The sequence below is a fragment of the Paenibacillus sp. J31R34 genome, assembly GCF_059383715.1.
This window is the reverse complement of the sequence record NZ_JBXENU010000001.1, coordinates 749,728-980,413: the sequence shown is the minus strand read 5'-3', so window position 1 is coordinate 980,413 and position 230,686 is coordinate 749,728. Positions and strand designations below refer to the sequence as shown.

Genomic DNA, 230,686 nt, shown 5'->3' with positions numbered 1-230,686 from the left:
TTTATTCTCCCGAAATCAGATGTATCTACACAACCTATTGCTACAGTCAATTTAGTTCCAGATGGGCTCGCTGCCCCTGTGGTAGCTGGTACAAAAGCTGGAACGGCGACATTTACTTACACAGTCAAAGGGCAAAGCGTCGTACAATTAAGAACGGTTGATTTAATCACTGAGCGAACAGTAGAGAAAGAAAACTGGTTTATGTTACTTCTTCGCTCAATTGGTGGTTTCTTTAGTGCTGATTAGCAGTGTCAAGATGCTTTGAAAGATTATGAATTGGAGAAAGAATAAGCTTTTTTTAGAATGAAGATTTTTTCTTCGAGTAAAAGGGATGTAAGTTTGACCGCTTTTACATTTAAGTATATATGTTCTTGTCCTCCGACAAAAAAAGAAAGAAATATATGTGGTACGACACAAATCTACCTAAATAAATTCGTCCAAAACAGCATACTTTCGATACTAATTAAGCATACTTGTGTCGCATCAGCGCGACACAAGTATGCTTAATTAATTTTCGTGCGACACAACATTACTTGATTAACCCACAGAGTAAAGATATGCGGAGAAAATAGGGTATTAACCTAAAGAAGTGTAAAATTTTTAAAGGAGGTTCCTAAGCTAACTTAAACGATACGGATACTGCTCTATACCTGGAATCGTGTAGACTCTGCGATAGCCTGTATTTATAAGGACTTGTGCCGCTAAAGAACTCTTATATCCCCTTTGACAGTAAAGGATTAATGGAGTATCCTTTTGCGCGCATACCGAGAACGGGTTATTTGTTAGATCAAGTAACGGAATACAAATGCTTTCCCGAATATGCCCTGTTTGATAATCATCATTAGTCCGCACATCTATTAGCATTGCAGTAGGATCATTTAACATCAGCTTCCATGCTTCATCGGGGGCTAGATGTTTACTTCGAAATACTCTGCCCCCAGTCTGAGGAATACGCTGCTCCCTATCAAGCATTCTTGCAACAACTTCTTCGGCTTCCGCATGAGTTAAGCCGCCAGCAACGTCGAATAGATTAGGGTCACGCCCGGACATTATACCTTTCACATAAATCTGTGCGATATGCATGACGCAGGTACGGCAGGAATATAAGTCCCTAAGATTTTCTGCCGCCGACCATTCGTACTCATCTTTTTCTCCGAATTCTGTTAAAAGCACCTCATGAATGATTCTTGCAGCGGAGCGGCGCTCAATGGGGTTGCTTATGTTTGTTAGATCGTAGTCCTCCATTACTCCCTTATGCAACGCGTAATCCATATACCCTGATGACCAACTGCCGCGCGTCGGCTCTATATGGCCTTTACTGCTTCTAATGACCATGGTCACAAACTGTTCAGTAGTAATATGATCTCCTGTTTCCATTCCTTTTCTCCTATTAAATGTGAGTAACTCTTAGGGTAATATTGTCATAGGCGTCAATGCCTGTAACAGAGAAGGTTCTTGAAGGGTTTGTTGTAACCGCACCTGTCCATAAATCCTTTAGGGAATAGCTTGCTGCATGTTTGAATTTTTCAGCATCAATCATTTTATGCCCAAGATAATCGATAATGCGGCTTACATCAACGGAATGCTCCGTCGTATCTCTTGAGTCGCTGAGATTGATAAAGGATATGGCAATATCTCCGTTCGCAAGAGGCTTTACCAGAATATCAACTCGGTTGTTATTGGCTATATAGGCCGTATCGGGATTGGCATTATCGATAGAGCAGTAAATTCTTTTGGCCTGGATACCGAGGGGATCCTGATTCAATGCGATGACCTCTTTGTTCGCAATAATTCTCCATAGCTCGTTACTCTTTGCAACCCGTCTTAAATCCATTCCAAGCATAATCGGAGAATTCATCATGCACCACATCGTCATATGCGTTTTACTCATGGTAGTTGTGATCCCGTTCATACCGATGACTAGCATATCGGGATCATTCCACCCCTTGTCAAGTCCAGCAAACTCATCCATAATAACCGCCTTACTATATTGCGAGGTTATACTTGCCGTATGGTTTGAACTCCATTCGGCGGAGCCCGGATTGCCATCGGAGCCGACACTGAAGGTTATATCATTAAGAATACGCCAGGAGTCTCCAACCTTATATCCCCAGTTTTGCGGCTGCGTTTTACCCCATTCACAAATTGAGAATACAATATCATGGTTAGGGTCAGCCATGTTCAAGCCCTCGAGCAAAACCGCATAGGAATTAAGTGTATTTTCCTGCCTTCTGTGGTTCATTAGACGTATGATGTTTTCTCCCTCATTCAAGAACACCGTTATTTCTTCCGAATTGGCAAAGTCAGTCGTACTTTCGGTAAGAGGAAGCATTTGATCAAAATATCGTGTTTCATTCTCTGCGCTTCCTACTGCTAGCTGAAGCCAGCGTCCCGTGCCATCCTGTTCGCCGATTGCGTAATTTACGGTTATGGCGTATTTTCCGCCAGCCGGTGCGTTCACCGTAAACGCAAGCTCGCTCCAGCGGTCGCCCACAGGTGTTGTACCTACGTTTGTTCCGTCAAATGTACCGATATGGGTCACATAGTCGCCGCTATTTTTTGATGCACCCTGGCCTAGGAGCACACCGTCCTTAACCGCATTTAAAGTGATATTCAGTTCTTCGCCCGCAACCGTTATGCTTCTGATATTCGGGGCATAGGAATATTTGGAATTTGTTGAGTCTGAGAACGTGGCATTGTCCCAAAGGTAGTAGCAGTTATCAACCTTGATAAAGTCAACCCCCCAGTCTATATACGACCTCGTGTCGACATCCTCAAATCCGCAAGTGCCTACCGCAGAGCCTGCGCAAAGATGGGTGCCTATATCATTGTACATGCCGAATTTAAGTCCCTTGCCGCGGATGTAGTCGGATAACGCCTTAAAGCCGCTTGGAAATTTAATCGTTTCGTTTGAAAGCAATCCGTTGACGCGTTCGGACTTATAGCAGCCGTCATCGAGCACGACATACTTGTATCCCAGATCCGCAAGTCCCAAATCAACCATGGCGTCTGCCATTGCCTTCGTGAGCGCCTCATTGTTCTTGCTGCCAAATGCATTCCAACTGTTCCAGCCCATGGCGGGGAGGCGGCCCTGCTTTTTATTCAGAAGCACCTTCCCGTTCGAGAAAGCCGGAAACATATAGTCGTGATCCGTGATCTCGTCCGGCGCTGTCCTTGATGTAACTCTAGCCGTTACTTTGTCCATAAAAAATCCTCCTCGTAAGTCGCATTTTCATTGTTATGATAGGACAAATAAAGGTGTTGATAAATAGGTTTTTATCGAGTGATTATGGGGAAATGTGATATATTAATTGCGGGAGCTGATTTCAATGAAACTCTATTATACGAAAAGCCCTTTAATCTCATCCGATGTTTATCCCATGCAATATGGTGAACAGCAGTGCGATCGCGGATATTCCTTTGGACCTGCAGTGCGAAACTTCTATCTCATCCATTACATTTACAGCGGGAAAGGCGAATTGCATATTAATAAAAAAGCTTATAAAGTACACGCAGGCCAGTTTTTCCTGATCTATCCGAAACAAACGGCATATTATAAGGCGGATAACAATGATCCTTGGCTTTATCGTTGGATTGAGTTTGACGGCAGCTTCTCGGAGGAGATTATGTCTGTGACAGGCTTCTCACACGATAACCACGTTATAAATGATGATAACGGCGTCGGAATCGCGCTGAAGAATATAATAGATTTAGGCTGGACTGACTTTGAAACGATCATGAGCCATTTTTGGCCGTTTATCGCGGCGCTGACGAAGGGTAAATTATTGAAGAAAGATGAGAATACCGCAGAAACATATGTTTCTTATGCTAAAAACTATATTAAAAGCAACGTTCACAAACGGACATCCGTTTCTGAAATTGCACATTTTCTAAACATAGACCGCAGCCATCTGGCGCGTATCTTCAAAAGCATTTGCGGCATAAGCACACAGCAGTTTATCATTTCTCTCAAAATGGAGATGGCCTCACAATCACTCAAAAAAAGCAGTATGACCATTAAAGAAGTAGCCAATAGTGTCGGATATGACAATCAGATGGAATTTTCGAAGCTGTTTAAAAAACACTTTAATATGACCCCCACACAGTGGAGAGAACAGGATTTCTTTCGACAGTCCATAAAAAACTATGAATAAAAGTAAGTATCCATAAGTGATTAGAAGGTATTCATCTATAAAGAAAGCACAACGATACGGATTGTCGAGAACGAGAAAAAAGCAAACAAGAAGGGGGACTGACTCCTGTTTGTGAGACAGAGATTAAAACACCTTTCGAGTTCTAAGCAGCCAGTTGCCGGAATGGACAAGAACATATATGCATAAGAGACCGCGTAAATCGCGGTTTTTATGTTTTAAGGATATAAGTTCTTGTCCATACTCCAAGACAAGAACTTATATCCTTAACCGATATGGGACAAGAACTCATATCCTTAGCCGTATTATATATCAGAAAATCGTATAGTTGAATCTAATCGCCAATTCTAACGGGAAAAATCATACGAATCGAATCACTTACAAGCTTTTTTGCTACAGCATGGTATCAGGAAAGATCGTTCTCGAGTTTCCTGATAGTCGATAACTTTTCTGCATCAGAATGCTTATAAAACGGCATAAAAATGCCCCCTTTACAGTTGGGATGACATTATTACAGAAGAACAACAAGTCAAATAATTAAGTTGACTTCATCTCTCTCTCTATAATCCACACATCGTTTATTCGCAGTAAGAAGAAAAGAGAGAACAGATTACGAACTCCTTAGTCGACTGACTCAATAGTATAAGGTGCCGATATACGTATTAATGCCTTTCAGTCATTTGATTAATTGAAATAACCAATGATTAGCCACCTAATCTAATAATAGAAACCTATCACGATGTTATATGATGGTATCATACTTAATTAACGTAGTTTTGTTGACTCAGGAAGGATGAGATGAAATGACTCGTGTACTGGTCGTCGATGATGAGCCTCGCCAAAGAAAAATTCTATCCAATGTCATTCGTGAATACCGCCAGAATTATGAAGTACTCGAAGCCAAAAATGGTGAAGAAGCATTGGCGCTCTGTAGAGAACGCACAATGGATTTAGTGTTTAGCGATATCCGTATGCCTAAAATGGATGGACTAAGCTTGATTGAGCAATTGTGCGAAATGAATCGACAATCGCGAATTGTTGTTGTCAGTGGTTACAGTGACTTTAATTATGCTCGAAAAGCATTGGATTTACGAGTATACAGCTATCTTTTAAAACCGATAGAAAGAAGCGTAATATGGGAGATTATTACACAAATTGAGGAGGAAATTGAAAAAACGAAGAACAACGAAATTGAGATAAACGAAATGGCGGAGCAACTCAATTTAATTCTGCCTTTCTACCGAGATCATTTGATGAGTAAATGGATTAAAGGAGAATGTTCAAAAACCGAATTAGCCGAAGTGGAGGAATCGATTGGATTTCGTGGAAGAGGTTGCCTCGTTCTAACCCGCTTGACAAGTCAAACAAGGGTAAACAACGATTCGTTCAACACGAATGAAGACATGGAGGAGATCAGAACGAATATTAAAGTGTGGATTAGTGAGATTCTTTACCCTTATGGGCATCTTACTACTTTTTCTTGGAAATACAATACGAACTGTATTGTTAGTTTGCTGAATTGCTCAGCTATTCAGGAGGACACATTTGAAAAAATGATAATTGAAATGCAAACACTAACCAACAGTCTTCTCCATGAATATGGAATTTCACTCTCAACAGGGGTGGGAGCGGTTCAGGAAGATATCATTTCATTCGTCCAGCAAGCATTTACAACAGCGGAGGCCGCTTTGAGTTGTCAATTCTATATGAATAGTGGTCGGGTCAGTAGTTATTCAAACATTCGACATCTTTATCAAGAGCAATTGAAGATAAGCTTTCCGTACGAAGAAGATCTTAAACAATTTGTTCAAGGTCATAAACCGTTTAGCTTCGACAGACTAGAACATGGATTGAAGATACTATTAGATAATCGCTACCCTGAACCTGAGTCGGTATTGGAAAATATAAGTAGTTTAATGAAAAGAATTCATCACAGTATCAAGCATATAATCTCTGATGAAACAGATGGTCATCTCATTCAAAAAATAAAAAGATTATTCGATCCGTATTATTGTACAAGCCTAGAGCAATTAAAAAAGCAATGGTTCGAGTTACTAGAGGAGATGGCTGATGCCGTTCAGATCCAAAAAGTACACAAAAACAGCATAGTGATGGAACGATGTTTACAATACATTCACAATAATTATGGTGAAGATCTTAATTTGGAAGTTTTGGCTCAGAAATATTATTTTAATCCCTCATACTTTAGCACATTGTTCAAAAAATATACAGGAACGCATTTTACGGGGTACTTAACATCGCTTCGCCTTGAAATCGCTCACAAAAGGTTGCTGGAATCGGATAAGAAGATTTATGAGGTTGCGCAAGAAGTGGGATATAAGGATGTAAAGTATTTCAATAAAATTTTCAAGAAGCATTTCGGGCTTACTCCGGATGAATGTCGGACATTTAATACAGGATGTGACACAACACGATGATAAATAATGTTTATCTTCTGTTTGCAAGAATTAAGCTTCGTACTAAATTATTCCTTATGTTCTTTGTACTTCTTATGATTACACTGGTTTTGTCAAGCTATGGATATTACCAATATAGTATGGATAATGCCGTCAGTCAGCACAGTCGGGATTCATATCAAAGTATTAGGCAAAGTACATCGCTTCTTGATCAAAAACTGTTGAAAGTTGTAGAAAACAGCGAACTAATGATCAAAGATAAGGAAATATACCACATTTTTGAGCAAATCAATCCTCAGGTACCATATGAGTTAATGAAATATGATCGAGAATTAAATAGAATCATTGCTAAATATTCTAGCTATAACGAGCTAGTTTATTCACAGACGCTGGTTACTAGCTATTATTCGTTTGGCGAAGGATTTATCCCGTATGAAAACTTTCAGACCTCTAAGCTTTACAAGGACATAAGCGAAGGAGGAGGGAAACTTGTGTGGGAACCGACTTATGATTTTCTTAAAATGTACGGACAGGAAGACCTGGCCAACTACAATACTGATGATTTTCGATATCTATTCTCATGCGGAAGAATTCTAAATCTGTTTGATAATTCAATGGGAGTCAACTCTTATCTTCCAGAGGATAAGGAGCGTCCCATTCTTCTAATAAATTTCAGGGAAGATTTTTTGAAGGAATTTTTTAACAGTATTCAAGGTGATGACAATCTGATGCTGTTTATGGTTGCACCAAATGGGAGTCTTGTATCATCAAACAGTGAAAAGTCCAGAGAGCTTGCTTTACAATCTGATTGGCTGCAAAATTTATTGGTCGCTCAATCAGGAACAATGAAAATACATGAACTGAATGAGTTGATGATTGTTAGTTATGACACTTCACAAATTACCGGATGGACGCTGGTCTCCGCCATTCCGATTAAGGAATTGACCCCAGAGCTATCCAAAAATATTATCATTACCGTAAGCAAATTAAGTGCAATCGTAATGACTGTTTCGCTTATTCTTGCTTATCTGATTTCTATGGTGATTACTAAGCCCCTGATCCAGTTGCTTACAGCTATAAAAACAACGGGCCGAGGTAACTTTGCTAAAAAAATTCCGGTTCGGGGCTATGGAGAGTGGGACAGGCTAATTCGACAGTTTAATGAGATGAACGATAAAATCCAACAATTAATTCATGAAAATTATGAAGTGAAACTTCTCGAAAAGCAGTCCCAAATCAATTTACTGAATACGCAATTGAACCCACACTTCTTGTACAACACCCTTAATTTGGTCAGTTGTATTGCGATCGAAAAGCGAAACTTTGAGATCAGTAAGATTGTAACTTCCTTATCCCGAATGCTGCACTATACTGTCGAAAACAATAACCCAGTGGGGCAACTCAGGGAGGAGCTCGCATGGTTGGAAGGCTACATTTATATTATGTGCTGTCGATTTGAAGGAAGGTTTGATTATGGTTGTTATGTTGAGCCGTCTTTATTAGATGGGGACGTACCAAGGTTATTTTTACAGCCATTTGTGGAGAACGCTTGTATTCATGCCTTTGAAGAAATGGAACAAGGGTGTGTGCTTCGTATTTCGGGTTGGATGGAAGACGAGCGCCGTTATTTTTCGGTGCGGGATAATGGCAAGGGTATGAGTCAAGATCGAATAGAGGAAGTAATGAGTGGGAGAAGCTCTTCTGTAGGGATACGAAATGTGCATAATCGACTCAAGCTAATGTACGGGGAAGAATACGGAATCACTATTCAAACCAATTCCGGAAATGGAACAACCATTGTCATTTGCTTGCCAGGGCAATAGTTTTATTTTTTGATGTTCCAATGAAAGTCCTCACTTTCCAATAAGAATCGAATTTGAAACGATAATGGGCTGTGACATACTAGTGGAGCACCAAACATCTAGATTAAAAGGGAGGCAATGCAATGAAACAATTTAAGAAAGCGATTACATTCATGCTGTTTGTGACAATTCTTATGGTTTCGGCAGGCTGTGGTTCAGCGAATAATGCTGGTAACAGCAACAAGGTGATGCAGGAGCAAGAAAACAAGTCAAATCAGAACATTAAATTGAGATTTACTTACTGGGGGTCGACGTACGAGAAGGAAGTTATTACCAAGGCAATTGACAAATTTGAGAAGGATACAGGAATTGATGTAGAACCGATGCTCATACCTTCAGAGTACGAAACGAAGTTAACTACGATGATTGCATCGAATGATGCTCCTGATGTCGGTTATCTGGGTCCGCATACAGCATACAGATGGTACGAAGATGGAGAACTGGTCAATATCAAAGAATTGTTCCAATCAGAGACTGGAACGAAGGAAGATGAATTTGTGGACGGTGTCATCGCAAGGAAAGGTGATGCGATTGTCGGATTGATGAATAATCTGGAATCATTTGCAATTTTCTACAACAAAGATGTATTTGCTGAAGCAGGAGTTGAAACTCCTCCGACCAAACCTGAGAATGCTTGGACTTGGGATGAATTTGTAGAAGTCGGAAAGAAGCTTACCTTCGATAATACAGGCCGAAATGCGCTGGATCCAGATTTTGATGCTAAGAACATTAAACAATACGGGTTTAACATGAGTATTTGGTCTGGCACTTTGGAAGCGCTCTTATTGCGGAATGGTACACAGTATTATCCTAATAAGGACAACGATACAGGTATTAACACACCTGCCTTTAACGAAGTATTGCAAAAAATAGCAGACCTAATTAATGTTCATCATGTTATGCCAAGTCCGATTACCGCCAAAAGTATGCCGGCGCCTGCAGTTGCACTCCAATCTAAGCGTTATGCAATGGTACTAGATGGAAACTGGGTCACTAACGATTTTGCCAAATCGGACAGTTTGAATTACGGTATTGGTGTAATTCCAAAAATGACTGGAACTACCGCAGTGTATAGTGGTGCACTTGGCGTCGTATTCAAAGCATCACAACATCCAAATGAAGCCTGGATGTTGCTAAAGTATATTACAAATCCGGAAAGCTCCTTGGAATTGTTCAAAGACGGACTTTGGATGCCTAACCGCAAAGATTATTATACAGATGAAAGTAAAATAGATATGTGGGCGTCTTTAAGCCGTGCAAGAGTTGAAGGTTACAAAGATGTTCTGGTTGACCCTATTGTCAAAGACAGCCAGGTGACTTCAGAAGTTTATGTGAAAAACTTTGGGAAAATCAACGATATTATGTTGCCTGCTCTTGACCAAGCTTGGTTCGGCAAAAAAAGTGTCGATGAGGTTTTGACAGAGATTATGCCGAAATTAGAACCGCTGCTGCAAGGAAGTATTCAGTAAACCCATAGACAACGGGCGGTACAACTTGATACGTCCGTTGTTTTCTTAACTAAACACCAAATTTTACAAGAGGCGATGATACAGCATGATTGTAAGCCAAGAAGCTATACCAACAGGATTACGAGGACGACGAAAAATAAAAAAAGAAACGCTTTATGGTTATGGTATGGCCGCTCCGGCTCTCATTGGTTTTTTGATATTTACATTGGGTCCTTTAGTAGTAAGTTTGTTTTTGAGTTTTACAGACTATTCGATTACCAACCAATTTAGTTTCATCGGAATTGAAAATTACAGAACCCTATTCTCAGGTGAAGATGGTTTTTTTTACAAGTCATTAATTGTTACTCTGTATTATGTAGCGCTGTCCGTTCCCTTTAGTTTGTTGGCGGCCTTTTCCATGGCACTTCTATTAAAGAACAATGTAAGGGGCAAGACGGTATTTCGTGCTATTTTTTATGTACCATCTATTGTGCCGATTGTAGCTACTTCAACTATTTTTATATGGCTACTAAACCCGGACGTTGGCCTTTTTAATCAAATATTGAAATTTCTGCATCTCCCGACCAGCATGTGGATTTACGATGAGGCGACGGTCATCCCAACAATGGCTTTCATGAACATATGGTCTGTAGGAGGTACGATGCTAATTTTCCTCGCCGGCCTTGAATCTATTCCTGAGCATTATTATGAAGCGGTCGATATCGATGGCGGGGGGGTGTGGCACAAGTTAATGGCTATTACATTACCTATGATGACACCAACTATTTTTTTTAATTTGATTATTGGAATAATCAATGGGTTTCAATCTTTCTCAGAAGCATATATCATGACGAGCGGTGGTCCTAACAATGCTTCGCTATTTTACGTCGTATATCTGTATCGAGAAGCCTTTACGAATCAAAGAATGGGAGCAGCGAGCGCTATTGCCTGGATTCTCTTTGCAATTATCCTTATTCTTTCAATAATTGTATTCAAGTCGTCTAAATCTTGGGTCTATTACGAGGGTGAAAAATAATGGCTAACAAAAAACAACGCAGCTTCAAATCTTTGATTTTATATCTTATCCTTGTCTTGGGTTCAGTCGTATTCATTTTACCTATATTATGGATGCTAAGAAGTGCTATTATGGACTCATCGCAAATTTTTATTGTGCCACCTATTTGGATACCTAATCCCATCCAATTGAGTAATTTTCAGGTGGCGCTTGAAACAGTCCCATTTTTAAAATATCTTATGAATACGCTATTTATTGTTGTTTGCAATGTGACGGGTGCAGTGTTGACAAGTGCGATATGTGCCTATAGCTTCTCGAGATTGCGGTGGCGAGGAAGAGATTTTTTGTTTGGTTTACTAATGACAGGTATGATGCTTCCTTATGCTGTTACGCTAATTCCTACTTTTTTGGGCTGGCGAGAAGTGGTAGAGCCAAATAGTTATTTGCCTTTGATTTTGCCAGCGTGGTTTGGTGGCGGAGTATTTAACATTTTCCTGATTCGACAGTTTATGAATACTATTCCTAGATCGTTAGACGAAGCTGCTCTTGTGGATGGAGCCAACTATTTTTATATTTTTTCAAGGGTTATTTTGCCGTTGTCTAAGTCAGCTTTAATAGTAGTTTCTTTATTCCAATTTCTAGGCGTTTGGAATGATTTTCTTGGACCACTTATCTATTTAAATAAAGAATCAAAGTTTACTCTTGCGTTAGGCTTACAGCAGTTCATGAGTTACTATACGGCTCAGTGGGAGCTTCTTATGGCTGCTTCTACAATGGTACTCATTCCACCGGTGTTATTGTTTGTGTTAGGACAAAAGTATTTTGTGAAAGGAATTGCAGTATCAGGTATAAAAGGTTGAATTCTAATCTTTAAATTTATATTTAATGTGAAAAATAGGAGTAGGAGTGATATTCGTTGCAAATGTTGCAAGGTTACCAAACTGTTGTTGTCCATGATCATGAATTAAAGCGCAGAGAAGAAGCCAATAGGGCGTATTTAATGAAGCTGAATTCAGAAAATTTATTACTCAACTACAAGCTTGAGGCAGGTAGATATTCAGGTCGAGATCTTCCACCAGGAGCGCATGGAGGTTGGGAAACTCCGGTCTGCCAGATTCGAGGCCATTTCCTTGGGCACTGGTTGTCGGCTGCCGCCATTCATTGTTTTGATACTGAGGACAGCGAGTTGAAGCTAAAAGCAGAAGCCATCATAGACGAATTGGCGGAGTGTCAGAAAGACAACGGAGGAAAATGGGTTGGTCCCATTCCAGAGAAATATTTGAACTGGATTGCAAATGGTAAGGATATTTGGGCACCGCAGTACAATCTTCACAAAATATTAATGGGACTTGTTGATTCGTATCGTTACTTAGGTAGTCAAAAAGCGTTAACAGTGGTGGACCAATTTGCGGATTGGTTTGTAGAATGGAGCGGCAGCTTTTCGAGGGAGAAATTTGACGATATTCTGGATGTCGAGACTGGCGGGATGCTTGAGGTATGGGCGGATCTGCTGAATATTACAGGGAAGGACAAATATAACAAACTTCTAGAGCGATACTACCGTAGCAGACTATTCCTGCCGCTATTGGAAGGTAAAGACCCCCTTACAAATATGCATGCCAATACAACTATACCTGAGGTGCTTGGCTGCGCAAGAGCTTATGAGGTAACTGGCGAGGAGCGGTGGCTTCATATAGTCCAAGCCTATTGGAATTGCGCAGTAATCGAGAGAGGATTCCTTGCAACTGGAGGACAAACCGCAGGCGAGGTGTGGATGCCCAAGATGAAGATGAAGGCTCGTCTTGGTGATAAGAATCAGGAACATTGCACAGTATATAACATGATTAGATTAGCAGATTTCCTATTCCGGCACACTGGTGATCCCTCCTATGCGCAATATATTGAATACAATTTATATAATGGAATTATGGCGCAAGCCTATTACCGTGAATATTCATTGAATGGCAAAAAGTCCAACCATCCTAGTCACGGACTTCTAACGTATTTTCTCCCTATGAAAGCTGGGTTACGTAAGGAGTGGAGTTCGGAGACAGATAGCTTTTTTTGCTGTCATGGAACGATGGTACAAGCGAATGCGGCTTGGAATCGGGGCATATATTATCAAGATGGTGATTCCATCTATATATGTCAATATTTCAACTCCGAGGTGACATTTCAGAATAAGGAAGCTGAGGTTCGGATCATTCAGATTCAAGATCCAATGAGCGGAAGCATGCTAAATTCTTCTAATACAGCAGGATATCAATCGATTAACGAAGTGACTGCTCAGCATGAAAATATACCATCATACCGCAAATATGATTTTATTATACGTACATCGTTGTCAACTGAATTCACAATTTGTTTCCGTATTCCGGAATGGAAAATGTCTGACGTTGTTGTTTATGTCAATGATGTATGTCAAGGCAAGACAGCAGACAGCAGCCAATTTTTCAACATCTGTCGAATATGGAAAGACGGTGACAAAGTAAGCATAATTCTGCCGATTGGGTTGCGATTTATAACGCTTCCGGACGATGTGAACATTGGTGCTTTTCGATATGGTCCAGATGTCTTGGCGGGACTATGTGATGAAGAAAGGATAATATTTGCAGAGAATGAGGATTTCACATCCGAAATCGAGATGGAAAACGAGCGCGAATGGGGCAGTTGGAGATATTTCTTCAAAACGATGAATCAGGATCCAGGTATTGAGTTTAGGCGCATTCGGGATATTGGATATGATCCTTATCAAATTTACTTTAAGGTGAGAAATCGAAGTCTTTAGTGTGTGCGCTTGCTGCTCTGGATTATAGACAATATACGGTGTGGAAAATTGTACTCCTCGTGGCCTCCCTATTTCTAAGATTCTCAGAGTATAATGGAGCGGATGAAGTGCAGGCTATTGAAGAGATTATGAACAATCAACAATACAAGCTAAACTAACAGAAATCGCCGCTAGCCTGAGCCAGCGGCGACTTCTGTTGTTTCCCAGCAGAGGGAGCCCCAAATGGTGTCTAATCTTTACAGGACAGAGTGCAGAATAGAGTGCTATTCCTAAAAGTTGATAATAAAAAACCAACCAAAGTTCTGCCCTTTTCAGAATTTAACAAAAATGTTGCAGTTAGCAAGATCAAACATTCCCATTTAGAAGTGAAAAGGATGGGGGATATCTTTAATGATTTGGAAAGACCATATCGCTGCTTCTGCAATAGCAATTTGCGTAATGAAACTTAATAAGATTATACATGAATGGTATTCTGGTTTTCATCATTTCCATAAAAGTGCTAGGAAGGTTGATGAATCTTCTCAATTTAATGTTTATTCAGCAAGGGTTACGTATGTTGGGTTGGGCTTGCCGCTGCTAGGCTTTAAACCAACACTGGATGTGCTTCTGAGAGAGGGCGCTGCTGGACAATTGCCTGGAAAGCTGTCACCAGGAGTCAGGTGGTCGCCGAAATTTTCGATTGGAAAAAATTATGCAACTACTAAAATTATGAATGAGAGAAGGTATAGAAGATGATACGAGAAATTAAAGAGCAATTCATTGAAGAGATCCTTACCGAAGCAATAAAACGATATGACATTAATAATGACACCATTCGTTTTTTGGGCGGTTATGAAAGCTTTGTTTATGAATACCAGAAAAACAATGCATTTTTCATATTAAAAATCTCACACACAATTAGAAGATCAAAAAATAATATACGGGGTGAAATTGAATTTTTAAATTTTCTGTCGAATAAAGGACTGGCAGTTTCAAATGCTGTTCCATCGACCAGGGGTAATATGGTTGAAGAAATTGCTGCAGAAAATGGTTCGTTCCTAGCCATTTCATACGAAATGTCTCTTGGAAAAGAAGTGTCGGATGAAAATTGGAATGAATCGCTTTACGAAAAATGGGGCGAATTTCTTGGGAAAATCCATCATGCCACAAAGGGTTATGAATGGAGTAATCCGGCGTTTAAACGACAAGCCTGGGACCAAGAAGTTCAATTAAAGGCGGAGAAATACCTGCGACCTGAAGATGTAATGATTTCAATTCTAAAAGAAAGATTAACAAAACTTACTTCTCTGCCTAAGTCCAACGATACATACGGTTTGACTCATACTGATTTTCATCAAAGTAATTTTTATCTGCATAACGGAGACATTTATTTGTTCGATTTTGATGATTGCGGTTATACGTATTTCGTAAATGATATTGGGATTACATTGTATTATGCACTTTCTTATCCGTTTAAGGAATTTGAAAATAAAGCGGAATATTATAAATTGTTTTTCCGCCATTTTATGAAAGGATATCTGAAGGAAAATACAATCCAAGAAGAAGAAATAGAATATTTACAAGATTCTATTAAACTTCGTCATGCATTGCTGTATATTTATTTTCATCAAGCAAACGATGTGTCAAATTTGGATGAAGAATCAATGAACTGGTTAAAAGAGCTTCAACGAGTAGCCGCTTCTGATGACCCTATGCTGCCGATTGATTTTGTTCAAGAATTTAAAAGCATTTATAATAGTATCCATTAACCTGGGAGCAGCGTATTTTACTAAAGTAGGGGCTGACTCAACACAGCCGGCTCATAGGGGGACGGCTATGTGTTTTTTTAACTTATATTTTTTTCGATAAAAAATGTCAAAGGACAAGAACATATATACATTAGAAACCGCGTAAATCGCGGTTTTTTTGTTTTAAGAATATAAGTTCTTGTCCAAACTCGAGGACAAGAACTTATATCCTTAGCCGAATTAAATATCAGAAAATCAATTTATTGAATTTTATTAGCCAAATTTAATGGACAAATTTGTACAAATTACTTACAAACATTTTAGCTGCGACATTGAATCCGAAATGATGGTTCTCGAATCTTTGAATTATCAATAACTTTTCTGAATTAGTGTGTTATTAAACTGCATAAAAAATGCCCCTTACAGTAACAGGTTTTGTTTCTACCTGTCTAAAGTATCAGGAGCATATCATTAATGATATCCGAGCATACGGTAAAAAATCATTTAAAAAACATTTTGCATAAGCTTCAGTTGGATAATCGAGTGCAATTAGCAAGATATGCATATGAACATGGCTTGCATCAGTTATAGAAAAAACAGCCTGATACGTGCTTCTTGCGATTTGCAGGACGTTACACATTGCTGATACCGAGTATTTATCACGGTTTTTCTGGATGATAGCTACTTTCGTCCCATGATCAGCGCCGCTTGCTTTAAAATATCGTTTTCCATTTTAAGGCGTTGAACTTCTTTGCGTAAAGTAAGTAACTCCTTTTCTTCTGGCGAGCGATTGTCCTTCTCTGAGAAAGAGCCTGTTGCTTGGCCTTGTTTAATCCAGCGATCCAAAGCCGATCCGGTGAGACCATATTCCTCCACCAAATCTGCTCTGGATTTTCCGTTTTCATATAATAGCACGATTTATTTCTTGAACTCTGCTGTAAACGTACGTCGTTAATTCGGCATTGTAGAAATCCGCTCCTTAGTATGATAGGTCTATTCTACAAGCCCTCATTTTTATTGTCCAACTAAGTGTAGACGATCCAAAATAGGGAAGACCCCTTCCTGTAGAATTGAGTTACCACACAACAATTTACAGAAAAGAGGACTTCCCCAAGAAACATTTTACTACAGATTTAGTCCAAGCTCTAGTCGAGAAACAGGATGTGACAGAGGTCTTCCGTCAACACTTAGAGTTGCCTATGAACAAGCTACTTGAGACTGAATTAACGGTATTTCTAGCCTACGAAAAATATGAGCGATTAGGTGTGAACTCTGGAAATTCACGTAATGGAGGGTACACTCGTACACTCCACACAGAGTACAGAGATTTGTTGCTTACCATTCCTAGAGATCGCAATGGGGAGTTGCTCCTTACTAACGTTCTAATGACACGCTCGAATCCTTCGTCATTCATCTCTCAGATCTCATCGAGAAAATGTACGGTCATCACTACACACCTCAGACGGTATCCAATATGACCAAAATGATGGTAGAACAAGTGGACGCATTTGCTAAACGCCCTTTAGCCAAGCGCTATGTCTGTGTCTATATTGACGCCACCTATATCGCCGTTAAACGTGAGACAGTCTCCAAGGGAGCTGTTTATCTTGATGTAGGTATTCGTGAATATGGATCTAAAGAAGTTTTAGCATACGCAATCGCTCCAACAGAGTCTGCTTACGTGTGGAATGAGCTGCTCCAAGATGTTAAATCACGTGGGACAGAGGAAGTTCTTCTCTTTATCTCTGACGGTTTAACAGGCATTGTAGACACAATTGGGCAAGTCTATCCGATTCATTTCGAAGTGATTTTAGCAGCAGTACTTTTCAACGCAGATTAATGAAAAGTATCTAATGCATAAAATGGAAATTATAGGATTATTCAACATAGCGATTTAGAATTTTAAGTGGTCAAATAATAAAGCAGTTGACAATGAATAAATTCTAGTCAGCTGCTTTATTATTTTATACTTAAATTTAGTATTCTATAAACAAAATTATCAATCTCTTGTGAAAATCTCCATCATTGCGGCAGGGTACCGACTACCGGCTGAACCATGTGGGAGGAATTCTTTAATACGTTGAAGATCAGCCTCTGTAAGATTGACGTTAGCAGCAGCAACGTTTTGCTCAACCCGCTTAGCACTTCGTGTACCCGGAATCGGGACGATATCTTCTCCCTGGGCGAGAAGCCAAGCAAGTGCCAATTCGGCTACAGAAATACCTTTGTTAGAAGCCAGTTCATTAAGTTGTTCTGTTGCTCGTAGATTATAGATATAGTTTTCACCTTGCCAACGCTCGTCGTGACGACGCATATCATCTTCGGCGTACTCTTGAGCCGGTTTAACAGCACCTGTTAGGAACCCTCTGCCTAAAGGAGAGTAAGGCACTAAACCTATACCCAGTTCATTCAAAGTCGTGCGTATATCGTTGTCCTCAATCTCACGCTCGAATATGGAGTATTCGGTCTGAAGCATAGAAACCGGGGTAACCGCATGAGCTTTACGAATAGTTTTTGAACCCGTGTTACTCAAACCGAAATATTTAACTTTGCCTTCTTGAATAAGCTCTCCAACGACTCCAGCTACTTCCTCGATAGGAACATCGGGATCTGGGATATGCTGATAGAAAACATCAATGTAATCCGTTTGCAGATAGCGAAGGCTGTTTTCTGCTACCTTACGAATATTTTCTGGACGGCTATTAAAACGTGATCCGAGTGGTTCGGCTGACATGTCAAATCCAAATTTGGTAGCTAGTACTACCTTGTCACGAAAATCCTTTACAGCTTTACCCAGCAACTGTTCATTGTGACCAGTTCCATATCCATATAATTCTGCTGTATCAAAGAAATTAACTCCAAGCTCATAAGCTCGACGAATCGTTGCTATTGCTTCATCTTCATTGGAAGGACCGTATGCCATTGACATCCCCATAGTACCCAAACCAATAGAAGAGACTTTTAAACCTTGTTGACCAAGACTTCGAGTTTGCATTTTTGTTCCTCCTTAAATAGTGAAAATTAGATTGTTATCACCTAAGTGTTTAAGGCCTAGTTAAAAAGTATCCTATCTTAGTTCGTTCAATATGAATTTTCATCTCTGTTATTCATAGGAACAAAAAACATAATATCATGAGAGATGAATAAAGTAAACAAAAAAAATACAAATTGTCTATTTAGTGTGATCTGTTTAAAATGATGATTATGAGATATAATATAAGGTATTAGGGGGCGCTTAGATGGAACGGCAGAATGAAAAACAACATAATATGAGGATAACTCTTACTAGCAGATTGTTAACGTACGTTAAAAAAAATGGATTTCAAAGTCTAAAAATGGATGAAATCGCAAAAATCATGGATATAAGTAGGGCCACTTTATATAAATATTTCTCTACCAAAGAAGATATCATAACGTTTATTGTGAGTATTTGTGTAGAATATATCCACGAAATTATTGAAGATTCTGACTCTGACCAAGTAATTGTTCAGCGATTTCAGCAAACATTTGAACAAACAATCTTATTAAAAGAGTTCTTCACAGACATTTTCCTAAGGGATCTTGAAAGTAGTTATCCTGAGAATTATGAGCGATTAGAAGTAGCTATGAAGCAACGAGAAGATCAGGAATTGGCTTTTTATGATGAAGGAATAAAAGAGGGTTATTTCAATAAGATTGATGGTAGGCTTATCGTTATGCAAGATGAGATTCTAAGTAATGTTTTAGATGTAAAGTACTTGATGGAGAACCATTTGACCGTGTATCAAGTGCTATTTGACTATTACAATTTAAAGAAATTCCAGTTGTTTAAACCTGATAAAATTATAATGATAGATGATAACTTGATGATTCCTAGAATTGAATATATGGCACAAAAAATCTCAAAAAACTTATATTAAACTTAGCAATTTAGAATAATTTGGGCAGCATATGACGGATTTCCATGATACATTAGAAGCATAGAAAAAGGCGCGAATGAAACGCACGGCGGAACACGACCAGGGCTTTCCTCTTCTCGCCTTTTCTTCTATTACGTGAATAAGTTGATTAGATCAATAATCAGTTTCATTTCTTTTAAACAAAGTACATTTAAGACTGGAACGTAAAACAGACGAATACGAGGGACTCTCATTATAGGAGATCACTCGTATTCGTCTGTTTTAGCGAGCATACTTATTTATTATCATATGTGCAGCCTCGTCCGCTATTTGAAAAGCCTGCTCTCGGGAGATACTGAAATCAAGCAGCAACATTTTGGGCCATAGCACCTGTCCGGCAATTACACTCATAAATTCGTTAGCCGTTTTTGCCGCATCCGGCAGGTTTATATTACCCAATTGAACTTCATCACATAAATATTGCGTCAATTTCTGATGAACAGCACCTTCACCCAATTCATAATGAAAAAGACTGAGCTCGGGGAACTGCTTGGCCTCTGCAATGACGACCCGAAATAAAGGAGCCATTCCATCACGAGTCAGCACGCATGCGTAATCTCGTCCGAACTTTATTAATCCTTGCAAGGGAGAGCCTAGTACCGGTGGAAAGTCCCATTCGGGATCAAGTTCCCAAAAATGCTTGACGATGGTTTCGAAGATCAATTCCTTGGTCGGGAAATGATTGAACAATGTTCCTGTAGAGAGACCAGCAAGTTTTGCAATCTGAGCTAACGTGGTGCGCGCATAACCTTTTTCAAAAAACAGTTCTTCTGCAGCGGCAATAGCACATGCCCTTTTTTCTCCCTTTATACGTTCATGGTACGTTGATTTTGTTCCCATATTTCCACTCCAAAGTTGGATTTAAGTCTTATCAGAGGGGGTAGTACCCTCTCATGTACTATACAACAATTGACCGTATTCTAAAAGAAAAAGCTGCCTAAGCTCCTGCAGAGGGCTTAAGCAGCAATAGGACTAACACATTAAAGAATGGTTTGAGCGCCATCCAGAACCAAATCAACGCCAATGGTGAAGCGTGACTCATCCGAAGCCAGATAGACAACAGCTTTGGCAATCTCATTGGCTGTACCCAAGCGCCCGGCTGGAATACTATCACGAATGCCATTCATAACCATTTCTTGAATTTCGGTAGTTACGCCGAGCTTATCCTTATCGTAAAGCGGCGTATCAATCGGTCCAGGACTCACCGTGTTGAAGCGAATTCCGTGAGACGACAATAAGTCAGAATTCCAGGCTTTGGTCAAGGTGGAAATGGCACCTTTAGTAGCCGCGTAAGCATTAGAAGTTGCATATCCAGCATGAGAGCTGTTTGATCCCATCAGTACGACAGAGGATGGGTTCGCCATCACGGGAACCAGCGCCTGCATTAAGAAAAATGGAGCTTTTACGTTGATGGCAAATAAGCGATCAAAGCTAGTTTCATCAATTTGCTCGAATGGACGCCAGTCGGATACACCTGCATTTAAAAAGGCAATATCCAGCTTACCGAAATGTTGTTCAATGCGCTCTGCCAGTTGACGTTGGGCGTTAAGATCTCGGGAATCTGCCTGAAGCACAAGGACTTGATTTCCTAGTTCCTTTTGCGTTTTCTCTACATTTGCAGGGGTTACTCCGGTGACAATCAATTCAGCGCCTTCAGACAGAAATTGCTTGGCCGTTTCCAAGCCAATTCCGCTGGTGCCGCCCGTAATAAGTGCTCGTTTACCTTTAAGTCTATTCATGTTAAAACCTCCAGTGCAAGATACTTACAAGAACAAATATAAGTGCGGGATTAACTAAAGTCAAGTAACTCAACTTTATATTTTTGTTAATGTGTGATAAGATCATTACGTTGACAGGAGACGGTGAACACAAATGAGGAAGGAGTAGTCCTCTGGAGAGATTTCCGACTCGAATCGTGAACGCAAACTGCTTCAAACCTTGTTGGAAGGACAAATCCAAGATGTCGATGCAATGAAGGTCTACTGATGCGTATAAAAAAGTAGAGCAGTTATTTAAGTGTAAATATGGACTGTATCAAGAAAATAATATCTCTATGAAGGGTGAGTATGAATTGAAAACAATGGTTATTATCGGTGCAGGACCTGGTCTAGGCTTCTCACTAGCCAAGACTTTTGGAAGAAACGGTTTTCGTGTCGCACTCGTTTCAAGAACACAGGAGAAATTGGACCAATATGCAGAGCAGCTTGGTAAGATGGGCATTGAAGCTCAGGGTTTTGCTGCCGATATCACTAACAAAATGCAACTTATCAGGGCTTTTCAAGAAATTAAGAATACGTTCGGTACAATTGATGTCATGGAGTTTAGCCCGCATAGTGGAAATGTTACTACGACATCTGTTCTGGAAACGACTGATGAGAGCGCACTTCAATTTTTCAACAATGTTGTCATTGGAGCTATAAATACAGCCAGACAAGTCATTCCAGAAATGACAGAACGAGGTGAAGGTGCGCTTCTTTTCACAAGCGATCTTTCCGCCATGAGTCCAAGCCCGATGTTTGGAAATTCAGGTATCGCCATGTCAGGACTCCGGAACTATATTCTTAGTTTACACGATCGGTTGCTTCCTCTTGGAGTATTTGTGGGCCATTTATCCATTAGTCCTTTAATCAAGCGGGGCACAAATTTTGATCCTGATCATGTGGCAGATGCTTGGTACAATCTGTATGATAAAAGAATAGAGGCAGAGGATACTTTTCCTAAAGGAATCATGCAATTAGGGCGTGTCTGAAAACTCAAAAGAGAACTGAATATACTCAATTTCCATTTAGTGGTGAGAAGGGATATAATCAATATATATACATATGTATAAAATACGGGTTTTGTGAAGATGTCGGTCAGGATAGCGTAACTGACCTTTCTTTATAAAGAATGATGCCAACATTAATCGGACTATATTCTTGTCCATTACAGCAATCGGTACAAGTTCTTGTCCTTGGCTCGGGACACGAACTTGCGATAAAACAAAAAAAGCCGCTAAATTAGCGACTTTCAATGGGAATATGTTCTTGTCCCCCGACATCTACAATACCACATGGCGTGCCACTGTAATGGCACGCCATGTGGTATTTATGTTCTTATTGCTGTGTTACTGCCTTTGAGCTTTCACTTCATCCATCGTAGGATAATCTGTATAACCCTTACTTCCGGTACCAGCATATAAAGTATTACGATCAACTTCATTTAAAGGGAACCCTACTTTGAGACGTTCCACAAAATCTGGATTAGCCAAAGACCATACACCAACGGGTACCAGATCAGCTGTGCCACTATCAATATCTACACTAATATCATCAATAGCACGCCCTGCTCTGTTGACCAATAATGCGTTTGTCCAGTTTATGCGAATGTCTTGGAGAAGCTTCTCATTTCCAAGATGCATGACATGAAGGTAAGCTAAATCCAATTGAGCTAATTCCTTTACGAGGTGGAGATAAAGTTCAGGACCTTGTTCCCCATCTTGTATTCCTCCAAGAGGTGTTCCTGGCGAAATACGGAAGCCGGTTCTTTCTGCTCCAATTTCTTCGATAATAGCTTTCGCTACTTCGATCGCGAAGCGACTACGATTTTCTATAGAGCCTCCATATTCGTCTGTCCGTGTATTTGAATTCTCTCCAAGAAACTGATTAATCAGATAACCATTCGCTCCATGAATTTCGACGCCATCTGCTCCTGCTTTTATAGCCGCTGCTGCTGCTTTTCGGAAATCAGCAATGGTTGTTTGAATATCCTCTTTACTTAACTCCCGCGGAACCGGGATATCCTGCATTCCTCTAGCGGTGAACATCTCCACACCTGGCGCGATTGCAGATGGAGCAACAGGTTGACGATGATGGGGTGTATTATCTGGATGCGACATGCGGCCCACATGCATTAATTGGATAAATATATAACCATCAGCTTTATGAACTGCATTCGTAATCTTATTCCAACCTTCTATATGCTTTTCAGTATAGATACCAGGTGAATTCAAGTAACCTTGCCCATCATCAGAAGGTTGTGTGCCTTCACTAATGATTAACCCCATAGATGCTCTTTGAGCATAGTAAAGGGAGCTTAGTTCACTTGGTGTACCGTCCTCTTCTGCTCTGCTACGTGTCATTGGTGCCATAGCTAAACGATGAGGTAATTCCATATTTCCGATTTTTGTTTTAGTCCACAATTTACTCATTTTGAACAACTCCTCTGTAGTTTAAACTAGTTTTTTTATTTAGAAAGTTGTGGGTATAGTGCAGCTACACCACCGGCAAGTCCAGCTTGTACTTGACGACTAACTTCATCTGCGATAATTTCAAAGCTGTCAGATTCTATGCCGTCAATAGCTGTTTTCGCGATATCTGCAGGATTGGATTTAGGCATGTCTACGTTGGCAGTCATGTCTGTCTCCATAAAGCCAACATGTAGACCAGCTACTCTTATGTTGCGTGGATATAAATTTAATCGTAAATCATTCGTTAATGCCCACTCTGCAGCCTTTGCAGCCGTATACGCGCCTAAAGTTCCCGAACTAAACCATGATAATCCGGAAAGAATATTCAATATGGATCCTCCCCCGTTTTTCTCTATGATCGGTGCAAATGCCCGAACCATGGACAGTGTACCGAAAAAGTGTGTATTAAATTCCAAATCTATTTTTTCAGGATCACCGTCCAGTAAAGACGCCTCTGTTGATGATCCTGCATTGTTAATTAGCACGGTAACATCCTGAGCGATCTTAGCAGCAGCTGCAACTTCTTGAGGGTTAGTAATATCCAACTTAACTGGTGTAACACCTGGAATATCAATAGTTTCTGGGTTTCTTGCACCTGCATACACTTTTGCCCCTCTTGATAGAAGTTCAAGGGCAAGATGGCGGCCAAATCCCCGGTTTGCTCCAGTAACAAATGCGACTTGTTCAGAAATTATCATTTTTATTGTCTCCTTTGGTCTGTTTTTAAGTTAAATTCTTTATTATTACTGTTCCTTATTCTAGGAAAGTTGAGGGTATAGTGCAGCTACACCACCGGCAAGTCCAGCTTGTACTTGACGACTAGCATCATCCACAATAATTTCAAATACGTCAGATTCTATGCCATCAATAGCTGTTTTTGCAACGTCCAAGGGGTTAACTTTGGGAACTTCTAAACCCGATGTCATGTCTGTCTCCATAAAGCCAACATGTAGACCAGCTACTCGGATATTCTGAGAGTGGAGATTTAAGCGGAGGTCGTTCGTCAATGCCCATTCTGCAGCTTTTGCAGCCGTATAAGCGCCCACAGTACCCGAACTGTACCAAGACAATACGGAGAGAATATTCAGAATCGAACCACCGCCATTTTTAGTCATAATTGGTGCAAAGGAACGAACCATAGAAAGAGTCCCCAAGAAATGCGTGTTAAATTCTAAGTGTATTTGATCTAGATCTCCTTCAAGTAAAGAAGCACCTGTTGATGATCCCGCATTGTTTATTAGAAGTGTTACATCCTGAGCGATCTTAGCAGCTTCAATCACCTCTTGAGGATTGGTAATATCCAGTTTCACGGGGATTGCACCTGGGATATCAAGAGATTCTGGATTTCTTGCTGCTGCATACACTTTTGCTCCTCTGGACAGAAGTTCTAGCGTTAAATATCGACCAAGACCTCGGTTGGCACCAGTGACAAATGCGACTTGTTCAGAAATTTTCATTTTTGTTACTCCTTTTTATTTTGTAGTATAGTATTCCAAAACAAATCTGGATTCTTCTCATTACGAAGATACAATCTCTTATTAGATGGAGGGATACGTTTTATAATATAAGAATGATCATTCTATATTTGGTAAAAAGAAGGATCTCTTCAAGAAGGAAACTTTGTTGGTTCAATATATTAAAACGATCATTCTAAAAATCATAAACATTGATACATAAAGGACAATTAACCTATAACTATTTCGATAAAAGTTTTATAGAGATGTTGGCTGTACGTTGCAGGTTCTCCTTAGGAATGGAAGTTCTCGCCATTGCCCTCAATCCAATACCCACCACATTCAGATATTCTGCCAGTACCGAGGCATCATAATCTAGGTTTAATTCTCCATTCTCCTGTCCCCACAAAATAATATCCTTGAACAGTTGCTCTGCTAGTGTAAATGATTCAGTGGCCTTTGAATCCACATCTACATCGCGCATAGCTAATTCCACGGCAGAATTCACCATTAAACAACCAGAAGGTGAATCTTCATTCCCATATATCATGTAACTAATAATCAATTGAAGAGCCTCAACAGCCGTCTCAGAGCCTTTAACTACTCCTGCAAGCTCGCTATTTACTTTAGTTCGAAATCGATCCATTGCTTTCAGAAACAACGTATGCTTGTCGCCAAAGGTGTCATACAAACTTCTCCGATGGATGCCCATATGCTCAACTAGATCCGTCATTGATGTCTTTTCATAACCCTGTTCCCAAAAGAGCTTCATTGCCTTATCTAGTACTACTTTTTCTTCAAATTCTTTGTGACGTCCCATTCTGATTCCCTCCTCCACACTCAATATAACATATTGAGAACGATAGGTAAAGAATGAAAAATGTATAAGATTAGTTTTTCTTATTACCTTGCTTAAGAATCATTTGACCCAAGTATGCGTGATAAAATCCGTGGCGAACTTCATTGAAAAGCGCATAACTTTGGTAAAACCTGCGTTCACGCGTAGTTTATTTTTCAACATGCCTTTAATACCAACATTAACAAGCTTTGTTAAGGGAAAAGAGATCAATTTATTCATCAATCCTTCATCATAAGTGTCCATGAGATTGGTTTCAGAGATAACTGGTGGACAAAGCTCCATCACATGAATATTTTTTCCTTTGTAACGGATTTGTTCACGTAATACATCACTGAACATGTGTATGCCAGCCTTCGTTGCAGAATAAGTCGGTGCGTTGGCAACGGTAATATTAGCAAGTAGAGAAGTAACGTTAACAATCATTGCCTCTCTTTGTTTGGCTAACAGTGGCTACAAAGCCTTGGTCTAATAGCGCACAATACCAGCTGCATTAACCGAAAGTCCCCAAATGAAATCCAAACCAAATCATAAATTAATATCGTAATATCGTGATTATTTTGCCCACAATCAAAAATAACTTGCGGCTCACGTTATTTTACTTCTAACCAGTTTTGAGCCTTTTATCAAATATATACGATCTTTGTTTTTGGGCATTTTCATTTTCCGTTGCTATTTATCTAAAAATGCTATTACTGATTTCACAAATTTATCATGATTTTGAAAAATCCCACCGTGACCGGAATCTTTATAAATAATGAGCTTGCTATTTGGAATGCGTTGTGCCAAATCATAGGAGTTAGGTGTAGGTACCATTCTATCATCATCACCGTTTACTACAAGTGTAGGTTGCGTAATTTCTGACAAATCAGCAGGTTTTGCCATACCCCACTCGTGGATGGCTTTAAGTTGTCTACGATATCCTTTGATACTAATCATCTTATCTCGCGCCTCTTTACGTTCTTTGATACGAACCAAGAATTCTTTTGCTTTCTGTTTGCCATTATCTGTTCGCGTGAAGAATAAATAGGTTTTAATATCTCTCAACGTGAAGATGGCACGTATCAAAGCACGATCAGAAAGTTTCGTAACATTTTCAATGCCTTTACCACCACGCGGGCCTGTTCCTGACAAAACAAGTTTACGAACCAGTCTTGGTTCGATGGCCAAGAGTTCTTGTGCAATCATACCACCCATCGAAAATGACAAAATATCGATTTGCTCAAATCCCAATGTATGAATGAACGTCAACGCATCTCTTGCCATTTGTTCAATCGTATCTGGGACTTTCCCACTAGAAAGTCCAACACCCTTATTATCAAATGCAATGACCCAATGTTTTTTGGCAATACCATCCACTACGCGTGGGTCCCAGTTGTCTAGATTAGCAGATAAATGAGTGAAAAAAATGACTGGGATACCTGTTTTCTCTCCTAGTTCACGGTATGCGTAAACTGTTCCATCAACAGTCTTAATACTTAGATTTGGTGCTTTTACATATGAATAGTTAGTTGCCATAATTCATTTACCTCCATCTTCTACTTTTAACAGAACTTTCCCTTGGTTATGCCCTGTCGCAATCTTAGCAATCGCGGCATTCACTTGGTCAAACGTGTACTCGGAATCAATCACCGGCTTAATGTTTGTTTTTTCAAGATACTGTGTGAAAGCTGCTAATTGCTGACCATTCGGCTGTACGTACAGAAAGTCATAACTCTTCTTATGCCATTTCGCTAGCCCATCAAAAGGCAATCCCAGTAAACTGAAAAGAAGCTTCTTTGGAGTTGACAAGTCAGCGCTTCGTTTAGCGAAACGGGCATTGGGACCAGCGCTTAACGACAATAATTTACCACCGGGCTTTAATATTTTAATTTGTTTACTAATTTCACTGGCGCCCCGGGTATCAATAACATAATCAAAGCCTCTCAGTATGCGAGTATAATCCTGCGTTTCATAATCGATAAACTCATCTGCACCGAGTCGATTAGCCAAATCACGCGCTGATCCACTACCACTGACGGTCACAAACAGTCCTTGTGACTTCGCGTAAGGGATGGCAATCTGTCCAAAGCCCCCCGTACCTCCAGAGACAAATAATTTACTGCCTTGTTGAGCACCTAAAATATCTAGTGCTTGGATGATCGTCAAAGCAGACAATGGTACGGCCGCTGCTTCTGCAAAGGAATGATTAGCTGGCATCTTAGCCACAATTGCCGCATCTACTGCGACATATTCAGCGAACGCTCCCATTGTATCTAGCGGTGGCATAGTGTATACGAAATCACCTGTTTTAAAACTTTGGACACTGGTACCGACTTCAACCACAACTCCAGCCAACTCGTTGCCTAGAGTCAATGGAAAGTTGTAATGATCGAACAACTTAACTTTTCCTGTAATCGCCAAGACAAGGTGTGGATCAACACCGGCTGCCTTAGTCTTGATCAGAACCTGAGTTGATGTGATTGATGGAACATCGACTGAGTTGATTTCCACTTCAAGTGTTTTGGAATATCTAGAAATTTGTGCAGCTTTCATTAGGTGCTCCCCTTAAAATCGGATAATGACTTTTCCTTTAGGATGGCCAGTCGCAACAAGCTTCAGAGCCTCATTAATATCTTCAATGTGGAATTCAGTCGGGTCCACCGCTGGTACAATCCCGTTATCTTCAATAATCTTCGTAATTTTCTTTAATTGTTCGCCATCACTGCGAACAAAAATGAAATGATATTGAATCTTCTTTTTCTTCGCTTTGTGATCATACTTAGCCCCGGCAATGGTGAAGAGCTTTTGTTTCCAACCTGGCAAGCCCATATGCTGGGCGAAACGTTTGTTAGGACCTGTCCGCAGAGAAAGAAGGCGACCTCCTGCTTTAATAATGGAAAGTTCATGATCAAACTCGCTTGCTCCCAATGTATCAATCACATAGTCAACATCACTAAGCTGTTCCCAATAGTTCTCAGTCGTGTAATCAATGTATCGATCTGCTCCAGCCGCTATAGTCCGTTCACGCGCTTGCGGATTTCCACTCACGATGACCTCAAGCCCCATGCTTTTGGCGATCGGAATGGCCATTTGACCAAATGAACCAGAACCCCCAGGAATAAACACGCTTTCGCCAGCTTTGGCAGCCAATTCTTCATGTAAACCTTGATAAGCAGTCAATCCTGTTAATGGCGCAGCAGCACCGGTCACAAAATCGAGATTAGCGGGCAAGTGCCCGATGGCATCCGCATGAATCGCCGCGTATTCCGCAAAGGCACCGATTTTTTGTAGTGGCAGGCGTGAGTAAATTGCATCGCCAACTTTAAATCCCTGGACGTTCTTACCAACCTTTTCAATGACACCTGTCAGTTCGTTACCCAGTACCAACGGGAACTCATAATCCTGGATCAGCTTCACGCTCCCGGTACCAATGAGCAATTCCAAATGATTAACCGCCGCTGCTTTCACCTTGACCAAGACTTCGTTATCACTTATTTCCGGGACTGGAATATCATTGACTTCTGCTATAAATTTTTTTGAATATTTGGTGATCTGTGCTGCTTTCATAATTAATAGCCTCCTATGTGCTGAATAATAAGTAACATTTATTTGATTTTGTAACTTTTGTGACAAGCATAATGCCAGAGGTTACAAAAGTCAACAATTGTTACACACTGTTTTATATGCTAAAATACAGGCAGCAGCATGAACGATTATTGGGGATTTATTGAAGAAAGAAGGGTTGGCAGCACAGTGGCTAAAATCACACAAGAGCTCATTATTGAAACAGCGGAGACATTAATTGAACGCACGGAAAAATCCGAAGTGACCCTCTCACAAATTGCGGATGAATTAAGTATCACCCACGCAGCGCTTTATAAACACTTTAAAAATAAGCAAGAGCTCTGGGCAGCCGTGTCGAAGAGCTGGTTCAACCGGATGATTTCAGAACAAATCAAAATAGACATGACTAATATGGCTAATCCACAGGAATTGCTCCACAATTGGCTTTGGGCATTTGCTAACGCAAAAAAACGTGCTTATAACGAGAATGCCAAAATGTTCGCCTTGAATACGCAATATGTTGACAGCAATCCACTGGTATTACGTGACGTTCTCTGGGATTCCTACCAAATTATTGACGGCTTCATGGGCTATCACGATCCCCACTTGGAACGGGCAGAAGCGATTCTCTCCGCGTTTGCGGTGTTTAGCCTCCCGTCCTTCAAAGAATCCTGGAATTTACCAGACTACCAGGACAGGTTTGAACGCATCTGGAGTTTAATCAAACAGGGTCTCTAAATCCAAACCTCTAGTTGGATTCAAAAAAACCGCAAAAGAACTCTCTCTAGAACCAACAATGTCCAAAACCTTTTTGGAGCTTCGTCAAATTCCAACTTCATCGTGAATCCCTTTTTTTCGTAGAGATATAGCAGTTGGATATACTTATCCGCATTCATCAGGGGTTCACCTAAAAACAAAAGCAACTTAACCGCAGACAAGTCGTTTTTTAACGTTTTTATTTTAAAATACTACTTTGTAATTATCATTTCATTTCTTACCGCTTCACCTTATAAAACTCATGATACAGCTTCATCAGCGCTCTTTTCTCAATCCGCGACACATAACTCCGCGAGATCCCCAGCTCCTTCGCAATCTCCCCCTGCGTCCGCTCTTCCCCGCCGGTGTCCAAGCCAAACCGCCCACTACAACTTCCTTCCCCCGGTCATCCAGAATGTCGAGATTGCGGTAAATCTTGCTCTTCTCGATCTTCAGATAGACTTCCTTAACAATATCATCTGCATTGGTCGATTAAATGGAAACGATTTTCTTCACCGTGCAATCCGTAATGTACACATAAACCCCATTGCTGCGGGCTGCAGCTCAATTCAAAACAATACTTTACCTATCGTTCTCAATATGATAATATGAATTTGCAGACAGGAGGTGGGGCAGCAAAAGGGCGTGAGAATGATCATGGCGAGAAGCAAAGAGTTTGAAATCAACGTGGTATTAGACAAGGCAATGGACTTATTCTGGCGTCAAGGCTACGAAAAAACCTCCATACAGGGGCTTGTCCAGGGCATGGGTATTCACAGAAGAAGCTTTTATGATACGTTCGTAGACAAGCATCAGTTATTTATGGATGTCTTGAACCGATATACTTTGACTTTGAATTCAAATATTACGAATCGCATTCATCGCTCAAATTCTGCCAAAGAGGCTATCCAGCAGTTGTTTGAAATGATAGTCAGTTGTGAAGAGAATCAACCCAAGGGCTGTTTAACGGTAAATTCGGCCGTTGAACTGTCACTGCTCGATCCAGAAGTGGCAGTTAAAATTCATGAGCAGTTTTTTGCTTCAGAGCAATTGTTGTATGATTTGCAGGTGAGCGTTCAGTTCAGAAAACGGGAGAAATTCCCGAACATTATGATGCTGTGAGCCTTTCTCTCTATCTGCATAATGCTTAGGTGGGATTGCGTGTAATGATTAAAACGACAGAAGACAAAGAAAAGCTGGAAAGCATTATTAATACAACTTTAGCAGTCCTGGGATAAATTTTTTAACATAATTAGAACGATCGTTCTCGATTTAAATCTAAAGCGGCATTAATTTTAGGTATGATGCCAATCCTAAAATCATCAAGGCTAAGTCAAAGGACTGTATAAAATAAATCTTAAAGGAGAATTTAAAAATGACTATAAACATGGACGGCAAAGTTGCTTTTATAACTGGAGGAAATCGTGGCATTGGATTGGAAACGGCACGTCAATTAGGTAAGCTTGGAGCCACTGTCGTTATTGGGTCACGCGATTTGGAGAAAGGGAAGGTTGCTGTGGATACACTTCGTTCGGAGGGAATCCAAGCGGAGAATATCAAATTGGACGTCAATCTAGCCGAAGACCTTCAAGTTGCCTACAATTTTTTTGAACAGCGGTACGGTAAGCTTGATATGTTGATTAATAATGCTGGGATACAGATAGAGATTGAAGATCTTGCACCCATTAATGAAACAAGTACCGTTTCGCCGGTCGTTATGCGTGAAACCTTCGATGCCAATTTCTTCAGCATGGTTGAATTAACTCAGCTACTGCTGCCGTTGATTCGCAAAGCGCCAGCCGGAAGAATTGTTAATGTATCCAGTGCGCTTGGATCGAATACACTCCATTCCGATCCCGCTGCTCAAATTTATGATGTCAAGCTTCTTGCTTACGATGCCTCGAAAGCGGCAATGAATACCTTTACGACCCATCTTGCACATGAGCTGAAGGATACACCAATTAAAGTGAATTCTGCTTACCCTGGTTGGGTGAAGACTCCACTGGGCGGAAAATACGCTGATATGGATCTTGAAGATGGCGGTAAGACAAGCGTAATGCTTGCCACGTTACCTTCGGACGGACCGACAGGCAAGTTCTTTCATATGGACACAGAGCTGCCTTGGTAATACGGTAGTTAATAGAAAAACGTGTTAATACGGCGAGCGCTTTCCCAATATAACGGGAGAGCGCTCGCCTGATTAAAGCGAAAAAAATGATGTGAACTTATTTTGAAAGAAATAAGGTTTAACAGGTACATAACTCCGCGAGATCCCCAGCTCCTTCGTAATCTCCCGCTGCGTCCGCTCTTCCCTGCCGGTGTCCAGGCCGAAGCGGCCCACTACGACTTCTTTCTCCCGGTCGTCCAGAATATCCAGATTGAGGTAAATCTTGCTCTTCTCGATCTTCAGATCCTCCTCTTTGATCACATCATCTGCCTCTGAGCCGAGGATATCGATTAACGTAATCTCATTACCTTCCTTGTCCGTCCCTATAGGGTCATGCAGGGATACGTCCTTTTTGTTTTTTAAATGCATCAGGATTTCGTTCTCGATACAGCGGGTAGCAAAGTAGCCAGCTTCGTGCCTCTGTACGCGCGGTAGCTCTCAATGGCTTTGATCAGCCCGATGGTGCCGATGGAGAGCGGATCCTCCATATCTTCACCTGTTTTTTCGATTTTTAAATAAATTGTGTCACAATATATAAAAATATTATATTTATACAGCAAAAAATCATTGGAATTAAACTAAAAGAAATACGGGTTTTGTGTAATAGTATTAGACAAACCGCATACTGACGTGGGTTTATCGATCCATGTTATCTACAGCTATCCTCATCTCTTCATCTGTTAGATGTGTATATATCATGGTAGTTTGTATCGATGAATGTCCTAATTGATTTTTTTATCTCGGTACATCATTGTTCTCTAAGTGATACCGCGTTGCGAAAGAATGTCTTAGTGAATGTACGGTTAAAGCTGGTTTCCCAAATGCGGCTGCATATTTTTCGATTAGTTTTTCAATGGACCGTTGCGTTAAGCGCCGGTTTTTCCTTTACGGCCGACAAGAGCTACAATAAACAAAAAGGGTTCCAGTTTTTCTGGTTTGTATCTTGATTCTCGAATTTGCAGATAACTTTCCACATCTAATAATGCTTGCTTGCTGAAGTAAACATATTGTTCTTTATTGCCTTTGCGTATCACTCGTACGATAGCTTTTGTGGTTATATTCACCATCAATGTGAATTGAACAACTGGAACGGGTTCGTCACTTTGTAATGTTATTTTTACAGTGTCGAACTTGCATGCCCCCAAAGGATGTCCATTTTCATCGATACTTCCTTGTCTTGCCTCACCATTATCTTCTGTACACCATGATTGGCTTTGAAAGGCTAAAAAGTAAGCTACCCATTTATTTTCATTTTTAAAGTGTATTAGAAAGCAACCATCGTGGTAAGTACCATTTTCTTGTCGTGAGAATTCGGTATTGCCTTGATTCATGTGAACATTATGAATCCCCTTTCCTCTTCCTGGAAAATGTGTACCGTATGCATAAATGACAGCATCATCATTATTCAAAGCTTATTCATGTACTCATCAATGAAATCATACAGATCATTTCTTTCTCCTGAAATAGTTACAGGAAGGATCTTCATTTCATTCGGATTAAACAGACCACTTCGAATATAATCAACTGCAATATCAGCATTTACATTGTGATGATAATCAATTTCATGAAAACCAAATCCCATGTTGGGAAGTATTGTTATGGCTTGAGTATTGTAATTTGGGACTGAGTAATAAAGCAACTTACATTTAATCCCATCGTGTACACCTCTTTCTTATCATCAAAAAACACGCGCTTTATTGTCGCCTTAGACAAAAGTACCGGTTTCTGACCATCCCTTTGAACGATTGATCGGTAATAGCGCATAGAGCTCCTTTAATTTTTTTACATCATGTTGAAACCACTTTCTTATCCATTTACAATACTCCTCAGTCCCAAGATGCTCTTTACAACCAACCATGTTTACTTTGTCAATCAAATGACCCACCATCATACCTGACATGATTGCTTTTAAGACACCGTGTGATGAGGCAGGATCTAGCACAGAAGCAGCATCACCAACTATATAGTAGCCTGGACCAGCAGGTTGTCGAACAGCTCTCCAAGTCATATCTGCTCCGAGAGTTTTGCCTATTGGGATTAATTCCTGATATTCTTTTGGAAGCCACCCATTTTTCAGTGGAACATTATTGAAAGATAGTCGTGTCCACTGGTACATGCCAGCGCCGATCTTTGCTGTCCATGTCCATCCTTCATGATCGGCAACAATAGCAGGTTCTTCATCATGGAGATGGCATTCTCCTTGTACATACCCATATCGTGCAATAAGTTGAGGTGAATACGTATCCATTGGTAATTGCAACTTTTTTGCTAACCAGTGCTGACGGCCTGTACCATCGATTAGAAATGAGGACATCAATTGACCTCCTACAGTAACTACGCCTACCACACGATTATTTTGTATAATCGGTCTCAGCGCACGTTGCTGAAGATAAACTTCTACGCCCAAAGACATCGCACGCTCGAGCAAAATGGAATCAAATTCGGCACGTCGTGCCTGGTATCCATACCAAACGCCTGTTTCATCAGCACCAAACGGGACAAATTGACGATCTTGCTCCCATGTAATCCAGTGTCCCTTATGTCGTAAAAAACCTGCTTGGTGGACGATCTGTGCAACACCTAAATGGTGCAATACAGGCTCAATACCTGGATGTAACGTTTCTCCCGGTTTTTGTCGTGGGAAAGACTCCCCATCGATCATGGCAACTTTGAGTCCCTTACTTGCGCAAGTGATTGCAGTTGCTGCCCCAGCTGGTCCACATCCAATAACAATGACATCGTACTTTTCATTCATTTCCATTCTTATACGTCCACACTTCATCTTCACCTGTTACGTAACGAAGTAAAATATTCTGCCCACTTACAAATAGGATGACTCTTTCTTTGATTGTTAATCGAATCTTTTTACTATTACTTTGTGTAATAGCATCTCCTGACTTATACACATCAAATCGATAGATATTACCTGCAAATTCAGTTCTCGTTTGCAACTGGGCTCTTTTCAGCTCTTCATTATGACCTGCAACTACTTGAAAAGATAAAACTCTCCATTCACTTTTTTGTCTATTTAAGCTATTTTCAGGGTTTGGGCTTGGAGCCAATTCTAACGCTTTATAAACATAAGCCATCGTTAAAAGCCTTTGCTTATACTCCGTAACATCTATTTTCCCGGTAAGTGACAAAGTGAATTTATTGTTCAAAGCATTTTCAACATAGTCTGCATGAGATAAGCGATTGTATTCAACTTCACCTTTGGTTTGATCTAAGATTGGACCTGGGACACCATCCCAAGGTAATCCCCCCACAATGCCAAGCTCCTCATCGGTTAACGGGCATACCGTAGGATATCTTGTTTCGAACGTTCTTGCGGCATCCGGTGCAACTGCTGGCCAAAAAGTACTCAAGGCAGCACACAGCTTGGCATCTTCAGGGAATGGGCTTCCTAAACCATATCCAGCAATAAATTCTTGTCCATCTATGCTGCGATCGTAGCTTACGTCCCAACCCGGTGCGAAAACACCAGAAGCCGCATCCGGCAAATAGGAATGTCTTGATGTAAAAGGAACACGTAACGTTGTCTCATCTGGTATTTGCTCATACAATGTTGTTACGATTGCCGTTATCGTGTCATCATTTAGACTAAAAACTGATGACCCTTCATTAGTTAATTTAATATTTACAGGGTATCTTATATCAGATAGCGTGTAAGGCAAGTCATCTTTGTTTTCCCAAACATAAATTTTTATAGTTTCATTCACTTCCTTCTCGTACCATTCCATTAGCTCTCTCTGGTCACAGTTCGGGAAGAAGTCTGGGGCTGTTACCATAGAATAGGCAGGGTAATATTGTATATCCGTTATTTCTGGACAGATTGCTTCTATCCATCCATCCCCTGTATAGTCTTTATAATGAATGGCCTGGTATCCTCCTTTCCTTACCTTTTTAATCATCTCTTCCACTGTCATATCGTTTAGGTTCCATTGATTTCCATTATCTAAGAGTTCATGGCGTACATGTACATATTCAGGCAATGGTCTTCCAAAAATATCATTCTTCTTTGTTCCCTCAGGGCTCTGCTGCTCTTTATAGAAACGAAATTGTAAACTTGAGGAAAAGGGCCGAATATCTAAACCTGAAATAGTCCTTTCCTCTAAATCACTGCTTTCAGGAACAATGAAAGTCAGTAGCTTATTGTTGTATTTGGCTTTTTCAATAAGTGCTGGATGTACATCAGGGACAAGCACGTGAGATCCAAAATCAGGATTACCGGACCATCCAGCTATTCCCTCAGTGAAATAAAACGGTGACTCATTTATATCTGGTTCTTTCCAGCCGGTATCATAAGTTCTTTCACCGACATATTCTTTATCATTCAAAACCTGATGTATACGACGAATTTTCTCGTTAACAAGAGACGCCTTAAGCTCTAAAGTTAACTTCAATGGATTACCTTGATCATCACTTAAACATTCCGCACCGGCAAAAATCTTATGAATAGGTACCCAAAACATTCGATCTTTATCCTTTTCTGCAACCTCTGCGATGCTCATTGGTCCAAAACTCCCTGAATCACCTTTTCTTTGGACTGCTAAGTAAGCTGAGTACCGCGCGGGTAGAACTCGGAATGCAAAATCATCGCCCTCAACAAAGGGAAGAAACCCTCGGTTTTCGGGAATGTAAAGTGGCTCCTTCGTTCCAACTCGTGCTACCCCAGTGCGTGAGAAACATACATCAGCATGTTTTCGATGAACCGTTTCTGGTGAAGGGCGATATTCCGTCGAAAACACTACAATGGCTAAATTTCCACCCGCACGCTGGCGGAGTTCAGATAAGGATGGTGGCTTGATGCCGTAAACATAATTCTCGATGACATCAAGCTCAGCTAACGTTGGAAAAACAGACAGTGGAAAACCATTAAGCCCTAGATTGACATTCGGCGAAGCTAAGGCATGATAAAGCAAGCTTCTAGCTGGGTAGCCCTGTTCAATACCCCGATTTCCTTCAATCGAGAAATCTTCAAAACCTTTTATGGTACGATCAATCTTTAATTCTTTACTCAACTCTCCCTGCAAATCTGGTGCGGTGATATCTACTCCATGTGTCATAAGTAAATCTCTCCATCCGTGCGGAGCAAGCCTTTTACATATTTGTTCAACCTGTTCTTTTAATACAACCATCATGTCCATCCTCATCCTTTCATAGTTGGTGTGGGTTAGTTTTAGGATGAGCGTAAAGGATAATCAAAGTATCCCCTAAGCTAACAGAGACAATGTTCAGGCATTTCATTTAACGTTTAGCCCATCCTTTAGCCGTCAGGAAATTTTTCATAATTGTTTTAAAAACATTGTATAATTATCTTTACTTAATTCCTGAATCATATTTCGAATAACAGGGTTGTCATTTAACTTTAAGGGTTGCTTTTGAGTTGTGCTTATCAAGTTACTTGCCCCTCCTATCGTGTCACCAGTGCTTCCTGTTCCACCTGAGTAACCGCTATGTCCTTCTTTGTCCCATAGCTGTAACCGCAGCAACAGCTGCTTCCGCATCCACTCTCCCGTTACCATAACGACGATCCCAGCCTGACTGACTTGGCGGATTATGGCGTGCTGTTCGCTCCAATATCGATCGAATTTGATCGTTGTTGAGGGTTAGCATCTGCGCTCTTGCCTCCGACAGCATAAGAGCAACGACTCCTGTCACCGTCGGAGCGGCCATACTCGTACCCGACATGCCGATGACCCCGTTCCCGGTACGCGAAGACGCAGCGAGAACTCCTCCTCCTGGAGCGCTAAGCTCCGGCTTTTGCCGTCCGTCCCTTGTAGGCCCTGCACTGGAGAATGACGAGATCGGTGTATTAGGCATTTTCGCATCATAGGATCCGACCACGATACTCTTATGTCCACAGCAAATGGAGCCAATCGTATAGTTATTATCCGCATTCGTGGTGAAGCTGGATTGAATCCCTTCAGTAAAATTATCTCGTTCAATCCATACGTGGAACTTGCCGTTATTGACGGAGGAACCGTGAATACGTATCTTCCAAGTACCCATAGGTACGGCTCCCCGGTCCGCGTCACAGAAGATCATCGCAACGTTATCTCCGTTCAAGACGTTTTTTTCCTGTACGGCGAATATCTGTCCATCAAAGTAACGCTCTCCAAGTCCTACCCGACAGATTGTTGCTCCTTGCGGGTCGATTACTTCCATCTGAAAGGTATCGGAGCCCTCATACCAAATTTCTACCTCGTTCGAGGTAAAATCGGTAGCTGGGATATTCCAGAGGAGATCGGTATGCCCATTTCTCGGAACCACTCCAGATGTGTGAATGTTGTCTAAATAGGAGTTGCTTGCCGCTATGACGACAGCTCGTTCAGGTTTCTCTGTCACGAAGCCATCCAGCGCTTGCTCTACCAGTGTAGTACCGTCATGAGGGCCTCCGTTCGTCCCAAGACTGATATTCACTACGCAGGGACGACTCCCCGCTTGGTCAAAAATAAATTTTACTGCTTCAATTAAATTTTTGGAATCTCCAAAGCTCCCTAGGTTGCCATTAGGAATATCCCAATACGCAGGTTCGACAAAGATAATATCCGCCTTAGGCGCTACTCCCGGTGATTTATTGTTGCGGCCGTTGCCGGCTGCAATATCGGTCACATGAGTTCCATGCTCCCTCTGACCAATGGAATAATTCAGCTCTTTGAAGGGATCCGGCTTACTCAGCGCTTGATTGATCTGTCTGCTATCATATACTCGAAGTCTGGTAGTCTGATCAGCCATTACTTCTTGAATTCCTAAGGCGAGTAATCGAGTCGATTCGTCCGGATGCCGAAAGCTGGAATACCTGATATCACAGCCATGATCTACGATACCGACAACCACACCCTCGCCTTCATTACCGATCTGTTCTTGAGCAGGAGTCAAGTTGATTTCTCGAAGCGTATCTCTGAGCAACGGCTTCAAAGGCTGAGCTCCTTGAAGATGTACAACCACCGGAGATTGATTGACGCTGGGCAGTGTATTAGCGGCAATATGTGCTGTAACAATTTGCCCAGAACGGTCTGATGTCGTGGTAATCTCATTAACGTCCCGTACTCCGGGAATTTTTTGAAATGCAAGGAGATCTGTTATTTTAGCGATGACTGGAATAAAGCTATCGTTATCCTCAGTCGTTGTGTGCAGTCCTTCCACCTCGGAGCGCTTGTTTTTCAAAACCGCTCGCTGCAATCTGGGATCGAGATTAGATAAATGGTTTTGTGTTGACACCAATGTGACCCTCCAGTATGTTCTGTTGATTTTTCATCTTCTAGGAATATCATGAATCAGTATCCGACAACTGTTTTGAAAAGATGTTATGTAAATATTTGCTGCAGTATTGAAGCACGCCCTTTAAAATCTACAAGAAAAACTGCAGTAAACGTAAAAAAGCCTGTCAGATGGTTGGAGCGTGAGCATCATACATCCATCCGACCGGCTTTACTTCATTTCCAAATGATCCGGAACTTCAATCAAGCAGGAGCTAACGCAGATTCAGGAAGGTTCTGTAACAGCTCAGTTGCCTTGACAAAAGTAAATCCCTTTGCTTGTCCCAACGGTCTTAGCACGATCAGACCCAGATAGAGAAGCTGATGAGGTTCGACTGAACCGTCGAAAGTATGGAAATGAGCGACTATAATCCGATTTTGTCCTTCTGGTGGAATAACCTCCAATTGGGTCCAAATCTCCCCTTGCGCCAAGACGGGATCGGTCGTTACATTCGTAAGGCCAAAGGCGATTTCTGCGGGTCGGGACTGTGATTGTCAGCGGGCTTCGCATGTCTGAAATAAAGGGTATAACCGCCTGTACGAAGCAGTTCGAGAATAGGTGCTTCGAATGTGAGAAGGGACAACTTATCCAAAGCCCATTGAGTTTTGGAGATTTCATTCTCAAGGAGAAGCTGCTCTTGTCGAAGAAACTGCAATAGTGAAGTTTGCAGCTCCGATGCCGCCTCACTGTCCGCTTTGGCAGATAGCTCGACGATCGAGTCTGCTCCGATAGACCATATCTCCAAGCTTAAAGTCTTGTCTTTCCACACCGCGTTATATTTTTTGGACTTGACCGGCCCGAGCAAGCGGACATCCGCTAGAAGTCCGGTAATTTCGCCTGCACGTCCTGTTCCTTGCTGCAATACCGCAGGAGCGTGGTCGAGAAACAATTGCTTCCAAGCTTCCTCTTGCATCTCGCCGGTATGATTCAATTTTGTTTCATAGGAGATGCTCAATGCTTGTTTTTGAAGTCCCCAGTCAACTTCAACCTTGCTCGCCTCATCAAGCAGATGCCCATACTTCTCGGCTTCCTGCAACGCGGCTTTGTTCGCTGTACTATACTCGAGGCTAACTAATAAAACAGCTTCATCTGTCGAAGGTTCGATAATCGTTATCACGTCAGTTATACTCCTTTTTAGCAGCAGTGATATTTCCTCCAGAAAAAGTCATGACATTTCCATCGGACTCATTAATATCGCTATAGAACAAAGGTATTATTGTGAGTTGCATCTAATATTATTCATTTGTATATGACTGATTGGTAAGCAGCTACATCAAAGTTTAACAATAAGTAATTCAGTACTCATACAAATACCCTTTCGCAGCGACTTACACGTTGACCGTTGAATAAGATTGCAGCCATTTACGCATATTAGCCCCAGCATCGTTAAATTAGAGGCGTCCGTTCGCCAACGAGAACAAGGAGCTGATTCATTCCGATGGAACAAATCGAAGTCAGCCTGTATATGACAGGCGAATCCTATCCCTTTAAGACCCTTCAACTAAGTTTCTCGGATTTCGGGATGCTTTTCGACTTCATTAAAAAAGAAGGATTGAATCGGGACTATAACGATCGACCCGAGAGGGACAAGCTAGTTCTGAAGGAATCGGATTTCAAGCTAGTTGAGAAAGCAAATCGAATCAACGTTTTTGAAACTGTGCTAACCTTTAGGCTTAAAGATACGTAACATACTTACGACAAGGAGGAGGCATGTTATGAGCGAAGAAATAGTACGTATACATGTTAAAGTTTTATTTAATCCAAATATTCCAATTGATGAAATGTTTACATCAATGAGAGAAGTTTATAGTTCAGCAGGAATCAATGTTGAAATAGCAACTACTGAAATCTTAAATATTCCAGAATTGGAAGATTTGGAGGTGGGTAGATGCGTGATGGGAAGTGTGACGAATGAGCAGGAGCTTCTATTTAATAATAGAAACTCTGTCGGTTCTAGAGAATTAGTAGTTTACTTAGTAAGGTCCACGATTCCTCCTTTAAATGGATGTGCTGCATATCCTGCCAATCGCCCAGGAGCTGTCATTACCCGGGTAGCTAGCCGCTGAACCCTAGCGCATGAAATCGGACATGTGCTTGGTCTACGTCATGTTATTGATAACAATCGATTGATGACAGGAAACGGAACACACAACATCACGAATCCACCTCCTGATTTAGTATCTTCAGAAGTTGATACTATGATTCAGAGTGAGTATACAATACCCTGATTTATGTGAAGTTAATAATACAATTAGGAGGTTAGGTTTATGATGGAGCGAATACTTAAACTTCTTGATCGGGAAGAACCTGATTATGATGAAGTGTCCAAGCTTGGATCAGATGCTGTTCCGTTTTTATTGGAAATAACCAAAGAAGGAAATCCCAGACTTGCTCCTCGGGCAGTTTATGCTTCCAGTCTCATTCAAAATGAGCAATCCATGGACGTTATACGCGAAGGAATAAGGAGTTCTATTCCTGATGTAAGGGTCGCAGCTGCGGCAGGTTTACGAAATATAAAGGAGCATGATGCGAGTGACTTTATGGATCGGCTTCTTCAAGATGACGAGGTACAAGTGAGAAAAGTAACACTTAATTCAATTTTGAGTGGGATAGATATGGCAGACGGTGTGCAACCGATGTTGAAAACAGACAATCTTAAATCAATCCTACAATCTATGCTTCAAAACGAATCCATTGAACATGTCCGTAATCTAGCTAAACAGGCACATGATCAACTAACACATTAAACAAAAACTGCTTTTACTGCGAATATTTACTTTTAGTTAATCAACACACAAATTCGAAATATAAAAAAAAGGCTGTGTGATGATATCTCTCTTCATAACGCAGCCCCTCGTTCGCCCTATTCCTCTACTCCTGAATCGTTTCTCCATACTAAAGCTTAAAGGACCGAGGCTGCGCCAATAGGATGGCTGCCTCGGTCCTTCGGCTGTCTTATTGGATCAACTCAAAAACTCAAATGAATAGGTAATAGGTGTAGCAGCAATACAGATCCTTAAAAGTATGATGTGACACATTATATATAGACCCCAGTTTACATGGTTATAAAAGATTTTTCAACAAACTAAAAGAAATACGGGTTTTGTGAACATGTAATACATATAAAACCGCCGAATCCCTTGTACATCAAGGTTTCAGCGGTTTTCAAGGGAATTCTACGCGAACACCCGATTGGTTCGTTTTTCTACATTTCTCATTGTCATTTATTCTGATAACGTACAAAAGCTGTTCTATATTTTTTTATATTGATAACGTACCCTTCGTAGACGGAATAACATCGCCTGTTATCTTAATTGCTTTCTTCAACGCATCGCCGAATGCCACGAAAATACCCTCATTTATATGGTGTGTATTTTTACCGTATTCCAAATTGATGTGTATGGTTATCCCGCTATTATTCGCTACAGCGAGAAAAAACTCTTCGGTTAATTCGGTTTCAAACTCGCCTACTCGTGTTGACGGCATTACCACGTTAAACACTAAAAAAGAGCGATTAGATATACTCAAATCCACTAATGCTAAGCTCTCATCCATAGGTATACGTGAACTACCATAACGGTTTATGCCTTTTTTATCCCCTATAGCCTTTTTGATTGCTTGCCCCAAGCATATTCCAATGTCCTCAACTGTGTGATGCCCATCTATCTCTAAATCACCTTTGCAATCCACATTTAGTGTTATTCCTGCTCTAAAAGCAAAAAGCGTGAGCATATGGTTAAAGAATCCAATTCCCGTGTTGATGTTGCCTTCACTGTATTCATCGAGATTAAGCTCCAGTTTAATATCTGTTTCTTTTGTTTTTCTGTTAATTAATGCCTCTCGCACCATAAAAAACTCCCATCTGCCGCAATTGCGACATGCATAATATTCACCCGTACAAGTATTTCTGTTTGTAATGCAAGCCAGTATAACAAAATTATCCGCAAGTGTCAACCACAGCTGCATGGACTCCATGGCAGGACAACTCGTTCCGTAACGCACACCATGAGAAGAACTCGTTCATTACAGGCTTCAAAACTGGTGGTTACGTTTTCCCAACCGTTGCATTGTCTGATCTCCGCTTATGTCCCGGGCATTTCACCCTTCTTTTCCCATATAGCATACCTAGAAGTGGATCGAACATAAATGGTCAATTCGTCTTATCAATACGCTTTAATCGCATAATGCGGATACAACTCTTTGTGCCGGGTTATCCATTCGCCCATATCCGCTACCATTTCTTTATAAGTAGGTATTTGGAAGTTAAAATCCCGCCGGTTGTTTACCATTGATTTATCCTCTGTCACCGTATCCGTGGGATGGATGGGCACAGATTGGGCGCGCAACCCGTTAAATGACCCTAAAAGCGCGAATTTATCAATCTTATCGTTGTTTACCAAATGATACAGCCCAGACAGCCCTTGTTCCAACGCTGCAAGTATCGCTTTGGCTAAAATCATTGTAGTTACACCCGTCCATATCGCCTCTGTATACCCGTTTACAGCTTCGCTTTGCCGCATAAACCAATTAAATAAGCCTATCCCATTTTCATGAATATCCGGTCCAACAATGGACATCCTAAATGTCAGGTTTTTTTCATCGTTGATTTCGCCCATTGCCTTTGAACGCCCATACAGCGTATCGGCGGTACGGAAGCTGGCTTCATCATACCCACCGCCTTCATACCCGGAAAACACACAGTCTGTACTAAGGTGGATAATACGTGTCCTCATATCTGCTGATAGCTCCGTCAATAAATAAGGTAAGCAACTATTAAGCCATATTCCGTCATAGGGATTTGCCTCCACCGCTTTATTCAACAGACCTATGCAGTTGACTACAGCGTCATAATTACCTGCTTTTATAATTTCCGAAAGCTTTTTGACATTCCTCGCATCAGCGACAATATTTTGGCAGAACGGGAGTCCTCTTCTACCCAGCCCGGTAACATTATGGCCTTTTTCCGTTAGGTAAATAGCAATCACATGCCCTGCCATGCCCCCCGCACCTAATACCAGAATTTTCACAAACCCAACGCCTCCTGGATGTATTCCGTAGCCAGCAGTTTTTCCTTTATCTGCCCTAACGCCTCCTGGATGTATTCCGTAGCCAGCAGTTTTTCCTTTATCTGCTCCACATCCATCTGTATAGTATTCAAAGAATTATATTCGTCCAATAAGGTACCATTGGTGCCTTGATTAAAATACTGCGCATAATTCAAATCCCGGTTATCCGCGGGTACCCGGTAAAACCGGCCCAAGTCGTCGGCATGTACTCCTTCTTCTTTAGTCAGCAATGTTTCGTAATATTTTTCCCCGTGCCGGATACCGATTTTTTGTATGGGGTTATCGGCGTTAAACAATTCTTTTACCGCCTGCGCCAATACTCCCATCGTGCAAGCAGGTGATTTTTGCACAAAAAGGTCGCCGGGGCAGCCGTTCTGAAAGGCATACAGTACTAAATCAACGGCTTCATCCAAACTCATAAAAAACCTTGTCATGTTAGGGTCGGTAATGGTAAGGGGCTTTCCCCCTTTTATTTGCTCCACGAACAGCGGTATAACCGAACCGCGAGAATTCATCACATTGCCATACCGCGTACCGCATATAAGCGTATGATTTGCCGTACGTGATTTTGCAATAAACACGCGCTCCATTAAAGCTTTGCTCATCCCCATAGCGTTGATGGGATACACCGCCTTATCCGTAGAAAGACACACCACTTTTTTTACCCCTTCGTTAATGGCGGCGGTTAGCACATTATCGGTACCTATTACATTGGTTCGCATAGCTTCCATGGGAAAAAAATCGCATGACGGCACCTGCTTCAGTGCGGCCGCGTTAAAAACATAATCCACACCAATCATCGCATTACTTATACTCTGCAAATCCCGGATATCTCCAATGTAAAACTTTATTTTACTATTTCGATAGGTTGTGTACATATCGTATTGTTTTTTTTCATCCCGAGAAAAAACACGCACCTCTTTAATATCCGAATCAAGAAATCGCTTTAGAAACGCATTACCAAAAGAACCTGTACCACCGGTAATTAATAATGTTGCGTTAGCAAACATGTCTTGCGTATGCTGCATTTATACCCCTCCGTTAAATATCCTTAATCGGCAATCTATCGTAAACCAGTGCGAAAGCCTCCGTATAGCCCAAGTTAGCTACACTTCCCCATTTCAACGCGGTAGCCTTTATTATTTCCGGGCTGCGCGGGTGGGGTAGCTCTCTGCGTTCAGACCTGTATGCGTTCATTGCCTCAATTTTTGTGTGTATCGCATCGTCAATTTCAAAAAAAATATTGGGGGAAAATGCGCTTTGGGTATACGGAAAAGCCCACTCTGTTGAACTCAACACTTCATAGCTAAGTACCTTTCGTACAGGACATCCCGATAATGGGCGGCAAGCTGTGATAACCGCCTGATAGGTGATACGATGCGCAATGTTTATGTCCCCATAATGATGTGTTAAAATTACGGTGGGGGACAACTCCGCTATATACTTCTCTATGATTTTAATAACATCCAGCAAGTCCATACCATCCATACGGTTATTGGGCAAATTCTCGAAGAATGTTTTTTGTATCCCAAGTATTCTAGCAGCGTTTAGGGCATCCTCAATTACACCATCTTTTTCCTCTTGGCTGGCAGCACGTCGCCCTGTAAGCCCTTCCGACAAAATAAGCGAGAATATGGGTAATTCACCGCCATATTGATCCGCTAATGTCCGTATCGTCCCGCCGCAACCCAGCACCTCATCGTCAGGATGAGCCGATATTATTAAGATTTTATCGTTTTTATTAAACAATTTCGTCTATCTCCTTTACAATTATTATATTTAATCTATGTTTTTTAAACAGAAACTTTTTAGGCATTTGCACCATTTTCGAATCGGAAATCAGCTAGATTAAGTTATTCTATGGAGTCTAATATTTAAGCGGTGCTTTTCTCCATAATGAAGTATTTTTTCTGCAACATTTTCATCATTTCCATCAGCTAAACAAACTTCACAATGGGCGATGAGAATAGTAGCTAAAACAATGGCATCATCTATACTATATTGTTTGAAGTAATCACAAATAAAACACACATACTCTGTAAAAGAAACCTCTCTGTCTAAGACAAGGTAATATCTAATTTTATTTGGAGAAGTATAGTAAGAGATAATATAAGGTGCCATCGTACCCGAATTAATGTCAACAATAAATTTAGCAAGTTCTTTGCATAATTCTTCAGTTAATTTTGCATAGCTAAAGTAAGGTAATTCGTTAAATTTATAGTTTAACATTCTACCTGTGTTCCGAATAATCTCGATGTGACTGTTATACTCTTCAGCATCAACAGGAGCATGAACACAATTCCTATATACACTATTTGCGTACCTAGAACGTACTCTCTCCTTTATATTCGCAACCTTATCGATAGCATTTTCACCGCAAACTTCAAGTATTTTAACTGACTCGCGCTTGAATAGTTCAACATATGTATAATATAGCAACATATCATCTGCAAGGCGCGGCCATAAATTGCATATATGCCATGTAGTTATACTTTGGAATTTTTCGTTTTCAATGCTTAAATTATTTTTTTTTATTTCATCTAATATGAATATATTAATTTCATCCGAACCATATTTATTGGGTTTAAACAATAAAAAGCTACGCTCTTTCATGAGTTCTTATCCTCCAAATATATAAACATAAAGAAAAGCAAGAATCCCTTAATTACTTCATATTTTTGAAGAATATTGTGAGTGTCTATTGAGAGATAAATATTCTCCAAAATTCTCTAGCAGCGTTAAGTCGCCTAACAATTGTAAAACCGTATAATTTTTTTTTCGTTCTCTTGCCAATATTACGCTCTCTCTCAGCAGTTCTTTTCCAACATATATATTCTCCGTATTTACGGGAGCGCCTACAACACTTAAGAGTTCCGCAACATGCTCGGGCTCAGGAAGTTTTTCGGCAATTGCTAATATTTCAAACCATTTATCTTTTATTAATTCAAACGATAGGTTGGGGTTTGGAACAGATAATAAATCCTTTGCCGCTGCTCCATATTTTTCTGCAACCAGTGCCAATGTATGGTCCCGATCTTCTTTTTTGGGTGGTTCCAATTTTATATCAAGTAATCTTTTCCATATCCTTATAGCGCAAATAGTTGCTACGCCTACTTTCTGACCATGTAATGCAGATTCTTTGTTCTCCGCAAGATTTCGCATTTCCCAATAATGTGTGAGTTGGTGTTCAGCACCAGATGCAGGGCGAGTATTGCCATACATACTTATTGCAATACCAGATAGTATAATCCCTTCTGTAAGCTGCGTAATTGCTGATATTTCACGATATTTCAATGTTTTTACACACTCGGTTGAAAGTCGCAGCACTTCAAGTACGATATTAACAATTTCTTCCGGCATAGATTCGCCAGTTAATATATGTGAAAGAGTCCAATCTGCAATAGCGCTATAATGTCCCAAAATATCGCCAAGTCCAGAAATAATCATGGGCATAGGTGCAGCACTTATAATCAAAGAATCGCAAAAAACAGCTTTGGGGCATTGTGCTTGTAATGATACCTTTATGCCATCTAGGGTCAATGATACGCTTTTCGAAGAATATCCGCCCACAGACGGCGCGGTTCCAACAATTGCACAATCTCGACCAGAAGTAAAACCCACGTATTTACACAAGTCATTAATTGTACCTGAACCCACACCAAGTAAAAGACTATGTTCCGGTAAAACGGCAGCACTAAGCTCTGTTATACTGACTTCATTTGTTATTAATTGGGTTTCGTTGAAAATATATTTATTAAATACAACGTTCGCATCTGCTAACAAACTGCACAATTGTTCTCCTGCTACTACATAAGTGTTAACATCAAAAACGACTAATACATTCTTATAGCCTTTTCGATTGACCCATTCGGGTACATTTTTTAATATATCTTCTCCAATTTCGATATGCTCTATTATATGTTCGTATTTTCGCCATTTTTCTGCGTTTTTGTTGTTATTTGAATGATTATAGTCATTATTCAATTACTTACTCCCCCTCTACCAAATTGTACTTTTCGGCTAGATTGATATTTCCAACGCTCCTTTCTTTTTTACTTTACCGGGGATGTGTTATTTTGATGGTGGCGAGAATGTTTCTATAAGTCGCTTTTTTGTAAGTTCGTCGAGGTCATTCCCAATCAGATATTTATTAATTCCGATGATTATATCAGCTAGAGTGTTTTCTTTTAACGCTCGTAGAGTTGATGGTCTAAGGTGTGTAATCCAAATAGCCCATTGTTCAATATACTCTAAGGCAAAATCACGAATTGAGCATTCATCTTCCTGTAATAAACCATTTCCTTGTTCCATGATGTATTGTTTCCATTGAACTGTCGGTGCTAACAAATAAATAGATGTATAACGCAAAGCAGGCAGAAAATTTGCGGAAACATCAATGAATGTACATGTTGCTTCTCTTAGTTGATTTATCCAATATTGATTGCTGCGACTCCCGACAAGTCTGTTCAGTATTGTTATTTTGATACCATTATGACTAAACAATATATGATGCGGCAAAGTTCCGCTTACACATACAATCTCTTTAGCACCAGACATAATGGCCACTTGTTCTCTTGCGGATAACATTTCCATTTTTACAATTTCATAACCAATTGATTTAAAGTATTTCTCAAAATATGCTTCATTCAACACGCTATAAGTATTTAAACTGCCGCCTTTTAAATATACTTTCTCAAATTCTGACGGTGCTACACTATCTCGAATCGTGTCATATATCGGAATAGATTTAGATGTATATCCGCTGTGTAAGTATGTCGATTGATCTGGCACAATAATTGAATCAAAACGCATTGGTTCATTAATAACAATTATGTCTTTTTCATTTAATCCTAGCATGTATATAAATTCCAAAAAAGGTGGAGTCTCACTTTCAGAAATAAATGCAAACCTGTAACCGCTTTTAGGGTTATCCAAAAACCACCACAGCCGAGAAAGAGATTCGGTAATAAAATGACCAAATAATTCAAGCAAAAAACCACCATATACAACAGTTTCTTTTATACACGGTATTTCTGCCGGTAAAGAATAAGCTTCATTACAGCTTCCATCGTCATTTTGAAGCGATATATGAGCCATATGCCCGTCAACAAAGTTGCCGTCTATATCGCATACCCCGCCGCACCACATTCTGTTTTTATCAAGACGGCGTTTTGCTGGCAAGATAAGCCCTTTGTTAATTATTCGCACACCTTCTGGTTTGTCTATATTATAGTTATAACTGCATTTTTCAGATACATCATAAAAATTTTCGACATAGAGTTTATAGTTTTTTAATCTCTCTCCGTGTCTATATTCAACCAAAAATTTACTCAGGTATTCCGGTTGTTTTAAGTTCAAAAAGCCGGTGGTATCAGCAATGAAATCGCTATAATCCATCGCCTTAATTTCAAGCTGAGAAAATGACAACATAGATTCCGGCTCGCCTTTTGTAATAATGGCACAACCCCAGTCGCAATCCAGTGTGAAAACTAACAGATCGTTGTGAGAAGAGCGCAATTTGACAATAGCTTTCCAAACATCGCCTGTCCATGGCGTTCTGGCACCAAACTTCTTGAATTCAGGATCAACCAGTCTATATAATTTAGGCGGCAGACCAATCACTTCATGTGCAGGCTTGCAGTCGTGAATCACAATTACGCCGTCAGAGGCCAAACAGTCAAGAGCGTTGACAATATTTCGATAAGCTTGTTCATACTCATGCAAACCATCGACAAAAACAACATCAAATTTCATGTTGTCACCTTTGTGTTGCTCAAAGAAATCATCGCTTGCCATTGCCTTATATATACATCGATCACTTATATTCTGTTTGACCAAATCGCTAGGCTGTGCCGAACCTACACCCACTTTATATTGAGCGTCAATTTCTGCAAAATTGACGCCTTCGGACGCATCAATTTCGAGGTAATTCTTGTTTTGATAAGTATTCAACAACTTTTGGATGATTTCTTTGTGATTCATTTGCGTCTTCCTTCCAAAGAAATTTGCCAATTCACGCATGAATTTATAGACTCGCTAAATTAACCAATTCTATCTGTAAAGCTAATGGAAGTTTACAATCACTTAAACTTCGCACTTACTCGCCGTTACCTTAGTGTTAGTAAAAGCCATCCACCAGAGTCTTTAAGGCGTTTGCCGTCAATGAGCCTGTATCGGTATACTTTGGGCGGGAATTTAGGTAGTAACTTAAGTTTGTAGCTGAATAATTGGAGGGTTTTTCCAATATTCTAAATTAAAATACCAATGTTCACTTAATAAGAGCATTACATTCTTGTGCATTCGTTCGGACAAGCTAACGTTGTAGGCAAATTTGACTGGGAGATCATTCTTGTCGACGCCAATTAAATTAAAGGGTATCGATATTGTATAAATTAAATCTGATGTCATAATAATTTCGCAGTCTTTATTTTCTGTTTCATCAACATTATTTGCTTTAATACGGCCCTCATTTTTCACTATACAAAAAGCATATTTACATAAATTTGATTCATTGTAATCCTCATTTATAAAAGCAATATCCAGTAAAAAATCCTCCAGTGAGTCAAAAAATCTCTGTTCAAAATGTAGTTCAAGAATTAAGCAGGATGAAGACAGTTTAAACCCGTATTGAAAGGAAAACCCATACTTTACATCAATAAATTTGTCATATTCACCTCCAGTAAAATCAACAATTTTAGGAGCAATAAAGTTGGGATTATTGTGACTGAAGCATCTGTTTATCAGTTGATTTTTTATACTTCTTTCATGATCAAGTTCATTTTGGAATATCCTTAGTAAAACGGGGGTATTCCATTCAAAAAAAAGTTTATTGGAGGTGTCCGATTCAAATAGTTGAATAATCCTTATATCGATGCAATCATTAAATATTTCGTTAACATCCGATAATACTCTATAAATAACTTCGTGAATATTATATTTATCTGAAAGAGAGTAAATTCGATCCCAATCTATATATTCGGAAAACTTAGTGTAATAATTACAAATATCAAAATATCCTTTTAATCTTGGCCCACTATTAAACCACTGTGAATCCACATATGTGTTTATTGTTAATAACAGTAGGGAATGCTCAACATCAAAAGTCTTAATAATTACACCATTTAACTCCATAATTTGAAATCCATTGAGAAAGTCCTGCATTTGATGAGTTATTTTGTTTTGGATAAACCGCTGCAACTCTAAATATACGAACTCATTTTTTGACATTTCTTTAGTGTATTCCCAATACTCATGGTGAACATAACTATACTTTAATATTGGGAAGGGTAGCGTATGTTCTTCATTATTGATTGTTGCTTTATGAATGTACCCGTATTCTATTAATATTGAATGCATAACAGGGACATCGTTATCATTTAAGTAAGTATCAATATCTCCGGCTTTTCTGACATACACGTCATCATAAATTAATTTCGAAAGTACAACACCTTTTGCAACAACCAAATGAATATTCTGCCTTTGTGCAAGCTCTGTAACTTTCTTGGTTTCTTCTATTAATAAATCAATGTGCTGGATGTGTTTGTTATATTCTTCACGAAAAATCGGAAATATTTCAGTTGGAATATATTTATTAATTTCTTTATATATAAACGGGAATATTCCTTGTTCATTGATAAGTTTATAAAAAACTAACCAATTTACATTTGATATATCAATCACTAACCTATTGTCTGATTTATCAACATGCATATTACTTGCTGCCATTTTCAGAATATCTATTATAAGAGTCTGTTCATGTGATAAATGCTTCATAATCTTCATTCACTTTCTCACTTAATGAATTTTTTTTGCGAGATTGCTTTCCATTTGCTGATATCGTTTATCTAGTCGCCACCGATGGCGGCACCGGCAAGACGACCATCCGGCGACTCACAAAAGTGCTATAACGGTCATTTCTTCATGCCCCAGTCGACATATTCTATTTTTCTCTCGCTGCGGCAGCATATAAAAACTTTACCGCTTCCTCAATATCCGGCTCTTTCAACTGCATGTCCTTTATTTCGTAACTCTTCGAAATGATCGAGATCGCATGGGCGACCGAGAGTTCATTCTTGTCAAATAAGAAACTTTTCCTCAATCCTTCGTCGGCAAGAAGCTTGAGCCTGCCATCTGTTATTTTATTACGCTGATCGTCCAGATCGACTGTAAGCACATGCCCCGGATTGAAATTATCCTTGAATCCGGCTACAGTACCGTCAAATAATACTTCGCCTTTGTTGATTGTAATAATTCGGTCGCATACTTCCTCGATGTCCTTCATATCGTGAGTGGTTAGAATTACGGTTGTTTTCTTTGATTTGTTTATTTGTCGAATAAAGGTTCTAATCTTGGCCTTTACGGCTACATCTAAACCGATCGTAGGCTCGTCCAAATAAAGTACTTTTGGCTCATGCAGTAAAGCCACTGCTAACTCTGCACGCATTCTTTGACCTAGACTCAGCTGCCGCACCGGAACCCTTATGAATTCTTCCATTTCGAGCAATTCTACGTAATAATCAACATTATTACGGAAAACCTTTGGGTTAATTTTATATATTTTTGAAAATAGATCAAATGTTTCCTCCATTGGGAGATTCCAATATAATTGAGACCTCTGACCAAAAACGACCCCGATATTCATTGCGTTTTCCTTCCTATTTCGGTGCGGTTCTTTACCGTCCACCCGGACAATCCCAGATGTGGGTACAAGAATACCGGCAAGCATTTTTATCGTCGTAGATTTACCAGCTCCGTTCGATCCAATATATCCTACAAGTTCTCCTTCTTGGATATGAAAATTAATATTGTTAACAGCCTTCTTCACTTCGTAGTTCCTGTTCAGAATCGATTTTATAGATGAAGCAAACCCTTTTTCGCGTCTAAATACTCTGAACTCCCTTGTTACATTACTGACCTCTATCACTATAGTTCCCCCCTAAGATCCCGTACTTTTGTAATGATTGACGCCAAATAACCAAAACCTATAAGCCAGTACAAAACATACAATTCCAACCACCGGGGAGAAATATTGAACGTTATGGTTAAAAAAAACGAAGTCATCTTTCGCAATAAAATATTGTGCGGGATAAAAATTAATAAACGCATATGGCAGAATAAAGGTCAGAATCACTTGAACTGCCTTGTTGTAAATGGTGATTGGGTAGCGAATAAAATTCTTAATTTGAAAGAAAAGGACTTCTCGCAAACCTTGCGTTTCGATGATCCAAAATGATGGTACTGAAGTAAAAATTAACCCTGCCCCTTGAATTAATGCTCCACTTATTATCACTACGATCAGGAAAACTATATCCCTAAATGTAAAGGTACTTTCCATACCAGTTAGGCAGATGACGATCACCCCGATGGAGAGCCCAAAATGGCTTATGTACGCGCTATTGAATTCCCGGCAAACCAGGTAAAAGAAACTATTAAGAGGCTTTGTTAACACTTCATCGAAAGAACCATTTTTCACCATATTGCTTAGTTGAGTCGTAGGTGTGAAAAAGAAAAACCCCGCTAGTGCGTAAGAACATAGATTTAAAGAGAACAATAACAAAACCTCATATGCTCCCCAACCATTGATGGATTGGAACTTATCTACCAGAATCCATATAATCAGAAATTCGGCCCCGTAAGAAGCAAACTGAGCTATCCCTCCCATAAAAAAGGCCTTACGGTATTCGGCTACCCCCATTATCCTTAATTTGATATATTCCAAATACAGTTGAGCGTAATGCATGCGTCATCCCCCGTGGATTACCAATTTGTTTTGCACTCTAGACCATATATATTTTTCAACGAGTATAATAACCGCCAACCATCCAGTTTGCATGAGAAGAACGGTTACCGATTGTTGCATCCCGTACTTCCCTAAAAAAATAGAAATCGGTTCAAAAAAAATGAAGCGGAACGGTAATGCCTGACAGATATTAAACAACCATTGCGGGTAAAACCATAACGGAACAACAGAACCTGAGAAGAGTTCGAACAAGGCACCTATAAAGAACGGAATATACCATGAGGTTTCAAGCCAAAACGAGAAAAGGCCAAAAATATAATGAATATAGAATGCCATAATTATCCCTAACACAAGACTCGGTAGGAACAGTAATGTATTCCTTATATCCACCGATAGGGAAATGTCGAAAAACAACCAGGTAGCCGCTATAGCAGGGACCGTGGCGAATAATGTTTGGAATACGTTCGTTCCTAAGTCCTCCGAGAATAAATATCTCTTAAAATTAACGGGTTTCATTAAATCCAATATGATACTTCCATTCTCAACTCTCTCTGCAATTTTACTGCCTGCATTCGATCGCGTTAATGTCATGACGACTGCTGCGATTATAATGTAGCAAACCATTTCATTAAGATTGATATTGTCAATATTCTCTTTATTGTTGTAAAGTGCCGTCCACACATTGATCTGAATCACAAGCAGCAGAATGCTTGCAAAGATTGTGATGTAAAAGTTGAAACGAAACGCATAACGTTCTTGAAAGGCCTTCTTGAAAAATTCAATATACAGTGCCATTGCAATACCTCACTCTTCAAAATTGGTTTTCCACGCTCTATCGACCCTCAATGTTTCTGGGATCACAAATTTGGAATGCTTTGTGCTACGCTGTCTTAAAACGGGCATTCAGCATCTATCGCCTTTAGAAAAGCATGAAAGCGCTTAACATAAACGAATGAGCGAAATATCTGGCGATCGATAATATGAATGTCTAATTGTCTGTTCGTTTAGTGATTCGGCAGTCGGAACCTTGCATAGGAACAATTAATTTCGTTAACAAGACCTTTAATCCAGTCCGCAACTTAGGCCTGATCCGTTTATTTTCACTATTGTTGATATGTTGAAATTCATCAAGGACCAATAGTTCCACTCTGCATTTTTCTTGAGAGGAGTAAAACGAATTTTAAGCGATTTCCTTGAACTCATATCCATAGTTCGAATTTTTTACTTGGTATAGCTAAATCGAGTCAGGTAGTAGACAAATAGGTCTATTCGTCGATATCCTCCCCAATATGATTCAAATGAAATATATTACATCATCATACAACTTTTTCTTTTTTAGCAATAAACATAATTATATGCTCATATTTTTGAAATTGATAGTGTGTAAAGTATAGCTTTTGCTTTAAATATTTTAGATATTTAGTCGATTTACCGATTTTCGTAATTTTCCCTGCACTACGTTTTCAATCACCTCAGCATAGTGAGAGGAAGATTGACCCTTGAACCATCTACCTGTATTATGAAATCCGATCATTTCTTTTGGGGCAATTCCCTATATTTAGTTGAGGTTCAAAAATGTCAATTAATTTGACCAAACTTTCTGCATCAAATGCCATCCATAATATTGATCTATGTCTGGTCCTCTGACTGTAAAAAAGCTGCCGTTACGCAGGATTTACACCAAACTTCTTTCATATGTGAACCCCAAGTATTTCTGCTGCCTACTTAGAATCTAAACTATGATTGTGTTTTTCCATAAACTGATCCACGCTGGTTCTTAAAGTGGGGTAAAAAATTCAATGCGAACCTTTTTCCCACAAACATCCTCCTTTTATGCGATCGCTTTCAACCATCTTTTATTTTACGCATCTAGAATTTCCCTCCCATATCTAAAATATAGATCTTTCCCCCACAAATTAAAGATGTTGAGAAATAGGCATTGTCTCCATGACGTGGAGTAGCACCAACGTTGCTGACATTATCTAACCGAGTGTGTGAAAACCCCTTGAAACATAAAGGTCTGCACATTGTTTGCATTTATTCAATGTATTTTGTGGGAGCATCACAAAAAGAAGACCAAAGCTGGAATAATACATTCTTGGTCTGCTTTTTTCTGTCATAGAGCTATCGTATTCGTTAGCTCTATGACTTTTTTGTTAATAATCTATTTGCTGTTGTTAAGTTCATGTCTTCTAAAGAATTCAATCGTAAATCATATGCTTCAAAGGGTAATTCTCCAGTTAGTTGGTTGTGGTTAAAGAAATAAATAAAAACAACATGTATCATGCAATTAAATTTTTTTAAACTATCATACCGAATAACTGATTGAAGTGTTTAACATTATTAGGGGCAGACAAATTTTTCAATTTGGCCTGCCCCTTTTTGATCATATGTATCTTTTCAATTCCTTCAATCGTTTTCGTTGCTGTTTCAAATGATTTGAAATGGCGGGCCAAGTCATCATGCAAGGCTTTGTGGGATTCACTATACTCGTTTGGCAACGTCGAGTCATTACGATGTTGCCAGCTATCGTTATTATTGCTCTTGGAGCTGACCCGACCCGCACTTTGGTCATTAGTCAAGTTGCCCTAAGTATTGTATTGCCAATCATCGCCTTGATTTGCTTTACAAGGCGCAAAGAATTCATGGGAGTTTTGGTGAACAAATCGATTGTCAACTTACTAGCTATCCTTTGTGCGATCACTATTATAATTCTGAACCTGGTACTCATTTATCAGACGCTCGGTGGAACCTTACCCTTTTTGGAATAAACATGTGTTCAGCATGCTAATTGGCAAGTCAGTTGGCGAGACTGCTGGTTTTGCAGTTATTAAGGCATGAAAAGTTGCCTAATAAATCTATATCTCTATTAACTTGAATGCTAATTCTATCCCAATGTCCGCGCTGTATTTATCCGCTTGAGTACTAGAAATTGGTCCATAATCCACAGTTATCCTTTCGTAATCTATTGGCATGGTAATAGTTCGCAATGACACTAAGTTATGCAACCACTTTTAGTTCACAAAATTATTGAAGCAAAAGTGGTTGCAATCAAAAAAAAGCCCTGAGTACCAAGAGCTTTAATGCAACCTATTTATGTTAACCGTACAATTTTTCAGTTCCATTATAAATGAAGTGTCTATGATCCCAGTCGTATAGTCTTTAGCAGTCCTTCTTTTACTTTTTTAAAAGTATCGCGGAACCAAGCTCTTGTCCCGCGATACGAATCAAACGATATGCCGCGCTAAGACTTCAGCTTCCACATTACAAGCAGGAATACACGACATTTCGCAAGCGTCGCTGAACGTAAGGCTCCTGATTGTTCAGAAGGTGCTGCGCATACATAACGGTAAGCTTGGAATCCGGGTCAATGATAGCCATGCACCCGGCGGCGCCGCTCCATCCGAATTCGCCGAGCGGGCTCAGCGAGCCGCTTAATGACTTGGAGACATGAGTACGAACACCAAGGCCATACCCATAACCACTCATGTGATCCCATGAATAATCGCCGCGGGTCTGCTCGTTCAGATGGTCCGTTCGCATCAGTTCCACCGAGGCTTTTGACAGAATCCGTACGCCTTCCGGACTGGTGCCGTACCCAGTCAGTGCATTCAGGAACAGTGAATAATCACTAACTGTGGACAACAATCCGGCGCCGCCACTCTCCAATTCGCTCCCGACCCGGTACCCGTTTCCATCCAGACGCACGGCTTTTTCAAGCTCGTCATTGTACATATACTGCGGAATCAGTCGGGTCTGCTGTTCATCGTTAAGATCGAACGCCGTATCGTTCATACCAAGTGGTCCGGTGATTTCTTCTCGCAAATACGTACCAAAGCGTCTTCCGCTGACAACCTCCACCAATGCCCCGAGTAAATCGTGACACATGCTGTAGTTCCAATGTGTACCTGGCTCAAACAGAAGGGGTTCCTTGGCAAGCGCTTTCGCGAAAGCACGTGTTGGTAATGTTCCGTTGGTACTATGCACAGCCTCCTTAAAAGATGGAGAGCCAATATCATAGGAGAACCCCGCAGTCATCGTAAACAAATCGCGTACCGTAATGAGACTGGTTGCTTTTTCAAGCCTAATTTCCCCGTTCGGCAAAGTTTTCCTCACCGTCATCTCGGCATACTCCGGCAGATAGTCGGAAACCGGATCACTTAGCAGCATATCGCCTTTCTCCACCAGTTGAAGCGCTGCGACGCAGGTCATTATCTTCGTCAAGGAGTAGAGATTGAAGATCGCTCTATCACTGATAGGCGTCTGTTCCTCAAGGTTAGCATAGCCGCTACGGTAACGGAAAACGATATCGTTTTGACTCATCACCAGTACCTCTGCCCACGGAACTCGCCAGGATGTGATACGGTCAACAAATGAAACAAGCGGTTGAAAATCCATTTTTCTCCTTCTTTCTATGTAGAATCGTTTATCATTGCGTAATGTGGTTCATGGTCTCTCTCATCATCCACATACTATTAATATACGACCATTTGCATGTAATGACCACCATCAATCGTACATCCCATAGGCAACCCAAATCCATAGTCGACAATTGCATGAAAAAGGGTTAACCATTCGAAATGGTTAACCCTTTTCCTTTGCCCATCCAGATCACATAGAACATCCGAGCATGCTCATTAACAGGCTGGCTGCACAATGCATAATGCTCCCTGTTTACGAACAATGCCTAGAAAACTAGTATAATTTGGTTCACTTCATTTTACTGTTTTTCTACTACTTTAATAGTAGGCGTGCGATACGCTCAAGCTCGTCTTGGACTGAACGCAGATCCATGTGCAATTCACGGATGGCTGGAACAGAGTTCATGCTTGACGAAGGCTTAGCGGCGTCAAGTCGCTCCACACTTCCTTCACATATGCCAGGCAATCTTCCTTCGTGCCATTCTTGCCGGCATCGCTCCAGCCAGCTGGATTGTGCAGGTGCAATGGCCATAGCGCATATTGCTCCTCGACATTGACGACTACTTTGTAGCTGACTTCTAGCATTTCGTTCTCCATTAACAGTTCCCTCCCCTATTCTACAATTCTATCATTAGATCCCGGCGCTCATCTGGCGGTCTGCAAGCTGCTGCAGCTGATCCTTATCTCGAATAATAACGGCATCTGGCACGGCATCTGGTAAGATTGTCTCCATGTGGCGCAGTTGCCGATAACGCATGCCGAGCAACCCCCAAATGAACAAGATGACGCCAATTGAAGTGACCAGCAACCCTATGCCCATCCCACCTCCTGTTCCGAACAGTCCTGCCTCCTCCGTACCAGCTGGCAGCGCCGATGCAAGCGGAGCGAAAACAGATGCAACAAGTGGTCCTGCAAGCAGAAAGCTAAGGGGACGCATGCTGAAAGCCATGACTTGGTTTGTTGCCAATACGCGGCCTTGCAGCTCAAGGCCTACCTTCGTCTGTATCAGGGACAGCCAGTGCGTATTGATGAGCGCCAGCGCCAAGCCAAAGCCGAATAAGCCGATGGCTGCCGTTACAAGTGAAGGATAGATGCCGACAACCGCTATTGATAAACCAGTCAGCATAACGAAACCGACCATTCCGTCCGCTCGGCGGTCGAAGCCGCCCCATATCGTCATAAGTATCGAGCCGATAAGCAGTCCTGCACCCTCAAACGCAATAACGATGCCTACCTTGTCAGCGGTCATGAACTGAAGCAGAAACGGCGTCGTCAGTACGTTATATAAGCTCATGAAGAAATTGACAACGACGAAAAACACGACCATTGCGACCATGCTCTTCCTTTGAATAATGTACTTCCAGCCTCCGACGATTTCCCTGCTCATCGGTTCCTCGCGTTTTTTAAACATCAGGTTCGGGAATCGAAACAGCGAAAGGATGACGATAGACAAGCTTAGCAGCACTAAATCGATGACAACAATGGTTTTCAGGCCAATCAATACGACCAAAGCCCCACCCAGCGCTGGCGCCATAATTCCATTCAAGGACATGACGAGCTGTCCTAATCCGTTTGCATGTCCTAAGTATCTTTTCGGCACAAGTTGAGCTGTTGCCGCCTGATAGGCCGGCATTGTGAAAGCGCCCGCAATCGATCCAATGCCGGCAGCCACGTAGATAGCCCATAGCGACAATGCATCCAAATAGAGCATAATCGAGAGGAAGATTACGGAGCATAACGCTAACGTTTGTCCTGCCAGCATGACCTTCCGCCTATCATAACGGTCCACAACTGCACCGGCCACGGGAAGCAGCAGAAGCGTCGGTAGAATAGCGTAAAGCGAAATCGTCGCATAATCTGAAATCGACCCGGTTTGCTGAAAAACCCAGATGCCCAGCGCAAATCCGGTCAGTGACGTTCCGATTGTGGCAATAATCAGGCATAGCGTTACCCAGAGAAAAGATTTAACGCTTGGCTGAACGTCCTTCCTCTCCTGCTCTTGTCTAGGTACATACTGAGGAGCGGACGAGGTCAGTGGAACCGCGTTCTCTGTTGTCCGGTTTGCCCCGAAGTCGCGTTCTTCCTCCCACTTGCGAATCTGCTGCGACATGATTTTCGCGGTATGGTCTGATTGATGCTTGTGAAAATAATGCCCGGCATGCTCAACAACATGCAGTCGCACATCCTCGCTGAAATCCTGCCACTCCATATAACGTTCCTCGTAAAACTCGGTCATTCGATCGGCGCCACCCACAATGCAAGCAACCGGCGCCTTCAGCTTCGGCTTATTCGGCAGTGCGAAGAGCGCCGTGTAATAATCCTCTGCCTCACGTGCATCATGCCGCAAGTTGCGTAGAACGAACGTCTGTTCCTCGGGAGAAATTTCGTCATCGAAGCCGCCAAAGGCGCGAAGCATGTCGCGTGCAAACTTATCGGACGTCCACTTCTCCCGCGGGAACAAGCGATGCCACCATTCCGTCAGCTTAAATGGCAGTCTGGCACCCGGAAAGGTTCCCGCCATAAAAATCCCGCTAACCTCTACATTGGCTTGCTGCAGTAAAAGCGCAGTTCGGAGCACCATTGCCCCACCTAAGCAATGGCCGTAGAGATAGACTTCACCCTTGACCTTGCTTTTGATTTCTTGGGCAATCTGAGCGGCAGTTTCCGCATGCGAGGCCAGCAACTGGCCAGGTCTACTGTAATCATGCCCGGGCAGTTCTACCGCGAACAAGGCATAGTTTGGTGGCAAAATCTTGGCTATCGGCTGGAACGTAATCGCGCTGCCGCCGCCATACGGCACGCAAACAAGCGTAATCGCTTTGCCCCCGATGTTGGATGCCTTTTTGAATTCGATTAGAAGATCATCGCTCCGCGTAGCGCCGGAAGCGAGATGCTCGGCCAGTTCACGCACCGTCGGATGCTGGAAGAGATCCATTACGCTGAAGGAATTGCCCATTTTGCGTACAACCTTAATCGCCTTGAATGAGTCACCACCAAGGTCGAAGAATTCATCGTTGATGCCGATCTGATCGAGCCCCAATACTTCCTGCCAGACAGCGGCGATTTCATGCTCTTCCTTGGTCTCCGGTGCAGCAAAGTCGTTGTCGCCCGCACGATTTGCGACGCTAGGCGCAGGCAGCATTGCACGATCCAGCTTTCCGTTCGCATTAAGCGGCAGCCGCTCGATCTCGACAAAGGCCGAAGGCAGCATATAGTCGGGCAAAATGCTTTTTATGTGTTTTCGAATCGTGCTTACATCGAGCTGAGCCCCACGCATAGCCGGCTCCTGAGAGTCTGGTAACAAGTGCTGCTCAGGTACAAGATAAGCAACCAGCCGCTTGTCTCCTGGTTCATCTTCGCGAATGGTCACGACCGCGTCGCGCACACCTTCCAGTTGCAGAAGAACATGCTCAATCTCGCCTGTCTCGATCCGGTAGCCACGGATCTTGAACTGTTGGTCCATTCGTCCAATAAACTGAATAGTGCCGTTAGGCAAATGGCGAACGAGGTCGCCCGTGCGATACATTCGTTCGCCCGGTCGGTCTGTGAACGGATTCGAAATGAATCGCTCGGCCGTCAGATCCGGCCTGCCGTAGTAGCCGCGCGTAACGGCGCTCCCCCCAATGTACAACTCGCCGATGACGCCTGCAGGAACCGGCTGCAAGTTAGCGTTAAGCACATAGACCGGTGCATTCGGTATCGGACGTCCAAGCGGAAGCACCGCAAGATGATCCTGCTCGCTTCCACCTACTGGAACCTCATAGGTGAGCACGGAAACGGTTGTCTCCGTAGGGCCATAATGATTTTGGATCCTACAGCCCGGACGAAGGCTCCGAATGTCTGCAATCGTCCCCCAATGCGAGGCTTCTCCAGCAAGAATCAAGCATTCGCGTGGTATGATGACACTGGGATTTGATACGCCGAGCAGCACCTCCATATGGCTTGGAACGATCTTCATGACGTCGATCGGATTCTCCACGCAATAAGCGGCGAAAGCATCGGGATCAGCGGCCCGCTCATACGGAATAACATGCAGGGTGCCTCCTGATCCGAACGCCCCCCAAATCATCGGTGTGCCGAGATCCGCAGCAAGCGTACTGACGATGGCGAAATGGAGGCCTTCCCGCAGCTCCAAACGCTGCATGATTCCTTCCAAATAGTTGGCATAACTTCGGTGCTCCACCGCCACGCCCTTCGGTTTCCCCGTCGATCCGGAGGTGAACAGCACATACATAAGATCGCCCAGCTTTGAGACTACTTCTGGATTGCCTGCCTCTTCCTGCGCTATTTTATCCCAATCCCGGTCGAGTGAAACCATGCGTATGGGCGCCGATGCTGCCTCCTCGTTTTGTGGCAGTAGATCAGCGAAGGCTTCCTCGGTCACGATGACGGATACCTCAGCCTCCTGCGCAATCATTCGCAAGCGCTCTACCGGCAGTTTAGGATCAAGCGGCACATAGGCGCCGCCTGCCTTCAAGATGCCGACCAAGCCGACGATGATATCGACGGTGCGCTCCATGTAAAGACCGACTGTTGTATTAGGTCCGACCTGCATACCGCGCAAATAGTGAGCCAATCGGTTAGCCCGTTCATTCAGCTCTCGATAGGTAAGCGTACGCCCCTCTGAGCATACAGCGGCAGCCATCGGTGTGAGGGCCGATTGGCGCTCCACGAGAAGATGCGGCAATTGGAGCTCTGCCCCGACCGACTCGGTGGCATTCCAGTCGACCAGCACCTTCCGCAGCTGTTCGCCCGAGAGAGCCGCAACCGCATATAGCGGCAGCGTGGAATTGTCTATTACGCGTTCCAAAATCATACAATAATGCTCCGCCATTTGCTGGATTGTCGACTCGCGGAATAGATCGGGGCGATAGGTCAAAGTCACTTCCATACCTAACTTTTGATTCTCGAATACCGTCATCGTCAGATCCAGCATCCCGCCTCGCGTACGATCACCCACAAACGGTACAATCTCAAGGTCAGGCAGTTCCCTCAGCACCTGCCCATGCCGTTCGAACAGGAACATGGTATCAAAGAATAACGCATGGCCGATAACTCGATCTGGATTCATCTCTTCGACGATTCTGTCAAACGGCAAATCCTGATGATCATTTGCCTCCAGCACCGTCTCGCGGACTGCCGAGATAAAGTCGCTGAAGCTGCTGATCATGTCAATCGGGGAGCGAAGCGCGACCGTATTCGCGAAGAAGCCAGCAAGCTTCTCGATTTCCTGCTTGCCTCGATTCGCCATTGGCGTCCCGACAACGATCTCTTGCTTGCCGTTGTAGCTTGCGAGTAGTACCTTGTATGCAGCTAGCAGCAGGACAAACGATGTGCAGCCGAGCTGCTTGCTCGCTTCGCGGATACGCTGCGAGAATGCTGAATCGAGCGTTAGGCTGAAGAAACCGACTTTGCGCTCAACTTGAATCGAGGGGCGCGGGTAATCCGTCGGCAGATCCAGCGTTGCCGGTGCTGGCATCAGTTTATTTTTCCAGTAGCGCAGCTGGTCCTCGTATTCCGATCCGGTCATCCACTGCCTCTGCCAAACGGCAAAATCCGGATATTGTATCGGCAGCTCCGGAAGCGATAGAGGCTCATTCAGTGCAAAGGAACGATAGATCGAGGAGAGCTCTTCGTCGAATACGTCGGCCGACCAGCCATCATAGATTAAGTGATGCGTCATCCAGACGAGAACATGCTTTTCGGGATCCAACCGGAAGAGCATTGCCTTTACAAGCGGCCCGTTCAGGAAATCATAAGGTGCCGTAGCTTCCTTCTCCATAATCTCATAGACCTTGTTTTCATCGGCCAAGTCGATAATGGGGAGGTCGATCGTCAGCTCGGGGTGAATGATCTGAACGTAATCGTCGCTTTCATAAGCAACAACAGCGCGCATGATTTCATGACGCTTGATCATCTCGTTCAGTGTGCGATGCAAGGCAGAGACATTCAGCTTCCCGATGAACTTGTAGCCGTTGGCAAAATTGTACCGCTCCGTCCCCGGCATATATTCTTCGTAAAACATAATACGCTGTTGCGGAAAGGATAGCGGGAACTTATTATTTCCTGCTTGCCTAGGCTGCTTCGGGATTACGGACGAAGCTGCGGCAGCCTTTGCCTTATTCTGTTTGGCTTTCAGAGCGAGGAGCGCCCTTCGTTCGGGTGAAAGCTGCTCGATTCGATCAATCGTTTTACTCATAGCGCGCCTCCTTTAAAGGCAGGGGATGACTTCCGAGCTGGCGCTGCACCAGCCACTGCGAGAGCAGTGAACGCTTGCCTGCTGATAGTGACTGATTGATTGCGTCCAGGCGCTGATCAGGTGCTGTCACTACGCTTCGCAAGGATTGCTGGCGCTGCGCTGCAACGTAATCAGCAATAAGCTGCTCCGAGGCAATGGCGTAGTCGGGCTTGCCGATTACCGATTCCATGGCTGTGCAGGCCGCTGCCATCGTATCATGCTCCGCCATGACCTTCGCTAACTGGCGGCAGCGTTCTTTCACTACGCTTGTCTGAATGCCTTTCATGGCATTTGCAATCAGCGCGGGCTCCCACTGCAGCGGCGGTAAATAATCACCGATACCCAGATGCTTGATCCGCATTCCGTTATCTGGCCGATCCGTATCAGCCGCGAGTGCCAGCTGCGGCACAGCGGCGGTCATGGCTCCCGTAATCGTACCGATTCCGCCGTGATGGATGACGCTGCTGATTAGCGGATAGACACTGGCGAGCGGCAATATTCTGTACCAGCGGATATGATCCGGAAGCTCGCCTTGAATGAATTCTTCATGCCTCGTAACAACTATAGTTCGCTGCCCAAGCAGCTTGACGCCCTCGATTGCTGCTTGGTAGAAATTTGGTTTAATCATTTTCCCTGTCCCGCCTGTTATCAAGAGAGGCGGTTCTCCAGCATGAATAAAATCTAGCAGGTCGTTTGGTAAAGGCTCATATTCAATTGCATCTGCCAGTGGAAATCCGACGGTATCCACCTTTAGTGCCCATTCTGGTGCTTCGACAGCAGCATCGAAGCTCTCATGCCAGAAACCGATATTTTTTTTAACGGCGCCCATCCATGATGTCCAGCTTGAGACCGGCGTAAGACCAAGATTGCTGCGAAATGTGTTAATAAGAGATATCGCAAAGTCCAATCCAAGCTCTTCCCAAATATGCAGCTGCGTCACATAGCTGGGCGCCAGAACGCCCGTTACGATCGGCACCTGCATCATCTCAGATACGATCATCGCAACGAAGCCGTCACGCTCCTTACAAATCAGCACGGAGCCCTCCTCTTGGCACAGCTCTGTCAGGATGTCATACTCCTGTTGGAATTTCTCTTTCGAATAATACTTGCGTTGATAAGCTTCATAGAGGTCGGGCTTGTTCAGTGGATCCTCCATCATGTAGAGATCCTTCATAATTTCGGTATATTCCTCTGGTTTATCGATGCCGCGAAACGCGATGCCGGACTTCTCGGCCAGCGGCGCAAATACGCCGTGCGTCACCAGGGTTGCTTGGTGACCGCGCCGGCGAAGTGCAGACGCTAACCGTAGAAACGGCAGTACATCTCCGTTCGTCATATGCGTGCTAAGAACGAAATTTGCCACGAATCGTCTCCTCCTGACCATCTACTGACTATTGCTTCAACAGCGCCTCAATTTCCTCTTCCGATAGATGCTCCATTTCGCTCAGCAACGCTTCAATTTCGGCATCGTCAGTTTCCGCAAGCAGCTTGGCTTCGATAATCGATGCGAGGGTGCGAATCGTCGTTCCTTGCGTGAGCATATCCTTCAGTGAAACCTTCACCCCTAACACATGATCGCACCTTACAAGAATTTGAGTAGCGACGAGCGAGTGGCCGCCTAAGTCGATGAAATCATCGTCAAGCCCGATTTGATCGAAACTGAAAAAGCCTGACCAGATCAGGGCAAGCTCCTTCTGGATATAGGTTTCCGGCGGAACATATGTCTGCCCAATCATTTGGCGGGACAGCGTCGGACTCGGCAGGAGCTTACGGTCCGTCTTGCCGCTAGGGGTCAGTGGGAAGGCCTCCATCTCGACGAAATAAGAAGGGACCATATAGTCCGGCAAATGCTGCTGTAGATGGCTCCTCAGCTCGCTGATCGAGGGAGCGAGCTCAGCATTTGGAATGAAATAGGCGGTAATGCGCTGGTCTCCGGGCTGATCCTCGCAGACAACCGTCACAGCTTGATTGACACCTGGGTGCTGTTCGAGCACCGTGCTAATTTCGCCCAGCTCGATACGGAAGCCCCTTACCTTCACCTGATCGTCGTTGCGGCCCAGACATTCCAAATTCCCGTCCGTAAGCCAGCGTCCAAGATCTCCGGTATGGTACATGCGTGCTCCCGGTTCGTTGCTGTACGGATCGGGCACGAATCGCTCGGCTGTCAGATCCGCTCTGCCGTAATAGCCGCGTGCGAGCCCGATGCCACTGATGAAGAGCTCCCCAATCTCACCAGGTGCGACTGGTTCATAACGATCGTTTAATACGTACATAGCATTCTCGGGGATAGCCTTGCCAATTGGAATGACGGATCGATCCAGGCTGCGATCGCTAGTCCAGTTGGTAATGAACACCGCTGCCTCGGTCGGGCCATATAAGTTGTGAAGCTGCGCGGACATCGTACGGCAGAACCGATCGTTGAGTGCGGCAGACAACGGCTCCCCGCATAAGAAAACATGTTTCAGGAAGGGAAGGTCCTGAGCCTGCTCCGTACTCAAGAACGTCTGGAGCATCGTTGGAACGAACTGCACGAACGTGATACATTCGCGCTTGATGACCTCCCACATATAAGCGTTATCAAGATGGCCTTTAGGTTTGGCCATGACGAGACATGCTCCACATATGTGCGGCCAGAAAAATTCCCATACCGATACGTCAAAGCTGTAAGGAGATTTCTGAAGAAGCTTATCATTTTCCTCCATTTTGAAAGTGTGCTGCAGCCAGAGAACCCGATTGCGAATGGCAGCGTGCGTATTCATCGCCCCCTTCGGTCTTCCCGTCGATCCAGAGGTGTAGAACATGTAAGCCAGATGGTTCTCATGCAAGGCAATATTCGGGTTGCCCTCCTCCTCTCCATATCCGTCCAATGGCTCTGACTCGTCTAAGATCAGTATTTCACCGTCGAACCCCGCGAAGTGTTCCGCGAATTGACGCTGTGTAATGATTCGTCTTACCTTGCTGTCCTCGATCATGTAGGCTAGCCGATCCTTCGGATAATCCGGATCCAGCGGCACGTATGCGCCCCCTGCCTTCAGAACACCGTACAGAGCAACGACTAGTTCAATCGAACGCTCCATGCAAATTCCTGCCAGTACGTCAGGACCGACATCGATCGCACGCAAACGATACGCTAACCGATTCGCGCGGCGGTTCAACTCGGCGTAAGTCAACGACTCCTCCTCGAATCTAACAGCTTCACGATTTGGCGTGCGTTCCGCCTGCTGCTCAAACAATTGGTGAATCAAGCCTCTTTGTTGCATTCAATCACTCCTCATATGTAGTGACCAACACGATAATGCTATTTCCTGTGCATAGATTATGCTACTTGAATATGGTAGAAAGCGCTAATGCTGGGATGACTTCTTTCGCACTGCTTTAACGCTAGAATGACCCTTTCCAGCGATCTCCCAGACATTGGAAAATCGTAGCCAAACAACAAGAAGCCCTCACGGATGTGAAGGATTTTGGTCAGATAGTGAAGCCTATAGTCGAATGCTGAAATTTGCTAATGATGAGGGTTTAGACCTGCATGGATTTTTCTATGAAGATGTCTTGTTAGATGACCTGTCGGTTAGGGGGTGTGAGGAGTATGTCATTAAAATATCTGTTCTTATTTCAAAAAAATAAAGCAAAGCTGCTCCGTCATAAGCATGACTAAGGAGCAGCTTTGGTAGACTAATTAAATTAACCTTTTTGCATTGGCCTGCCCTTCTGCTGCAAGTGAATCTCTTTCGGCTGTTGACTCTCATAAAAAATACTGCTACTGTTTCACAAGCAACACATTCAACTTTTTCACCAATTTAAAGTGGAGTATTCTCGACCTATTCTTATTTTGATATTAAATGGAGTGCTCCCTCTTGTCGATATAGGGCCAGATGAAGGATGGGAAGTGATAAACGTGAATGAAGCAAATACTACCAATACAACCAACCGTTCGGAGCGCCGGGACGCCGCCGAGAACCGCCAGCGTATTCTGGATGCGGCTTTCAAGTTGTTTGAGCAACATGGCGTTGAGCCGGTCAGCATGAATCAGATTGCCGCTGAAGCGCAGATCGGAGCGGGAACATTATACCGCCGTTACCGAAACAAAAGTGATTTGTGCATGAACTTAATCAAAGACAACGTGACGCTGCTGTTCGAAGATATTGAGGCATACTTGCAGGAAAATGCCGCAAGCCTGGCTACTGAACGACTGCGGGGGCTGCTTGCTTTGTTTATACAGTTCAGAGAGAAAAATGCGCAGCTGCTTGCAGGCGTGGAAAATTCAGCATATCATGTGCCGGGCTCCAAAACGAATAGTCCGCTCTATGACAAATTTCATAAGCTGATTTTCGGACTGTTTGAAGAAATCACAGCAGAAGTCAGCCAGTCACAGCCGGATAGCTTATTCAAAACGGACATGCTTATGACCGTCCTGAGCAGTGATGCGTATTTGTTTCAAAAAAACGTGCGCGGCAGCTCGCCCGACCGAATTTTGGAGCAGCTATGCCAGATATTTCTTTGATACAGTACGTAAACGCGAACAAGCCTAATTCATCGACGGCAATCTGTCGATTAAACTAGGCTTGTTTTGCTATCCGGAGTAAGGGCTCGTTGTTAGCCACTCTCAAAATTGTGCTTTTCCCTAAAAAGCGACTGGCAAGGCAGCTAAACTTTGTGAACTCAGTGCGAAATGCCAGGTGATATTTTCCCGAGGAACGCCAAGCCGCAGGTTGGGCATACGTCGCAGCAGAGTTTGAAATGCAATGTCTCCCTCCACGCGAGCCAGAGGAGCGCCCAAGCATGAATGGATGCCATGACCGAAAGCAAGATGACGATTAATGGTTCGCGTTACATCCAATTCCTCTGAATGTGCAAACTGGCTTTCATCCCGGTTAGCCGATTTTAATAGGGGAATAAGCATATCTCCTTTTTTAATCTGCTGACCAGCGAGTACCATATCTTGAGTTGCATAGCGAGGTCCAGACATTGTAGCTGGTCCATTGAAACGAAGCAGCTCTTCAAAGGTGGACGGAGCCAGACTAAGATCAGCTTTGAGCTTCTCCAATTGCTCCGGATGATCTAACAGCATCAATGTCCCAGTGGCAATCAGATTAGAGGTCGTCTCATGGCCGGCAAAGATCAATAGGGTAATCATTGAAATCAACTCGGGCTGGCTCAGCTTGTCCCCCTCTTCTTCAATGGCGATGAGCTGGCTGATCAAGTCATCAGCTGGATGCTTGCGTTTGTCAGCTACAAGCCCCGCAGTATATTCACCGAAAGCTCGCAAGTGCTCCTCCACTCCCGGTGCGCGCACGCCAAGACCCAGACCATGGGAGATAGCTTTAGACCAGTCATGGATCTGCGAGCGATCTACCTTAGGTACCCCAAGCATATCGGAAATGACGTGAATGGGTAAAGGATAGGCGTAATCTTTGACCAGATCCATCTCACCTAGATCTTGCACCTTATCCAGTAATTCATCAGCAATCTTTTGCACACGCGGACGCAGGCTTTCCATATATTTAGGCGTGAAGGCTTTGGAGACAAGTCTGCGCAATCGGCGGTGGTCAGGGTCATCAACTGAGAGCATTGATTTTCCAGTAAAAAAAGTATCAGGGGCGGATGGATCTGCATTCTCCATAAAGGCTTTTTTGAAGTCGTTGCTGCTATTAATAGATGCTGGATCTACGGTGAAGTGGAGAGGATCTTTAAGTACCTGAGAAACTTCCTCCATTCGAGTGACTAGCCATTGTTGGCGATCTGTATCACCCATGGGCACTGTTATAGGAATAACAGCTCCCGTTTCACGCAACTGCGTGAAAATCGGAAATGGGTTTTCAGGGCTGTCACTGCTGAACAGACTAAGAGCAGCCTTTTCTGATAAATTATCATATGAATTATTCAGAATAACCATCCTTTCGCTACTATCTTTTATAGGGATGCATTTCTCTCTTTCCATTGAGATTAAGTGGGTAACCTTCCATATAATCTCTTATTTATATTAAGCGGAGAACTCTCCTCTTGTCAAATAACAGACAGAGAAATGCATTTTAGCAGAAATGACTACCTATTTTTCTCAATCAGTTCTTGAAGCCGGATGCTAGAATTATTCATTTTTCCGACAAATTCATAAATCATATCCATATTGGATTCCTGTTCTTGTGTTGTCTTCAGCACTCCATCTGTTGCTGCTGCATGTTTTTGAGAGATATCGGAAATATGATCAACTTGGTTGCGAACTCGAGTAAAAATCAGGCTCATTTGATCAGTCATATCTAGTTCCTTCGCTATGTATTGATCAATATGTTGAAAAGTAGATCTAATGTTGTCAAAGCTTTCAAGCACTTGACTAGTAATGGCTTCCCCTTCTTTAACCGCTGCGCTGCCGTTGTTCGTTTTCTCCACCACAAGCTGAGTTTTCATTTTGATATTAACCATAATTTCATCAATTTGATTGACCGTATTCGTGCATTCCTGTGCCAATTTCTTAACCTCATCCGCCACGACGGCAAAGCCTGCTCCGGCTTCCCCTGCCCTTGCTGCTTCAATATTAGCATTTAAGGCAAGCAAATTAGTCTGATCGGAAATTTGCTTTATCGCCGACAGGAAGGTGTTGACATCATCCATGCTCTTGTTCAATTCTTGAACGGTAGCCAATGAATCCGTTACCGTTGAATGGATGACATTCATTTGTTTGCCCATTTGGCCAATTCGATCCGAGCTTTGGCGAACGATTTTACCGTTTTCTTCCGAGATGCTGGCGAGGCTGTGTGACATTTGATTAATCTCGGACATTTGGCCATCGGCATTGTTCATCATTTCACTGATATGAGTGATGCTTCCGGATTGGTCGCGAATCCCTTGCGTCACTTCCTGTATGTTCGCCGTTATTATATTGCTCATATTCTTTAAAGCGCCGATATCGTTGTTGCAGCTGGCAATATCAGCATTTAATGTGGAGGTGTTCTCGCGAATAACGCCCACCATATTATCCAGCGCCCCTACTAGCTCATGAGCTTCCGCTTCTTTCTGAAGGGCAACATGGATTAAATCTTTTCCTCGTTTACAGACAAAATATAAAGCCACAATCGTCAGTTCTATGAAACCTATCGTCATAAAAAAGGTCGTATCGAATTGTTGATACTTAGAATAATAAATTACTATGTACGAAATATTGAACAAGCTTCCAAATCCGAATAACAGGACTCTATTCATATACAGCGAAATCACACAGAGAACGACCATAATGAGCATGCCTGCACCGGGTGATTCAACGTACGGGGTGGTACAGGTTAAAATGGCGATCATCAAAATGACCATCGTCATAATTGGAGATTTTTTTCTATAAATTAGCCATGTGGCAAGGACAAGCTCTAGTAGCAGTGAAAATACCACTTCCATTCTAACCAGGTCGCTGCCGATGAAGATACAGAATGATATCAAAGTAAGCCATAAAATAGTGATGATGATGTTGTTTACTTTTGCTGTATTCGTTTTGAAAAAGCTATTATTCATGGTTTGTTCCCCCTCAACGACATGTGAATTCATAAGTCCTTCTTCTTTTAGAACATCAGCCAGATCCCTTTTACTTTCCCAGCAGGCTATGGGCTTTTTCGCACACCTCGTGGATTTCGTCATACTTTTTGTCAATGAAGGGTGCTACTTTATCCGTTTTTTTACTGAGGATACCGCGGAAGCAATAGTAGGGGATGATCCAGCCTACAAAACCGGGAATAGCCAGAATAATCGTAAGCAGCAGCATGTTTGCAGTATAAGCAAACACGGAGCCAGCCATGAACGCTGTTCCTGCAATCCCGATCACATAGGCAACGGCAGAAGCCATCCTAATCTTAGAACGCTCCAACGTTTCAATTTCCATAACACAGGCTTCAAAATGCCGCTGCAGGCGGGTCAGTTCGGCTTTATTGCGTAGCTTGTGATTCCGCTTGAACTTCATGGTCACGGAGCCAACATGCTGCAAAGAGGTTGAAGTGCATTCCAGTGTCCAGCCAAAATGGGTATAGCCATCGGCATACATCGACTTTGAGTCATGTTTTACCGTAATGTCCTTATACTCATAACCCACGAAATTTTTCTCGTTTTTTATAACCACACTCATGACCTCTCCCTCACTCCTTCCATTGCTTTTTCTTTAACTTAGATGTTCCTAACGTATCGATAAATTGTTTATAAGTTACTTAAGAAATGTTTGAGAAATATTAATATCTATGTCAACATGACCTCCTGCCCTTAAATAAAATAAGCAGCCAGAATTCGATTGTTTCGAATTCTGGCTGCCCTGCTTGCTGTTTATCGTTCACTAGCTTATCGCTCACTATTACCTTTTAATTGGACTGTAAATGTCGTGCCCTCTTGTGGCTCGCTCCTAACCGAGATGACGCCGCCTATCAATTCAATTACGCGGAGCGAAAGCGCAAGACCCAGACCGTTCCCCTCTGCATGATGGGAAGGATCGCCTTGATAAAATTTATCAAAAATATGCTTCATCGTTTCCTCGTTCATTCCACAGCCCGTATCAGATACCATGACGGTAATTGTATCTTCATCCGATATCTGCTTTAAGGTGATTGTTCCTCCAGGTGCTGTGAATTTTAGAGCATTAGAGAAGAGATTATGCCAGACGATCTCCAGCATGCTCTCTTCAGCGTGAATGATGGCACGTTCTTCAATATCCACCCTAAGTTCAATATTTTTTTCTTCCCATGCGTTTTCAAAATATAGCACGCAATCGCATAGCTGCCTGCATAGATCATAGGGCTCGGCAGCAGGCAGAATCTCTTGATTTTCCAATTTGTTCAGCTTGAGGATGTTGACTACCAGCGTTGCCAGCTTATTAGTGGAAGAAATAATGGTATCCGTATAATCTTTCCGAAGTTCAGGCGGCAAATCATCCTGCTGCAATGCCATGGCGTAGCCGTGAATGACTGACAGTGGTGTCTTGATTTCATGGGACACATTGGAAATGAAGTCATTTTTGAGCGTTTCAATGCTGTTCAATTCCTCTACCATCTTGTTGAAATCCTCGAACATCACATCTACGTAGTCCTTTTTGTCCGCTCTGTGGACGGGTTCGAGATAGACCGAAAAGTCGCCTTCTGCTACCTGTTTGGCCGCCTCGCTGAGTTTTCGCATGGGCCTATCGAAGGCTTTGTACTTTTGTCGTGCGGTAACTAGGCAAAAAATGAGGCTTACGATGATCCAATAGCCGGATATCCCAAAGATGTACGGCCACGGGACATAATCTACCCGCGTATAAGCATTATAGATTAATGCTTGTCCTGCAGTCAGCGTAGACAACAAAAAATAAGTGATCAGAAACTCTTTCCATGAAAAGAGCGGTGACTTCACTCTCACATCTTGTTTCCGCTTGTTGTTCATTGCAGCACTGCCTTGTAGCCCAGGCCATGCACCGTCTTGATTTTGAAATCTTCACAGCAGGAAAACTTGTCTCGAAGCTTGACAATATAAACATCCACGGCACGAAGGCTGGTTTGACTTTCGAGGCCCCAAAACTCATCCATCAGTTGAGCACGTGAAAAGGTATGTTTGGGATAGGAAAGCAATTTGTAGAGTATGTTGAATTCCCTGACCGTTACGGGAACCTCCTTGCCGTCCACCGTTGTGGTCATATCGTCTGCATCCATCAACAGCTTCCCTACCCTCAGTTTTTTCTCATGGGCAATATTCGCCCTTCGAAGCAGAGCCCCCACTCGCAGAACCAGTTCGTCCATATCAACCGGCTTAACCATATAATCGTCAATGCCAGCAAGAAACCCTCTTTGTTTGGATGAAATATCGTCACGGGCAGTAATAAACAGGATGGGAATTGTCTTATTTATATCCCTTACGGTCTCAGCAAATTCAAAACCGTCGATCTCCGGCATCATGACATCGGAGATGAGAAGGTCATAGATATGGTTATACATCAAATCATAGGCCTCTCGCGGGTTCAGGCATCCTTTGGCGTTGTATCCATTTTTGGACAGAAAGGTGCAAATAATTTGATTAAGCTTTGTATCGTCCTCTACAACAAGTATATGGATCATAAAAACATCCTTTCTGACGGAATAGTGTAATCATAATGGACAGATGTTAAAAAATTGTTTAAGCAAAGTCGAGTTATAAGGTTAGATGCTCCATGAATCGTCATTTTTTTGATTAATATCTCACAAACATTATTTTAACAACTTTGAAACATTATTATTGCATGATTAGGCCATTATTCATAAGGAGTGAAGCTAAATGATGAAAGCAGCGATCTATTCTGGCAAAAATGACATTCGGATTGAAGAAAAAAAGATACCTGCTGTTGGTCCTAAAGATGTGCTCGTAAGAAACTTGCGCGGCGGGATATGTGGTACAGATATCAATATTGTCAAAGTCGGGGCAGGCAATATGGGAATTAGTCTGGGTTCGGAATTTGGACATGAAATGGTTGGCGATGTTGTAGAAATAGGCTCAGAGGTTGCTTCCCCGATCGAAATCGGAATGCGTGTAGGCATTAATCCCATTACAGCGAAAAAAGTCGGGAGACGCATATCCCTCGAATGCTCCGGATTTTCCCAGTACCTCCTAGTGGAAGAGGCTGAACTTAACTATAACTTATATGAAATCGATAAAAATGTTCCCTTAGAGGTAGCTTCATTGATCGAACCAATGAGCGTAGGACGGCACGGGGCTTTCAGTGCAAATCCGCAGCCTGAGGATCGCATTGTCGTTATGGGCGGAGGCCCTATTGGTCTTCTCGCTGCTGCCAGCCTGATTGCCGAGGGCATGAAAAATGTCTGTGTAGTCGACATGGACGAATGGCGTTTATCAAAAGCCGCCGGATTAGGAGCTTTAACCGTGAATACAGCTGAAACGACTCTTGAGGAGGGATTGGCCGAACATTTTGGCACCGTGAATGTTTATGGGGTTGAAGTTCCAAACGTAGATGTATTTATAGATGCAGCTGGTGCTCCGGTGTTGTTTGAAACGATAATGAAAATCGTAAAACCTAAAGCCAGAATATCCATTATTGCGGTTTATAAAACCGAGGTCCCGATCAGCCTGCAGCAGATCATGTCAAAAGAAGTGCAGATTAAAGGCTCTAGCGGATACACCCACGAAGATTTTTCCAAGGTCGTAGAGCATCTTTCAAGCTTTAAAGATGAGCTCTCCACTCTTATAACGCAGGTATATAAGCTTGATGATATTCAGGAAGCCTTTACTAAAGCCCTTGACGCGAAAGGCACCGTTAAAGTGGTTGTAGATTTAACCTAAAAGCTCTACTGCCTTTCGACTGCTTTCCAATGAGAACTCAGCCATAAATAAAAGCTCTTGTCCTTGATTGGGACAAGAGCTTTTATCGTAAAAGAAATGATCGTGCCCCCGATCACGGAGACCAGAAATAGGAGCACGACGCATGTATATAAGGAGCTGATCATTCGTAAACCTCAAGACGGTAGCCAAGTCCGCGCACCGTCTCAATGCGAAATTCCGGTGTAGTCCCGAACCGTTCGCGCAGGCGTTTAATATGTACGTCTATCGTTCGATCATCTCCGGCGTAATTGATTCCCCAAATTTGATCGATCAGCTGCTCGCGCGTATACACTTGTCCGGGAGTTCCAGCGAGCTTATACAGCAATTCGAATTCTTTGAGTGGCAATGTGAGCGACTCTGTCCCTCTCATCACCTTATAGGATTGCCGATCAAGGATGACATCGCCGAACTGAATCGTTTGCGTGGAGCCAATACGGTATCGTTTCAGTAACGCCCTAACCCGAGCCGTCAACTCCAATGGGTCGAATGGTTTCGTCAAATAGTCGTCCGTCCCAAGCTCGAACCCCTTCACTTTCTCCCATGTTTCGCCTCGCGCGGTCAGCATAAGTAACGGAAGATCAGGATTGGCTCTTCGGAGCTCCTTGCATAACGTCCACCCATCCATAATCGGCATCATAATATCGAGCACGACAAGATCAACATGCGTTGAGGCGTAGACGGCTAGTGCTTCCTTGCCGTCTGCGGCTTCGACGGTTGCGAAACCATCGTTTCGCAGAAATAAACAGACAAGTTCGCGAATGTTCGCATCATCGTCAGCAACCAGTATAGTAAGCATTCGGTCCCTCTTTTCCTATTTTCCATCTCCTATTGAAGTAACCATTATACTATAAGTAAAATGGAATTGCCCTTATTCTTCCTACATCATAATGCCACTCGAATCTACCGCTTAGCCAAAGCCAATATTTCATCCGCTACAAGCTCCGGCTGATATTGATGAATATAATGCTCGGTGTCTTTCATTACGATTTGCTTCGGCTGTAATGACCAGGAGGTAAACTCCGCTTGGCTTTTGGTCCATAGATCTTCGCTAACCCCTAGGTAATCGGCCGTCAATATTGTGAGCGGAAAAGGAAATGGCTGTTTCGCATCCAATACGATCTTCGCATTAGCCTGGGATTGCTTCAGCTCATCCTCTATATTCGCATTTTCAAGCTTGAGCAGCGTTGCAGTCCGGTCAATTTTCTTCAAGTCATCGGGCACAAACCTCAATCCGTTTCGGGCTGCAAGTGTGCTTTCGAAAACACTGTCGGATTGAAATAGCATTCGTATCACACCCGTTTTGATCAGCAGCTTATTAAGGAGACTGCTTGCTGGTTGTTCAGAATCGTTGTAATAATATTCTGGACTTCCACCATCAAGCATCACAATACCTTGTACTTCTTCCGGGTATTTCTGTGCATAGTGGATCGTTTCAAGCGCTCCTAACGAATGTGCCACAAGCAGGTAAGGCGGCTTTTGACCAGATGTCTCTAGCAATTGGTGAATTTCATTCGTTATTGTATCGATGTCACGCTTCTTATCTGTCGTATCACTGTATCCATAGCCAAACCTGTCATAAACTGCGAATTTCACATGAGGCGCCAGCTTTTCATACAGCGGAGAAAAATCCACATAGGGATTGGCTGTGCCCCAACCAGAAGCAAACACAACGGTTACCTCCCCTTGACCGCCCGTATATAAATGCATATTTTCCCCATCCACCTTGTATAGTGTCCCGCTAGGTGTGTAAGATTTCAGATCTCTGCTTTTGCTTGCCTGTTCATAAATCAATCCTGCACCAAGTAGAACAACGATAGCAAGCAAACCAAAAATAACGGTTTTCCCTAATCTTTTAAGCCATTTTCTCATCTGTCACACTCCCCTTATCTCCCCTCATTATAGTTTATCAATCTTATGTAAGAGAAAACATCAGCTTAATTCCAGCTTAATTAATGATTTGTATAATCTCCCGAAAAAAAATAAGCTGTTGCCGCCGCAGAATAATGCTCTGCAGCAGCAACAGCCTGCTTACCAACCTTTACTTTTTAGTGATACAAAGTTGTTTCATCATGTGGCTGGCTTTCACCTGGAAGAAGAGAACTAGCAGCTGTATTTTCTTTTTCTCTAAACTTATGTTTATATTGTTCAAAATCCCATTTCCCTAAAAATTTCTCCGCCGCCTCTTGACCTGACAATAATAAAGATTGCTTGTCGCTTTCCGTTAAATCAAACTTTGTCGTCGTTACCGTTCCGGTTGGTATAAAAATCGTTCGATCTTCCGAATGTTCATCCACATGGCGCTGATCATGAGCCTGAAGCATCGTTTTAAATATAGCTTTGAGCATAGATACCGGGCCATTAATGTTCTGGGACTGCGCATAGGTATGCTTCTCCGACAAACGGAAACCAAAAGTTGGCCACCGGGGAATTCCCTGCACATCAAACAGCCAGATTGGATAATTACTAAGCATGCCGCCATCAAGCATATAATAGGGCTTCTTATTAATTGCTGTTTGCCACAAATAAGGCTGAAAAAAGAAAGGCAGCGTAGTACTCATTCTTACAGCCGCCGCTATTGGAAAAGTAGCTGCTGATAAACCATAGTGGGGCAAATCGTTGGGAAACACAACGATTTTTCCATTGCTTACGTTTGAAGCAAGGATGGACAGCTTCCCTTCGGGAAGATCCCCGAACGTTTCAATTCCCTTTTTCTTCAACCACTCCGTCATAATCTGCTCCAAAATATGGTTGCTATAAATACCGGACCTCACCATCAATGGAAGCGCCTTGTTCAAAATGGGCAAGTTGTTCATTCCTGTTCGCCCGAGTAATTTTAGGTAATCTAGAGACTGCATCAATTGTTTAATTTCGGAACTCGTGTAATCACAAGCTAATAAAGCCGCGACTATCGCTCCAGCAGAGGTTCCCGCCAGCTTGTTCCACGTATAGCCCTTAGCCTCCATGGCTTCAATTGCGCCTACAAAAGCGATGCCCTTCACGCCACCGCCTTCAAAAACTGCATCGGCTTTCATTTTCAGCATCCTCCTTCTTTACGCATATCTGCTTAAAGGAGTATTTTGCTTCTTCGCCTTTTGTTTTATGCCTTTTGTTTTATGCCTAATGTTATGAAGCCTTATGATTGTCCAATATAAGCTGGCCCACTCGGTTCAGCAGCTCCAGCCGGCCCATGGCCGTATAGGAATAGTTATAGTTATCGACATTCGTAATTTTATAAATGTTGCCTTTTTGGACAGCCGTTATAGTGTTCCAAACGTTGCTGTCGGCCATTTTATTTTCAGCATTTTCCATTATAAGCATATTATCCGGATTGATCGTGGACAAGCCCTCCAGGCTGATTTCCTTGCCACCCCAAGCTTCGGGATCAGGTATGCCTTCCGTACGTTTAAAGCCTAGATCTTTATAAATGAGCTCCGCCGATCCCGTAGTAGAGTAAATAACGATGTTGTTCGGATACGTTTCAACCATCCCGAAGGATTCATCCTTGATGACCGGTGCTAGCTTTTCTTTCCATTGCGTTACTGCTGCATCATAACCGGCTATCCATTGCTTCATTTTTTCCTCTTCATTAAACAGCTCGGCCAGGAAACTGAAGCGCTCTCTCCATTCATAATAGGCATGCGGAATAATAATAGTTGGGGCAATTTGACTAAGCTGCTCATACATCTCCGTATTAAACGTGGCTCCCAAAATAATTAAATCCGGATCGGCGGCTGTTACCAGCTCAATATTGATAGGCTCTGCATACCAGTCCAAATTAATGGTATCCTTGCTCATAAGAGCTTTAATGGTCGGCGACAGCTCGCTTTGATTGCCGTAATCTGCATTTGCGGTAGCAATAGGTGCAATGCCAAGCAGCAGCAGCTCCTCAGTTGCTCCAGAAAGATCGGCAACGCGCTGAGGCTTGAGTGGAACAACTACCTCCTCCCCATTTGGGTTTTTCACCGTTTTCGTTGCATTTACCGCTTCATTGCTTGCCGTCGTTTCAGGCTGGCTAGTTGTCCCCGTCCCATTCGCTGGCTGGCTGCTGCAGCCCCCCAATATGATCATACAACTTAACACCAACATCATAACTGTCTTTTTCATCGTTGTTTCCCCTCTCAAAATGTGTAAGCTAGATGATAAGCTAGATGGCTCGACTCAGGTTTTTACCTGCCAGCCTTCGGCCTGCTGCTGCAAATGCCACAGCCGGGAGTAAATGCCATGCCCATCCAGCAGCTTGTCATGTGTTCCTTCCTCGACCAAACGCCCTTGATCCAGCACGATAATGTTATCTGCGTTTTGAATCGTCTTTAGGCGATGGGCGATCAAAATAACCGTTTTATCCGCTACCAGCGCATTAATCGCTTGCTGGACAGCCGTTTCATTTTCAGGATCAAGAGAAGCCGTAGCTTCATCTAGTAAAATAATGGAAGCGTCCTTCAGCAGCGCGCGTGCAATCGATATTCGCTGTTTTTCGCCGCCTGACAGCGTCGAGCCGCCTTCGCCAACTGGCGTATTGTAGCCCTGCGGAAGCCCCGATATAAAGTCATGACAGCATGCACGCTTCGCCGCTGCTTCAATCTCCGCTTGGGTAGCATCCATTTTGCCAATTCGAATGTTATTTCCGATCGTATCCTGAAACAAATAAACATCCTGAAAGACGATCGAAATGTGCTGCAGCAGCTTCTCGGGAGCAATCGTACGGATGGATTGATCGCCAATGTAAATCGTCCCCGCCTGAATGTCCCAAAACCTCGCAATTAGACGGGTAACTGTGCTTTTACCGCTCCCCGATGCACCAACAAGCGCCGTAATCGTTTTGGGCTTAATCGTAAAGGATACGCCGCTGAGCACAGGCGTCTGCGCCTCATACCCGAAGGTCACCTGATCAAAAATAATGCTGGGATGAGCAGACGCTATATCTGCGCTGCCTTCCATCGCCCTCTCCTGCTGAACATCCATAATTCGCTGGGCACTATACGCGGAATAACGCATTTCACCGTAATTCATCAGCACAATCGTCAAGGGCTCAAAGATTTTTGTACCAACGAGCAGAAACAGCAGAAAGACAGGCAAAGACAAGCTTCCGCCGACGAGCAAATAGCTGCCGGTCCAAATCATCAGCGTCATTCCTGAACGGGCAAGCAGCATTGCGCCCATAATCATCGGTCCCATAATTGCTTCCAGCCGGATCGACGCCTGTTTAAGACGGTCAAACGAAAGGCGCAGCCGCTCAAAGCGTTTGCCGCCCATATTATGAGCTTTAATTTCACGAATGCCCGTCAAATATTCCTGAAGACGGCTGGCAGCCTCATTTTTAGCTTGCACATGATTTTCGCTAAGCCGTGCTTGAAGCGTATCCGTCAGCCACAATAACAAAGCCCCAAGCGGAACGGCGATAAACATCGCCAGCGCCATTCGATAGTCCAGCCATATAAGCCCGGTAAGCGCCATAATGGGCAGCACGACAGCGCTGATGAGCTGTGGCACATTGTGAGAAATCGTATGCTCCACCTGTCCATAATCGCTTAAAATCAGATTCGTCAAATCTCCGGGATCCCGCTTGCCAAAAAAACCAAGCGATAGTTGGCGAATATGCTCTGCCAGCTTTAATCGGCCCGTTGCAGACAGGCTGTAGGCCGCTCGGTACGTTTTATCGTACAGGGAAGCATAAGCTGCATATTCTACGAGCAGCCAGGCGAATAGGATGCTGCAAACGATCCACATGCGATTCGTATTCAGTCCAAGCGCTGGATGGGCAAATGATACATAAATCGTATTAAAAAGATCAACAAGCAGCGCTGCAGGAATGATTTTGGCAATCCCGTCCAAAATAGCGGCAACCGCAGAAGGCCATAAGCTTTTCGGCAAACCGCCGGAAATGTTATAAAAATAGTTTTTCACAGGTGAGGCTCGCCTCCTCTAACGCCCAATTTCCACGAGGCCGCGCTTTGATGAGCCTGCCACATCTGCTCATACAGCCCCTGCTTCCTGCGCAGCTGCTCGTGTGTGCCTTGCTCGACAATGCCGCCCTGCTTGACGACGAGAATCTGCTCCGCTGAACGGATGGTGGAAAGACGATGGGCGATTATAATGACGGTTGTACCCTTCACCAATTGGGCGATGCCCTGCTGGATGTTGTATTCATTTTCAGCATCGGCATAGGCTGTTGCTTCATCGAGTACGAGTATCGGGGCGCGTTTAAGCAAGGCTCTGGCAATCGCAATGCGCTGAGCCTCACCGCCGGATAAATAGGTGCCGCCTTGGCCAATTTTGGTGTCGTAGCCTTGGCCTAGCTTCTCGATAAATTCATGACAGCATGCCGTTTTTGCAGCTGCCAGCACTTCATCCCTGGTGGCTGACGTGTTGCCCATCCGAATGTTTTCCTCAATTGTGTCGTAAAAGAGGTGAACATCTTGAAAAACAAAGGACACCAGCTCCATCAGCTTGTCAGTCCCAATGTCATGAATAGGAATACCGCCAATCGTAATGACGCCCTCCTGCACCTCCCAAAACCGCAGCAGCAAGCTCGCAATGGTTGACTTCCCTCCGCCTGATGGTCCGACTAGGGCAGTGAGCTCGCCAGCATGCGCTACAAAATTTACATTTTGCAGAACGGGCTTAAAATCTTTGCTTTCCTTCTGCTCATAAGCAAAGGTAACGTTTTGAAAAGCAATGTCATAATGATCAGGCAATTGTGGCGAAGCCGGCTCCACAACAATCTTTTCCGCAAACACGGCCTCCATTCGCTTATGGCCCTCGACAATTTCCCGCAGCCCGCTTCCTAAATGCATGAGCTTCAGCAGTGGTGCCGATAGGCTCGGTGTAACGATGAGGAACAAAATAAACGTAATAGCGAAGGATTGGCTGCCAGCTTGACCGCTGAACAGCAGTAGACCGATCGGAACGACGAACGTAAACAGCGAAATAATGATGACAAAAAAGAGACTGTATGACGTCTTGCAAATGTCCGTAATTCTTAAAGAAACATCACGGTATTTCATAACGGCTTGCTTGAACGTCAGAAACGAATCTGCGGTGATGCCGAACACTTTAACAGCCGGCATTCCCCGTACGTATTCGACTCCCGTTGCATTCATCTCTTCAATGGCATACTGAAATTCGCGGTACGCCTCCTTGCCAGCTTTACTGCCGAACAGCCTGGTTTGCAGCCACAAACCGGCGCCAATAGGCAGCATTAATACCAGTGCCATTCGGTAATCAAGCCAAAACAAATAGCCGATTAACACAACGGGTATGACGAGAGCGCTGATAAGATCGGGCAGCTGATGGGCGATAAACTTTTCAATCTTTTCAACACTCACCTCAATAATTTTCTTGAGCTCGCCCGTTGCCGTTTTCGTATGGTACCCCATGGGTACTTTCGCCACATGCTCTGCAAGCCGTACCCGAAGCTCGTAGAGAATGTTGAAAGCCGCAATATGGGAGCACATTCCCCCGATATACATCGCGGCCAGCATGGCAAGCAAGGAGACAAAGGCGACGATTCCCCATGCGATGAGCAGCTCTTTGTTCATATTGGCCGGCTGCTGCGCATGAATGAGCAGCTCCTGCACGATTTTATATACCGCAATAAACGGTACAATTTGCAGCAGGCTCGAAAGGGTCGAGAAAATACTGGCCGTTATTAACAGCCCTTTCCGCTCTCCAGCGATTTGCATCAAACCGGACACTTCTGATTTCGTATTCATTTCACTCCGTCCCAACATCATTGATATTAAAAATCATTCTCAAACAAAGCGTGTGAGATATAAGCTAATATCGCATATGTCTGCTTTCACCGGATACCCAAATCGGGAGCAGGATGACCCAAAACCGGATTTTTAGCGGCGGATGCCCTTTAGCGAGGAGGATTTGAAATATTCAGAGGGGTTGATCCCGTATTTTCGCTTGAATTGTTCTGAAAAATGACTCGCTTTGCTGAAGCCAACGGCTGCTGCCGCTGCGGTAATGTTAAGCTTTCCTTCTTCAAGCAAACGATAGGCGTCGTCTAGTCTTCGATCAATAATATAAGCATGAACGGGCAGGCCAAATAGCAGCTTGAACCCTTTCTTGAGTTTAAACTCATTCAAGCAAACGAGCTTGCTCAGCGCTTCTAGGCTAGGGGGCGTTACCAATTGCGCATCCACAATTTGCTTGGCGCGGTGCAGGCTGTCGATATCGGTGCGGGATAATCCGGGCAAGCGTGGCTCGGAGTGCTTTTGCAAAATCGCTTCATTGAAATATACGGCAAGCAGCTCGAGTACCTTCCCGCTTAAATAAAGATGCTTAACAGCACCCTGATAGTTGCAGTGAAAAATATCTTGCGTAATCCGTTTCATCCCCAGAGTCATGGAGGAATGATGAAACGGCTCACGCTTTTCAGTCAAAATGGATGAAATTTTATGCAGCGGCAGCTGCTGCAGAGCGCCAATCTCCGTTAGGCGATCCAATTTGAGAGTTAGACCGCGTATATGCTGATTGACGTTAAACTGGCAGCTGCTGTTCGTAGGAAGAAGGCCAAACGCCGAAACTTCCCCATGCTCCAAATGATATTCTTTTCTAAGCCCTTCTGCATTCCATTGGAGGCTTTGCCCTAGACAAAAGCTTAGTTTTAAGCTGTTATCCCGCTCCAGGCTTTGCAATGTCGTCTCTCTATTAAAGGAGGCATCGCATAACACGAGCTCCATGGACGATTGAATCTGGCTAAGCTGCCAATAGCCGCGCCCTAGCTCTTCCGGCATATTTACCCTCTGTTCCAAGGAGCTGGAGCGATACAGCTGATTTAAATTACTTGCTAAAACGCAGCTTTGATTAACCGTATTAGCAATTTCATACCATCTTTCTCCTGATGCTGATTCCATTTAATGGGCTCCTCCCCCACGTGTGCTGGCTAAAATCCATAGTTGTTATTTCAATGATTGCTGAAGAAATGCCTCAAACTGCTCCAAAGTTTGAAAATGCCGGATAGCTACACCCTGTTCACGAAGATGGCTTTCGAGCAGCAAGTCCAAGCTTTCTACGGCGCTAAGAAGCAAAGCTAAATTTTGCGGATCAAGAGCCTGCACAAGATCAGGAAACCCCATGCTTAAATATAGGTTATGGTGATCTCTTACTGAAGCCAGATTAGCCGCCCAATAGCCTTTTTCGCCAAAATAGAGCAGTTGGGCAGTTAAATCCTGCACCCAAATGGACCAGAAAAATGCCGTTTCATAATCGTTCTGCTCACACGCTGTCCGCAGCTTGTCGAAGCTGCCCTTGATTTCCTCGTAAAAGCCTTTTAAACGGTCGGGATACGAGCAACCGGCGTCAAACGCAGCTTTCTCATCGATAATTAACTGATGAATATCATCAACAAGCTGCTCGCATGTTTGCCGCAGTTCTTCACATGAAGTAGAACGCAAAATTGTATTTATTTGCTGTTTAAGTCCAGCTGGCTGTATCGAAAAGCTTAAAATTTGCTCGGTGCTTTTTCCCCACACCTTCTTCAAATAGGTGCGATTAAGCAGGGTAAGGCTGCTCAAACAATGAGTCAGCACACCGCTTGCTTCTTGGCGAAATGTAGCGAGTTCCCCTGCCTCGCGTCTCACCATTGCATACAAATGCATATAAGACTTGCGAAGCTCTTCCTCCGCCTTCTCCGTGAATGCCAGTCCATCCGTTTCAGGAGCAGCGGCAATACTAGCGCGCAGTTGCTCGAAACGGGCGAGATCTTCCTCTGAACGGGCATACAAGATTTTGCAATCCGCAATAATCGAGGTATTAGGCTCTTGATAGGCTGCCATCTTGGCTGCTCGCTCCCAGCCAATTGGCCAAAAATCAAAACTTATTTGATCGATTACAAACTGAACCATTGCCTTGTAACCTTCTGGCGTAGTTGGAATGAAGAAAAAGTCCAAGTCAGAGCGCTTTGTAGCCGTTCCCTGTGCGTATGAGCCATAATAAGCAACAATCGCTACATCTTTTGCGAAATGAGATTTAATATGCTTGACCAATGTATCAGCAACATCCATCACTTGATGCAACGTATTTCCTCCTCTGTACTCTTAATCCAATGCAGGAACATGATCGATCCAATGGACAAACTTTTGCAAATAAGCCTGCAAATATTCCTTCGTCTTCTCATCGGTTAGGCGATGCTGCTCCGCATCCACTTTCGTGTGCACTTGTGAAATAAGCAGCTTTTGAAAAGGAAGCACCTGCGCCTGGACAGACTCCAGGATATGCCTAGTTTGAAGCTGGGCATGAACGGTTCCCATGCCGCCCGGCGTTGCGCCAATTAGGCCGAATGGCTTTCTGCGCAGTACGGAGCCGCGAGATGGTCTGGATGCCCAGTCAATCGCATTTTTAAGCACGCCGGGAATGCCTGAGTTGTACTCCGGCGATACAATAATGACGCCATCCACTGCTTGAATAGCCGCCTTAAATACCTGTACCGCCTCTGGTCCGTCCCCCGCTTCCAAATCTTCATTAAACAAAGGAAGCTCCTTTAGCTCAATCCACTTGAATGCAAGAGTAGCATCCAGTTCGCTTAGCGTCTGGGCCACCATTCGATTATATGAATTTTCCCGTAGGCTCCCTACGATTAGTCCAATTGTTTTTGCCATTTTAATTAGCCCCTTTCTCCGTAACGCTTGATTCGATCGTTACCTTACCTACCATCTTACTTGCTTTCCAAAAAATTGACTAGCTATTCAATTCAAAATACGCTGTGCATTCATCGAATAATAAAACCAATTTTAGCCACAATAAATATGTGGTACGTACGAACATGACTAGCTTTAGCAAAAGGAGCTGCAGCATCATGCCCGAGAGCAAGGTAAACACGACGCGCGACCTTTATAATGAGCTAGTGTCCGAGCTTGGCAACAGCTCAGATTTATCAACAAGAAACTGCTTGATTGGCGAGGAACGCATTCCAGTCTCTGTCGTCTGGATAGACGGACTCGTAAGCAAGCAAAATTTAAATACCGATGTCATTTCGCCGCTCATTTCAGGAACTCAGCAGATGAAGCTGCTGGATCAAAGCGAATCGCCTCATCAGCTGCTTTGCAGCTACATACTGACAGCCAATCATGTGAAAATGGTTTATACGTGCGAGGAATGCGTGCCTCTGCTCGTTTGCGGCTGGACGATTATTTTAGTAGATGACAGCGAAGGAGCCATTGCGGTCAATACGCAAGGCCTTGAAACCCGCAGCATTGATGAACCAGCTTCATCCAGTGTCATCCGCGGCCCGCGAGATGGCTTCGTCGAAGCTTTGGGCGTCAACATTTCGCTCATACGCAGGCGTATTCGCGACAAGGCTTTTCGTGTGGAAACGCTGACGGTTGGCAACTTGTCGCATACCAAAATAGCGATGGTCTATATTCATGACCGGGCAGCGAAGGAAACGGTTGACGAAATACGCAAACGGCTTCAGAAAATCGATATCGATGCGGTATTGGAATCCCACTATATTGAGGAGATTATTAAAGACAGCCCTACCTCCTTTTTCCCTACGGTGTACAGTACCGAGCGGCCTGATGATGTGGCTGGCATTATATTGGACGGTCGTGTGGCCATTGTGGTCGATGGCACTCCATTTGTGCTCGCCCTGCCTTGTACGCTGTTTCATTTGCTCAAGACGACCGAGGATTTATATTTGGCTTACCCTGTAGCTACTTTCATTCGGTGGATTCGTTATGCCGGTTTTTTCATTACGCTGCTTCTGCCCTCTACCTATGTCGGCATTTTGACTTACCATCCGGAGATGGTGCCTCCACAGCTCCTGAGCAGCATATTGTCTGCACGCGATGGCGTTCCTTTTCCCGTCTTAATGGAGGCGCTGATTATGGAAATCATTTTTGAGGGGCTGCGCGAGGCGAGCATTCGGATGCCCCGTTCAATTGGATCTGCCATCAGTATCGTAGGAGCACTCGTTATTGGCGAATCCGCAGTACAAGCCGGTATTATCTCTTCCCCATCGGTCATGATTGTTGCTGGCACAGCGATTGCCTCGTTCACGATTCCTTCGATTTCTCTATCGGGGACGATACGGATGCTGCGGTTTTTCATGCTGATGCTCGCTTCGCTTCTAGGGCTTTACGGGATCATTATTGGGCTGTTTATGCTGGGAGTTCAGCTTGCCTCCATTCAATCGGTAGGTTTGCCCTATTTATCGCCATTCGCTCCGTTTAAGAAAAAAGAAGCCGAGAAAGCCATATTTCGTGTTCCTTGGTTTACACTTCGCAATAAACGTTAAAATTGAAGTCCAAGGTGAAGCGGCTGCCCTCCGTGTTTTGGCCGCGCGGCGCGTTTCAATCCGAGAAATAGAGAGAAAGGATGGAACAATCCTGTCCTTTCCTATATTTAAAAAAAGGGGGACTACTATGTGTTTCTCCATCTTAGTAAATATGCCTGTTTCCTTAGTATGCTGCTGCTCCTTAGCGGCTGCTGGAGCCAAATCAATTTTGATCAATTGACTGTTGTTTCAGCCATAGGTTTGGATGTAAATAAACAGGGGCAGCTTCAGGTTACCGTCCAGCTCGTGAATCCGACACTCCCCGTTGCCGCTGGCGGAGGCGGACAGCAGCGCAGAGCGATTGCGACGTATACGGCAAACGGCATAACCGTTGAAGATGCACTCGAGACGATTCGCAAGCAGGCGAAGAAAAGCCTCTTTTTCTCCCAAACGAAGGTTCTTCTCATTGGAGAACGTTTAGCCAAACAAGGCTTAGATGATAGTATGGATTTTTTCTGGCGGGAGCCTAACCAGAATTTCAACTGTTGGGTGATGGTTTCACGGCGTCCTGTCAAGGAAGTGCTGACTGACTCCAAAGAGCTGCAAGCTGTAGCCGCCGAGGAATGGAAAGCCTATTTTAAAAATAAAACCTACAAGCCGACAAGCGGCGGCATTCAGCTTTATCAATTTTTGCCTAGACTGGAGCAGTCAGGCTTTCAAGTAGCGGTGCCTGGATTGCTCCAGGTTGGCAAGTCAGGCTCTAAGGACCTGGTGATGGAAATTACGGATCTTGCTGTTTTTCGAAATAATAAAATGGTCGGCTGGCTGAACAGCGAGGAAACACAGGTTGTAAGCTGGTTGACCAAGCTGTCTTCACTTGGATTGTATCAGATGACTACCAAAGATAAGAAATCAATCATGTTTGAGTTGAAGAACATCCATATTGCTATGAAGCCAGCATTTGAAAATGGACAGCTGCAAATGAACGTTCGTATGAAAACCAGAGCTTCCATTAAGACGTCTACGGAGCTGATGGATTTGACGGAAAAGAAAACGACGGATCTAATCAAAACAGAGCTGAGCAGCGCAATTGCAGCATCAATAGAGGGAACCCTACATAAGCTCTTTCGCTCCTACAAAAGCGACGCTGTCGGTTTTGGAGAAACGATCCATCGCAAAGATCCAAAAAGCTGGGAAATGCTGAGAGAGGGCTGGAACGAGGAGCTTGCTAATATCAAGGTGCAGAGCAGTATTTCTATTGAGCTTGTAAAATCCGGCTTGCTAATTGACAGCAAAATAAAAAAGGATGATGTTAAGTGAAAAAGAGTCTAATTTCATCGAGTGAATTCTTTTTCATTATTTTTGTATCGATTACCTCGCTCACGTTTTTCTCGGTTCCGAGCCAGCTGATCGCTAAGGTTAAGCAGGACTTGTGGCTGTCGATGACTTTGGGCGCTTTAATCGATATTTATGTCGCTATCCTTCTTTATCGGCTGGGCAGAATGTACGCTGGACAATCGTTAATTCAATATACACGCTCCATATTGGGGAAAACCGGCAAGGCTGTCGGCCTCATTTTCCTGCTGTTTTTTCTCGGAGTAATGGTTACAGCCATGTGGATTTACTGTGATTTCTTGTCTAGAACCCTTATGCCCGAAACCCCTCGGTTGGTCTTCTCCATCTCGATGACGATATGTGCCGGGCTTGCTGCCGTAAAGGGTGTTGAGGCCATTGCAAGACTGAGCCAAATTATTGGCGTCATTATTTTGCTAACCTCCATTGTTTTATTTACCAGCTCCATTCCCTATATCCAGCTGCACTACCTGCTCCCTCCCTTCGAGCACGGTATATTTCCCGCCCTGCAAGGCGCTATCTATCCCGGCAGCTGGTTTGGGATTTGCATCATGATGGGCATGCTGATGCCGCATATTAAGCAGCAAAAGAGCATTTTAAAAATGAAGGTTTACGCCGTTGTACTGGGCACTTCGATCATGACGCTTTATTTATTGTACAGCATAGTGGTGATGGGTCCTGTGATGGCAGCGCATTTTGAAAATCCAATCTATATCCTGTCGAGAATTACGCAGTTTCTTATTTTCGAGAGAATCGAGGTGCTGCTGCTGCTTATCTTTATTTCGGGATCGTTCATTACAATCTCAACCTTGTATTACGCTATTACGGAAGGAACCGCGCAGTGGCTCGGGATGAAATCTCATAAACCATGGGTATATGTGTTCGGCGCCATACTTATATTGAGCCCTATGTTCCCATACAGCACCGAAGGCCATATAGTTGATCGGTATTTAAGCTATTGGTTTCCGCTCGTATCGCTCATTATTGAAGGCGGCTTAATGACCTTCATATTTATCTGGGCCATAATCAAAAATCGGGCGAGCCGCTCCTCTTCTTGAGCGGTTCTCCCTTAAGTCAATCATGATTCAACGTTATACATGAATGGAGCTTGTAGAATGTCTAATGATCAGCTCGGGCTCCAGCACGATGCGTTCTGCTTTTGCCGCAGCGGATTTGTCCTGCAGCGCTTCTACCAGCAGATCAACAACCTTTTTCCCCATCGCTTCAATAGGTTGTGCAATGGTCGTCAGCGGCGGATCACTTACCGAGGCCAAAATCGTATTATCAAAGCCGATAACCGATACATCACGAGGAATACGAAGCTTAAGCTCCTTCGCTGCCTGCAGCGCACCGATGGCGAGCAGCTCATTACAACAGAACAAGGCGGTTGGCCGTTCCGTCAGCTTCAGCAGCTCCAGCGCTTTGCGCTTGCCGTCCTCCAGCGTGTAGTCACAAAACTTCACGGAGGCGTCGGACCAAGGCAGCCCAGCTGCATCGATGACACTTCTAAATCCCCTGACCCGCTCGCGGCTGCTGCTGACCTTCATATGTTCGGCAAGCACCGCGACCCGGTGATGCCCTTCCTCAAGCAAATGCCGAGCCCCAAGTGCTCCACCTTTAAAATCCTCCACAATGACTGTATGCACAGCCAGAGCAGGCATGTCCCGCGCAATTAGCGCTACGGCAATGGACTGCGTCAGCAGCGGTTTAATAATGTCCTCATTATCAATCCCGGTACCGATAATGATGCCGTCTACGCTTTTTTGCCGCAGCAGCGACAGATAGCGCTCCACTCGCTCATCTTTATTGTCGGTGCTGCATATGACGAGGCTGTAGCCTAAGCGGCGGCTCTGGTCCTCAACGGCGCGGGCAATTTCGGCGAAAAAGGGGTTGGATATGTCTGGAACGAGCAGACCAAGTGTAAACGTTCGTTTCCCGGTCAGCGCGGAAGCGATTACACTCGGCTGGTAGTTAAGCCGCTCCATAATGCGCATGACTTCATTGCGCCGTTCTTCGCTAATTTTTCCTTTGCCATTAATGACTTGGGAAACAGTCGCAATCGAGACTCCCGCTTCCCTTGCGATATCATAGATGGTGGCTTTCATAGACAACCTCCGTTACTTTTGAACTGGTAGATTTATTATGTATCACATCATGTTATCTTGCAATGAAATCGGAGGAATTGGCTTGAAATGCTAGAAACCAGCCTCCGCTGAAGGAAAGCTGGTTTCTGCTATGTCTGTTGTGATGTGAAACGGCCTAGGCTTTTGTCGTTTCCTCAGCCGGTTTTGTCATAATCCAAGCATGGTCTGGATCATTATGAAATTTCCAAATGCGCGTAGGACCAGCCATAACGTTCAAATAATATACCTCATAGCCCGGAGGCGCACTTACCGGATGGTAGCCTCGCGGTACGAGAACCGCTTCCCCATTGCGAATGACGAGTGTCTCGTCTAGCGAACGGTCATCCGTATATACACGTTGAATGGCGAAGCCCTGCTCAGGCTCTACGCGAAAATAATACGTTTCCTCCAGCAGCGATTCATTCGGCAGCGCATCCTGGTCATGCTTATGCGGCGGGTAGCTGGACCAATGTCCGCTTGGTGTAAAAACTTCAACGACAAGCAGGCTGTCCGCCGGGGCTGTCTCTGGTAAAATGTTATGGATTTGGCGCTCCAGATTGCCATATCCACGTTGTTCTACACCTACAGCATCCGGGGCAATGAGCCTCGCTTGATGCTGGCCTTGGCCAGGAGCAGAGCAAATGGCGATATCCAGCGCGGTTACGGCTTCAATATGATAAAAATCGTCATTCGGCACATAAACCGAAAACGGCGGGATTTTCTCAAATACGCTCATCCGCTGGCCGATATTGCTCCATTTTTCATTTTGCGTCTGTACATCCGCGCGTCCGCTCAGCAGTACGAGGCACACTTCATTTTCATCCGTGTTCTGCTTAAGCTGCTCGCCCGGCTCCAGATGAACGATGCGAAAACCGACATACTCCCATCCTGCGCTTTGCGGTGTAATGTTCATGAGCTCGCCCTGCTCGCCCGGAGCAGCGCTTGGTTTTACGATTAACTCTGACACTTGCGCACACAACCTTTCCTGGGTCCGTCTACTTACGTCAGTTCATGAAGCTCATTAAGCTTCACAGGTCGCCCTAGCTTCACAGACAGCTTCGCCGCCTTTGCAATTCGCTCGGCTTGCAGCGCATCGTTACCGTCGACCTTTACCTTCTTATCTTGCAGCAACGCTTCGATAAACAACTCGGTTTCCTCTACATAAGCAGCATTGTAGCGTTCTAGGAAGAAGTGCAGCGGCTTATCCCGTACAATACCTTCCGCTGTGCTGATTTCCGCTGTATTCGGGTGATCATTTGTTGCGGCGGCGCTGCCCTTGGAGCCAAATACCTCAACCCGCTGATCGTAGCCATATACGGCCTGACGGCTATTGTCGATGACGCCAAGCGCCCCGTTTTGAAAGCGCAGTGTTACAATTGCAGTATCGAGATCATCGCATTCGGCGAATACGGGATCAATGAGAACATTGCCTTGCGCAAAAACCTCTTCAACCTCGCTGCTAGCCAAAAATCTTGCCATATCAAAATCGTGAATCATCATGTCCATGAAAATGCCGCCGGATACCTTGATGTAATCCTTATGCGGCGGGTTCGGATCGCGCGACGTAATTTTCACAATATGCGTCTCGCCAATCGTTCCTTGCTCCACATGCTCGCGAATCCGTTTAAAGTTGTGGTCGAAGCGGCGGTTAAATCCGATTTGCAGCTTTACGCCGGCTTTCTGTACCGCTTCTACTGCTTCCTCTGTTTGCGAAAGCGTCATGCTGACTGGTTTTTCGCAAAAAATATGCTTGCCAGCTTGGGCAGCCTGTTTAATGAGCGGCACATGTGTATCTGTTGAAGAGCAAATGAAAATGGCGTTAATTGCAGGGTCTGCGATAAGCGCAGCGCTGTCTTTCGTAACGGTAGCGATACCGCGCTCAGCGGCCCATGCTTCCAGCTCTGCGTTTGCGAACAAATCGCTGATTGCGGCAATTTCCACTTGGGGGAGCCGCAGCAAGTTGTCGGCATGGATTTTTCCGATGCGGCCTGCGCCGATAATGCCGATTTTAATTTTTTGTACCATTTTGATTGGTCTCCTTTATGCGATTATCCGTTATTCATTTGGCTGCCCTTCAGGCTACCAACGAGCGGTTACCATTTTTTTGCGTGTATAAAATTCGACGCCATCTGTGCCGTTGGCATGCAGATCGCCGTAGAATGATTTTTTCCAGCCGGAGAAAGGGAAGAACGCCATTGGGGCTGGAACGCCAAGATTGACTCCGAGCATGCCCGCTTCAATCGTTTCGCGGAATGTGCGGACGTTGCTGCCATCCTTCGTGAACAGGCAGGCGCCATTTGCAAATTCTGATGCATTCGCAAGCTCAATCGCCTCCTCCAGCGTCTCAACCCGCGCAATCGCCAGTACCGGAGCGAAAATCTCATCTTTCCAGATCGTCATTTCCTTCTGAACGCCATCAAACAAGGTCGGGCCGACAAAATAGCCCTTCGCATCAGCAGCAGCCGCAGCATCCTTGCGTCCATCGCGCAGTAGCTGTGCACCTTCCTGCTCGCCGATATCAATATAGCGAAGCGTCCGCTCTTTATGCGGTCCGCGAATGACCGGACCGAGGAAGACACCTGACTCCAGGCCGTTGCCTATTGTGAGAGAATCGGCCGTCTGCAGCAATTTTTCAACGAGCTTGTCAGCCACATCACCGACAGCGACAACAACTGCGCAGGCCATGCAGCGCTCGCCTGCGGAACCAAAAGCAGCGTTCGTAATTTCTTTAACCGTCAGGTCAAGGTCTGCATCTGGCATGACGATGGAATGATTTTTTGCGCCAGCGAGCGCTTGTACGCGTTTGCCTTCCGAAGTCCCTGTGCGATACACATACTCTGCTACCGGCTGCGAGCCAACGAACGAAATACCTTTAACATCAGGATGCTTCAGCAAGCCGTTAACGACATCATGCGCACCATGAACGATGTTGAGCACGCCATCCGGAAGACCCGCTTCCTGAAACAGCTCGGCCAGGCGATTCGCCAGCAGCGGCGTCCGCTCCGACGGCTTAAGCACAAACGTGTTGCCGCAGGCGATCGCAAGCGGGAACATCCAGCACGGCACCATCATCGGGAAGTTAAACGGCGTAATGCCGCCGATGACGCCAATTGGGTAGCGGTACATGCCGGACTCAAGGCCAGTAGCAATGTCTGGAAGCTGCTTGCCCATCATCAAGTTAGGCGCGCCAGCCGCGAACTCAACGCATTCAATGCCGCGCAGCACTTCGCCGTAAGCTTCGGCATAGCTTTTGCCGTTTTCTTTCGTTACCAGCTGTGCTAGCTCTTCCCAATGATCAACGAGCAGCTGCTGGTATTTGAACAACACGCGGGCCCGTTTTGGTACAGGCGTACGGCTCCATGAAGCGAATGCTTTCTTCGAATCCGCTACAGCCTGCTCCACATCTTCATTCGAAGATAGCGGCACATAAGCCAGCACCTCTTCTGTCGCTGGATTGTAAACGGCTTCTGTCTGCTGTGATACCGAAGCTACCCATTTTCCGCCAATCCAATTGCTTAATGTTGCTGTCATATCCACTCAATCCTCTCTATTTTAAAATTAAACGATGATTTCACCGCGGTTGCAGCGGTCAATATAGTCTTGAACCTGGTCGGCGGACGGCATAGCGTCTGAGCAGCTGTGGCTGGAAATAACGATACATGCAGCGGCGCTGCCGAACTCCATGCTTTTCTCAATTGACCAGCCCTGCATGCTGCCGTACAAAAAGCCTGCCGCATACGAATCGCCTGCTCCAAACGTTTTAATGACTTTGGCCGGGAAGCTTTTGGCCCGGTGTGAAGCGCCATCCTTCGTATAAGCGATGGAGCCGTCCTTGCCATGCTTAATAATGACAATTTGCGCGGCATAGTTAAACCATTTCGCTGCGGTCACATGGTCATCACGCTCCGGATTAGGCTCGAATGTTTCCATATTGTCAAATTCTTCTCTAGTACCCATAATAATATCGCATTTTTCAGCCGCCAGGTTGTAATAGATGGCTGTTTCCTCCGGCGAATTCCACGTATATGGACGGTAGTCAAGATCAAAGGCAATAACGACGCCATGCTTGCGGGCATAATCGATTGCCAGGAACACCGCTTCGCGTGAAGGGTTTTGTGCCAGCGCTGTACCCGAGATAAGGAGCATTTTGGAATTAGCAATCAGCTCCTCGCTGACCTCCTGCGGCTTAAGCAACAGATCAGCAACATTGTCGCGGTACATCAGAATGCTGCACTCCGACGGGCTTTTAATTTCGGTAAAAGCAAGCCCTGTCACTGCACCGCTGTCATCCGTCACGACGCCCGAAGTGGCAATTTGATTATTTTCCAAATAAGTCGTAATAAAACGGCCCATCTGATCATCGGCAACCTTGCCAATAAACGATGTTTTCATCCCGAGTCGGGACATGCCAATCGCAATATTCGCCGGAGATCCTCCAACGTATTTCGTAAACGTCATAGTCTCTTCCATCGGGCGATTAATTTCATTTGCATTCAGATCGATGCACAAGCGGCCAATAGCCGTAAAATCCAGCGGCTTCGCTGCGTTATATGTGATATAAGACATCCCTAGGCCCACCTCCAGCAGTTATTTAATGTTATAAAATACTTAATTCTTTTTATTTAATGAAGTTAAATAGCGAATCGCTTCCTTCGCATATTCATACGGATTATAAGTCGCAGGGTCCTGCTCACCTTCAAGCATCGCCCAGCCGTTATAGCCGCGAGCTGTGAGCTCTTGAAGAACTGGCGCAAAATCAAGGCAGCCGTCACCCGGCACCGTAAATACGCCTTTGCGAATACAGGTGACGAAATCGGCCTGCTCTGAGCGGGCTTCATCGAGTACAGACTGGCGAATATCCTTCAAATGAATATATGCAATGCGGTCATAGTGCTTATTCAGTACATCCAGCGGGTTCGCTCCACCATAATAGGCATGACCCGTATCGAACAGCAGATGCACATAGGCAGGGTCCGTCAGTTCCATCAGCTTGTCGATTTCCTCCGGCTGCTCAACTACGGTTCCGCCATGATGATGGTAAGCCAGCTTTAAGCCGTATTCAGCCGCTATTTTCCCAGCAGCGTTAAGGCCTGTCGCAAGCGACTGCCAGCCGGCTTCATCCAGCCGCAGCACTTCCGTTTCATTGGGCGTACGGCGCGGATCAAAATGCAGCGAGCCACCAACCTCAGCCGTGCTGATCACCTTGCTCCCCATGCTTTGCAGAAACTCGGCATGCTTTCGGTAGCCCTCAAGCTCGGCCTCGCGGTATGCGGGATCGGAGAACAGCACCGACTTCCACTGGGACACGAGCTGAATGCCTCGTTTGCCCAGTTCCTCACGCAATACGGCAGTATCTGCCGGGTATTTGCGACCCATTTCCGTTCCGGTCAGCCCCAGCCGCTGAATATCATCCAAAATCTGCTCATAGGTCGTATCCGCCCCATGCTCCCGCACATCCTCGCCCACCCAGTTAATCGGGTGAATGCCGAGTGAAAATGTAAATGGCTTCATCGCTTACCCCAGCTCCTTATTCAAAAAATAGGATCAACCTGCTACAGCTGCTTCGCCTTGCTGAGCTTTGCCTGCATGGCTTCATGTGCCCTCCGCACCTTGTCGCTTTCTGATACAGCAGGAACGCCGACATGCCACCAGGATTCATAGCCGCCGGAGTTCGTTCCCGGCAATACGCTAATTTCAATCAGCGTCGTGCGATCTTCCTGCTTCGCCTGAAGCAAAGCAGCACGTAGCTCCTCCGCATTTGTTGCTTTGTATGCGCTGGCGCCAAGACTGCGGGCATGGGCAGCAAAATCAATGGGCAGCGGTTGGCCCGTGTATCTGCCTGTGCTCGCTTCACGATAGCGGAACTCATTGCCGAAGCCATCACTGCCATGCTCGCGCTGCAAGTTATGGATACACTGGAACCCATGATTGTCAAAAAGCAAAATCGTAAACTTGCGCTGCTCCTGCAAGCTCGTCACCAGCTCGGAATGCATCATCAAGTAGCTGCCATCGCCAACCATGGCGTACACCTCGCGCTGCGGCTCGGCGAGTGCCGCTCCGAAAGCGCCGCTAACTTCGTAGCCCATGCAGGAAAAACCATATTCCATATGATACGTTTTCGGCTCGGTCGAGCGCCATAAGCGATGCAAATCGCCAGGCAGGCTCCCGGCAGCGCCAACGACGACGGAAGATGAATCAATCATTTCATTAATGACGCCGAGTGCCCGAGTTTGGGAGAAGCCGCCTTCATGCTCTTCCTTGTAAAGACGATCAACCTCTGCATCCCATGCCGCTTTGCGCTCTGCCAATTCCGCATCGGTGTAGCTGCTCTTGTAATTCGCTGCTTGCAGCGCATTTTGCAGCGCTTGCAAACCCGTGCGGGCATCGGCAATTACCGCTTCGCCGCCAAGCTTCGCTGCGTCAGCGCCGTTTAAGTTAATGTTGATAAACTGCACATCCGGGTTCGCGTATGCGGACTTGGAAGCAGTTGTGAAATCCGAATAGCGCGTGCCGACACCAATGACCAGATCAGCTTGTTTGGCCCATTCGTTCGCTGCCAGCGCACCGGTTACGCCAATAGCTCCCGCATACAGTGGATGGCGCCAATCAAATGCGCTTTTTCCTGCCTGCGTTTCCGTAACCGGAATGCCGAAGGCTTCGGCGAACGCTCGCAGCTCGGAGGTCGCGGACGCATACAAGACGCCGCCCCCTGCTACGATAAGCGGATGCTTGCTCGCTGCAATACGCTCCGCTGCACGGGCTACTGCATCCGCCGCCGGCTCGCGGCGGTCAACATAATGCACGCGTTTTGCGAAGAAGCTCTCTGGATAATCATAGGCTTCCGCCTGCACATCCTGCGGCAGCGCGAGCGTGACCGCTCCTGTCTCCGCCGGGTCTGTAAGCACGCGCATCGCCTGCAGCGCTGCGGTAATCAGCTGCTCGGGTCGAACGATACGGTCCCAGTAACGGCTGACGGCCTTGAAGGCATCTGTTGCCGAAAGGGTGTAGTCGCTGCTGACCTCAAGCTGTTGCAGCACGGGGTCCGGCTGGCGCGAAGCGAAGTTGTCGCCGGGCAGCAGCAGCACCGGAATGCGATTAACGGTCGCTGTTGCCGCAGCCGTTACCATGTTCAGCGCACCTGGGCCAATCGATGTCGTGCAAGCATAAATCTGCTTGCGATTACGCTGCTTGGCGAAGGCTGCTGCTGTGTGCACCATGCCCTGTTCATTTTTACCTTGAATAAAGGTTAAGCTGCCTGCGCTTCTTTCCAGCGCCTCTCCCATGCCGGTCACATTGCCATGACCGAAGATGCCGAATACTCCTTCAACGAACTTCGTTTCCTCACCATCAATCGAAATGTATTGCTGATCCAGAAACCGCAGCAGCGCTTGCGCCATCGTCAATCGAATCGTCGTCATATCCATTTCCTCCTATCGTAGATCTATAATCTGAACACTTTCATCAAGTTTATAGCAAGCTTGCAGCAACTATGTTTATGCATTGGATTAAGCGCTTAACTTATCAAAGGAATGGCGCCTAATATTTTAGATTAAGCGCTTCACCCATAGGCTACTACAACATAGAGCCGCTGACAAGTATTTTCTTGAAATATAAGAATTTATAAGTTTCACCCTTATACTCCGCTTATATTTCTCGGAATGAAACGCGCCGCGCCGCCAAAGGACGGCGACAGCCGTTTCACCTTGTGGCCTTGCTTTTCCACATCTTATTTTGCGTTATCGTCGTTTGTTTGCGTTTGCAAATGCCGCTTCAACTTGGCGACTTCTGTGCCGGCAAGCATCATAATGCCAATGCCGTGATTGTCGTTAACGACCGTCCGCAAATCCTGATCATAATAATCCGCTGTGAAAGCGTAGCGCGAGCCGCTGCATACGCCGTGAACATTGCCTTGGCGGTCAATAGCGTAGCGCGTCAAACCGTCCCATGCGCGGAACGCCGCATTCATGATAGCGGCCGGCTGCTTCACCCAGCCGAAGCGAACGCCCCGAGCAAAGCCATAGGCAAACATCGCCGTGCAGGAAGCCTCCAAATAAGTATCCGGACGGTTGACTACCTGATGCCACAGCCCCCGCTCCGATTGACGAGCGGCATAACCTTCGCATAGCTCATTAAAAAAGTCCAGCAGCTCATCGCGCAGTTCATGCGCCTGCGGCAACGCTTCCAGCACTTCGGTCAGTGAAAAAATCGTCCAGCCATTGCCCCGTCCCCAAGGAATGCCTGTCGCCCTGTCATATTTAAAATCATACACATGGGACATCAGCTTCTCCTCTGGCATGAATAAATAGCTTTTGAAACGCAAAAACTGCTTCGCCGCTTCATCCAGTGCCTCACGATTGCCCGTTAAGCGAGCATAGCGGCAGAGAAATGGCGTACTCATGTACAAATCATCGGCCCACATCGTATTGGCGGCATATTCGCCCTCGCAGGTGCGATAAAACGCGCCATCGGGCTTGCGTTCCAGCTTATTCAGCATAAAATCGGCGATGCGCTCGGCAATTGGCTCTACGTCAGCAGCAGCCAGCCCTACCCTTGACTCCAGCATAGCCGAGCCGAACGAGCCGCAATTATCGAGCATTTTCATCATGACGAGCTGCTGATTAATGGCTGGGAACCCGTATTGCTCACGATCCCAGAAGGAATAGTCGTACATCTCCGTGCAAGCTTCCACATGCTGAGTCGCATAGCTTACGATATCCGGACGCTCCAGAAAACGTCCCGTTTGCAGCAAGCCGTATATCGTAACGCCAAGCGGATAATCCCACCGCGCATAATTGGATACCGTACCCACTGTCCATTTATTGCTTAGCATAGCATTTTCGTAATAGGGTCGTACCCAGGTGTTCGGCCGATCGAGCTGCCAGTAGGTGTGCAATAACTTCCTCTGTGCAGCAGGCTCCGATGCCTTGTTAAGAGGATAAAGAAGATCGGTGCGAATAAGCTGCTCCCAAGTAGGGCTAGTCGCTTCCGCTTCAAATGGCCCAGCATACAACCATTGTCCTGCTCCAGAGCCATGCACTTGCTGCGGCAAGCTCAAAGTGACAGCGCTGCCATCATTGGCATTTGCAGCCGTCAGCTCGAAGCCCCAAGACTGCTCGCCGCACACACTGCGGGCTACGAAATGATGCTTGCCTGTATCCAGCAAAAGCTCAAATCGGAAAGATCCTGCCGCTGTGCTTTCACCTACCTGTTGTCCTTCCAGCCACAAGGTCAGCTCGCCAGAGGACTCGCCTTCCAGTACGACGGCCTGTTTCCCAGGCAGCGGCTGATTTATTGTCGTCCAGGCATAGGCGGCTTTGCCACGCTGCTCTCCGAAAATCCGTTCCAGCTGGCCAAGGCCGCGCTCCTCCTTCGTCCATTCGATCACCGGCAGCCAGTCCAGCCCCGATTCCTGCTGCTGTGATCCCAATAAGTCCGGCTGCGCCACTTCCACCCGTTTGCCTGACTCAAGCGCAGCATCAACCGGCTGCGAGAAAATCCATCCTGCTTGCCCGTAACGCTCCTCGAACGGTGCACGGACATTCATAATCCGCACCTTGGCCTCGTCAGAGCCGATTTGACAGCCGAAGCCCGCTGGTGTGCAAGTCATCGACAGCCATAAGCTGTTCCAGCCCTTTGCAAATACTAGACTCAGCTTAACCGTTGCATCCGGGCTGATTTCCTCTATTACATTCGAACGAAAGACTAGCTCGCCGTTGAAATATAGCCTTACAGGACCAAGGCAGCGCACATTAATATCCAAGCTGCGCTCCTCATCGCTCCATACGAGCCCTGCTCCATAGCTCAGCTGCCCAGCTTTGGCCTCTGGGAACCGTGCAGCCAAATCCAGTTCGTACAGCCCTTCTGCATTTTGCAAAACGCCATTTTTGTTAAAAGCGCGGAAAATAAATCCCGCCTGCGGATTCGCACCAACATAACGGTCGGCCAGCAGCTTCAAAATGGCGCTATCTTGGTCGCCAAAACGATGCTGTGCACTTTCCTCTGTTTGAAAATAAATCGACATCGAATGATCACAAATCCTTTCCATGGCGTAGCTTGCTATTGGTTAATCTATGCGACGAAAAAAATGATTAGGTATAGCGCTTAACTTAGTGAAAATGAACCGCGCTTGCGACTGCCAGTCAACTGGCGATCTACCTCACGCGGCATTGAAATTTTAACCTTATGCAGACATTATAGCTGAAAGCGCTTCATCTTGTCATCTCTTTTTTTAAGGAGAGCGTTCCTCTTTTAATTTCGATCGTTATTTATGGATTCGCCTAGACAATGAAATCGACCATCGAACGCGCCGTAACGCGGCTATCACTCGTTTCCTCGCCCGTGCTTGCGTCTGCATTGAAATCTCCTAGATGATGCGGAATAAACGTTACTGTCTTAACCGTTCCCGGCAGCAAATCAAAGAAATTATCACTAAAGCGGCCTTCACGCCCGCAAGTCAGCCATACGCCTTTGGCAAGCGTATTCGTCTCCAGCGTCCACTGAGTACAGCCATCGTGCTCGGACTCTGTTATTTTCAGTTCGGCATGGGCTAGCGTGATATCCTTCATTGGCTCAAAATAATGCAGCTCGCTTGAAAGAGTACGGCCATCCGTTTCATCCAGCAGCTCTGCCAGTAATACGCTTGCTGCGGTGTTGGCAGCTCCAAGCAGTTCGGAGCGCTGAAGCGTCAGCACATTAGCCGCACTGTTTGCGTCTACGCGGACAGGAGTACTTTGCTCTCCCAGCAGCTCGCCGCTAAAGCTGTACAATCGCAGACGCAGCTGGCCTTGTACGGGAACAAGCTGATCGGATACGATGTGGAAGCTGATTTCCCCCTCTTCCTTGCGATCGTTTACCGACAGCAGGCAGTCTGCGAAGCTTCTTGCAGCATAATATTGCAGCGCCTTCCAGCGCCCGTAATAGTCCATGCCCGCCCAGGAGGCTACAGGCCAACAATCATTCATCTGCCAATACAAGGAGCCCATGCAATACGGCTTGCGGCGGCGATGCGCTTCAATAGCCGTTTTCATCGCTTCCGCCTGCAAAATTTGGCTCATATACAAAAACGCCGGAAAATCCTTCGGCTCGGACATATACATCTCCATATATTGCTTAATGAGACGGTTGCCGGCGCCATTTTTCTGATGGGCGAGCATGACGGTGGATTCCAGCTCCATATCCGCCTCTTCCGCATAGCTGCGAACCGATTTGTACTCAGGGAACGACTGGAAGCCATATTCGCTCATGAAGCGCCCGACGTAACGATTATAGTTTTCAAATGGCTCTACATTATGCCACACGCCCCAATAATGAATATCTCCGCTAGTCGAGGACGAATCCGAATGCTGCGTAAGGTCGCCGGTCAGATCAACCATTGGTGAGGAAGGCCAATAATCTATTCCTACCGTCAAGGACGCTACAGCTTCAGGTAATATACGATGAAAAATCGCCTCATAGTCTGCCCATAGCTTCGTTTGCTGCTCCTGCGTGAACTCCTTTTTCCAGCCCCAGCCACCATCTGGAATAAAATGCGACCATGCGGTATCGATCTCATTATTGCCGCACCATAGCGCAATCGATGGATGATTGCGCAGCCGTTTAATGTTATCCTCAGCTTCCAGCTGCACGCTGCGCAGGAACGCTTCGTCTCCCGGATACATGCTGCATGCAAACATGAAATCCTGCCACACGAGCAGGCCATACTCATCACAAAGCTCATAAAAGGCTTTTTCCTCGTAAAAGCCCCCGCCCCAGACGCGAAGCATGTTCATATTCGATTGTACGGCGCTTACGATTTCATGTTTATAACGGTCGTAGCCGACTCTCGTCGTGAAGCTGTCATTCGGAATATGATTCGCTCCCTTGGCGAAAACCTGAACGCCATTCAGCTCCATATAAAAGGAAGTGCCAACCTCGCCTTTCTGCCTAATGAGACGGATCGTGCGAAGTCCGGTCGTCACCTTCTGCGAATCATATCGCACCTCGTTATTGCTTTGCCAGCATTCGATCTGGAACGTATACAGCTCTGGATTGCCGAGGCCTCTGCACCACCACAGCCGCGGATTTTCAATTTCAAATGGAATTTCAATCGTTTGTTTGCCTGCGGCTAAAGAAGCAGAATGCCCACTAAACATGCCTTTATCCGATGATGCCAGCTTCAGAACGACCTCGCATTCGCGTTCGGCTTCGAGCTCAATGACAGCTGTAAGCTTCGCTAGCTCCGCCCCTACCTCATCCTGACGAATATATACATCGGTGATCCTGACATAGGACCAGCCCTCCAAATATACAGGACGCCAAACACCGCTCGTTACGAAGCGCGGACCCCAGTCCCAGCCATAATGGTAGGGCGCTTTGCGGGCAAAAATGCTAATTTTCTGATCGTCAAGTCCGCCGACCTCGGATTGATCATTTGGTGCCGGCAGCGCATAACCAAGCTGAGCCAGCTTCGGCAAATCTTCTTTAATCGGCGAGCGGAACAGAATACGCAGCTCATTGTCGCCAGCTGTCACCATGCCCGTGACATCCACTCTCCATGTGCGGAACATATTATCTGCAGCCAGTACATGCGCTCCATTCAAATACACATCCGCATACGTATCAAGCCCCTCGAATACAAGCTCCTGCTTCGCCCCAGCAAGCTGCTCCGGTGAAGGCTGAAAGCTCGAAACGTATTCCCAGTCTTTTTTGTCCACCCACTGCGCGTCCTTCTCATTCGTTCCATAAAAAGGATTTGTCAGCTGGCCATTTTGAATTAAATCTGTATGTACATAGCCTGGCACGACAGCCGGCAGCCATTCTCCCTGCTTTTGTTCCTTAAAACGCCAATTTCCAATCGTCCATTGCTCTTTCATCGTATCCTCCTAAAAATGAAAAAAGTCAGCTAAACACATGAAACCTTACTCCGGAGACTGAGCCGCCGAAGCAAGGTTGCCATGCATTTTACCGCTAATAAATTTATCGTTAATTCTACTTATTGCTATTAGTAGCCCAAAGCTGTTTTAGCTTCTTTCCATTTTGCATTCAGCTTGTCGAAAGCTGCTTGCAGATCGTCAGCAACCAGATACTCTTGTACATAGTTGCCAGTACCGATGCCGATTTGCGCTTTATTGGCAATTTCATTGAATTTTGGATCTGTAGCTTCGCTTTCCAGCAGTGTTGGGTTAGTTGCTTGGAACTCAGCCAATTGAGCAATTGTCGACTGTGCTGACTTGTCGATTGGCATGAATCCGGATTGCTCTACATAACCGGACTCTTTCACGAAGAAGTTGACCCAAGCTGTCGCAAGCTCTTTGTTTTTGCTGTCTTTGCTTACGCCAACCAAATAATCCGATCCAAGCGGTGCATTGTATTTGCCGCTATTGTCGTATGGAAGCGGGAAGAAGCCAATGTCGTCTGACGATGCGCCAGCGCCTACGATTTGTGGAATGACCCAGTTGCCAAGGAAGTACATAGCTGCTTTACCCGATGCAACCTCGCCTTTCGACATTTCCCAGTTGTTTGTCGACAGATCTTTTTCAACCCAGCCTTTTTCAATGAAAGTACGACCGATATTGGCAAGAATACCCCAAGCATTGTCCACTTTGAATGGTGCTTCATCTGTTACGAGCTTGGATACAAACTGCGGATCACCCGCAACGTACCATGCAGAGCCGTCACCCCAGTTGCCCATTGGCCATTGTGCGCCATAGTTCATATAAAGCGGAATGATGCCTGCAGCTTTCAGCTTCTCCGCATCCGCATACAGCTCATCAAGCGTAGTTGGAACTTTGTCGATGCCTGCTGCTGCAAAAGCTTTTTTGTTATACACGATCCCTTGCGTATTTACGCCAGTCGACAATCCATAACGTTTGCCATCGAACAGCGACAGGTCAGCGAAAAAAGTATTGGTGAAAAAATCATCCGGCAGCGGTTCAAAATATTTCGGATATTCCGATACTGCAAGTCCAGCCGGAAGCATCAATACGTCGCCCGCTTCGCCCGTTGTTAGGCGAACTTGGATGTCTGTTGCATAGTTGGTCAAGCCTTCAAACTCAATTTCAGCTTTCGGATATTTTTCTTTAAAAGCTGCTGCATATTTATCTAGCGTCCCATCATTGAGAAAATCGGTACGATGCGTCAAAACTTTAATTTTGCCGCTCAGCTCGCTAGCTGCGCTTGCTTCTGGGCTGGCAGCGGAATCGCTAGGGCTTGCAGAAGCTACTGGAGCGCTTTCTGCTGGTGCATTATTGCCGCCACAGGCAGCGAGAATGGTAGTCATTAATAAAATTGCGGAAGATAAAGCCAAGCCTTTTTTCATTTTGTTACCCCCTGAGTCATATTTGGTATCGCTTACATCGTAATCATATACGCTCTGAAAACAAAATAATATGACGCTGTTTTGTTTTTATTGTCATGAATTATGCTAACAGCGTCATCTTTTGTTAGCTTGCTTAGCTGCGGCGCAGAAAAGCATATTCCGCCTGCTCCATCAACTCAAGATTGCGGCTGATCAGCTCGGTACGCTGCTCCACGCTTGCGCGGGAACGCAGATGATCCGGCGGCGTTTGCTTCACATAATCCACCAGCTGGTCAATGCTCGTTACAGCTGCATGCACCCTTGTATCGGAGGAAGCGTAATAAATGTACACTTCGCCGCCCGGGAGCTGGACGGCGCCATTACAAAATACAACATTAGATACATCGCCTACACGCTCTATGCCTTCCGGTGCAAGCAAATGTCCGCCCGGCGCATACGTAACTTTGTTCGGTTCATTCAGATCCGTCATGAAAGCATACAATACATAACGCAAGCCTGCCGCTGTATTGCGCACACCGTGAGCAATATGCAGCCAGCCATCAGCCGTCTTGAGCGGTGCCGGCCCCTGTCCATTTTTCACTTCTTTAATCGTATGGTAAAGCTTGCTGTCGACGATTGTTTCTTCGGCGATGACAGCCGGATTCATGCTCTCCGACAATCCCCAGCCGATACCGCCGCCTGCTCCGGTATTAATGAAGCCGTCCTGAGGACGTGTATAAAAAGCATATTTACCATCGACAAATTCAGGATGCAGCACCACATTACGCTGCTGAGGCGACGGGGAAACAAGATCCGGCAGGCGCTCCCATGTGCGCAAATCCTTCGTGCGGGCAATGCCGCCCTGGGCAACCGCACTTGACGTATCGCCAGCTGATGCCTCCGGATCTTTACGCTCGGTGCAGAACAGGCCGTATATCCAGCCGTCCTCATGCTTCACAAGCCGCATATCATACACATTAATATCTGGATCTTCCGTTTCCGGCAGCAATACCGGATAATCCCAGAAGCGGAAGCCTTCTGCGGGAGAAGCACTTTCGGCAACCGCGAAAAAGGATTTACGATCTGCCCCTTCTACGCGAACCATTAAATAAAACTTGCCACCTAGCTCAATGGCTCCTGGATTGAAAGCGGCATTTACACCGATTCGCTCCATTAAATACGGGTTGGTCTCCGGGTCCAAATCATAACGCCAGTATAAAGGCGTGTGCTCATTCGTAATAACGGGATGCTCAAATCTTGCAAATACACCATTTGATTGCTGAACTTGTTTATTAGGCGCATGAAGCAGCTGCTCATGCCGTTCCGATATTGCTTTAAGCTGTTCCAACCATTGATTCATAAGAGCCTCCTAATGATTGATTTCGAATTTATTTATGTTCATTAATTATTAATGCCGTTAATCTTAATTCGTTCTAAGCGCTCGATAGCTTCGAAGCAGGCCCGGCTGTTGTGGTACGGGCATTTCCATGGATCGATTTTAGGATAGCTTTCGTCCGCAACACCTTCGCGGGATACTTGCCAGTGCCATTCTCCCGTTTCCTTGTTGGATACGAAAGCCGTAATAAACTGCCAGCTGCTCCACGCCGCATCTAAATACCGCTGCTCCTGCGTCAGCTCATAAGCATTTAGAAAACCAACCATCGCTTCCGCCTGCGGCCACCAATCCTTCGCTGCATCCAGATGTCCGTCTCCATCGGCCTCATTATAAATGCCGCCATCCGCATCTACGCCCTCGGCAAGCGTGGCGTGCGCCATTTGAACAGCTGCTTTTCTTACGCGCTCCTCAAGCGCTTTATCGCCCAGCACTTCAGCCGCTTCCCACAGCAGCCAGCTTCCTTCGATGTCATGACCGTACGAGATATGACGGGATTTGGAGTTCCATGCATCATCAAAAAACAGCTTAAAATGATGGTTTTGTGGATCAACGATATAGTCCAGATGCAGCTCAATAAGCGTCTTCAGCTTGTCGCGAAGCCCCTCCGGCCTCCAAACTCGATACAAATTCGTATAAGCCTCCAGCACATGCAAATGCGTATTCATCGATTTCCGCTCATTGAGATCCTTGCCGCTGAGGCTCAAATCGTCCGTTTCCTGCCAGTTTTGCGCCAGCGCTTCAATATAGCCAAGATGAACAGGATCAAAGGCATGCTTTTCCAGCAATCTGTAGATTTCCTCTGCCCACGGCAGCACGTCCTGCTTGCCAGTAGCCCGTACATATTCTGCTAATGCATAAATAACAAATGCCTGCCCATACACTTGCTTTTTCGTCTGAACCGGCTGTCCGTCCTTATCAACCATCCAGTACAAACCGCCATGCTCCTGATCGTGAAAATGTTCCCGCAGCGCATCTAGAGCCCGCTCTGCCATTTCCAAATATGGCGCTTCCTTATAAATGCGGTACGCCGACGAGAAAGACCATAAAATCCGCGCATTCAGCACGAGGCCCTTATCTGCATCTTCCGAAACAGCGCCGTCGCTTGCCATATATCCAATAAATCCGCCATTCTTCTCATCTACCGCATGCTTCATCCAGAAGCCAAGAATTTGTTCGCGCACTTCCTCTGTCAGCGAATTTTGCCACTCGGCGAAATCCAGCATATTTTGCGTTCCTGTCACGTTGCTCATTTTTCTTTCGCCTCCCTAGCCTACTGGCTGTCCTTGTCCCTTGGCATAGAAGGAGCGGATGACCGCTGCCGAACGTTTGCCATACATGCAATAATCATCGTTGCGGGAAGCGTCCTTCGTATTGTACAGCTGAGCTGGCCAATCCCACAGCATATAGCCGAGCATCCAATCGCGTTTAGCACAAGCAGCGAACATCGCTTCATAATAACGCTCCTGCTCGATTTCAGACGGTGCGCCTGGAAGCGACCAGTCATTTGGCTTTGCAGCCGAGCCTTCGCGGCTCGGACAGCCTGCCTCCATAAAGAAAAACGGCTTATTCCACTTTGCAATGCCCGCCTCTATGCGATCAAGCTGCTCATCGAATTGGTCAATCGGGTAATAGCCGCTGGACGAAATAATATCGACCGCATCCCACCAGCCCACTCGCTCTTCCTGATATTTATCGCAGTTGTAAGTAATAGGTCCGCTGTAAAGCGTCCGCACCAAGGCAATTAAATCGCGCCATTCCTGCTCGCGCTTGTCCGTCTGTACCATTTCACAGCCGATGCAGAACATTTCGCAGCCCTCTTCCTCGGCTATCGCTGCATAATAGGCAATGAATTTCCCGTAGGAAGCGAACCACTCGCCCCAGCTCGGCTCTCCTGGCGTATCCTGATCGAAAAAGCCGATATGCGCCCGCCATGTGCCATTCCCCACATTGACTACCGGCTTGAGGCATACTTTAATGCCGTGGCTTTTCGCCTCACGTATCGCCCAGCGGATTTCCTCATCACTTACTGTCGGCTCGCTCCAATAGGGAATTTCCGTCGATTGCGGCGTTTCTTGAACCGCTGCGAACGCAATGGCCGTCCAGTTTACGTTCAGCTTGGCCATTTCGGCGATGGAGGCCGCCGCCGCAGGTCCTGCCCACGTACCGCGAACTCCCGTCCAGCCCCATGTCATTCCAAAAACCTGCTCATTCCACTGCTGCAAGTATGTTTCCCCCTTCAATTCACAATCCATATTTGGTTTGTAATCTGATTATTTGACTGCACCGCTCGTTACACCGGCAAAAATAAACTTTTGCATCGAGAGGAAAATCGCCACCGTCGGGATGAAAATAATTAAAATGCCTGCGGAAATGACGTTCAACTGGGCGGCATTCGGCCCGACGAAGGCATAAATAGCCGTCGATACAACCTTTAGCTTCTGACTTGGCATATACAGATAAGGCGTGTAAAAGTCATTGTAAATCGAGATCGTCTTCAAAATAACGAGCGTCGCTGTTGCTGGCCCGAGCAGCGGGAAAATAATCGAGCGATAAATTTTAAACAGCGATGCGCCTTCCATCATTGCGCTTTCATCCAAATCACGCGGAATGCTGTTGACGAATTGCAGATAGATGACGATTTGCAGCACGTCGGCTCCCAAATAAAGAATGATTGGCGCACCCATCGTGTTGTAAAGCGAGAAATATTTAATGACGCTAAATGTAGCGACCTGCGTCGTTACCATAGGAATGACCTGGGCAACGAGGTACATGCCCATAATCCCTTTTTTCAGCTTAAAATCAAACCGGCCCAGCGCGTACGCCACCATCGTACCGAACATAATGTTGCCCGCTACAGCGATGACCAGAATGATCGCAATATTACGGAAGCCGAGTCCGAGCTTGCCGATGTCGAACACCTTTTGAAAATTATCAAAGTTCAAGAAGTTTGTAGGCAAAGCAAGACCGGATTGATAATACTCGATCTGTGTCTTAAACGCCCCAGTCACAATCGAGTAAAGCGGGAATAAGACGACGAACAGCGCGATAACCAGCGTCACATATTTGAAAATCGTAAATAATGGTGAACCTTCTCTACTCTGTCCCATCGTCTATTCCCCTCCTTTGAACAAAAACTTGCGCTGAATAACGATAAACAGCAGGACCATCATAAGCAGGACAACCGCCATCGCCGAGGCAAGGCCGAAGTTTTGATATTTGAATGCCGTATCCACCGTTTTGATGACGAAGGTTGACGTATCGTTCGCACCTAGCAGCATGACATAAGGAATATCGAAAGCCTCGAGCGCCCCTGTCAGCGTTAAAATAAGCATAAGCTCCAGCACTTTGCGAATGCTTGGCAGCGTTATAAATCTAAATTTCTGCCAGCCTGATGCGCCATCGATCGAGCCCGCTTCATACAAATCGTCAGGAATCGATTGCAAGGCGCCGATGAAAATAACCATATTAAGCCCCATATACTTCCACATAGAAATAAAGGCAAGCGAGAAGTTGACCAAATGCTTATCGCCCAGCCAGCTTTGCTGCCACGATTCAAGTCCAATCGCTCCGAGCAGCGTATTTAGCGAGCCATATTCCACATGGTAAACGTTTTTGAACATAATGACCGTTGCTACGCTGTGCAGCACATATGGCAAAAACAGAATGACTCGAAACCCATTTCGTCCCCGCAGCTTGCTCGTCAATATGACGGCAAAATAAAGCGAGAAGACAACTTGAATTAAACCCCCGATGAAATAATAAGCATTGTTTTTAAGCGCCCCGAATACTTCGGGCTTGGTAAAAATCTCCTTGTAGTTGTCAAGGCCAATAAAATTCATGTCCCAGCCAAGACCGCTCCAATCCGTCAAGCTGTAATACAGCAAAGATACGGCCGGGTAATACGAGAAGGTCAGCGACAGAAGCACGGGAATTGTCAAAAACCCGAACAAAATTAAATATCGCTGCGTTTTGTAAGAGAACTGATGCATAAGGCCACCCTCGCTTTCTTTTAATGAACACCGTTGTTAGCGTTTTCATCATTATAGGAGAAGCTGGCCCCGATTATAATGGTCTTTGTTATGTTTTATTGTCTTCAATTTGGATAACGGGCACCTAACTTTATTTACCTAAATTTATCGCGATATTCCTTTGGTGTTAGGCCAGCCATTTTTTTAAATACTTTAGTGAAATAAGCGGGATCAGCATACCCTACCCGCTCGCCGACCATATACGTTTTGAGCCCCTGCTCCTGGCGCAGCAGCTGTTTTGCCGCCTCAATCCGCACAGAAATCATATAGTCGGTAATCGTCTCGCCTGTCTCCGTCTTGAACAGCTTGCTTAAATAGCTTGGCGTCAAATATACTATATCCGCGAGTCGCTGCAGCTCAAGCTCCTCGGTAAAATGCTGCTGGATATACGATTTCACTTTATCTATGGCTCTATTATCTGAACGCGCGCTGCCCAGCAAAGCGCTAATTTCCTCCATTCCAGCCCGCAGCCCCTGGGCGAAGGCTTCCCAGTTTTCGCTTGCTTCAGGATCTATCGGCATATTCACCTGTCCATATTCAAGCTGGACGCTGCGTTTTTTCAGCTCCTCGGCAACGTGGGCGCTAATGCCAAAGCAGGCCTCCTGCAGCTCCTTCCAGCAAATGCGCTGGGCAGCAGCCTCTTGCAGCCACCCTTCAAATTTCGCCTGCGCCAAGGCAAAATCATTCATTTGCAGCGCTGGCAGCAGCTCCTTGCTCACGATATGCGTCAAACGCAGCAAATGATCGACAGGCGCAACACGACTAACAGCGCCGGAGGACCAGCGCGGCTCCGGATTATACCAAGCATGCTGATAGGCGGAAAAAGCTTCGCTATAGGCATGCGTTAGCCAACTGCTGCCGCGGAAAATGCTGCTAAAGCCTATTTTGGCACGCGTAAAGGCAGGAAGTCGCTGCAGCAGCGTAACGGACAGCTCCCTGACGGTTTCGGCATGGTCGGAATCGTGAATGGAGATGAGGATAACCCTTTTGCCGCCTTCACCAGTAATAATGATTCTTTCGCGAAGCCAGTCGGCCATGAATCGCTCCAGCTGAATTTCGTTTAGCTCTGGGGCAGTCGTTAATAACAGCACCGCATAGTGATGCAGAAACAGCGGCAGTTGATCAATCGTTCCACACACGTCCTCCACGACATAGGAAGGCAGCTGCTTCTCATCGGCATAAAGCAGCAGGCTAATTAAATCGCCCGACTCAAGGCGACTGCGGCCGCGCTCCTGCTTAACCTTGCTGTTCACCTTGGCAAGCAGGCGAATCAGCTCCTCAAGGTTGACTGGCTTTAGCAAATAATCCTCTGCACCCTGACGCAGCGATTCCCTGGCATATTCAAAATCATTAAAGCCGCTCAGCACAGCAAATTTAATATTTTTACCGAGCCGCTTCACTTTGGCAATGAGCTGGAGCCCGGTCATCTGTGGCATTTTAATATCAGTCAGCACAAAATCGGGATGAATATGATCGAGCTGGTCCAGCAGCTCCTGCCCGCTGCCATAGGCGCCAATAATCCGGTATTCCTCGCCTGCCTGCTCAATCAGCTTGCATAACCCCAGTCTAATTCGTTCCTCGTCGTCTACGACTACTATATCCATCGTTGCCACTCCTTCCTTTTCCCCGCGTATTTCATTCCTGTATTCATTCCTGATCCAGCGGCATCCGAATCGTTACCCGCGTGCCCTTCCCCAGCTCGCTTTCAATCGTTAAGCCGTAGCTGGCGCCAAAACGCAGCTTCAAGCGCTCATGCACATTGCGCAGGCCAATGCCTCTTCCGCTTGGACCTGGCAGCTCGGCAGCAGACAAGGCATTGCGTACCTGAAGCAGCTGCGCTTCGTCCATGCCGCAGCCGTCATCGGCAACGGTAAACCATTGCTCTTTGCCAACGATTCGCCACCCTATGCTTATGAGCATCGTCTCGCTCTCGCGTGAATTCTCATACGCGTGGTTGACTGAATTTTCAACAATAGGCTGAAACTGCAGCTTCATAACCCGTATGCTGGAGGCCGCTTCTCCCTCAGGCAGCTCCAATTGGTACCGATCACCGAAGCGGTCGTTGATCAACCGCATATACATGCGCAAATGCTCAAATTCCTGACTCGCCGTCACCATTTCATCACCGGCATGAATGCTGTACCTGAGCTGCTGCCCTAAAAGCTGAACCATCTCGGCGGCCTCTGGATCATCGTTCAGCACAGCGGTCATCCGAATCGACTCCAGCGTGTTGTATATAAAATGAGGATTAATCTGGCGCTGCAAGCTCTCCAGCTCAATCTGGTTTTTACGCTGCTCAATGCGGTAAATATTTTCAATCAACAGCTGGATTCTCGCCATCATGCGGTTAAAGGCATTCCCGAGCATGCCTACCTCATCGCGGCGACGCACCGGAAAGGCAACATCGAGATTGCCAGCCTGCACCTGCTTCATCAGCTTCACCATTTCGCGCATCGGCTTCGTCAGCGCAAAAATCAGCACAAACGATATCAGCAGAGCCAGCGTCATAATGGCAATCGCTGCCGCCCCCGTGTAATTACGGGTCTGAATCGCCTCGGCCTCCACCTGCTCCTTCGGAATGAGAATGAGCGTGAGCCAGCCGGATTCCTCGGATTTACGGTAAATCACCAGCTGCTCCTTGCCATTTTTATCGACGATGTAGCTGCCGTTTTGCCCTTCTGCCTGCTGAAGCAGTGCATCGCTGGATAAATTTTCAGCAAGAAAGGCCTGCTCGCTATCGTAAATAACGGTACCCGCCTCATCCAAAATGAGCGTTGTGCCTCTCGTCGTCTCATCCAAATCATTAACAACGTTCTCAATGACCTCAATGCTGGCATCAACCGCAATCATGCCTATCGAGTGGTAGGTGCTGTCAATAATATTGCGTACAATCGTGAACACATACCGTTTGCGATTGGCATCCCCGCTGACCTCCTGTGTGCTGATCAGTACGGGCTTGCCATTTGCAGCAGCAGCGGTTTCATGCCAGCGGTTATAGAACTCCGGCAGATTGGCGCGGACTCCTCCACTTTTCATCACATAATAGGGGTTGCCATACGCATCAAACAAATAGACGCTGCTGGCCCCTTCCTTAATATTGTTCATAAAATAAATACTGCTTTCGATTTTGCGCTGAATTTGCACCTTCATTTGCATGTTTTTAACGTAATACTGGTCCAGATCGCCGCCTGTCTCGGCCTCCACCTGCGAATAATATCGATTTGAGAGCTTAAGGCCCTCCTGAATTTCACCGAGATAGGAAGGTATGATTGATATTTTTTTCATATCCTTCGTGTAGTCGTCGAGCTTGCTGACCATTTTGTCAGAAATTTCTGCTGCATAGGTAACCGTGTTTTTCTCGATCGTATTCGTGTAACGCAGCGATGAAATATACGTCAGCCCACCAACCGGAATAACGATCAGCAGCACGAACACAATAAACAGCTTCGCTTCCATGCGGGTTGCGGGGAAAATCGTCCAGCGCCGCAGCCAAAATTTTGAGTCTCCCATAGCTTTCGCCCCTTAAGCTTGCGTCATGGAGCTGGAAGTTGATTCACGCATGACAAAATCGCCTGACAGCAAAATTTTCTCTTGTGGGCTGCCGGGATGCTCCAGCCGGCGCAGTAGCATTTCGACGGCGCGGCGTCCAAAAGCCTCCTTCTGCACATCGACGGTGCTGAGAGTAGGCTTTGACCAAGCCGCATCCTCAATATTGTCAAAGCCGACAACGGAGCATTCTCCTGGAACGGCAACATTTAATTTAGCAAGCACCGTCATCATGCATATCGCAATGGAATCATTTGCACAAATGAAGGCAGTCGGCAGCGCTGCTTCCTCCACCATTTTTTTCACAATCAGCTCCAGCGCCTCTGTTATTTCCGAGCGGTTATTCCCTTCAAACGTCAATAGTGCCGATTCCTGCGCTTGTACAAGCCCATGCTCCTCCAGCATGGAGCTATACCCGAGAAAACGGTCTAGAAAGCTGCGCGAAAAGTGGGTGTTGCCAACAAATTGCAGCTTGCGATGACCACAGCCAATCAAATAATTAGTCACGCGGCGCATGCACTCCGTATTGTTCATAAAAAGCGTATCCGATGGAATGAGCGGATCTTCATGATCCACCAGCACGAAAGGAATGCCTAAACTGCGGATTTCCAGCAGCATTTGCGAGGAAATTAGGCCGACGCCGATAATGCCGCGAATGCTGCTCGGGTTAATAAACTGCGCGAAATGATTTTTAAACTGCTCGGTAATCATCATCGTGCCAATTTCCCGCTCCTCCAGCTCCATCGTAATGCCATCCATAATTTTGCCCCAGAAAAAAGAATCCCTCGTCTGGTATCTCACATTCGGCACAAGCAAAATCACCGTATCGCGAGTTTGACGCTCGCTTGCTTTATCTCCGCTTAAGCTGGCGGAAGGAGCTTTGAGCTTCTGTCCGGCAAAATAGCCGAGCTGCGTGGCGACGCTGACAATTTTCTCTCGCGTCTCCGCACTAACTCCCGGCTTACCTGAAAGCGCTTTAGAAACAGCGAATTTTGAAACATTTAAATAGTCAGCAATTTGCTGCATCGTCACTTTATTAGCCATAGCTGCACATCCTTTCATTAAAATAAGGTATCTAGTTAGTTTTGTTAGGTTTCTTAAAACTTTTATAAGCTAACATTAGCATATGAATAAACTTATGAAAAGCTTGTTTGGAAAATAAAAAAAGACCCGCTTCAGCAGCGAATCTTTCTACAGATTATAAATGGTAAATTCGGACTCTCAGCAGATCTCTATTATATATAGAAGAAACACGTCGTGCGCTGGTCTAATTGCTAGCTTATTGGTATGAGCATTTTTAAGGATGAGATGGCGAAGCAATACTGCCATTAAAAAGTCGCTTGGTGGCTGCTGTTCAGCTTCTGCTCAATCCACTGCTGGCTTTGCTGGGTAAACAGCAGCCGCCCTTTTTTTACGACGAATAGTTTCTCGTCTTTAAGTATTTTCATAATCCGATTCACGCTCCGAACCGCCACGCCAAGCTGGCGCGCAATTTCCTCACGGGTGGCGATGAGCTCATACACCGGCTTTTTCTGAAAATCAGCATGACGCAATGCCTCATAAAAATAAGCAAGCAGCTTCTGCTGCATCGAATAAAAGCTGTTTTCAAGCGTTTTTCTCCCCTGCTGGAACAGCTTGTTGGCTAGCTGGTCATTCAACCGGCGCAAAAAAGCGGGACTGTTGATGACCCATTTTTTGAAGCGCTGCTTGTCGATGGCAAGCAGCGTAGACTCGCGTGTCGTCTCCACCTGATTAATAAACGGCATACTCAGGCTAATCTCGATATCGCCGATGACGTCTCCCGGCAGCAGCATAGCTAGCCGGAACATTTTTCCGTCGGACAGCTTTCGTTCTACGGCAAGTTCGCCAGCAATCAAAATATACACATAAACCATTTCTCCGCCTTGATCGCATACCGTCTCGCCCGGATGAAAGTAGCGCACCTCCCAGCAATTCTGCACCTGCTCCGGAAGCTCGTCAAACATTTCCTTCAGCCAGCCATGCCCCTGAATAATCCGCTCAATGGATTCTGTACGCAATATGGCACCCTCTTTGTATCGCTCGTCCTCAGTTACTCTAATGTAAACCTATTTTACCCTTTTAAAAAGGACATAAGTCCGTTTTGGCAAAGTTTTTGCGGCCGTCATACACTTTGATACCGATTGCCGACTTGGCTAGTTCAGCGCGTCCAAAATGCGGTCGCATAAATCCATTGTGCCAACATTGTCGCGTCCGCTCGAATTCGGCGTCAACTTCTGCTTGCTGCAAGCGATGAAATGGTCCATTTCACCGATAAAGCCGCGTGCGTAAAGGTCGCCTAAGCATCCGGACATCGTGGAAGCTGGCGGTGTCAGCACCGTTGTTTCCTCGGATAGCGTCTGAAACGACGAGGAGCCGGGCAAAGGCGATTTGTGGATCGACAGCTTTTTGGAATCTTCAGCTGCGACATGACCATTATCAAAAGTGACCAGCACGCTTTCACTTTCGCTCGACCAAGCAGTCATGCCAGCAAAATAGACGCTGCCGGAAATGCCGTTCTCAAATTTCAAGGAAAACGACTGGGAAATATTTTCGCCCAAATTGTTGTTAAAGCCTGCAACCTGCGCCACTTCGCCAAACAAGCCGCGCATAAGATCGACGAGATGGATAGCAGCCAGCTTCAGGAATTGCTCCTCCGTTTTGCTAAAGCCTGTACTATCGCAGGCAAAACGAATTTGGAACGAGCGTGCGGCTCCAAGCTCGCCCGACTCAATCAGCTCTTTGAGCTTCAAGTATACGGGGGCATAACGCTTCATAAAGCCAACCATCAGCACAACACCGGCCTCCTCAGCTGCTTCCGCAATGGCTGCCGCTTCCTCGGCAGTCCAGCCGAGCGGTTTGTCGACAAATACATGTTTACCAGCTTTAATGCAGTCCATGACGATTTGCGTTTGATCGCCTGGCTGGGCTACCACAACAACACCGTCGCACTTTTCCTTTTGCAGCATTTGCATATAGTCGTCATACGGCGTGCCGCTGCTGCCGAAACGGGTCAATGCCGCTTGCGAACGATCAAGGCTGCGGGTGGAGACCGCTACAATCTCAGCTCCTGCTTCAACTGCGGACGGAAAAATATTTGTGGAGGCATGAAAGCCTGCACCGATAAAACAAAGTTTTGCTTGGCTCATCTCTTATCGCTCCTGTTCATCATATCGACAACGACATTAGCACATTTCCATACTCTGATACAAGCCAGCAGTAAAAATAAATTATTTTTTGTACTATATTGACTTAAAAATCAGAGTTCAGTATGATTGCTTCTTAGAACGAGTGCAACGGAATGCGATAATGAGAAAGGAAGAATAATAAATGTTAGATTTAGGGTTATTAATTATTCGATTAGTTATTGGACTCATTATGATTGGCCATGGCTGCAAGAAGCTGTTCGGCTGGTTTGGCGGCGAAGGCATCCAGGGTGCGGCTGGCTTTTTTGAAGCGATTGGCCTTCGTCCCGGTGCAGCGATGGTCGTATGCGCTGGACTTGCCGAGCTGATCGGAGGTCTATTATTTTCTTCGGGTCTATCGGTAGTTGCGGGGGCTGTATTGCTGATTTTCACGATGGTTGTTGCCATTATTAAAGTCCACGGCAGCAAAGGGCTCTGGTCAGTTAACGGAGGTTTTGAGTACAATTTAGTGATGATTGCTTCGCTGCTTGGTGTTGCACTTGCTGGTGGAGGCGCTTATTCATTAATGTAAAATAGTTCAAATTATAAATGATTATATTCATCGCCCACTTTCCTGTACATACAGAGAAGCGGGTGATTTTCTTTTGGATGGAAATCAACCTTAAAATTTAACTTTATCGTTTAATAAAGTGAATTAACAGGGGTTTTGTCGTTAAAGATATACCTATAAGGACAAGTGGACACATGGAAGTCACAGCCGCCTGTTACATTGTTATCCTGCAAGTAAAAAAGATTTCATTCATCAAGGGGCTGATTGACATGAATAAAAACTGGCTGCCCTCCCTCTGTACGCTATTGAATTTGGGAGCTGGGACCTTGTCCTTACTTTTTACTATAAAAGGCGAGTATAAGCTTGCGCTCGCTATGGTGATGACGGCAGCTTTATGGGATGTACTCGATGGTCTGCTTGCCAGATGGCTTCATTGTACGAGTGACTTCGGCAAACAACTGGACTCGCTGGCTGATCTGGTCTCCTTCGGAATTGCACCTGTATTTCTGGTTCTGCTGTACAAGCTGGAAGATTCATTGTGGCTAGGACCGATTGCCGCTGTATTATTTTTAGCTTGCGGCGCGCTGCGTCTGGCAAGATTTAATATAAAGGGCCAAGTGAAAGGTTTTGTTGGTCTGCCGATTACTGCAGCTGGGGTCATTTTGGCACTTGCTCCTATTTTAAATAGTCAAATGAAGCCTGCTGCCGCTCTCGCCTTAATGGGTCTGCTCTCTATCTTAATGGTCAGCCGAATCCCATTTCCCGCTTTCAAAAAAGACTACGCAAGGAAGTGAGACGGTTATGACTTTTGCTATAGAAATGATTTCTCAGTATGGTTATTACGCCGTCTTTGGACTGCTCGCTCTCGGCATTATTGGGCTTCCGGTTCCAGACGAATTATTAATGTTATTCATCGGCTATTTATCCTCGATTATGGTGTTGAATTATTCGGTTTCTTTGCTAGTCAGCTTCATGGGGGCCATAACGGGGATGCTTTTAAGCTACACCCTAGGCAAAACATTCGGACAGCCTTTAATCGACAAGCATGGCAAGTGGGTCGGCCTCACAACAAAGCGTTTTGAAAAGGTAAAGGGCTGGTTTGCCCGTTTTGGCCTATGGACGTTGTTTTTCGGCTATTTCATTCCCGGTGTAAGGAGCATGACCAGCTACATTTCTGGCATTACATCCATGCCTTTCCGCAAATATTTGCTCATTACTAGCCTCGGCTCCCTTACATGGGTGCTTATCTTTGTTACAATCGGCTATTTTCTCGGCGCCAGCATTAAATTTTAAATTAAAATTAAATTTCAATTTAAAATAAATGAAACCAATAAGCCCCAGTGAAGAGCTTTCTCTTCGGATGGGGCTTTTCGGCTGTTGAAAAAATAACGGTTGACCTTCACGCGCCGTTAAGGTGTACGATAAATTTGTCAGGAGGTGAGCATATGGAATACACCATTCAGAAGCTAGGTTACTTGGCTGGCGTAAGTACGAGAACACTGCGTTATTACGATGAAATCGGAATATTGAAGCCAGCTCGCATCAACTCTTCGGGGTACCGGATTTATGGGCAGCACGAGGTTGATCTGCTCCAGCAAATTTTATTTTACAAGGAGCTTGGCGTCTGCTTGGAGGAAATTAAAGCGATGATTACGTCGCCTGATTTTGACGTTCATGCGGCCTTGCAGGAGCATCGCAGCAAGCTGCTGGAGCGCAGGCAGCAGCTCGATCAGCTCATTGCCAATCTCGATCAAACATTATTGCAGAAGGAAGGGAAACAAACGATGAAGGATAAGGAAAAGTTTGCAGGCTTCAAGCAGCAAATGCTGGATGATAATGAAGCAAAATACGGCAAAGAAATCAGGACCAAATATGGAGAGGAAGCTGTCAATCGTTCAAACCATGCCCTTAAAAATATGACGGAAGCACAGTATGCTGAAGTAGAAAAGCTCGGCGAGGAGGTGTTGACGACGCTGGCGTTAGCCTTCTTGACTGGTGATCCTGCTGGCGAGCTGGCACAGAAAGCAGCTGATTTGCACATGCAATGGCTGAGCTTTTACTGGGGCAGCTACTCAAAGGAAGCACATGCCGGCGTCGCCCAAATGTACGTGGATGATGAGCGCTTCACTGCCTATTACGATGAGAAGCAGCCCGGTTCTGCTGCATTTTTACGCGATGCGGTGCTCGTCTACACAGGGAAATCCTCTTAATCCACACTAAAAAGGACGGCATCGAGGCTATTATGCCATTGTGCCGTCCTTTCGTCCGTTCGCTCTTTCCGCTTTCCTGTTTGTCCGCTATACGTTCTCGTTAGCGTTCAGCTCTCTCGCTGCAACCTGCTGGGAAAGCTGCCTCGCTAGCTGCTCGATGCGCATCTCCTTCTGCTCATTCACACCGCGCCGCCGAACAGACACCGTCCCTTCGCTTGCCTCTTGGTCCCCGATTACGAGCGTATAAGGCACCTTCGCCAGCTGCGCCTCCCGAATTTTGTAGCCTAGCTTTTCGCTGCGAGCATCAACTTGTACACGAAGGCCTGCATTCAGAAGCTGCTGCTTCACTTGCATGGCATAATCCAAATGCACGCTTGAAACAGGCAGCAGCTTCACTTGAACGGGCGCCAGCCACAGCGGAAATGCTCCGCTGAAATGCTCTGTCAAAATGCCCATGAAACGGTCAATGGAGCCATATACAGCGCGATGGATGACGACAGGGCGATGCTTCCCGCCATCCTCGCCGATGTAAGTCAAATCAAACTTTTCAGGCATTTGAAAATCAAGCTGAATGGTTCCGCATTGCCAGCTGCGGCCAAGCGCATCGCGAATATGGAAGTCGATTTTCGGTCCATAAAAGGCGCCGTCCCCCTCATTAAGCATATATGGGACATTTTGCTGGACCAGCACATTTTTGAGTGCTTCCTCTGCTTGATCCCACAATTGTGCAGAGCCCATGGAATCGGCCGGCCTTGTGGACAGCTCTACCCGATATGTGAAGCCAAAGATCGAATAAATATGATCAATGAGCGCCATTACTTTGGCGATTTCCTCCTCGATTTGATCGGGTCTGACGAATAAATGCGCATCATCCTGACAAAACGTCCGCACCCGCATCATGCCATTTAGCGCTCCTGAAAACTCATGGCGATGCACCTGTCCATACTCGGCAAGGCGGATCGGCAAATCCCTGTAGGAGCGAAGCTCATTTTTGAATACGAGCATATGTCCCGGGCAATTCATCGGTTTGAGGGCAAATACCGCATCATCGACATTAGTAAAATACATATTGTCTTTGTAGTGCTCCCAATGACCGGACTGTTCCCATAGCCGATTGTTGAGCATTAGCGGTGTACGAACCTCATCATAGGCGCGCTCGCGATGCAGCCCGCGTTCCAGCTCTTCCAGCTCGTTGCGTATAATCATGCCATTTGGCAAATAAAACGGCATGCCGGGCGCTTCCTCCGAAAACATGAACAGGCCCAGCTCCTTGCCCAGCTTGCGGTGATCGCGCTTTTTCGCTTCTTCAAGCATGAGGAGATGCTCCTCCAGCTGCTTGTTTTTCGGAAAGGCTGTTCCGTAAATGCGCTGCAGCACTTGGTTATTCGAATCGCCACGCCAGTAGGCACCCGCTGTGTACAGCAGCTTGAACGCCTTAATCCAGCTTGTTGCCGGCAAATGCGGCCCGCGACATAAATCGATAAATTCGCCTTGTTCATAAAGCGAAATAACGGCATTTGCCGGCAAAGCTTGAATCAGCTCGACTTTAAGCGGCTCCTCTAGCTGTGCAAATAGCTGCAGCGCTTCCTCCCGGCTGACGACACGGCGGATGATCGGCAGATTTTGCTCCGCGATTCGGGCCATCTCCTGCTCAATGACGGCGAGCTGTTCATTCGGCAGCGGGCTTGCAATGGCAATATCGTAGTAAAAACCGTCGCCTATGACAGGGCCAATTCCGAGCTGGACTTCTTGCTTGCCATACAGCCGCTTCAAGGCCTGCGCCAAAAGATGCGCTGTACTGTGGCGGTAAATTTCCAGCCCCTCCGGACTGTCCAAAATAATAATTTCCACGTCGCTATCTGCCTCAATGGAACGGCTTAAATCAACGGCCTCGCCATTGATTTTGCCAGCGACAGCCTTTTTTCGCAGCCCTGGGCTGATCGCTTCCGCCAATTGTTCAATTGTTATGCCGGCCGGGCAGCTTCTGATTGCGCCATCCGGCAGCTTGATTTGAATGTGATTTTGATATTCGCTCTGTTTTTCCATCGTTTGTGCCTCCACCTCTGCTCATTTAAAATATAAGAATTTATAAGTTTTGCACTTATAAATAGGCTTATATTTCTCGGACTGAAACGCGCTGCGCCGCCAAAGGACGGCGATAGCCGTTTCACCTTGGGAACGCAAAAAAACGCCTCTATCCCGGAAAGGGACGAGTGCGTTCAGCTCGTGGTTCCACCCTTATTCGACCTAATCGCCAGTCTGCCGCAGCCCTTGCTGCAGCACCCTGAATAAAAGGCCCTTATTGGTATCCGTTATCGCGGATAAAGCGGTGAAGCTTACTTTCGCACAAGGGAGCGGGTTCAGCAGCACGGCTGCAAAGGGGTAAAACCATATCCGGTATCCGAAGAAGCTTGCAGCAATCGCTTCTCTCTCTGGGCGGTCCGGAATTGGAATCATGTCTTTGGTCAATGCCGATTATGAAGATGTAGGTATTATATTACGACTGCCGCATTTAAAAAGTCAAGCAGAAAAATGTTTTTCAGAAATGGGCTGTACGGCATTGACTTTATTTTTCACGGAAAGCAATGTAAGGCCCATGATGAGCACAATCGCGGCAACAGCGACAAAAGGAAGGTGTTTATCCACCTGATATAAGGTCGTGCTCAGGATAGGCGCGATCACAGCGGACAAGCCCTGCACCGATGCAATCATACCCGCGACGCCTCCCTGCTGCTCTGGCGCAACAGCAAGAGAAGCTCCCGCCATAAAGCCCGGCATCATCAATCCCGCACCGATCCCGAAGATAAAGAAGGCCGTATAAAAACCGATGAAGCTCATAGCAAATAGAAAAATAGTCATACTGACAAGCACAAGCAAAGCGCCAGCAAGGATGAGCGGCTTTGGCTGCCATTTCGAATTTTTCATCTGCAGCCCTTGGGTAATAATCATCGCGACTCCACTAAATATAAGGCCAAGCGATACCATGCGGGCGGTTTCCTGCGTCGACAAAGCGAGCTGATCCTGAAAATAAAAGCCGCCAATGACTTGCAAAGTGACGATGCTCAGCATCGTGGCAAGTCCAGCAAACAAATAGAGACGAAGCCCTTTGTCGAACGGATTAACTTTTGGCGGCTTCGCTCGAATGACAGGTTTATGAGCCGGAATTAACAAGAGGACGACAACAAATGCAATGAGTGGCAGCGCGGCACCGATATATAGCGGCCACATCAGTCCGATCAGGACAAAAATCCCCGCAATTGCTGGTCCGAGCACCAGACCCAGCCCATTGGCAGCCCCAATTAAGGCCATTCCAGCAGAACGTCCCTTTTCATCGGTTACATCCGCCATATAGGCTTGGGCCGACGAAGGTACGGCTGGGATAAATAGACCGACCATCGCGCGCGCCACAATCAGCAGCACAACTAGCAGCGTTCCGTTTATCCATTTTGAAAGCCCGGCATACATAACGAGCGTGAACAGAATATAGCTGACAAACATGCCTAAAAATCCGATTAAAATGACAGGCTTACGCCCTAACAGATCGCTTCTTCTCCCCCATACCGGGGCCATCACAGCCATGGCAATAGAGCCTAAGGAAATAATTAGGCCTGAATGTGTCTCGCTTAGCCCCAATTCGCGGATAAGCGGCGGCATGACAGGAGCTATGATCATTAATCCGACCATGGCCACAAAAACACTGAAAAATATGCTAAATCTTATTCGTACCACTTTCACCACTTCTCCCTTTGCAGCTGTTTTTTTGGTGCTGCTCTGTTTAAAGCGTAATCCATTGTGAAAACGGCGGCTACCTTAAAACGGATTCTAAATACCGCTAAACGGATTTTTATTCGATCCATTAATCAAGATGAATTTTTAAAATTATAGTTTATCAACTTGCAATAAGGAGATTTTTTTCGTTGTAAAGGTGCCTTGCAAACTGGTTTCGCTTATGATGTTTAGCTGCAGCAAGCTCGATACCTTTGATGGATCCACTTTGGATACGAGGCGCCAGGCATCAGGCTCTGGAAGGGCTGCAAGCAGCTTCGTCTCATCATATTCCCGCCTCTCCTGTGCGACAATTTTTACTTTATAGCGCCCTACAGTCAACTCTGCTGCTTCCTGCTCCGCACAATAAGCTAATATTTCTGTTCGCAGGCCGGCGAGCTCCTGCTCCGTTTCCTTCTGCTTCTGCTTGAGCTGGTAATATTTCTTCACCTTCTCGAACATATCATCACGCTCCTTCTACTCCCTATTTATATGCATTAGACACGCTGCTCCATGTCTTGCATAATCTGCTTTTAAGCGCCTTGCCTCATGTTTCCGAAGCAAATTGGCAAAGATAGGTTTGACAGATGCTGTCATCGAGGCATATTATTTATATATGAGCACTTATTCATACATTGCTACGAAAGAGGGCTGAACCATGGTTGAATATCGTGTAAAAGGTCTTACCTGCGGCCATTGCGCCCATACGATGGAAACAGAAATTCAAAAATTGACGTTTGGCGAAGATGCCAAGCTCAGCTATAATTCGGGCAAGCTGCTCGTCAATGAACAAATTTCGATGCAGAAGGTTGAGCAAATTTTGAAGTCAGAAGGCGCGTATTTAGAAAAGCTTTCTGCTCCCGCTGTCGCTAAAGGCTCAGCCCCTAGCGCCGATCCTCACGGTCATTCGAATCATGACCACGATTGCCAGGACAGTCATTGCCACGGGCATGTTGCCCATTCGCATAGCGACAGCCATGATCATGGCGACCATGGGCATGATCATAGTCATGAAGGCGGAAACTCCCGTATGCTGAAGCTGCTGATTGCATCCGGCGTGATCTACGGGGGAGCGCTGCTGCTGGAGCAAACACTGAGCGCTCCACTGTTAATCGCCCTGTACTTGGCAGCTATTGCAATCAGCGGATTTACGACCTTTTGGCGCGGACTGCGCAATCTGTTCAAGCTAAAATTCAATATTGATACACTCATGACAATTGCGCTTGTTGGCGCCATTGCCATCGGTGAATGGAAGGAAGCAACGCTCGTCGCCGTGTTGTTCGGTGTCAATGAATGGCTGGAAGGCTATGGCATGGAGAAGGCGCGACGGTCAATGGAGATGCTGCTGCAAGTAGCGCCGAAGGAAGCGACCAAGCTTATGGATGGCAAGGAGCTTGTTATTCCCATCACCTCGCTAAAGGCGCAAGACATCGTACGCGTCAAGCCGGGCGAGAAAATCCCTTCGGATGGGGCCGTCACGGAAGGGAAAAGCTCGGTTAATGAAGCTGCCCTTACTGGTGAATCGCTTCCCGTTGACAAAGCGGTCGGGGATGCCGTATTTGGCGGCAGCATCAACAATGAAGGTGTACTGGTCATCCGGATTGATAAAGCCTATGAAGATTCCTCGCTAGCGAAGATTTTGCATTTGGTAGAAGAAGCTCAGGAAACAAAGACGCCAACCGAGCTGTTTATTAATAAATTCGCCAAATATTATACACCGCTTATTATGGCGATTGCTTTGCTTGTTGCCCTGCTCCCTCCTCTACTGCTTCAAGGGGATTGGACGAAATGGCTTTATCAAGGCCTTTCTGTGCTTATTGTCGGCTGCCCATGCGCCCTCATTCTTTCTTCGCCAATCGCCATCGTTTCGGGCATTACGCGCAATGCGCGCAACGGCATTTTGATTAAAGGCGGCGTATATTTGGAGCAGCTTGGAAAAATCGATACGATTGCCTTTGATAAAACAGGCACTTTAACCAAAGGAGAGCCGCATGTCGTAAAGGCAGAGGTTTATGTGGAGACACTTTTCTATAAGATAGCCGGCGCGATGGAACGCTCCTCCTCCCATCCGCTCGCCAAAGCGGTTATGAAGGCCGTGCAAGACACTGGGGTCAGCTTGCCTGAGCCAGAGGAAATGATAAATGTTGCCGGCCGTGGAATGGAAGCTGTCATAAATGGCGAACGCTACTGGCTCGGAAATGAAAAGAGCATCGCGCATTTAACCTTCCCGGATCAGGTGAGTCAAAATATTGAACAAATGAAGGCAGCCGGCCTCACGCTCGTTATTGTTGCCGATGCTGAGCAAGTACTTGGCTTGTTCGGAATTGCGGATGAAATTCGTGAGGAAAGCCACGCAGTCATCGCTGCACTTCATCAGCAGGGCATTAAACGCACCGTCATGCTGACGGGCGATCACCAAAAAACAGCCGAAAAAGTGGCTTCGGCCGTTGGAGTCTCTTCTTTCTACGCAGGTCTGCTCCCGGAAGATAAAGTAGCACGTATTAAAGAGCTTGCGGAAAGCGGCCAAGTCGCCATGATCGGTGACGGTATCAATGATGCCCCAGCCCTCGCATCTGCCCAGCTTGGCATTGCCATGGGCAAGGGCACAGACAGCGCCATTGAAACGGCGGACATTGTGCTCATGCAGGATCATTTGGGCAAGCTGCCCGAGGCTATTTCTGTTGCCAAACAGGTAAACCGGGTCATTCGCTTTAACATTGCGGTTTCACTTGGGCTTAAGGTGCTGGCGCTGCTGCTGACCATACCAGGCTGGCTCACGCTATGGATCGCCATTTTATCCGATATGGGCGCCACCATTTTTGTCACCTTGGTCAGCTTGACAATTCTTATTCCGCTGCGCAATGCTTATGGGCCGGTTTTAAATCGCAGCAAGCCGATAAAGTAGGGACGAGATTAAGTTGTTGATTGCTGGACCATAAAAAAGCAGAGGAACGGGCTCGTGATGCCAGCTCCTCTGCTTTTGTTAATAAAAATGATTAGCCCGCTTTACTTCCTCCACAATGGCTGCAACGCCCTCATCGATTTGCCCCTCGCTTGCCCGGGAAATGCTGATTCGCAAAAACTTTTCCCGCTCCAGATATTCTGGCAAATAGAAGCCTTTCCCGTCAACAGCCCGAATATGTCTGCCCGATAGCCGTTCCATCAGCTGCTCCATATTGACGGTAATAGGCAGTCTATATTGGGTATAGATGCCCGAGCTCACACCCGAAGCTTGAATAAGCCCTGCTCCGTTATGCCGCTCTAGCGCTTCGTTCAGCGCCAGCATTCGTGAGGTGTACAGGCTGCTTATGGCGTGCTTATGGCGTTCATACATCCCATTTTTAATATAAATGTCCAGAGCCGCTTGTGAGAGGAATGACGTATCACCGTATTTTTTATAACGGTAGAACGTTTCAATGAGCTGTTCCGGCAATACAGCAGCCCCCAGACGCAAGCCGGGAAAAATAATTTTCGAGAAGCTTTTTAAATAAACGATATGCTCCGTCAAATCATAGCTATAAATCGGATCAAAGCCCCGTTCCACACCTAAATCTGCCATATAATCGTCCTCGACAATGTAGACATCATATTTTTTCGCCAATGCAGCTATTGCTTTCCGTTCCTCGGTTGTATAAGAGGTGCCCAGCGGATTATGATAACGCGACATCGTGTAGAAAAATTTAATATCCCCGCCCTTAAATATCCGCTCCAGCTCCTGTAAGCTGATTCCTGCTGCGGTGCGGGCTATAACAGCTGTCGGCAGCTGCTCAAATTCCAGAAACCGCAAATAAAGATTGTACGTGGGCTGTTCGACAAGAATGGTGTGCTTGCCATTTGGGAACGGCATTTTCGCCAATATTTCCAGCGCCTGCTGAGCACCTGATGTCACGAAAATCCGCTCGGTTTTCGCAAACACCTGGTCATTTGCCAAATGGCGGACGAGCGTTTCCCGAAGCTCTGCCATTCCTTGAGGATCGCCATATGTAAACAGATGATATTTGTACGTATCAATTGCTTTATTCAAGCAATGCTGAAAGTCCAAATACGGAAACACAAACAAATCAGGTGATGCCGATGAAAAATCAATGCCCTCCCCTTGAATGCTGTCTTCACTTTGCTCGCTTCCGCTGCCTTCCTTGTCCACGACATAATAGCCGCTCTGCGGGATGGAATAGATGGCATGACGCTTTTCCAGCTCCGCATATGCACGAGTAATTGTATTTGTACTGCAGTCGTACAGCTCCGCAGCTTTGCGAACGGACACCAGCTTGCTGCCTGGACGATACTGCCCATCACGAATTTTCTGTTCCATGTCGGACAATATTGCAAAATACTTTTTCATTATGCCCCTCCCTACTCCTGCTGCCTTCACTCTCCCATTATTATACTACAAATCACCAAACTGTATTGATACAGTTCTCGAAAACAGCTATCGTGCGGTACTGCCAAATGCTTTATCTTTAATTTAACAAGATGAGACGTTCGCGAACACGACCTCGCCTAAGCCAAGGAAGGAAGTCATACCTATGAAAGAAAAAAGTATTAAGCTCGCCTATATATTCGCTGTATTAAATGCCGTCATTATCGGTTTCTCCTTTTTATTTGCCAAGCTGTCGCTCGGAAGCGCCCAGCCGCTGGATACGCTCACGTTCCGGTTTGCTTTTTCGTTCCTCATCATGACGATCCCTGTAGCACTGGGCATGATTAAGCTGAATTATCGCGGCAAGCCCCTAGTTAAAGCTTTTCTGCTGGCAGCGATGTATCCGCTCGGCTTTTTCACCCTTCAGGCTTTTGGCCTGCTGCATGCAAGCTCCGCTGAAGGCGGCATTTTATATGCATTTACGCCTGTTGTGACAATGATAATCGCGGCCATTTTCCTGAAAGAAACGACAACCCTGCTGCAAAAGCTATCCATTTTCCTCTCGGTATTTGGTGTTGTGTTCATTTTCTTGATGAAGGGCAGCAGCATCGATTTATCTAATATGCTCGGTATTTTCCTGCTGTTTCTGACCTGCTTCGCTTTTGCCGGCTATAGCGTACTGGCACGCTCGCTTTCCAAGAATTTTAGCCCGGCAGAACTGACATATTTGATGCTCGGGATTGGTTTTGCTGTTTTTCTCACGATATCGCTGGTACAGCACATGGGTTCGGGGACGATGGGCAGCTTCCTTACGCCGCTGCGCAGCGGGTCCTTCCTGCTATCCATCTTCTATCTAGGTGTCATCTCCTCGCTCATCACTTCTCTGACGTCCAATTACATTTTAGGGCGAATCGAGGCGTCGAAAATGAGTGTATTCACCAATTTATCGACGATTGTATCTATGGCAGGAGGTGCCCTTTTCCTCGGTGAAGAGCTGACGATGTATCATGTGATCGGTTCCCTATTCATTATTGCGGGGGTAGTCGGCACTAATCTGCTGGGCAGTAAGCGTAAACGGCTGTTGCCGTCCTCTGACAGCGAAGCTGCCGCGTCGAAATAGTTTATGGCATTAACTAATTAGTTTATAACGTTAAATAATAATGCTTATACGCTGTATCTTGCAAATAGCCATTTCGTTCATACAGGCGCTGAGCCTGCACATTCGAAACCGCGGTAGACAGCTCAATTCCTTTCGCTTGCAGCAGGCTGGCATAGCTTTTCGCCTGATCCAGCAGCAATTGGGCTACGCCCTGCTTTCTGTGGGATTGCATAACGTATAGATCATTTAATATATAGGAGCGTTTCATCGAAATCGAGGAGAATATAGGGTACAGTTGGGTAAAGCCAGACGCCTCCCCGCTCCCGGAATGTTTGGCCAAAAAGATGACCGAGTCCCGCTGTTCAAAGCGCTCAAACAAAAAGCGGCGTGCTCCCTGCACATCTGGCGCTTGTCCATAAAACATACGGTACAAATCAAACAGCGTCGCCAGTTCATCCAACTGATCTATCCCTGCTTGCTCAACAACATAAGTATTTTCCATTTTCCAGCCTCCTGTCTGAGTAGTATATCAAATCTCTATGCAGGGATCCTGCCAACATTTTAACGATCATATACGCTAAGCTAAATGTTCATGAGAAAAGCTGGTTTCCCTACTCTAAGGATTAACCGGGTTGCAATTTTCATCTGCGGTAAATTTTTTCATGATGAAACACCCCAATTATTAGATTTTTATGTCTAATAATTGGGGTGCAGTTCATTTACGGTCAGTTCATTTCATTTACTTTGATTCTATTGCAAGTTTACCATCGTACAGCAACTTAAAGTATTTATAGCCTGCTACGCCAATAATAACGAAAAATACAAATTGTTTTATAATTATAGGAATATTGATTGCTTCGGAGAAAATCCATACGATCAACACTACGGTAAAAATAATCTCGTAAAGGCCGATTTTGAATCTCATTTCTGGTCTGATCATCCTTATTTTAAGTGCTAAAGATATACTGCCAATGAATGCGAGTATAAGCCAGAAATAATATGCGTCTTTGTTGAGAGAATAGCCGAATAGTGGACCATATAATAATCCGAACGAAACGATTGAGAATTTTTGTAATTTCCGTTCAGTATCCTTCAGCTTACTATAATCTCGCGTCATATTACCATGTTCCCTGTGATAGATTTGGAAAGATTCCATTCCAAGAGATTCCGAAATAAACTCCACTTTGACTATTATATTTTGATTGTATAATCAGGTAACAAAGATTAGCCATTCCACCATATCCAGCTATTGTTAAAACTGTAGTGAGAATAGGGCCAGCAGGACCTAGTATTACAGAAATACCTTCCAATGCAATAATAAATGCTGGAACACCAATACTTGCTGCTACGAACAGATACTGTTGGATGTCGTTTTGATTAAAATAGATTTTCCAGTCACTTACGTGAAGATTTGGTGAAACAGCTGAATTAGAAGCCATTGCGAGGGCACTTCCACTTACAGAAGTTTTCGACAGTACATTTTTTTGATTTGCATCACTAACTAACCTTCTTAATAAAGAAACATATTCATCAGTTAACCCATATGCTGATTTCAAGTATTCGGTATTGTCATGTATTATAATTATTTTACCATCTTTTTCGGAGAATTCTTTTGCTACCCCACTTTTCGTGTACGTATCGAGGAAGTCTTTGGTTTTTTGATCAAAAGTAGCATAATAATTGCCGGTGTTTGTTTGCTGGGTAATTGGTGCGATGGTTTTCGTAACATTACTTTCTGAAGAAAATCCGGTTAAAGGAAAACTCGACATTAATAATGTAGCTGATGTAAGCATAACGATAGATTTTTTTAGCTTCATCTTTTAATTTTTCCTCATTTCATATTTGAGCTTATTATCACACCATTATACCAAATACAAGAAAAAAATAGCAAATTTTGAGATTGAGCAAGTTAACTTGTTGTTCGATCTCACCACCCACGAAGAATTGAATCCCAAAACACTAAAGGAGTACTCCTGAAACGTTTTTTCGAGTGAGCCGTGTTGGAATCCAGGATTCGCAGCGTTCAGCTTACGGTTCGTTCTGGAAAACGGAATAAACATCTTTACGCCATGTGATTCAAAAATACTTGAAATCGGCTCGCCTAGAAGGATTGAGCGCCCACGATCTACGGCACCGCTGGGCACAAATTATGGGACACGATAGTCTGGACACAACGATAATTTACGTCAAGGCGCCTCGTGCGGAACTACAAGCGGAGTTAGAAAAATAGCGGGCATGCAGCGAAGTTCTCGCTAGCACGCCCGCTATTTCCTTAAAAGCCGCTCAAGCCTTGGCTGCTGAGATTGTTTTTCACAAGTTGAGCCAGCTTCTGGGCACCCGCATAGTTGGGATGCAGCGAATCTCCTGTCATGTACAGGTTCAAAGTTGCTGCTGGGCCGATGGAGGTGAAATAAGACGAGCTAAGCACATTGAGATCAACGAGCTTCACATTTTCTTCGATAGCCAGCGCCATTGTTGCTGCTCTGTACCATCTGCCCGTTGAGTTGTGGACATTACTCGCATTAAAATCAGTTGCCCGGCCTTGTGGCGTGGAAAGGACGACGGTCGCTCCCTTCGCCTTGACCTGGGTAACCATATCGCGCATAATCTCCTTGAACTGCGCTTCGGTCGTTGCATTTTTTGCGGTAGTATCGTTAATGCCGAACTGGAGAATGAAATAATCGCCAGGTTTAATATATTTCAAAATCGCTTCCAGCTGTCCATCATCCCGGAACCCTCTCGCGAATTGTCCACCTGTCGCCATATTCCGTACCTGAAACGTGCTGCTGTTAACATATTGCTTCAACATTTGTCCCCAGCCGCCCTGTATGCTGCTTGCCAATGGATAGTAGTTCGCGACCGTAGAATCCCCACCAATATAAATCGTCCGCTTCGTGACCGGATTATTTGAAATTTTCGTAATTTCCAGCGAGCTGAGCGTAAAGACAGTGCCGACCTTGCCTTCTGTTACCAGAATATTAAGCTGCCCGTCGGTAATTGGAATTTGAAAAGAGTCCGTTGCATTGTTGCCTGTCATATTCATAATTTGATAAACGCCTTCTGCGGCCACGCTTGCTCTCGACGTATTACCAAGCATGACCTTCACTTCGTAGAGGCCGTTCGACAAATTTACATTAAACGTATTGGTGCTTTTCGTACCGAATGTAAGGAAGCGTACCGCATCACTGCCTACGCCCGTTCCGGAAGCGGTTACATTTTGCATATTGGCTGGTGTATTGAAGCCGTAGCCCGTCGAAGCCGAAAAGCCGAGCGTAGCAGAGACGCCAATGTAGCCGGAGGCCACACCACTATTGCCGAAATCAAATTTATAATTGTCCGCTGCACTAACCTTCTCCCCCTGCCCCAAGCTTATCCCGCCAAGCAGCAAAGTAAAAGCCAAGCACATTAAAAAAGCCTTTGACCATCGTTTCTTTGTCACTTCACTTCCTCCTCTTTAATAGGTTGTCCCATATAGATGCGCTGTAATGAAAGCGTATTCAAAAATGGGTCACAAGGAGACTTTACCATAAATACCCTTCTTTTTCTACATGATTACAAAAAAATATAATATTCCCTTCTCCTTGCATGACAAAAAGCCCGCTAGTGCGAGCTTCCTGTCCATTTTCGCTTAACGGCTTTTGACAAGCAATTCTACTGCTTCCTGTACCAGCTTGCCCGGATCTCTTCCTGCTTCTTGTTCTTCCATGATGCATTTTTGCAAGTTTTCCGCGACGATTTGGGCAAGCGCCTTATCCGACGCATTGCGGACAGCGGAGATTTGGCTGACGACATCTTTGCATGGCTTTCCTTCCTCCATCAGGCGGAGCACTCCCCTAACCTGTCCCTCTATTCGGCGCAGCCGCTTTTTTATCTCATCTGTGTATTCATAATCCATAACATACCCTCCGTTCATTCCTATACCTGTACAGGTATTATAAAGCAATCGGGAGCTTAAATCATCCTCTATATAAACAAGTTGACCTTGGCTTCTGCGGCGTCGCCCAAATAAGCGGCTACGCCTGCATATTCCAAGCCATCCATTAGCTCCTGCTCTTGCAGACCAAGAAGCTCCATCGTCATCGTGCAGGCGACGAGCTTGACGCCTTGCTCTTGGGCAAGCTCAATAAGCTGAGGCAGCGAAAGCGCATTATGCTTTTTCAACAAATGCTGAATGATCTTTGGCCCCAATCCGGCAAAATTCATTTTCGAAAGCCCTAATCGCTTGGAGCCGCGGGGCATCATCCATCCAAACGCTTTTTCCAAAAAGCCCTTATTGGTTTGAATGTAATCCTCTTTACGAAGCGTATTAAGCCCCCAGAAGGTGAAAAAAATCGTTACCTCATGCTCATAAGCCGCTGCCCCATTCGCAATAATAAACGCAGCTATCGCTTTATCCAACTCGCCGCTAAACAATACAATCGTCGTTTTCTCCGCCATCGGTTTTAACGTCCACTCCTTTTCAATTGCAGCTATATACTAATACCCCTATAGGTATATTAAAAAACAAAAAAATATAGCCTTCTCAGTCCTTTATTTATGAATCGTGAATGGCGCACCGATTAGGGCCCAGCTCCATATCACGCTGCTCGTCTACATCCGGCTGCAACTTCCCCATATTCACTTGGCGTATTTCTTTGTACGCATGGGGCTGCACAGGCAGAAAATCGGTAACCACATGTCTGAATTCAGCCACATCGCTTATTTGCAGTCCAGGGTTATGAAGACATAGCTCGCCTAACGATGCTGAAACCATTCCGCCCTCGCCAAGCTCAGAAATATGGCCAAAATGCGCGGGAAGTACGATTAGCGTTTCTGCCAGCTGACTATAGCCTTCATAAAGGGTATGGCGCAGATCCATAGCCCAATCCTCAGCTTGACCAGCCAGATCGGGCCGCCCGATCGAGGAAATAAACAAAATATCCCCACTTAACAAATACGTATCATCCACAATGAGTGAGGTGCTGCCAATCGTATGACCTGGTGAATAGAGCGGTCTTATTAGTTCCATTATGCCGTGAGCCGCTGCAGAGGATTCGTCCAGCCTGTTATAGGCGAAGCTTATCTCTTCCGCATCCTTCGGCGGCAGCCAATATGTTGCTCCATTCGCTTCGGCTAGCCTTCTTCCTCCAGAAATATGATCGGCATGCAAATGCGTATCTATCGTATTCGTAATTTTAATGCCCATTTGACCAGCCAGCCGTTCATAAACGTCTATCATTCGGGCAGCATCGATTACTGCCGCCTCACCCTGCGATACAATCATGTAGGACAGGCATCCTTTTCCCAATCGGGCCCATTGAAACAGCTGTCCCCCGCTTGGCAAATCTCCGATTTTTACCGGATGCAAATATTCGCTCCATTCCTTCATTCCACCCTGCAAATAATGGACATTTAGTCTGCCACATGCGGCGAGCTGCTCAGCGACAAAAATCGATGAGCCTTCTTTGGCACATACGACAAGTGTTTCCTCATCGGCAGGAATTTGCTCAAGCGCAGCCTCTACCCCTTCAAGCAGTTCAAAATACGGAATATTTACATATTGAAATGCCTCACCTTCCACCTTCCAATCGGCAGCGTCTTCGTGATTACGAACGTCCAAGATCCATAAGGACTGCCTCTTCAAGATGTATTTCGCCAACTGCTCGCTAGTTATTGCTGTAACCTTTTTTTGCTTTGTCAATCTCATTCACTCCTTCTCCAAATGCCAGCCTAAATGATCGAGCCTTGCCAACCGCTCATTCCCGGAACTACATTAACCACCTTCACCATACCTTTGCTGGTCAGCAGCCTGCAAGCGAGACCGCTACGAACGCCGGAGCGGCAAATCGTATAAATGGTTTGGGCTTGGTCAAGCTCTTCTAAGCGCTGCTCCAGTTCGCCAAGCGGCAGCGATACTGCGCCCTTTATGTGGCCAAAGGCATATTCAGCTGGTTCTCGCACGTCTAGGAGCACCAAGCCGCTGTCCTCAGCAAGCAATCGCTCCAGCTCTTCGTTGCTAATGGTTATAGCAAAATCAGCTGTGTCTCCCGCTTCGCCTGAACTAAGCTTCCGCAAATAATGCTTCAGTACATCGCCCTGTTGAACAGTACCTAAATAATGATGACCTACCGTACGTGCCCAGCTTTGGAGATCCGCTAGTGAGCCTTTGTCAGTAGCCTGGACTTCTATGACTTGCCCCTCTGCTAGCTCATTCATTGCTTTTTTCGTGCGGACAATAGGCAGCGGGCAGGCAAGTCCTTTGCAATCGAGCTGATAATTCGCTTTAATTTCGTCTACTTGCGGCAATAGAAAAACCTCCATAAATTTTATGATATAAATATCGGGTACATATACCCCTATGGGTATAATAATAGATAGACCGCATTAAAATGTCAATCCCCGGTTTACACGCAAAATAAAATAGAGCATCCGGAAATGCTTCCGAATGCTCCATCCAACCTAATAAATTATTTTCGTAATTATTGGGTTTATTGGGTTTTGGGCAAGTAATTACCCATTTTCTCGCTCCAATTCCTTAATCGCCGTATATACAGCTTGCTTGATATCTTCAGGTTGATTGTACAATTCTTCTGGAAACTGCACAGAGGCAATGCTTCCCTGCTTAACGACAATATCCTGAAGCTGCAATTCAAATTTAAAGCCATCAACGAATTCTATACCTTCACGGTCGCGATAACAATACATACCTGAAACATCTTCCTCGTCAATGATTAGTACCGCATTTTCAGTCAGCTTCAAGGCCTTTCCCCCATTCCGTTCGCTTTATACATTAGTATAAAAGAATTTGGAGAACAATGACAACTCGGCAAGCCTCATTTCGTTAGGACTTAAGCCTTAAGCGTCGTATCAATGGGTTTAAGCCGCGCTTCGATGGCTTCGCGGCGCGGTTCCAGAAACGGAGGAAGCGCAAGCGATTCGCCAAGGGTCTCGAAAGGCTCGTCCGTTACGAAGCCTGGACCGTCTGTAGCCAATTCAAACAAAATGCCATTCGGCTCGCGGAAATATAACGAACGGAAGTAGTAGCGTTCCACGAAGCCGGAGTTTTGCAAGCCTGCCTTATTCAGTACGTCGATCCACGCCATAAGCTCTTCCTTATCCTCTACACGGAAAGCTACATGGTGAACACCGCCTTTGCCAAGGCCAGCAACCGATAAATCGCTGCGCGGCTCTACCTGTACTTCAGAGCCCGAGCCGCCCTCATGAGCCTGCATAATGATAATATCGTCCTGTCCTTCGACGAGGGCAGGAACGCGCCCTGTTTCTTTGAAGCCGAGCAGCTTGAGAGCAGCAACGGTTGAATCAGGCTTGCGAACAGTCAGTTTTACAGGGCCGAGACCTGTAATCCCGTATTCTACCGGCACTGGGCTGCGATCCCAAGGTGTTCCGGCTGCAACACCGCTGTTCGTTTCATCAGATACAAGGGCAAGCTGCTGCCTTTCTGGATCTTCAAAAAAGATAACGTTGCGCCCGGCAAACGATGTTATTTCTGAATGCTTAACCTCATGCTGGTCAAAGCGCTGGAGCCAATATTCCAGCGCCTTGTCGCTCGCTACCCGCAGGGAAGTGCCGGATATGCTGCTTACGCCAGGGCGGTTGCTGCCAATGCCGGGAAAATCGAAAAACGTCAATTCTGTACCCGGATTGCCTCTTTCATCGCCATAAAAGAGATGGTAAGCGGATGTGTCGTCCTGATTTACTGTTTTTTTAATCAGTCGCATGCCAAGCACTTGCGTGTAGAAGTTGTAGTTTAAGGATACGCTGCCTGTCATGGCAGATAGATGATGGATTCCTTTTACGTTCATCATAAACACCCTTTCGAGTTATATTGCAACTTTATATTTGTAAGTATATAACCTTTCGGTTAGGAAAGCAAGTCTTCCCCATTGTCCTTGCGAGCTAGCCGATAAATACGCCAAAAAGCCGGAGCTGCACATTCGCATGCTCCGGCTTTCCTTCCTCCATAAGCTTTGTGCTTTCAGGAGTCTCCCGATTTGTTCGCCAGCCCGATGATCATGATGACAAGCACGAGTAATTGAATGAGTAGCTCAGCGCTCATTTTCATACCTCCATTGCTGTTCAAAATGCTCCTTCGTTCCGGCTTCTCCTCTTCAAGTGGCTTGAATCTTCGCTCCCACTTTATAGGTATGCGGCAGTTTTGTCCAATATGCCCCCTTACCAACAGCAAGAATACACTATAATCGATCTAAAAATGGGACAATTATCCTTTTCTACAGTTCAATCGTAAAATTTTAGTAAAATTCAGTATCATCTTATCATTAGTCTTAAAATTATAAATTGATTTGACGATATAGTCCTTAAGTAACAGATTCACAAATTTGCTAATTCTATAGGGGTGATTGAATGAAACTCAAAATGAAATTAATGTTGATGTTTGTGCTAACGGTTATTTTTGCAGCCACCCCATTAGTCGCGGTTGGGCTTTATCACATTGAGAAACAGGCTTCTCGTGGGGTAAATGCCCAGCTCGTAGGCACGATGGCTTCCGCTGCCAACCAACTGGACAGCTGGCTAAGCAGCAATGCAAAAGTAGTTGAAACGCTCGGCTTTGTTATTCAGGAAGGCATACCAGATGGTGAGCTTACTGAAAATTACTTTTCAATTATGAACCTTGGTACGAATAAGGAAAGCATGTCCGACTTTTACTTTGGCTACGAATCGGATGGCACATTTATGAATGGCTCTGACTGGACACCAGATGCGGATTACGATCCTCGCCAGCGTCCATGGTATATGGAGGCAAAGCAAGCCAGCAAGCTCATCTTTTCCGATCCGTACCAAGATATGATGTCTAAACAATATGCCGTATCGATTGCAATGCCGGTAAACGAAAAAAATGGCGGTATCAAAGGCATCGTTGCAGGTGACCTCCTGCTTTCGACCATTACGGAAACGGTAGATAAAATCAATTTGGACGGGCTCGGCTATGCATTTTTGCTGGATAAGAAGGGCATGATTTTGGCTCATCCTGATGAACAGCAGGTAAATACGTCCGCCGCGGAAAATATCGAGCTGAAGCCGCTCCTTGCAGGCATGCAAGCCAATGTGATCGGCCAGCAGTCCTTCAGCTTTGAAGGTGAAAACTATTTGCTTTACTACAACCAAATACCAAGCACCGGCTGGATTGTAGGCTCAGTCATTTCGGAAAAGCTTGCTTTTGCTGATTATTTCAAGCTCCGCAATCAATATATGATCATTATTTTAGCTACCTTGCTTATCGTCATGGCTGCCTCTTACTTTATTGCCACGCAATTCGCCAAGCCGCTGCATAGGCTGCGGGCAACGTCCCAGCAAATGTCGGAAGGCGATTTTACGGGTAGGGTCTCCATTAAAGGCAAGGATGAATTTGCTGAACTGGGCACAGCCTTTAATCTCATGTCCGATAAATTAAGCGCTCTGCTCAAGCAGGTTGCCGAATCTGCGGGCCAGGTTCACAGCGTCTCCGTTGAAATGGACGAACATACGAATAATACGCAGCGAATATCTCAGCAAATCGCCTTGGCTACAGAAGAGCTGGCCAAAGGCTCCAGCTCGCAAGCCGATTCTGTCTATGCAGGCTCAGAGCGGCTGTCTGAAATGAGTGAATCTGCCCGAGGCATCAGCCACAGTGTGGAACAATCCGTTGCGATGATGAATGAAGCAGGAATGGCGATGCAGGAAGGACTGCAGGCCGTGGACCATCAGGTGAAGCTCGCCGCGGACAATCGCAAGTCGATTGATCGCGTTGGCGAGTCTATCGCCCTCCTTGCCGATAAATCGCAAAAAATTGAAGTCATCGTCGGTGTTATTCGCGGCATCGCCTCCCAAACCAATTTGCTCGCCTTGAATGCGGCTATTGAAGCTGCACGGGCTGGCGAGAATGGACGCGGGTTTGCGGTGGTGGCAGATGAGGTCAGAAAGCTTGCTGAGCAGTCTTCCGGCTCCGCTGGAGACATCATTGTGCTGCTGGACGAAATCCAGGCAGCAAGCCGTCAGAGCGTAAGCGAGGTGTCCCATGCGGAAGGTTTTGTGGAGCAGCAGGTAACAGCGGTTAATGAGACGCGGGATTCATTCGAGCGGATTAGGCAATCCATCGATGGAATTGGCAACCACATTCGAGCCGTCTCCGTCTCGACGGCGGAGCTTGACGATAATGCCGGCAAAATTTCTGAAGTCATTGCAAGTGTTGCCGCCATGTCGCAGCAAAGCGCGGCTTCGACGGAAGAAGTTGCTTCCTCGACGCAGGAGCAGTTTGAGTTTATTTCGAATATTTCCGAACGTTCGAATGAGCTGACACAGCATGCCAATGCATTGTTTGAAGAAGTGAAAAAGTTTAAAATTTAACGAACATCGATCACCATAGATTTGCATAAAAAGAAGCCTGAGGAGGCCGTCACCATCATGTGACAGCCTTCTCAGGCTTTATTATTATAATAGCGGGCTCCCTAGTTGAAGCTTTAATACGTCGCACCTTGCAAAAACTTTACTCGTTCGCCCATTGGCGGAATTTCATTGCCATCCACGACAATTTCTACGACGATGGGTCCACTTACGCCTTCGGCAAACCACTGCTGAACATGCTCCGCTTGAAGCTGCTCCACAGACTCGACTTGCATATGGCGAATGCCAAGCGACTGGGCGACTGCTGCAATGCTGACGCGCTGCTGCGAGAAATCGCTGAGACAGCGATCGTATTGCAGCATATGACCATGATAGACCATGCCCAGACGGGCGTTGTTAATGACAGCGAAAACGATTGGCAAGCCGTATTCCTTAGCTGTCATTACTTCAAGGCCATGCATGAAAAAGCAGCCGTCCCCCGTGATGCAAAGGACTGGACGCTCAGGCTCCGCGAGCTTCGCACCTAACGAGCCCGCTATGCCTGAGCCCATACCGCCAAAATTAATATTAATATCAAATTGCTGCTGCTCACGAATGAGCAAATTTTGAATGGAATATGTCATGAACTCGCCAATATCGATGTAAAAGCGGGTTTGCTCTGGCGCGTTTGCCCCAAGCATACGAATCGCAGTACGTGTATTCCACGTCTCCATCTCCAAAGCATCGGCCGCCGCCTCTAAGCGGGCAAAATGCAGCTGCTCCAGCAGCATTTTCCGCTCTGCGCTCAAGCCGATTCCTGCCTGCCCAAGCCCCGCGCTCAGTTGGCGTATTACAGGAGCAATCTCACCGTGCAGGGCGAAGTCCGCTTCGTAGCACCGCCCAAGCTCCTGCTCATCATAATCGATATGAACGAGCTGCTTGCCCGCCGTCAGTCTCGCTTCCCAATTGCAGGTGGCAAGTTCGCCAAGGCTTGAGCCCAGTACCATAATAAGCTTATGGCCATCGCTGTTTAGAAATTCAATTGCTTTATCATTGCCGGACAGGCCATAGACGCCAAGCGATTGCGGATGGTCTTCAGGGAAAGCTCCCTTTCCCCTCGGTGTCGTGGCGACCATCCAGCCTGTCTGTTCCGCAAATGCGAGCACTTCAGCCTGGGCGCTTTTCGCTCCATGACCGAGCAATAAGGCCCCGCGCTCGCCAGCTTGCAGCACCGCTTCCAATGTCGCATCCATGAGCGTTTTGTCTACCAGAGCCAGCTGCTCCAGTAGCGACGGCAGCTCAGGCAGCACCATATCCCCTATATCGGTCATCTGCAGGTCGATCGGTATGGACAGATGTACCGGTCCTGGAACCCCGCTAATCGCCGTCCAATACGCCTCAGCAATAGCTCCCGGCAGCTCTTCAGCATTCATTACCATTCGGCTGAGCTTCGTGACAGGAGCAAAAATCGGATCAGCTCCGAGCTCCTGTGCGCCTCCTTTGCCAAGCTTAGGTGACGGCACCGAGCCGGAGATAAAGATGACCGGCAGCTTCTCTTTCCATGCATTGGCTGCTGGTGTCACCAAATTAGTAGCGCCAGGACCGCTGGAGCCTACGCATACCGACGGCATGCCGGTGATGCGCGCATAAGCTGCCGCCATATAGCCGGAGCTCGTCTCATGCTTGGCTACTACTGCCTGCAGCTCTGGCAAATCATATAAACAATCATAAAGGGCATTTATCGAACCAGCAGGAATGCCAAATATATGTTTAACCCCCTGCTTGATCAAAAAGCGCAGACCCGCTTCGATAGCACGCATTATCTCTGCCCCCTTTTTGGCAGCATAAACGTGAATATAGAGCCTGCTCCTTCATTGCTATTAAACCAGATTTGACCGCCATGCAGCTCAATCAGCTGCTTGGAGATAGCAAGACCCAGCCCCGTACCATTAATTTGATTATTAACCTGATAAAATTTCGTGAAAATGTTTTTTTGCTTCTCAAGCGGTATGCCGATGCCATTGTCGCAGACTTCCAGCTTTAAATGATCATCGTCGGAGGAAGCGCGAATCGTAATTTGCCCTTGCTGTGGCGTGAATTTCACCGAATTGGACAGCAAATTCAGCAATATTTGCAAAATTCGTTCCCGATCCGCCTGAATAATCATATCGGCCGTCTCTTCGATTTCTATTTCCAGGTTAATTTTCTTCTTATTGACCAGCGACTGGACAATCCGTGCGGCCTCATGAATTAAATCATTGAAATCAACAACCTTATAGCAGAGCTCAAATTTCCCATTTTCCATCTTGGCAAAATCAAGCAGCTCATTTACCTGGTTCAATAAACGCTCAATGGACCTGCCCGCCGTATCGAGCAAATCATGCTGCGCATCGTTTAATTGGCCAAGCAGCCCTTTGCCCAATATATCGACGGTGCCCTTGATTGCAGTGATTGGCGTTCTCAGTTCATGGGACAGCGTTGCAATGAAATCATTTTTGAGCTCATTTAAGTATTCCAGCTCCTTGACAAGCCCCTCCAGCTTGAAGTTCGCCTGCTGCAGCTCCATCGAGCGTTCACTTACTGCCTGATCCAAATGCTCAGTATGCAGGGCATTAGACAAAGCCGTAGCAGTTACGTCGGCAATGGAATGGCAAAACTCTATTTTGCCTTCCTCGTACTCCGTAGGCTTATGAATGGATGGAATCGCAATAATACCAAATACGCTGCCCTTGGCCACTAGCGGAATAGCGAGCAAGCTTTTAATTCCGAACATCTCACATGCTGTATGATTAGGGCGCTCGTCCGCAAAAACGTCTGGAATGAAGATCGCCCGTTTGTGCATAATGACTTCGTAAAACAGCTTGTCATTGTCGATGCTCAGCTTGATCACATCGCGATGCTTCCCGCGCCAGTCCTCCTCCTTCACATTCAGAGAAGAAAGATGGAAGGGCTCGACTGTTCGATCCTTCTCATTGAACAGATGAAGGGCAACATCATCCGAGCCGCTGGCACGCTGCATATAATAAAAGCAGGTTTTTAAAACCTCACGCACGGACAGCGACTTGGACAGCGACTTTGTTGCATCAAGCAGCAATTGCTGCTTCTCCAGCAGCTCCTGCGACTGCTCGAACATTTGCAAATTGCGGATCGCCACACTGGCCATATTGACGAACGCTTCTGTTACGTCCATCTGCTCCTGTGTTAAATTCATTGGCTTGCCAAAGTCATGAACGAACACAAGCCCGAATATTTTATCATCGACAATAACCGGAATCCCCAGAATCGACTTGATGCTCAGCAGATTTTTTTTCGCATCGTCAATGCGATTGTCTTTGCTCGTATCAGGAATATAGCCAATTGTCCGATTTTGCATAATATCGTGTACGAAAGCATCCTTGGATGGATCAATGATTAACTCGGTTATATCAACAGGCATTTTATTGCCTTTGTAGCCCTTGTACGTTCCATCTGGCTGCTTGAGAAAAAAGCCAACTAGGTCGGCCTGGGTAATTTCACTTGCTATTGCATCAACGAACACTTGCAAAATTTCAGACTGCTCATATTGCGAATTGATAATTTTGGTCATATGAAATAGCTTCTTGAAGCTCTTTAATTCCATCACTTCACATCATCCATTCATCGTAGATTAATTCACTGTTATTTGGTGCCTGCCGCCTCGTTTCGAGCCTAATAATGCAGAGTCCGCTTGCGATATCATCTGATGAAGGGTGCTGGAGTCTAAGCTGTGAGACACTCCGATGCTAACGGAAACTTGAATCTGCTTTTGGGAAGGATGGCCGACCTGCATTTGATCCACAGCGGCAATAATGGCTTCCGCCGCCATGAGCGCTGCCCCTCTATCCTGCAAAATAACGAGAAACTCGTCTCCCCCATAACGGAAAGTCACATGCACATAAGGAGTCAGCACCTGGAAAAGGATGTTTCCAATGTCGCGAAGCGTCTGGTCGCCAATCATATGACCGAAAGTATCGTTAATCGTTTTAAAATTATCCATGTCAATCATCAGGACGGACTCATAATGCTTTTCTCCGTCTTTAATTTGCTGGGCTACGACTTCCAAATATGTACGGTTGTAAAGTCCCGTTAGCGCGTCCACATAAGCTAGCTCTGCAAGCTGCTCATTATCCTTTTTCAAGCTCGTCAGCTTCATTTTTTGCTGTAAGGCAATCGACACCTTCATCTCGAGCAAATCAAGATCATAAGGCTTGGTTAAATAATCAAATGCGCCAAGCTGAAGGCCTTCCAGCATTGCCTTCTTCTGCACATTGGCAGACAGAAAAATGATCGGCACATCAAAATCATCTTTGTCCAGCCAGCGTTTATAAACCTCAAATCCCGACAAATCCGGCATCATAACATCCAGTAAAATCAAGTCCGGCGCAACAGCGTCAATCATTTCCACCGCCTGCCTGCCGTTCTCGGCTACATAAATATCATAATTCAGCGATGTCAAGAAAACACGGAGTATATGGATGTTGTGAGGCTCATCGTCGACAATAAAAACTCTCTTGCGCATATATGTCCCCAACCTTCTTCACTATAAAATCACTCATCCCAAACCAATCTGTCCATTATCATATGATCATCAAGCATTTGCAAAAATGCTTTTACAAGTCGCCCGTCAAACTGCTTCCCTCCGTTGATTTCCAGCTGCCTCCGAACCTCGAAGACAGGAAGGGAATGCCGGTATACTCTCGTAGAGGTCATAGCGTCGAAGGCGTCTGCCAGACTGACAATTCGCACGAGCAAAGGAATTTCATCCCCGCTGAGACCGTCCGGATAGCCACTGCCGTCAATACGCTCATGATGCCAGCGTACGACAGGCAATATTTTCTGAACATCAGGCAAATCCTTGAGCAGCTCGTATCCGATTGCAGGATGCTGTTTAATAACTGAAAATTCATCCTCCGTCAGTCGATCAGGCTTGAGCAGTATCGAGTCCGGTATGGCGATTTTTCCAATGTCATGCAGCAGTGCCGAGATTTTGAGCTGCTCCAGCTGCTCAGCATCTACCCCTACTTTGGCGCCCAGCAAAGAAGCGTAGAAGGCCACATTATAACAGTGATTAAGCGTAAAGCCATCCTTCATCCGCAAAGTGTTGACCAAATTCTCGTAGGATTGCTGCTTCAACACCTGCTTGCGAAAATATATTTTCTCGATTAACTGTTCCATTTGCATTGTAACCATCTGGCAGATATGAAGCTGCTCGTCTGTCAATTGGACCTCAGAACGGAAGCACAATAAAATCGCGCCATAGACAGAACGGTTTAGGTGAAAGGTATATAGCGATTGGAAAGTTGTCATGGACAGGAGTTTAATCGCAGGTTTGGCGCTGCTCATCTTTATACAGAGGCGCATGCCCGAGGACATGTCTGAAAATAAATCGGTGTCTATCGCCATTTGCTGCAGAAGCTTCAGATCCGTTTGATTGATTTTGAAAGAATATGGTATAAGCTCATTTCGCCCATTATCGTGCGGCAGCAACAAACAAATATGCTGGCAACCGATCAATGTCTCCAGGTATTGTCCTAACAACCCAATAGAATCCAAGATCGAATCAGAGTTAATCACACTTTTGAAAAATACTGAATTTTGCATTCATTTACCTCGGATTCTTATTCGTCATGTCTCAAATACTGGTTAAGTAAGTTTCCACACGATTTGGCGAAATCCTCTTATTTTGGATAAATTCCCAAAAAATACTTCTTGATTATTTGTGGGGAGCCGGATGAATCATAGAAATACCATAGCATATCTAGGTTTAATCGTACTAGTGCTTAAGACACCGTTTTTCAAAAAAATTTTACTGAAAGTCCACGCAACATAAGAAAAAGTCTGGCGCCCCAATTACGGGGCTCCAGACTGCCTAAACCATTGAGACATCTGTCACACATACGTCTGTTAACGCAGCTTGCGATCCAATAAAAATGGGCCAAAGGGTACAAAAGCAGCAAGGACTGCCAAAAAAGAATGAAAGAAGGATAATTGCTTGACGAAAAACGCGTTGGCTATGCCGATAAGATAGATAACAAACAGCCAGCCATGCAGCATCCCTGTAATCGCAACCGCCTCGTCAATGCCTGCGCCGTACTTTAGCGGCATGGCAATAAAGAGCAGCACTAAAAACGAAATCCCTTCCGTTATGCCGAACAGGCGCAGCCGGCCGATCGCTGTTTTCATTGTATGGGTTGACATCTGTGTTACCTCCTGGCGAAATGATCTTCAAACACCTCCTAATCATACCAGCATGGCGGGCGAAATACGCATTCATACTTTGAACAAGTTGTGAATCTACTCCCTGCGTTCCTCGCGCAAGGGCTTCGCATCAAGCGGAATCGGCTGCTTGCCGGTATCGATGAAATAAGCCTGGAAGGAGCCCGAATAGCGAAAAATCGTACCGAGCAGCGGATTGTTCACCTGAACCGAGATCCGGTATTTATCCAGCGTATCATCATACCATTCCGTCACATCGGCTTCGCCCGTCAGCAGTCTAGGAAAGCGGAATTGCAAGAAGCGCTCATAGAAGCGCTGCTGGCCAGAACGGATGCGAATGCCTCCACCCGGTACGGCAGAAATATCAAGGTCTACAGCCAGATGCTGCTTCGTCCCAAGGTAATCGACAATTTTTTCATGTTTTCGACTATAAATCATCGTAGCGTCGAATCTTCGTATTTTCTGCGGAAATTTGAAGGTTCTGATCCATGTTACCGTTTCCCGGCCGAATTGGTCTGCATAGGCATAATTCCCAATCGTAAACGGAATTTGGCTACCACCCTGCGGGAACATGATATGGCGCGAGCTGCCGATATAAAGCGGGATGGCAACCCGCTTGCTGTACCAAATTTCTTCCATGACGCCTTCTCCAATTGAAGCCATGCCATCCGTACTGCTGAAGCCAAACCGTTCTTGAATGCGCGGATGCAGCCTAGCAAAGTCTGCTCCTAACACCTGCTCATAAATGGAAGCCATCGTAACTGTCCCCTCTCTGTTATTAAGCTTTCACCTTAGGTTTACGTAAGCAGCGTGACGCATCAGGCAGTCCATTGCAGGTCCGCCATGCCGCAAAGCACAGGCCAATCATCGGGAGCGTTATCGTAGCCGGATTATAGGAAGCTTTCAGCAGCTCCGGGCTGTTTGCCAAAGCAATCGTTGGCAGCAGCAGAAGCATTGTCAGCTGCAAGCAATAAATCATTGAAAAACGATGTAACACAACCCAAATAATCGCCAGCGCCGCTTCACCGAGCCCGAGAAATACGAGAGCCTGCTCCTCCCAGCCTGAAAATAGCCCCGAGGCTTGCAGCTGCGCAAGCTCCCCCGTCTCCGGGTAGAGCAGCTTGGGCACGATGCCCTGATAAAGCCATAGTACAGCGAGCAGTGCCAGGCTTACATAATGAATAAGTGCGCGCTGAATCGTTGCCGCAGGCGGAATATGCTGCTCCAGCCATATTTTGAGCACATCAAAGCTCCATGCGGTTGCCCACCCGAATAGCGGGCGAAATAGAAGGCGATCGAAAGCTTTTCCGGCAGCGCCAAAGCGTGTTTTATAATCATAGCGGGTGAGAAAAATAACGTCCTCTCCGCGCTCGGTATACTGCCAGTAGCCTCTCCCCTTGCTGATCAGCGACAGCTTTTGCTCCGAGCTGAAGGAGAGGGTGGACAGGCGGGATTGCCTTTCTTCCTTTTCCAGCCATCCTGCACGAGTCGCCCCTGTGCCCGCTATTGCAAGTCCAAAACCGATGCGTGTTTGGTAATGAAACCTCTGAATTTCCTCTTCCGTGCGGCGGGGCAAATATTCAATGGCTGTAAAACGCATATCCCACTGTACATGCTTGCTTGGAATTTGTGTGTAATTCCAGAGCGTATCCAAATCCGTACGGATCGTTGTTTCGACATAAATCGACCTATCTCTCCGCTTATTTGATATAGGAAGCCGCCTCCTCTCTTTCTTCTATTAAAAGGATTTTCTGATTAGCGTTTGGAAGCAAGCAATGCTCCACCTGTCCAAACCAGCCATAACGCTTAACGGCAATCCAATCGTAAACAACGTTTCTCAGTAAAGCAGGAACAACCCTTAGAACATAGAATAGTGGCCAAAGCCCCTTTAATTGCCGCAGGACGCGCAGTGCTGCTTCCGATTTTGTGTAGCAGCGGCCATCCTCGATCATAATAAAGGTGTCCAAGTCGCCCGAAGGCAGCAAATAAGCTTCCAGCACATATTGCCCTGCAGGCGATTGCAGGGCAGCAAAGCGAAAGTAGACCGCCTGATCACGCGCAATAACGAATTGCGAGATTTTACTGCACAGCTGGCATTGTCCATCAACGAGCAGCAGCGCTCGTCCCGGTCGTTTTTTTCTAGGTGCCTGCATGATGCCCCTCCGTTCTTTCCTTCATTGTAGTAGGAAAAGCAGCGTTTGATCAGTGCTAACTTTTGTAGCGGGCATACGAAAAAGGGTACTACAAATTGTAGTACCCTCCCCTTGCTTATATGGTTATTCTTTATTTTCCTCCATACCAACGGTCAGCCCTTTGCGCCGCACCTTCTCCACCGCTTCCTTGCGGCTGCGGACGCCAAGCTTCTTGAGCAGTTTGTTCACTTGATTTTTCAGCGTGCTCTCCGCCTTATACAGCTTCTGCTCGATTTGCGTCTGCGTGTAGCCCTGTTCAATCAGCTCGAATACTTCCCGTTCTGCGGTGGTTAAATCCTTTAGCTGTTCCTCGCGCTTTAACCTGGCAAATTCCTTAAGCAGCGCTTCCATCGGTGCAGGATGATGATAAGCACTGCGGATCGCTTCCGGCAGCTGGCGAAAGTTGGTCTTTTCAATATAGTTGATCGCTCCTGCCGTGAACGCCTGGGTCATGATGTCCTCTTCGCTCATGGAGGTCAGCATAATGATTTTCGCGGAATGAATGCGATGCATCTCGACCGCCGTATAAATGCCGTTCTGCTGGTGATCAGCGAGCTGAATGTCGAGAAGTGCGACATCAAACGACAAGGTTCGAGCGAGACTCAACGCTTCCTCCGCAGTTGATGCCGCCCCCACGACGAACAAATCTGCTTCTTTATTTAAAAATAACGTCATCGCCTTCACCCAATCGGGATCATCCTCTACGAGCAGCACCCGAATATGGCTCATCCCATTCCCTCCTTGATTTCCATCACTTTGCGGGCAGGAACATGCAGCAGCACTTCTGTCCCTTCATTAATAACGCTGGAAAGCTCGATCGTCCAGCCGCTCTGATGTACGACATTATACACATAAGCGAGTCCCAGTCCAAAGTTGCGGCTGCGATTTTTCGTACTATAAAAAGGCTCCAGCGCTTGCTTCAGCTGCTCCTCAGTCATCCCTTTGCCTGTGTCGCTCACAAGGAGACGAACCGCTTTTTTGTGCCAGCTCAGCGTCACCTTTACTTCTCCAGCTGTTCCTTCTGGAATTGCTTCAATCGCATTTTGCACTAGATTATTCAATGCTTCCAGCAAATGAAGCGGATCACCCAGCACGGTCGGCCTGCATAACGAATGCAGCTTGAGCTGAATCGGCCTGCCTTCAAGCGGCTGCTGCTGCAAACAGCGCTCCACCAGCTCATCCAAACGGACTGGCTGCTCGCGAAGCACAATGCTTCTGGTTTGGCTGTGGATGCTCGTTACCATCGCAAGCATATGGCTGGAAGCCGTTTCAATGATTCGCAGCTGCTCCGCTGCCTCAGGCGACCCGGCAGACAGCTCGCTTTTTAAATTTTCCGTACTGATCGCAATTTTTCCAATTTCGTTCTTAATCGTATGATTAAGTATCGTCGTCCCGGAGCTGACCGCCTTGCGAGTGCTTTCCCATTGATCACGCTCGAAACGTAGCTTGACACCGAGCACGCCATAAGCAAATGTGCACAATACGGCTACCGTAAGCGAATAAAAGATGAAGAGCGAAATATAACGGAAATAATCGAAGGCAGGCGAAATGACATTCGCTACATTGATAAGGATAAGCACGGCCAGCAGTGTCGGTACCATAATAAGGGCAATTATAAAACGATTTCGCTTCCGGCGGCTATTTTCCTCACTCCATAGCGAGACCAGTAGCAAATAGCAGGAGGCTAAATAATAAGGAGCTGTCCAGGCTAGCAGTATCGGGTAATCCAGCTCCAGCCTCGGCGCAATCGGCGTTATGGACAGCATACCGACTACCGGAAGCAGCAGCAGCCCTTTAAGCAGCAGGCGCACCCTTGCATTTGCCACTTTATCGGAATAAACGATGCTGAACACCAGCACGCCATAAGGTGTAAACGTGTGATTCATCAATTGAACGAGATGAGCTAATACATTCATTTCTCCTGCGGCCAGTGTATCAGCCAGCCCGCCTATAGACGCAAATCCAAGAAAGAAAGCGGCCCAGCGATTCGATTCGCTACGCGGATTTGTCAGCAGCAGCAGCGAAGCAGCGGCAAGCAGCGCTGCAAAATAATAAAGCATATGGTATCCTTCCCCAAAAAAGCGTGTGATCGCTTTATTTTACCATAATTCAGCGATTCAAGATGTATTTTCACACCTGCGGCGATGCTTTAGCGCTGCTTGCCCTTGCCCCGCTCCCGAGTTTAACAGTAAACACCGCAATGGCGAATATGACTGCGCTTAAGCTGAAAACAATGGGCAGCGTCCATGCAGCCATTAATACGCCTGATAGCGACATTCCAACGACCATCATGCCAGTAAACATGGGCGTAATCGTTCCTCCGACCCTACCGATGAAGGCAGCATCGGTGTTTTGAAGAATAATAGTGTTAATGCCCACCTGAATAAGCGGAACACAGAAGCCGCCTAGCATGATCAGCGCAAAAGTTAGCGGGATGCTCTCCGACCAGCCGGTGCCCAGCGTAGCCAGTGCATTTGCCGACAAGCCGAATAGGAGCAGCCTGCGCGGACTTGCCTTTTTTCCGATTGACATAACCACCCCACCGCCAACTAGCATAGCTGCCCCGCTAACCACTAATAAATACTGTAAAAACGACTTATCCTGTCCTAAATTATCAATGGCAATAAACAAAGATAGCGGCTGGGTAAGCCCAGAAGCGAGGCCAATTGCCGCGAACGTAATACCCAAGGAACGCAGCGCATGCTGGCCCCAAACATAATGAAGTCCCGCCGTAAGCTCCCGTCTGAAGCTTGCTGCCTGCCGTGTGCGCTCTGGCTCCGCATCTCGCGGCAGCAGCATCAATATAGCTGCTGATCCGCAAAATAGTATAGCTGCAGCAACAATCGCCACCTCGATGCCATAATGCTGATACACAAATGTCCCGAGCAGCGGCCCAATGACCATAAAGACAGCCATAACTGTCTGATACATCCCCATCATGGCTTGCAATTGATCCTCTGGCACATGCTGCTTGAACAGCTTCATGCCAGAGGGCTGGGAAAACTGCGAAAGCACGGCCGAAACCAGCGTCGTCAGCAGCAGTCCTTTCCATGAGCCGCTAAACAATGCGACCCATACGCCAAGGACGGAAAAAGCGGACAAGAAATCACAGCTTATCATCGTCCGTTTAGGCTTCCAGCGGTCAGCAAACGTGCCGCCAATGATGGCAAATACAAAAATCGGCGCAAACTCTGCCACTGAAATAAGCGATACTGCTGAGGGATCATTGTTCGTGACCTCCGTCACATACAGCAAGATCGCAAAGTTCCTAATCCAAATACCCAATTGGAGCAAAATTCTGGACAGGATGATCGTACGAAAAAAACGATTACTAAACATTCTTGCAACTCCCCTAGTTTTTTTATTAGACAAAATCAAAATACGTTTGCCTATTATTTAGACATAATATTATTTTGTTTAGTTTTAGTCAACACTTTTGTTATACCTGGTTAACCTCTTTGCTTCAAATATGCCCGCTAAATGCAAAAAAACTGCCGCTGCGACCTGATCGGTCATAGCGGCAGTTTGCCGTATCGTAGCTATAGGTTTAACATAAAGCAATCCTAGCGTTAGTCCTTAATTATTGTCCGCGCAGCGAGACGCGGAAACGATAGTCGCGATTCGCTGGAAGCGTATATTCCGGATGAACCCGCGCTCCCCAGCTGTCGTCTCCGCCAACGCCCATTTGACGATAATTGACGCGAACGACTGTTTTATCGCTCACAGGCAGTTTATAAGGATGATCATGCCCTTCCAGCTCATCAGCTGTATAAGGCAGCACATTTAATTCGAAGCGCGGCTCGCCCTGAAGCGAAATGCCGCTTCCGTTTGCATCGGTTACTGCTGCGAAGCGCACTTCGGTTTTGTTGCCGCATTCCTGCGGACGAATGTAAGGCATAAGCTGATCCTTCACCTTGCCGCCGAAACGTCCAAGACGCGCACTTGTTTGACGGTCCCAATATGATTCATGTGGGCCATTGCCATACCAAGCGATAGAATCAAACGTTTCATTCATTGTGAAAAGCAGGCCGATTTCTGGTATTTCCGGCAAGCCTTCACCAGGCTGCAGCAGCAGCTCAGCTTCAATCAGCCCATCACCGTAAATCGTATAAGCTAGCTCGCAGCGTGTCTCAGCAGCAGCGCTTAAGCGGTATTGCGATTTTACTCTCACGCGATCTCCAAGCGCTTCCCAGCTGAAGCGGATCAATTGGCGCTCCTTTGAGGCAGCCTGCCAAGGCGCACAGCGCTCGACATGTCCATTTCCGCGGTCATTATCCGTGAATGCACGCCAGAAATTCGGGACAATCGGCGAAGAGAGCAGCTCAGAACCGCCAATTTGGTAGGACTCCAGCTCGCCGCTCGCCTGATTGAAGCGAATGTCAAAGCCTTCTCCCGTTAGCACAAGGGCTCCATTAGATACAGCTTCAACCGCTATTGCACCATACTGCGGCGATGCAATCTCTACAGCAACAGGCGAGACAGGCAGTGCAGGCGCGATAAATTGACCGAAGGCCACCTCATGTCCTTGCTCCGCCCATGACGTAGCTTCCTTAAGCACAGCTCTTACCGTAAGCGTAATTTCTTCATTCAGACCTGCTTCTGTCGGCATTTGGAACGGAATGGCCAGCTCGGCAGAGGCGCCCGCTGCGATGTCTACGGTCAGCACGCCTTTTTGCATAATAATGCCGTTGCTGTTCAGCTTCCAGTGCAGCTCGTACGCATCCAGCGATACGAACAGATTTTTATTGTCGACGCGCACCGTTCCAGCTTCCCAGTTCGGGCTATGAATTTTGATGTTTTGGTAGCAGGCCTTCACTTCATGCAGCTTAGGGGATACGGTCCGATCAGCAAAAATCAAACCATTGCCGCAGAAGTTGCCATCGTTCGGGCTATCGCCATAATCGCCGCCATAGGCCATGTACGTAATGCCATCCGGTGTTTGCGTGCGAATAGCCTGATCGATCCAATCCCAGATGAAAGCGCCTTGAAGGATCGGATATTTGTCAAACAGCTCCCAGTATTTATGCAAGCCGCCGCAGGAATTGCCCATTGCATGGCTGTATTCGCAAATAATAAACGGCTTTTGCGGATTATTTTTGGCATAGGCTTCTACGCCTGCTGGACTTGTGTACATATGGCTCTCAATATCCGAAGCCGCTTCGCTTTCGCGACAATGGAAAACTCCCTCGTAATGCACAATGCGGGACGGATCCGTCTTACGGAAATAATCGGCCATTTTCAGGAAATTATCCCCGCCAAACGATTCATTGCCAAGCGACCAAATAACGATCGATGGATGATTTTTATCACGTTCGAGCATGGAGCGGCTGCGGTCGAGCACATTTGCCGTCCATTCTGGGAAGTTGCCAGGCACGGCGTCTCCGACCTCTTTTTGCCCATATGTCCATGAGCCATGCGTTTCGAGATTGACTTCGTCAATAACATAAAGTCCATATTCATCGCACAGATCATACCATAGCGGATGGTTCGGATAATGCGAAGTACGTACAGCGTTGACATTATGCGATTTCATCAGTTTAATATCGGTCACCATATCCTCGTAGCTGAGCGCACGCCCGGTGTCGCAGGAAAACTCATGGCGATTGACGCCTTTGAAAAGAATGCGCTGACCGTTGATCTGCATCAAGCCGTCTTTAATTTCAAACGTGCGGAAACCGACTTTGCAGCTAACGGCTTCTGTCAGCTTGCCCTCTGCATCTTTAAGCGACAGCACAAGCGTATATAAATGCGGCTCCTCAGCGCTCCATTTGAGCGGCTGTGCAAGCTTTGTATTCAATGTTAAGGATGCAACCGTTTCGCCCTTCTCCTGACGAATCGCTTCTCCACTCAGCGGCTGCTGCCAAACCGGCTCGCCGGAGGCATCATACAGCATCGCTTCTACAGCCGTTTGCTGCTCGGACGCTTCCTCCTCGAAACGAATCTTCACCTCTACCGTCAGCTCGCCATCTTCATAATTCGCATCCAGCGCCGCCTTAGCGAAGAAGTCATAAATATGGACCTGAGGCGCCGTATACAAGTACACCTCACGGAAAATACCGCTCATCCGCCAAAAGTCTTGATCCTCCAGCCAGCTTGCGTCGCACCAACGGTATACTTCTACCGCCAGCTTGTTTTCACCCTCCTGCAAATAAGGCGTCAAATCAAAATCCGCCGGCGTAAATGTATCCTCGCTATAGCCTACAAGATCACCGTTTACCCAAACGTAGAAGGCAGACTCCACACCTTGGAAGCTGATAAACACAGGCTGTCCATCCCATCCCTCAGGAACGGTAAAGGTTGTCGCATAGGAACCGACCGGATTATATTTAACAGGCGCGAATGGCGGCTTAATATCCTCCTTGCCCACCCATGGGTAAGTCACATTCGTATATTGCGGGTAATCATACCCCTGAAGCTGCCAGTGGCTAGGCACTGGAATCGAAGCCCAACTGCTGCAGTCATAATCCAATTTATAAAAATCAGCGATGCGTGCTTCCGCATTTTCCGCAAAGGAAAACTTCCAATCCCCATTGAGCGAAACATAACGCTCGGAGCCTGTACGCTCGCCTTGAAGTGCTTCCTGGGTGCTTGTATAGGAAATACGGGTTGCATGTGCATCCAACCGATTAAGCTCAAAAATAGTAGGGTTGTTATTCCACTCGGGATATCCGTTAGCTGGAGCCTGATACGTAAATTTTCTCTTCGACAATGAAGGCACCTCTTTCAACTCAGAATAAGATTAGTTATAATATTCACATTATAAGAGCTAGAAAAGTAAAGATCATTAAACTATTTTCGTATTTTACTTAAAGATTTGAACATTAGCAACTAAGAGGGGCTGCTTCCCATGAATGAAATTATTTATACGACGCTGACGACGACGGATTATCAGCTACCTGTCTATGTAACCGGTGTGGGACATTGGGACCATCAGGAGGGTATTCGTCGCCCGGAAGGCTTTCCCGACTACCAGTGGACGCAGGTTGTCTCGGGCGAAGGCGAGCTTATTATCGAGCAGGAACGTTTTCTGGTGAAGCAGGGCGATGGTTTCCTCCTCCCTCCCAGACTAACCCATAGCTACCATGCGGTCAAAGAGCCTTGGGAAGCTTATTGGTTTACGTATGATGGGCCACTCGCCGAATCGCTAAACCAGCTGGCAGGCTTGACTCGCCCGGGCATCTATACGATTAACGACTCGCGCCCTGTCTTAGAGATGATGAGCGATATGCTCCGCCTTATGCGAGAGAAGCAGCCGGGCCTTGGCATGCTCGGCTCTAAACAAATTTATAGCGTGCTGCTTGGATTGCGTCAGCAGCTGGCCGAAGGCAGTCTGGCCACGCAGCAAATGAATGAGCGGCTTCATCCTGTGCTGCGCTATATCGAGTCGAATCTGCATCGTCCGATAACATTGCCCGAGCTGGCGGAGCTGCTGCATGTCACGCCGCAGCATCTATGCCTGCTTTTCAAAAAAACGTTTAAGCTGCGCCCCATGGAATATGTCAATAAAGAGCGGATTAATAAAGGCAAGGAGCTGCTCATCCGCGGCGGCGGCATGAAGCTGTATGAAATCGCCCGCCAGGTCGGCTTTGAAAATCCGACGTATTTTAATACATTGTTCAAAGCTTATGTAGGCTGTACACCTGGAGAGTTTAAGCAGATGCATGGATTCAAATAAAGTTACAGGAAGAAATGGAGCACAAACAACCGATGCTTAAAAAAATAGCTTATTATGCCGCAGCCGTCCTCATTACGATGGCGCTTGGTTATAGCTCGCGGCATTTTTCCGGCCAGCTGCCGTCATTCGTTGTCACTCATTTTGGCGATATATTATGGGCAAGCATGGTTTACTTCGGCTTTCGCATGCTGCAGGTTAAACGTCCCCTGCTCCTTTCACTCGCTTGCAGCGCGGCCTTCAGCTTCGGCATTGAATTCAGCCAGCTGTATCAGGCAGACTGGATTAGAAATCTTCGGCATACGACGCTCGGTGGTCTTGTGCTAGGACAAGGCTTCAGCGGTATTGATTTAGTCAGATACAGCATCGGCCTCCTGTTTTCCTATTCTCTGGACCGCTTGCTAGGCAAATGGAACAAATCCAGACATAAACGCAGCACTGCTTCACAAGTATAAACGGCTGTCGCCACCCTCTCGCGGCAAAGCTGCCGTTTCACGGTGAAATATAGGCTGATTATGAGGGTGAAACTTAAAAATTCTTATATTAAAAAAAACGGCATTGCCCCTAATCAGAGCAATGCAGCCGTATCCGAGTCCATATGTATGCGGGAATACGCCGCATTCGTCATTTTCAGCCAATGTGCGCTGCGCCCGGCGAGGTATTGGCTCTCGCTTCTTTTTCCAGCCATGCCCTCCAGCTCATAAGCGGCAATTCGTCTCCACAGCTGTGTGCCGTTTCCAGCTACAAATGGAAGCTTCATAAAAAATCCATTATCTTCAAGCAGCGCTTGCAGCAGCCTCTTCCGCTCAAGCAGCGGCTTGCTGCGCAAATCCACTCCGTTATAATAAAGCAAATCAAACACATAATAACGAACAGGCCATTTTAGCGCGCCTTCGCGAATACGCGTTTCCTTCGTCATTTTGTAGCGGTCAAGGAGCGGAGCAAATTCAAGCCGTCCTGTGTCCGGGTTCATATAGGAAAGCTCTCCATCCAGCACGACGTCCACAGGCCGGGTCAACGGCAGCTTGAGAAGTTCCGGATACTGGCGAGTGACCTCATAACCATGCTTCGTGAACAATCGCGCCTTCCTATTCATAAAAGAAAGCAGCAAGCGCTGCCCATCAATGAGCGGCTCAAATAGAAATTGCTCGTTATCAAAAGGCTGATCACATGCCGTCATCAGCATTGGTCGCTTAAACATGCCGTTTCCCCCTTGCTGTTCTATCATTTTAGCATGGAAAGGTCCAGCTGATCGGCGGTAAATTCAGGAGAAATTAGTGAATAATCGGATACATTCCTCCACATAATAGCAATAAGCCAGCGCTTGGAAGCCATTTTTCTTTAAAATTTAGGAAAGCTTGGTTTCTTAAAAAATGCTGCCGCTCATTACTTGAGGAGGTCACCCTTATGGCTAGAGGTTCGAATCAGCTGGTTGTACCGCAGGCGCGTGCAGCGCTTGAGCAAATGAAGTTTGAGGTTGCACAGGAGCTTGGCATTCAATTGCCACAGGATGGTTATTATGGACACATGACCACGCGTGACATGGGCTCCATCGGAGGCTACATTACGCGCCGTCTTATTCAAATTGCGGAGCAGCAGCTCTCTGGACGCTGATTGCACAAAAGAGCCGGGCCAAGCAAGCGATAAGCAAGCTTTTTACAAGCTTCCGTGCCCTTGCCCGGCTTTTCTTATTCTTATTTCAGCTTCAAAAACCTCTCCCAGCCTTCAGCAGCATTGCTGCTTGCCCACTCCACATGCGTTTGGTCGCTATACTTTCGGAAAGCGCATTCAATTAAAAAAATCAAATCCAAATATAAATCATATAGCCCACGTCGTATTTGCTCCTCAGCCGTCAGTCCTTCACGACCGTAACCCCGCAAAAACGTATCCGACAAGTTAAAATGGCTAAAATAATGCTCCATCAACGGATCGCCCCACATCGCCCGTTCAAAGTCGATAATGCCGCAAATTTGCTTATCCTTAATAAAAATATTGCCATCCCACAAATCCCAGTGCAGCAGCTTTGGTTTAGTCACCGCATTCAGATAAGGCAATCTCTCCTTTACCTCCTGTTCAATGACTGAGCGCTCTGCTGGAAGCGCAGCACCCGCATCCATTGCGTCATCAAGCACGCCTTGCAGCATCGCCCAAAATGCATCCGTCCAGCTTGCAAACGCCTCATGAAGCGGATAATAGCCAAACTTTTCCCCGCTGAATTCGTTAATATAGGCATTATATTCGCCCAACTGATGCTCAATTTGCTCGCGCTCTTCTTGGGTAAAGCTTTCCTTTACTTTGTTATAGGGCTCTCCTTCCAGCCACTGCATAATAAAATAATCAGTCGGTACCAGCGACCGCGATTGGTCAAAAGCGTACACTTCCGGAACTGGCATGCGGCGATCCTGAGACACAAGCCTCATAACCTCCACCTCGGTTTTCATCATATCCTGCTCATAGCGCATCAGCGCCCCGACCGCCGTAGGCGCTACTTTCAGAACCGACTGGAAGCCGTCCGCCAGTGTTAGCTGATACGCCGTATTAGCCCAGCCATCGGTGAGCTCGCGCGAATGCGCAAGCTCCTTGCCGAAATGATGCCGGGCAATCTGTCCCAACTGCTGCGAGTCCAGCTTTAGCTTGATTTCGTTGTCCATGAATATCCCTCGCTTATGTAGGATAATAACAAGACTGCCGTGTTAATTATCGCATCTGCATGCGTCCGTTCCATTGCATGCGAAGCATGCACTCCGGGTCCAATCAGCGCCGCCCGAATATTGCTGCCTCCTCGCAGTGCAGCTGATGCGTCCGAGCCATATTGCGGATAAATATCGACTGCATAGGAAATGCCTGAAGCCTTAGCCAGCTCAATGAGCTTCGATGTCATCACATAATCATAAGGACCCGAGGAATCTTTGGCACATATCGATACATCCCGCTCGCTTGCGGATAAATCATCGCCTAAAGCGCCCATATCAATCGCAATCAGCTCCGTCACATCCGGCGGCATATAGGCATTGCCATGTCCTACCTCTTCATAGGTGGAAAAAATCAGCTTAAGCGTGCGCTCTGGACGCTTCCCTTCGCGTCCGAACCACTCCAGCAGTCCGAATAAGGCAGCGACACTCGCTTTATCGTCCAAATGCCGCGATTTTACCCAGCCATTGTCCATGATTTTTGTACGCGGGTCCCATGAAATGATATCGCCGACCTCGATACCAAGCTGCTTTGTCTCTTCTTTGGACGCTGTATCCGCATCCAGACGAATTTCCATATTTTCCTCGCTGCGCTTCCAGTCCCTCGCCTCCGGATACACATGGACGGATGTTTTCGTCGACAGCACGGTTCCTTCATATTGGCGGCCATCACGTGTATGGACGATGCAATATTCGCCTTCCACTGTATGCATCGCGTAACCGCCAATAGGTGTAAAACGCAGCATGCCGCTCGGCTTAATCGCCCGCACCATTGCGCCCAGCGTATCCACATGAGCGGTTAAAGCAAGCGTGCCTGCTGTGGAATCTCCTGTTCCCGGAATCGTAATGATTCCGTTGCCTTTCGGCGTCAGCTCCAGCTCAAAGCCATGCTTGCGAGCTTCCTCCTCCAGCAGCTTCATAATTGCCATGCAGTAGCCGCTAGGGCTTGGCGTTTGCAGCAAGCGATTTAAAAATTCGAGTATGTATTCCCGATTCAGTTGAATTTGCAATGGGTTAGTCAATGACAATCTCCTCTTTCTATCCATTTCTATTTATAACTTACTCGACAAAGAGGTCAGCGATGGAATACAATACAGCCCGGCCGCTTATCTTCACACGATCACCAGCAAGCTTGCAGTACAAGGTGCCTCCTCTTTTGGAAACCTGTCTTGCCGTCATTTCCTGCTTGTTTAAACGCTCTGCCCAATAAGGGATAAAATTGCAGTGGGCAGAACCGCATACGGGATCTTCTTCTACCTTTAGTTTTGGGAAAAAGCAGCGGGATACAAAATCATACTGCTCACTTTTAGCAGTAACCAGTACACCTAGTCCATCTGATAGCGCTGCAAGCTTGGTGAAATCCGGGTTCAGGCTTCTAACATCAGACTCCGATTCCAGTACAAACATTAAATCGCGATCAAGATAAGTTTCTACAGGCACAATTCCCAGCGCTTCAACCATCTGCTGTGTTAGCTTATGGGGCTTGGGCAATTTGTTCGGGAAATCCATTTCGTAAAGCTCTCCGTCCCTTACTACGATTAAGTCGCCACTCAGTGTCGTGAAACGAATGCGCATTAGTGCTGTATCGTAATAATTCGTAATCACATACGCTGTTGCCAGCGTTGCATGACCGCAAAGGTCAATTTCACCGCCTGGTGTGAACCATCTTATATGGTAGCAAGCCTCTGTTACCTTAACCGCAAAAGCTGTCTCAGATAAATTGTTCTCGATAGCAATCTTCTGCATCAGCTCATCCGGCAGCCATGCAGCCATAATACAAACACCAGCTGGATTTCCTTCAAAAAGGTTATCAGCAAACGCATCAATGACATAATATTTCATAATCATCTACCTTCCTAAGTTTATGCTCCTAATACGAGCATTGTAACAAGAACTATAGTATGACGCACAATTATCTATGTTATTATACACTTAACTATCACCATATCAGGTCAGGGGATTTACAATTAATGAAGAAGCGAATACGGATTTTCCTTATATGGCTTGGCATTGCTATCTCCACTGGGGTGCTCACGGGAGCTGCTTCTGCGCTGCTGCTGGCGCTTTTGAATGAAGCAACGAATCAGCGTCTGGCACATCCTTGGCTGCTCTGGCTGCTTCCACTAGGCGGGGCATTGGTCAGCTATTTATATATGAAGTATGGCAGAAATACAGGCAAAGGGAACAATCTTGTGCTAGAGCAACTGCATGAGGAAGATGGCGGAGTGCCGCTGCGTATGGCGCCGCTTGTCCTATTCGGTACGATGATCACCCATTTATTCGGCGGTTCGGCTGGACGTGAAGGGACAGCGGTGCAAATGGGCGGCAGCATGACGAGCTATGTCGGACGCCTATGTCGACTTGGTGGATTAGAGCGAAAAATGCTGCTCATCTGCGGCATTAGCGGCGGGTTCGGCTCTGTCTTCGGTACCCCGCTTGCTGGAGCCCTATTCAGCCTAGAGCTGCTCGCAATAGGTCTCGTACCCTACTGGCTGCTGCTGCCCGCTTTGGCAGCAGGCTTTACTGGACATGCCGTCGCCCAGGGACTAGGTACGCATCATAGTCATTATGCGATCAGCAGCCTGCCAGGCTTCAATATGCAGCTGCTGCTCGCGATTTTACTAGCTTCGGTTTTGTTCGGCCTGACAGCGCGGCTGTTTGCCGTGCTTACCCATAAGCTCAAAGCAATATTCAGCCATTATATATCGAATCCGGCTATCAAAAGCTTCGTCGGCGGTCTGCTCATCATATTGCTCGTCTACGTTTTGGGTACTCGTGATTATGTCGGCTTGGGACTGCCACTTATGGAAGAGGCTTTTCACGAGTCACTATCGCCTTTCGCTTTTTTACTAAAAATCCTGTTCACCGCCGTTACGCTTGGCGCCGGATTTCAAGGGGGCGAAGTCACGCCGCTGTTCGTCATCGGTTCCGCGCTCGGCAGCGCCCTTGGCGGCCTGCTGTCTGTATCCGTGCCGCTGCTTGCAGGCATCGGCTTCGTTGCTGTATTCGGCAGTGCCGCCAATACCCCGCTCGCCGCTGCGATAATGGGCATGGAACTTTTTGGCATCGAAGCCTTTCCTTATTTGCTGCTGGGCTGCATCATCAGCTATTTGTTCTCGGGGCATACGGGCATATACTGGTCTCGTCGTACGCACAAGCTTAAGCTTCGTTTCAAACGCCAAAAGCAGGAGAAGACGCTCCAAGAAACAAAGTGAGGTCAGCCCATTTTTTTCAATACTCAATTGAACGTTTCAGCAATTTCATGCACGTTACCAAACGGATCAACGAAAGCAGCATATTTCCCTTGAGTAGGTTTGTCATGCAAAAATGGAATACCCTTTTCCTTCATTTCCTTATAAGTTTGCTCAACAGATACGACCTCAAATACTAAAACGGTTCTAGCTTCGTTTGAATAATCTCCAATTTCTTTGGTCTTTTCACACTTAAAAGCTATAAGCTGACAGCCATCAAGGGCAAATACAAGCTTATTTTCTTGCTCTAACAGTGTTTGCAAACCTAGCAATTCAGAATAAAACCATTTCGCCTTTGTCATGTCATTGATGAAAATCATTATATGTCCTAGTTTCATTTATAACAGCTCATCAGCGATCATTTTCGCCTTTTCCGCAAGCTCCCTCATATCATCGGCCGGAACAAGCTCGGCTAAATCGTAGGACAGCGGATTACCGGAAAACTTGTTCAATTCATCCCTAATCAGGTTTATTTCTTCTTCGGAGGCATCAATAGAAAGTTTGCACGGCTGCCTAGCCTCATCCAAATCATGCAAATCGACATAGCCTGATTTAAGACTCTCCAGCACAATGGCTGAAAGATCGATTAGAGCGCCGCAGGCAATATCAAGTTCTACCCGAAACATGCCGCTAGCACTTCTCCTATCAAATCCAAGATTTCCGCCGTTTTTCAAGTCTCCCTCAGAAAGCAGTATATCGAAACCCAAGTCCTTTAAAATCTGATTGAGCGACACTTCCGTTAAGTCCAATTGTTCCAAATAGTCTATTAATGCCAGCGAATCATCGGATCCACCAATTAAATCTCCCCACCATTTGCTTATGTACATGTTCATCTCCACTTTCTTTTAGGCATGCTAATTTTCCAAATAAGCTACTTGTTGAGGACTAATAAGTTATTTAATTTAGTAATCGTTTCCTTAGAAACTTTTTTACTGTATAGGTCTTCATTTTGCTTCCAATGTAGTAATATCTTTTTCATAGAGATGACGAACTCAGGATAAGCAAGATTGTAATGAACTCCAATGCCAACTGTAGCTAGTAGGCATTGGGTGTATTTAGGGAGCTCGCCCACAATTGTAAAGAACATATCGTTATACTCAAAATAAGAAGCACGCTCTTTAGCATGATCATAGCTCAAAGGATAGGTAGAAATTCGGGCAGTCTTACCTTTAAAGGCAGCATACTTGTTTGCCTCTCCCCATACTCCCTCCCAGCTGAAGTTGGTCAGGCGAGAGGCTAGAAAATCGTTATAATCGGGTTCAGCGTGCTGCTCAATATCGGTGAATGCTATGCGCATTGAACCTCGGTTACGATAAAAGGCGCAATCGATAATGATAATGCCGCCGTATAAGCCACTGGGATATTGAAAAGTAAGGCAGCTGCCATTGTGATAAGCACTTTCAAATTGCATAGGTGGCTTGACCCTCTTTTTTGCTATACTTTTGGGCACGCTAATTTTGGCGATAAATTTTTGTAAATACTTTTTTCGCTGGTTAATAAATTGCACATTTGCTCCAAGCTGTTCACAGACAGTTAAGTCACTCCCACTCTCAATGATCTGAGCCACTTGCTCAAACAGCGAATCCTCTAAACATTTCGTTTCCCAAAGGCAATAGGACAACGCAAATAATACATTGTTTCTATCATCTGTATTATTTAAGCTATCAGTAAATTTATCTTGTAACTCGCTGACAATCTGAGTAACTTCAGAACCCCGATTGTACTGCTCATAGAAATATTCCTTGATCTCACACGAGGTGTCATTACCAAAAACCTCAGCACTCCATGTTCCCATACGGTCATCACCTCTAGAAAGTTAGATCGACTAATGTCATTTCAATGCAACAAAGGATACTGTTGTACCTTGATATTTCCAATTAATCTAGTTCAGCTCGTGAAAATAGGTCTTTAATTAATGAGTCATCTTCACATGCTTCCTTAAAGGCGATGGCAAAGCTAAGTATTGCATCTCTATTGTCTGTATAAGCAGCGAACATATCGGCTTCAGGGTCAAATCGTACGATGTCAACTAAATGAGGCATTTTTTCTTCAAGAAACACGGCTGCTAATGAACCCCAATCATAGCCATTACCCTCAAATCCTTCTTCGGCTCGTGTTTGAAAAATTTCATTCTTATATTGGCCAACGCTTAAAATCATGGATATGCTTCCATTGTTATGCGCAACTAGTCCAAATGGGTTAATTTTTTCATTAACTTCTAACAAAGCCTCATCGAGTTCAACTTTAACTATTGGGATGGTTTCACTTCCTGCTCTACTAGCGGCGTTTCGGCTCATTTCTAAAAACCTCCTGCCATGTGCATCTTCAGGGTCTAGCGCTACAGCTTGTTCAAAAGCAAATATCGCTTCCTTATATTGTTTAAGGTAATAATAAGCATAGCCTAATCGGTAATGCCAAAGAGGGTCGTGCTCGCCTTGCTTTTGCACTGATAAAAAATATTTAATCGCTTCCTTATAATTATCTTGATTATTCAATGCTCTTGCCAAATGGCAAACTAAGTCATAGTCTCTGTCTACTTCGGGTATTTCCATAATTTTGTTAATGATTTTCTCATACTGGTCCTCGTTATGCCAAAGAGTAAGCTGTTTCAATAGGTCCTTATCCATCTTTGTATTCTCTCCTCTAATTTTAATGTAAGCTTACTAGGATTTTAAGCAAATCATTTTAATTTGGGTAAGGTTTTCTAAGTTGATTTCAATTTGTAATTCGGAATGCTCATTAATAGCGATTAGGATGTTATCTTTTATTTCTAAGCTTTTTATAGGGTTTGTATTCTCAAAAAACATTCCCCACACTAAGCGGTCTTCAGCATCCGTACAAGCAATAAATCCTTCATTGCCCATTTGACCATCACCGCCATAGATTTTCCCGCCCTGATAATCCATACTGACCCATTCATCAACGATCGTCCAATAATCATCATTATACTTTGCTATGCTTTCAATGGTTGTGTCACATAAGGGAGAGCAAAAAAATTTACTTTCTTTTGAACTGGGGTTATATGTACTGTAGCAATTTAAAATGGTAACCGTGCCATTTGGAAAGACGATGCAATTCATGCCGGGCAGTTCATGCTTTTCAAGATTCCAATGTTCCTGAGCAAAAGTATTCATAATAAATCCCCATTTATATACTATTTTGATAGTACATCATTCTATACTTCGCATTACAAGCTCTGAGTCGCTGAAAGTGACGTTCAACTTTTAATTCCACAGGAATGACCGTGACTTTGTTTCAGGTTTAATTGCTCATCTCGTGTGCTCACGACCTGAGACCATCACCGTTTTCCCGCTGTCACTCCGGCTTATAGAACGTGCCCCGCTCAAGACGCGGATTAATCCTCAGCGTTATTCAATACTCCCAATTTTTGAAAGATAATAGTCTTCCCAATTATCTCTTGTGTTCTGTGATTGAGGATTAGCAGGAATTATAATTTTTTCCGTTGGCAAGTAAAAATAGTTCTTTTGGGTATGCTTTTGCAATCCTGAAATTTTCTTTAAGTCCCTTTGAAATGCTCGATAAAAAGATTGTATCTGTTTGTTAGGATTCTTTGATATCATACGCATTTGTATAAGTTCTCGACTTTTATAGCATTCTCTGCCGCCTCTAACTTCAATAGAATAGGAGCTTGGTGTGTCGTAAAAGTATCCGAATTCTTTGATTTGTGTTATATCTTGAATGGGATGGCAGGAAAAGAAAAAAGAGTTATATGCAGTATCATTAAAATAACTGGAAAACAAATCGATTTTTTCCCTTTCAAAAGATGAATATTGACGTTCACCCTGGGCGTTAACAAATATTTCGGCATATAGTTTAACTCCATGACTCAGCATGGCACTGTGGCTCTCAGTAAGAAAATCCATAACAGGCATTGAAATGTTAAAATAGCTAGCTATACCATTTTCCTCCTTCTCCTCAACAGACTACCAATCACGTTCACGAATGGCTTCTTCTGTATCTATTTCGATACCAAAAAAGGCTAAAATATCTTCAACAGTTTGTGCAATTGATTCTCTCGCAACGGTTTCAATTTCGCTGTCATTTTCGTCAAATTCTTCTGCAAGATCATTGATTGCATGGATGGCGATATCAAGCTGTGATTGAATTTCTTCGATATCTTGATTTCCTTGTTCCAAAAATTCAACAACTTTAATTAGTTCAGCTTTGACTTTATCCACAAGAAAATCAGGGTAATATCCATCAATATACATATCTTTTAAATATTCAAATGGCGCACTACTATTATCTTGCACTTCTAGCACCGATGGTTTAATTTTGTCTGACTTTCGGTCGACTTTACTACGGCTCCAATCTAATAATGTCAAAGTAGAGCTATCTCCTGGATCTAGCTTATCTGTCATTTCAAATTCTCTTAATGCTTCCTCATATCTCTCAAGATAATAGTAGGAGTAGCCCACGCGAAAATGCCAAAGAGGGTCATCCTCACCTTGTTTTGCAATAGTCAAAAGCTGTTGAAGTGCTTCATCGTAACGTTCCAGATTATTCATAGCTCTTGCCAATAAACTGACCGTATTATAATCTCTATCTGATTGGGGAATTTCCATAATGCTACCTACTATTTTTTCATGTTCATCTTCTTGATGCCAAATATTAAGTTGTGCGAACGGGTCTTTTTCCATCATTCTGCCTCTTTTCGTTATCAAACTGATAAGATAAATCAAACTCTTTTTGAACTTTCTCCTGATCCCCCTATCAAGTAAAGCCAGAGTCCTATTCTTCCAATTATAACCTATGACAATCGCAGGTGATAGGTTCACTATTGAATTAATCTGCCCTTCGTATGGAGTGTTCACAAGTATGTATGCAAGCCACTTAACCAATCTGTGGGGCCATATTACCCTCATTCTTCAGTACCAAGAGCAGCTTGCTGAATGGGAACACAACATAGATGCTCTGGCTGAAGAAACTGAAGAGTATACCTGAATTCAGTCGATTTCTGGTATTAATCATCCTAAAAAGCTAGTCGCCTTAACTCAACAGCCAATGAACATTATGGCTTTAGCTTCGCAATAACAACGTAATAAGCAGATCTGGCTGTGTTCGATGGATTCCATGCAGTGAAGAACCATGTGCTTTCTCCCGAGGAATAGTTATTGAGCAAATAACCTTGCTGTGTGCCAGTTAAAAACCAAGAACCACTAATAATGTTGTAGCTGTTGCCATTTACCGTATAGTTTCTAGAGCTAAATGCAGGAATTGTCACTGGTGCAAAGGTAAACCGCGCAAAACCATCGCCAAGTTGTGTAACTCGAACGGCTTTTTTAATGCTTACAACGATACTTTTACGGCTTATGATCTTCTTCCCCGACTGTACGACTATCTTTTTGTTTTTCAAAGGTACTCTTCTCATAATCTATCATCTCCTTATTCAACATATGTTAGATTATGAGATTCGAGATGATATGGAGTGGACGAAAGCATGATGTCAACTTGCTGAATTTTCAATTGACCAAAGAAGAAAGCCTTCATACCGGGACGCCATGATGCCTGAACGTCGAAAAAACCGAAATCCTTCATTCAAGGATTCCGGCTTTTCGTTAGACACTTATCACGCTCACGTTCGCAGGCGCCGTGTCGAGTTGCATCGGGCCCATGCTTACGCCCCTGCTCCAAAGCGCTTGCGATAGCCGCATTTCCGGCATAGCTCCTCGACCGCTTCCCTGCGGGAGAAACCCTCGACCAGCTTAATCGCCCGATCATCCTCAATAATGTCCGAGAACGATTTATCATTAATGTTGCCAAGATCAATGACGCCTTCGCCGTCGAGGCAGCATGGAACGACCGTTCCATCGACCAAAATACCTGCCTGATTGCGCAGTCCGTAGCAGAAGCCTTTGCCGTCATCCTCTTCCGCCTTCAAATCTGGCCATTCAAACTCATGATCCTGATTCAAGTAAATGCGATCAGCAATTTTCAGCCCTTTACCGGGAGCAACCCGCTCCTCAATGAAGTAATCCAGTCCAAATTGCTGTTCAATAATCGACAAAACGTCACGATTGCGCTGGCGCTCCGCATTCGTCGCATTATCGGTATGCAAATTCCAAAGGCGCAGCGAAATGATCATATTTGTCCGCTCAACCGCCTCACGTGCAAAATCCAATACGCTTCGAATATAACCTTCTTTATTTGTGGAGCCAACGTGTCCGTCAAAGCTATGCAAGGAAAAATTCATTTGGCGCAGCGCCGGCTTTGTCAAGATTTTCTCTTTCACTTTATGAAGCAGCGTCCCATTTGACGTCAAATTGACTTTAAAGCCGTGCTTTTGGCTGAGATCCAGCAGCTCGTCAATTTTCGGATGCAGCAGCGGCTCGCCTTTTAGATGAAAATAAATATAGTCCGTAAACGGTTTAATCTGCTCCAGCCGCTTTTCGAAGTCCTCGACCTGGATAAAGCCTTTTGCCCGCTGTGTCTGGGGACAGAAGGTGCACGCCAAATTGCAGATGCTCGTAATCTCCATATAAAATTTCTTAAACCTCTTCATTACTCGTTGCTCCATTCTGCTCGGTAGTCCTTCCTGCTATTATAGCATGCTCCCCGCTTGCGCGACCATTATGCTATAAAAGCCTCTAGTTTCAATGAAAGGACCGCCAGAAAGCGCCTTCTGTCGCAATAATGGAGCGTATTTGGGCATAAGGAATGCGGAACGTCGGGAACCCGGCCGCAAACGGCGCAATATCATACGGGTTAAAATATAAATGCAGCGCATCCTCCGTCACATAAAAAGGCTGATCCGCTTTTATTCCCGTATAGGTATCTGGAAATACGTAGCTATACTGAGGATCCGTCTTAATTTGCTCGCCAACGATATCACTAAGCACCTTTACATAATTGCTGCCCGGCCGGAACAGATCCCTCAGCTCGTACATCGACCCGTCGATGACATTGATGTGGCTGTAAATCATCGTCGGCATGCCATGTGCAGCCCCGAACGGGAAATTGTAGCCATTTAACTGAAGGACTAGAAGGTTTTTGTGGAACCAGGTAACGTCAAAATCGCCGTCATACGAGTACTCCAGCTGCACATTCGCTGGGACCCTCTTGACCTGCGACAGCTCCTCCAGCTTACGGTTCACCTGCTGCTGTGCCGCCTGGTTCACCATGCCTTCAACGCTTGGATAATATACCAAATAATCAACGTTCGGCTTATATTTATGCTCCTTGACACGCAGCGGAACCCGAAGCGGAATGACCGTATTGCTTTGCCAAATGAGGCGCCCGCTGCGCGTATAATAGGACTCCCGGTTATCAACAATTGCCTGTACAACGCCGTCCATAATCGTTAATACGCCTCTGCCAGACAGCCGCGGATACCCCTCGGCGGGCTGTCCCTTCGTATTTATAAAGTAGGTCTGTTTCCCATCGGTAACGGAAGCCAGCCCATACTTATAATCCGCCACATCCGTGAAAAAATAGTCCGTCAGCAGTTTGCCGTCATGATCTGCAATTGCATAAAGTGAGCCCAGATACGGCTGATCTGCGTTTCTCGCCTTGCCCAGCGCCAGCCGCTGCTCGCCCAGCTGGCGAATATCATTATAGGCCGGCTGCACGACATAGCCGCCCCGCTTCTCAATAACGCCATACAACGCGCCAAAATCCTCCGCTGTATTTACAATTGCCCGGCCATCCTGAAACGGCATGGCCGACGTAAACGCCGGATAAATGACCGATTGGCCGCGCTCATTGATGTACCCGTATTTGCCATTTTGCTCCGGCTGATAGGAAAGCAGTCCCTCTCCGAGCTGGCCTACATCATAAAACGGGTATTCGGCAAGCTTGCGTCCGTTTCGATCAATTAGCGCAAAGGCCTGCTCATGCAGCTTCACGACGGCTTTTCCTTTCGCAAAATCACCGGCGCTTTCGAACTGTGCCGGTATAACCTCCGCCCCTTTACGATCCAAATACCCATATTTGGAGCTGCTGTCTGCTTCATTCATGACATAGAACATCGCCCGTTCATCTGCAAACGCAGAAATGTATGAATAAGCCTTGGGGGTAAGTACATTCCCTCGCTCATCGATGATTTTAAAGCCTGCGCTATCTATGATGACCGCCCGGCCTTCCGAGAACGGGCCGATAAAATCATAAATCGGCTGAATCCGGTAAGCGCCTGACCTTTCAATTAGGCCGCTATTGTTGCCTGACTGCACGACAGCGAGCCCATTTGGCTGAAAAGCATCAGCACTGCTGTATTGCGGCGCAATGACGAAGCTGCCTTTTGCGTCGATGTAACCCCATTTTGTGCCGCTCGTCGTCTTTACTGCTGCCGGAAGCAGTACTGCTCGGCGAGCATGATCCATTTCCCCTGTTTCAAATGCAGCTTCTACATATTGCGTTCCATCAAGAGCCCAATCCGTGTCATTACCGGCCCAATCCCTCCCTTGCTGCAAGGCTTGCGGATAGTCGAGCCCCACTGGCGAAGTTGTTTCCATCATATTAGCTGCAGTTCCAGCGTGATCAAAACCGTCCATATCGGCCGTCATTCCTGTTGCTGGCCGCGCTGCCTCTGTATCAGCGTCCCTTCTACTGCTAGCCAATATGGCATGCTTTAATTGCTTCAGCACCTCAAGCGATGGGTAAGGCTCAGGGAAGCTAAGCGCCTTGTGGACAGAGGCAAGCGCCGCCTGCAGCTGGCACGCTTTAAACTGCGCATCTGCAACATGAAACCAATAGAAGCCATAATCCGGATGCTCGGCTACCATACGTTCGTAATAATGGACGACTTTGCAGAAGTAATAAGGATACACATCTGGCGCCGGAACAAGCATTCCTTTCGACCAGCGCATGACGTGGACATCATACGCTTCCCCCGTGTCATGTGCCCATAATGCCAGCTCGGCCTGCCCATCCCTTCCAGTTGGTCCCGGCATATCCTCCACATCCACATAGCTGAAATTGATGCCATCCGGCAGCACAGGGCAAAGCTTGAAATTGCTGTAGGCATACACCGACAGCGTGGACCAAATGGCTCCAACCTGCCAGCCAATGATTAAATTACAGCATAGACAGCTGGTTACAGGAGCGGCAGTCATCACCGTTACGCCGTACCCATTTCCTTTCACACAAGCGCCTATCACCCAGCCAAGCTGACAATGCTGCAAAATCATTACAAAATATTCGTTATTCAAACGATACACCGCTGCTACCTCGGGGCAACCGTCCCCATTAAAATCCGCCACTACAACTGCATAATGTGGAGACGGGCACGAAATTTCAGCCAGCTCCGCTCCAACTGGCAAATGAGCGGCAGCCAATCGCACCCACTGCATGTCATCCGCGTTCATTTCATCACACCCCACCCGTATACGACTGGAATTTATCCTTAACAAACTAAACATATGCGAAAAAATAGGGAATATGATCGGGGGTTTAACAATCTCAGCCATATAAGGTGACATATTATTTATTATGTAAACAAAATAAGCCGGGACATTCCCCTATCAGGAGCATCCGGCTTTGCTTTTTTCTAACTAACCATTCGTTCGATTTAAAGTAATCAAATAATTGTATTTGCTTGCATGTTTCAACTCGTCTAAAATAATCCCAAAAACCGTGTCTTTGTATATACCCACGGGCAAGCCGAACCAAATGCTGCGATATTTTTCGACTGCAGCAAGCTCTCCTAATAATGCTTCCTCTAATCCGGCCAGATAGGAGCCCACCGGCTGATAGGCTTCATTGCTGATACCGGTAATTTCCTGACCGGTAAGCTGCCTGTAAATCCCGCGAAACATGTGGTTGTGGCTGCGCTCATCATTGCGAATAGACATAATTATCCCTGCCTGCTCGGCATTCGGCGCAAGCCTAATCAGCTCATCATAAAACAACTCGTCATTTCGTTCCCCTTGTACAGCTTCTTTAATTAATGTTAGCGCATGCTGTGGGGTTGTTGCCCATACTGGCAAAAACACCGAGCTTCTCCATTGATGGTTAACCCAATTCATCTATTAGCCTCCACAAATAAAGATCATGATTTAGATCAGCATATGTGTGAGCAGCCCATTTGTTTACAATTGCTCAATTGACAGCTTAGTTCCCTTTAATCGGCGTACCTGTCCCTTCTTCTTGCTTGTCCGTATAAAGCGACATCATTGACTGTACCTCTTGAAGCAGCTTCTGGCGCAGCTCTAACGGCTCAAGAGCCTCGACCGTTGAACCGAATTTAAGCAAAATTTCGCAGGCGGATTCCAGTGTATTGAAAAGCACATCCGCCTGTATTTCATCCTGATAAACAGTGCCTACTGCCGTAACCGTTACATACCACTGCTTACGAAATCGGGGCAGGTCAGCTTCCTTCATGCGGATTTTCGCCGGATAACGCGGCAGCTCAGACTTGAACTGCGCAATGGATTGCTGCCAGTAAGAGGCTAAATCGAACCGTTCCGGCCGATCGAAGCTCTCCCCTTGCATAGCCGCCTCATGCAGCCGGGAAATGCGATACGTTCGCATTCCACCTTCCGTGTCAGCAACGAGGTACCACGCATTATTTTTCGCCACAAGCCCGAGTGGTTGAACTAGCCTTTCAGCCAGCTCCGCTCCGCGAGTATATGCAATGAGCAGCTTCCGCTCCAGCCATATCGCTTCTTGAATCAGCGGGAGAAGCGGCACCTGCTCGCTTGCTTCCCGCCAGCCCGCACCGTCGATATGAATGCGCTGCCGCACCTTTTCCGCTTCCTCCCGATACATCGACGGAAATGCGGCGATCAGCTTCTGAAAAGCAGCGTCAAAGTTATCGCTGATCCCCAATTCCAAGGCAATGCCCGTAGGCTGGGACAGAAGCAGCGACTGGATTTCTTCCTTTTTCATCCCGGTCAAATTCGTCCTGTAGCCTTCGGCAAGCATCCAGCCGCCATTCGTCCCGCGCTCGGCCACGATCGGAATGCCCGCAGTGCCGAGCGCCTCCATGTCGCGATGGATTGTCCTTCCCGATACTTCAAGCTGGTTCGCCAGCTCCTGTGACGTCATTCTGCCGCGATTTTGCAGCAGCAGCAATATGGCAATTAATCGATCTGCGCGCAGTTGATATCCCTCCTGTCTTTAAGTCGATTTTCCGTCGCTCGCTTCCGGAATCGGAATCGTTTCTAGGGTAGCTGCATAGTTCCCCCAATGTGGGCGGGTGCCATCTTCATCGTCAAACACGTATTCCTCCGAGAGCCCCCAAGTGCTTAGCGCTTTCCCTGTTTTGAGATGTACTTCTGGATCAGATGCGAGCGCGGCAACCGCTCTACCAATATAGGCAGGTGTCTCAGACATCAGAAAATGCGGCTCCTGCGCAGCGGCATCCCGCCAATTCGCCTTCGTCACGCCAAAATGCTCCAGCATCGCCTCCGAACGCAGAAAACCCGGCGTTAAAGCCAAAGCAGTTACGCCATAAGGGCGTAAGTCCTCTGCCATCGCTTTAGCCAAATGGATAACCGACGTTTTGGCCAAGCTATAGTACAAATTGCCCCGATACTGGTTGTCTACTCCGTCGGTAATTTCAATGATGAGCCCTTGTTTTCTAGCTGTCATAAGCGGCGCACCATAATAACTGGTAATCATATGAGAAAAAACAGCACGCTGCTGCATAAGCAGGCCATCCTCCAGCGAATGCTCCCAAAACCGCTTGCCCCACTCGGTTAATGGATCACCGCCCCATACATCATTCACCAGCAGGTCTAACTGCCCGTTCTGCTCGGCTTTCACCCGCTCAAACAATGCCTTAACCTCCGACTCCACCGTATGGTCTACACGCACAGCAATGCCAATTCCCCCAGCTGCCGCAACCATCTCCGCCGTTTCGTCAATAGTCTCCTGCCTGTTCATATTCGACAAGCTGCCTCGCACACTGCGCCCTGTGCAATAGACGGTAGCCCCTGCCTTCCCCAAACCAATTGCAATCCCTCTGCCCGCTCCTCTTGTCGCTCCCGCCACAACAGCAACTTTTCCGGCTAATGGTTTCATTACAAGCCACGCTCCCTTTTATTTGCTTCTTCTAGTCTCACCCATTATAACGTTCACTAGATGACAACTACTGTCATATATCTCAAACGATTATGGGGACCAGCTTAGAAATCAAAGGGCAAAATAAAATCGCTAATGGTGCATGCGCGCCTCTTTCCCCGCATTCCCATTAACGATTGTCATACGCTGTTATTTTACAGACGGCAAACGCCCTTCGCGCAGGTCGGTCCCGTCGGACATTCACAGTGGGTCCGAAGCTCATCAAGCTTCAGGATAATAATTTCACCGCGGACGACCTTGATTACTTCTTCATCCTTGAGTGCGGCAAGCATGCGATTGACACTTTCACGCGTTGCTCCAATCAGCTCGGCAAGCTCGTTATTGGTCAGGCGAATATCGATGTGCAACCCTTCTGGACGCAGCACCCCGTACATATTGCTAAGCCGAATCAGCGTCGAAGCGAGCGCACCCAATTTGCCGAACTGCGTCAAATCCCGAAGCTTTGACTGGCTAATTTGCTGCATCATGCCTAACCACTTGGCAAAGCTGACCGCCATACTCCCATTTGTATTAAGCAGCAGTTCCAATTCGTCAGAGGCGATAAGACCAGCCACAACGTCCTCCGTTGCTTCAGCACTCATGCCATGCAGCAGTTGTCCTTCGCCGCCATATTCACCGAGAAAATCGCCATGACTGGCAAAAGACAGCGTTAGGCTTTTGCCATCCGCCATCATCCGGGTCAGTTTTATTCTTCCTGAAACAATTAAATAATGGTAGCTCGCTGCATCGCCTTCCCAAAATAAATGATTGCCCGCCTCATAACGGTGCATGCTCATCCGCTCGGTTATACGTTCCAAATCAGCTGGGGTGAAGAAGGCCGCAATGCCTTCTCCTTGTGCAATAGCAGGTCGAGCGAAGCTGCCTCGTTCGTTAGAGCTATTTGCGCTCATCTGGCTCATCCCCCTCCCGTTTTGTACATCATACCAATATATGACGTATTTGTGCATACAAATGAGGAAGGAAATTGTTAAAAGCATGTTTTTTCGCAAAAAAGCTGCATCGTAGCCCTCATAGGTTCATACAGAACTATGATTTGCTAGATGCAGCTTGCTTTTATTTAATTGTACCCCTACTCAGCGTCATCTCGCCGAGGGCTTCAGCCCGGTGCTTTCCCCGTCATTTTTGTGATGAACAAGACGTTGATACCATTTGCGCAACAGTGGCAGCACGTAGTAGTCAAGACCATATTTGCCAGCATTCGCTCCACCGACGATGATAATGACACCCAGCAGCACCATCCATGGGTTAACCGAGATCGTTCCTGCGAAGAGGAACATAAAGTTCATGAGAAGCCCGAAAAATACAGCTGTTGTTGTAAGTGCACCAACGATGAGACCCAAACCTACCAGAAATTCACCAAGCGGGATTAAAAAATTGAACAGCTTTGCATTAGGCAGTGCGAAATGCTCGATAAATGCGGTATACGTTGGATAGACGGCGAGGCCTGTCGCCCGGTCAGCTACTGGATTTTCAACTGCATTTTTCAAAAATCCTGCCGTATCGAAGCCCCCGCCTGTCAGCTTGCCCCAGCCCGATTCCAGCCAGTGGTACCCGACATATAGTCTAAGCAGTAACAGCGCACCTGCCGCAATTCGATTTTCTCTCAGCCATTTGTATAACATGACCACTCACTCCTTAAGTGTTTATGTGTTGTTTGTTTCTGTCTTTATCATAAGGGATGGCCGAACATTAATATGTGATTTTTTTCACAATATACAAAAAGATTAGCTGTTTTCGTCTATTTGTGTCGTTTATTTGAACGCATGCACTGGGCTGAACAGTCACTGCGCCACCTTTGATCCAAGTGTCAGGATGTTGCTGAGTATGTAAGTGGCGCAGAGCAACTGGCTGGAACAATGAGGCAGACCGCTAGCCTGGTGTCGGCTTAAACGGACTCTCTCCATCTCTCAAGCTTTTCCCAGCGATACGTTGATAGCTAGTTTTCAAATAGGGCAAAATGAAATAATCCAGCCCGAACTTGCCCGCATTAGCTCCTCCAATTAGAATAATGCCGCCGAGCAACACCATCCAAGGATTGATGGATATAGCGCCTGCAAATAAATACATGAAATTCATGAGCAATCCGAACAATACGGCCGTCGTGGTAAATGCGCCTACAATTAGGCCCAGGCCCACAAGAAATTCACCAATGGGAATAATCAGATTAAATAGGCCTGCGTTGGGCAAGGCGAAATTCTCCAAAAATCCCGTGTATATCGGATAAACAAGCTGGCCTGTCGCATTATCCATGATCGGTTTTTCGACAGCATTCGCTATAAAGCCCGCCGAGCTAAAACCTTCTCCAGTCAGCTTGCTCCAGCCCGCCAAAAGCCACTTTGTCCCAATATACAAGCGAAGAAATACAAAAATACCCGCCGCAATCCGGCTCTCCTTCATCCATGTTAATACCATCACCTTTAACCTCCTTTCGTCTAATTTCGTCGAACAATTTCATTATATAGGAAAATATGAACATTGTATGTATTTTTATTAAAAATTAAAAAAATTGAATTTTATTGATCTTTATTACAATTTGAGGGAATTTCATTTAGTTACCGTAATTATAATTATGTAAACTTAATGCTATGAAAAACAGCTAGCTATAAGCGGATCATTTTCAACCGACATCCACACCATAAAAAAAACGCTGCATCAAAGATGCAACGCTTCCCTTCTTGTACTATACCCTTCGGCTAAGCTTTTCTGCTGCCAATCTTCATTTTACCCGCAATATTATTCATCGCATTTTGCAGCTGTTTGTTGTCTATATGCGTATAAATTTGCGTCGTCGCTATACTCGCGTGGCCCATAAGCTCCTGCAGCGTACGAATATCCGTACCGCTGCGAATTTGCAGCGTCGCAAAGGAGTGCCTTAGCTTATGACTGGAAATCTTTTTGCCCTCAAGCTCCGGGAGCCTCTCCTTCATCAGTCCAATTGTTTCATCCGCAACGGTCTGAATCATGCGAATAGACAGCCGCCTGCCGAATTGCGAGACGAACATCGCCTGTTCCTTCAATTGCCCCGGCGCTTTTCGCGCCTCTATCGCCCGGCGAAGCACCTCCTGTAGTGGCGCCGGCAGCGGGACAACTCGCCACTTCCGCCCTTTTCCGAGAATATGAAGCGAGCCGTCGGAATGAAAATGCTGCATGTTCAGTCGATGAACCTCGCCTACCCGCAGCCCCGCATAACACATGAGCAGCATGATCGCGAGATTACGCTCATAATATTTCCCACCAATCGCAGCAACAAGCTGCTCCAGCTCGTCCTCCTCCAAATAGACAGGGATGCGCCCCTTCTCTTGCTTTGACTTGGCAATAAGCGCAGCTGGATTAACGCTGAGAGCCTCTAGCTCGATTAGTGCCTTATAAAAGGAACGCAAGGAGGAGAGCTTGCGATTGCGTGCTTCATCCCCTGCCCCTTTTTCACGACAAGCCGACATAAATCGCACCATATCCAATTTTCCAACCTGATCGAGCGCCTTCGGATGTACCATATGTAAAAAATGCTGGGTGTCACTTAAATAGGCCCGCTGCGTCGCTGCCGTCATCCCTTTGTTTTTCATCCAGATGGAGAACAGCTCCAACTCCTGCGTGTACGTATCGATAATTTCATGCTGCCACATGCTGCTTGCTACCTCCAGCTCCTCAAATTCAAACTTTTAAAGCTTAAATTTGATATATTCCTTATCATAGCTGATAAATATAATGCCCGTAAAGGGAAACTGCGTGAAATATGTATTTCACGCAGTTTTTTTAGATGTAAAACAGGCTCAAAATGCCGCTTTTTCCGGCACTAACGCGTAATTTTAGCCCCATATTCGGTAATTTCCATATCGATACTTACGGTAATCGGGATTTCAGGAAATATCTCTTCCCAGCGGTCTTTTATTTTCTCCCATTTCTGCGGATGCTGAATACTAAACTGCTTTCCGAAGCCGAGCACATCTGTTCCATATTGCTTCTGAATCTTTTTGAGCGCCTTATCCGTCAGCCTCCGCACCTCTTTCTTGCTGCCTTCCTCTGCCTCCTTTTTGAAGGCGGGATCTACGGGCTCATTATTGTTCAGCCATTCTTCAATCAGCCTTCCCTTTGACTTTATGCTAACATGAAAGGAAATTTGATCTCCTGCTACTTTGGCGTCAATGTTGCTTTTCATGCTTTTGACCTCATAGACAATCGGTTGCTTGTTGTCCTCATGATAGCTTTTGACTAGCCCGCCCTCTCCTTTTCCTGTCAGCCATACACAGCCGATCGTTTCTTCCTCGTTCAAAAGCCCTTGCAGCTTCTGCGTTTTGCCTTTAATAACGGCTCCTCCGGAAAACTTGACCTCTCCCTCTGCGGCAATGACATTTTGCAGCAAATAGCTTTGCTCGCCATATATTTTCCCCTCCAGCTTCGATAATGACATCGGCTCCAAAATATTCAAGGAGCGGTAGCGATTGTCCACAAGTCCTGTAAGCCGAAAGGATGGAATAACCGTGTTGTCTTTCGCAACCATTGTGCCGCGCGCACTCCCTTTGCTAATCAGAACGAGACAGCTTGGCCGAATATCATTGTCTCGCAGAAAAAAATCGAGCAGCTCATTCATGCTGTATTTTCGCGAAAGCTTCTCATTAATGACAATGACCTTCAAATGATGGCCAATGACTGGGCGCTCCATTCGCGTCGAAAACTCGCGAATGAGCTGAAACATGGAATCCCCGGTTTCGGAAATATTGTAATAAGGCTTTTGCGCAGTTGGAGCCTGTCCCCCGCTATGCTGGCTTTCAGACTGTACATTAATAATTTGCAGCGTATACGTAAGCAGTTTACGTTTAAGATAGTCGCTTCCCTTGCTGCGCAATTCGTTCTCTAGCTCTGTCTCACTCGCTGGGTCCAGGCCCATGCCGACATAAATGCTTTGATCCTCGATCTCATCCTTGCTCCAGCAGCCCGTCTGCAAGGGCAGAACGATCACACACAAAGCAATAAGGAGCGAGCGTTTGACTTTATGTCTAATTGGCACGCTTGCTCGACCTCCATTTCGTCACAATCAATAAAACAATCGGAATGACCCCAAACAAATACAGCGCCACTTTTCCAATCCAGTCTCCCAGTGTAAAGACGTCATCTAATTTTTTCGGAACAGCAACGAAAATATACACGAATGGTAGCAGCCCATAAAGACAGGTTTTCATTTTGCGCTTGTATAGCTGGGAAATGCCCAAAGCTGAAAAATAAAAGGCGATAGTGAAGCTGGAGAAAATTTGCATGATCCAAATAATCAACAGCAGAAACTCGAATCTTTCAAAAATCAAGCCCGACAATTCGAAGCTTCTCGCCATATCAAGTGTAGGCCAGTTTTTCGTTAAAGTGCCATCAACGGACAATGCGCCAATGACCATAAAAACGGTCACAATATAAATAACAAGCGGAACAGCTATACCTGCGGTCACCGCTTTAATGTTTTTTTTAGGATTTTTCATATAGGCCGTCAACAGGATAATGACCTCAAAACCTGTAAAGGCGAGCGAGGTCGTCTGAACCCCTTTAAGAACAGGCCAAATGCCCTGCCCCAATACAGGACGCAAATTATCCAGATCAAATATTTTAAACCCCATCAACATCACCAGTAAATAGATGAAAATCGTCAGTGGTAAAATAAGCTCAAACAGGCGGGCAATGGCTCCAAGTCCACCTAGCATTAAATACAGTCCCACCCACAAAAATACGGAAGTGATCGCCCATTGCGGTGTCCCCTCTAATAATATAAAACTGGAAACCTCGGCTAAAGAGCGGACTTGAAAAGCGGCAGTTGCCGCAAAATATAAAATCATGATCGGACCTAGCAAATGCCCTAACCACGAGCCCGCAATTTTGCGACTGTACTCATAGAAGGTCTGACCGGGATAAGCTTGCGATAAGAGCGCCATAATGCCCCCCGCCACAATGGCTACAAGCCCACCCAATATGACCGATATCCAAGCGTCTGGCGTGCCCACCTTTTCCGCGGCTACCCGGGGGAGCGATAGGATGCCGGAACCTAGCATGAAGTTAGAAATGATAACCGCGACCTGGATGGTCGTGAGTTTTTCCTGGGGAAGGCCGCCTTTCGCCTGTTGGTTCCCGCTCATTGGCTCACCTTTTTCTAGTAGAATCCTGCGGATACAGCATCTCTGGCCTCCGTTTCATCATCCGAAGCGGTGCGCGCATAAGAAAATCCTTCCACTCCCCTAATCGATAGGGAGCAGCTGGGCTGGCATAAGGAACACCAAAGCTTTGCAGCCTCGAAATATGCGCACCCAGCAGCAGAGCATATAAGATAACGCCGTACATGCCGAAGGCAGCCGCACAAAACATCGCCGGAAAACGCAGCATTCGCAAAGTTATGCCGGCACTATATTGCGGTATCGAAAACGAGCAGATCGCGGTTAATGCCACGACGATGACGAGAATCGGGCTGACAATGCCTGCCTGAACAGCAGCTTCCCCAATAATGAGACCGCCAACGATCCCCATCGCTGGACCAATTGGCTTCGGCAGACGGAGGCCCGCTTCCCGCAAAATTTCAATGGCAATTTCCATAATCAATGCTTCTACCAGAGAAGAGAAAGGTACGCCTACTCTTGTAGCAATGATGGAAATGACCAATTTTGTTGGAATTAAGCCCGGGTGAAAGGAAATGAAGGAAATATAAGTAGCTGGAACGAACAAAGCCATGATTGCGGCGAAAAAACGCATAATCCTTAGCAGCGTGCCAGCCAGCCAACGCTCATAATAATCCTCAGGCGACTGCAGCAGCATGCTGAAGGTAACAGGTGCGATTAGAGCAAATGGCGTACCGTCAAGCAAAATGGCTACTTTACCCTCCATTAGAGCCGCTGTCACTCTATCTGGCCTTTCCGTATTTTGAATTTGCGGAAAGGGGCTTAAATAATTATCTTCAATTAGCTGCTCGATATAGCCCGACTCCAGCACGTTGTCGATGCGGATTTTTGCTACCCTCCGGCGCACCTCCTCCACTAGATCAGGATTCGCGATCCCTTTCATATAGGCGATATACAGATCCTTCTTCGCCCGCTCTCCAACCTGGAGCTTTAGCAAGCACAAGTCCCTGTTTTCCCCCTGTTTACGCAGCAAAGCGATATTGTCGGAAATATTTTCATTGAATCCGGCCCTTGGCCCGCGAACCAAGGCTTCCGAAATAGGCTCTTCAATGCTGCGGCTTTTGCCCGCCAGCGCGTGGATTAAGGTGAGTTCTTTAATCCCATCAACCATTAAGGCCGTAAATCCTGTAAGCACTTTGGAAAGCATCTCTTCCTGCGTTTCCACTTCAATAATTTCGCTTGTAGATAACAGCGTATTTTGAATGAGCTCCTTCGAAATCAGGCGATGGTCAAACGAACAGGACATTAATGGTTTTAACACATGCAAATCAATTTGCTCCCTGTCCGTCAGTCCATCACAATAAAGAATTGCCGCTTTGACAGCTGTCTGCCCTAGTTCAAATTGACGTATGTTGACATCCCCATATTCCCTTATCTGCTCTCTTAAGGCTTCTAAACGGCTTTCAATGCTGTTTTCCCTATTCATGACTCAATTCCTTTCCGACTCCGCCCATGTGAATATGGCGGATAGTATGACCGGAACGATTAGCACGGCAAGCGCTTGAAGAAAGACGGGGTATTCTGGTATATAGGCTAGAAAGGCCTTCATTTTGCACCGCCATCCCTTCGATTTGCGCTTGATTGAATAAAGTGTATGTTTTCCTGATTTCCCTGTTTTTAACCACTTAGTGTGAAAAACAAGGTGAAACGGCTGTCGCCTTCCTATGGCGGCGCAGCGCGTTTCATTCCGAGAAATATAGAGAAGGTATCCCGCAATGCTATACTTTCCTATATTTCAAGGTGAAACGGCTGTCGCCGTTACATGCTTATAATTAAAAAAAGGTACCCACAGTCCGATCACTTTGTTCAAAGTGTCCAGACTATAGGTACCCGTTAAATAAGGCGTGCTTTATTTAATTCTTGCTTGCTAATCTATTTTCCTGAAGCGCGCTGCTTAGAGCGGACAAGGCCGAAATAAGTAACCATTCCAAGCATGCTGGCGGTGAAAATAATAACGCCCATCGGCACAGCTGTTTCCTCTCCGGCAATACCGACGAGTGGCGCGGCTACAGCGCCAAGCATAAAAGGCAGCAAGCCAAGCAAGGCCGATGCACTGCCGGCAATATGAGCCTGATTTTCCATAGCCAGCGAAAACGAAGCAGTAGCTGTAATACCGATCGAGCATACAAAGAAAAATAAAGGAACGACGAGCGACCACAGCGGCCCCTCCACAAGCACCGCAATCAGCAATGAAACGCTCGATGCCCCGGAGAGCAGCAGCCCGAGCAACAGGAACTGCTGCTCCGACCATTTGTGGCTGAGCCGCCCGACGATCTGCGAGCCCAAAATAAGGCTGAGGCCGTTGGTACCGAACAAAAAGGCAAATACTTGCGGCGAGGTACCGTAGATATGCTGATAAATAAACGGTGTGCCTGAGACATATGCGAAAATGCCGCCGATCATCAGTCCTTGCGTCAACGCATAACCTGTAAACTCGCGATCCTTGAGCAGCTGCCCGAAATTGCGCAGCAGCTCTCCGAAATTACTGGAAATTCGTTTTTCACGCGGGAGCGTTTCCTCCAGCTGCCACGTTGCAATGAGCGCTAGTGTAAGGCCTATCGCCCCAAGTATGATGAACACACCGATCCAAGTGGTGAAGGAAATAATTCCGCTTCCGGCAACAGGTGCCAGCAAAGGCATAACGTTGTTCACAAGCATGATAAGTGCAAAATATTTGGTGAGCTCATGTCCACTATATAGATCACGGACAATGGCTCTTGAAATAACGATGCCCGATGAAGCAGCAAAGCCTTGTATAAAACGGGCGATGATAAACAAAGTAATATTCGGTGCCAACGCACAGGCCAGCGAAGCAATCAAATATACGACCAAGGACAGCAGCAGCGGCTTGCGCCTGCCATGAACGTCACTCATCGGTCCCATGACCAGCTGTCCGAGACCAAGGCCGATTAAACAGGCAGTCAAGCTCAATTGCACGAGTGAAGCCTTCGTACCAAAATCCTCGGCTATTTGCGGAAATGACGGCAAATACATATCAATCGTCAGTGGACCCAGCGCTGAGAAAGAACCTAGCAGCAAAGCAAGCCTGAGCCTTTTATGATTCTTATTTATTTTCATTTGAAGCTAATTTCCTCTCTGGTGTCCTATGAAAATAAGCATATTATGAACTTATACAATTATAGAGCCAGCAGCTTAACACCTTTCGGCATAATCGCGCGAATCCGCTCTTTAACAGCCGGCTGGCGCATTTCCTCACCAAAAATGACAACCGTACCTTGGTCGCTGCTTGTACGAATCAAACGCCCCATGCCCTGTCTTAAGCGCAGCAGCATATAAGGCATATCCACTTCTTCGAAAGGCAGCTTGGCATCCGCACGCCTTGCAGCAAACACTGGATCGTTCGGAGGGAATGGCAAAGACCATACAATGACCTGAGATAAAGACGGCCCCGGTATGTCCAGCCCCTCCCAAAGCGTTACCGCACATAGTATGCTGGACTCATCGGCTTGAAATGTCGCAATCAAATGGCTGATTTCCGACGTTCCTTCATAAAGAAACCGTCTTTGCTGCGCAAGCGGCTCATCATTCATGGCCTGCTTGAAGCGAGCGAGCTCTTCACGAGAAGGGAACAAAATAAGCGTGCCGCCCTCCGCTTCCCCAAGCAGCTTCACCGTTGCCTGCATCTGGTTCGCGAATTCATCCAGCGCCTCAGAATCGGATGCAAGCACCCGCATTTTATTCTCATAATCATATGGCGAGGCAACCGAGAACGACTCGGCCTGCTTAATGCCCAGGCTGTCCATCGTATATTCGAAGGAGCCGTCAACCGACAGCGTAGCCGATGAAAACACAATCGGCATTTTGCGAGAGAACACCTGCTCCTCCAGCACTTCTTTCACCATCTTAGGCATAATAACAAGTGAAATGCCCGACTTGTCCTCCATCACCCAGCTAATCGGCTTTTCGGGTTTGCGGAACAGCGAGAGAGCATATTGGATCATCTCCAGATGCTCCTCGACGATTTTGAGCTGATATTCATCAAGCGTGAACAAACCGCTTTCGAATACAAGCTCCTCCTCAATAAGATCAAGCAGTTGATGCAGTCGGTTGACTTCCTGTATAAGCGTATTGTCCCATAGCAGTTCACGACGATCTGATGCTGTTACAGCGCGGCTGCTTTGCTGGATACGGTCAAATAGCTGCTCGCTTTGCACAATTGCATCCTCGATAGCCAGCGCCAGCGATTCGCGGATTTCCCCTTCCAGCAAACGCGTAATAATGCCCTCAAATACCGCATGGTTGAGCTTATATGTTAATGCCTGCTGCGCCGCTGTTTCCAGTAAATGCCCTTCGTCGAATACGACTGAGCTATGCTCCGGCAGCAAGGGCAGTTGTCCCTCGCGTTTGCGAGCTTCATAAGTCCATACATGCTCCATATAAAAATCATGCGAGCAAATAATTAAATCCGTCGATTTACGATAATGATCACGCGACAGCGTCTGTCCGCAGCGATGTCTGCGGCTGCATACCATACAGTCCTGAAAGACGTCCCAGCCGACATGGTCCCATACTTCATCGCTGAGCTCCGGGTAATCCCGGCGATTGCCGTAAGGGTGAAAGCTTTGCATCGTTTCCGGTTTATGAACAAAATCCGGCAAGCTGCGGTAAATGTCGTCAAAATGCTCAGCACCCTCTAATTGAGCGTCGCCGCGTGCATCATCAAGCTTGTTCAAGCAGACATACTGGTCAGGCGATCTTCCCAATCTGCTGTCGATTGTCAGCCCCAAATGACGGGAAAGCTTGGCAATATCGCCTTCCGGCTTTACCAGCTGCTCGATGAGCGATTCATCAGCACAGGCAATAATAGCTGGCCTCTGAGTATAACGTGCATAGCTAATGGCATAAAGCAAATAAACAAAGGTTTTGCCAGTGCCGACGCCCGCTTCGGCGAAAATCGTCTGCTTGTCCGCATAAGCCCGTTCCAGCTGAAACGCCATATAAATTTGCTCATCGCGCAGCTCAAGCCCAGCTTCGGGAAGCTTCTCGTAAAAAACATCCGCGATCCAGTCGCTTGCCTGCTGCATGTAAGGCTGTGACGGGTCAAAATCAAACGGATAATAATGTTGTGTCATACTTTGCAGCGCCTCCAAATAGACGCCCGAACGGCTGCGCTAAAATCACGCAGCCGTTCGGGCGGTTTTTTTTCAAATTGAAATTAAAAGTCGGATTTCGGTTTTCTAGGCTGCGGCTTTGGCTTGTTCTGCACGGCTGGCAAATGCTTCATGCTTCTTAGCATCGGTCCTTTGCATAACGGGCAGGTTTGCTCTGCCGAGGCGAATTCATCTCTTACCCACGCTTTGCATTCGGGGTTTTTACATTTCAAAATTTTGGTAGGTAATAATTTCGGTTTCGTAATGTCTTCGCTCGTAGCCAATATATTTTACATCCCTTTCATTTACACGTTCAGGCAATCTGACATAATATATCACTTCATGGACGCTTAAGTCAAGACTCTCAACCCCGCCAGCCTCCCTGATCTAACCAGAAAATGTTACAGTCTACCTTTGTATTTTCCAGTATTGGAAATCGTTACTTTCACGTCGATTTGGCCCAGCGTATTTTGGTTTAATAGAAGCTGTTTGCTGTTATTCAGCTGATGCCAAAGCTTGGCGTCACTCCGATAAAGCTCGCCAAATAAATTTAGCAGATCCGTTTGAGTCGCAAGACCCTTCTCATAGGTAGCCATTATTTCATCGCGAATGGCTTTTGCCGCAAGCGCCTCCATTTCTTTTACTGTTGCCTCTTTAATCATTTCCTCCACAAAGGCTTTCGCCTTCAGTTCAACCTTAAACTGCAATTGCTTGTTGTTGCTAACATGCTGTATTCGGTAATGCGGTTTTACAATAATGAGATTAGCAGTCGGAGCTTCTCTATTTCCGATTAGAAGAACGGAGCGTTTATTTTCTTTTTGCACCCATCTTCTTCCAAGCAATTCTGTTTCTGAAAACCAGCTTATTTTCTCATTTTGCCGCATAAAAAAAGCCCCCGTAATTTTAAACATCGGCATTTTCCGGGCATCCTCCCTCCATACCTCCTTCGTTATGCCAATCGTAGGAATCATAACCGTATTGCCCGGCTCATTAAATTCAGCAATTAATTTGAAGCCATATTGGGGATCAAGGTTGGAGCGCTGTGCATGGGTATCTTCGGGGGTATCCAAAATGGAATCCAATGCCGGCAGATTAAAAATAGACTTTTGTTTGAATATGTCTACCATCGGCGTCTTCGTTGAATAGAGCAAAATATTATATCGAACCTCGCGATAGCGATTGATGGCCTCGTAGCTCTGCCGAACAATCGCTTGCGATTTTAGAAGCTCCTCATCCACCACAACAGCTTTGACATGCCCCCAGAACATTCTGATCTGCGAGGTTTCGGACAGCGAGGACAATGATTCTGTCACCGTCTTTCCTGTGCCACGGCCGATCCATACCGGTATGTTTTTTCCTATTTCGTTTTTATCGGATTTTGCCACATTTAAGAAGTTCAGCACCTGAGCGTAAGTAATAAAATGTCCATCCTTATAATCCAGTCCGATAGCAGTAACATAAGCCATGTTTTGTATCGGCTTTGAATCAAAGCAGCCTGGACTTAGCAGAAGCAAACCAGCGATAAGGCCCCATTTTATCCATACTCTCATGCTAATCTTCTCCTTGCTTGTCCGAATCAACCGTATGCAATGTTTCTGGCCTTTGTTTCTGCTTTATCCAGGGCAGCCGAAGCGTAGCCGCAAGAAGCTCCTTCATAATAGGAGGAGAATACGGCGACAAATAAGGGACACCGAAGGAGCTGAGCCGTCCCATATATCCAATCAGCACGACAATCCCTAAAATAAATCCGAACATTCCCAGTAATGAAGCCGCTATAAACAGCAGAAAACGGATAACGCTCACCGTCGTACTTAACGACTGATTAACGAGTGTTGCTCCAGCTACTGCCGTAATCGCGCCTACTACGACGACGCTTGGGGAAACAAAGCCTGCCCGAATAGCAGAGTCTCCAATAATTAATCCGCCAATGACCGTTAAGCTTTGACCGATGGAGCTTGGCAGACGAACACCGGCCTCTCTGAATATTTCCAGCAGCAGGAGCAAAATTAAAAATTCCAATGCGCCTGAAAATGGCAGTCCAACTCGGGTAGCAGCCATCGTTGCCATCAGCCTATACGGTATTTGATCTTGATGAAACGCAGAAAGCGCAATCCACAGCCCCGGCAGCAAAATGGAAATAAAAAAGCTGAAAATGCGCAGCAAGCGCGCAAAGGAAACGTATTGAAAATTAAAATACAAGTCTTCTGGAGATTTCAGCATGAGCAAGAAGGTGCTTGGCCCAATTAAGACCATTGGATTGCCATCCACGATAACGATAAATCTACCTGCCAGCAGGCTGCTTACGGCATAATCCGGACGGCCCGTAAAGTCGAGCAAAGGAAACAAGCTATATTTTTCTTCCACAAGCATCTCTTCTAATTGGTTAATGCTGTACAGCCCATCCACATCAATGCTATTTAAACGATTCCTCACCTCGTGCAGCACATTTGGCGAAATAATGTCGTCGATGTACAATAAACCAACCTTCGTTCTCGTTCTTCTGCCAAGCGTTACCGTCTCGTAGCATAAAGATTGGCTGCGAATCCGTTTGCGAATGAGAGCCACATTAATGCTAACATCCTCTACAAACCCATCTCTAGGCCCTTTAATCGATACTTCTGTAGTCGATTCCTCCGGTGTACGATGAGGGTGATGGCCGAGCGTCATTCGAAATAATGTATTTGACTCATTAAATAGGAGCAGCAAATCACCTTGAAAAATCCACTCGCAAAGCTGCTGTGGCAGCGCGTCCGTAGTTACTGGAATGAGCGGTAGCGTCCCATATAATTTTCCCGACTGCAAATGAGCAAACCCATTTTTACGGTATACCTGCTCCAGATCCGGAAGAATATATTTTCCAATTTGAGAGGTATCGCATAATCCTTCGCTATAAATAAGGATGACCTCTGAACGCACATCTTCATCAAATTGAAATCGCTGGATTAGCACATCTGCAGAATGCGGAAATAAGGCGGAAATCGACTGCAGGCTCCACGGCTTGGCAGGCTCAAGCTTTGTTTTGTTCATGCGGGGCTCCCCTTCCTCTGCCGCTTCAGCAAAGCGATTGCAATGAATATGGCCGAAAGAACCAAAACCGCGGACAGCGTAACGGGGAAATAATAGTGATAGAGCCATAGATAAGAGGAGTAACCATTGATGGGTATGAATCCCAAGAGAATATAGCCGAGTGTCAACAGGAGAATGAGTCGCCGCGCCGCCTTCTTGTTTGGTAAGGGGATCAGTTCTCCCAATAAAAACATCGCAAAGCTTGTACGAATAACGGCTCCGGACAGCCATTGAAATTCTGATAAAAAATCAACATGCTCAATATTACCGAATTTTACAAGCCTCCACTGCTCAAAGGGGGATTCCATCTGCTTCGCCGCTTCTACATGTCCAAACTCCACAATGCCCCCGATGATAGGCCCGAGCGTAATATAAATTAAGAGAACGGCCAAAATGAGAAGCTGCCATGCTTTAACCCGGGATTTGATTCGATGCTGAACAGCTAGAAGCATAATCATTTCTACAAATCCACCACCAACATAAATCATGCCATGAACGGCGGGCTGCCAGCCATTTTCAAGGACAGGCTGCAAAAGACGATAATCCTTCTCTGGCGTATTGGCTATCGCCACAAAGTAACCCAGCAAAATGACTATGGGAAGCATAATACCTGCAGCGATCGCAATCATGCGAATGCCAGACATTGCAAAATAACAGCATACGAGACACAGGGTGATAATTAAAGCCGATCTTGGCGTACTGGGCATATAATTGGTTGTGGTCCATCTGACCGTATCAATTAATGTAAATCCCCCGATGAAAAGCAATTGTAGACAAATCGGAATGATCATCAGCCAAGCTATGAACGGATTCGTCTTGGATGCCAGCCAAGGGTGCAATTTCTGTTGACCGGATTTCTTCATAAATAGAACAAGCAATATGCACCAAGGAAGAAATAATACACCTGTCAATAAGACGGAAATCCATGCATCTCTGCCCGAAGCTTCCAAAATTAAAGGATTCACAATGACATGATTCGTTAAGCCGACCGTCATCATGAGAATCATGCAAATTTGTAGAAAGCTTACTTGATGCAGCCCCTTAACCATCTCGAATTCCACCCCAAGCGTTTATTTTAAATGATAATAGCACTTATAGGTTTCCTTATTGATCCAATTTTATACGCATCATGGTTTAGCAAGCATGCTGATCCCATCCTCCAATTGCCCTGAGAGCGAAAGCACATCATAATAAATCCACTTTTGCGGATCTATCGTTTGCACCTTGCCTTGACGGACAGCCGACAATTCCCTCCAGATAGGATTGTGCTGCAATTGCTTATAGGTTAGGGCAGCCTCCGCCCCATATACGATGATAAACAACCGATCGGCTTCATATTGCCAGAGCTGCTCGATCGCTACCTTCCTGCCGTATTGGTTAGGATGTTTAGCAAGCTCGCTTTGAACAAGCGGGGGTGGCTGCAAACCAAAGGAACGATACATGACCTCGCCCGCATTACGATCTCCAAGTACAAATAGCTCCTCTCCTTCTATGACGAGAAGGCCAACCGTTTCATTCACATTTAAATAGGGCTTGATCCGCCGGTGAGCCTCCGCTCGCTTCATTTCGTAGCCGTCGATCCAGCGCTGTGCCTGTTTGCTCATCCCAAGCAAATCACCGATCTTCTGTAAATGCCCCGTTGCTTGCAGCCCCATCCATGGAATATTTACAATCGGAGCTATACGCTCAAGCCTTTGTTGTATTTCAATGTCTAGCGTGTCACTACTTAGGATAAGATCAGGCTTTAGTGCAGTCATTTTGTCGTAATAGAATGTTGACTTATCTCCAATGCTAGAAATGGCTTCTCCTGAACGCCTAGCATAATAGCCCAAATGATACGCAGGTGCGCCAACCGGCTTTATGCCAAGCGCCAGAAGCGCACAAGCATAATCGATGGACAAAATGTTATACTGGCGCGTGTTGACATATACTCGCGGAGGTACACCTGTTACCTGCTTAAAGCGACGGTTAAAATAATAGCTGTCGCGGAATCCAACCTGCTCTGCAATGTCAGAAAGCGGCTGCCTAGAAATAAGCAGCAATTCCTTGGCCTTGCGTATTCGCAGCTCTGTTACATATTCATGAGGCGTTGAGCCTGTTATTTTTTTGAATAAAACGATGTATTGCTTTGTGCCAAGGCCAGCCTGCTCTGCTAACTGCTGCGTACTGATCTCCTCGTTATAATGGTCTTTTAAAAAAGAAACGGTCCGTTCTACGGCCTGCATGGAAGTGGTCGTTTCTGAGACGGCCGTATTTTGCTCAAGGATCGCATACATAAGCTTCTGGAAACGAAAATAATAGCTGAGCCGATCTTTCTCACTTTTAGAATTTTTCATGGCGATCAGCTTGCGTATTCCCACCAGCATACGATCGAAAGGCTTGATTATCATTTCGCCATGAGCGAAAGGAAGAGGAAGGCTGCTGTTGAGCTGAGAGCAAACGATGTCAAAGGTCATGCACATATAGTGCAGCTCCTTCTCCTCTCCTCCATCAGCGGCGATGTCAAGCTTTGCACCAGGCGCTATTCCATAACAACTGCCAAGGGTGGCTGCATAACAGCTGTCGTCTATAAGAAAGCTGGCTGAGCCGCTTGATACAATAATCAGCCTGTAGCTCAGACTGACACTAGGGAAGATCGCGCTGTCCTTACTGTGTTCAAGGGATACAACATCAACCAGTCTAAAAAAGTACGAATGAAAAGGAGTCGCTTGGTAGCCCCTATTTGGAGTACTTCTATTCGTTGAATTCACGGATGCCTCCTGCATTTATTGAGAATTATTATCATCATTCTAATAGACAAAGAAGAAGCTAGTCAACCATTAGGCTAACTAGCTTCTTCTTTGTTATTTGTTATTTGCTTGGAATGATCGCCTTCATGACATCCTCCAGCTTTTTCTCATAGGCAAGTGGACCGTTTGTGATCCATACATCACCGCGCACTTCATAGACATGGCCTTGCTGGACGGCAGGAATGCTCTTCCACAATCTGCTTTCTTTAAGCTCTTCAGCCTGTCCCTCTCTTCCTTCATCTACAGCTAGGAAAATATAGTCGGCATCGAGCTGTGGAATAATTTCCATGGAAATCGTCTGGATATCCATGTCTTCTCCCCAAGCCAGCTTGCGCACAATTGGAGCAGGCTCCAGCCCAAAATCACCATACAATGCTGTCCCCACCTGACCTCCAGGTCCTCCATACAATCTTAGCTCCTTACTGGCATGGATGCGAACCATAGCTGCTGTTGTCCCTTTAGCAGCAGTCTGCAATTGCTCTTTAGCCAGCTTCGTTTCCGCTTCACGCTTTTTAATTACAGCTTTCGCTTGATCTGTCTTTCCGAGCAGATCAGCTACAATAAGAAGATTTTTTTTCCAGTTTTCCGGATATTGAATTTCACTGCCTGTAAATACATAGGTCGGCGCAATTTGTGATAATTTTTCATAGGCGCCTTCCTCTGCCCAACCCTGGAAGCCAAGAATAATGAGATCCGGCTGTGCAGCCATTACAGCTTCAAAGTTAATCGTACTCGTGTCGAGCTTCGGAACATCCTTCAAATATTCCTCCAGATAGGTCTGATAATAAGCTCCGCTCGAGTATTGCATGATCGGCTTAACGCCAAGCGTACTCATTTCGTCTTCAACGAATAATCCAATAATGCGCTGTGGCTGCGCAGGGACTTCAATTTTACCGAGCACATGCTCAAAGGTGCGCATATTCGTGGATTGATTTTCAGGAGATTTTTCTGTCGATGCTTGCTCGATCTGTACCGCACTCGCCTCTTCCTTCACTACTCCGCCTCCGCATGCTGCAAGCACCATGACAAGCACCAATATACCACTCAATAAGGACAAGCCTTTTTTACCAAAAGCCATAACTTTTCCGCTCCCTCTACTGATATTTATTCTCATTTGCATGCCTTGCTTATCATAAATAGTAGAACTTAATTATTCAATGGACTTTTTAGTAATACACGTGATTTTTGGCGCAACACCCCAAATGTACATTTATACAGCAGTTCCTTCCTTAGATTATGGGCTGTAAAGATCGATTTGTAGGCCTCAAAAAAATAAAAAGAACGCTGCCTTTAAGGCAACGCTCGCTGAATCCCATTTTTTAAAATCATGCAAAATTTTCGCAAATCAATTAAGGTGTGTCTCTTGTTAAAATCTCAGTCTCACCCGTATTGAAGCCAACGATCACTTGGCTAGCCATAGAGATGAACAAGCCATTTTCCACCACGCCGGGAATTGCATTCAGCTGATCATGCAGCTCAGCAGGAGAAGCAATCGTACCGAAGCGGCAATCGGCAATATAGTTGCCGTTATCCGTTACAAAAATGCCGTCAGCCGATGCCCTCAGCTCAGCAGTGCAGCCAAGCTCCCTCAGCTTTTGCAGCGTCAAATTAGAGGCGAAGGGCACCACTTCCACCGGAAGGGGAAAATGTCCAAGCTGGCTAACTTTTTTGGACTCGTCCACGATTACAATAAATGCTCTGCTATGCGCAGCAAGAATTTTTTCCCGCAAAAGCGCACCGCCGCCGCCCTTTATCAAATGAAGCTCACCGTCTACTTCATCCGCACCGTCAATCGTTAAATCTATCGCCGTAATTTCAGCGAGCGGAACTAACGGAATGCCGTACTCAGCCGCTAAATCCTCAGACTGCTTGGAGCTGGCAACGGCTTTAATGTCCAGTCCTTCGAGCTTCATTCTTTGCGCCAGCTTTAAAATCGCCCAATATGCCGTCGTTCCTGTTCCTAGCCCAATAAGCATGCCATCCTGCACAAGCTGGACGGCTTTCTCTGCTGCCAATTGCTTGACGTTCAAACGTTTCCCTCCGCTCTCTGCCTACTGTATTAAAGTTACAAGCCCAATATGTGATAGCCTGCATCGACATGCAGCACTTCGCCAGTTATGCCGCGTGACAGATGACTAAGAAGGAATAGCGTCGCATCGCCCACTTCTTCCTGATCAATGTTTCGGCGCAGCGGCGCCCGCTCCTCAATCGTTTGCATGATTTCGTTAAAGCCGGAAACGCCTTTTGCGGATAATGTTTTGATCGGCCCTGCAGAAACGGCATTGACCCGAATATTATATTTGCCAAGATCCTCGGCCAAATATCGTACGCTTGCTTCAAGCGCTGCCTTGGCAACGCCCATGACATTATAATTTTTCACTACGCGCTCTGCGCCGATATAGGATTGGGTAACGATGCTACCGCCTTCGGACATTACGCCTTTCGCCTGCTTAGCGATCGCCACAAGCGAAAAAGCGCTGGAATTTTGCGCCAGCAGATAGCCTTCACGCGAGGTTTCCAGGTATTCGCCCTTAAGCTCATCCTTATCCGAAAAAGCAAGCGAATGCACGATTCCGTCAATGCTTCCGGCCTGCTCTTTAATATGGGCAAAAGCTGCGCTTATGCTTTCATCATCCAATACGTCGCAGGATACTGTCAGCAGTGGAGTAATGCCTGTCTGCGCAAGCAAGCCCTTCAGCTTCTCGAAAGAACGTTCCTTTCTGTATGTAAAAATAAGCTGAGCCCCTTCCCGATGCAGCGACTTGGCGATTCCCCAAGCAATGCTGCGTTCATTCGCGACGCCCATTACTACGATTTTTTTGTTGTTCATCATACCAGACAAAGTAATCCCTCCATTAGCTAAATCCATAAATCTTTTGCCATTATAGCATAAAATAAGGTGAAACGGCTGGCGGCGCGACGCGTTTCAGTCCGAGAAATGCTATAATAAACGTTAGCATCTTATTCATAGAAGGATGATTCATTGTAATGACAGAGCAGGAGCGCAAGAATTGCATGAAATGCCGCCATTATTATGTAACTTGGGACCCCGGCGCGCCAAGAGGCTGCAGGGCGTTCGGTTTTAAATCGCAGGCGATGCCAAGCCAAGTTGTACTGGCTTCCTCCGGGAAGCCTTGCCTGAACTTTGAAGCTAAGGAAAAAGGATAAGGCAGCAGACCGTCAATGAACGGTTTGCTGCCTTATTTTTCAGGGTTTAGCTACCTGTCTTCTCGCCTGTAGGTAAACAAGAGACAGCTTTACATAGAGGGAAGTCTGCTCCATGTACTACGCGTATAACAAAGGCTCATGCCGGCGCGCTCCATATTCCGCTGACTGCTAGAGCAATAGGCAGCTTGTCCGACCATGAGGCTGCAGCCCGCTTGGGCAGCAGCACGCAAGCGCGCTGCAATTAACGCCGCTTGAACGCCTCGTTTGCGATATTCCGGCAATGTTGCGGCAAATGTAAGGGAGGCGATATGTTCATGTATATGCATGACGCCAACCCCAACAGCGATATGATCAATCTCAGCAGCATAAAACTGCCAGCCATCCCGTTTGAACAGCATACGGTTATTATCCGCAATGTGGTTTTTCCCAGCAATCGGCAGCCCGCTGCCCAGCGCATGCAGCTCTGCGTAAAGATCAACCTCGTGCTCACCAAGCCTGCGCACGACAAGGCCTGTCTGACCTTCCTCCGACCTCATGCCTGCTTGTTCAGCGATGTTTCCTGCCATACTCGCATGAAAGCCCGACTGATAATACCCCTGCTTGGCCAGCGCCAGCAGCGTGTCCCCATCTATACGCGAAGGCACGATCTCGAATTGCGGACTCCCGCCCTGCTCTTTATACCATTTTAGCACTTCATCCAGCTGTGCTGCGCCTGCACGGCCAAAGCCTTTAACCGTATTAAATTGCGGCCATGGCATTGCTCGGCTGGCAATAGCCACTGCTGGGCCGAAGCGCTGAAGCGCTATCCCCATCGGATTATGCTCCCGTTCCTGAATGGCCTTCATTCGATCCAGCATGTATACAAGCTCGGAATTCTCAACGCGCTCCACAAGCTCGAGGGTTGTCATACGAGTATTCAACAAGTAAAACCTCCTTATAATTGTGATAACGGAATATCCTTAATGGCTTTAACGATCCAATCGGCGCGGGAAAGATCCTGATCGCCAGAATGGATATTCATATAGCCGATGCAGCGCATGCCTGCCTCTTTAGCTGCGATTACTCCGTTACGGGAATCCTCCAAAACGACGCAATCTGCCGGTGACACGCCAAGCTGCAAAGCTGCCTCCAAATAAACATCAGGCGCTGGCTTGCCGCTAGGCACTTCTTCTCCGCTCACGATACTTGCAAAATAATCAGCAATATCAAACTTGCGCAGCACTTCTTCAATAAAAATCCGCGGTGAGGAAGAGGCTAGAGCGATTGGAAGGTTCCGCAGCTTTAGCTCGGCAAGAAGGGACTCCATTCCCTCCATTGGCGCAAAATCACGAGCGTGAAGCTCCTCTATTTTTCGCCGCAGCTGGTAAGAAATGATCTCCTCCACCGACTGCTCGATGCCATATTCCACACGGATGAGGCGCCACATGGCCGGATTGGTCATGCCGACGTATTTTTCCAGGTCGCCTTGCGTCACCTTGAAGCCCAAATGTTCCATCGTCTCGATATCCACGTCAAAATGCAGCGGCTCACTATCAATAATGACACCATCCATGTCGAAAATAAATGCTTTCAGTTCCCTCTCCCCATTCTGCCCTTATTTTGTTTACATAATTATATTTATGTATCAAACAGAGTGATTTCAGACTATTCAGAAAATACTCCTCCGTTGTCCTATCTATGTCATAGAAAAGCTAATACTTTGAATTATTTCTCTAATATGCATAAAAAGGAAAATAAAGCTCTTTATTCGTTTATAAACAATCGCTTAAGTATGGTGCAAGTAAATTTGCGAAATCCGCGGAAACTCCATTCGTCCTAATGAAGCGATTACTACTTCCGCCGGATAAAATTGCGCCTTTCTGCCGCCTGAGAAATACCATTTGCGAAATTGCTTCACCACAATAAATAGCCCATGCTCATCGCCGACCGGGGTTAATCCCTCGCTATCCTCCCGCCAGTTGGGAATGCCCCGCGCATTTAGCTCTCGAACGATAGGGATGACCTCTGCAGCAACGATGCCCAGTTCACTAACTTCGAGGCAGTCGGAGAAGCTGAACGGGTGCTCTGTACCATTTTTCAACTGATGCCTGGCAATGAACTCGACGATATTTCCAGCAGGATCAGCAAAATAAACGGCCCCTGCATCCCATAAAGTGAAAAAAACCTCGTCTCTGCCCTCCTCCTCAATAAGCGCCACTTTTCCCTTAAGCCAGCGCTTAGCTTCTGCTAGCTTATTTTCCGGTATATTAATGGCAAAATGATAGAAGGGCTCGGTCTGGTCCGTTGTCTCCCGAAATGTAAGCTTTGTGCTGCCAATGGTCGTAGTGAAGGACTGCTCGTTTCTATTCAGCACTGGGAAACCAAGCTGCTCGTTATAAAAGGAATACAGCGCATCCAGCCTGCTTGTCCATAAGGTGATGTGTTCAAATTTCATCGTGCCTATTCCTCCCTAAAGGGAATGACAACGGTAATCGTCGTGCCTTCGCCAGCTGTAGAGTTCACACGGAGCTCAGCTCGCTCTCCGTACAGCAAAGCCAGACGCGAAATGACGTTGCTCATTCCGATTCCTGCGCTTTCCGTGCTCCTTGCGTCTGCCGCCTGCTGCGGGCTCATGCCTTTTCCATTGTCGCTTACCTCGAACACCAGCCGATCCTCCGCCAGCCGGCCGCTAATTTTCACAAGACCGCCCTGTTCACCCGGTTCACCAGATTCAAAGCCATGTATAATCGCATTTTCCACTAGCGGCTGGAGAAAAAGCTTCGGAACGAGGCAAGCCTCCGGCACCCCCTCCATATTATAGGCCACTTTAAAAATGCCATCAAAGCGATTTTCCATAATATGCGTGTAGCTTTGCAGCCAATTTAAATCGTCGCGCAGCCGCACCATTTCCTGCTTGTTTTTTACTGTGTATTGCAGCATGGAAGACAGACTGACGATCATTCGGCTAATGGCGGGCTGGTCCCGGTCAATTGCCATCCAGTTCATAATGTTAAGCGTATTGTACAAAAAATGTGGATTTAGCTGGAGGTTAAGCGCCATAATTTCCGCCTCCTTCTCCCGCAGCTGGCTTTCGTAGTTTTCTTGAATCAGCTCGCGAATTTTATCATTCATCACATTAAATTTCTTCGTTAAAATGCGGAATTCCAGCTGCGGCTGGTCAGGAATTTTTGCCGTGAAATCGCCCGCTCCGGTCATTTGGATGGCAACCAGCATTTTTTTGATCGGCTGGGTCAGACGGCCTGCGATGAAAGAGGCAAGGATGATTGAAATAATGAGCAGCGAGAGGCCTGAAAATACATCCATATAGCGAATGGCTGGCAAGTTGCCAAGCAGCTGCTTATACGGCGTCACATTAACCGTCACCCAGCCGGTTAGCTGAGACGTATCGTAGCTGATCAGTACATCCTCCCCATTTTCTTTAACTAGTGAGGTGCCCGAGGACTGCTGAAACTCCGTCTTATACCACTGATTGTGGTCAGTTGTACCAAGCTTGCTTAGCTCGGGGTGCGTTACAATCTTTCCATCCTTGGAGACGATATAAAAATAGGAGCCTTGAATGGCGGACAAGCTCTGCTGCACACTGCGCTGATAAAAGGATTCATTGAAATTAAGCAGCAGCACCGGACGCTCGACATGCGCTGGCCAATTGTAGATCGCACCGTCAATAATCGGTGAGCTGTTAAGCAGGCGGGCGCAGGAAAACACCATCCGAAACTTGGCATCCATATCATATAGCGCCTCCTGTTGGAAAGCGCGGGTTAAATCATAGGTAGGCACCCAAATTAGGCTGCCCCTGCTGGCCAGCACTTCCTTATAAATAGTCGACTGGCGGAAGCCCTGCGGATCTGCCGAGACGAACGGGGAGGAAGACGTATACATGCCGCTGCCCGATCCAAAGCTGAAATAGCTCGTAACGAGCTGGGCCGTATATAAATCCTGATCATGTCCAAAATATTTGTTCAAAATAACGGTTGCCTGCCGGTCCATCTGGACCAGCTCGTAATCGTTTTGCGGCTTAGGGCGGTTGAACAGGCGGTATAAGTCTGGGTCAGAAATGAGCGATACCGTGCGCTCTTCAATATTACCGAACACGATATCGCCGATTTCATTGTTTTTTTTCACAATTTCCAGCATGCTGTCTCGTGCATTCGTTACAATAATGTCCGAGCTTGCATTGTAATGTAAAATGCCGTTTAGCACGGATGGAAGCGTAATCAACAGCACAAAAAATAAAATAAGCCTCGTTCTGAATTTCATATCTCGTACACGCTCGCGAATTTTCCGCAAAATGCTCCCTGCTTCCTCCGGCTTCTGACTTAGGGTCAGGAGCGCTTCATATGACGGGCTATGGACCGGTATTCCTCTGGCGTCAGTCCAAATTCCTTTTTGAACACGCGATTAAAATATTTCACATCATGATAGCCGAGGCTTCCCGCTACCTGATAGATTTTATCGTTGCCTTCTTCCAAAAGCTGTTTCGCCTTTGCAAGCCGAACCTGCGTGACATATTGGCTAAAATTGATGTTCAGCTTGCTTTTGAAATATTGGGAGAAATAGCTGGCATTAAAATGAAAGACGGCCGCAATCGACTCCAGTGACAAATCATCCATATAATGCTCATCAATATAAGCGATGCATTTGTAGATCAACTGCTCCTTATGCTCCCGCTTGGCATCAGCATGAGCGGTTGCCAGTATGCCCAGCTGCTCCGCGATAACGGTTTGCAGAGCGGATAGACTGGCCGCTTCCCCTAATGCCTGTTCCATGCGAGGCCTCCATGCCTCCAGCGTTTGATGCTCCGGCATAGTCAAGCTTTCCGACAGCCGGGCAAGCAGCTTCTGGACGCAGCGATGCAGCAGCTCTGGGCGTGGCAGCCCGCTGCCTGCTTCCCCTAGCAGCTTGTGCAGCAGCTCGCCTGCGATAAGCTTAAGCTGCCCTTGCTCCTGGCCATGGACAACTGCGTCATGCAGCATGGCCTCATGGCGGGCATCAAGCTTAAGCGCAAGCTCTGCCCTCACATTCCTTTGTGCGGCATAAAATACGGTCCGATCCACCACATAAAAGCTTTCAGATAAAGCTAGCCCTGCCTCAGCATACATTTGCGAAGCGGAAGCAAGCACATCCTCCTCCAGCCTGCTCACGCCAAGTGTGATTTGATAGGAGCTGGGAACCGCCTGCTGCAGGTTCTGCTGCAGCGCCTGCAGCTGCTCCGCACTAACTAACGCATTCGTTACGGTGATCAGCCTGCCATTCCTGCGGCCCTCCCCGTCATACAGCGGAATGCTGAAGGCTGCGCCACCTGTTGCTTGAAGGCAAGCCTCCAATTGCTGCTGTACATGGGGAAAAAGCATATCTACCGGCTGCCCCGCCTCCTTGCTGCTTTGCCGAATTTCGGTTAACAGCAGTATGCCGGAGCCACCAAAGCCAAGCCATTGTTCCAGCTCTATGCTCTCGTCTTTGGATAACGACTGATTAAGCAGCCATTCTTTCATCACACGGCTGCGATACAATGGCGCAATCGTATTCAGCTTAACTTCAAGCTTGCTATTCGCCAGTTGTACTTCCTGCTCGATTTTAAGGCTTCGCTCCGCCTTCTCCAACACAAGCGCGAATTTCTCCTGATCCACAGGCTTTAGCAAATAATCAAAGGTGCCGAGCCCTATCGCTTTTTGGGCATAATCGAAATAATCATAACCGCTCAAATAAATAAATTTCTGCGGTTGATTCGATGAGGGAAGCTGTTCCAGAAAATCAAGCCCGTTCATCAAAGGCATTTGAATGTCGGAAATGATCAGCTGAAATGGCTGCTCCTGGCATTTTGACAGCGCTTCCTTTCCGTTGCGCGCTGTAGAAATCGCATATTGAGGACGGAGCTTTTGCAGCATTTTGGATAGTCCCGCCAAATGCCCCGGTTCATCATCCACAAGCAAAATGTTGTACATGGACAGCGCTCCTGTTCGTTTCATTTTGGGTATGAGAATACCTTTATCGTACTGCTGACTGATTTCCGATTGCAAGCGGAGATTTTGTAGAAAAATGTCTGATTTTGCAGAGAACAGGCAGCTCCATGCTCTTCGTTGCAGAGGCTCACACCCTACCCTGCACAAAACACGAAATTAAACTTGGCGGACACAGCAACCGCTATTTCAACAAAATCAAGGGTATGGAGCAGCCTGCTGCGGTTCCTTAAGTCTTGAATCGTCAGATGAGATTGGCCTCGAATAAGCGCTAAGCCAAGAGCAGAAAGCCGGCTCCGGTTTGCATACACATCCTAAATAGACGCACTCTCAACGAGGCGTCTATTTACCCATCTCATCTATCTAACTCTTTGTTAAGCTTGCAGGCAGCTTTACAGCAAGCAGCGTGCCGCCAGAGCGAACATAGATCATATCGCCAGACTTCAGCGTCGGATCAAATTCGCGCGAGCCCGTTTTCACGCTGAAAACGGGCTTTGTGGTTGCGAAATTATAGGCATCCAGCGTTCCATCTGCACGGGCAACAAACAAGCCGTTGGCGAAAATATCCGTCTGCACGGGCTGAATACCGAACGGGAACGGGACTTCTTGCCCGCTCGTCGTCTTTAGAGCGAGAATGGAATTATCGCGGAAGCTCTGATAGAGCAGCTTGCCGCCATAAATGCTATAGAGCGGTTGATATTGTTTAGGATCTGGCGCATTCCAACGCTGAACAGCTTTACCGTTTGGGGCATATGAGGAAAAATTGTATTTGGCAACCGCTTTTCCCTGATAAATATAGAGGTCATTACCATCCAGAAATGCGGAGCCATAAGCGCCTCCGAACTCTATTTGTCCAGGTACCTCAGGCACTACTGTCCAGTTGTACACTCGCTCGCCCTTCTTCGTCCCAGACACTAAGTCAAGGACGGCGATTTGCAAACTTCTATTGCTGGAATCGTCATCTCCCCTCATGAATGTGTCCATGACCGAGTAGACCAGCCCGTCCTTGACCAAGAGCGGAGAAAATTGAGCAAAGGACGTCCAAAGCTTTTTGCCTGTTGCCTGGTCGTAGGCATTAATCTGATTAGAGGTAAGAGCGCCTTGAACCAAATAATTACGCAGTACGACACCTTTGCTTACGATTATGTCACTTGATCCTGATGAGTAGAGGCTATCCTTCTCCGTTACCTTCCAGCGCAGCTTACCCGTTGCCCGGTCTAGTGCAAAAAGAGTGAAATTTTGCGTCACATAAATTGTATCCCCATTCGGAACAATGCTATCGGCTTTATTCGCACGAATCGCTGTCGTCCACTGCTTGCTGCCATTTTTGGTAACAGCAATGACTGAGCCATCTGTTGTAAGACCATACAAACTGCCTTGTTCATAGGCGAGCACAGGCCTCAGGCCAGAACCATATTTCCACAGCTTTCTTCCACTTGTGCCGTCATAAGCAGCAAGCTGCCCTCCATTCACAAGTGCGAACAACCGCCCTTCCTCTGCAAGCGCTGCTGTTATGGATCGGCCATCCTGATCAAATTTCGCAAGCGGCAAGCTCCACATTGGTTTGACTGCTGGAGCAGAGCCAACTCCATACATTGGGGTGGTGCTGCTAATAATAGGTTTCTCAGCAAACACAACCGATGCTCCCAACAAGCCGCAGGCGAGAATGGAGGAAGTTACGCTAACCGCGACAATCCTTTTCATTTGTTGCGAAAGATTGATAAACATCTCTCACTCTCCCATTCCCTAGTAGTATAAAATATGCACGACATCATCCCAGCATAAATGACCGAATCGCCCACTGATCTGCAGGGGCAGTCCGGTTATTATTGGAACGCCGTGATCTGCCGATCAAGACGTCCTGAGATTCCATTGTCTTTTAACAAAGTCTCGTGATATCCATATTATAGGTTAAGTGAGCTGCAGATTCTACTCATTTTTATGAGATTCAGGTCTTTTCCCCCAATATTTCTAAGCTTTAGCAGCAGCTAATTGCAGTGGCAAAGAAACCGTAAATTCGGTCCCTTCTCCCAGCTTGCTGCGTACGGCTATTGAGCCGCGATGCAGCTCCATAATTTTATGGACGATGGACAGCCCAAGGCCGCTGCCTCCTATCGTTCTGCCACGTGATTTGTCTGCTTTATAAAAGCGCTCGAAAATACGTGCATGATCCTGCTCATCAATTCCTGAACCTGTATCCGCGATGCGCACGAGCGCATAGTCTTCGTTGCGTGTGAGGGAAATCGCTATTTTCCCGCCTTCAGGAGTAAATTTAATGCCATTATGAATCAGGTTCAGCCAAACCTGGCTCATCAGATCCTCGTCCGCGCTGATTTCTAGCTCATCAGCTTCCACGCTCATATCGATATTTTTCTCCTCCCACTGCGGCTCACAAGCGAGAATAAGTGATACGAGCTGCTTATCGAGCCGATAAGTGATCGGATGGAACGGCTGTCTATCCGAATCCAGAACGGCCAGCTTTAGCAGATTATCGCTAAGCTTCGATAAACGGAAGCATTCCTTTTCGATAATGGTCAAATATCGATGCCGCTGCTCCACATTCAGCTTGTCATCCTTTAGCGCCTTGGCAAACCCGCTGATCGAGGTAAGCGGCGAGCCGATTTCATGGGATACATTCGAGATGAACTCCTGCCGAAGCTCCTCCATCTCCTTCAAATTTGCCGCCATGCTATTGATGCTGTCAACGAGCTGCACATAGGGATGCCGCTGCTGTTCGTTGTTTCTGCCGAAATCCCACTCCAGATTGACCCGAAAGTCGCCATGTGAAATACGTTTTAGCGCTTCAAGCATGTCATTCAGAAAGTAATGCTCCCTCCGGTGAAAATACTTGCTCACAATGGCAATTCCAATTCCAAAGAAACAAAAACCGAGCACCGCATTTATGAGCAAACTGAGCAAGTCATGGGGGGTCCATGCGATTGCCGAATAAACGGCTTTTGTTATATAAAACGAAACGATCCAGCTGGCGAGCAGGGCCGACAGGACAAGCACAAAATTCGTCGCCACATGGAGGAAGCCCGGTTTCCGGTTCACGACAGCACCTCCAGCCGGTAGCCCAGTCCCCGGATCGTGCTGATGCGAAAGCCATGCTCCTCCTCTGGAAACCGCTCCCGAAGCCGTTTAATATGCACATCGACCGTTCTTTCGTCGCCCTCATAATCGTAGCCCCAAATCTGCTCAATCAGCTGATCGCGTGTGAACGTCTTGCGTGGATAGCTGGCTAGTTTAAACAGCAGCTCAAATTCTTTAAGCGGCAAGGTCAAATCTTGTTCACCTACGCGGCACTCGAACGTATCTCGGCGCAGCGTCACATCGCCAACTTTGACCGCTTGCGAGGATTGAATGCGATAGCGCCTGAATAAAGATTTCACACGGGCGACCAGCACTGCCGGATCAAATGGCTTAACCAAATAGTCGTCCGTTCCAAGCGTAAAGCCCTTTACGATCTGAGACGCTTCTCCTTTGGCAGTCAGCATCAGCAGCGGCAGGTCGGTCTGCTCCCGCAGCCTGCGGCACAGCTCCCACCCATCCATTCCCGGCATCATAATATCCAAAATCACCATATCCGCCTTAACATCGGCAAGCATCCGCAGCGCATCAAGACCGTCTATCGCCTCAACGATTTCAAAGCCTTCCTGCCGCAAAAAATGACCAATTAATTCTCGGATATGCGGATCATCATCAACGACTAATATTCGGGTCATCCCGTTCACCGCCTTTATCCTATTTTATCAACTATTCTCGAATTTCGTAAACCTGACTGGCCGGACATCTACGTCCGGCGCATATAGGCCCTTACCGTTAGTGGAGCAAAAATCGCGACAATGACGGCTGCGCCGACCAGCGAAAATACAAAATCTGCGCCAATTACACCATTATTGGCAAGCTCCCTTACGGCACTAACCAAATGGGAAACCGGATTAATGCTTGAAAACCACTGGAGCCAGCTTGGCATAGTGTCAACCGGGACAAAAGCATTGGACACGAAGGTGAGCGGGAACAACACAATCATCGAGATACCTTGAACGCTGGATGCCGTACGCGAAATGACGCCAAAAAAAGCAAAAATCCAACTAATCGCCCAAGCACATACGATGACAATAAGAGCCGCAATAATGACGTATCCTAATCCTCCATCAGGTCGATACCCCAAAATATAACCCATGGAAAAAGTGAGTGCAGTCGCAATTGTATAGCGCACCGTATCTGCCAGCAGAGCTCCCGCAAGTGGAGCAATTCGTGCTATTGGGAGTGACTTGAAGCGGTCAAATACGCCTTTATCCATGTCCTCCCGCAGCTGAACGCCCGTGACAATGGACGTCGTAATTACCGTTTGCACCAAAATACCAGGAATAATAACCGGCAAATAATCAACGACATTTCCTGAGATGGCGCCGCCAAAAATATAAGCAAACATCAATGTGAAAATGATCGGCTGAAGCGTCACGTCAAATAATTGCTCCGGTGTGCGGCGAATTTTTAATAATCCTCTGTAGGCCATCGTGAGCGAGTTGCGAATCGACTGTCCCAAGCTTGTGTGCTTTTTCAACTGGCGGATGCTACGTGGATGGATGGTCGCGCTTTTCATACGACTGCCTCCTCTTTCTTATTGGATGGTTCGGATGACAATGATGCATGGTCTTTCACACCATGGCCTGTAATCGTTAAAAACACCTCGTCAAGTGTAGGCTTCTGTACACTCATCTCCGCCAAATAAATGCCCGCCTCCCGAAGCGCAACCAGCAGGTCGGTAACCTTGTCAATATCCGCTAGCGGCGCTGTAATTTTTGCATGGTCCCCAGACACCATAGATTCGACCATAAGCACTTGTTCCATGATTTCGCGGGTGGCCGCAATGTCCTGAGGATTTTGAATTTTTAATTGCAGCGAGGAAGTGCCGATGGATGTTTTCAGCTCATCGACCGTCCCTTCTGCAACGACCTGGCCGCGATCAATAACCGCAATTCGATCAGCCAGCTGATCAGCCTCATCCAGGTATTGCGTCGTTAAAAGCACCGTTGAGCCGGTCTTCACTAGCCGGCGGATCGTATCCCACATTTGTGTACGTGTACGAGGATCAAGTCCTGTCGTCGGTTCATCTAAAAAAATAAGTGGCGGCTGTGCAATAAGGCTGGCAGCCAAATCCAACCGACGCCGCATGCCACCGGAAAAGTGCTTCAAAGGACGCTTCGCCGCTTCCGTTAGTCCGAATTCCTCCAACAGCTCCGCCGTCCTGTGCTTCGCCTCTGATCGCCCAAGCCCTAACAGCCGTGAAAATATAACCAAGTTTTCCGTAGCGCTGAGCGCTTCGTCGACTGATGCGTATTGGCCTGTCACCCCGATTAATTGCCTTACGATTTGCGGGTCCTTCGCCACGTCGTACCCGAAGATGCGTGCCGAGCCGGCATCGGGGCGCAATAGCGTGGCGAGCATTCTAATGGTCGTTGTTTTGCCTGCTCCATTAGGGCCAAGCACACCATAAATCGTTCCGGCGCGTACGTTCAAATCTACGCCATCTACCGCGCGATTGCTGCCAAACATCTTCACAAGTCCATTTGCTTCAACTGCCCAATCGCCGCCCTTCTTCCCTATCTCTTCTTTATATCGATCATTTACTGTCATTGTAATGCCTCCCTAAAGCGGTTTATAGATGGATATTAATCCTCGTTTGTGAACTGAATGTGAACCAAACGGCATGCTGTGAAAATAACGAAAAAAACCGATCCAGCAACCGGATCGGCCTTTTCCTGCTATTTTTCCCCACTTCAATATTCGTTGATAAGTATCCATCCTACTAAGCGCTCGTCAGCGGAAAAAGCATAATAGACAGCTTCATCGGCTGTGGCTTTACTAAATAAGTGTCCAGCGTCGGCGCGTAGCCGCAGCTGTGGTTGCCAATGCCGCTTTGTATGGCATCGATTTTGACAATCGTTTCTGGCAGTCTGGTCAGCTTATGGACATGGCTGGTGCGCGACAGATTTTCCGTGGAATAATGATGGACACTAATGTTAAACCGCTCGCTGCCTGTTATACCGATTCCAGCACCTTCCCCATTCCCAAGCTTCGCCCAGCGGACATCAGCCTTATTACCATTTTCCTGCGGCTTAACATAGGGAACAAACTGCTCCGCTACCGTGCCGCCGTAAATACCAAGCTTGCCGCTTTCTTTACGGTCGGCATAACATTCATGAGGACCTCTGCCATACCAGCTGAACTGGTCATAGCTGTCACGGAGACGCAGCTCCAAACCAAATCGCGGCAGTGGCGGCAGCTCGCTTCCAAGCGGTTCAATCGTCGTTTCCACGCCTATGGAACCGTCAGCGTTGATTTGGTGAATCATTTTGCAGAGGAAAGCAGCTGGTTCGCCTTTTGCGCCCATGATCGCTTCAGCCGTAGTTATGACGCTTCCCTGATGGTCAACCGTCACCGAAAACTGGCGCAGCTGCCACTCAAGCCGATCATAACCGGCTTTCACCCATTCTTTTGCCAAATGAACATCGTTGTCCAGCGGGGCACGCCATAGCTGCAGCTGTGGACCTGTGAGCAGCAGCTCATCGCCGTAATGCAGCCAATTGCTGATTGTACCTGTCATTTGATCGATGTCTACCTGAAACCCGTTCCCGCTTATGCGGCATACAAGCTTGCCGTCTTCCCGCTGCAAATTTTGATGCTTAGGGGGCTTTAGTGCGGGAATCTCTCCAGAGGCATCGCCTGCTACTGGGTGCACGATACTAGAAAACTCAGCATTAGCGTTATACGCTGTAGCATTTTCCTGCGGGTGCCAACCCACCTCCTCAAACAGTAAATCGGCCCAAGCTGTCTCATGACCAGCGTCACACCACAAGCTATTATTGCGCTCTGTAAAACGGATATGCAGAACATACTCGCCTTTTTCCATTAATTGCTCCAAAGGGAGCGGAATGTCTAACGTCTCTTCCCCCCCGGGCGGTGTCTGCAAGCGGGCAAGCTCACCTTTGGCAACCGCAGCGCCGCTGCGCAGCAGCTGCCAATGTCCTTTCAAATGTCCCAGCGACAAAAAGCTGTAGCGATTCACAATATGAACTCGGCCAAGCTGTGCGGGGTCCGGCTTTATTTTCACCGGCTGAATGATCTTCTTGTATTCCAGCAGGGATGCTTTAATGCTTCTATCTGGAAACAGCAGCCCGTCCATGCAAAATGGTCCGCTGTGCGGGGCATCGCCAAAATCGCCGCCATATGCGTAAAACGCAGCTTCTCCGTCCTTTTGCCGCAAAATACCCATATCTGACCACTCCCAAATAAGGCCGCCCAGCAACCTGGGATATTCGTAAACCGCATCCCAGTATTCCTGCAAATTGCCCGTGGAATTGCCCATGGCATGACCGAACTCGACCATGAGATAAGGGCGGTCATCCGGCTTGCGTCCCTCTTCTATGAGCATGTCGACCGAAGGGTACATGGAGCTCACGATGTCAACGACTGCGGCTTCATAAGCCCGCTCGTAGTGAACCAGGCGAGTCGGATCGGCGCTGCGGATCCACTCCGCCATAGCATCATGATTTTCACCATAGCCCGACTCATTACCGAGCGACCATACGATGACAGACGGATGATTTTTATCCCGTCCAAGCATCTTTTGCGCACGATGCATATAGGCTTCACGCCAATCTGGATGTTTGCTCAAATAAGACTCATCGCCCATAAAATGAAATCCGTGCGTCTCCAAATCTGCTTCGTCTATAACGTATAAGCCAAATTGGTCGCATAAATCAAGCCAACGTGACTCGTTCGGATAATGGGACAGCCGAACCGTGTTAATATTATGCTGCTTCATCAGCCTTATATCTTCCAGCATCGCTTCGGGGGTCGTTACATAACCCAATTGCGGGTGGAACTCATTGCGGTTGACGCCTTGAATGACGATAGGCTGTCCATTAATAAGCAGCTTCCCTTTTTCAATTTGAATATCCCTGAAGCCAACTGAAAGCTGCTTTACCTCCGCTATCGCTCCGTCTTGGCCATGGAGCGTCAACAAAAGCTTATACAAATAAGGCGTTTCCGCTGTCCATAGCTGAGGCTCTGAAATAGGGAACTGCACTGCTAACGTTCGGAGCTCTTTAAGCGAATGTGACGTTGGAAGGTTGTACGATTGAATAGCGACGCTCTCTCCACCAGCATCTAGCAAGGCGACGCTTAAATGGAAGCCTTCTCCCGAGCTGTAATCCGTTTCGTTTATGGTTTGGCTCGCGGTTTCTACCGCGTTTTTCCAAATGCTGTGTTGAGCAAGCGTAAGCTGCAGGCTGAGGCTCGCCTCCTGGTATGCGGAGTCGGGTACAAATGTGGTTCGCACCCGTATGTCCTCAATGGTGACAGCAGCCTGTGCCATTAAATAAACATCGCGAAATATTCCGCTCAGCCGCCATTTGTCCTGCGACTCCAAATAGCTGCCATCGCACCATTGATAGACGCGAACCGTAAGCAAATTAGAGCCGGGACGAAGCAGCTGGGAAATATTAAACTCTGCCATATGATGGCTTCCCTGACTGTATCCGACCAGCTCGCCATTGAGCCATACATGGAAGGAGGAATCGACTCCGCCAAATACGAGGCGAATTTGGCGTTTATCCCAATGCTCAGGTGCCGTAAAGCTTGTACGGTAGCAGCCAGTAGCGTTGAGCAGTGGAATATGCGGAGGGTCAAGCGGGAATGGATAAGGACAGCTGCTGTAATGTGGCTGTCCGTAACCGTGCATTTGCCAATTGGAGGGCACGGGAATCTGATCCCATAGCGTGTCATCGCAAGCCTCCAAATGGCTATCGACCGCACAGTGCAAAGGCGAATCGAAGTAGCGGAAACGCCAATTCCCGCTGAGCAGCTTGTAATAGGGCGATTCGTTCCGGTCACCACGAAGCGCGGCTGCGGTATTGTCAAATGGAATAAGTTCACTGCGTGGCGGCATTGTACTGCGCTCCAGCACGTTTAAGTTGCAATAATCTGGCAGTTGCTCGCGTTCAATTGGCATGAGCCGCCCTCCCTTGCTTCATACGGGTGAAAAAATCCCGCTCTCCGATTTGTCCACCCTTCAGCACTAGCTCCAGCCCATCCAGCGCGGACTCCTCCGAGAAGGCTCGGCATAGCGGCGCCCCCGGCGTCAGCGCAGCCACGCATTCCAGCGCATAAATGCCCAAGCCGCGCGTCACATAACCGGACGTATCCCCGCCAGCGATGACGATGCGTGTAAGCTGTTCATCAATGATTAGCTCCCGCGCCAGCGCTCCAAGCAAAGCGCCCAATAGGCGGCTGCTTTGCTCAGGCCCATAGCCCTGTGCAGCAAGCGTTTCACGGAAAAGCGGAATGCTTGGATCGTCAACACCTTCTGCTGAATAAAGCAGCAGGCTGTGCCCTTCGGCAAGCCTTTCCCGAGCCTCTTTCAGCAGCTGCTGCCGGGCAGCCGCGCCTTTCTTTCCGTCCAGCAGCTCCTCTGCCGGTACCCGAATGCCCGCAAAACCCGATGCCCGCGCTGCTTTGATTTGCTGCTCCGTAACCGGCGAGCAGCTACCCGACACAACGAGCAGACGTTCAACCTCTGCTGCTGGAGCAGCACTAATCTCTCGCTGCTGCGGCAGCAAGCCAAGCTGCCGCCAACAGGCTCCAAGCGCATACTCCACGCCAGAGGAGCCAATGGCAAATAAGCCGTCGCGCTGCTGGGCTTCCGCCCAAATCAGCTGTCCAGCCGCTGCCAGTCTAGCTTCGTCAAGCACATCAAACAGCACGAGATCAGGCTGCTCGCGTTCTACAAGCTTAGCCAGCCGTTCGCCCACTTCGGACTCGGCTCCCTCCAGCGCCAAAATATCCATCAGCGCCGTCTTTAAATCCGTCTGCTGCGCCAAGTGCTGGCGCAAATCCGCTTCCGCCATCGGTGTAATCGGATGGCACGACATCGTCGGATGGCGATCAAGCCGGTACGTCTCATCGTCAGCCGCTGCAAAATGGTTGCCAAACAACGTATAGCGGCCTAAATAAGGAACCCCTGCCAGTACCGGAACATAACCAGCTCCAAACACCGCACGGCCTATTTCCGCCGCCTTGCCGATGCTGCCAACCTCAGCGGAGGAATCGAATGTAGAGCATATTTTGTAATGCGTAACAGCAGCCCCTATTTTCCGCAGCTGCTCCAGTACCGGACGCAGCTCGCGTTCCGCCTCAGCTGGCGTCAGCGAACGCCCGATGCCCGCTACTCCTATGGCCTCTAAATCTGCAAATTTGCTGGCAAGCAGCTGCTCGCTAGGCGGCTCCAGAAACAATGCTGCCCGAAGGCCAGCTCGGAACAGCGCTTCCAGCACATCGGTTGAGCCTGTGAAATCGTCGCCATAGTAGCTGAGCAGGCGCTGCGCAGACGGGAGACGATCGGCGAATTGCGCCCGCTCTTGCTGCCTCGTGGTATCCCCCCTATTGCCTTTGCTGAATGCCAGCTCCCTGCCGATACCGCTTGTTTCACAATCGTCTGGCTTATGCGTTAATTCCCCTCTGTCCATCACCGCTCAGCCCTTTCCGTATTTTGCTATAGCCTGCTGCAGCTCAGGATGCCGACTTGCATACTCAGCAAGCGGAATGCCTTGAACAGCTGCTTCCCAGCCCTGCTTCATGCTTGCAAAGCCAGACGCTGCCCCGCCCGGATGGGCCAAAATGCCGCCGCCTGCCAAATGCATCACATCTACCGTTTTTGTTGCTTCATAAGTAGCCGGAGCAGTTCCCGCCCATTGTGCCGAGGATACGACAGGCATTGTCCCATAGCCATTGTACATGGGCTTCAAACAAGCACGAATAGAGCTGACGACTGAGCTGTTGCTTTCATAAAATTTGCTGTCTAAACCGTTCACATGCAGATGGTCTGCTCCTGCCAGACGGCAGAGCTTCTGATAGGCTGGAAAAGCGAAGCCCAGCAGCGGACAGCGCGTCATCATGCCCCACTGATTGCGATGACCATGAATCGGAACCTCGCTATATTTGCTCAAATGGGCAAGCCCCGTCAGTCCGACGCTCATTATGCTGACCATGACACAGTTGCCGCCTGCCTTGACGACGAGCTCATGCCCACGCTCCATTTCATCGATGTCCCCCGTAATATTGAAGGCGTACATGATCTTTTTACCCGTGGCATCAGCCGCTCGGTTGACGGCATCCATAACCGCACTCACCCGCTGTGCTAGAGGGGCGTAGGTCCCATTTGCATTCAATTCATCATCCTTTATAAAATCAAGCCCGGCAGCCGACACGTCCATAATCATCTGCTGCAAGTCAGCCATTGGAAGCCCGATACTCGGCTTGACAATCGTCCCCATAATCGGACGATCATACACGCCCGTTAGCTCCCGAGTACCCGCGATACCAAACTTCGGGCCGGGGTACCTTGCTGCGAAGGCCTCGGGCAGCTCTAAATCAACCAGCCGCAGCCCGGACAATTCCTGCAGCTCGAACAAATTGCCGGCAATGGCAGACATTAAATTCGGAATGGACGGACCAAAATTGTGCAGCGGAAAGGATACCGTAACCTCCCCGCGCCTATAAAGACCATCATGACCCAGCGGCGTTTTGGAGCCCGGCAGCGTCGGAGCGGACACAGATGGAAGCTCGACAATTTGTTCAATTCGCGCCCCGTGCCGCTCTTTCAGCTGGTCCGTCTCGCCTGGCACTGCTGTAAAGGTGCCCGTCGACTGCTCGCCAGCAATGACCTCGGCAGCACGTTCCAGCGTATAGGGTGTCTCTATCAGATAGACGGCCGTTACTCTTTCTTGTTCCATGCTATTTCCCTCCCGCAAAATCTGCCTTTATCCCATGCTGCAGCTGCTCTTGCTAAAATCATTGCCGCTACAACAGGCCTCGCTCTGCCAGCATCTCCTTAATTTGCTCGGCAGCAAGCCGCGGACTCGATAACACCGGCTTGCCTGTCGCCTCTCGTACGGCTCCCTCCATCCGAGCCATTGATCCTTGGGCCAGTACGATAACATCCGCTTTATCGCTGACCGCAAGCGCCGTTTCTAGCAAAATGCGGTCATGCTCCGCCGGATTCCCTCCTACCAAAGCGTCGAAGGCTCCGACTGCGAGCCCGTTCAAGACGGTGACCTCTTTGCCAATGGCTTCCGCCTGCTTCGCCAAAAACCGCATCGTCGGCTCAAGCGTTGAAGGCAGTGTGGCCAGCACTGCAATCGCGTCGTATTCGGCTGCCGCCTTGGCGGTCATCGCCTCGTCAATTTTCACGAGTGGAATGCCGAGCTGTCCCCGCGCAGCATCAGCCACTTCGCCGACGGAGGAGCAGGTATTCAGAATGATATCCGCCCCCAGCTCCTCCCCATGCTGAAAATATTGCGTCAGCCGCTTGCTCACTCCCGCCGGAATATGCCCCGCCTTGACGACATCGCCGATCAGGCTGTCATCAATAATGTTGACCAGCCGCACGCCTGGCAGCACCTCCTGAAACACAGCCTTCAGCGGATCAGCAAGCCCTTGTCCGGTATAAACCGCAACTACCGTTGTCATATTCCCAGCCTCCCATTCGAACAATTATTGAACCTGTACTTTAACCTGCTCTATAGAATTGACAGACTAGCAGACTACCAAACTGGCTGAGCTACCAGACCAATTCGTTCTCCACTCGCCGTATGCTGCCTTCGCGCATCGGTGCTTTGTCATATACTTCTCTGCCGCTGTAGAACGGATGATGCTCCCCTTCCGGTGAAATGCCAATGACATCATCACCTTGCCACTGGGTTATGAACGATTGTCCGATTGCGGTTTCAACCGTCTGGCGGCGCGATAGCGGGAACGTAATCGTAATCGTTTCTCCAGCTGCTGCTGCGCCAAGCAGCAGGAAGCATTCATTCACCCAGCGGCTCGGCTCGCTGCCCTTGCCCTGCTCCGTGCTGCCGTTCAGCTCGCGGGTAAAGGCTACCTTCGCAAAGCCCGCCCACTCGGGTATACGGACCTGAAGCCGCGGAATATCGCGGTGGATATGCAGCACCAGCTTGCCTTCATGCGGCAAATAGCTGTCGACATCGAGCCAAGCCGAGCTGCGGTTGAGCAGGAAATTAACGCTAACGGTACCTTTTTTCTCGGTAACCGTGTTGCTCCAGCCCATGAACAGCCCGCGCGTGCCCGAGCCGAGGCAGCAAATTTGCAAATCATTCGTATGTCCCCGCCCGTGGTTGACGTTGCAGCAGAAATCATTCGGTGCCGAGTAGCCAGCAAAAGCGCCTCGCGTACGCTTGGCAATATTTTCATGCGTAATTAGTCCAGGAATGTTGCCGGATCGGTCCTCCGTTTCCTTTACCCAGTCCATATCGAGCAGCTGCGACTCGGCAAGGTGGTTGCGAATATAACGCTCGGTCACGCCCCAGTAACGGGTATAGCCGCTTTGCGCGAGCGTAATGCCCGTAGCGATGAGATCGACGAGCGAGCAGGTTTCATGCTCATAGGCCTGCTCCTTCATGTCGCCCGGCGTCCAGCCGAAGGCGGTACACTGGGTTACTGCCCAAGCGTAGCTTTTTTCAACAAAGCTGAGCAGCGCCGCATCCCCTGTGAATACGCCAAACCGCGCCAATGCGTCGAGTGTTCCAAGCCTCGTATGAAAATGTCCGCTTCGGTAAGCGAGCGCATCGTTAAAGCTGCCATCGGCGTTGAACACGCCGCTTCGCTGCACGATGAGGGCCGTGAAAAACTGGCACAGCTCGAACGCATCCGCATTGCCGGTCAGCTCATGGTATTTCAGCAGCGGCATAACGAGCCGTCCACAGAAGGCAGCGGGATCTGGCGCAAGCCGCAGCAGTATGGCATTGGACGAAGGCCAGCCGCCTTCCTTATATTCTGACGCCGGATAATACCACACATCGCGCTCCTTGATTGCAATCCGTTTAAGCGCCGCAACATGGTTATCCGCCGCCTCCTTCACGAGCGGATCACCCGTCTCCATATACCAGCTCGTCAGCGATAAAATGACCGCGCGCTGGTCGATCAGATTGGCATTCGGCTCCCAGTTGTGATGCGGGTTCGTCTGGCGATAGCTAAGGCCATCTTCCTTGAAAAAAGAGAGCAGATTCGCCCGGTATTTCTCCTCCGTCTCCTTGCCGAACGTTTCTCCAGACATATGGCGGGCCAAAATCATCCCGTCCACCATCCGGCCATGAGACGAGCCATAATCCCAGTCCCCATGTGTCAAATTGGCTGGTTCCTTCATCAGGTTTGCAGCAAAAAAAGGGATATCGTTATAGTCGCGGTCTGCCATTCCCACAATTGCATTCATTGCATGTCCTGCTCTGTCCGCAAGCGTCAGCGTAGCTGGTATTTGTCTCGTTTGCATCGCAAGTCTCTCCCTAACGTTTATTGCGGCGTTTTTTCGACTGCGCCGCGGTATTCGCCAATCGTTTGCCCGGTTTTCTTTTTGAAAATTTGGCTGAAGTAACGGTAGTCCTCATAGCCGACAAGCTCGGCTATTTCATAGTTTTTATACTGCGGATAACGCATCAGCTCGGTCGCCTTGGCAATCCGATATTCGGTTAAATAATCGACAAAATTGCTGCCCGTCGTTTTCTTAAACAAACGGCCCACATAATCGGCATTCAAAAAGCGGCTTTCCGCGATTTGCGGCAGGCTAAGCGGCTGGTCATAATGCAGCTCAATCAGCTTTTGGATTTCGCGGATCAGCTGCTCGCCATGCCGTCCTTGGCTATTGCCGCGCGGGGCAGCAAGGGCCGGCAATATTTGCTCCTCGAACAGCCGCTTAACCGATACATGATCTTTGCGCAGCCGGATCAGCTCCATATAGGCGAGTGCGCTTTTCCCGCTCAGCTGCTCTAGACTTGTGTGCGCCGCTTGAAGTTGCCGCTCCAGCGCATGCACCAGCATGGTGGCGCTGCGCCGCAAACCATCCACCGTCTGCGAAGGAGCCGCAAGCGCCGTGAAAAAACGATTGAATTCCGCGCGCAGCTGCTCCACATTGCCAAGCTGCAGCTGCACGAGAAACGCTTGTTCCAGCTCCGCCGGGTAAAAATCGCCATTTCCAGCACCTGTAGGCAAATGCGGTTGTTGCTTACTCGGCTTACCCGGCTTCTCCACCGGCTCCAACTCACACTCCACGAATTCCATGATCGCTATTTCTCCGAGCTGCCTCCCGTCCAGACGCCGCTGAAGCTTGCTGTAGACAACTGGAAGCTGATTAGCAAGACAAGGCTTGTTCCCAGCAGTAATGCTGTAGCTTGTGCCCGTCTCCTCGTGCAGCGTGCCTTGAAGCAAAGTGGCAAGCCGCTGTATTTCCATATGCTCGAAGCGGCTGCCAAACAAACAGATGGCTATTTCGCCAAGGTTAACCGGGGAGGCGGCTGCGATAAACGTCCAGCAGCCTTCAAAATAAAAGGACTGGCACTGCTGCAGCCTGCGCTCTATTTTCCCAACTGCCTCTTGAATGCTGGCCTGCTCCGTATAATAGTCCGGATGTGCGAGAAGCAGCAGCGCTTTTTGGTCTGAATCTCCGCCCGGAAGCTCAGTTAAGCTCTGCGTCATAGATGCTGTCTTTATCTCTGATATTGCTGACGACTGAGCAGAAGCTTGGGTCTGATCCTGTGTAGAGCGCATGCCTCGCTGCAAAACGTCGAGCAACCATTTTCTCCGGCTGTCCCGCTGCTGCTGCTCTTGCCGTAGGCCGCGTTCCTCCAGCAGCGCGAGCGCCTTGCCCAGCACCGTAATCAGTTCCTCCCGCTTAAGCGGCTTGAGCAAATAATCAAACGCCTTATGGCGGATGGCTTCCTTCGTATATTCAAAATCCGAGTAGCCGCTGACGACAATCGTCACAACGTCTGGCAAAGATTCCGCCAGCAGGCCGAGCAGTTCCTTGCCGTCGAAGCCCGGCATACGCATATCGAGAAAGAGCAGATCGGGTTTATGCAGCAACGCAAGCTCGTAGCCTTCTTCGCCATCAACCGCTTCACAGGCAAGCTCAAGCCCTAGCTCCTCCCATGGAATCATTTGAATAAGTCCTCGCCGTATCCAGCGTTCATCGTCTACAACCATGACCTTGCGCATGGCCCGCGCCCCCTTTCTACCGCCCTCGTATTATTCGCTTAGCCTTTCACAGAGCCCGCAGTCAAGCCGTCAATAATGTAGCGCTGCAGGAACAAATAAATGATCAGCACCGGTGTAATGACAACAATCATAAAGGCAAATACAACGCCCCAATTCGTGCTGTACAGCGTAACAAAGTTAAATACTTGAAGCACAATCGTCCATTTGGTGCTGTCTGTAACCAAATAAAACGGGCCGAAAAAGTCATTCCATACCGATACAATGACGACGATTGAGACGGTCACCAGCACCGTGCTGATGAGCGGCAAAATGATTTTAAAGTATAGCCGGAAGTAGCCGCAGCCTTCCAAAATCGCAGCCTCATCCAGCTCGCGCGGCACCGATTTAATGAATCCAACGAGCAGAAACACCGCAAACGGCAGCAGCACCGCCGTATAATACATAATGATGCTTAAGTAGCTTCCTTTAATATGCAGCAAATCCATCAGCCGAATCGTCGGAATGATCGACACGGGGACAATCAGCCCCATAATGAAGGCAAGATAGACGCCTTGCAAAAACTTCCCGCCGCGCCGCTGGATGACGAATGCAGCCATCGAAGCGAAAAAATTAACGCTGACGACGACGAGCGCCGACAGCAGGAAGCTATTTTTGAAACCACGCAGCAGATTATCCTGATTAAATACCTCTTTATAATTGCTGAACACCCAATTGCTTGGCAGCGACAGCCCGAACAGCGCCGACTCCCGGATATCCTTAAAGGAGTTAATGAATATCATAAAAAACGGAATGAGAATGAGCATAGCCAGGCAGATCGCGAGCAGCTCCAGCAGCAGAGGAGAATATTTTCGGCTTCTCACATTTCCACCTCCCTCTTCTTCATTGCCAGCAATACCGGAATGCCCACAAGCGTGACCAGTACAAACAGCAGCATGTTAATCGCCGTCGCATAGCCCATTTCACCGGAGCTGAACGTATTGCGGATGTACGTATAAAATACTTCCGTCGTGTAGCCTGGGCCGCCTTCGGTCAGCACCATTACGATTTCGAACACCTTCATCGAGCCAATCATCGCCAGCAGCACGTTAACCGTGAACGCCGGTGCGAGCAGCGGAAAAACAACATGTTTGAACCGCGTCCAATAGTTCGCCCCATCAATAGATGCGCTCTCCGTCAAATCCTTCGGGATGAACTGCAAGCCCGCCAAATACACGACCATCGAAAAGCCAGCCACTCGCCAAATGTCGGTCATAATGACGGTGAACAGCGCGAAGCGCGGATCATTCAGCCAATCCTGGACCATAAAATCGATGCCAAGCATCCCGAAAAACTGATTGACGATGCCATGCTCCGGATGATAGATCGCCCGGAAGATGTAACCGATAACAAGCGGAGCAATGACATACGGCATAAAAAAGATCATCCGAAGCAGATTGCGCAGCTTCAGCTTTTCATTCAACAATAGCGCCAAGGCAAGGCCGACTGCATTTTGCAGCAGCGTAACGGCGGCGGCGAAAATAAGGGTGTTTATAAAAGCCTGCTTCAGTCGAGGCTCGTTAAACAGCTCCTTGTAATTTTCAAGTCCAATAAATTTAATCGCATCGGCGTTAATATTCCAGTCGGTAAAGCTGTAATAGATTCCGATAATGGTTGGCGTAATGAAAAACAATAAAAATACGAAAACTGCCGGAAATGAAAAATATAGCGGATATTTGCTTCTCTCCATAGGGCCTGCCCTCCTGCTCCTGCCTTGTTTGGCTGGGATGGCGAGGGGCGAAGCCTCGATGACCTTAATCGTCTCGATCACCTTGATCGCATCGCCCGCAGTACCTATCCCGTCCGATAATTAACAGCTTCGGCTTGCTCTGCTGCCGTCTCTGTGTTTTATTTTTGCCCCGTTTATTTATTCAAAGCCTTCAAGACGCTTAGAGTTGCCGTCCTTCACATAGTTCGCATCCATTTCTTTGATCGCGGTGTCCACGTCGCCTGTGATATGGAAGTTTTGCAGAATTTTGCCCAAGTCCAGGAACGATGCCGTCAGGCGATTTTGCACATTGACCTTCGATTTGCCTTCATCAATATAGTCTTTAACCGTCTGCTGCATCGGATACAGCTCGCTGGTCGCATCCTTGAACACCGGAATGCCCGGCTGGCTTTGGTAGAAGGTATTGACGCTTTCTTTCGAAATCATAAATTTAACCAATTCTTTGGCAGCATCCAGATTTTTCGCCTTCGATGGCACCATCAGCTGGTTCGGAGGCGTAATCATGGCCGTGCCTGTGTCTGTTGCAGTTGGGAATGGGAAGAAGCCGATTTTATTCGTTACAAAATCTTTGCCAAACTTCTTCTCAAGCTGTGGCAAAATGCCGTCCAGCATAAAGGCCATTGCTACCTTGCCTTCGCCCAGCTCGTTTTGCAGCTCGTCGAATGTGCCGGACAGCGTATTTTTTTGGAACAAGCCGAGATCCTTGATTTCCTTCGATTTTACAAAAAGATCCTTCAGCGCCGCGATGTCCGACAGCTTCAACTGATTGACGTTCAGCTTCTGCACGCCTTCGTCGCCGATCTCCTGATCGACCTGGCTAACCCAGCCGGTCAAATAAAAGACTTGCGTCGGCCAACCATCTTTTACCCCCTCGTAAAACGGCGTTACGCCGTCGCCCTTCAGCTTTTTAGCAATTTCAATTAAATTCGCATAATTTGTTGGAGCGGCAACGCCGGCTTTTTCAAATACATCCTTATTGTAAAAGACGCCCATCATGCCCGTTTTGCCAAATGGCACTCCATAAGCTTTGCCAGCCGCATCCTTCTGGAAGTCCACAATTGTATCGATAACATTGTCCCAAACGCCAGCCTCGCCGGACCATTCGTACAGCGTCTCATCCGCTCTGAGCTTTACATATTGCTTCGTGCCCGGCTGCATGAGGAATACGTCAGGGAAATCACCTGTTGAGAAGCGAGTTTTCAGCATATTGTCATAGTCGCCGCCTGGCAGCGCCTGTACCTCGACTTTATTGCCCGTCTTCGCTTCAAATTCTTTGAAAATAAGATTGTAAGGCGTGACATCCTCCGTATTCGGAATTAGAAAGGTCAGCGTAACGGGCTTTGCTGACGGCTGTGCGGACGCTTCAGCTGCTGCTGTTCCCTCCGGGGCATTCGTCCCTTGCGAGCTGCCATTGTTGCTGCCGCAAGCCGTTAGTGAAAATGCTCCCAGCATTAGCGCCATTGTGAGGTGAACCGCTTTCATCTTTCTCATGATAAGACACCCTCTCATTCATAATGATCTGCCTCTTTATTGTATTGAAAGCGCTTCCTTAATTCTGTCTATGATTTTGACTTCTAATGTTGAATATTCCGACTTTTATGAATACGTTTCCAAATATTCAGGAATAAGGAGCTTAATTTCGGTCCCTGCACCTTTGCGGCTGTTAATATGAAACTCGAAGCGGTCGCCATAACGAATCCGATAACGCGAATACACATTTTGCACACCGATGCCGCTGCGCGTGTCCGAGCTCAACCCTTCGCCTTGTTGAAGCGGAGGCTTCAAGCTGCTCCTGATATCGGCCAAATGCTTGTCGGATATGCCCACGCCGTCGTCTTTGACGGTAAGCGTTATGCTGCCGCCCTCTCTGCTGACGATTACAGCGATCGTTCCTTTGCCGCGCTTGCGCTCAATGCCATGGAATACCGCATTTTCAACGAGCGGTTGAAGCGTCATTTTAAGCATAGGAAAGCTGTAGAGGTCGTCATCAATTTGCTGCTCAAAGGAAATTTTGTCTTCAAAGCGAATGCGCTGAATGTTCATATATGCTTCAATTTGCACAAGCTCCTCCTGCAGCGTAACGATTTCATCCTTGTTTTTCGTATTGTAGCGAAAAATATCAGCGAGCGACTGTGCCATTTCACTAATTTCCTGAACTTGATAATAGTCGGACATCGCCCGGATGCTGTCGAGCGTATTGTACAGAAAATGCGGATTGATCTGCGAATAGAGCATGGCGAGCTGCGCCTCCTGCAGCTTAATCTGATTCACATACCGCGTCTCAATCAAATTTTGCAGCTCATCCTGCATCGCATTGAAGTTCATGCCGATTCTGCCGATTTCATCATTGCGCCGCACCTCGACGCGCACCGAAAAATCGCCGCGTTTAATGCGGTTAACCGTCTTGTACAAGTCTAGAATCGGCTTCGTAATCCGCTGCCCGAACAGGACCGAAATAATCAGCGTAATCGCAAAGGCAATGAAAGCGGTCACAATAACCGTCGTCTTAATAATATCTAATGCGCCAAAAATATCATGCTTCGGCACGATTAGCACAGCCTTCCAGTTCGAATAAGCGGAATTCGTGTATGACACTAGTCGATCCTCTCCATCCAGATTGAGCCAAAACTTGCCTTGACTGCCGTTAATACGGCTTGTCAGCTCCTTCCCGCCTGCATAACGCTGCGCATCACCAGGCGCATAAACAAGCCTGTTGCCTTCGTCAAGAATAACAATGCTGCTGTTTGCCGAAAGCCCGTCGTTGCGGCCAATGCTGTTGAACAGCTCGGCGCGGTATTCGGCACGCACTAAAATAAACTGCTCGGGATTGGAAAAATCGCGAATCATAATGGAGGAAAAATAGGCCGTTTCCCCATCCACTGTCCGGTCTGCCGCTGGGATGAAGCCGCTGTAAAACACTTCGCCATCCTTCGCTACCGTTTGGCGGAACCATTCGGAGCCCCGCACCTTCGCCGGGTTATGCTGTCCGCTTTCGTCAGAGGAGCTAAGCAGCTCGCCGTTGCTATAATAAATTTGAAAACGCAAAAAATCACGAATTGGCGTTACATTGAAGCTTTTCAAATACAAATCGCCGATTTTCTGCCGAAACAGGAACCGTTCGCGATCGCTAAGCTCGGGGTAACGATTAACGCCGTCAATATAGCTCTGCTCATTGTAGGAGGCCAGCAGCAGATTGCGCTTGCTATGAAAATCATTGTCCATATTTTTTTCAATTTGCTGGACGAGCAGCAGGCTGGCAGCCTCCGCTTGAGTTGCCATCGTTTTGTAGGAAATATAGAAGGAGACCGAACCGACCAGTGTAATGCACACCAAAATAATAATAAAGTAGCTCAGCAACAGCTCATTGCGCAGCCGGATAATAATTCCCCCTCAGGCCAAACCTGTTTTATTTTCATTATAACGAATCGGGCGAAGCGAACCTATAACAAAAAGCGTTTATCGTGAACTTCCAACCACTTAAGAGAGGGTGGCTTCTTGCTCAATGAAGCTACCGCCGCAAACGACATTTTGCTTTCATAATCCAGACCCTGTAAAGGGACACTATGAGGGTTACACCAATAAATCCAGAAGAAACAACCCAAGTTGAATTATGCTAAAATGTAGCTAATGTATCATGTAGATATCCCTCATGTACAAAGGAGAATTGAAAATGAGAAAACTCGTTCTATTTCTGCACGCTTCGCTTGACGGTTTTGTAGAAGGACCGAATGGTGAAATGGACATTGGCTGGGTTTCCTACGATGCTGATTTGGAGAAACACGCGAGAGAAATTCTGAGCACTGCCGACACTGTCATTTGGGGACGTGGGACTTATCAGATGATGCACAGTTACTGGCCATCTGTGCTTTCGGACCCATCAGCTTCGCAGCATGAACGGAATCATGCCGAGTGGATCGAAAAGACAACAAAACTCGTTTTTTCCACGACACTGGAGAAAGTCGAATGGAATAATTCCAAACTCGTGAAAAAAGATGTCGAGGAAGAGATTAATAACCTCAAACAGCAGCCAGGTAAGGATATCGTCATCCTCGGCAGTCCTAGGTTCGCACACCACCTTATGCAGCTTGATTTAATTGATGAGTATAAAATTACGGTTTCTCCCGTCCTGATCGGTAAGGGATTGCCGTTATTCCAAGGTCTCAAGGAGAAGATCAATCTTAAGCTAATCGAAAACAAGACCTTTGATTCTGGAGCCATAGGTCTCGTTTATCAGACGGTAAGATGATCTTGTCACTTAAGGTGATTACGCTCCCTCGAGGAACGATAGTTCAATGATTGAAGCGGCCGACCAGAATTTGGTCTGCCGCTTTGTTTTTTATAATCAAAGCTTCTATCCGCATGATTGGTTGTTTTTTTATATTGTGATGTATTCGGCTACCCAGTCTGGTCACCCATACTAGCTCAAACGCCTCTTCGACGTTAATCTGTTTTGTCATTTTCTTCAAAGCAGCTGTCAATGTGCGATGTTTCCCATCTGCCAGGTAATAGGTTTTTTTTGAAAGCATACTCGTCATCCCCCACTTTATAGAGGGAGTTCTAAAAACTAACGTTTAAAAAGCCCAGAGCAGCTTCTGAGATAAGAGACGGCTCTAGGCGAATGAACTTGCTTCCTTTCATTATGAAACTGAAAAATAAATCGTAAAAACGGGGCTTTTCTTCCGAAATCTTGCTCGCACAGCAGGCTTGGCTTAACTAGTCTTTAACTTGACTGGCAAAGCGGTAGGAGCCGGAGCCGATTTCCAGCACCGTTTGGCTGCCAAAGGCTTCAATCACCTTAATATCCTCGCTGCCAGATGGACTAGCTGGAAGCAGCTCTGTAGAAGTTATTGCACCCTCGAGCGTATGAATGGCTGCTCCATCGATTGCCTTGACCGTCCCAGGAATGTATAGCGTTGCCGTCGTATTAGCGGGAATGCTCACGTTTAACTGGAACTCGCCGGACTTATCGATTTGCCAGTCTACTTCGATTTTTCCATATAACGAAGAGAAATGGGATTTCACATAAGCAAGGCCGCCGCCCGGCTGAGGACGGACAATCGCATGACGGAAGGCAGGTGCTCCCTTGTCTGCTTCAATGCCTGCCATATAGCGGAACATCCACTCGCCAACGGAGCCTAGCGAATAATGATTGAATGAATTCATCTGCGGCGTCTGGAAGCCATTTTCCTCCGTCCAGCCATCCCAGCGCTCCCAAATGGTCGTCGCTCCATGCTTGATGGAATACATCCACGATGGAAAAGCCTCCTGCGTCAGCAGCTGATAAGCTACGTCGAGCCGGCCGTTATCAGATAGCGCGGGCAGCAAATAACCAACGCCAAGGAAGCCTGTCGTCAAGCGCTTGCCGCGGCTGGCAATATCCGCTGTGAGATGGTCGACTGCCTTTAACCGCAGCTCGTCTGTCAGCAGACCAAATTGCAGCGCAAGCACATATACCGTTTGCGTCTCCCCATGTATGCGGCCCTCCTCCGTTACAAAAGCAAGGCGGAATGCTGCGGCAATGCCCTGAAACAGCTGCTCCAGCCGACGAACATCCTCCTCCTTGCCCAGCACGCCGGCAATTAATCCAAGCACCTTCGTGCTGTAGGCAAAATAAGCGGTTGCCAGCACCTCGTTTGGCGTATCGGCATCAATGGACAGCCAGTCGCCATAGTTGGCATAGTTCGGCCTTACTAGCTCTTCGGTCGTTGCGTGCAAGTAATCGACCCATCTGCTCATCGCCTCGTAATGCGTTTCCAAAATCCGCACATCGCCATACATTAAATACAGCGTCCAAGGGATAATGACGCCAGCATCGCCCCAGCCTGCATTATCTGGCGCATACCAGTTCAGGCGCGTGCTCCAGTTTTTATAGCGAATCCAGCCTGCATCCGGCGCCACATCGGTGAAAGCGCCCGAAGGCTGCTGGCAATCAATCATATCCCACATAAATTTATTGAAAAACCTTGCCACATCCATATTGTACGAGGCTGTACGCGCAAAAATCTGCGCATCCCCCGTCCAGCCGAGACGCTCATCCCGCTGAGGGCAATCGGTTGGTACCGACAAGAAGTTGCCCCGCTGCCCCCAAGTAATGTTGGAAAACAACTGATTAATCATCGTATTCGACGTTTCCAAATGCCCAGTCTCCGGCGTGTCGGAATACACAACCTTGCCCATAATTGTATCCAAATCAGGCTCGCCGGGATAACCAATCAGCTCCACATAACGAAAGCCATGGAATGTAAAATGCGGCTCATAGCGCTCCAGCCCTTCGCCTTTAAGCGTATAATGCTCCTGCTGAACAGCAACGCGCAAATTTTCCAAATACAGCGAGCCATCAGGACTCAGCATTTCCGCATGGCTGATCGTGACCGTCGTGCCGCGTTCTCCGCTAACGCGAAGCTCCGTCCAGCCGACCATATTTTGTCCCATATCAAAAATATAGCTGCCGCCCGGTGTCCGCTCCATTCGGATCGGCCTAATCGTCTTCATTACCTTAATCGGCGGTTCGTTAGACGCCACCAGCATGCCGTTATAGCCAGGCCGCACATCCGGATCCTCCCATAGGCTGTCATCAAAGCCTGCTTCCGACCAGCCCGCCATTTCAAGCCGCGCGTCATAAGCTTCACCCATAATAAAATCGGAATATAAAATAGGCCCCTTGCTCACCTTCCACGTATGATCGGTTGCGATACTTTGCTTCGTGCCATCCTCATATTCCACGTAAGCCTGCATCATAAAAAACGGACGCTCTCCGTACACCTTGTCGCCAAGAAATCCAACCGTTCCCGCATACCAGCCTTCTCCAATAATGGCGCCAAAGGCGTTGTCGCCTTCATGCAGCAGCGGCGTAATATCATAAGCCTGCACCTGTGAGCGGACATTGTAGTCCGTAAAGCCTGGGGCAAAATAATCCCCTACACGCTGCCCGTTAACGTACAGCTCGAACAAGCCGAGCGCTGTCACATAGGCCATGGCGCGGCGCACCTTGCCACTCAAGGTGAATGACTTGCGCAAGTGGGGCGAAGGCTGTCTGCCTGCTGCCCCCTCATCATGCTTGCGGCCAATCCATTTCCCCCGGTATGCTGCCCTATGAAGCAGTCCTATCGTCCAGAGGGAAGGCTTGCTCCATTTCGATACACGCCCATAATTGTCCCAGACGCGCACCTTCCAAAAACATTCGGCTTCCGCCTCAAGCGGGCTGCCGCCATATTCCACTTGGATCGACTCGCTCGATTCTGTTTTCCCACTATCCCAGCGATCGCCATCATCTGCGGCCAACCGTTCTATTGAAGAAGCGACCAGCACCTGATACGCCGTTTGGCGAACAGAACGCTCCTCTGAGCGGAGCTTCCAGAACAAGCGCGGCTTAGCCGCTTCAATACCAAGCGGATTCGTCATATACTCCGTTTTGCAATCTTCAATGGTTAATGCCATTAAACTTCAGCCTCCTGAAATTTTATCGCTTTACATATTTTCATCTTCTGGCCTCTTCTGTTTGTCTGTATGCTTTCTCCTATGCTTGCTCCTTGGCCTTCTCGGAGCTGTTATGAACCAAACGCTCATGCAGAAAATCAACAATATGCTGCACCTGCATTTGGCCGTCACCATGCTTGGCTGCTCCAAGCTTCATTTGGAGCAGGCAGCCCGGATTGCTCGTGAGCAAATAATGCGCCTTTGTCGCATTGGCATGCTCCATTTTGCGCTCCAGCAGCCCGCCCGCCATTTCCGGCTGAACAATATTGTAAGTGCCCGCCGAGCCGCAGCAGCGGTCAGCCTCAAACATTTCTACAAACTCAGCCCCACTTACCTCCCTCAGCAGCTTCCGGGGAGCATCAGCAGAGCGCATCACATTGCGCAAATGGCAGGAATCCTGATACGTAATCCGAATCGGCTGTTCCTTTATCTGGGCGGTAGCAAGCTTGCCGGAACGGATCAGCAAATCACTAATATCCACCACACGCTTCGTCAGCCACACTGCGCCTTCCCTCCACTGCTCATCCTCATGCAGCAAATGATCGTATTCCGATAAGATGGCGCCGCAGCCGCCCGCATTGGATACGATGTAATCCACACCAGCTGCCTGAAAAGCAGCAATGTTCCTCCTCGCAAGTGACCGGGCATCCTCCGTCTCCCCGCTATGTGCGTGAAGCGCTCCACAGCAAGCCTGTGTATCCGGTATGACAACCTCAAAGCCAGCTTCCGTCAGCAGATCCACCGTCTTGATGTTCGTTTCCGTGAACAGCATATCCATGAGGCAGCCGCGAAACATGCCCACTGTAGCTATTTTCATCCCTTTGGCCGGATGATGGCTGCCGATTTTCTGGACAATGCCTTTGCTTGAGGCATTCGGCAGCACTTGCTCCATCTCGCTCAAATGAGCTGGCAGCAGCTTCATAACGCCAGCGCTGCGCGCTAGCTTCCGAAGCCCGGATTGCTGATACAGCTGCATAGCTCCGCCGAGCAGCCGCACCCGCTTCTGGTGAGGGAAAAGCTGCTTGAACACCACCTGCCGCAGCGGCTTCACCCACCACCGGTGGCTTTCCGTATGCTCTTCAATCGCCTCCCTCGTCTGCTCAATGAGCTGGCCATATTTCACATCTGCCGGACAAGCCGGCTCGCAGGCACGGCAGCCGAGACAATGGCTCATCTGCTCCTCAAAGGACTGGTCGGGCATCATCAAACCATCAGTAACCGCTTTCATCAATGCAATGCGGCCGCGTGGCGATTCCGCCTCAATACCCGTTTCACGAAACGTTGGGCATGCAGGCAGACAGAAGCCGCAGCGCATGCAATTCGTCAATTGATCCTCATCGAGCCGCAGCTTGAGCTTTCCAGCAAGCTGAAGCTGCGGGGAGCGCGGCGAACTGCACGCTGGTTCCGTTCCATGCGTATTTACGTTTGCGGCTGTTGCTGCGGCTGATGATGTAATTCCAACAGTTAGCCTTTCTTCCGTTTTAACCATGCTGTAGCACCACCCTCTTGCGCGACTGTTTGGCAAATATTTTGCCGGGATTGAGCAAATGGTGCGGATCGAACGCCTGTTTAACGGCCTTCATCACTTCGATGCCTGCGGAGCCGACCTTCCATTCGAGATATGGGGATTTCACAAGGCCAACGCCATGCTCGCCTGTAATCGTCCCGCCGAGCCGAATCGCTGCCTCAAAAATTTCCTCAAACGCCGCCTCAACGCGGTGAATTTCTTCCTTATCCCGTGCATCAGTCGTTGCTGTAGGATGCAGATTGCCGTCGCCCGCATGGCCGAAGGTACAGATCGTCACTTGATGCTTGTGGGCAATTCGATTAATTTCAAGCACCATTTCGGCGATTTTGGAGCGAGGCACCGTCGCATCCTCAAGAATCGTCGTTGGTCGCAAGCGTGCGAGTGCGGTAAAAGCACTGCGCCTTGCCGTCAGCAGCTTGAGCGCTTCTTCTGGACTTTCAGCGACGCTGACGCTGTGCGCCTGCTCGCTTCGGCAAATTTCCTCAATCCGGGCAATGTCCCGTTCTACCATTTCTGTTTCTCCGTCCTGCTCGATGAGCAGAATCGCCTCCATATCGAGCGGCAAGCCAAGCTTGGCAAAGTCGTCGACCACCCGCACCGTCGCATTATCGAGAAATTCGAGCGTTGAAGGAATGATGCGGTTTTCAATGATTTTGGACACGGTTCGCGCCGCGCCATACAAGTCCTTATACATCGCCAGCATCGTCTTCTTGTACTTTGGCGGCGGCACTAGCTTAAGTGTCGCTTCGGTAATAATCGCAAGCGTCCCTTCCGAGCCGACGAGCAGCTTGGTCAAATCATAGCCTGCTACATCCTTCATCAGCTTGCCGCCGGTACGAATAATTTCGCCGCTGGCCAGCACCGCCTCCAGGCCGAGGACATAATCCTTGGTCGTGCCGTACTTGAGTCCGCGCAGCCCTCCGGAGCATTCGGCAATGTTGCCGCCAATGGTTGAAATCGCCATGCTGCTCGGATCGGGCGGGTAAAATAAGCCGAGCGACTCCACATGGGTGATAAAAGATTTTGTAATGAGGCCAGGCTGGACGATTGCAACCAAATTTTCAAGATCGACCTCCAAAATGCGATTCATCCGGTGCATGACCATCACTACTCCACCCTCTACAGGAACAGTACCACCGCATAAGTTCGTGCCTGAGCCTCGGCCGATGACGGGAATGCGATGCGTATTCAGTACTTTCATAATCGCACTCACCTGCTCCGTGCTCGCGGGATAGATAACGCCGTCTGGTAGCGCTTGCAGCATTGGTGTCCCATCATAAGAATGAGTCACAAGCGACTGCGGATCATCTTTATAAAAATCGCTTCCCACTATAGCGAGCAGTTGTTGTCGAATCGGTTCCTGCAGCATATTGATGTCCCCTTCCATAAAATAAAGCTTCAACCCATTAATCTATTAATTAATCAGGTCATCTGATGACTTTGAATTGAAAAAAGTATACAATAAAATAGATAAAAGCGAAAGCGTTATTTTGGAGCATGCTAATTCGTTGTTTGAAGGGAGTTAATATGGAGATTAACCCAAACCGGCCGCTCAAAAGCTACGAGTGGGTCATGAACGATATTAAGCAAAAAATGGACGGGGGCTCGCTCGCCCCAGGCGATAAGCTCTCTTCTGTTGCCGACCTTGCCGCCTCCTATGGCGTTGGGCAATCAACGATCCGCGAGGCATTGAGCGCGCTGCGGGCCATGGGCAGGCTGAACATTCGCCAAGGCAGCGGGACGTTTGTTACAGCTCCTCCAGAGCCTGCTACCCTATCGGCTCCAAGCTTTCTCTATGACAAAGCGTGGATGGACCGTGCGGAGACGCTGCGACATATTTTGGAGGTGCGTAAGGTGCTGGAAACTGGCTGCGCTGCGCTGGCTGCCCGCAATCGGACCGAAGCCGATCTTGAAGCGCTGGCCTCCATTTTGAAGAGCATGCATGAACGCCTTGGCGATGAAGCCTTCAGCGAGCAGGCAGATATCCGCTTCCATCAGGAGCTTGCGAAGGCGACGCATAACCCCGTGCTGCTGGAGATGATGGAATCCTTGTCCACCAAGCTGCATGAAAGCATGAAGGATACGCGGGCTCTATGGTTTTATGCCGAACGCTCAACTGCGGAGCGATTGCAAGGCGAGCATCAGGCAATCTATGCTGCCATTGCTGCACAGCAGCCAACGGAAGCATCCCTGCTTATGGAGGCGCATATTTCCAAGGTGGAGTCCGTGCTGCTGGGCAAGCTGGCTAGCGGATAAATGCACCAAGCAAAAACGACTTCGTCGTCCTTCTGGGACGACCGAAGAGCTTTGTCGGAGAAATATAAGCCCATTTATACGTGTAAAACTTATAAATTCTTATATTTCAAGGTGAAACGGCTGTCGCCGTCCTTTGGCGGTGCGGCGCGTTTCAGTCCGAGAAATATAAGGGTAGTATAAGGGGGAAACTTATACTACCCTTATATTTGCAGCAAAGGGAAAGCGCCTGCTCGAACAAGCAGACGCTTTCCCTTTTTATTTTTCATGGATATGTTCGTTTTCCCTCGTTTTTCTTCCCCCTGCTACCCTTTTATGCCCGTCATGGCGATGCCTTCAATAAAATGCCGCTGCGCAACGAGAAAGACAATCAACGAAGGAATAACAATAACGGAGGTTGCCGCCATCATCAGATGCCACTGCGCCGAATAGGAGCCTTGGAACAGGGTCAGCCCCTGCATGAGCGTGTAATTACTTTCTGA

Annotated in this window: 192 protein-coding genes and 7 pseudogenes (2 of these 199 running past the window's edge); 41 read left to right on the top strand and 158 right to left on the bottom strand. The window is 46.5% G+C overall.

All coding sequences use genetic code 11. From position 1 onward, the window contains the following. Positions 1–246, top strand: the final stretch of a protein-coding gene (locus AC50YG_RS04195; protein WP_494824892.1) for a D-alanyl-D-alanine carboxypeptidase family protein. The gene continues 1,056 nt to the left of window position 1, outside the view; the window shows 246 of its 1,302 coding nt (coding positions 1,057–1,302); its start codon lies beyond the left edge, outside the window; the stop codon is at positions 244–246. A 372-nt stretch (positions 247–618) separates the two neighbouring features. Here AC50YG_RS04195 and AC50YG_RS04190 read toward each other — a convergent pair whose 3' ends face one another. Then, positions 619–1,377 carry a rhodanese-like domain-containing protein gene (locus AC50YG_RS04190; protein ID WP_494824890.1) on the bottom strand — a complete coding sequence of 253 codons (759 nt, stop codon included), beginning with the start codon at positions 1,375–1,377 and terminating at the stop codon, positions 619–621. 13 nt (positions 1,378–1,390) lie between these two features. After that, positions 1,391–3,205, bottom strand: a complete 1,815-nt coding sequence (locus tag AC50YG_RS04185; RefSeq protein WP_494824889.1) for an alpha-galactosidase — start codon at positions 3,203–3,205, stop codon at positions 1,391–1,393. Between the two features lie 124 nt (positions 3,206–3,329). On the opposite strand from AC50YG_RS04185, the gene AC50YG_RS04180 reads away from it, so the two are divergent. The 10 genes and pseudogenes from AC50YG_RS04180 to AC50YG_RS04135 all read left to right on the top strand — a co-directional run. Continuing rightward, positions 3,330–4,154, top strand: coding sequence for an AraC family transcriptional regulator (locus AC50YG_RS04180; RefSeq protein WP_494824887.1), 825 nt, complete (start codon positions 3,330–3,332; stop codon positions 4,152–4,154). Between the two features lie 800 nt (positions 4,155–4,954). Then, positions 4,955–6,589, top strand: coding sequence for a response regulator (locus tag AC50YG_RS04175; protein ID WP_494824885.1), 1,635 nt, complete (start codon positions 4,955–4,957; stop codon positions 6,587–6,589). Next, entirely contained in the window at positions 6,586–8,391 is a 1,806-nt protein-coding gene (locus AC50YG_RS04170) for a histidine kinase (RefSeq protein WP_494824884.1), read from the top strand. Before AC50YG_RS04175 ends, AC50YG_RS04170 begins: the two co-directional genes overlap by 4 nt. A gap of 122 nt (positions 8,392–8,513) precedes the next feature. After that, on the top strand, positions 8,514–9,899 hold the full coding sequence (locus AC50YG_RS04165) for an ABC transporter substrate-binding protein (RefSeq protein WP_494824882.1): 1,386 nt from the start codon (positions 8,514–8,516) through the stop codon (positions 9,897–9,899). 85 nt (positions 9,900–9,984) lie between these two features. Next, positions 9,985–10,914: a carbohydrate ABC transporter permease gene (locus tag AC50YG_RS04160; RefSeq protein ID WP_494824880.1), complete on the top strand. Its 930-nt coding sequence runs from the start codon at positions 9,985–9,987 to the stop codon at positions 10,912–10,914. Beyond that, positions 10,914–11,753, top strand: a complete 840-nt coding sequence (locus AC50YG_RS04155) for a carbohydrate ABC transporter permease (protein ID WP_494824879.1) — start codon at positions 10,914–10,916, stop codon at positions 11,751–11,753. Before AC50YG_RS04160 ends, AC50YG_RS04155 begins: the two co-directional genes overlap by 1 nt. 62 nt (positions 11,754–11,815) lie before the next feature. After that, positions 11,816–13,681 (top strand): beta-L-arabinofuranosidase domain-containing protein, encoded by a 1,866-nt coding sequence (locus AC50YG_RS04150; RefSeq protein WP_494825309.1) that lies wholly within the window; start codon positions 11,816–11,818, stop codon positions 13,679–13,681. 390 nt (positions 13,682–14,071) lie between these two features. Next, positions 14,072–14,416, top strand: coding sequence for a hypothetical protein (locus tag AC50YG_RS04145; protein WP_494824877.1), 345 nt, complete (start codon positions 14,072–14,074; stop codon positions 14,414–14,416). Continuing rightward, a complete protein-coding gene (locus AC50YG_RS04140; protein WP_494824876.1) occupies positions 14,413–15,429 on the top strand; it encodes a phosphotransferase enzyme family protein in 1,017 nt (338 codons plus the stop codon). Before AC50YG_RS04145 ends, AC50YG_RS04140 begins: the two co-directional genes overlap by 4 nt. A gap of 447 nt (positions 15,430–15,876) precedes the next feature. After that, positions 15,877–15,999 (top strand): annotated as a pseudogene (locus AC50YG_RS04135) (response regulator transcription factor); the annotation flags it as partial. Positions 16,000–16,089: 90 nt separating this feature from the next. On the opposite strand, the gene AC50YG_RS04130 reads toward AC50YG_RS04135, so the two are convergent. Continuing rightward, the gene (locus tag AC50YG_RS04130) at positions 16,090–16,323 is read right to left on the bottom strand and encodes a transposase (protein WP_494824874.1); all 234 of its coding nucleotides are present in this window, start codon (positions 16,321–16,323) and stop codon (positions 16,090–16,092) included. A 173-nt stretch (positions 16,324–16,496) separates the two neighbouring features. On the opposite strand from AC50YG_RS04130, the pseudogene AC50YG_RS04125 reads away from it, so the two are divergent. After that, a pseudogene (locus AC50YG_RS04125) lies at positions 16,497–17,200 on the top strand (IS256 family transposase); the annotation flags it as partial. Positions 17,201–17,407: 207 nt separating this feature from the next. On the opposite strand, the gene AC50YG_RS04120 reads toward AC50YG_RS04125, so the two are convergent. Beyond that, positions 17,408–18,403: an aldo/keto reductase gene (locus AC50YG_RS04120; protein ID WP_494824872.1), complete on the bottom strand. Its 996-nt coding sequence runs from the start codon at positions 18,401–18,403 to the stop codon at positions 17,408–17,410. A gap of 244 nt (positions 18,404–18,647) precedes the next feature. Here AC50YG_RS04120 and AC50YG_RS04115 point away from each other — a divergent pair, with 244 nt between their 5' ends. After that, entirely contained in the window at positions 18,648–19,307 is a 660-nt protein-coding gene (locus AC50YG_RS04115; RefSeq protein ID WP_494824870.1) for a TetR/AcrR family transcriptional regulator, read from the top strand. Positions 19,308–19,568: 261 nt separating this feature from the next. Here the strand turns inward: AC50YG_RS04115 and AC50YG_RS04110 are convergent, their stop codons facing one another. Further along, on the bottom strand, positions 19,569–20,186 hold the full coding sequence (locus tag AC50YG_RS04110; RefSeq protein WP_494824868.1) for a TetR/AcrR family transcriptional regulator: 618 nt from the start codon (positions 20,184–20,186) through the stop codon (positions 19,569–19,571). A gap of 140 nt (positions 20,187–20,326) precedes the next feature. Continuing rightward, a complete protein-coding gene (locus tag AC50YG_RS04105) occupies positions 20,327–21,085 on the bottom strand; it encodes an SDR family oxidoreductase (protein ID WP_494824866.1) in 759 nt (252 codons plus the stop codon). Between the two features lie 341 nt (positions 21,086–21,426). On the opposite strand from AC50YG_RS04105, the gene AC50YG_RS04100 reads away from it, so the two are divergent. Then, on the top strand, positions 21,427–22,095 hold the full coding sequence (locus AC50YG_RS04100; RefSeq protein WP_494825307.1) for an SDR family NAD(P)-dependent oxidoreductase: 669 nt from the start codon (positions 21,427–21,429) through the stop codon (positions 22,093–22,095). Positions 22,096–22,452: 357 nt separating this feature from the next. Here AC50YG_RS04100 and AC50YG_RS04095 read toward each other — a convergent pair whose 3' ends face one another. The 8 genes from AC50YG_RS04095 to AC50YG_RS04060 form a co-directional block, all read right to left on the bottom strand. Beyond that, positions 22,453–23,535 carry an alkene reductase gene (locus tag AC50YG_RS04095; RefSeq protein ID WP_494824865.1) on the bottom strand — a complete coding sequence of 361 codons (1,083 nt, stop codon included), beginning with the start codon at positions 23,533–23,535 and terminating at the stop codon, positions 22,453–22,455. 35 nt (positions 23,536–23,570) lie between these two features. After that, complete coding sequence (locus tag AC50YG_RS04090) at positions 23,571–24,272, bottom strand: SDR family oxidoreductase (RefSeq protein ID WP_494824864.1); 702 nt, start codon at positions 24,270–24,272, stop codon at positions 23,571–23,573. A 60-nt stretch (positions 24,273–24,332) separates the two neighbouring features. Further along, positions 24,333–25,031, bottom strand: a complete 699-nt coding sequence (locus AC50YG_RS04085) for an SDR family oxidoreductase (protein ID WP_494824862.1) — start codon at positions 25,029–25,031, stop codon at positions 24,333–24,335. Between the two features lie 238 nt (positions 25,032–25,269). Then, positions 25,270–25,848 carry a TetR/AcrR family transcriptional regulator gene (locus AC50YG_RS04080; protein ID WP_494824860.1) on the bottom strand — a complete coding sequence of 193 codons (579 nt, stop codon included), beginning with the start codon at positions 25,846–25,848 and terminating at the stop codon, positions 25,270–25,272. A gap of 99 nt (positions 25,849–25,947) precedes the next feature. Beyond that, positions 25,948–26,310 carry an SDR family NAD(P)-dependent oxidoreductase gene (locus AC50YG_RS04075; RefSeq protein WP_494824858.1) on the bottom strand — a complete coding sequence of 121 codons (363 nt, stop codon included), beginning with the start codon at positions 26,308–26,310 and terminating at the stop codon, positions 25,948–25,950. Between the two features lie 246 nt (positions 26,311–26,556). Then, complete coding sequence (locus tag AC50YG_RS04070; protein WP_494824855.1) at positions 26,557–27,402, bottom strand: alpha/beta fold hydrolase; 846 nt, start codon at positions 27,400–27,402, stop codon at positions 26,557–26,559. Between the two features lie 3 nt (positions 27,403–27,405). Next, complete coding sequence (locus AC50YG_RS04065; RefSeq protein ID WP_494824852.1) at positions 27,406–28,419, bottom strand: NADP-dependent oxidoreductase; 1,014 nt, start codon at positions 28,417–28,419, stop codon at positions 27,406–27,408. Between the two features lie 12 nt (positions 28,420–28,431). Then, positions 28,432–29,433, bottom strand: a complete 1,002-nt coding sequence (locus AC50YG_RS04060; protein ID WP_494824850.1) for an NADP-dependent oxidoreductase — start codon at positions 29,431–29,433, stop codon at positions 28,432–28,434. A 138-nt stretch (positions 29,434–29,571) separates the two neighbouring features. Here AC50YG_RS04060 and AC50YG_RS04055 point away from each other — a divergent pair, with 138 nt between their 5' ends. Beyond that, positions 29,572–30,168 carry a TetR/AcrR family transcriptional regulator gene (locus AC50YG_RS04055; RefSeq protein WP_494824848.1) on the top strand — a complete coding sequence of 199 codons (597 nt, stop codon included), beginning with the start codon at positions 29,572–29,574 and terminating at the stop codon, positions 30,166–30,168. A 256-nt stretch (positions 30,169–30,424) separates the two neighbouring features. Here the strand turns inward: AC50YG_RS04055 and AC50YG_RS04050 are convergent. Next, a pseudogene (locus AC50YG_RS04050) lies at positions 30,425–30,675 on the bottom strand (sigma factor-like helix-turn-helix DNA-binding protein); the annotation flags it as partial. 168 nt (positions 30,676–30,843) lie between these two features. Here AC50YG_RS04050 and AC50YG_RS04045 point away from each other — a divergent pair. Both AC50YG_RS04045 and AC50YG_RS04040 read left to right on the top strand, forming a co-directional pair. Then, complete coding sequence (locus tag AC50YG_RS04045; protein ID WP_494824846.1) at positions 30,844–31,308, top strand: TetR/AcrR family transcriptional regulator; 465 nt, start codon at positions 30,844–30,846, stop codon at positions 31,306–31,308. 253 nt (positions 31,309–31,561) lie between these two features. Then, entirely contained in the window at positions 31,562–32,314 is a 753-nt protein-coding gene (locus AC50YG_RS04040; RefSeq protein ID WP_200931666.1) for an SDR family oxidoreductase, read from the top strand. A 72-nt stretch (positions 32,315–32,386) separates the two neighbouring features. On the opposite strand, the pseudogene AC50YG_RS04035 reads toward AC50YG_RS04040, so the two are convergent. The 8 genes and pseudogenes from AC50YG_RS04035 to AC50YG_RS04000 all read right to left on the bottom strand — a co-directional run. Beyond that, positions 32,387–32,913 (bottom strand): annotated as a pseudogene (locus AC50YG_RS04035) (sigma-70 family RNA polymerase sigma factor); the annotation flags it as partial. A 76-nt stretch (positions 32,914–32,989) separates the two neighbouring features. Next, positions 32,990–33,402: pseudogene (locus AC50YG_RS04030) on the bottom strand (tyrosine-type recombinase/integrase); the annotation flags it as partial. 147 nt (positions 33,403–33,549) lie between these two features. After that, positions 33,550–33,762 (bottom strand): annotated as a pseudogene (locus tag AC50YG_RS04025) (DUF2278 family protein); the annotation flags it as partial. Next, a complete protein-coding gene (locus AC50YG_RS04020; protein WP_494824844.1) occupies positions 33,759–33,992 on the bottom strand; it encodes a DUF2278 family protein in 234 nt (77 codons plus the stop codon). The gene AC50YG_RS04020 and the pseudogene AC50YG_RS04025, both read right to left, overlap by 4 nt. Positions 33,993–34,058: 66 nt before the next feature. Next, a complete protein-coding gene (locus AC50YG_RS04015; RefSeq protein ID WP_494824843.1) occupies positions 34,059–35,114 on the bottom strand; it encodes an NAD(P)/FAD-dependent oxidoreductase in 1,056 nt (351 codons plus the stop codon). Beyond that, complete coding sequence (locus AC50YG_RS04010; protein ID WP_494824841.1) at positions 35,101–37,494, bottom strand: hypothetical protein; 2,394 nt, start codon at positions 37,492–37,494, stop codon at positions 35,101–35,103. The genes AC50YG_RS04015 and AC50YG_RS04010 overlap by 14 nt, the downstream gene beginning before the upstream one ends. A gap of 313 nt (positions 37,495–37,807) precedes the next feature. Beyond that, entirely contained in the window at positions 37,808–39,577 is a 1,770-nt protein-coding gene (locus AC50YG_RS04005; RefSeq protein ID WP_494824840.1) for a S8 family peptidase, read from the bottom strand. A 484-nt stretch (positions 39,578–40,061) separates the two neighbouring features. Continuing rightward, positions 40,062–40,733, bottom strand: coding sequence for a hypothetical protein (locus tag AC50YG_RS04000; protein ID WP_494824838.1), 672 nt, complete (start codon positions 40,731–40,733; stop codon positions 40,062–40,064). Positions 40,734–41,054: 321 nt separating this feature from the next. On the opposite strand from AC50YG_RS04000, the gene AC50YG_RS03995 reads away from it, so the two are divergent. The 4 genes and pseudogenes from AC50YG_RS03995 to AC50YG_RS03980 all read left to right on the top strand — a co-directional run bounded on the left by AC50YG_RS03995 (position 41,055) and on the right by AC50YG_RS03980 (position 42,363). Continuing rightward, complete coding sequence (locus tag AC50YG_RS03995) at positions 41,055–41,303, top strand: hypothetical protein (protein ID WP_494824836.1); 249 nt, start codon at positions 41,055–41,057, stop codon at positions 41,301–41,303. Positions 41,304–41,331: 28 nt separating this feature from the next. Then, on the top strand, positions 41,332–41,682 hold the full coding sequence (locus AC50YG_RS03990) for a hypothetical protein (protein WP_494824835.1): 351 nt from the start codon (positions 41,332–41,334) through the stop codon (positions 41,680–41,682). Positions 41,683–41,694: 12 nt separating this feature from the next. Then, a pseudogene (locus tag AC50YG_RS03985) lies at positions 41,695–41,844 on the top strand (hypothetical protein); the annotation flags it as partial. Between the two features lie 39 nt (positions 41,845–41,883). Further along, positions 41,884–42,363 (top strand): HEAT repeat domain-containing protein, encoded by a 480-nt coding sequence (locus AC50YG_RS03980; protein WP_494824834.1) that lies wholly within the window; start codon positions 41,884–41,886, stop codon positions 42,361–42,363. 514 nt (positions 42,364–42,877) lie between these two features. Here AC50YG_RS03980 and hisB read toward each other — a convergent pair. From hisB to AC50YG_RS03925, 11 genes are all read right to left on the bottom strand, one after another. Next, positions 42,878–43,462 (bottom strand): imidazoleglycerol-phosphate dehydratase HisB, encoded by a 585-nt coding sequence (gene hisB / locus AC50YG_RS03975; RefSeq protein ID WP_494825306.1) that lies wholly within the window; start codon positions 43,460–43,462, stop codon positions 42,878–42,880. Between the two features lie 317 nt (positions 43,463–43,779). Further along, positions 43,780–44,643: an SDR family oxidoreductase gene (locus AC50YG_RS03970; protein WP_494824833.1), complete on the bottom strand. Its 864-nt coding sequence runs from the start codon at positions 44,641–44,643 to the stop codon at positions 43,780–43,782. Then, entirely contained in the window at positions 44,640–45,692 is a 1,053-nt protein-coding gene (locus AC50YG_RS03965) for a polysaccharide biosynthesis protein (protein WP_494825304.1), read from the bottom strand. The genes AC50YG_RS03970 and AC50YG_RS03965 overlap by 4 nt, the downstream gene beginning before the upstream one ends. A 31-nt stretch (positions 45,693–45,723) precedes the next feature. After that, positions 45,724–46,431, bottom strand: a complete 708-nt coding sequence (locus AC50YG_RS03960; RefSeq protein WP_494824831.1) for a PIG-L deacetylase family protein — start codon at positions 46,429–46,431, stop codon at positions 45,724–45,726. Between the two features lie 99 nt (positions 46,432–46,530). Next, positions 46,531–47,295 (bottom strand): hypothetical protein, encoded by a 765-nt coding sequence (locus tag AC50YG_RS03955; RefSeq protein WP_494824829.1) that lies wholly within the window; start codon positions 47,293–47,295, stop codon positions 46,531–46,533. 57 nt (positions 47,296–47,352) lie between these two features. Further along, positions 47,353–48,666, bottom strand: coding sequence for a sn-glycerol-1-phosphate dehydrogenase (locus AC50YG_RS03950; protein ID WP_494824827.1), 1,314 nt, complete (start codon positions 48,664–48,666; stop codon positions 47,353–47,355). An 87-nt stretch (positions 48,667–48,753) separates the two neighbouring features. Then, positions 48,754–50,664, bottom strand: coding sequence for a glycosyltransferase 61 family protein (locus AC50YG_RS03945; protein ID WP_494824825.1), 1,911 nt, complete (start codon positions 50,662–50,664; stop codon positions 48,754–48,756). Between the two features lie 225 nt (positions 50,665–50,889). Next, positions 50,890–52,464: a nucleotidyltransferase family protein gene (locus AC50YG_RS03940; RefSeq protein WP_494824823.1), complete on the bottom strand. Its 1,575-nt coding sequence runs from the start codon at positions 52,462–52,464 to the stop codon at positions 50,890–50,892. 157 nt (positions 52,465–52,621) lie between these two features. Beyond that, positions 52,622–53,605, bottom strand: coding sequence for an ABC transporter ATP-binding protein (locus tag AC50YG_RS03935; RefSeq protein ID WP_494824821.1), 984 nt, complete (start codon positions 53,603–53,605; stop codon positions 52,622–52,624). Positions 53,606–53,617: 12 nt separating this feature from the next. Beyond that, complete coding sequence (locus tag AC50YG_RS03930; protein ID WP_494824819.1) at positions 53,618–54,421, bottom strand: ABC transporter permease; 804 nt, start codon at positions 54,419–54,421, stop codon at positions 53,618–53,620. 3 nt (positions 54,422–54,424) lie between these two features. Beyond that, entirely contained in the window at positions 54,425–55,216 is a 792-nt protein-coding gene (locus AC50YG_RS03925) for an ABC transporter permease (RefSeq protein ID WP_494824818.1), read from the bottom strand. 1,649 nt (positions 55,217–56,865) lie between these two features. On the opposite strand from AC50YG_RS03925, the gene AC50YG_RS03920 reads away from it, so the two are divergent. Then, positions 56,866–57,192, top strand: coding sequence for a divalent metal cation transporter (locus AC50YG_RS03920; RefSeq protein WP_494824817.1), 327 nt, complete (start codon positions 56,866–56,868; stop codon positions 57,190–57,192). 493 nt (positions 57,193–57,685) lie between these two features. On the opposite strand, the gene AC50YG_RS03915 is transcribed toward AC50YG_RS03920, so the two are convergent. The 5 genes from AC50YG_RS03915 to AC50YG_RS03895 form a co-directional block, all read right to left on the bottom strand. Beyond that, positions 57,686–58,819, bottom strand: coding sequence for a serine hydrolase domain-containing protein (locus tag AC50YG_RS03915; protein WP_494824815.1), 1,134 nt, complete (start codon positions 58,817–58,819; stop codon positions 57,686–57,688). A 425-nt stretch (positions 58,820–59,244) separates the two neighbouring features. Further along, a complete protein-coding gene (locus AC50YG_RS03910; RefSeq protein ID WP_341282806.1) occupies positions 59,245–59,439 on the bottom strand; it encodes an MbtH family protein in 195 nt (64 codons plus the stop codon). A gap of 34 nt (positions 59,440–59,473) precedes the next feature. Then, positions 59,474–65,041, bottom strand: a complete 5,568-nt coding sequence (locus AC50YG_RS03905) for an amino acid adenylation domain-containing protein (protein ID WP_494824814.1) — start codon at positions 65,039–65,041, stop codon at positions 59,474–59,476. Further along, a complete protein-coding gene (locus tag AC50YG_RS03900) occupies positions 65,034–66,443 on the bottom strand; it encodes a glycosyltransferase (RefSeq protein WP_473755750.1) in 1,410 nt (469 codons plus the stop codon). Before AC50YG_RS03900 ends, AC50YG_RS03905 begins: the two co-directional genes overlap by 8 nt. A gap of 28 nt (positions 66,444–66,471) precedes the next feature. After that, positions 66,472–68,340: a non-ribosomal peptide synthetase gene (locus AC50YG_RS03895; protein WP_494824813.1), complete on the bottom strand. Its 1,869-nt coding sequence runs from the start codon at positions 68,338–68,340 to the stop codon at positions 66,472–66,474. A 638-nt stretch (positions 68,341–68,978) separates the two neighbouring features. On the opposite strand from AC50YG_RS03895, the gene AC50YG_RS03890 reads away from it, so the two are divergent. Then, entirely contained in the window at positions 68,979–69,584 is a 606-nt protein-coding gene (locus AC50YG_RS03890; protein WP_473755754.1) for a TetR/AcrR family transcriptional regulator, read from the top strand. Positions 69,585–69,704: 120 nt separating this feature from the next. On the opposite strand, the gene AC50YG_RS03885 is transcribed toward AC50YG_RS03890, so the two are convergent. From AC50YG_RS03885 to AC50YG_RS03865, 5 genes are all read right to left on the bottom strand, one after another. Next, entirely contained in the window at positions 69,705–71,021 is a 1,317-nt protein-coding gene (locus tag AC50YG_RS03885; RefSeq protein ID WP_494824810.1) for a cytochrome P450 family protein, read from the bottom strand. A 104-nt stretch (positions 71,022–71,125) separates the two neighbouring features. Then, entirely contained in the window at positions 71,126–72,712 is a 1,587-nt protein-coding gene (locus AC50YG_RS03880; protein ID WP_494824808.1) for a methyl-accepting chemotaxis protein, read from the bottom strand. After that, a complete protein-coding gene (locus tag AC50YG_RS03875; protein WP_494824806.1) occupies positions 72,648–73,181 on the bottom strand; it encodes a hypothetical protein in 534 nt (177 codons plus the stop codon). The genes AC50YG_RS03880 and AC50YG_RS03875 overlap by 65 nt, the downstream gene beginning before the upstream one ends. 206 nt (positions 73,182–73,387) lie before the next feature. Continuing rightward, entirely contained in the window at positions 73,388–74,461 is a 1,074-nt protein-coding gene (locus AC50YG_RS03870; RefSeq protein WP_494824805.1) for a HAMP domain-containing sensor histidine kinase, read from the bottom strand. After that, positions 74,458–75,129 (bottom strand): response regulator transcription factor, encoded by a 672-nt coding sequence (locus AC50YG_RS03865; protein WP_473755763.1) that lies wholly within the window; start codon positions 75,127–75,129, stop codon positions 74,458–74,460. The genes AC50YG_RS03870 and AC50YG_RS03865 overlap by 4 nt, the downstream gene beginning before the upstream one ends. 196 nt (positions 75,130–75,325) lie before the next feature. Between AC50YG_RS03865 and AC50YG_RS03860 the strand changes: the two genes are divergently transcribed. Next, positions 75,326–76,345, top strand: coding sequence for a zinc-dependent alcohol dehydrogenase (locus AC50YG_RS03860; RefSeq protein ID WP_494824801.1), 1,020 nt, complete (start codon positions 75,326–75,328; stop codon positions 76,343–76,345). Between the two features lie 160 nt (positions 76,346–76,505). Here the strand turns inward: AC50YG_RS03860 and AC50YG_RS03855 are convergent, their stop codons facing one another. From AC50YG_RS03855 to AC50YG_RS03815, 9 genes are all read right to left on the bottom strand, one after another. Further along, a complete protein-coding gene (locus AC50YG_RS03855) occupies positions 76,506–77,180 on the bottom strand; it encodes a response regulator transcription factor (RefSeq protein WP_494824799.1) in 675 nt (224 codons plus the stop codon). A gap of 104 nt (positions 77,181–77,284) precedes the next feature. Further along, a complete protein-coding gene (locus AC50YG_RS03850) occupies positions 77,285–78,253 on the bottom strand; it encodes an alpha/beta hydrolase (protein WP_494824798.1) in 969 nt (322 codons plus the stop codon). A 176-nt stretch (positions 78,254–78,429) separates the two neighbouring features. Continuing rightward, positions 78,430–79,416 (bottom strand): patatin-like phospholipase family protein, encoded by a 987-nt coding sequence (locus AC50YG_RS03845; protein WP_494824796.1) that lies wholly within the window; start codon positions 79,414–79,416, stop codon positions 78,430–78,432. Positions 79,417–79,507: 91 nt separating this feature from the next. Continuing rightward, positions 79,508–80,488: an ABC transporter substrate-binding protein gene (locus AC50YG_RS03840; RefSeq protein WP_494824794.1), complete on the bottom strand. Its 981-nt coding sequence runs from the start codon at positions 80,486–80,488 to the stop codon at positions 79,508–79,510. 54 nt (positions 80,489–80,542) lie between these two features. Further along, complete coding sequence (locus AC50YG_RS03835) at positions 80,543–82,288, bottom strand: ABC transporter ATP-binding protein (RefSeq protein ID WP_494824792.1); 1,746 nt, start codon at positions 82,286–82,288, stop codon at positions 80,543–80,545. After that, positions 82,285–84,096 (bottom strand): ABC transporter ATP-binding protein, encoded by a 1,812-nt coding sequence (locus tag AC50YG_RS03830; protein WP_494824791.1) that lies wholly within the window; start codon positions 84,094–84,096, stop codon positions 82,285–82,287. Before AC50YG_RS03830 ends, AC50YG_RS03835 begins: the two co-directional genes overlap by 4 nt. Before the next feature lie 132 nt (positions 84,097–84,228). Beyond that, on the bottom strand, positions 84,229–85,248 hold the full coding sequence (locus tag AC50YG_RS03825; protein WP_494824790.1) for a helix-turn-helix domain-containing protein: 1,020 nt from the start codon (positions 85,246–85,248) through the stop codon (positions 84,229–84,231). Positions 85,249–85,293: 45 nt separating this feature from the next. Continuing rightward, a complete protein-coding gene (locus tag AC50YG_RS03820; protein ID WP_494825302.1) occupies positions 85,294–86,400 on the bottom strand; it encodes a kanamycin nucleotidyltransferase C-terminal domain-containing protein in 1,107 nt (368 codons plus the stop codon). Between the two features lie 30 nt (positions 86,401–86,430). Then, positions 86,431–86,991 carry an NADPH-dependent FMN reductase gene (locus AC50YG_RS03815; RefSeq protein ID WP_494824788.1) on the bottom strand — a complete coding sequence of 187 codons (561 nt, stop codon included), beginning with the start codon at positions 86,989–86,991 and terminating at the stop codon, positions 86,431–86,433. Between the two features lie 197 nt (positions 86,992–87,188). On the opposite strand from AC50YG_RS03815, the gene AC50YG_RS03810 reads away from it, so the two are divergent. The 3 genes from AC50YG_RS03810 (at position 87,189) to AC50YG_RS03800 (ending at position 91,018) form a co-directional block, all read left to right on the top strand. Then, the gene (locus AC50YG_RS03810; protein ID WP_494824786.1) at positions 87,189–88,628 is read left to right on the top strand and encodes a spore germination protein; all 1,440 of its coding nucleotides are present in this window, start codon (positions 87,189–87,191) and stop codon (positions 88,626–88,628) included. A 129-nt stretch (positions 88,629–88,757) separates the two neighbouring features. After that, positions 88,758–89,927 carry a Ger(x)C family spore germination protein gene (locus AC50YG_RS03805; RefSeq protein ID WP_494824784.1) on the top strand — a complete coding sequence of 390 codons (1,170 nt, stop codon included), beginning with the start codon at positions 88,758–88,760 and terminating at the stop codon, positions 89,925–89,927. Then, positions 89,924–91,018, top strand: a complete 1,095-nt coding sequence (locus AC50YG_RS03800; RefSeq protein ID WP_494824782.1) for a GerAB/ArcD/ProY family transporter — start codon at positions 89,924–89,926, stop codon at positions 91,016–91,018. The genes AC50YG_RS03805 and AC50YG_RS03800 overlap by 4 nt, the downstream gene beginning before the upstream one ends. Positions 91,019–91,051: 33 nt before the next feature. Here the strand turns inward: AC50YG_RS03800 and AC50YG_RS03795 are convergent, their stop codons facing one another. The 20 genes from AC50YG_RS03795 to AC50YG_RS03700 form a co-directional block, all read right to left on the bottom strand. Beyond that, positions 91,052–92,065 (bottom strand): LacI family DNA-binding transcriptional regulator, encoded by a 1,014-nt coding sequence (locus AC50YG_RS03795; protein WP_494824781.1) that lies wholly within the window; start codon positions 92,063–92,065, stop codon positions 91,052–91,054. A gap of 154 nt (positions 92,066–92,219) precedes the next feature. Further along, the gene (gene iolB / locus AC50YG_RS03790; protein WP_473755782.1) at positions 92,220–93,050 is read right to left on the bottom strand and encodes a 5-deoxy-glucuronate isomerase; all 831 of its coding nucleotides are present in this window, start codon (positions 93,048–93,050) and stop codon (positions 92,220–92,222) included. 32 nt (positions 93,051–93,082) lie between these two features. After that, positions 93,083–94,108 carry an inositol 2-dehydrogenase gene (iolG, locus tag AC50YG_RS03785; protein WP_494824780.1) on the bottom strand — a complete coding sequence of 342 codons (1,026 nt, stop codon included), beginning with the start codon at positions 94,106–94,108 and terminating at the stop codon, positions 93,083–93,085. 54 nt (positions 94,109–94,162) lie between these two features. Then, a complete protein-coding gene (locus AC50YG_RS03780; RefSeq protein ID WP_494824778.1) occupies positions 94,163–95,614 on the bottom strand; it encodes a CoA-acylating methylmalonate-semialdehyde dehydrogenase in 1,452 nt (483 codons plus the stop codon). A 27-nt stretch (positions 95,615–95,641) separates the two neighbouring features. Beyond that, positions 95,642–96,649 carry a 5-dehydro-2-deoxygluconokinase gene (gene iolC / locus AC50YG_RS03775; RefSeq protein ID WP_473755784.1) on the bottom strand — a complete coding sequence of 336 codons (1,008 nt, stop codon included), beginning with the start codon at positions 96,647–96,649 and terminating at the stop codon, positions 95,642–95,644. Between the two features lie 42 nt (positions 96,650–96,691). Continuing rightward, positions 96,692–97,594, bottom strand: coding sequence for a myo-inosose-2 dehydratase (iolE, locus tag AC50YG_RS03770; RefSeq protein ID WP_473755785.1), 903 nt, complete (start codon positions 97,592–97,594; stop codon positions 96,692–96,694). A 41-nt stretch (positions 97,595–97,635) separates the two neighbouring features. Beyond that, positions 97,636–99,501, bottom strand: a complete 1,866-nt coding sequence (iolD, locus tag AC50YG_RS03765; protein WP_494824777.1) for a 3D-(3,5/4)-trihydroxycyclohexane-1,2-dione acylhydrolase (decyclizing) — start codon at positions 99,499–99,501, stop codon at positions 97,636–97,638. Between the two features lie 308 nt (positions 99,502–99,809). Beyond that, complete coding sequence (locus tag AC50YG_RS03760; RefSeq protein ID WP_494824775.1) at positions 99,810–102,128, bottom strand: glycoside hydrolase family 88/105 protein; 2,319 nt, start codon at positions 102,126–102,128, stop codon at positions 99,810–99,812. A 232-nt stretch (positions 102,129–102,360) separates the two neighbouring features. Then, entirely contained in the window at positions 102,361–104,934 is a 2,574-nt protein-coding gene (locus AC50YG_RS03755; RefSeq protein ID WP_494824773.1) for a beta-mannosidase, read from the bottom strand. 128 nt (positions 104,935–105,062) lie between these two features. Next, the gene (locus tag AC50YG_RS03750) at positions 105,063–106,379 is read right to left on the bottom strand and encodes an ABC transporter substrate-binding protein (protein ID WP_494824771.1); all 1,317 of its coding nucleotides are present in this window, start codon (positions 106,377–106,379) and stop codon (positions 105,063–105,065) included. Positions 106,380–106,512: 133 nt separating this feature from the next. Further along, on the bottom strand, positions 106,513–107,718 hold the full coding sequence (locus AC50YG_RS03745; protein WP_494824769.1) for a glycoside hydrolase family 130 protein: 1,206 nt from the start codon (positions 107,716–107,718) through the stop codon (positions 106,513–106,515). Between the two features lie 41 nt (positions 107,719–107,759). After that, complete coding sequence (locus AC50YG_RS03740) at positions 107,760–109,004, bottom strand: AGE family epimerase/isomerase (RefSeq protein WP_494824767.1); 1,245 nt, start codon at positions 109,002–109,004, stop codon at positions 107,760–107,762. Between the two features lie 15 nt (positions 109,005–109,019). Continuing rightward, positions 109,020–109,946 (bottom strand): glycoside hydrolase family 113, encoded by a 927-nt coding sequence (locus AC50YG_RS03735; protein ID WP_494825300.1) that lies wholly within the window; start codon positions 109,944–109,946, stop codon positions 109,020–109,022. A 78-nt stretch (positions 109,947–110,024) separates the two neighbouring features. Further along, the gene (locus AC50YG_RS03730; RefSeq protein WP_494824766.1) at positions 110,025–110,861 is read right to left on the bottom strand and encodes a carbohydrate ABC transporter permease; all 837 of its coding nucleotides are present in this window, start codon (positions 110,859–110,861) and stop codon (positions 110,025–110,027) included. Positions 110,862–110,864: 3 nt separating this feature from the next. Next, positions 110,865–111,743: a carbohydrate ABC transporter permease gene (locus AC50YG_RS03725; RefSeq protein ID WP_473755794.1), complete on the bottom strand. Its 879-nt coding sequence runs from the start codon at positions 111,741–111,743 to the stop codon at positions 110,865–110,867. A gap of 134 nt (positions 111,744–111,877) precedes the next feature. Beyond that, positions 111,878–113,386 carry a response regulator transcription factor gene (locus AC50YG_RS03720; protein WP_494824764.1) on the bottom strand — a complete coding sequence of 503 codons (1,509 nt, stop codon included), beginning with the start codon at positions 113,384–113,386 and terminating at the stop codon, positions 111,878–111,880. A 43-nt stretch (positions 113,387–113,429) separates the two neighbouring features. Next, positions 113,430–115,292: a sensor histidine kinase gene (locus AC50YG_RS03715; RefSeq protein WP_494824762.1), complete on the bottom strand. Its 1,863-nt coding sequence runs from the start codon at positions 115,290–115,292 to the stop codon at positions 113,430–113,432. A 12-nt stretch (positions 115,293–115,304) separates the two neighbouring features. After that, entirely contained in the window at positions 115,305–116,372 is a 1,068-nt protein-coding gene (locus AC50YG_RS03710) for a LacI family DNA-binding transcriptional regulator (RefSeq protein WP_494824760.1), read from the bottom strand. A gap of 284 nt (positions 116,373–116,656) precedes the next feature. After that, a complete protein-coding gene (locus AC50YG_RS03705) occupies positions 116,657–117,367 on the bottom strand; it encodes a Crp/Fnr family transcriptional regulator (protein ID WP_494824759.1) in 711 nt (236 codons plus the stop codon). A 135-nt stretch (positions 117,368–117,502) separates the two neighbouring features. Beyond that, positions 117,503–118,495 (bottom strand): Gfo/Idh/MocA family protein, encoded by a 993-nt coding sequence (locus AC50YG_RS03700; protein ID WP_494824758.1) that lies wholly within the window; start codon positions 118,493–118,495, stop codon positions 117,503–117,505. Between the two features lie 181 nt (positions 118,496–118,676). Between AC50YG_RS03700 and AC50YG_RS03695 the strand changes: the two genes are divergently transcribed. The 4 genes from AC50YG_RS03695 to AC50YG_RS03680 all read left to right on the top strand — a co-directional run bounded on the left by AC50YG_RS03695 (position 118,677) and on the right by AC50YG_RS03680 (position 121,252). Next, entirely contained in the window at positions 118,677–119,063 is a 387-nt protein-coding gene (locus AC50YG_RS03695) for a DoxX family protein (protein WP_494824757.1), read from the top strand. 248 nt (positions 119,064–119,311) lie between these two features. Beyond that, positions 119,312–119,836, top strand: a complete 525-nt coding sequence (gene pssA, locus AC50YG_RS03690) for a CDP-diacylglycerol--serine O-phosphatidyltransferase (RefSeq protein ID WP_473755803.1) — start codon at positions 119,312–119,314, stop codon at positions 119,834–119,836. A 7-nt stretch (positions 119,837–119,843) separates the two neighbouring features. Beyond that, the gene (locus AC50YG_RS03685) at positions 119,844–120,335 is read left to right on the top strand and encodes a DedA family protein (protein WP_341277737.1); all 492 of its coding nucleotides are present in this window, start codon (positions 119,844–119,846) and stop codon (positions 120,333–120,335) included. A 152-nt stretch (positions 120,336–120,487) separates the two neighbouring features. Next, positions 120,488–121,252 carry a MerR family transcriptional regulator gene (locus AC50YG_RS03680; RefSeq protein WP_494824756.1) on the top strand — a complete coding sequence of 255 codons (765 nt, stop codon included), beginning with the start codon at positions 120,488–120,490 and terminating at the stop codon, positions 121,250–121,252. Positions 121,253–121,339: 87 nt separating this feature from the next. Here the strand turns inward: AC50YG_RS03680 and thrS are convergent, their stop codons facing one another. The 4 genes from thrS to AC50YG_RS03660 form a co-directional block, all read right to left on the bottom strand. Beyond that, positions 121,340–123,298: a threonine--tRNA ligase gene (thrS, locus tag AC50YG_RS03675; protein ID WP_494824755.1), complete on the bottom strand. Its 1,959-nt coding sequence runs from the start codon at positions 123,296–123,298 to the stop codon at positions 121,340–121,342. A 201-nt stretch (positions 123,299–123,499) separates the two neighbouring features. After that, on the bottom strand, positions 123,500–123,709 hold the full coding sequence (locus tag AC50YG_RS03670; protein WP_341277740.1) for a hypothetical protein: 210 nt from the start codon (positions 123,707–123,709) through the stop codon (positions 123,500–123,502). 63 nt (positions 123,710–123,772) lie between these two features. Then, positions 123,773–124,981 carry an MFS transporter gene (locus AC50YG_RS03665; protein ID WP_494824753.1) on the bottom strand — a complete coding sequence of 403 codons (1,209 nt, stop codon included), beginning with the start codon at positions 124,979–124,981 and terminating at the stop codon, positions 123,773–123,775. Between the two features lie 150 nt (positions 124,982–125,131). Next, on the bottom strand, positions 125,132–125,479 hold the full coding sequence (locus AC50YG_RS03660) for a hypothetical protein (RefSeq protein ID WP_473755808.1): 348 nt from the start codon (positions 125,477–125,479) through the stop codon (positions 125,132–125,134). Positions 125,480–125,675: 196 nt separating this feature from the next. Here AC50YG_RS03660 and AC50YG_RS03655 point away from each other — a divergent pair, with 196 nt between their 5' ends. Next, complete coding sequence (locus AC50YG_RS03655) at positions 125,676–127,922, top strand: heavy metal translocating P-type ATPase (RefSeq protein WP_494824750.1); 2,247 nt, start codon at positions 125,676–125,678, stop codon at positions 127,920–127,922. Positions 127,923–128,000: 78 nt separating this feature from the next. Here AC50YG_RS03655 and AC50YG_RS03650 read toward each other — a convergent pair whose 3' ends face one another. Beyond that, positions 128,001–129,359: an aminotransferase-like domain-containing protein gene (locus AC50YG_RS03650; protein WP_494824749.1), complete on the bottom strand. Its 1,359-nt coding sequence runs from the start codon at positions 129,357–129,359 to the stop codon at positions 128,001–128,003. A gap of 184 nt (positions 129,360–129,543) precedes the next feature. Here AC50YG_RS03650 and AC50YG_RS03645 point away from each other — a divergent pair, with 184 nt between their 5' ends. Next, on the top strand, positions 129,544–130,497 hold the full coding sequence (locus AC50YG_RS03645; protein ID WP_494824748.1) for a DMT family transporter: 954 nt from the start codon (positions 129,544–129,546) through the stop codon (positions 130,495–130,497). Between the two features lie 22 nt (positions 130,498–130,519). On the opposite strand, the gene AC50YG_RS03640 is transcribed toward AC50YG_RS03645, so the two are convergent. The 9 genes from AC50YG_RS03640 to AC50YG_RS03600 form a co-directional block, all read right to left on the bottom strand. Continuing rightward, positions 130,520–130,978, bottom strand: coding sequence for a GNAT family N-acetyltransferase (locus AC50YG_RS03640; protein ID WP_494824746.1), 459 nt, complete (start codon positions 130,976–130,978; stop codon positions 130,520–130,522). Positions 130,979–131,594: 616 nt separating this feature from the next. Beyond that, positions 131,595–132,293: a hypothetical protein gene (locus tag AC50YG_RS03635; protein WP_494824744.1), complete on the bottom strand. Its 699-nt coding sequence runs from the start codon at positions 132,291–132,293 to the stop codon at positions 131,595–131,597. A 455-nt stretch (positions 132,294–132,748) separates the two neighbouring features. Continuing rightward, positions 132,749–133,882, bottom strand: a complete 1,134-nt coding sequence (locus AC50YG_RS03630; protein ID WP_494825298.1) for a rhamnogalacturonan acetylesterase — start codon at positions 133,880–133,882, stop codon at positions 132,749–132,751. A 222-nt stretch (positions 133,883–134,104) separates the two neighbouring features. Beyond that, positions 134,105–134,371 (bottom strand): metal-sensitive transcriptional regulator, encoded by a 267-nt coding sequence (locus tag AC50YG_RS03625; RefSeq protein WP_473755814.1) that lies wholly within the window; start codon positions 134,369–134,371, stop codon positions 134,105–134,107. A gap of 68 nt (positions 134,372–134,439) precedes the next feature. Then, positions 134,440–134,913 carry a DsrE/DsrF/DrsH-like family protein gene (locus AC50YG_RS03620; RefSeq protein ID WP_494824743.1) on the bottom strand — a complete coding sequence of 158 codons (474 nt, stop codon included), beginning with the start codon at positions 134,911–134,913 and terminating at the stop codon, positions 134,440–134,442. A gap of 97 nt (positions 134,914–135,010) precedes the next feature. Beyond that, complete coding sequence (locus AC50YG_RS03615; protein ID WP_494824741.1) at positions 135,011–136,162, bottom strand: MBL fold metallo-hydrolase; 1,152 nt, start codon at positions 136,160–136,162, stop codon at positions 135,011–135,013. Positions 136,163–136,185: 23 nt separating this feature from the next. Next, complete coding sequence (locus AC50YG_RS03610) at positions 136,186–136,761, bottom strand: sulfurtransferase TusA family protein (protein WP_494824739.1); 576 nt, start codon at positions 136,759–136,761, stop codon at positions 136,186–136,188. A gap of 204 nt (positions 136,762–136,965) precedes the next feature. After that, on the bottom strand, positions 136,966–137,214 hold the full coding sequence (locus AC50YG_RS03605) for a hypothetical protein (protein WP_494824737.1): 249 nt from the start codon (positions 137,212–137,214) through the stop codon (positions 136,966–136,968). Between the two features lie 89 nt (positions 137,215–137,303). Beyond that, a complete protein-coding gene (locus AC50YG_RS03600; protein WP_494824735.1) occupies positions 137,304–138,278 on the bottom strand; it encodes a ring-cleaving dioxygenase in 975 nt (324 codons plus the stop codon). A 559-nt stretch (positions 138,279–138,837) separates the two neighbouring features. Here AC50YG_RS03600 and AC50YG_RS03595 point away from each other — a divergent pair. Further along, entirely contained in the window at positions 138,838–140,817 is a 1,980-nt protein-coding gene (locus AC50YG_RS03595) for a methyl-accepting chemotaxis protein (RefSeq protein WP_494824733.1), read from the top strand. A 113-nt stretch (positions 140,818–140,930) separates the two neighbouring features. Here AC50YG_RS03595 and AC50YG_RS03590 read toward each other — a convergent pair whose 3' ends face one another. The 12 genes from AC50YG_RS03590 to lacZ all read right to left on the bottom strand — a co-directional run bounded on the left by AC50YG_RS03590 (position 140,931) and on the right by lacZ (position 155,928). Then, entirely contained in the window at positions 140,931–142,613 is a 1,683-nt protein-coding gene (locus tag AC50YG_RS03590; protein ID WP_494824731.1) for a thiamine pyrophosphate-binding protein, read from the bottom strand. Next, positions 142,613–144,379, bottom strand: coding sequence for a sensor histidine kinase (locus AC50YG_RS03585; RefSeq protein WP_473755822.1), 1,767 nt, complete (start codon positions 144,377–144,379; stop codon positions 142,613–142,615). Before AC50YG_RS03585 ends, AC50YG_RS03590 begins: the two co-directional genes overlap by 1 nt. 60 nt (positions 144,380–144,439) lie before the next feature. Continuing rightward, a complete protein-coding gene (locus tag AC50YG_RS03580) occupies positions 144,440–145,330 on the bottom strand; it encodes a GGDEF domain-containing response regulator (protein WP_341277751.1) in 891 nt (296 codons plus the stop codon). A gap of 29 nt (positions 145,331–145,359) precedes the next feature. Beyond that, positions 145,360–146,412 (bottom strand): HD-GYP domain-containing protein, encoded by a 1,053-nt coding sequence (locus tag AC50YG_RS03575; RefSeq protein ID WP_341277752.1) that lies wholly within the window; start codon positions 146,410–146,412, stop codon positions 145,360–145,362. Between the two features lie 303 nt (positions 146,413–146,715). After that, positions 146,716–147,009, bottom strand: a complete 294-nt coding sequence (locus tag AC50YG_RS03570; RefSeq protein WP_341277753.1) for a DUF3817 domain-containing protein — start codon at positions 147,007–147,009, stop codon at positions 146,716–146,718. A 96-nt stretch (positions 147,010–147,105) separates the two neighbouring features. Further along, on the bottom strand, positions 147,106–147,783 hold the full coding sequence (locus AC50YG_RS03565; protein WP_494824730.1) for a DUF4166 domain-containing protein: 678 nt from the start codon (positions 147,781–147,783) through the stop codon (positions 147,106–147,108). A gap of 22 nt (positions 147,784–147,805) precedes the next feature. Continuing rightward, complete coding sequence (locus tag AC50YG_RS03560) at positions 147,806–148,681, bottom strand: DoxX-like family protein (RefSeq protein ID WP_494824729.1); 876 nt, start codon at positions 148,679–148,681, stop codon at positions 147,806–147,808. 46 nt (positions 148,682–148,727) lie between these two features. Continuing rightward, positions 148,728–149,180, bottom strand: a complete 453-nt coding sequence (locus AC50YG_RS03555) for a thiol-disulfide oxidoreductase DCC family protein (RefSeq protein ID WP_494824728.1) — start codon at positions 149,178–149,180, stop codon at positions 148,728–148,730. A gap of 123 nt (positions 149,181–149,303) precedes the next feature. Next, the gene (locus AC50YG_RS03550) at positions 149,304–149,948 is read right to left on the bottom strand and encodes a response regulator (protein ID WP_494824727.1); all 645 of its coding nucleotides are present in this window, start codon (positions 149,946–149,948) and stop codon (positions 149,304–149,306) included. Continuing rightward, entirely contained in the window at positions 149,945–151,279 is a 1,335-nt protein-coding gene (locus tag AC50YG_RS03545; protein WP_473755830.1) for a sensor histidine kinase, read from the bottom strand. The genes AC50YG_RS03550 and AC50YG_RS03545 overlap by 4 nt, the downstream gene beginning before the upstream one ends. A gap of 70 nt (positions 151,280–151,349) precedes the next feature. Then, positions 151,350–152,558 (bottom strand): MFS transporter, encoded by a 1,209-nt coding sequence (locus tag AC50YG_RS03540; RefSeq protein WP_494824725.1) that lies wholly within the window; start codon positions 152,556–152,558, stop codon positions 151,350–151,352. Positions 152,559–152,799: 241 nt separating this feature from the next. Further along, entirely contained in the window at positions 152,800–155,928 is a 3,129-nt protein-coding gene (gene lacZ, locus AC50YG_RS03535; RefSeq protein WP_494824723.1) for a beta-galactosidase, LacZ type, read from the bottom strand. 138 nt (positions 155,929–156,066) lie between these two features. Between lacZ and AC50YG_RS03530 the strand changes: the two genes are divergently transcribed. Next, positions 156,067–156,894, top strand: a complete 828-nt coding sequence (locus AC50YG_RS03530; RefSeq protein WP_494824722.1) for an AraC family transcriptional regulator — start codon at positions 156,067–156,069, stop codon at positions 156,892–156,894. A 32-nt stretch (positions 156,895–156,926) separates the two neighbouring features. Beyond that, on the top strand, positions 156,927–157,346 hold the full coding sequence (locus AC50YG_RS03525; RefSeq protein WP_494824720.1) for a ribosomal maturation YjgA family protein: 420 nt from the start codon (positions 156,927–156,929) through the stop codon (positions 157,344–157,346). A gap of 113 nt (positions 157,347–157,459) precedes the next feature. Here AC50YG_RS03525 and AC50YG_RS03520 read toward each other — a convergent pair whose 3' ends face one another. After that, positions 157,460–158,092 carry an ATP-dependent DNA ligase gene (locus AC50YG_RS03520; protein ID WP_494824718.1) on the bottom strand — a complete coding sequence of 211 codons (633 nt, stop codon included), beginning with the start codon at positions 158,090–158,092 and terminating at the stop codon, positions 157,460–157,462. Positions 158,093–158,298: 206 nt separating this feature from the next. Between AC50YG_RS03520 and AC50YG_RS03515 the strand changes: the two genes are divergently transcribed. Further along, entirely contained in the window at positions 158,299–158,505 is a 207-nt protein-coding gene (locus tag AC50YG_RS03515) for an alpha/beta-type small acid-soluble spore protein (protein ID WP_473755838.1), read from the top strand. Between the two features lie 80 nt (positions 158,506–158,585). Here the strand turns inward: AC50YG_RS03515 and AC50YG_RS03510 are convergent, their stop codons facing one another. The 3 genes from AC50YG_RS03510 to AC50YG_RS03500 are packed head-to-tail and all read right to left on the bottom strand — an operon-like array spanning position 158,586 to position 161,423. Then, positions 158,586–159,542, bottom strand: a complete 957-nt coding sequence (locus AC50YG_RS03510) for a phosphotransferase family protein (protein ID WP_494824716.1) — start codon at positions 159,540–159,542, stop codon at positions 158,586–158,588. Further along, entirely contained in the window at positions 159,521–160,591 is a 1,071-nt protein-coding gene (locus AC50YG_RS03505; protein WP_494825297.1) for a M42 family metallopeptidase, read from the bottom strand. Before AC50YG_RS03505 ends, AC50YG_RS03510 begins: the two co-directional genes overlap by 22 nt. 49 nt (positions 160,592–160,640) lie before the next feature. Then, positions 160,641–161,423, bottom strand: coding sequence for a PhzF family phenazine biosynthesis protein (locus AC50YG_RS03500; protein WP_494824714.1), 783 nt, complete (start codon positions 161,421–161,423; stop codon positions 160,641–160,643). Positions 161,424–161,551: 128 nt separating this feature from the next. On the opposite strand from AC50YG_RS03500, the gene AC50YG_RS03495 reads away from it, so the two are divergent. Then, positions 161,552–162,796, top strand: a complete 1,245-nt coding sequence (locus AC50YG_RS03495) for a chloride channel protein (protein ID WP_494824712.1) — start codon at positions 161,552–161,554, stop codon at positions 162,794–162,796. A 23-nt stretch (positions 162,797–162,819) separates the two neighbouring features. On the opposite strand, the gene AC50YG_RS03490 is transcribed toward AC50YG_RS03495, so the two are convergent. The 30 genes from AC50YG_RS03490 to fabI all read right to left on the bottom strand — a co-directional run bounded on the left by AC50YG_RS03490 (position 162,820) and on the right by fabI (position 194,828). Further along, positions 162,820–163,170: a VOC family protein gene (locus AC50YG_RS03490; protein ID WP_494824711.1), complete on the bottom strand. Its 351-nt coding sequence runs from the start codon at positions 163,168–163,170 to the stop codon at positions 162,820–162,822. Further along, positions 163,171–163,659, bottom strand: a complete 489-nt coding sequence (locus AC50YG_RS03485; RefSeq protein ID WP_494824709.1) for an imm68 putative immunity domain-containing protein — start codon at positions 163,657–163,659, stop codon at positions 163,171–163,173. Positions 163,660–163,703: 44 nt separating this feature from the next. Beyond that, positions 163,704–164,627, bottom strand: a complete 924-nt coding sequence (locus tag AC50YG_RS03480) for a hypothetical protein (RefSeq protein WP_494824707.1) — start codon at positions 164,625–164,627, stop codon at positions 163,704–163,706. A gap of 82 nt (positions 164,628–164,709) precedes the next feature. Next, on the bottom strand, positions 164,710–165,459 hold the full coding sequence (locus tag AC50YG_RS03475; protein ID WP_494824705.1) for an Imm51 family immunity protein: 750 nt from the start codon (positions 165,457–165,459) through the stop codon (positions 164,710–164,712). Positions 165,460–165,495: 36 nt separating this feature from the next. Further along, the gene (locus tag AC50YG_RS03470; RefSeq protein ID WP_494824704.1) at positions 165,496–165,966 is read right to left on the bottom strand and encodes a hypothetical protein; all 471 of its coding nucleotides are present in this window, start codon (positions 165,964–165,966) and stop codon (positions 165,496–165,498) included. 234 nt (positions 165,967–166,200) lie between these two features. Beyond that, on the bottom strand, positions 166,201–166,686 hold the full coding sequence (locus AC50YG_RS03465; RefSeq protein ID WP_494824702.1) for a hypothetical protein: 486 nt from the start codon (positions 166,684–166,686) through the stop codon (positions 166,201–166,203). Between the two features lie 90 nt (positions 166,687–166,776). Further along, a complete protein-coding gene (locus tag AC50YG_RS03460; RefSeq protein ID WP_494824701.1) occupies positions 166,777–167,493 on the bottom strand; it encodes a DUF5713 family protein in 717 nt (238 codons plus the stop codon). Positions 167,494–167,864: 371 nt separating this feature from the next. Further along, positions 167,865–168,224, bottom strand: a complete 360-nt coding sequence (locus AC50YG_RS03455; protein WP_473755851.1) for a hypothetical protein — start codon at positions 168,222–168,224, stop codon at positions 167,865–167,867. 246 nt (positions 168,225–168,470) lie between these two features. After that, positions 168,471–169,355 carry a radical SAM/SPASM domain-containing protein gene (locus tag AC50YG_RS03450; protein ID WP_473755852.1) on the bottom strand — a complete coding sequence of 295 codons (885 nt, stop codon included), beginning with the start codon at positions 169,353–169,355 and terminating at the stop codon, positions 168,471–168,473. A 91-nt stretch (positions 169,356–169,446) separates the two neighbouring features. After that, positions 169,447–172,155 carry a WG repeat-containing protein gene (locus tag AC50YG_RS03445; RefSeq protein WP_494824697.1) on the bottom strand — a complete coding sequence of 903 codons (2,709 nt, stop codon included), beginning with the start codon at positions 172,153–172,155 and terminating at the stop codon, positions 169,447–169,449. 186 nt (positions 172,156–172,341) lie between these two features. Beyond that, on the bottom strand, positions 172,342–172,815 hold the full coding sequence (locus AC50YG_RS03440) for a ferritin-like domain-containing protein (protein ID WP_494824693.1): 474 nt from the start codon (positions 172,813–172,815) through the stop codon (positions 172,342–172,344). Between the two features lie 85 nt (positions 172,816–172,900). Beyond that, positions 172,901–173,890 (bottom strand): helix-turn-helix transcriptional regulator, encoded by a 990-nt coding sequence (locus AC50YG_RS03435; protein ID WP_494825295.1) that lies wholly within the window; start codon positions 173,888–173,890, stop codon positions 172,901–172,903. A gap of 18 nt (positions 173,891–173,908) precedes the next feature. After that, positions 173,909–174,814 carry an SDR family oxidoreductase gene (locus AC50YG_RS03430; protein ID WP_494824692.1) on the bottom strand — a complete coding sequence of 302 codons (906 nt, stop codon included), beginning with the start codon at positions 174,812–174,814 and terminating at the stop codon, positions 173,909–173,911. 194 nt (positions 174,815–175,008) lie between these two features. Beyond that, positions 175,009–175,764 carry a Crp/Fnr family transcriptional regulator gene (locus tag AC50YG_RS03425; RefSeq protein WP_473755856.1) on the bottom strand — a complete coding sequence of 252 codons (756 nt, stop codon included), beginning with the start codon at positions 175,762–175,764 and terminating at the stop codon, positions 175,009–175,011. A 189-nt stretch (positions 175,765–175,953) separates the two neighbouring features. Beyond that, the gene (locus AC50YG_RS03420; protein ID WP_473755857.1) at positions 175,954–176,496 is read right to left on the bottom strand and encodes a DoxX family membrane protein; all 543 of its coding nucleotides are present in this window, start codon (positions 176,494–176,496) and stop codon (positions 175,954–175,956) included. A gap of 247 nt (positions 176,497–176,743) precedes the next feature. After that, on the bottom strand, positions 176,744–177,286 hold the full coding sequence (locus AC50YG_RS03415; protein WP_494825293.1) for a DoxX family membrane protein: 543 nt from the start codon (positions 177,284–177,286) through the stop codon (positions 176,744–176,746). 281 nt (positions 177,287–177,567) lie between these two features. Then, positions 177,568–178,497, bottom strand: a complete 930-nt coding sequence (locus AC50YG_RS03410) for a tyrosine-type recombinase/integrase (RefSeq protein WP_494824691.1) — start codon at positions 178,495–178,497, stop codon at positions 177,568–177,570. A 170-nt stretch (positions 178,498–178,667) separates the two neighbouring features. Beyond that, positions 178,668–179,879 (bottom strand): Ger(x)C family spore germination protein, encoded by a 1,212-nt coding sequence (locus AC50YG_RS03405; RefSeq protein WP_494824690.1) that lies wholly within the window; start codon positions 179,877–179,879, stop codon positions 178,668–178,670. Beyond that, complete coding sequence (locus AC50YG_RS03400; RefSeq protein WP_494824688.1) at positions 179,869–180,987, bottom strand: spore germination protein; 1,119 nt, start codon at positions 180,985–180,987, stop codon at positions 179,869–179,871. Before AC50YG_RS03400 ends, AC50YG_RS03405 begins: the two co-directional genes overlap by 11 nt. Positions 180,988–180,991: 4 nt before the next feature. Beyond that, positions 180,992–182,446 (bottom strand): spore germination protein, encoded by a 1,455-nt coding sequence (locus tag AC50YG_RS03395; protein ID WP_494824687.1) that lies wholly within the window; start codon positions 182,444–182,446, stop codon positions 180,992–180,994. A 446-nt stretch (positions 182,447–182,892) separates the two neighbouring features. Then, a complete protein-coding gene (locus AC50YG_RS03390) occupies positions 182,893–184,098 on the bottom strand; it encodes a multidrug effflux MFS transporter (RefSeq protein ID WP_494824686.1) in 1,206 nt (401 codons plus the stop codon). 59 nt (positions 184,099–184,157) lie between these two features. Next, positions 184,158–186,113: an ATP-dependent DNA helicase gene (locus AC50YG_RS03385; RefSeq protein ID WP_494824684.1), complete on the bottom strand. Its 1,956-nt coding sequence runs from the start codon at positions 186,111–186,113 to the stop codon at positions 184,158–184,160. An 83-nt stretch (positions 186,114–186,196) separates the two neighbouring features. Then, positions 186,197–186,364: a cold-inducible protein YdjO-related protein gene (locus tag AC50YG_RS03380; protein WP_473758599.1), complete on the bottom strand. Its 168-nt coding sequence runs from the start codon at positions 186,362–186,364 to the stop codon at positions 186,197–186,199. 168 nt (positions 186,365–186,532) lie between these two features. After that, positions 186,533–187,681, bottom strand: coding sequence for a Ger(x)C family spore germination protein (locus AC50YG_RS03375; protein WP_494824682.1), 1,149 nt, complete (start codon positions 187,679–187,681; stop codon positions 186,533–186,535). A 1-nt stretch (position 187,682) separates the two neighbouring features. Continuing rightward, positions 187,683–189,158 (bottom strand): spore germination protein, encoded by a 1,476-nt coding sequence (locus tag AC50YG_RS03370; protein WP_494824681.1) that lies wholly within the window; start codon positions 189,156–189,158, stop codon positions 187,683–187,685. After that, complete coding sequence (locus tag AC50YG_RS03365; RefSeq protein ID WP_494824680.1) at positions 189,155–190,246, bottom strand: endospore germination permease; 1,092 nt, start codon at positions 190,244–190,246, stop codon at positions 189,155–189,157. The genes AC50YG_RS03370 and AC50YG_RS03365 overlap by 4 nt, the downstream gene beginning before the upstream one ends. A 78-nt stretch (positions 190,247–190,324) precedes the next feature. Next, complete coding sequence (locus AC50YG_RS03360) at positions 190,325–191,947, bottom strand: helix-turn-helix domain-containing protein (RefSeq protein ID WP_494824678.1); 1,623 nt, start codon at positions 191,945–191,947, stop codon at positions 190,325–190,327. Positions 191,948–192,047: 100 nt separating this feature from the next. Further along, the gene (locus tag AC50YG_RS03355) at positions 192,048–193,064 is read right to left on the bottom strand and encodes an ABC transporter substrate-binding protein (RefSeq protein ID WP_494824677.1); all 1,017 of its coding nucleotides are present in this window, start codon (positions 193,062–193,064) and stop codon (positions 192,048–192,050) included. A 271-nt stretch (positions 193,065–193,335) separates the two neighbouring features. After that, positions 193,336–194,016 carry a ribose-5-phosphate isomerase RpiA gene (gene rpiA, locus AC50YG_RS03350; protein ID WP_494824676.1) on the bottom strand — a complete coding sequence of 227 codons (681 nt, stop codon included), beginning with the start codon at positions 194,014–194,016 and terminating at the stop codon, positions 193,336–193,338. 35 nt (positions 194,017–194,051) lie between these two features. Next, positions 194,052–194,828, bottom strand: coding sequence for an enoyl-ACP reductase FabI (gene fabI / locus AC50YG_RS03345; RefSeq protein ID WP_473758582.1), 777 nt, complete (start codon positions 194,826–194,828; stop codon positions 194,052–194,054). Positions 194,829–194,974: 146 nt separating this feature from the next. Here fabI and AC50YG_RS03340 point away from each other — a divergent pair, with 146 nt between their 5' ends. Next, positions 194,975–195,154, top strand: coding sequence for a uracil-DNA glycosylase (locus tag AC50YG_RS03340; protein WP_473758581.1), 180 nt, complete (start codon positions 194,975–194,977; stop codon positions 195,152–195,154). Between the two features lie 89 nt (positions 195,155–195,243). Here the strand turns inward: AC50YG_RS03340 and AC50YG_RS03335 are convergent, their stop codons facing one another. The 20 genes from AC50YG_RS03335 to AC50YG_RS03240 all read right to left on the bottom strand — a co-directional run bounded on the left by AC50YG_RS03335 (position 195,244) and on the right by AC50YG_RS03240 (position 222,304). Beyond that, positions 195,244–196,074 (bottom strand): GNAT family N-acetyltransferase, encoded by an 831-nt coding sequence (locus tag AC50YG_RS03335; protein WP_494824675.1) that lies wholly within the window; start codon positions 196,072–196,074, stop codon positions 195,244–195,246. 14 nt (positions 196,075–196,088) lie between these two features. Further along, entirely contained in the window at positions 196,089–196,727 is a 639-nt protein-coding gene (locus tag AC50YG_RS03330; RefSeq protein ID WP_494825291.1) for an HAD family hydrolase, read from the bottom strand. A gap of 192 nt (positions 196,728–196,919) precedes the next feature. After that, complete coding sequence (locus AC50YG_RS03325; RefSeq protein WP_494824674.1) at positions 196,920–197,588, bottom strand: VOC family protein; 669 nt, start codon at positions 197,586–197,588, stop codon at positions 196,920–196,922. A 5-nt stretch (positions 197,589–197,593) separates the two neighbouring features. Then, positions 197,594–199,441: a cache domain-containing sensor histidine kinase gene (locus AC50YG_RS03320; protein WP_494824673.1), complete on the bottom strand. Its 1,848-nt coding sequence runs from the start codon at positions 199,439–199,441 to the stop codon at positions 197,594–197,596. Between the two features lie 35 nt (positions 199,442–199,476). Next, on the bottom strand, positions 199,477–201,096 hold the full coding sequence (locus tag AC50YG_RS03315; protein WP_494824672.1) for a response regulator: 1,620 nt from the start codon (positions 201,094–201,096) through the stop codon (positions 199,477–199,479). Positions 201,097–201,474: 378 nt separating this feature from the next. Further along, entirely contained in the window at positions 201,475–202,839 is a 1,365-nt protein-coding gene (locus AC50YG_RS03310; RefSeq protein ID WP_494824671.1) for an outer membrane protein assembly factor BamB family protein, read from the bottom strand. 243 nt (positions 202,840–203,082) lie between these two features. After that, positions 203,083–204,165 (bottom strand): sensor histidine kinase, encoded by a 1,083-nt coding sequence (locus AC50YG_RS03305; protein WP_494824669.1) that lies wholly within the window; start codon positions 204,163–204,165, stop codon positions 203,083–203,085. Further along, entirely contained in the window at positions 204,162–204,836 is a 675-nt protein-coding gene (locus AC50YG_RS03300) for a response regulator transcription factor (protein WP_494824668.1), read from the bottom strand. Before AC50YG_RS03300 ends, AC50YG_RS03305 begins: the two co-directional genes overlap by 4 nt. Positions 204,837–204,904: 68 nt before the next feature. Then, positions 204,905–205,720: an ABC transporter permease gene (locus tag AC50YG_RS03295; protein ID WP_473758573.1), complete on the bottom strand. Its 816-nt coding sequence runs from the start codon at positions 205,718–205,720 to the stop codon at positions 204,905–204,907. After that, the gene (locus AC50YG_RS03290) at positions 205,717–206,754 is read right to left on the bottom strand and encodes an ATP-binding cassette domain-containing protein (protein WP_494824666.1); all 1,038 of its coding nucleotides are present in this window, start codon (positions 206,752–206,754) and stop codon (positions 205,717–205,719) included. Before AC50YG_RS03290 ends, AC50YG_RS03295 begins: the two co-directional genes overlap by 4 nt. A gap of 172 nt (positions 206,755–206,926) precedes the next feature. Then, positions 206,927–210,133 (bottom strand): glycoside hydrolase family 2 TIM barrel-domain containing protein, encoded by a 3,207-nt coding sequence (locus AC50YG_RS03285; protein WP_494824665.1) that lies wholly within the window; start codon positions 210,131–210,133, stop codon positions 206,927–206,929. Beyond that, positions 210,123–211,646: a four-carbon acid sugar kinase family protein gene (locus AC50YG_RS03280; protein WP_494825289.1), complete on the bottom strand. Its 1,524-nt coding sequence runs from the start codon at positions 211,644–211,646 to the stop codon at positions 210,123–210,125. The genes AC50YG_RS03285 and AC50YG_RS03280 overlap by 11 nt, the downstream gene beginning before the upstream one ends. 6 nt (positions 211,647–211,652) lie before the next feature. Beyond that, the gene (locus AC50YG_RS03275; RefSeq protein ID WP_494824663.1) at positions 211,653–212,912 is read right to left on the bottom strand and encodes a ribulose-bisphosphate carboxylase large subunit family protein; all 1,260 of its coding nucleotides are present in this window, start codon (positions 212,910–212,912) and stop codon (positions 211,653–211,655) included. 67 nt (positions 212,913–212,979) lie between these two features. After that, positions 212,980–213,648 (bottom strand): aspartate/glutamate racemase family protein, encoded by a 669-nt coding sequence (locus AC50YG_RS03270; RefSeq protein ID WP_494824662.1) that lies wholly within the window; start codon positions 213,646–213,648, stop codon positions 212,980–212,982. 91 nt (positions 213,649–213,739) lie between these two features. Continuing rightward, entirely contained in the window at positions 213,740–215,464 is a 1,725-nt protein-coding gene (locus AC50YG_RS03265; protein ID WP_494824660.1) for a hypothetical protein, read from the bottom strand. A gap of 20 nt (positions 215,465–215,484) precedes the next feature. Then, the gene (locus tag AC50YG_RS03260) at positions 215,485–217,182 is read right to left on the bottom strand and encodes a response regulator transcription factor (RefSeq protein ID WP_494824659.1); all 1,698 of its coding nucleotides are present in this window, start codon (positions 217,180–217,182) and stop codon (positions 215,485–215,487) included. 38 nt (positions 217,183–217,220) lie between these two features. Then, positions 217,221–218,042 carry a carbohydrate ABC transporter permease gene (locus AC50YG_RS03255; RefSeq protein WP_473758566.1) on the bottom strand — a complete coding sequence of 274 codons (822 nt, stop codon included), beginning with the start codon at positions 218,040–218,042 and terminating at the stop codon, positions 217,221–217,223. Beyond that, entirely contained in the window at positions 218,039–218,908 is an 870-nt protein-coding gene (locus AC50YG_RS03250) for a carbohydrate ABC transporter permease (RefSeq protein WP_494824657.1), read from the bottom strand. Before AC50YG_RS03250 ends, AC50YG_RS03255 begins: the two co-directional genes overlap by 4 nt. Positions 218,909–219,085: 177 nt before the next feature. Further along, positions 219,086–220,438 carry an ABC transporter substrate-binding protein gene (locus AC50YG_RS03245; protein ID WP_494824655.1) on the bottom strand — a complete coding sequence of 451 codons (1,353 nt, stop codon included), beginning with the start codon at positions 220,436–220,438 and terminating at the stop codon, positions 219,086–219,088. 105 nt (positions 220,439–220,543) lie between these two features. Then, a complete protein-coding gene (locus AC50YG_RS03240; RefSeq protein WP_473758563.1) occupies positions 220,544–222,304 on the bottom strand; it encodes a sensor histidine kinase in 1,761 nt (586 codons plus the stop codon). Between the two features lie 313 nt (positions 222,305–222,617). Here AC50YG_RS03240 and AC50YG_RS03235 point away from each other — a divergent pair, with 313 nt between their 5' ends. Continuing rightward, complete coding sequence (locus AC50YG_RS03235) at positions 222,618–223,193, top strand: dihydrofolate reductase family protein (RefSeq protein WP_494824652.1); 576 nt, start codon at positions 222,618–222,620, stop codon at positions 223,191–223,193. A gap of 43 nt (positions 223,194–223,236) precedes the next feature. Here AC50YG_RS03235 and AC50YG_RS03230 read toward each other — a convergent pair whose 3' ends face one another. The 4 genes from AC50YG_RS03230 to AC50YG_RS03215 form a co-directional block, all read right to left on the bottom strand. Beyond that, positions 223,237–223,473 (bottom strand): hypothetical protein, encoded by a 237-nt coding sequence (locus tag AC50YG_RS03230; RefSeq protein ID WP_494824650.1) that lies wholly within the window; start codon positions 223,471–223,473, stop codon positions 223,237–223,239. 187 nt (positions 223,474–223,660) lie between these two features. Then, positions 223,661–226,384 (bottom strand): glycoside hydrolase family 78 protein, encoded by a 2,724-nt coding sequence (locus AC50YG_RS03225; RefSeq protein WP_494824648.1) that lies wholly within the window; start codon positions 226,382–226,384, stop codon positions 223,661–223,663. Positions 226,385–226,463: 79 nt separating this feature from the next. Beyond that, complete coding sequence (locus AC50YG_RS03220) at positions 226,464–227,912, bottom strand: (Fe-S)-binding protein (RefSeq protein ID WP_494824646.1); 1,449 nt, start codon at positions 227,910–227,912, stop codon at positions 226,464–226,466. Continuing rightward, positions 227,905–229,320: an FAD-linked oxidase C-terminal domain-containing protein gene (locus AC50YG_RS03215; protein WP_494824644.1), complete on the bottom strand. Its 1,416-nt coding sequence runs from the start codon at positions 229,318–229,320 to the stop codon at positions 227,905–227,907. The genes AC50YG_RS03220 and AC50YG_RS03215 overlap by 8 nt, the downstream gene beginning before the upstream one ends. A gap of 158 nt (positions 229,321–229,478) precedes the next feature. Here AC50YG_RS03215 and AC50YG_RS03210 point away from each other — a divergent pair, with 158 nt between their 5' ends. Then, on the top strand, positions 229,479–230,207 hold the full coding sequence (locus tag AC50YG_RS03210; RefSeq protein WP_473758557.1) for a FadR/GntR family transcriptional regulator: 729 nt from the start codon (positions 229,479–229,481) through the stop codon (positions 230,205–230,207). Between the two features lie 302 nt (positions 230,208–230,509). Here AC50YG_RS03210 and AC50YG_RS03205 read toward each other — a convergent pair whose 3' ends face one another. Continuing rightward, on the bottom strand, positions 230,510–230,686 hold the end of the coding sequence (locus tag AC50YG_RS03205) for a carbohydrate ABC transporter permease (RefSeq protein ID WP_494824641.1). It continues 657 nt past the right edge of the window; only the last 177 of its 834 coding nucleotides appear in the window; its start codon lies off the right edge, out of view; the stop codon is at positions 230,510–230,512.

Coding starts and splice junctions, on each gene's coding strand:
- AC50YG_RS03840 (WP_494824794.1), bottom strand. CDS start 80,488: ATGAAAAAGACAGTTATGATGTTGGTGTTAAGTTGTATGATCATATTG.
- AC50YG_RS03300 (WP_494824668.1), bottom strand. CDS start 204,836: ATGACCCGAATATTAGTCGTTGATGATGATCCGCATATCCGAGAATTA.
- AC50YG_RS03655 (WP_494824750.1), top strand. CDS start 125,676: ATGGTTGAATATCGTGTAAAAGGTCTTACCTGCGGCCATTGCGCCCAT.
- AC50YG_RS04100 (WP_494825307.1), top strand. CDS start 21,427: ATGGTTATTATCGGTGCAGGACCTGGTCTAGGCTTCTCACTAGCCAAG.
- AC50YG_RS03270 (WP_494824662.1), bottom strand. CDS start 213,648: ATGACAACGGTAGTTGCGGTTTATACCGGACAAGGGCTTGCTGATCCG.
- AC50YG_RS04160 (WP_494824880.1), top strand. CDS start 9,985: ATGATTGTAAGCCAAGAAGCTATACCAACAGGATTACGAGGACGACGA.
- AC50YG_RS03810 (WP_494824786.1), top strand. CDS start 87,189: ATGCCCGAGAGCAAGGTAAACACGACGCGCGACCTTTATAATGAGCTA.
- AC50YG_RS03600 (WP_494824735.1), bottom strand. CDS start 138,278: ATGAACGTAAAAGGAATCCATCATCTATCTGCCATGACAGGCAGCGTA.
- iolD (WP_494824777.1), bottom strand. CDS start 99,501: ATGACGACGATTCGATTGACGATGGCGCAAGCGCTGCTGCGGTTTCTG.
- AC50YG_RS03755 (WP_494824773.1), bottom strand. CDS start 104,934: ATGAAAGAGCAATGGACGATTGGAAATTGGCGTTTTAAGGAACAAAAG.
- AC50YG_RS03875 (WP_494824806.1), bottom strand. CDS start 73,181: ATGAGTGTGGTTATAAAAAACGAGAAAAATTTCGTGGGTTATGAGTAT.
- AC50YG_RS04145 (WP_494824877.1), top strand. CDS start 14,072: ATGATTTGGAAAGACCATATCGCTGCTTCTGCAATAGCAATTTGCGTA.
- AC50YG_RS03865 (WP_473755763.1), bottom strand. CDS start 75,129: ATGATCCATATACTTGTTGTAGAGGACGATACAAAGCTTAATCAAATT.
- AC50YG_RS03740 (WP_494824767.1), bottom strand. CDS start 109,004: ATGAGCAACGTGACAGGAACGCAAAATATGCTGGATTTCGCCGAGTGG.
- AC50YG_RS04015 (WP_494824843.1), bottom strand. CDS start 35,114: ATGGAAATGAATGAAAAGTACGATGTCATTGTTATTGGATGTGGACCA.
- AC50YG_RS03695 (WP_494824757.1), top strand. CDS start 118,677: ATGTTAGATTTAGGGTTATTAATTATTCGATTAGTTATTGGACTCATT.
- AC50YG_RS03710 (WP_494824760.1), bottom strand. CDS start 116,372: ATGGCTAATAAAGTGACGATGCAGCAAATTGCTGACTATTTAAATGTT.
- AC50YG_RS04140 (WP_494824876.1), top strand. CDS start 14,413: ATGATACGAGAAATTAAAGAGCAATTCATTGAAGAGATCCTTACCGAA.
- pssA (WP_473755803.1), top strand. CDS start 119,312: ATGAATAAAAACTGGCTGCCCTCCCTCTGTACGCTATTGAATTTGGGA.
- AC50YG_RS03630 (WP_494825298.1), bottom strand. CDS start 133,882: ATGTGCTTGGCTTTTACTTTGCTGCTTGGCGGGATAAGCTTGGGGCAG.
- AC50YG_RS03845 (WP_494824796.1), bottom strand. CDS start 79,416: ATGAAAGCCGATGCAGTTTTTGAAGGCGGTGGCGTGAAGGGCATCGCT.
- AC50YG_RS03745 (WP_494824769.1), bottom strand. CDS start 107,718: ATGAATCAATGGTTGGAACAGCTTAAAGCAATATCGGAACGGCATGAG.
- AC50YG_RS04080 (WP_494824860.1), bottom strand. CDS start 25,848: ATGGGACGTCACAAAGAATTTGAAGAAAAAGTAGTACTAGATAAGGCA.
- AC50YG_RS03620 (WP_494824743.1), bottom strand. CDS start 134,913: ATGGCGGAGAAAACGACGATTGTATTGTTTAGCGGCGAGTTGGATAAA.
- AC50YG_RS04090 (WP_494824864.1), bottom strand. CDS start 24,272: ATGATAATTTCTGAACAAGTCGCATTTGTTACTGGAGCAAACCGGGGA.
- AC50YG_RS03475 (WP_494824705.1), bottom strand. CDS start 165,459: ATGGATAAGGACCTATTGAAACAGCTTACTCTTTGGCATAACGAGGAC.
- AC50YG_RS03815 (WP_494824788.1), bottom strand. CDS start 86,991: ATGGCAAAAACAATTGGACTAATCGTAGGGAGCCTACGGGAAAATTCA.
- AC50YG_RS03220 (WP_494824646.1), bottom strand. CDS start 227,912: ATGGTTAAAACGGAAGAAAGGCTAACTGTTGGAATTACATCATCAGCC.
- AC50YG_RS04010 (WP_494824841.1), bottom strand. CDS start 37,494: ATGATGGTTGTATTAAAAGAACAGGTTGAACAAATATGTAAAAGGCTT.
- AC50YG_RS04165 (WP_494824882.1), top strand. CDS start 8,514: ATGAAACAATTTAAGAAAGCGATTACATTCATGCTGTTTGTGACAATT.
- AC50YG_RS03325 (WP_494824674.1), bottom strand. CDS start 197,588: ATGAAATTTGAACACATCACCTTATGGACAAGCAGGCTGGATGCGCTG.
- AC50YG_RS04105 (WP_494824866.1), bottom strand. CDS start 21,085: ATGAATAGACTTAAAGGTAAACGAGCACTTATTACGGGCGGCACCAGC.
- AC50YG_RS03430 (WP_494824692.1), bottom strand. CDS start 174,814: ATGAAACCATTAGCCGGAAAAGTTGCTGTTGTGGCGGGAGCGACAAGA.
- AC50YG_RS03555 (WP_494824728.1), bottom strand. CDS start 149,180: ATGCAGGCACCTAGAAAAAAACGACCGGGACGAGCGCTGCTGCTCGTT.
- AC50YG_RS03250 (WP_494824657.1), bottom strand. CDS start 218,908: ATGGAGAGAAGCAAATATCCGCTATATTTTTCATTTCCGGCAGTTTTC.
- AC50YG_RS03995 (WP_494824836.1), top strand. CDS start 41,055: ATGGAACAAATCGAAGTCAGCCTGTATATGACAGGCGAATCCTATCCC.
- AC50YG_RS03420 (WP_473755857.1), bottom strand. CDS start 176,496: ATGTTATACAAATGGCTGAGAGAAAATCGAATTGCGGCAGGTGCGCTG.
- AC50YG_RS03295 (WP_473758573.1), bottom strand. CDS start 205,720: ATGAAAAGCGCGACCATCCATCCACGTAGCATCCGCCAGTTGAAAAAG.
- AC50YG_RS04075 (WP_494824858.1), bottom strand. CDS start 26,310: ATGATTGTTAACGTTACTTCTCTACTTGCTAATATTACCGTTGCCAAC.
- AC50YG_RS03585 (WP_473755822.1), bottom strand. CDS start 144,379: ATGACCAAAATTATCAATTCGCAATATGAGCAGTCTGAAATTTTGCAA.
- AC50YG_RS04040 (WP_200931666.1), top strand. CDS start 31,562: ATGACTATAAACATGGACGGCAAAGTTGCTTTTATAACTGGAGGAAAT.
- AC50YG_RS03760 (WP_494824775.1), bottom strand. CDS start 102,128: ATGGAAAGGATTTGTGATCATTCGATGTCGATTTATTTTCAAACAGAG.
- AC50YG_RS03450 (WP_473755852.1), bottom strand. CDS start 169,355: ATGAAGAGGTTTAAGAAATTTTATATGGAGATTACGAGCATCTGCAAT.
- AC50YG_RS03550 (WP_494824727.1), bottom strand. CDS start 149,948: ATGAGCCATATTCGGGTGCTGCTCGTAGAGGATGATCCCGATTGGGTG.
- AC50YG_RS03830 (WP_494824791.1), bottom strand. CDS start 84,096: ATGAATACGAAATCAGAAGTGTCCGGTTTGATGCAAATCGCTGGAGAG.
- AC50YG_RS03485 (WP_494824709.1), bottom strand. CDS start 163,659: ATGTACATAAGCAAATGGTGGGGAGATTTAATTGGTGGATCCGATGAT.
- AC50YG_RS04180 (WP_494824887.1), top strand. CDS start 3,330: ATGAAACTCTATTATACGAAAAGCCCTTTAATCTCATCCGATGTTTAT.
- AC50YG_RS03340 (WP_473758581.1), top strand. CDS start 194,975: ATGACAGAGCAGGAGCGCAAGAATTGCATGAAATGCCGCCATTATTAT.
- AC50YG_RS03635 (WP_494824744.1), bottom strand. CDS start 132,293: ATGAAGCTAAAAAAATCTATCGTTATGCTTACATCAGCTACATTATTA.
- AC50YG_RS03465 (WP_494824702.1), bottom strand. CDS start 166,686: ATGCTGAGTCATGGAGTTAAACTATATGCCGAAATATTTGTTAACGCC.
- AC50YG_RS03215 (WP_494824644.1), bottom strand. CDS start 229,320: ATGCTGCAGGAACCGATTCGACAACAACTGCTCGCTATAGTGGGAAGC.
- AC50YG_RS03735 (WP_494825300.1), bottom strand. CDS start 109,946: ATGACATGGGGCTGGACGGGAGTTCGCGGTACGTGGGCAGGACCTGCG.
- AC50YG_RS03365 (WP_494824680.1), bottom strand. CDS start 190,246: ATGGTTAAGGGGCTGCATCAAGTAAGCTTTCTACAAATTTGCATGATT.
- AC50YG_RS03570 (WP_341277753.1), bottom strand. CDS start 147,009: ATGTCAACCCATACAATGAAAACAGCGATCGGCCGGCTGCGCCTGTTC.
- AC50YG_RS03645 (WP_494824748.1), top strand. CDS start 129,544: ATGAAAGAAAAAAGTATTAAGCTCGCCTATATATTCGCTGTATTAAAT.
- AC50YG_RS03860 (WP_494824801.1), top strand. CDS start 75,326: ATGATGAAAGCAGCGATCTATTCTGGCAAAAATGACATTCGGATTGAA.
- AC50YG_RS04185 (WP_494824889.1), bottom strand. CDS start 3,205: ATGGACAAAGTAACGGCTAGAGTTACATCAAGGACAGCGCCGGACGAG.
- AC50YG_RS03490 (WP_494824711.1), bottom strand. CDS start 163,170: ATGAAACTAGGACATATAATGATTTTCATCAATGACATGACAAAGGCG.
- AC50YG_RS03355 (WP_494824677.1), bottom strand. CDS start 193,064: ATGGCTTTTGGTAAAAAAGGCTTGTCCTTATTGAGTGGTATATTGGTG.
- AC50YG_RS03590 (WP_494824731.1), bottom strand. CDS start 142,613: ATGCGTGCTATCGAAGCGGGTCTGCGCTTTTTGATCAAGCAGGGGGTT.
- AC50YG_RS04085 (WP_494824862.1), bottom strand. CDS start 25,031: ATGAAAATTTCTGAACAAGTCGCATTTGTCACTGGTGCCAACCGAGGT.
- AC50YG_RS03210 (WP_473758557.1), top strand. CDS start 229,479: ATGGAGATTAACCCAAACCGGCCGCTCAAAAGCTACGAGTGGGTCATG.
- AC50YG_RS03565 (WP_494824730.1), bottom strand. CDS start 147,783: ATGGCTTCCATTTATGAGCAGGTGTTAGGAGCAGACTTTGCTAGGCTG.
- AC50YG_RS03920 (WP_494824817.1), top strand. CDS start 56,866: ATGGCGGGCCAAGTCATCATGCAAGGCTTTGTGGGATTCACTATACTC.
- AC50YG_RS03850 (WP_494824798.1), bottom strand. CDS start 78,253: ATGAGAAAATGGCTTAAAAGATTAGGGAAAACCGTTATTTTTGGTTTG.
- AC50YG_RS03885 (WP_494824810.1), bottom strand. CDS start 71,021: ATGGAAAGAGAGAAATGCATCCCTATAAAAGATAGTAGCGAAAGGATG.
- AC50YG_RS03925 (WP_494824818.1), bottom strand. CDS start 55,216: ATGGCACTGTATATTGAATTTTTCAAGAAGGCCTTTCAAGAACGTTAT.
- iolE (WP_473755785.1), bottom strand. CDS start 97,594: ATGAAGCCATTTACATTTTCACTCGGCATTCACCCGATTAACTGGGTG.
- AC50YG_RS03285 (WP_494824665.1), bottom strand. CDS start 210,133: ATGCCAATTGAACGCGAGCAACTGCCAGATTATTGCAACTTAAACGTG.
- AC50YG_RS03640 (WP_494824746.1), bottom strand. CDS start 130,978: ATGGAAAATACTTATGTTGTTGAGCAAGCAGGGATAGATCAGTTGGAT.
- AC50YG_RS04095 (WP_494824865.1), bottom strand. CDS start 23,535: ATGAGTAAATTGTGGACTAAAACAAAAATCGGAAATATGGAATTACCT.
- AC50YG_RS03930 (WP_494824819.1), bottom strand. CDS start 54,421: ATGCATTACGCTCAACTGTATTTGGAATATATCAAATTAAGGATAATG.
- AC50YG_RS03510 (WP_494824716.1), bottom strand. CDS start 159,542: ATGGACAACGAAATCAAGCTAAAGCTGGACTCGCAGCAGTTGGGACAG.
- AC50YG_RS03625 (WP_473755814.1), bottom strand. CDS start 134,371: ATGGATTATGAATACACAGATGAGATAAAAAAGCGGCTGCGCCGAATA.
- AC50YG_RS03460 (WP_494824701.1), bottom strand. CDS start 167,493: ATGGAAAAAGACCCGTTCGCACAACTTAATATTTGGCATCAAGAAGAT.
- AC50YG_RS03540 (WP_494824725.1), bottom strand. CDS start 152,558: ATGTTTAGTAATCGTTTTTTTCGTACGATCATCCTGTCCAGAATTTTG.
- AC50YG_RS04190 (WP_494824890.1), bottom strand. CDS start 1,377: ATGGAAACAGGAGATCATATTACTACTGAACAGTTTGTGACCATGGTC.
- AC50YG_RS03445 (WP_494824697.1), bottom strand. CDS start 172,155: ATGAACGCGGATGACATGCAGTGGGTGCGATTGGCTGCCGCTCATTTG.
- AC50YG_RS03595 (WP_494824733.1), top strand. CDS start 138,838: ATGAAACTCAAAATGAAATTAATGTTGATGTTTGTGCTAACGGTTATT.
- AC50YG_RS03230 (WP_494824650.1), bottom strand. CDS start 223,473: ATGCTTTCAAAAAAAACCTATTACCTGGCAGATGGGAAACATCGCACA.
- AC50YG_RS03915 (WP_494824815.1), bottom strand. CDS start 58,819: ATGGATTTTCAACCGCTTGTTTCATTTGTTGACCGTATCACATCCTGG.
- AC50YG_RS03720 (WP_494824764.1), bottom strand. CDS start 113,386: ATGGATATAGTAGTCGTAGACGACGAGGAACGAATTAGACTGGGGTTA.
- AC50YG_RS03415 (WP_494825293.1), bottom strand. CDS start 177,286: ATGGTATTAACATGGATGAAGGAGAGCCGGATTGCGGCGGGTATTTTT.
- AC50YG_RS03425 (WP_473755856.1), bottom strand. CDS start 175,764: ATGAGCGCAAATAGCTCTAACGAACGAGGCAGCTTCGCTCGACCTGCT.
- AC50YG_RS03440 (WP_494824693.1), bottom strand. CDS start 172,815: ATGAATTGGGTTAACCATCAATGGAGAAGCTCGGTGTTTTTGCCAGTA.
- iolG (WP_494824780.1), bottom strand. CDS start 94,108: ATGGTACAAAAAATTAAAATCGGCATTATCGGCGCAGGCCGCATCGGA.
- AC50YG_RS03910 (WP_341282806.1), bottom strand. CDS start 59,439: ATGGAGAACGAAATGCTAGAAGTCAGCTACAAAGTAGTCGTCAATGTC.
- AC50YG_RS03615 (WP_494824741.1), bottom strand. CDS start 136,162: ATGAGATTGACAAAGCAAAAAAAGGTTACAGCAATAACTAGCGAGCAG.
- AC50YG_RS03520 (WP_494824718.1), bottom strand. CDS start 158,092: ATGTTTAAGCGACCAATGCTGATGACGGCATGTGATCAGCCTTTTGAT.
- AC50YG_RS03575 (WP_341277752.1), bottom strand. CDS start 146,412: ATGCAAAATTCAGTATTTTTCAAAAGTGTGATTAACTCTGATTCGATC.
- AC50YG_RS03390 (WP_494824686.1), bottom strand. CDS start 184,098: ATGAAAATAAATAAGAATCATAAAAGGCTCAGGCTTGCTTTGCTGCTA.
- AC50YG_RS03905 (WP_494824814.1), bottom strand. CDS start 65,041: ATGAGTAAAACGATTGATCGAATCGAGCAGCTTTCACCCGAACGAAGG.
- AC50YG_RS03580 (WP_341277751.1), bottom strand. CDS start 145,330: ATGCGCAAGAGAGTTTTTATTGTCGACGATGAGCCTCACAACATCCAT.
- AC50YG_RS03455 (WP_473755851.1), bottom strand. CDS start 168,224: ATGAGAAGAGTACCTTTGAAAAACAAAAAGATAGTCGTACAGTCGGGG.
- AC50YG_RS03400 (WP_494824688.1), bottom strand. CDS start 180,987: ATGAGCGGGAACCAACAGGCGAAAGGCGGCCTTCCCCAGGAAAAACTC.
- AC50YG_RS03495 (WP_494824712.1), top strand. CDS start 161,552: ATGAAGAAGCGAATACGGATTTTCCTTATATGGCTTGGCATTGCTATC.
- AC50YG_RS03990 (WP_494824835.1), top strand. CDS start 41,332: ATGAGCGAAGAAATAGTACGTATACATGTTAAAGTTTTATTTAATCCA.
- AC50YG_RS04150 (WP_494825309.1), top strand. CDS start 11,816: ATGTTGCAAGGTTACCAAACTGTTGTTGTCCATGATCATGAATTAAAG.
- AC50YG_RS03385 (WP_494824684.1), bottom strand. CDS start 186,113: ATGACACAACATTATTATCCGTTTGATTTTGACCCGTCACAGCCTTAC.
- AC50YG_RS03530 (WP_494824722.1), top strand. CDS start 156,067: ATGAATGAAATTATTTATACGACGCTGACGACGACGGATTATCAGCTA.
- AC50YG_RS03395 (WP_494824687.1), bottom strand. CDS start 182,446: ATGAATAGGGAAAACAGCATTGAAAGCCGTTTAGAAGCCTTAAGAGAG.
- AC50YG_RS03275 (WP_494824663.1), bottom strand. CDS start 212,912: ATGGAACAAGAAAGAGTAACGGCCGTCTATCTGATAGAGACACCCTAT.
- AC50YG_RS03310 (WP_494824671.1), bottom strand. CDS start 202,839: ATGTTTATCAATCTTTCGCAACAAATGAAAAGGATTGTCGCGGTTAGC.
- AC50YG_RS03680 (WP_494824756.1), top strand. CDS start 120,488: ATGGAATACACCATTCAGAAGCTAGGTTACTTGGCTGGCGTAAGTACG.
- AC50YG_RS03545 (WP_473755830.1), bottom strand. CDS start 151,279: ATGCTTTATTATTTTGCAGCGCTGCTTGCCGCTGCTTCGCTGCTGCTG.
- AC50YG_RS03940 (WP_494824823.1), bottom strand. CDS start 52,464: ATGAAGATTATGAAGCATTTATCACATGAACAGACTCTTATAATAGAT.
- AC50YG_RS04120 (WP_494824872.1), bottom strand. CDS start 18,403: ATGCAAACTCGAAGTCTTGGTCAACAAGGTTTAAAAGTCTCTTCTATT.
- AC50YG_RS03470 (WP_494824704.1), bottom strand. CDS start 165,966: ATGAATACTTTTGCTCAGGAACATTGGAATCTTGAAAAGCATGAACTG.
- AC50YG_RS04110 (WP_494824868.1), bottom strand. CDS start 20,186: ATGGGAACAAAATCAACGTACCATGAACGTATAAAGGGAGAAAAAAGG.
- AC50YG_RS04155 (WP_494824879.1), top strand. CDS start 10,914: ATGGCTAACAAAAAACAACGCAGCTTCAAATCTTTGATTTTATATCTT.
- AC50YG_RS04170 (WP_494824884.1), top strand. CDS start 6,586: ATGATAAATAATGTTTATCTTCTGTTTGCAAGAATTAAGCTTCGTACT.
- AC50YG_RS03945 (WP_494824825.1), bottom strand. CDS start 50,664: ATGAATCACAAAGAAATCATCCAAAAGTTGTTGAATACTTATCAAAAC.
- AC50YG_RS03260 (WP_494824659.1), bottom strand. CDS start 217,182: ATGCGCAAGGTCATGGTTGTAGACGATGAACGCTGGATACGGCGAGGA.
- AC50YG_RS03500 (WP_494824714.1), bottom strand. CDS start 161,423: ATGAAATATTATGTCATTGATGCGTTTGCTGATAACCTTTTTGAAGGA.
- AC50YG_RS03290 (WP_494824666.1), bottom strand. CDS start 206,754: ATGACAGTAAATGATCGATATAAAGAAGAGATAGGGAAGAAGGGCGGC.
- AC50YG_RS03855 (WP_494824799.1), bottom strand. CDS start 77,180: ATGCTTACTATACTGGTTGCTGACGATGATGCGAACATTCGCGAACTT.
- AC50YG_RS04060 (WP_494824850.1), bottom strand. CDS start 29,433: ATGAAAGCAGCACAGATCACCAAATATTCAAAAAAATTTATAGCAGAA.
- AC50YG_RS03670 (WP_341277740.1), bottom strand. CDS start 123,709: ATGATTCCAATTCCGGACCGCCCAGAGAGAGAAGCGATTGCTGCAAGC.
- AC50YG_RS03895 (WP_494824813.1), bottom strand. CDS start 68,340: ATGCAACAAAGAGGCTTGATTCACCAATTGTTTGAGCAGCAGGCGGAA.
- AC50YG_RS04175 (WP_494824885.1), top strand. CDS start 4,955: ATGACTCGTGTACTGGTCGTCGATGATGAGCCTCGCCAAAGAAAAATT.
- AC50YG_RS03870 (WP_494824805.1), bottom strand. CDS start 74,461: ATGAACAACAAGCGGAAACAAGATGTGAGAGTGAAGTCACCGCTCTTT.
- AC50YG_RS03965 (WP_494825304.1), bottom strand. CDS start 45,692: ATGTTTGCTAACGCAACATTATTAATTACCGGTGGTACAGGTTCTTTT.
- AC50YG_RS03780 (WP_494824778.1), bottom strand. CDS start 95,614: ATGACAGCAACATTAAGCAATTGGATTGGCGGAAAATGGGTAGCTTCG.
- AC50YG_RS03825 (WP_494824790.1), bottom strand. CDS start 85,248: ATGGAATCAGCATCAGGAGAAAGATGGTATGAAATTGCTAATACGGTT.
- AC50YG_RS03235 (WP_494824652.1), top strand. CDS start 222,618: ATGAGAAAACTCGTTCTATTTCTGCACGCTTCGCTTGACGGTTTTGTA.
- iolC (WP_473755784.1), bottom strand. CDS start 96,649: ATGTCTTATATCACATATAACGCAGCGAAGCCGCTGGATTTTACGGCT.
- AC50YG_RS03370 (WP_494824681.1), bottom strand. CDS start 189,158: ATGAACAAAACAAAGCTTGAGCCTGCCAAGCCGTGGAGCCTGCAGTCG.
- AC50YG_RS03715 (WP_494824762.1), bottom strand. CDS start 115,292: ATGGGAGACTCAAAATTTTGGCTGCGGCGCTGGACGATTTTCCCCGCA.
- AC50YG_RS03700 (WP_494824758.1), bottom strand. CDS start 118,495: ATGAGCCAAGCAAAACTTTGTTTTATCGGTGCAGGCTTTCATGCCTCC.
- AC50YG_RS03955 (WP_494824829.1), bottom strand. CDS start 47,295: ATGAAAGAGCGTAGCTTTTTATTGTTTAAACCCAATAAATATGGTTCG.
- AC50YG_RS03660 (WP_473755808.1), bottom strand. CDS start 125,479: ATGTTCGAGAAGGTGAAGAAATATTACCAGCTCAAGCAGAAGCAGAAG.
- AC50YG_RS03725 (WP_473755794.1), bottom strand. CDS start 111,743: ATGCATCAGTTCTCTTACAAAACGCAGCGATATTTAATTTTGTTCGGG.
- AC50YG_RS03515 (WP_473755838.1), top strand. CDS start 158,299: ATGGCTAGAGGTTCGAATCAGCTGGTTGTACCGCAGGCGCGTGCAGCG.
- AC50YG_RS03980 (WP_494824834.1), top strand. CDS start 41,884: ATGATGGAGCGAATACTTAAACTTCTTGATCGGGAAGAACCTGATTAT.
- AC50YG_RS03795 (WP_494824781.1), bottom strand. CDS start 92,065: ATGAAAGCCACCATCTATGATATCGCAAGGGAAGCGGGAGTCTCGATT.
- AC50YG_RS03650 (WP_494824749.1), bottom strand. CDS start 129,359: ATGAAAAAGTATTTTGCAATATTGTCCGACATGGAACAGAAAATTCGT.
- AC50YG_RS03280 (WP_494825289.1), bottom strand. CDS start 211,646: ATGGACAGAGGGGAATTAACGCATAAGCCAGACGATTGTGAAACAAGC.
- AC50YG_RS03375 (WP_494824682.1), bottom strand. CDS start 187,681: ATGAGAGTATGGATAAAATGGGGCCTTATCGCTGGTTTGCTTCTGCTA.
- AC50YG_RS04045 (WP_494824846.1), top strand. CDS start 30,844: ATGGCGAGAAGCAAAGAGTTTGAAATCAACGTGGTATTAGACAAGGCA.
- AC50YG_RS03265 (WP_494824660.1), bottom strand. CDS start 215,464: ATGCAAACGAGACAAATACCAGCTACGCTGACGCTTGCGGACAGAGCA.
- AC50YG_RS04115 (WP_494824870.1), top strand. CDS start 18,648: ATGGAACGGCAGAATGAAAAACAACATAATATGAGGATAACTCTTACT.
- AC50YG_RS03225 (WP_494824648.1), bottom strand. CDS start 226,384: ATGGCATTAACCATTGAAGATTGCAAAACGGAGTATATGACGAATCCG.
- AC50YG_RS04055 (WP_494824848.1), top strand. CDS start 29,572: ATGAACGATTATTGGGGATTTATTGAAGAAAGAAGGGTTGGCAGCACA.
- AC50YG_RS03750 (WP_494824771.1), bottom strand. CDS start 106,379: ATGAAAAAAGGCTTGGCTTTATCTTCCGCAATTTTATTAATGACTACC.
- AC50YG_RS03315 (WP_494824672.1), bottom strand. CDS start 201,096: ATGTACAACATTTTGCTTGTGGATGATGAACCGGGGCATTTGGCGGGA.
- AC50YG_RS04070 (WP_494824855.1), bottom strand. CDS start 27,402: ATGGCAACTAACTATTCATATGTAAAAGCACCAAATCTAAGTATTAAG.
- AC50YG_RS03410 (WP_494824691.1), bottom strand. CDS start 178,497: ATGTGGCAGCATGAAATTATCGATACGTACACGCAGGAGTTGGAGCTG.
- thrS (WP_494824755.1), bottom strand. CDS start 123,298: ATGGAAAAACAGAGCGAATATCAAAATCACATTCAAATCAAGCTGCCG.
- AC50YG_RS04065 (WP_494824852.1), bottom strand. CDS start 28,419: ATGAAAGCTGCACAAATTTCTAGATATTCCAAAACACTTGAAGTGGAA.
- AC50YG_RS03730 (WP_494824766.1), bottom strand. CDS start 110,861: ATGGGACAGAGTAGAGAAGGTTCACCATTATTTACGATTTTCAAATAT.
- AC50YG_RS03245 (WP_494824655.1), bottom strand. CDS start 220,438: ATGAGAAAGATGAAAGCGGTTCACCTCACAATGGCGCTAATGCTGGGA.
- AC50YG_RS03685 (WP_341277737.1), top strand. CDS start 119,844: ATGACTTTTGCTATAGAAATGATTTCTCAGTATGGTTATTACGCCGTC.
- AC50YG_RS03525 (WP_494824720.1), top strand. CDS start 156,927: ATGCTTAAAAAAATAGCTTATTATGCCGCAGCCGTCCTCATTACGATG.
- AC50YG_RS03480 (WP_494824707.1), bottom strand. CDS start 164,627: ATGGGAACATGGAGTGCTGAGGTTTTTGGTAATGACACCTCGTGTGAG.